202 protein-coding genes, 3 tRNA genes, 3 rRNA genes, 1 other RNA gene and 2 pseudogenes (2 of these 211 only partly in view) are annotated in these 230,686 nt (G+C 72.4%); 92 read left to right on the forward strand and 119 right to left on the reverse strand.

Annotated features, from left to right (window positions below):
• The 7 genes from MicB006_RS09500 to folP form a co-directional block, all read right to left on the reverse strand.
• Positions 1-375: the 5' portion of a hypothetical protein gene (locus MicB006_RS09500; RefSeq protein WP_116505322.1), read on the reverse strand. Its footprint begins 117 nt before the window's first position; only the first 375 of its 492 coding nucleotides appear in the window; the start codon lies at positions 373-375; the stop codon falls past the left edge of the window.
• A gap of 83 nt (positions 376-458) precedes the next feature.
• Positions 459-761: a hypothetical protein gene (locus MicB006_RS09505; protein ID WP_116505324.1), complete on the reverse strand. Its 303-nt coding sequence runs from the start codon at positions 759-761 to the stop codon at positions 459-461.
• 59 nt (positions 762-820) lie between these two features.
• Entirely contained in the window at positions 821-2,053 is a 1,233-nt protein-coding gene (locus MicB006_RS09510; protein WP_116505326.1) for an ABC transporter permease, read from the reverse strand.
• A gap of 115 nt (positions 2,054-2,168) precedes the next feature.
• Positions 2,169-2,657, reverse strand: a complete 489-nt coding sequence (locus MicB006_RS09515) for a DUF3180 domain-containing protein (RefSeq protein ID WP_116511291.1) — start codon at positions 2,655-2,657, stop codon at positions 2,169-2,171.
• A gap of 85 nt (positions 2,658-2,742) precedes the next feature.
• Entirely contained in the window at positions 2,743-3,270 is a 528-nt protein-coding gene (folK, locus tag MicB006_RS09520; protein WP_073829224.1) for a 2-amino-4-hydroxy-6-hydroxymethyldihydropteridine diphosphokinase, read from the reverse strand.
• Positions 3,267-3,626 (reverse strand): dihydroneopterin aldolase, encoded by a 360-nt coding sequence (gene folB / locus MicB006_RS09525; RefSeq protein ID WP_043327897.1) that lies wholly within the window; start codon positions 3,624-3,626, stop codon positions 3,267-3,269. The genes folK and folB overlap by 4 nt, the downstream gene beginning before the upstream one ends.
• Complete coding sequence (gene folP, locus MicB006_RS09530) at positions 3,623-4,591, reverse strand: dihydropteroate synthase (RefSeq protein WP_225980685.1); 969 nt, start codon at positions 4,589-4,591, stop codon at positions 3,623-3,625. Before folP ends, folB begins: the two co-directional genes overlap by 4 nt.
• Positions 4,592-4,950: 359 nt before the next feature.
• Between folP and MicB006_RS09535 the strand changes: the two genes are divergently transcribed.
• From MicB006_RS09535 to MicB006_RS09565, 7 genes are read left to right on the forward strand one after another with little or no spacing between them, the layout of a single operon-like run.
• Complete coding sequence (locus MicB006_RS09535) at positions 4,951-5,265, forward strand: hypothetical protein (RefSeq protein ID WP_013288976.1); 315 nt, start codon at positions 4,951-4,953, stop codon at positions 5,263-5,265.
• A 14-nt stretch (positions 5,266-5,279) separates the two neighbouring features.
• On the forward strand, positions 5,280-5,642 hold the full coding sequence (locus MicB006_RS09540) for a hypothetical protein (protein WP_116505328.1): 363 nt from the start codon (positions 5,280-5,282) through the stop codon (positions 5,640-5,642).
• 49 nt (positions 5,643-5,691) lie between these two features.
• Complete coding sequence (locus MicB006_RS09545) at positions 5,692-9,072, forward strand: ATP-binding protein (protein ID WP_116505330.1); 3,381 nt, start codon at positions 5,692-5,694, stop codon at positions 9,070-9,072.
• 1 nt (position 9,073) lies between these two features.
• Complete coding sequence (locus MicB006_RS09550; RefSeq protein ID WP_116505332.1) at positions 9,074-11,011, forward strand: MFS transporter; 1,938 nt, start codon at positions 9,074-9,076, stop codon at positions 11,009-11,011.
• The gene (locus tag MicB006_RS09555; protein ID WP_116505334.1) at positions 11,008-11,568 is read left to right on the forward strand and encodes a hypothetical protein; all 561 of its coding nucleotides are present in this window, start codon (positions 11,008-11,010) and stop codon (positions 11,566-11,568) included. Before MicB006_RS09550 ends, MicB006_RS09555 begins: the two co-directional genes overlap by 4 nt.
• Positions 11,565-12,740: a M23 family metallopeptidase gene (locus MicB006_RS09560; protein WP_116505336.1), complete on the forward strand. Its 1,176-nt coding sequence runs from the start codon at positions 11,565-11,567 to the stop codon at positions 12,738-12,740. The genes MicB006_RS09555 and MicB006_RS09560 overlap by 4 nt, the downstream gene beginning before the upstream one ends.
• Before the next feature lie 10 nt (positions 12,741-12,750).
• A complete protein-coding gene (locus tag MicB006_RS09565) occupies positions 12,751-13,350 on the forward strand; it encodes a hypothetical protein (protein WP_116505338.1) in 600 nt (199 codons plus the stop codon).
• Positions 13,351-13,356: 6 nt separating this feature from the next.
• Here the strand turns inward: MicB006_RS09565 and MicB006_RS09570 are convergent, their stop codons facing one another.
• Positions 13,357-13,920, reverse strand: a complete 564-nt coding sequence (locus MicB006_RS09570; protein WP_116505340.1) for a hypothetical protein — start codon at positions 13,918-13,920, stop codon at positions 13,357-13,359.
• Between the two features lie 213 nt (positions 13,921-14,133).
• Between MicB006_RS09570 and MicB006_RS09575 the strand changes: the two genes are divergently transcribed.
• Both MicB006_RS09575 and MicB006_RS09580 read left to right on the forward strand, forming a co-directional pair.
• Entirely contained in the window at positions 14,134-16,662 is a 2,529-nt protein-coding gene (locus tag MicB006_RS09575; RefSeq protein WP_192900217.1) for an FtsK/SpoIIIE domain-containing protein, read from the forward strand.
• On the forward strand, positions 16,659-17,360 hold the full coding sequence (locus MicB006_RS09580; RefSeq protein WP_116505344.1) for a hypothetical protein: 702 nt from the start codon (positions 16,659-16,661) through the stop codon (positions 17,358-17,360). Before MicB006_RS09575 ends, MicB006_RS09580 begins: the two co-directional genes overlap by 4 nt.
• 52 nt (positions 17,361-17,412) lie before the next feature.
• On the opposite strand, the gene folE is transcribed toward MicB006_RS09580, so the two are convergent.
• From folE to MicB006_RS31975, 4 genes are all read right to left on the reverse strand, one after another.
• On the reverse strand, positions 17,413-18,030 hold the full coding sequence (folE, locus tag MicB006_RS09585) for a GTP cyclohydrolase I FolE (protein ID WP_013288986.1): 618 nt from the start codon (positions 18,028-18,030) through the stop codon (positions 17,413-17,415).
• Positions 18,031-18,116: 86 nt separating this feature from the next.
• Positions 18,117-20,126: an ATP-dependent zinc metalloprotease FtsH gene (ftsH, locus tag MicB006_RS09590; protein WP_116505346.1), complete on the reverse strand. Its 2,010-nt coding sequence runs from the start codon at positions 20,124-20,126 to the stop codon at positions 18,117-18,119.
• A 377-nt stretch (positions 20,127-20,503) separates the two neighbouring features.
• The gene (gene hpt, locus MicB006_RS09595) at positions 20,504-21,079 is read right to left on the reverse strand and encodes a hypoxanthine phosphoribosyltransferase (RefSeq protein ID WP_013288988.1); all 576 of its coding nucleotides are present in this window, start codon (positions 21,077-21,079) and stop codon (positions 20,504-20,506) included.
• A gap of 98 nt (positions 21,080-21,177) precedes the next feature.
• Positions 21,178-21,315: a hypothetical protein gene (locus MicB006_RS31975; RefSeq protein WP_192900218.1), complete on the reverse strand. Its 138-nt coding sequence runs from the start codon at positions 21,313-21,315 to the stop codon at positions 21,178-21,180.
• A 150-nt stretch (positions 21,316-21,465) separates the two neighbouring features.
• Here MicB006_RS31975 and MicB006_RS09600 point away from each other — a divergent pair, with 150 nt between their 5' ends.
• Positions 21,466-22,425, forward strand: coding sequence for a GlxA family transcriptional regulator (locus MicB006_RS09600; RefSeq protein WP_116505348.1), 960 nt, complete (start codon positions 21,466-21,468; stop codon positions 22,423-22,425).
• A 464-nt stretch (positions 22,426-22,889) separates the two neighbouring features.
• Here the strand turns inward: MicB006_RS09600 and tilS are convergent, their stop codons facing one another.
• From tilS to dacB, 3 genes are all read right to left on the reverse strand, one after another.
• Positions 22,890-23,819, reverse strand: coding sequence for a tRNA lysidine(34) synthetase TilS (gene tilS / locus MicB006_RS09605; protein WP_192900277.1), 930 nt, complete (start codon positions 23,817-23,819; stop codon positions 22,890-22,892).
• 235 nt (positions 23,820-24,054) lie between these two features.
• Positions 24,055-25,122 carry a zinc-dependent metalloprotease gene (locus tag MicB006_RS09610; RefSeq protein WP_073829368.1) on the reverse strand — a complete coding sequence of 356 codons (1,068 nt, stop codon included), beginning with the start codon at positions 25,120-25,122 and terminating at the stop codon, positions 24,055-24,057.
• Between the two features lie 66 nt (positions 25,123-25,188).
• Positions 25,189-27,054, reverse strand: a complete 1,866-nt coding sequence (gene dacB, locus MicB006_RS09615) for a D-alanyl-D-alanine carboxypeptidase/D-alanyl-D-alanine-endopeptidase (RefSeq protein ID WP_116505352.1) — start codon at positions 27,052-27,054, stop codon at positions 25,189-25,191.
• Positions 27,055-27,206: 152 nt separating this feature from the next.
• Between dacB and MicB006_RS09620 the strand changes: the two genes are divergently transcribed.
• The gene (locus tag MicB006_RS09620) at positions 27,207-27,713 is read left to right on the forward strand and encodes an inorganic diphosphatase (RefSeq protein ID WP_043327882.1); all 507 of its coding nucleotides are present in this window, start codon (positions 27,207-27,209) and stop codon (positions 27,711-27,713) included.
• 55 nt (positions 27,714-27,768) lie between these two features.
• On the opposite strand, the gene eccD is transcribed toward MicB006_RS09620, so the two are convergent.
• Positions 27,769-29,151, reverse strand: coding sequence for a type VII secretion integral membrane protein EccD (eccD, locus tag MicB006_RS09625; protein ID WP_116505354.1), 1,383 nt, complete (start codon positions 29,149-29,151; stop codon positions 27,769-27,771).
• A 104-nt stretch (positions 29,152-29,255) separates the two neighbouring features.
• On the opposite strand from eccD, the gene eccCa reads away from it, so the two are divergent.
• From eccCa to MicB006_RS09645, 4 genes are all read left to right on the forward strand, one after another.
• The gene (eccCa, locus tag MicB006_RS09630; protein ID WP_116505356.1) at positions 29,256-33,194 is read left to right on the forward strand and encodes a type VII secretion protein EccCa; all 3,939 of its coding nucleotides are present in this window, start codon (positions 29,256-29,258) and stop codon (positions 33,192-33,194) included.
• 109 nt (positions 33,195-33,303) lie between these two features.
• Entirely contained in the window at positions 33,304-34,596 is a 1,293-nt protein-coding gene (gene mycP / locus MicB006_RS09635; RefSeq protein ID WP_225980797.1) for a type VII secretion-associated serine protease mycosin, read from the forward strand.
• A 46-nt stretch (positions 34,597-34,642) separates the two neighbouring features.
• On the forward strand, positions 34,643-35,437 hold the full coding sequence (locus MicB006_RS09640; RefSeq protein WP_116505360.1) for a phosphatase PAP2 family protein: 795 nt from the start codon (positions 34,643-34,645) through the stop codon (positions 35,435-35,437).
• Positions 35,438-35,467: 30 nt separating this feature from the next.
• The gene (locus tag MicB006_RS09645; RefSeq protein WP_116505362.1) at positions 35,468-36,193 is read left to right on the forward strand and encodes a phosphatase PAP2 family protein; all 726 of its coding nucleotides are present in this window, start codon (positions 35,468-35,470) and stop codon (positions 36,191-36,193) included.
• A 15-nt stretch (positions 36,194-36,208) separates the two neighbouring features.
• Here the strand turns inward: MicB006_RS09645 and MicB006_RS09650 are convergent, their stop codons facing one another.
• From MicB006_RS09650 to MicB006_RS09675, 6 genes are all read right to left on the reverse strand, one after another.
• On the reverse strand, positions 36,209-37,387 hold the full coding sequence (locus tag MicB006_RS09650; RefSeq protein WP_073829241.1) for a MarP family serine protease: 1,179 nt from the start codon (positions 37,385-37,387) through the stop codon (positions 36,209-36,211).
• A gap of 76 nt (positions 37,388-37,463) precedes the next feature.
• Positions 37,464-38,156, reverse strand: coding sequence for a CoA pyrophosphatase (locus MicB006_RS09655; RefSeq protein WP_116505364.1), 693 nt, complete (start codon positions 38,154-38,156; stop codon positions 37,464-37,466).
• Positions 38,153-38,758: a TlpA disulfide reductase family protein gene (locus MicB006_RS09660; protein WP_073829243.1), complete on the reverse strand. Its 606-nt coding sequence runs from the start codon at positions 38,756-38,758 to the stop codon at positions 38,153-38,155. Before MicB006_RS09660 ends, MicB006_RS09655 begins: the two co-directional genes overlap by 4 nt.
• Positions 38,755-39,534: an endonuclease III gene (gene nth / locus MicB006_RS09665; protein ID WP_073829244.1), complete on the reverse strand. Its 780-nt coding sequence runs from the start codon at positions 39,532-39,534 to the stop codon at positions 38,755-38,757. The genes MicB006_RS09660 and nth overlap by 4 nt, the downstream gene beginning before the upstream one ends.
• Before the next feature lie 59 nt (positions 39,535-39,593).
• Entirely contained in the window at positions 39,594-40,733 is a 1,140-nt protein-coding gene (locus MicB006_RS09670; protein ID WP_116511295.1) for a CapA family protein, read from the reverse strand.
• 204 nt (positions 40,734-40,937) lie between these two features.
• Entirely contained in the window at positions 40,938-41,624 is a 687-nt protein-coding gene (locus MicB006_RS09675; RefSeq protein ID WP_116511297.1) for an adenosylcobinamide amidohydrolase, read from the reverse strand.
• 219 nt (positions 41,625-41,843) lie between these two features.
• On the opposite strand from MicB006_RS09675, the gene MicB006_RS09680 reads away from it, so the two are divergent.
• From MicB006_RS09680 to MicB006_RS09725, 10 genes are all read left to right on the forward strand, one after another.
• Positions 41,844-42,521: a Crp/Fnr family transcriptional regulator gene (locus MicB006_RS09680; protein ID WP_007466162.1), complete on the forward strand. Its 678-nt coding sequence runs from the start codon at positions 41,844-41,846 to the stop codon at positions 42,519-42,521.
• Positions 42,522-42,766: 245 nt separating this feature from the next.
• Positions 42,767-43,510: a metallophosphoesterase gene (locus MicB006_RS09685; RefSeq protein ID WP_116505366.1), complete on the forward strand. Its 744-nt coding sequence runs from the start codon at positions 42,767-42,769 to the stop codon at positions 43,508-43,510.
• Positions 43,511-43,615: 105 nt separating this feature from the next.
• Positions 43,616-44,236, forward strand: a complete 621-nt coding sequence (locus tag MicB006_RS09690; protein ID WP_073829246.1) for a TetR/AcrR family transcriptional regulator — start codon at positions 43,616-43,618, stop codon at positions 44,234-44,236.
• 30 nt (positions 44,237-44,266) lie between these two features.
• Complete coding sequence (locus MicB006_RS09695; protein ID WP_116505368.1) at positions 44,267-45,064, forward strand: TIGR03084 family metal-binding protein; 798 nt, start codon at positions 44,267-44,269, stop codon at positions 45,062-45,064.
• 224 nt (positions 45,065-45,288) lie between these two features.
• Positions 45,289-46,965, forward strand: coding sequence for an acyclic terpene utilization AtuA family protein (locus MicB006_RS09700; protein WP_116511298.1), 1,677 nt, complete (start codon positions 45,289-45,291; stop codon positions 46,963-46,965).
• A complete protein-coding gene (locus MicB006_RS09705) occupies positions 46,962-48,101 on the forward strand; it encodes an acyl-CoA dehydrogenase family protein (RefSeq protein ID WP_116505370.1) in 1,140 nt (379 codons plus the stop codon). The genes MicB006_RS09700 and MicB006_RS09705 overlap by 4 nt, the downstream gene beginning before the upstream one ends.
• Entirely contained in the window at positions 48,098-49,705 is a 1,608-nt protein-coding gene (locus MicB006_RS09710; RefSeq protein ID WP_116505371.1) for an acyl-CoA carboxylase subunit beta, read from the forward strand. The genes MicB006_RS09705 and MicB006_RS09710 overlap by 4 nt, the downstream gene beginning before the upstream one ends.
• An 11-nt stretch (positions 49,706-49,716) precedes the next feature.
• A complete protein-coding gene (locus MicB006_RS09715; protein WP_116505373.1) occupies positions 49,717-51,732 on the forward strand; it encodes a biotin carboxylase N-terminal domain-containing protein in 2,016 nt (671 codons plus the stop codon).
• The gene (locus MicB006_RS09720; protein ID WP_116505375.1) at positions 51,729-52,892 is read left to right on the forward strand and encodes an acyl-CoA dehydrogenase family protein; all 1,164 of its coding nucleotides are present in this window, start codon (positions 51,729-51,731) and stop codon (positions 52,890-52,892) included. Before MicB006_RS09715 ends, MicB006_RS09720 begins: the two co-directional genes overlap by 4 nt.
• Before the next feature lie 320 nt (positions 52,893-53,212).
• On the forward strand, positions 53,213-53,665 hold the full coding sequence (locus MicB006_RS09725) for a hypothetical protein (protein WP_116505377.1): 453 nt from the start codon (positions 53,213-53,215) through the stop codon (positions 53,663-53,665).
• On the opposite strand, the gene MicB006_RS09730 is transcribed toward MicB006_RS09725, so the two are convergent.
• The 7 genes from MicB006_RS09730 to MicB006_RS09760 all read right to left on the reverse strand — a co-directional run bounded on the left by MicB006_RS09730 (position 53,652) and on the right by MicB006_RS09760 (position 61,376).
• Positions 53,652-55,118 carry a serine/threonine-protein kinase gene (locus tag MicB006_RS09730; RefSeq protein ID WP_116505379.1) on the reverse strand — a complete coding sequence of 489 codons (1,467 nt, stop codon included), beginning with the start codon at positions 55,116-55,118 and terminating at the stop codon, positions 53,652-53,654. The two genes, MicB006_RS09725 and MicB006_RS09730, sit on opposite strands and share 14 nt — an antisense overlap.
• A 30-nt stretch (positions 55,119-55,148) precedes the next feature.
• Positions 55,149-55,616: a hypothetical protein gene (locus MicB006_RS09735; protein ID WP_116505380.1), complete on the reverse strand. Its 468-nt coding sequence runs from the start codon at positions 55,614-55,616 to the stop codon at positions 55,149-55,151.
• Between the two features lie 135 nt (positions 55,617-55,751).
• On the reverse strand, positions 55,752-59,333 hold the full coding sequence (locus tag MicB006_RS09740) for an adenylate/guanylate cyclase domain-containing protein (protein WP_116505382.1): 3,582 nt from the start codon (positions 59,331-59,333) through the stop codon (positions 55,752-55,754).
• Complete coding sequence (locus MicB006_RS09745) at positions 59,330-60,124, reverse strand: MBL fold metallo-hydrolase (protein ID WP_370013438.1); 795 nt, start codon at positions 60,122-60,124, stop codon at positions 59,330-59,332. The genes MicB006_RS09740 and MicB006_RS09745 overlap by 4 nt, the downstream gene beginning before the upstream one ends.
• Positions 60,125-60,244: 120 nt before the next feature.
• The gene (locus MicB006_RS09750; RefSeq protein WP_116505386.1) at positions 60,245-60,706 is read right to left on the reverse strand and encodes a RidA family protein; all 462 of its coding nucleotides are present in this window, start codon (positions 60,704-60,706) and stop codon (positions 60,245-60,247) included.
• Between the two features lie 5 nt (positions 60,707-60,711).
• Positions 60,712-60,867: a DUF4177 domain-containing protein gene (locus MicB006_RS09755; RefSeq protein ID WP_013289021.1), complete on the reverse strand. Its 156-nt coding sequence runs from the start codon at positions 60,865-60,867 to the stop codon at positions 60,712-60,714.
• 62 nt (positions 60,868-60,929) lie between these two features.
• On the reverse strand, positions 60,930-61,376 hold the full coding sequence (locus MicB006_RS09760) for a hypothetical protein (protein WP_116505388.1): 447 nt from the start codon (positions 61,374-61,376) through the stop codon (positions 60,930-60,932).
• Positions 61,377-61,712: 336 nt separating this feature from the next.
• Here MicB006_RS09760 and MicB006_RS09765 point away from each other — a divergent pair, with 336 nt between their 5' ends.
• Genes MicB006_RS09765 through MicB006_RS09775 form a run of 3 tightly spaced genes read left to right on the forward strand, consistent with a single transcriptional unit; the run spans position 61,713 to position 64,504 of the window.
• Positions 61,713-62,300 (forward strand): hypothetical protein, encoded by a 588-nt coding sequence (locus tag MicB006_RS09765; RefSeq protein ID WP_116505390.1) that lies wholly within the window; start codon positions 61,713-61,715, stop codon positions 62,298-62,300.
• A gap of 26 nt (positions 62,301-62,326) precedes the next feature.
• Complete coding sequence (locus MicB006_RS09770; protein WP_116505391.1) at positions 62,327-63,301, forward strand: ArsA-related P-loop ATPase; 975 nt, start codon at positions 62,327-62,329, stop codon at positions 63,299-63,301.
• A gap of 54 nt (positions 63,302-63,355) precedes the next feature.
• On the forward strand, positions 63,356-64,504 hold the full coding sequence (locus tag MicB006_RS09775; protein WP_192900220.1) for an ArsA-related P-loop ATPase: 1,149 nt from the start codon (positions 63,356-63,358) through the stop codon (positions 64,502-64,504).
• A gap of 8 nt (positions 64,505-64,512) precedes the next feature.
• On the opposite strand, the gene MicB006_RS09780 is transcribed toward MicB006_RS09775, so the two are convergent.
• Positions 64,513-64,833 (reverse strand): WhiB family transcriptional regulator, encoded by a 321-nt coding sequence (locus MicB006_RS09780; RefSeq protein WP_043327856.1) that lies wholly within the window; start codon positions 64,831-64,833, stop codon positions 64,513-64,515.
• A 401-nt stretch (positions 64,834-65,234) separates the two neighbouring features.
• Here MicB006_RS09780 and MicB006_RS09785 point away from each other — a divergent pair, with 401 nt between their 5' ends.
• Positions 65,235-67,673: a transglycosylase domain-containing protein gene (locus MicB006_RS09785; protein WP_116511302.1), complete on the forward strand. Its 2,439-nt coding sequence runs from the start codon at positions 65,235-65,237 to the stop codon at positions 67,671-67,673.
• 66 nt (positions 67,674-67,739) lie between these two features.
• Here MicB006_RS09785 and MicB006_RS09790 read toward each other — a convergent pair whose 3' ends face one another.
• Complete coding sequence (locus MicB006_RS09790) at positions 67,740-68,195, reverse strand: GatB/YqeY domain-containing protein (protein ID WP_116505393.1); 456 nt, start codon at positions 68,193-68,195, stop codon at positions 67,740-67,742.
• Between the two features lie 25 nt (positions 68,196-68,220).
• Here MicB006_RS09790 and MicB006_RS09795 point away from each other — a divergent pair, with 25 nt between their 5' ends.
• From MicB006_RS09795 to MicB006_RS09810, 4 genes are all read left to right on the forward strand, one after another.
• A complete protein-coding gene (locus MicB006_RS09795) occupies positions 68,221-69,114 on the forward strand; it encodes a metallophosphoesterase (protein ID WP_116505395.1) in 894 nt (297 codons plus the stop codon).
• Between the two features lie 153 nt (positions 69,115-69,267).
• Positions 69,268-69,344 (forward strand) — tRNA-Pro (locus MicB006_RS09800).
• Positions 69,345-69,425: 81 nt separating this feature from the next.
• Positions 69,426-70,112 carry an HAD family hydrolase gene (locus MicB006_RS09805; RefSeq protein WP_116505396.1) on the forward strand — a complete coding sequence of 229 codons (687 nt, stop codon included), beginning with the start codon at positions 69,426-69,428 and terminating at the stop codon, positions 70,110-70,112.
• A 77-nt stretch (positions 70,113-70,189) separates the two neighbouring features.
• A complete protein-coding gene (locus tag MicB006_RS09810; protein WP_073829374.1) occupies positions 70,190-71,293 on the forward strand; it encodes a calcium:proton antiporter in 1,104 nt (367 codons plus the stop codon).
• Positions 71,294-71,325: 32 nt separating this feature from the next.
• Here MicB006_RS09810 and MicB006_RS09815 read toward each other — a convergent pair whose 3' ends face one another.
• Positions 71,326-71,799, reverse strand: coding sequence for a hypothetical protein (locus tag MicB006_RS09815; protein WP_192900221.1), 474 nt, complete (start codon positions 71,797-71,799; stop codon positions 71,326-71,328).
• A gap of 110 nt (positions 71,800-71,909) precedes the next feature.
• On the opposite strand from MicB006_RS09815, the gene MicB006_RS09820 reads away from it, so the two are divergent.
• On the forward strand, positions 71,910-73,190 hold the full coding sequence (locus MicB006_RS09820) for an MFS transporter (protein WP_116505400.1): 1,281 nt from the start codon (positions 71,910-71,912) through the stop codon (positions 73,188-73,190).
• Positions 73,191-73,289: 99 nt separating this feature from the next.
• Here the strand turns inward: MicB006_RS09820 and MicB006_RS09825 are convergent, their stop codons facing one another.
• From MicB006_RS09825 to MicB006_RS09835, 3 genes are all read right to left on the reverse strand, one after another.
• On the reverse strand, positions 73,290-75,032 hold the full coding sequence (locus MicB006_RS09825) for a bifunctional UDP-sugar hydrolase/5'-nucleotidase (RefSeq protein ID WP_116505402.1): 1,743 nt from the start codon (positions 75,030-75,032) through the stop codon (positions 73,290-73,292).
• A 352-nt stretch (positions 75,033-75,384) separates the two neighbouring features.
• Complete coding sequence (locus MicB006_RS09830) at positions 75,385-76,125, reverse strand: histone deacetylase (RefSeq protein ID WP_225980686.1); 741 nt, start codon at positions 76,123-76,125, stop codon at positions 75,385-75,387.
• Positions 76,126-76,136: 11 nt separating this feature from the next.
• Positions 76,137-76,916 (reverse strand): phosphodiesterase, encoded by a 780-nt coding sequence (locus tag MicB006_RS09835; protein WP_116505403.1) that lies wholly within the window; start codon positions 76,914-76,916, stop codon positions 76,137-76,139.
• A gap of 177 nt (positions 76,917-77,093) precedes the next feature.
• Here MicB006_RS09835 and MicB006_RS09840 point away from each other — a divergent pair, with 177 nt between their 5' ends.
• Together MicB006_RS09840 and MicB006_RS09845 are read left to right on the forward strand one after the other, a co-directional pair.
• Complete coding sequence (locus tag MicB006_RS09840) at positions 77,094-78,545, forward strand: diguanylate cyclase (protein ID WP_116505405.1); 1,452 nt, start codon at positions 77,094-77,096, stop codon at positions 78,543-78,545.
• Positions 78,546-78,624: 79 nt separating this feature from the next.
• Positions 78,625-79,809, forward strand: coding sequence for a peptidoglycan DD-metalloendopeptidase family protein (locus tag MicB006_RS09845; RefSeq protein WP_116505407.1), 1,185 nt, complete (start codon positions 78,625-78,627; stop codon positions 79,807-79,809).
• A gap of 30 nt (positions 79,810-79,839) precedes the next feature.
• Here the strand turns inward: MicB006_RS09845 and MicB006_RS09850 are convergent, their stop codons facing one another.
• The gene (locus MicB006_RS09850; protein ID WP_116505409.1) at positions 79,840-80,901 is read right to left on the reverse strand and encodes an aspartate-semialdehyde dehydrogenase; all 1,062 of its coding nucleotides are present in this window, start codon (positions 80,899-80,901) and stop codon (positions 79,840-79,842) included.
• 6 nt (positions 80,902-80,907) lie between these two features.
• Positions 80,908-82,173 (reverse strand): aspartate kinase, encoded by a 1,266-nt coding sequence (locus MicB006_RS09855; protein WP_073829273.1) that lies wholly within the window; start codon positions 82,171-82,173, stop codon positions 80,908-80,910.
• A gap of 238 nt (positions 82,174-82,411) precedes the next feature.
• On the opposite strand from MicB006_RS09855, the gene MicB006_RS09860 reads away from it, so the two are divergent.
• Both MicB006_RS09860 and leuA read left to right on the forward strand, forming a co-directional pair.
• Positions 82,412-83,170 (forward strand): hypothetical protein, encoded by a 759-nt coding sequence (locus MicB006_RS09860; protein ID WP_225980687.1) that lies wholly within the window; start codon positions 82,412-82,414, stop codon positions 83,168-83,170.
• Between the two features lie 538 nt (positions 83,171-83,708).
• Positions 83,709-85,454 carry a 2-isopropylmalate synthase gene (gene leuA / locus MicB006_RS09865; RefSeq protein WP_116505413.1) on the forward strand — a complete coding sequence of 582 codons (1,746 nt, stop codon included), beginning with the start codon at positions 83,709-83,711 and terminating at the stop codon, positions 85,452-85,454.
• 52 nt (positions 85,455-85,506) lie between these two features.
• On the opposite strand, the gene MicB006_RS09870 is transcribed toward leuA, so the two are convergent.
• The gene (locus tag MicB006_RS09870; RefSeq protein WP_116505415.1) at positions 85,507-86,931 is read right to left on the reverse strand and encodes an MFS transporter; all 1,425 of its coding nucleotides are present in this window, start codon (positions 86,929-86,931) and stop codon (positions 85,507-85,509) included.
• A gap of 108 nt (positions 86,932-87,039) precedes the next feature.
• Between MicB006_RS09870 and MicB006_RS09875 the strand changes: the two genes are divergently transcribed.
• Together MicB006_RS09875 and MicB006_RS09880 are read left to right on the forward strand one after the other, a co-directional pair.
• Complete coding sequence (locus tag MicB006_RS09875; protein ID WP_116505417.1) at positions 87,040-87,699, forward strand: HNH endonuclease family protein; 660 nt, start codon at positions 87,040-87,042, stop codon at positions 87,697-87,699.
• Positions 87,681-88,154, forward strand: coding sequence for a hypothetical protein (locus MicB006_RS09880; protein WP_116505419.1), 474 nt, complete (start codon positions 87,681-87,683; stop codon positions 88,152-88,154). The genes MicB006_RS09875 and MicB006_RS09880 overlap by 19 nt, the downstream gene beginning before the upstream one ends.
• 52 nt (positions 88,155-88,206) lie before the next feature.
• On the opposite strand, the gene MicB006_RS09885 is transcribed toward MicB006_RS09880, so the two are convergent.
• The 9 genes from MicB006_RS09885 to ffs form a co-directional block, all read right to left on the reverse strand.
• Positions 88,207-89,310, reverse strand: coding sequence for an ABC transporter ATP-binding protein (locus MicB006_RS09885; RefSeq protein WP_116505421.1), 1,104 nt, complete (start codon positions 89,308-89,310; stop codon positions 88,207-88,209).
• Entirely contained in the window at positions 89,307-90,422 is a 1,116-nt protein-coding gene (locus MicB006_RS09890) for an ABC transporter ATP-binding protein (RefSeq protein ID WP_116505423.1), read from the reverse strand. Before MicB006_RS09890 ends, MicB006_RS09885 begins: the two co-directional genes overlap by 4 nt.
• Before the next feature lie 11 nt (positions 90,423-90,433).
• The gene (locus MicB006_RS09895; protein WP_073829283.1) at positions 90,434-91,402 is read right to left on the reverse strand and encodes an ABC transporter permease; all 969 of its coding nucleotides are present in this window, start codon (positions 91,400-91,402) and stop codon (positions 90,434-90,436) included.
• The gene (locus tag MicB006_RS09900) at positions 91,399-92,403 is read right to left on the reverse strand and encodes an ABC transporter permease (RefSeq protein ID WP_116505425.1); all 1,005 of its coding nucleotides are present in this window, start codon (positions 92,401-92,403) and stop codon (positions 91,399-91,401) included. Before MicB006_RS09900 ends, MicB006_RS09895 begins: the two co-directional genes overlap by 4 nt.
• Before the next feature lie 78 nt (positions 92,404-92,481).
• Positions 92,482-94,146: an ABC transporter substrate-binding protein gene (locus tag MicB006_RS09905; RefSeq protein WP_116505427.1), complete on the reverse strand. Its 1,665-nt coding sequence runs from the start codon at positions 94,144-94,146 to the stop codon at positions 92,482-92,484.
• A gap of 322 nt (positions 94,147-94,468) precedes the next feature.
• Positions 94,469-95,062, reverse strand: coding sequence for a recombination mediator RecR (gene recR / locus MicB006_RS09910; RefSeq protein ID WP_073829286.1), 594 nt, complete (start codon positions 95,060-95,062; stop codon positions 94,469-94,471).
• Between the two features lie 8 nt (positions 95,063-95,070).
• On the reverse strand, positions 95,071-95,379 hold the full coding sequence (locus tag MicB006_RS09915) for a YbaB/EbfC family nucleoid-associated protein (RefSeq protein WP_064446817.1): 309 nt from the start codon (positions 95,377-95,379) through the stop codon (positions 95,071-95,073).
• Between the two features lie 108 nt (positions 95,380-95,487).
• Complete coding sequence (locus MicB006_RS09920; protein WP_116505428.1) at positions 95,488-98,325, reverse strand: DNA polymerase III subunit gamma and tau; 2,838 nt, start codon at positions 98,323-98,325, stop codon at positions 95,488-95,490.
• 107 nt (positions 98,326-98,432) lie between these two features.
• Positions 98,433-98,522: signal recognition particle sRNA small type (gene ffs / locus MicB006_RS09925), an RNA gene on the reverse strand.
• An 81-nt stretch (positions 98,523-98,603) separates the two neighbouring features.
• Here ffs and MicB006_RS09930 point away from each other — a divergent pair.
• Positions 98,604-98,688: transfer RNA gene (locus tag MicB006_RS09930), tRNA-Ser, on the forward strand.
• A 109-nt stretch (positions 98,689-98,797) separates the two neighbouring features.
• Here MicB006_RS09930 and MicB006_RS09935 read toward each other — a convergent pair.
• The 3 genes from MicB006_RS09935 to MicB006_RS09945 form a co-directional block, all read right to left on the reverse strand.
• Positions 98,798-99,067: a hypothetical protein gene (locus tag MicB006_RS09935; protein WP_116505430.1), complete on the reverse strand. Its 270-nt coding sequence runs from the start codon at positions 99,065-99,067 to the stop codon at positions 98,798-98,800.
• 451 nt (positions 99,068-99,518) lie between these two features.
• Positions 99,519-100,739: an RNA polymerase sigma factor gene (locus MicB006_RS09940; RefSeq protein ID WP_116505431.1), complete on the reverse strand. Its 1,221-nt coding sequence runs from the start codon at positions 100,737-100,739 to the stop codon at positions 99,519-99,521.
• Positions 100,736-101,068 carry a YciI family protein gene (locus tag MicB006_RS09945; RefSeq protein WP_116505433.1) on the reverse strand — a complete coding sequence of 111 codons (333 nt, stop codon included), beginning with the start codon at positions 101,066-101,068 and terminating at the stop codon, positions 100,736-100,738. The genes MicB006_RS09940 and MicB006_RS09945 overlap by 4 nt, the downstream gene beginning before the upstream one ends.
• A gap of 166 nt (positions 101,069-101,234) precedes the next feature.
• Here MicB006_RS09945 and MicB006_RS09950 point away from each other — a divergent pair, with 166 nt between their 5' ends.
• The 5 genes from MicB006_RS09950 (at position 101,235) to MicB006_RS09970 (ending at position 104,074) form a co-directional block, all read left to right on the forward strand.
• Complete coding sequence (locus MicB006_RS09950; RefSeq protein WP_073829293.1) at positions 101,235-101,747, forward strand: NUDIX hydrolase; 513 nt, start codon at positions 101,235-101,237, stop codon at positions 101,745-101,747.
• A gap of 51 nt (positions 101,748-101,798) precedes the next feature.
• Positions 101,799-102,413: a hypothetical protein gene (locus MicB006_RS09955; protein ID WP_043327831.1), complete on the forward strand. Its 615-nt coding sequence runs from the start codon at positions 101,799-101,801 to the stop codon at positions 102,411-102,413.
• Positions 102,410-102,931, forward strand: a complete 522-nt coding sequence (locus MicB006_RS09960) for a hypothetical protein (RefSeq protein WP_116505435.1) — start codon at positions 102,410-102,412, stop codon at positions 102,929-102,931. Before MicB006_RS09955 ends, MicB006_RS09960 begins: the two co-directional genes overlap by 4 nt.
• An 83-nt stretch (positions 102,932-103,014) precedes the next feature.
• Positions 103,015-103,527 carry a SigE family RNA polymerase sigma factor gene (locus MicB006_RS09965; RefSeq protein WP_116505437.1) on the forward strand — a complete coding sequence of 171 codons (513 nt, stop codon included), beginning with the start codon at positions 103,015-103,017 and terminating at the stop codon, positions 103,525-103,527.
• On the forward strand, positions 103,508-104,074 hold the full coding sequence (locus MicB006_RS09970; protein WP_116505439.1) for a DUF4362 domain-containing protein: 567 nt from the start codon (positions 103,508-103,510) through the stop codon (positions 104,072-104,074). The genes MicB006_RS09965 and MicB006_RS09970 overlap by 20 nt, the downstream gene beginning before the upstream one ends.
• A 42-nt stretch (positions 104,075-104,116) precedes the next feature.
• On the opposite strand, the gene MicB006_RS09975 is transcribed toward MicB006_RS09970, so the two are convergent.
• Positions 104,117-105,145, reverse strand: coding sequence for a hypothetical protein (locus MicB006_RS09975; protein WP_161565916.1), 1,029 nt, complete (start codon positions 105,143-105,145; stop codon positions 104,117-104,119).
• Between the two features lie 371 nt (positions 105,146-105,516).
• Between MicB006_RS09975 and MicB006_RS09980 the strand changes: the two genes are divergently transcribed.
• Positions 105,517-106,044, forward strand: a complete 528-nt coding sequence (locus MicB006_RS09980) for a permease-like cell division protein FtsX (protein WP_152037830.1) — start codon at positions 105,517-105,519, stop codon at positions 106,042-106,044.
• A complete protein-coding gene (locus tag MicB006_RS09985; RefSeq protein WP_225980688.1) occupies positions 106,041-106,625 on the forward strand; it encodes a SigE family RNA polymerase sigma factor in 585 nt (194 codons plus the stop codon). The genes MicB006_RS09980 and MicB006_RS09985 overlap by 4 nt, the downstream gene beginning before the upstream one ends.
• Positions 106,626-106,916: 291 nt before the next feature.
• On the opposite strand, the gene MicB006_RS09990 is transcribed toward MicB006_RS09985, so the two are convergent.
• Entirely contained in the window at positions 106,917-107,450 is a 534-nt protein-coding gene (locus MicB006_RS09990) for a hypothetical protein (protein WP_152037831.1), read from the reverse strand.
• A gap of 397 nt (positions 107,451-107,847) precedes the next feature.
• Here MicB006_RS09990 and MicB006_RS09995 point away from each other — a divergent pair, with 397 nt between their 5' ends.
• Positions 107,848-108,747 carry a hypothetical protein gene (locus MicB006_RS09995; RefSeq protein ID WP_116505447.1) on the forward strand — a complete coding sequence of 300 codons (900 nt, stop codon included), beginning with the start codon at positions 107,848-107,850 and terminating at the stop codon, positions 108,745-108,747.
• A gap of 821 nt (positions 108,748-109,568) precedes the next feature.
• On the opposite strand, the pseudogene MicB006_RS32285 reads toward MicB006_RS09995, so the two are convergent.
• Positions 109,569-110,111 (reverse strand): annotated as a pseudogene (locus MicB006_RS32285) (HAD family hydrolase); the annotation flags it as partial.
• Between MicB006_RS32285 and MicB006_RS10010 the strand changes: the two are divergent.
• The gene (locus MicB006_RS10010; protein WP_370013473.1) at positions 110,103-110,480 is read left to right on the forward strand and encodes a tyrosine-type recombinase/integrase; all 378 of its coding nucleotides are present in this window, start codon (positions 110,103-110,105) and stop codon (positions 110,478-110,480) included. The pseudogene MicB006_RS32285 and the gene MicB006_RS10010 sit on opposite strands and share 9 nt — an antisense overlap.
• Positions 110,481-110,555: 75 nt before the next feature.
• On the opposite strand, the gene MicB006_RS10015 is transcribed toward MicB006_RS10010, so the two are convergent.
• Positions 110,556-110,642 (reverse strand) — tRNA-Ser (locus MicB006_RS10015).
• Between the two features lie 75 nt (positions 110,643-110,717).
• On the opposite strand from MicB006_RS10015, the gene deoD reads away from it, so the two are divergent.
• From deoD to MicB006_RS10030, 3 genes are all read left to right on the forward strand, one after another.
• A complete protein-coding gene (deoD, locus tag MicB006_RS10020; protein ID WP_047891806.1) occupies positions 110,718-111,425 on the forward strand; it encodes a purine-nucleoside phosphorylase in 708 nt (235 codons plus the stop codon).
• A gap of 117 nt (positions 111,426-111,542) precedes the next feature.
• Positions 111,543-112,178, forward strand: coding sequence for a TetR/AcrR family transcriptional regulator (locus MicB006_RS10025; RefSeq protein WP_116505449.1), 636 nt, complete (start codon positions 111,543-111,545; stop codon positions 112,176-112,178).
• The gene (locus tag MicB006_RS10030) at positions 112,178-112,645 is read left to right on the forward strand and encodes a thioesterase family protein (protein ID WP_116505451.1); all 468 of its coding nucleotides are present in this window, start codon (positions 112,178-112,180) and stop codon (positions 112,643-112,645) included. The genes MicB006_RS10025 and MicB006_RS10030 overlap by 1 nt, the downstream gene beginning before the upstream one ends.
• Before the next feature lie 12 nt (positions 112,646-112,657).
• Here MicB006_RS10030 and MicB006_RS10035 read toward each other — a convergent pair whose 3' ends face one another.
• The 4 genes from MicB006_RS10035 to MicB006_RS10045 all read right to left on the reverse strand — a co-directional run bounded on the left by MicB006_RS10035 (position 112,658) and on the right by MicB006_RS10045 (position 114,565).
• Positions 112,658-113,131: a nucleoside deaminase gene (locus MicB006_RS10035; RefSeq protein ID WP_370013474.1), complete on the reverse strand. Its 474-nt coding sequence runs from the start codon at positions 113,129-113,131 to the stop codon at positions 112,658-112,660.
• Positions 113,132-113,279: 148 nt separating this feature from the next.
• Positions 113,280-113,804 carry a tRNA adenosine deaminase-associated protein gene (locus tag MicB006_RS10040; RefSeq protein ID WP_073829304.1) on the reverse strand — a complete coding sequence of 175 codons (525 nt, stop codon included), beginning with the start codon at positions 113,802-113,804 and terminating at the stop codon, positions 113,280-113,282.
• A gap of 121 nt (positions 113,805-113,925) precedes the next feature.
• Positions 113,926-114,096, reverse strand: a complete 171-nt coding sequence (locus tag MicB006_RS31980; RefSeq protein WP_166457820.1) for a hypothetical protein — start codon at positions 114,094-114,096, stop codon at positions 113,926-113,928.
• Between the two features lie 73 nt (positions 114,097-114,169).
• Positions 114,170-114,565 (reverse strand): hypothetical protein, encoded by a 396-nt coding sequence (locus MicB006_RS10045; protein ID WP_192900222.1) that lies wholly within the window; start codon positions 114,563-114,565, stop codon positions 114,170-114,172.
• A 110-nt stretch (positions 114,566-114,675) separates the two neighbouring features.
• Here MicB006_RS10045 and MicB006_RS10050 point away from each other — a divergent pair, with 110 nt between their 5' ends.
• Both MicB006_RS10050 and MicB006_RS10055 read left to right on the forward strand, forming a co-directional pair.
• Positions 114,676-115,419, forward strand: coding sequence for a M23 family metallopeptidase (locus tag MicB006_RS10050; RefSeq protein ID WP_116505455.1), 744 nt, complete (start codon positions 114,676-114,678; stop codon positions 115,417-115,419).
• 57 nt (positions 115,420-115,476) lie between these two features.
• Positions 115,477-116,547, forward strand: coding sequence for a PHP domain-containing protein (locus MicB006_RS10055; protein WP_116505457.1), 1,071 nt, complete (start codon positions 115,477-115,479; stop codon positions 116,545-116,547).
• Between the two features lie 3 nt (positions 116,548-116,550).
• Here the strand turns inward: MicB006_RS10055 and MicB006_RS10060 are convergent, their stop codons facing one another.
• Complete coding sequence (locus tag MicB006_RS10060) at positions 116,551-117,525, reverse strand: DMT family transporter (protein ID WP_192900223.1); 975 nt, start codon at positions 117,523-117,525, stop codon at positions 116,551-116,553.
• Between the two features lie 72 nt (positions 117,526-117,597).
• Between MicB006_RS10060 and MicB006_RS10065 the strand changes: the two genes are divergently transcribed.
• On the forward strand, positions 117,598-119,268 hold the full coding sequence (locus MicB006_RS10065) for a DUF885 domain-containing protein (protein WP_116505459.1): 1,671 nt from the start codon (positions 117,598-117,600) through the stop codon (positions 119,266-119,268).
• Between the two features lie 46 nt (positions 119,269-119,314).
• Here the strand turns inward: MicB006_RS10065 and MicB006_RS10070 are convergent, their stop codons facing one another.
• Both MicB006_RS10070 and MicB006_RS10075 read right to left on the reverse strand, forming a co-directional pair.
• On the reverse strand, positions 119,315-120,910 hold the full coding sequence (locus MicB006_RS10070; RefSeq protein WP_116511310.1) for a DUF6114 domain-containing protein: 1,596 nt from the start codon (positions 120,908-120,910) through the stop codon (positions 119,315-119,317).
• 77 nt (positions 120,911-120,987) lie between these two features.
• Positions 120,988-121,611: a DUF6230 family protein gene (locus tag MicB006_RS10075; protein ID WP_073829309.1), complete on the reverse strand. Its 624-nt coding sequence runs from the start codon at positions 121,609-121,611 to the stop codon at positions 120,988-120,990.
• Positions 121,612-122,028: 417 nt separating this feature from the next.
• Here MicB006_RS10075 and MicB006_RS10080 point away from each other — a divergent pair, with 417 nt between their 5' ends.
• On the forward strand, positions 122,029-122,763 hold the full coding sequence (locus tag MicB006_RS10080; protein WP_116505461.1) for a class I SAM-dependent methyltransferase: 735 nt from the start codon (positions 122,029-122,031) through the stop codon (positions 122,761-122,763).
• Between the two features lie 85 nt (positions 122,764-122,848).
• On the opposite strand, the gene MicB006_RS10085 is transcribed toward MicB006_RS10080, so the two are convergent.
• Positions 122,849-123,889 carry a DUF3068 domain-containing protein gene (locus MicB006_RS10085; protein WP_116505463.1) on the reverse strand — a complete coding sequence of 347 codons (1,041 nt, stop codon included), beginning with the start codon at positions 123,887-123,889 and terminating at the stop codon, positions 122,849-122,851.
• Positions 123,890-124,024: 135 nt separating this feature from the next.
• Between MicB006_RS10085 and MicB006_RS32745 the strand changes: the two genes are divergently transcribed.
• Positions 124,025-125,491, forward strand: coding sequence for an acyltransferase (locus tag MicB006_RS32745; protein ID WP_225980798.1), 1,467 nt, complete (start codon positions 124,025-124,027; stop codon positions 125,489-125,491).
• Positions 125,492-127,531: 2,040 nt separating this feature from the next.
• Here the strand turns inward: MicB006_RS32745 and MicB006_RS32750 are convergent.
• The 5 genes and pseudogenes from MicB006_RS32750 to MicB006_RS10110 all read right to left on the reverse strand — a co-directional run.
• Positions 127,532-129,592: pseudogene (locus tag MicB006_RS32750) on the reverse strand (alpha-(1->3)-arabinofuranosyltransferase family protein); the annotation flags it as partial.
• A complete protein-coding gene (locus MicB006_RS10100; protein WP_225980689.1) occupies positions 129,586-131,034 on the reverse strand; it encodes a glycosyltransferase family 4 protein in 1,449 nt (482 codons plus the stop codon). The gene MicB006_RS10100 and the pseudogene MicB006_RS32750, both read right to left, overlap by 7 nt.
• Positions 131,031-131,855 (reverse strand): glycosyltransferase, encoded by an 825-nt coding sequence (locus MicB006_RS10105; RefSeq protein ID WP_116505466.1) that lies wholly within the window; start codon positions 131,853-131,855, stop codon positions 131,031-131,033. Before MicB006_RS10105 ends, MicB006_RS10100 begins: the two co-directional genes overlap by 4 nt.
• A 9-nt stretch (positions 131,856-131,864) precedes the next feature.
• Positions 131,865-132,026, reverse strand: coding sequence for a hypothetical protein (locus MicB006_RS31810; RefSeq protein WP_157539048.1), 162 nt, complete (start codon positions 132,024-132,026; stop codon positions 131,865-131,867).
• A gap of 41 nt (positions 132,027-132,067) precedes the next feature.
• Positions 132,068-133,807, reverse strand: a complete 1,740-nt coding sequence (locus tag MicB006_RS10110) for a hypothetical protein (RefSeq protein ID WP_152037832.1) — start codon at positions 133,805-133,807, stop codon at positions 132,068-132,070.
• A 169-nt stretch (positions 133,808-133,976) separates the two neighbouring features.
• Between MicB006_RS10110 and MicB006_RS10115 the strand changes: the two genes are divergently transcribed.
• Positions 133,977-135,245 carry a polysaccharide biosynthesis protein gene (locus MicB006_RS10115; RefSeq protein ID WP_116505470.1) on the forward strand — a complete coding sequence of 423 codons (1,269 nt, stop codon included), beginning with the start codon at positions 133,977-133,979 and terminating at the stop codon, positions 135,243-135,245.
• On the opposite strand, the gene nudC is transcribed toward MicB006_RS10115, so the two are convergent.
• The gene (gene nudC / locus MicB006_RS10120; protein WP_116505473.1) at positions 135,142-136,041 is read right to left on the reverse strand and encodes an NAD(+) diphosphatase; all 900 of its coding nucleotides are present in this window, start codon (positions 136,039-136,041) and stop codon (positions 135,142-135,144) included. The genes MicB006_RS10115 and nudC overlap by 104 nt on opposite strands.
• Before the next feature lie 186 nt (positions 136,042-136,227).
• Between nudC and MicB006_RS10125 the strand changes: the two genes are divergently transcribed.
• Positions 136,228-138,045 carry a VanW family protein gene (locus MicB006_RS10125; protein WP_192900280.1) on the forward strand — a complete coding sequence of 606 codons (1,818 nt, stop codon included), beginning with the start codon at positions 136,228-136,230 and terminating at the stop codon, positions 138,043-138,045.
• A 57-nt stretch (positions 138,046-138,102) separates the two neighbouring features.
• Here the strand turns inward: MicB006_RS10125 and MicB006_RS10130 are convergent, their stop codons facing one another.
• From MicB006_RS10130 to MicB006_RS10150, 5 genes are all read right to left on the reverse strand, one after another.
• On the reverse strand, positions 138,103-138,729 hold the full coding sequence (locus MicB006_RS10130; RefSeq protein ID WP_116505478.1) for an NADPH-dependent F420 reductase: 627 nt from the start codon (positions 138,727-138,729) through the stop codon (positions 138,103-138,105).
• Positions 138,730-139,981: 1,252 nt separating this feature from the next.
• Positions 139,982-140,098 (reverse strand): 5S ribosomal RNA (gene rrf / locus MicB006_RS10135).
• Between the two features lie 76 nt (positions 140,099-140,174).
• Positions 140,175-143,283: ribosomal RNA gene (locus MicB006_RS10140) — 23S ribosomal RNA — on the reverse strand.
• Positions 143,284-143,662: 379 nt separating this feature from the next.
• Positions 143,663-145,177, reverse strand: a 16S ribosomal RNA gene (locus MicB006_RS10145).
• Together the 16S, 23S and 5S rRNA genes form the textbook arrangement of a ribosomal RNA operon.
• A gap of 697 nt (positions 145,178-145,874) precedes the next feature.
• Entirely contained in the window at positions 145,875-146,156 is a 282-nt protein-coding gene (locus MicB006_RS10150; RefSeq protein ID WP_116505480.1) for an SCO4848 family membrane protein, read from the reverse strand.
• A gap of 287 nt (positions 146,157-146,443) precedes the next feature.
• On the opposite strand from MicB006_RS10150, the gene MicB006_RS32755 reads away from it, so the two are divergent.
• The 7 genes from MicB006_RS32755 to MicB006_RS10185 all read left to right on the forward strand — a co-directional run bounded on the left by MicB006_RS32755 (position 146,444) and on the right by MicB006_RS10185 (position 154,860).
• Positions 146,444-146,725: a PRC-barrel domain-containing protein gene (locus MicB006_RS32755; protein ID WP_370013439.1), complete on the forward strand. Its 282-nt coding sequence runs from the start codon at positions 146,444-146,446 to the stop codon at positions 146,723-146,725.
• Positions 146,726-146,995: 270 nt separating this feature from the next.
• Positions 146,996-148,054, forward strand: coding sequence for a tryptophan--tRNA ligase (gene trpS / locus MicB006_RS10160; protein ID WP_116505482.1), 1,059 nt, complete (start codon positions 146,996-146,998; stop codon positions 148,052-148,054).
• 271 nt (positions 148,055-148,325) lie between these two features.
• Positions 148,326-150,044 carry an arginine--tRNA ligase gene (argS, locus tag MicB006_RS10165; protein WP_116505483.1) on the forward strand — a complete coding sequence of 573 codons (1,719 nt, stop codon included), beginning with the start codon at positions 148,326-148,328 and terminating at the stop codon, positions 150,042-150,044.
• A 167-nt stretch (positions 150,045-150,211) separates the two neighbouring features.
• Positions 150,212-151,552, forward strand: coding sequence for an MATE family efflux transporter (locus tag MicB006_RS10170; RefSeq protein WP_152037833.1), 1,341 nt, complete (start codon positions 150,212-150,214; stop codon positions 151,550-151,552).
• Between the two features lie 47 nt (positions 151,553-151,599).
• Positions 151,600-152,775 carry a hypothetical protein gene (locus MicB006_RS10175; protein WP_152037834.1) on the forward strand — a complete coding sequence of 392 codons (1,176 nt, stop codon included), beginning with the start codon at positions 151,600-151,602 and terminating at the stop codon, positions 152,773-152,775.
• Positions 152,750-153,439, forward strand: a complete 690-nt coding sequence (locus MicB006_RS10180; protein ID WP_116505489.1) for a hypothetical protein — start codon at positions 152,750-152,752, stop codon at positions 153,437-153,439. Before MicB006_RS10175 ends, MicB006_RS10180 begins: the two co-directional genes overlap by 26 nt.
• Positions 153,427-154,860, forward strand: coding sequence for a condensation domain-containing protein (locus tag MicB006_RS10185; protein WP_116505491.1), 1,434 nt, complete (start codon positions 153,427-153,429; stop codon positions 154,858-154,860). Before MicB006_RS10180 ends, MicB006_RS10185 begins: the two co-directional genes overlap by 13 nt.
• Positions 154,861-154,908: 48 nt before the next feature.
• On the opposite strand, the gene MicB006_RS10190 is transcribed toward MicB006_RS10185, so the two are convergent.
• The 3 genes from MicB006_RS10190 to MicB006_RS10200 form a co-directional block, all read right to left on the reverse strand.
• Positions 154,909-156,969, reverse strand: a complete 2,061-nt coding sequence (locus MicB006_RS10190; RefSeq protein WP_161565918.1) for an MMPL family transporter — start codon at positions 156,967-156,969, stop codon at positions 154,909-154,911.
• Positions 156,970-157,127: 158 nt separating this feature from the next.
• A complete protein-coding gene (locus tag MicB006_RS10195; RefSeq protein WP_116505495.1) occupies positions 157,128-157,793 on the reverse strand; it encodes a response regulator transcription factor in 666 nt (221 codons plus the stop codon).
• Positions 157,794-157,821: 28 nt separating this feature from the next.
• Positions 157,822-158,973 carry a sensor histidine kinase gene (locus MicB006_RS10200; protein WP_152037835.1) on the reverse strand — a complete coding sequence of 384 codons (1,152 nt, stop codon included), beginning with the start codon at positions 158,971-158,973 and terminating at the stop codon, positions 157,822-157,824.
• 170 nt (positions 158,974-159,143) lie between these two features.
• Between MicB006_RS10200 and MicB006_RS10205 the strand changes: the two genes are divergently transcribed.
• The gene (locus MicB006_RS10205; RefSeq protein WP_073831754.1) at positions 159,144-160,223 is read left to right on the forward strand and encodes an inositol-3-phosphate synthase; all 1,080 of its coding nucleotides are present in this window, start codon (positions 159,144-159,146) and stop codon (positions 160,221-160,223) included.
• Positions 160,224-160,435: 212 nt separating this feature from the next.
• Here the strand turns inward: MicB006_RS10205 and MicB006_RS10210 are convergent, their stop codons facing one another.
• The 14 genes from MicB006_RS10210 to MicB006_RS10275 form a co-directional block, all read right to left on the reverse strand.
• Positions 160,436-161,593, reverse strand: coding sequence for an acyl-CoA dehydrogenase family protein (locus MicB006_RS10210; protein ID WP_116511315.1), 1,158 nt, complete (start codon positions 161,591-161,593; stop codon positions 160,436-160,438).
• The gene (locus MicB006_RS10215; RefSeq protein WP_116505498.1) at positions 161,590-162,243 is read right to left on the reverse strand and encodes a hypothetical protein; all 654 of its coding nucleotides are present in this window, start codon (positions 162,241-162,243) and stop codon (positions 161,590-161,592) included. Before MicB006_RS10215 ends, MicB006_RS10210 begins: the two co-directional genes overlap by 4 nt.
• Positions 162,240-163,013: a hypothetical protein gene (locus MicB006_RS10220; protein WP_116505500.1), complete on the reverse strand. Its 774-nt coding sequence runs from the start codon at positions 163,011-163,013 to the stop codon at positions 162,240-162,242. Before MicB006_RS10220 ends, MicB006_RS10215 begins: the two co-directional genes overlap by 4 nt.
• A gap of 65 nt (positions 163,014-163,078) precedes the next feature.
• Positions 163,079-163,354: an acyl carrier protein gene (locus MicB006_RS10225; protein ID WP_225980690.1), complete on the reverse strand. Its 276-nt coding sequence runs from the start codon at positions 163,352-163,354 to the stop codon at positions 163,079-163,081.
• Between the two features lie 35 nt (positions 163,355-163,389).
• Positions 163,390-164,646 carry a diaminopimelate decarboxylase gene (gene lysA, locus MicB006_RS10230; protein ID WP_116505502.1) on the reverse strand — a complete coding sequence of 419 codons (1,257 nt, stop codon included), beginning with the start codon at positions 164,644-164,646 and terminating at the stop codon, positions 163,390-163,392.
• Positions 164,643-166,022, reverse strand: coding sequence for an ATP-grasp domain-containing protein (locus MicB006_RS10235; RefSeq protein ID WP_116505504.1), 1,380 nt, complete (start codon positions 166,020-166,022; stop codon positions 164,643-164,645). Before MicB006_RS10235 ends, lysA begins: the two co-directional genes overlap by 4 nt.
• A 9-nt stretch (positions 166,023-166,031) precedes the next feature.
• Positions 166,032-166,961 (reverse strand): ketoacyl-ACP synthase III family protein, encoded by a 930-nt coding sequence (locus tag MicB006_RS10240; protein WP_073831749.1) that lies wholly within the window; start codon positions 166,959-166,961, stop codon positions 166,032-166,034.
• The gene (locus MicB006_RS10245; RefSeq protein WP_116505506.1) at positions 166,958-167,230 is read right to left on the reverse strand and encodes an acyl carrier protein; all 273 of its coding nucleotides are present in this window, start codon (positions 167,228-167,230) and stop codon (positions 166,958-166,960) included. Before MicB006_RS10245 ends, MicB006_RS10240 begins: the two co-directional genes overlap by 4 nt.
• Entirely contained in the window at positions 167,227-168,933 is a 1,707-nt protein-coding gene (locus MicB006_RS10250) for an acyl-CoA dehydrogenase family protein (protein ID WP_116505507.1), read from the reverse strand. The genes MicB006_RS10245 and MicB006_RS10250 overlap by 4 nt, the downstream gene beginning before the upstream one ends.
• Positions 168,933-170,654: an acyl-CoA dehydrogenase family protein gene (locus tag MicB006_RS10255; RefSeq protein WP_116505509.1), complete on the reverse strand. Its 1,722-nt coding sequence runs from the start codon at positions 170,652-170,654 to the stop codon at positions 168,933-168,935. The genes MicB006_RS10250 and MicB006_RS10255 overlap by 1 nt, the downstream gene beginning before the upstream one ends.
• 1 nt (position 170,655) lies before the next feature.
• Positions 170,656-172,428 (reverse strand): fatty acyl-AMP ligase, encoded by a 1,773-nt coding sequence (locus tag MicB006_RS10260; protein WP_161565919.1) that lies wholly within the window; start codon positions 172,426-172,428, stop codon positions 170,656-170,658.
• Positions 172,429-172,543: 115 nt separating this feature from the next.
• A complete protein-coding gene (locus tag MicB006_RS10265) occupies positions 172,544-173,698 on the reverse strand; it encodes a hypothetical protein (RefSeq protein WP_116505513.1) in 1,155 nt (384 codons plus the stop codon).
• Positions 173,695-174,729, reverse strand: a complete 1,035-nt coding sequence (locus MicB006_RS10270; protein WP_116505515.1) for a Gfo/Idh/MocA family protein — start codon at positions 174,727-174,729, stop codon at positions 173,695-173,697. Before MicB006_RS10270 ends, MicB006_RS10265 begins: the two co-directional genes overlap by 4 nt.
• Entirely contained in the window at positions 174,726-176,003 is a 1,278-nt protein-coding gene (locus MicB006_RS10275; RefSeq protein WP_161565920.1) for an aspartate aminotransferase family protein, read from the reverse strand. Before MicB006_RS10275 ends, MicB006_RS10270 begins: the two co-directional genes overlap by 4 nt.
• A 268-nt stretch (positions 176,004-176,271) precedes the next feature.
• Between MicB006_RS10275 and MicB006_RS10280 the strand changes: the two genes are divergently transcribed.
• The 4 genes from MicB006_RS10280 to MicB006_RS10295 all read left to right on the forward strand — a co-directional run bounded on the left by MicB006_RS10280 (position 176,272) and on the right by MicB006_RS10295 (position 179,385).
• The gene (locus MicB006_RS10280) at positions 176,272-177,096 is read left to right on the forward strand and encodes an inositol monophosphatase (protein WP_116505519.1); all 825 of its coding nucleotides are present in this window, start codon (positions 176,272-176,274) and stop codon (positions 177,094-177,096) included.
• Positions 177,093-177,827: a sulfotransferase gene (locus MicB006_RS10285; RefSeq protein ID WP_161565921.1), complete on the forward strand. Its 735-nt coding sequence runs from the start codon at positions 177,093-177,095 to the stop codon at positions 177,825-177,827. The genes MicB006_RS10280 and MicB006_RS10285 overlap by 4 nt, the downstream gene beginning before the upstream one ends.
• Positions 177,828-177,854: 27 nt before the next feature.
• Complete coding sequence (locus MicB006_RS31815; protein WP_161565922.1) at positions 177,855-178,607, forward strand: hypothetical protein; 753 nt, start codon at positions 177,855-177,857, stop codon at positions 178,605-178,607.
• Positions 178,608-178,704: 97 nt separating this feature from the next.
• The gene (locus tag MicB006_RS10295; protein ID WP_073831739.1) at positions 178,705-179,385 is read left to right on the forward strand and encodes a response regulator transcription factor; all 681 of its coding nucleotides are present in this window, start codon (positions 178,705-178,707) and stop codon (positions 179,383-179,385) included.
• A gap of 69 nt (positions 179,386-179,454) precedes the next feature.
• Here MicB006_RS10295 and MicB006_RS10300 read toward each other — a convergent pair whose 3' ends face one another.
• From MicB006_RS10300 to MicB006_RS10310, 3 genes are all read right to left on the reverse strand, one after another.
• A complete protein-coding gene (locus MicB006_RS10300) occupies positions 179,455-180,126 on the reverse strand; it encodes a LuxR C-terminal-related transcriptional regulator (protein ID WP_116505527.1) in 672 nt (223 codons plus the stop codon).
• A gap of 158 nt (positions 180,127-180,284) precedes the next feature.
• Positions 180,285-180,953: a response regulator transcription factor gene (locus MicB006_RS10305; protein ID WP_116505529.1), complete on the reverse strand. Its 669-nt coding sequence runs from the start codon at positions 180,951-180,953 to the stop codon at positions 180,285-180,287.
• Positions 180,920-182,278 (reverse strand): sensor histidine kinase, encoded by a 1,359-nt coding sequence (locus MicB006_RS10310; RefSeq protein WP_225980799.1) that lies wholly within the window; start codon positions 182,276-182,278, stop codon positions 180,920-180,922. The genes MicB006_RS10305 and MicB006_RS10310 overlap by 34 nt, the downstream gene beginning before the upstream one ends.
• An 858-nt stretch (positions 182,279-183,136) precedes the next feature.
• Between MicB006_RS10310 and MicB006_RS10320 the strand changes: the two genes are divergently transcribed.
• Positions 183,137-183,670, forward strand: coding sequence for an alpha/beta hydrolase (locus MicB006_RS10320; protein ID WP_116505533.1), 534 nt, complete (start codon positions 183,137-183,139; stop codon positions 183,668-183,670).
• 153 nt (positions 183,671-183,823) lie between these two features.
• Here MicB006_RS10320 and MicB006_RS10325 read toward each other — a convergent pair whose 3' ends face one another.
• The 5 genes from MicB006_RS10325 to MicB006_RS10345 form a co-directional block, all read right to left on the reverse strand.
• On the reverse strand, positions 183,824-184,117 hold the full coding sequence (locus MicB006_RS10325) for a DUF4287 domain-containing protein (protein ID WP_073831735.1): 294 nt from the start codon (positions 184,115-184,117) through the stop codon (positions 183,824-183,826).
• A gap of 182 nt (positions 184,118-184,299) precedes the next feature.
• Positions 184,300-185,730 (reverse strand): non-reducing end alpha-L-arabinofuranosidase family hydrolase, encoded by a 1,431-nt coding sequence (locus MicB006_RS10330; RefSeq protein WP_116505534.1) that lies wholly within the window; start codon positions 185,728-185,730, stop codon positions 184,300-184,302.
• Positions 185,731-186,009: 279 nt separating this feature from the next.
• Complete coding sequence (locus tag MicB006_RS10335) at positions 186,010-187,077, reverse strand: SRPBCC domain-containing protein (protein ID WP_116505536.1); 1,068 nt, start codon at positions 187,075-187,077, stop codon at positions 186,010-186,012.
• A gap of 21 nt (positions 187,078-187,098) precedes the next feature.
• Positions 187,099-188,430, reverse strand: coding sequence for a low temperature requirement protein A (locus MicB006_RS10340; RefSeq protein ID WP_116505538.1), 1,332 nt, complete (start codon positions 188,428-188,430; stop codon positions 187,099-187,101).
• 88 nt (positions 188,431-188,518) lie between these two features.
• Positions 188,519-189,109, reverse strand: coding sequence for a TetR/AcrR family transcriptional regulator (locus MicB006_RS10345; protein ID WP_116505539.1), 591 nt, complete (start codon positions 189,107-189,109; stop codon positions 188,519-188,521).
• 122 nt (positions 189,110-189,231) lie between these two features.
• On the opposite strand from MicB006_RS10345, the gene MicB006_RS10350 reads away from it, so the two are divergent.
• Together MicB006_RS10350 and MicB006_RS10355 are read left to right on the forward strand one after the other, a co-directional pair.
• Entirely contained in the window at positions 189,232-190,872 is a 1,641-nt protein-coding gene (locus MicB006_RS10350; RefSeq protein WP_116505541.1) for an MDR family MFS transporter, read from the forward strand.
• Between the two features lie 74 nt (positions 190,873-190,946).
• Entirely contained in the window at positions 190,947-191,795 is an 849-nt protein-coding gene (locus MicB006_RS10355) for a phosphatase PAP2 family protein (RefSeq protein ID WP_116505543.1), read from the forward strand.
• 7 nt (positions 191,796-191,802) lie between these two features.
• Here the strand turns inward: MicB006_RS10355 and MicB006_RS10360 are convergent, their stop codons facing one another.
• Positions 191,803-193,860, reverse strand: a complete 2,058-nt coding sequence (locus tag MicB006_RS10360) for a cellulose binding domain-containing protein (RefSeq protein WP_116505544.1) — start codon at positions 193,858-193,860, stop codon at positions 191,803-191,805.
• A 246-nt stretch (positions 193,861-194,106) separates the two neighbouring features.
• Here MicB006_RS10360 and MicB006_RS10365 point away from each other — a divergent pair, with 246 nt between their 5' ends.
• The 5 genes from MicB006_RS10365 to MicB006_RS10385 all read left to right on the forward strand — a co-directional run bounded on the left by MicB006_RS10365 (position 194,107) and on the right by MicB006_RS10385 (position 198,862).
• Positions 194,107-194,850 (forward strand): lytic polysaccharide monooxygenase, encoded by a 744-nt coding sequence (locus tag MicB006_RS10365; protein WP_116505546.1) that lies wholly within the window; start codon positions 194,107-194,109, stop codon positions 194,848-194,850.
• Positions 194,835-195,488 (forward strand): DUF305 domain-containing protein, encoded by a 654-nt coding sequence (locus MicB006_RS10370; RefSeq protein WP_116505548.1) that lies wholly within the window; start codon positions 194,835-194,837, stop codon positions 195,486-195,488. The genes MicB006_RS10365 and MicB006_RS10370 overlap by 16 nt, the downstream gene beginning before the upstream one ends.
• Positions 195,489-195,799: 311 nt before the next feature.
• Positions 195,800-197,389 carry a DHA2 family efflux MFS transporter permease subunit gene (locus MicB006_RS10375; protein WP_116505550.1) on the forward strand — a complete coding sequence of 530 codons (1,590 nt, stop codon included), beginning with the start codon at positions 195,800-195,802 and terminating at the stop codon, positions 197,387-197,389.
• 127 nt (positions 197,390-197,516) lie between these two features.
• Positions 197,517-197,741: a hypothetical protein gene (locus tag MicB006_RS10380; RefSeq protein ID WP_116505552.1), complete on the forward strand. Its 225-nt coding sequence runs from the start codon at positions 197,517-197,519 to the stop codon at positions 197,739-197,741.
• 35 nt (positions 197,742-197,776) lie between these two features.
• Positions 197,777-198,862 (forward strand): PIN domain-containing protein, encoded by a 1,086-nt coding sequence (locus MicB006_RS10385; RefSeq protein ID WP_116505554.1) that lies wholly within the window; start codon positions 197,777-197,779, stop codon positions 198,860-198,862.
• Positions 198,863-199,039: 177 nt separating this feature from the next.
• Here the strand turns inward: MicB006_RS10385 and MicB006_RS10390 are convergent, their stop codons facing one another.
• Positions 199,040-200,281 (reverse strand): hypothetical protein, encoded by a 1,242-nt coding sequence (locus MicB006_RS10390; RefSeq protein WP_225980691.1) that lies wholly within the window; start codon positions 200,279-200,281, stop codon positions 199,040-199,042.
• A gap of 91 nt (positions 200,282-200,372) precedes the next feature.
• Between MicB006_RS10390 and MicB006_RS10395 the strand changes: the two genes are divergently transcribed.
• Positions 200,373-200,846: a molybdenum cofactor biosysynthesis protein gene (locus tag MicB006_RS10395; protein WP_116505556.1), complete on the forward strand. Its 474-nt coding sequence runs from the start codon at positions 200,373-200,375 to the stop codon at positions 200,844-200,846.
• Positions 200,847-200,998: 152 nt separating this feature from the next.
• Positions 200,999-201,565, forward strand: coding sequence for a sigma-70 family RNA polymerase sigma factor (locus MicB006_RS10400; protein ID WP_116505558.1), 567 nt, complete (start codon positions 200,999-201,001; stop codon positions 201,563-201,565).
• 84 nt (positions 201,566-201,649) lie between these two features.
• On the opposite strand, the gene MicB006_RS10405 is transcribed toward MicB006_RS10400, so the two are convergent.
• Positions 201,650-202,387 (reverse strand): zf-HC2 domain-containing protein, encoded by a 738-nt coding sequence (locus MicB006_RS10405; RefSeq protein ID WP_116505560.1) that lies wholly within the window; start codon positions 202,385-202,387, stop codon positions 201,650-201,652.
• Positions 202,388-202,436: 49 nt separating this feature from the next.
• Positions 202,437-203,837, reverse strand: coding sequence for an acyl-CoA synthetase (locus MicB006_RS10410; RefSeq protein ID WP_116511321.1), 1,401 nt, complete (start codon positions 203,835-203,837; stop codon positions 202,437-202,439).
• Between the two features lie 115 nt (positions 203,838-203,952).
• Here MicB006_RS10410 and MicB006_RS10415 point away from each other — a divergent pair, with 115 nt between their 5' ends.
• Positions 203,953-205,080 carry a CaiB/BaiF CoA-transferase family protein gene (locus tag MicB006_RS10415; protein ID WP_116511323.1) on the forward strand — a complete coding sequence of 376 codons (1,128 nt, stop codon included), beginning with the start codon at positions 203,953-203,955 and terminating at the stop codon, positions 205,078-205,080.
• Between the two features lie 25 nt (positions 205,081-205,105).
• On the opposite strand, the gene MicB006_RS10420 is transcribed toward MicB006_RS10415, so the two are convergent.
• On the reverse strand, positions 205,106-205,522 hold the full coding sequence (locus MicB006_RS10420; RefSeq protein ID WP_116505562.1) for an ASCH domain-containing protein: 417 nt from the start codon (positions 205,520-205,522) through the stop codon (positions 205,106-205,108).
• 60 nt (positions 205,523-205,582) lie between these two features.
• Positions 205,583-206,461: a S9 family peptidase gene (locus MicB006_RS10425; RefSeq protein ID WP_116505564.1), complete on the reverse strand. Its 879-nt coding sequence runs from the start codon at positions 206,459-206,461 to the stop codon at positions 205,583-205,585.
• A 108-nt stretch (positions 206,462-206,569) separates the two neighbouring features.
• On the opposite strand from MicB006_RS10425, the gene MicB006_RS10430 reads away from it, so the two are divergent.
• The gene (locus MicB006_RS10430; protein WP_116505565.1) at positions 206,570-207,106 is read left to right on the forward strand and encodes a GNAT family N-acetyltransferase; all 537 of its coding nucleotides are present in this window, start codon (positions 206,570-206,572) and stop codon (positions 207,104-207,106) included.
• Position 207,107: 1 nt separating this feature from the next.
• Here MicB006_RS10430 and MicB006_RS10435 read toward each other — a convergent pair whose 3' ends face one another.
• Positions 207,108-207,518 carry an MmcQ/YjbR family DNA-binding protein gene (locus MicB006_RS10435; protein ID WP_116505567.1) on the reverse strand — a complete coding sequence of 137 codons (411 nt, stop codon included), beginning with the start codon at positions 207,516-207,518 and terminating at the stop codon, positions 207,108-207,110.
• A 162-nt stretch (positions 207,519-207,680) separates the two neighbouring features.
• Here MicB006_RS10435 and MicB006_RS10440 point away from each other — a divergent pair, with 162 nt between their 5' ends.
• From MicB006_RS10440 to MicB006_RS10450, 3 genes are all read left to right on the forward strand, one after another.
• Positions 207,681-208,796 (forward strand): sialidase family protein, encoded by a 1,116-nt coding sequence (locus MicB006_RS10440; protein WP_116505569.1) that lies wholly within the window; start codon positions 207,681-207,683, stop codon positions 208,794-208,796.
• On the forward strand, positions 208,793-209,089 hold the full coding sequence (locus MicB006_RS10445; protein ID WP_064446057.1) for a MoaD/ThiS family protein: 297 nt from the start codon (positions 208,793-208,795) through the stop codon (positions 209,087-209,089). The genes MicB006_RS10440 and MicB006_RS10445 overlap by 4 nt, the downstream gene beginning before the upstream one ends.
• A gap of 84 nt (positions 209,090-209,173) precedes the next feature.
• The gene (locus tag MicB006_RS10450) at positions 209,174-211,087 is read left to right on the forward strand and encodes a beta-propeller domain-containing protein (RefSeq protein WP_116505570.1); all 1,914 of its coding nucleotides are present in this window, start codon (positions 209,174-209,176) and stop codon (positions 211,085-211,087) included.
• Between the two features lie 49 nt (positions 211,088-211,136).
• Here the strand turns inward: MicB006_RS10450 and MicB006_RS10455 are convergent, their stop codons facing one another.
• From MicB006_RS10455 to MicB006_RS10495, 9 genes are all read right to left on the reverse strand, one after another.
• Positions 211,137-211,751, reverse strand: coding sequence for a hypothetical protein (locus MicB006_RS10455; RefSeq protein WP_116505572.1), 615 nt, complete (start codon positions 211,749-211,751; stop codon positions 211,137-211,139).
• Complete coding sequence (locus MicB006_RS10460) at positions 211,748-213,097, reverse strand: hypothetical protein (RefSeq protein ID WP_116505574.1); 1,350 nt, start codon at positions 213,095-213,097, stop codon at positions 211,748-211,750. The genes MicB006_RS10455 and MicB006_RS10460 overlap by 4 nt, the downstream gene beginning before the upstream one ends.
• Complete coding sequence (locus tag MicB006_RS10465) at positions 213,097-213,891, reverse strand: ABC transporter ATP-binding protein (protein WP_116511325.1); 795 nt, start codon at positions 213,889-213,891, stop codon at positions 213,097-213,099. Before MicB006_RS10465 ends, MicB006_RS10460 begins: the two co-directional genes overlap by 1 nt.
• Before the next feature lie 74 nt (positions 213,892-213,965).
• Entirely contained in the window at positions 213,966-214,781 is an 816-nt protein-coding gene (locus MicB006_RS10470; protein ID WP_116505576.1) for a zf-HC2 domain-containing protein, read from the reverse strand.
• The gene (locus tag MicB006_RS10475; RefSeq protein ID WP_198937573.1) at positions 214,778-215,362 is read right to left on the reverse strand and encodes an RNA polymerase sigma factor; all 585 of its coding nucleotides are present in this window, start codon (positions 215,360-215,362) and stop codon (positions 214,778-214,780) included. Before MicB006_RS10475 ends, MicB006_RS10470 begins: the two co-directional genes overlap by 4 nt.
• A 64-nt stretch (positions 215,363-215,426) precedes the next feature.
• Positions 215,427-216,593, reverse strand: coding sequence for an SGNH/GDSL hydrolase family protein (locus tag MicB006_RS10480; protein WP_116505577.1), 1,167 nt, complete (start codon positions 216,591-216,593; stop codon positions 215,427-215,429).
• 73 nt (positions 216,594-216,666) lie between these two features.
• Complete coding sequence (locus tag MicB006_RS10485) at positions 216,667-217,506, reverse strand: sugar phosphate isomerase/epimerase (RefSeq protein WP_116505579.1); 840 nt, start codon at positions 217,504-217,506, stop codon at positions 216,667-216,669.
• On the reverse strand, positions 217,503-218,666 hold the full coding sequence (locus tag MicB006_RS10490; RefSeq protein ID WP_116505581.1) for a dihydrodipicolinate synthase family protein: 1,164 nt from the start codon (positions 218,664-218,666) through the stop codon (positions 217,503-217,505). Before MicB006_RS10490 ends, MicB006_RS10485 begins: the two co-directional genes overlap by 4 nt.
• Entirely contained in the window at positions 218,663-219,814 is a 1,152-nt protein-coding gene (locus tag MicB006_RS10495) for a Gfo/Idh/MocA family protein (RefSeq protein ID WP_116505583.1), read from the reverse strand. Before MicB006_RS10495 ends, MicB006_RS10490 begins: the two co-directional genes overlap by 4 nt.
• Before the next feature lie 104 nt (positions 219,815-219,918).
• Between MicB006_RS10495 and MicB006_RS10500 the strand changes: the two genes are divergently transcribed.
• Positions 219,919-220,941 carry a LacI family DNA-binding transcriptional regulator gene (locus MicB006_RS10500; RefSeq protein WP_116505585.1) on the forward strand — a complete coding sequence of 341 codons (1,023 nt, stop codon included), beginning with the start codon at positions 219,919-219,921 and terminating at the stop codon, positions 220,939-220,941.
• Positions 220,942-220,980: 39 nt separating this feature from the next.
• Entirely contained in the window at positions 220,981-221,490 is a 510-nt protein-coding gene (locus MicB006_RS10505; protein ID WP_116505587.1) for a pyridoxamine 5'-phosphate oxidase family protein, read from the forward strand.
• A 91-nt stretch (positions 221,491-221,581) separates the two neighbouring features.
• Here the strand turns inward: MicB006_RS10505 and MicB006_RS10510 are convergent, their stop codons facing one another.
• Both MicB006_RS10510 and MicB006_RS10515 read right to left on the reverse strand, forming a co-directional pair.
• Complete coding sequence (locus tag MicB006_RS10510) at positions 221,582-222,202, reverse strand: bifunctional 2-polyprenyl-6-hydroxyphenol methylase/3-demethylubiquinol 3-O-methyltransferase UbiG (RefSeq protein ID WP_116505589.1); 621 nt, start codon at positions 222,200-222,202, stop codon at positions 221,582-221,584.
• A 108-nt stretch (positions 222,203-222,310) separates the two neighbouring features.
• A complete protein-coding gene (locus MicB006_RS10515) occupies positions 222,311-223,255 on the reverse strand; it encodes a sugar phosphate isomerase/epimerase (RefSeq protein ID WP_116505591.1) in 945 nt (314 codons plus the stop codon).
• A 160-nt stretch (positions 223,256-223,415) separates the two neighbouring features.
• On the opposite strand from MicB006_RS10515, the gene MicB006_RS10520 reads away from it, so the two are divergent.
• Positions 223,416-223,826, forward strand: coding sequence for an NUDIX domain-containing protein (locus tag MicB006_RS10520; protein ID WP_116505592.1), 411 nt, complete (start codon positions 223,416-223,418; stop codon positions 223,824-223,826).
• On the opposite strand, the gene MicB006_RS10525 is transcribed toward MicB006_RS10520, so the two are convergent.
• The 3 genes from MicB006_RS10525 to MicB006_RS10535 form a co-directional block, all read right to left on the reverse strand.
• Positions 223,823-224,713 (reverse strand): arginase family protein, encoded by an 891-nt coding sequence (locus MicB006_RS10525; protein WP_116505594.1) that lies wholly within the window; start codon positions 224,711-224,713, stop codon positions 223,823-223,825. The genes MicB006_RS10520 and MicB006_RS10525 overlap by 4 nt on opposite strands.
• A gap of 37 nt (positions 224,714-224,750) precedes the next feature.
• Entirely contained in the window at positions 224,751-225,482 is a 732-nt protein-coding gene (locus MicB006_RS10530; protein WP_116505596.1) for a class I SAM-dependent methyltransferase, read from the reverse strand.
• A 231-nt stretch (positions 225,483-225,713) separates the two neighbouring features.
• Entirely contained in the window at positions 225,714-228,710 is a 2,997-nt protein-coding gene (locus tag MicB006_RS10535) for an N-6 DNA methylase (RefSeq protein ID WP_225980692.1), read from the reverse strand.
• A 348-nt stretch (positions 228,711-229,058) separates the two neighbouring features.
• Between MicB006_RS10535 and MicB006_RS10540 the strand changes: the two genes are divergently transcribed.
• Both MicB006_RS10540 and MicB006_RS10545 read left to right on the forward strand, forming a co-directional pair.
• Complete coding sequence (locus MicB006_RS10540) at positions 229,059-229,649, forward strand: SAVMC3_10250 family protein (protein WP_116505598.1); 591 nt, start codon at positions 229,059-229,061, stop codon at positions 229,647-229,649.
• A gap of 9 nt (positions 229,650-229,658) precedes the next feature.
• Positions 229,659-230,686: the beginning of a protein kinase gene (locus MicB006_RS10545; protein WP_116505600.1), read on the forward strand. 2,428 nt of this gene lie beyond the right edge of the window; 1,028 of the gene's 3,456 nt are visible here — the first part of the coding sequence; it begins with the start codon at positions 229,659-229,661; its stop codon lies off the right edge, out of view.

Consider the following 230,686-nt stretch of genomic DNA (forward strand, 5'->3'; position numbering starts at 1 on the left):
GGTGGCGAGCAGGGCGCTGAGCCCGGCGGCGAGCGCGTACGCACCCCAGCCGGACAGGAACTGGCTGCCCGAGGACGTCACCCGGTCGGTCTGCGGCCCGGGCAGCAGGTAGAGCAGCGCCGCCGCCAGCACGATCAGCAGGATCGCGCGCAGGTTGGTGGCGAACACGCCCTCGTCGGCGTGCCACCGCCAGGACGGCCAGGCCAGCAGCCGCAGGAACCAGCCACCGGCGCCGGTCGGGTCGGTGGCACGCTGCGCCCAGTCCACGTACATCGGACTGCCGCCGACGGCGACGAGCAGGAACGCGGCGAGCGTGCCGGTGCCGGCGGCCGAGCCGTACCGGGAGACGGTGCGGGGGCGGTTGCTCAGAGCCATGCGGCGGTCAGTTCCCGGCCGGTCCCGCCGGGCAAACCTGCGCAACCGGTCGGCAGCCGTCGGCCGGCGGGCCGTCATCGGCGTCAGTGCTTCATCAGGTAGTCGATGAAGGCGGCGCGCAGCAGCGGCGCGGACTCCTCGTAGCCGTGCCCGGTCAGCTCGCGCCAGAGTGCGTTCGCCTCGTCGATGGTCGGGCCGATCGAGTTCGGCGCGCCGTCCAGCGCGGCGGCCTCGTCCGCGTTGGGCAGGTGCCGCAGGACCGACCAGAAGAAGCCCACGTCGCGACGCTCGCGGGCCAGGTTGAACGCCTGCTCGCGCAACTCCTCGGTGGAGAGCTTGTCGAGCTCGTCGAAGGTGCGGCCGCCGGGGGCAGGAGTCTCGGTCATGCCGCCGAGCCTAACCGGCGAGATCAGCTCCGGCCCGCCGGACGCACGGCCCCGTCGGGTCAGCGCTCGTCCGCGTCCCAGCGCCGGGGCTCGCTCTCCCAGCGCGGAGCCTCCCACGCCTCCACCGGGGTGTCGTTCTGGCGTACCGGCAGCACCGACGGCCAGGCGTCGGCCGGCTCGGGCGCCGGGGTCATCCCCCAGCCGCCGCTCGTCGCGCCGTCCCGCAGCGGGCGGGCCGGCACCGGCGCCACGGCCGCCGGCGGCGCCGGGCGGGGCCGGCCGAACGTCTCCACCAGCCGGGTGACGAGCAGCCCGGCGCCGAGCGTGGCGCCGCCCAACGCCCACCGGCCGATCGACCAGCCCTGCGGCACGGTCCAGGCCAGGAACATCACCACCAGGCAGACCGCGAGCATGGTGCCGAAGATGCCGCCGCGGCGCCCGTACGCGCTGGTGCCACCGAGCATCACCGTGCCGACCGCCAGCACCGTCCAGTCCAGGCCGGTGCCGGGCCCGACAGCGCCGTCCCCGTTCGCGGCGATCAGCACCCCGCCGAGCGTCGCCAGCACCGTGGACCCGACGAGCGCCAGCGCGGTCACGGTGGCGGCGACCGCGCCGCGGCGGCGGGCCGGGTCGACGACCGGCCGGAACCGGCCGATCAGCCGGCGCACCGGCATCATCGCGGCGAACAGGCCACCGAGGACGGCCACCGCGGCGAAGCCGACGAAGAGGTACAGCGCGTTGCGGCGGGGGTCGTAGTCACCCTGGACCGCGACCGGCACGCTCCGGCGCTCCAGGTAGACGATCACGCCGGCCGCCCCGGCCAGGCTCGCCGCCCAGCCGGGCACGTGCAGCACCACCACGGCCAGCGCGAGCGCCAGCCCGGCCGCCGCAGCGATCGCGAGCGCCGGCAGCAGCGCCTCCCGCATGCCCCGGTCGCCCTGCTCGGCGAAGTGCAGCGCGGCGGCCAGCGCGACCGGGCCGACCGCCAGGTTCACCGCGCCGGCCCGCATGCTCAGGCCCGCGGCGAGGGTGAGCAGGCCGAGCGCGGCCACGTCGACGAGCAGCGTCTTCAGGGAGCCGCCGCGCAGCGCGTCCGCGTCCTGCCGCCAGAGCAGCCAGGTCACCGCCACCAGCGCGGCGAGCAGCAGGAATTCCCAGAGCACGTGCACCGCGATGCGGTCCCGGCCGGGCTCGCCGTGCGCCGGGTCGTCGAAGACGTGCTCCAGTACGGCGGCGGGCACGCCGGACGATGTCTCCGGCGGCGTTGTCCGACCCGCGTCGTCGTACGCCATAGACCCGCGCCTCCCAGGTGGCCGCGTCCGGCCCACGGGCGGGCGGACCGTGGCGGCCGTCGCTCTCCGGTCGCCAGGGACGGTACCGCCGGGCCGGGGTGTGGGGAACCCCGGATCAGAGACGCCCGCGCGGCGTCTCGCGGTCGCCCGGCTCGCGGTCCTCGTCGTCCTCCTGCTCCGGCACCCGGCAGGAGCGTTCCAGCCAGAGCGCGGCGGCGACGAGCGCGAGCGACGCGATCAGACCGCCGAGCGCGGCGGGGCGATCGCTCTGGGCGGCGTTGGTCCGCTCCACGAAGAGCCAGCCGGTCAGGCCGGCGTAGAAGCCGGCGAAGATGGCCCCGGCCAGCGCGGACGCCTTGGCCAGCACCACGAACCGGGCGACCAGCAGCGGGTTCACCGGCTCCCGGCCGGGCCGCCGCTCGATCCGGCTGCGGGTGTTGACCGCCGCGTAGCCCTCCAGCACGGCCAGGCCGGCCAGCGTGATCACCGGAAGCCAGGGCAGGTCCGGCGCGAAGTCGTAGTAGAAGCCGCTGATCAGCAGCCAGGCCACCGCGGCGGCGGCCAGACCGGCCACCACGAGCGTGGACGCCCGGGTCGGACCCATCCGGAAGCGGTCGGGCCCCTGCGGGGAGCGGTCGGTGCTCACCGCGCCTCCTCAGCTCGCCACTGCCGGGCCACGCTCCACCGGGTCATGTGTCCGACTCTAGCGTCAGATCGGGTCGCGGGCTCAGTTCCAGGGCGTCACCGGCCAGCGGCTCGGCGTTGAGCAGATCGGTCAGCCAGCCGTGCCCGGGGAGCCGGCCGTGCGGCTCGATGTCGATCCACGGGCGCAGCACGAACGCGCGCAGGTGGGCCCGGGGATGCGGCACTGTCAGCTCGGGATCGTCGCGGAGCACCGGCTGCCCGGCGTCGTCCCAGACCGCGATCACGTCCACGTCGAGCGTGCGCGGCCCGTACCGCCGCTCCGGGTCGCGGGCGCGCCCGGCCGCCGCCTCCGCGGCCCGGGCGCGGGCCAGCCAGTCCTCCGGCGCCGCCGCCGGGTCCGCGACCATCACCACCGCGTTCAGGTACGCGGGCTGGTCCGCGTCCCCCCACGGTGGAGTCTCGTAGACGCCGGAGACCAGCAGCACCCGGTCGCCGAGCGCGGCCACCGCGCCGCGCAGGTGGCCGAGGCGGTCGCCCAGGTTGCTGCCGATCGACAGCACGGCCCGGGTCACCGGGTACGCCGCATGGTGACCGCCACGTCCCGGAAGGCGTGCGGGATCGGGGCCTCCGGCTTGTGCACCGTCACCGTCGCGGCGGCCACCAGCGGTTCGGCCAGGCACACCGCGAGCAGCCGGTCGGCGAGCGTCTCGATCAGGTTCACCGGCTCGCCGGTGATCACCGCGACCAGCCGTTCGGCCAGCTCGCCGTAGTGCACGGTGTCGGTCACCTCGTCGGAGCGGGCGGCCGGTCCCAGGTCCAGTTCGAGCACCGCGTCGACCACGAACTCCTGCCCCTGGGCGCGCTCGAAGTCGTAGACGCCGTGCCGGCCGTGCGCCCGCAGGCCGGTCAGTTCGATCCGGTCGGTCATCTGTCGCCTCCGCTCGTGCCGATGGCCGCTTCCGCCGCCCGGGTGCCGCCGGTCGCCGCTTCCGTCTGCTGCCCGCCGGCGGTGACTGCCGTCGGCGACGCGGTCGCGCGCCGTGGGCCGGTCGCGGTGGCGAGCCGCGGGCTGCCGGTGGCCCGCCAGACGGCGAGCGCGTCGGCGGTGCCGCGGACGTCGTGCACGCGTACCCCCCAGGCGCCGGCCGCGACGGCGAGCACGCTCGTCGCGACTGTGGCGGCCTCCCGCCCGGCGGTGGGCCGGGGCTCGCCCGCCGCGTCGGCGAGCAGCCGGCCCAGGTAGGACTTGCGGCTGGCCCCGAAGAGCACCGGGAAGCCCAGGTCGACCAGCTCGGGCAGACGGGCGCTGAGCGCCCAGTTGTGCGCGGCGGTCTTCGCGAAGCCCAGGCCCGGGTCGACGATGATCCGGTCGGCGGCCACCCCGGCGGCGAGCGCGGCGTCGACCCGCCGGCTCAGCTCGTCCCGGACCTCGGCCACCACGTCGGTGTACGTGGCCAGGTCGCGCATCTCCCGGGAGTGCCCCCGCCAGTGCATGAGCACCCAGGGACAGCCGGCGTCCCGGACCACCCGGGCCATGTCCGGGTCGGCGAGGCCGCCGGAGACGTCGTTCACCACGTACGCGCCGGCGGCGAGGACCGCCTCTGCGACCCGGGCCCGGCTGGTGTCGATGCTGACCCGGATGCCGGCGGCGCTCAGCTCACGGACCACCGGCAGCACCCGGGCGGTCTCGGTGGCCGCGTCGATCCGGTCGGCGCCGGGCCGGGTGGACTCGCCGCCCACGTCGATCAGGTCGGCGCCGTCGGCGCGCAGTCGCACCCCGTGTGCGACGGCCGCCTCCAGATCGGCGTATCTGCCGCCGTCGGAGAAGGAGTCGGGCGTGACGTTGAGGACGCCCATCACCACCGGGGTCTCCGCCCGTACCAGATCGGTCACGGAGCCGACAGTACCGGTCGCCGGCAGGGCTTCCGGCGACCGGGCGAGCCGCCGACGCAGCAGCCCTGACATGCGGATTGGAACAGGTGTACGATCGGTCTTCAGGGCGATTCGGGGTCGAGTCTTCACGGCTTGTCGCAAAGGTGGCCGGGCCGTACGCTTTGGAATTGCCCAGCATCGAGATGACGAAGCCTGGAGGGAGGGCCGAAGCGGGAAGAATCCGCCCATAACTCACCACCCAGCGTGGTGGGTCACGGACACAGCGTCGACGACTGCCGTGTCCGCCGAGCACCATCCCGCCAGGCTTGCCTACTTGCACCAACGCGGCACCGCCGGCCGCGACCTTGGGGAGGTTTCCAGTGATCGCCATCGAGCTCATGGCAACGGCGTCGAGCGCCGTGGACCACGCGCTCCACACCCTGGCGTCGACTCCACTCGCCGAGCCGGCACCGAAGGGCATCGACACCGACAACGTCGTCACCTTCTTCGCCAGCAAGATCGCGCCGATCCTGCTCGCCGTCCTCGGGGTGATCTTCATCGGCCGGGCCAGCCGGGGTGAGATCTCCAAGGTGCTGACCAGCTCGGCCATCGCCATCATCGGCCTGGCCTTCATCGCCGGCGCCGCCACGCTCTTCTTCGTCGGCGACTACCTGATCAACCTGATCTTCGAGTAGGACGCTGGGCGACGATGCGGCTGCGCACCGACGACGACATCTACCGGGCACGCCTCGTCTACCTGGGGCCGCCCGGGTACACCCTTCCCGTTCACCTGCCGTACGCCCAGTACGGCCTGTTCATGCTGCTCGTACCCCTCTACATATTCATCCACTGGCTGTTCACGCTCCAGGTCGAGCTCTTCCCCGCCTGGGAGATCTCGCTGGCGATCGTGACCACCTCGTTCATCTTCCGGTACGTCGACCCGGACCGGCCCGCGCGCATGGTCATCCGGACCGCGCTGACCGACTGGCGACGCACCCGGGAACCGGCCACCGAGCAGCGGGACCCGCGGCTCGTCGCGAGCCGGATCAGGATCCGGGAGGAACTGGCATGACCGGGCGTACGACAACCGTGCAGACGAACGACGCGGGTGAGGCGGTCGCATGAGTCGCTCTTCCACGCCGGGTCCCCCGGCCGGGCGTCCGGCCGGGCCGAACGGTAACCGTCAGCGATCGTTCGACTACCCACCGGACGAGGATCTGGACGAGGTCGTCCTGGACGGCGCCCTCGTCACCAGCCCAGGCCACGGCCGGGTCGGTGTCTTCCAACCGCCGCGACCGATCACCCCCCGCGAGCCGGTACGCCCCGACGGCGACATCGACTCGCCCTTCCTCGACCTGTTCGGCGGCGCGCAGCCCCGGGTCCGGCGACCCGCCGCCCCCACGCCGTCCCCGCCGGTCGAGCCGGTGGTGGCGCCGCCCCGCCGCGGCGTCGGCCGTGAGGCCCTGCCGATCCCGCACCAGCACGCCGCGCCGGTCGAGCCCGCGCCGCGGGCCGAGCCGGAGCCGCAAGCCCGTGAGCAGGCTCCCGGCGTACGCGCGATCGGGCGTCCCCGGCCCGAGCCGGTGCGCGCCGTGCCCCTGCCCGTCGAGCCGCCCCTGCCCGACCCGCCTGCCGCACTCGCCCCGCCGCCGCCGTCCCGGAGGCGGGTGCCGCAGCAGGCCGGTGACCGGCTGCCCGAGCTCCGGCCCCCGGCCGAGCCGGAGCCGGCACTCCCGCCGCCCCCGCAGATCGCCGCGCCCGGGCCCGCAGCCGCCGAGTACCGGGAAGCGGACCTCGCTCCGGCGGAACCGCTCGCGACCGGCGCAGCGCCGGCGCGGGAGGTCGGCCGTCCGGCGCACCGCGAGATCGCGCCGCCCCGGCAGCGCACGCCGGAACGCCGGAACCGGCCGGCGAAGCCGGTCCGGGTCCGCGCCCCGAAGATCAAGTTCGGTGACCGGGACCCGTCGGTCGAGCTGGCCATCACCGAGATCGCCGGCCACCTCACCTTCACCCCCAACACCGTCACCGCCTGGTACTGGCTGCCCGAGGTGCGGTGGGCGTTCCGGCCCGACGCCGAACGCGAGGCGCTGCTCTCGGCGATCTCCGAGCAGTACGCCGGGCTCGCCGGCTTCCGGCTGCACCTGCGCCGCACCACCCGGCCCTTCCCGGCCGACGAGTGGGCCCGCACCATCGACGCACACACCGCCGCCCCGCTGCCCGACGTGCCCGGCACCACCGGCTGGGCCGACCACCTGGTCGCCGCCCAGCGGCACCTGATGGCGGTCAACCACGCCGAGGGCCAGACCTACCTCGGCGTCACGTTCGCCCGCCGGTCGCTCGGCGACTCGCTCACCGAACGCCTGCTCCGCACGTTCGGCCGGGGCACCGCCGACGGCGAGCGGCGCCGGCTGAGCCGTACCGTCGAGCAGTTCGACGAGGTCCTTGGCGCGTTCGGCATGCGCGGGCGGCGGGTCACCGCGCCCGAACTGGAATGGCTGCTCTACCGCTCGGTGGCGCTGTGCATGGCGCCGCCCGGCGTCCTGTCCCCGATCACCAACGGCCGGTGGGAACGCGGCGACCTGCTGGCCCTCACCGAGCAGGTCGAGCGCTACCGCACCCCGTACGGCTCGACGGTGAAGCTGGTCAACCGGATGACCGGCGAGGAGCGGCACGTCGCCGTGCTCGCGGTCGGCCGGATGGAGCCGCTGGAGATCCCCGAGCGGCACGAGCCCTGGCTGCACTTCCACGAGCGGCTGCCGTGGCCGATGGAGCTGTCCACCCGGGTCGACATCCTCGGCCCCAACGACTCCTTCCGGAACCTCGAACACCGGCTGCGGATGATCCGCTCCCAGCAGCTCGACTACGCCGAGCACGGCATCGACGCCCCGCCTGAGCTGGAACGCCTGGCCAAGCGCGCGCTGGTGATCGGCGACGAGATGACCACCGGCCTGCCCGTCGACTCGGCCCGGGCACACGGCTGGCACCGCATCGCGGTCGGCGGCCGGACCCGGGAGGAGTGCCTGGAGCGGGCCCGGCGGCTCATCCAGCTCTACTCCCGTGAGCTGCGCATCTCGCTCCAGCATCCGAAGAACCAGGACTGGCTGGCCCGAGAGTTCATCCCCGGCGAGCCGATCGCCAACACCGGCTACGTCCGGCGGATGCCGGTCAACCTGCTCGCCGCCGCGCTGCCGCAAGCAGCGTCCACTGTGGGCGACCGGCGGGGCGACCTGATCGGCCGGACCGCCGGCACCTGCCGCCGGCCGGTCTTCCTCGACCTGCACTTCCCGATGGAGGTACGCGAACGCTCCGGCCTCGCCGTCTTCGTCGCCGAACCCGGTGGTGGCAAGTCGACGCTGCTCGGCGCGCTCGGCTACCTGTCCGCGCGGCGCGGCGTGCAGGTGACGCTGCTCGACCCGTCCGGCCCACTGGCCCGGCTCTGCGCCATGCCCGAACTCGCCCCGTACTCCCGGGTGCTCAACCTGACCGGCTCGGAGCAGGGCACGCTGGCGCCGTACGCGCTGATCCCGACGCCGCTGCGTACCGAGTTCGGCGCCGGAGCGGCCGGCGACCGCGAGTTCGAGATCGCCGTGTCGAACGCCCGCGCCGAGCGCCGGATGCTGGTGCAGGACATCTGCATGATGCTGGTGCCGCCGCAGGTGGCCCGGGAGGCGTCCACCGCCACGCTGTTCCGGCACGCCGTACGCCAGGTGCCCGCCGAGGAGACCTCCACGCTCGACGACGTGGTCACCTGCCTGCAGGGGCTCGACGACGACGCCGGCCGCGAACTGGCCCACCTGCTGCTCGACACCGCCGAGATGCCGCTGGCCATGCTCTTCTTCGGCCGGCCGCCGGAGGGGCTGCTCGGCGCCGACGCCGCGCTCACCGTCATCACCATGGCCGGCCTGCGGCTCCCCGACCTCAAGATCGAGCGGGAGTACTGGTCGGCCGAGGAGGCGCTCGCGCTGCCGATGCTGCACACCGCGCACCGGCTCGCCGTACGCCGCTGCTACGGCGGGTCGATGTCCTCCCGGAAGCTGGTCGGCCTCGACGAGGCGCACTTCATGGAGGGCTGGCGCTCCGGCCGGTCCTTCCTGGTCCGGCTCGCCCGCGACTCCCGCAAGTGGAACCTCGCCGCGCTCGTGGCCTCGCAGAACCCGAAGGACATCCTCGGCCTCGACGTGCAGAACCTCGTCTCCACCGTCTTCGTCGGCCGGATCGCCGAGGACAGCGAGATCGCCTCCGAGGCGCTGCGGCTGCTGCGGGTGCCTGTGGACGACGGGTACGAAGCGACGCTCGCCTCGCTCTCCCAGGCCGACAGCGGGTCGGCCAACCGGCTCGGCTTCCGCGAGTTCGTCATGCGCGACGTCGACGGGCGCGTGCAGAAGGTCCGGGTCGACGTGTCGTACGTCGACGGGCTGCTGGAGCACCTGGACACCACCCCCGCCGCGGTCGCCCAGGCCGCCGGGATACTGCCGACCGTCCTGGCTGATCTGGAGGCGTGACATGGCGAGGGCACGGATCGCGGCGCTCCTCCTCGCGCTCGGCGTACTCGCCGGGGCCACGATCTCCTGGCCGGTGATCGGGGCGGCCACACCCGCGTACGCCGCCGCGCCGGTCACCCAGGCGCGGGCCGAGCTGTGCAGCACCAAGGAGTGGCAGGCCGACTTCCGCGCCTGCGTCGGCCGCCTCAAGGCGGTGAGCGAGGACCAGGTCGAGTGCCGCAACGCCCCGGTGCCCGCCGCGCCGGACTCGGGCCTGGCCGGCTGGTTCGCGTCCCGGCCCGACTCGGCGAAGGAGCCCGGCCCGAAGGGCCTCTACAGCGACTACGGGTACGCCGGGTACAGCTACAACACGTACGACGTGGACGGCGGCTGCGCCTCCTCCGTGCTCCATCCGGACTACCGCTTCACCACGATGGTCGCCAACGGCGAGTTCATGTTCGCCAATGCGGTGATCGGCGCGTCGAACGCGCTGCGGGAGCGAGCCTGGGACCCGCGGACGATGTGGAGCTGGGCGGACCCGCTGGTGGAGCAGGCCACGAAGGCCGTCTACCAGAAGGTGTTCAGCGTCTTCGGCATCATCACCGTCTGCGTGGTGGGTCTCTACCTGCTCTGGCGGTCCCGGCAGTCGGACATGAGCAACGCCATGACCACGGCGGGCTGGGCGCTGCTGGTGATGGTGGCGGTGACCGCGCTGGCCGCCTGGCCGGTCAAGTCGGCGAACATCGCCGACAGCACGCTGATCACCACGTTGGGCGTGGTGCACGACGCGGTCGGCCCATCCGCCAAGGACACCCCGCCTGGCCAGTGCGACGACCCGAACCCGCAAGCGTGCAAGGATCACCGCCCGCCCGCGGTACGCGCCAGCGACACGGCGACCGAGACGATGCTCTACCGGAACTGGCTGCGCGGTGTGCTCGGCTCGGCGGACAGCGAGACCGCGAAGAAGTACGGCCAAGCGCTCTACGACGCAAAGGCGCTGACCTGGGACGAGGCGGAGTCGATCCGCTCCAACCCGGCCACCCGCGACGTCGTCATCAAGGCCAAGCAGCAGCAGTGGGCCAAGGTCGCCGAGCAGATCAAGACCGAGGACCCGGAGGCGTACGAGTACCTCCAGGGCACGCGGGACATGGATCGAATCGGCGCCGGGTTCATCGCGGTGCTGGCCTCGGTGCTGTTCGCCATGTTCGACCTGACCGCGTCGCTACTGGTGCTGCTCGGCTTCCTGATCTTCCGCTGGGCGGTGATCGCCGCGCCGATCCTCGGCACGGTCGGCCTGATGCGCCCGGCCAGCGCCGGCCTCCGGCGGCTGGCGAACGCGGTGGTCGCTGCCGTCTTCAACATCGCCATCTTCGGTACAGGCGCGGCCATCTATCTCTTCGCCGTCGACCTGATCATGAACACCGCCTCGCTGCCCGGCTGGCTCCAGGTGGTGCTGGTCTGGCTCTGCGGGGTGGTCGGCTGGTTGCTGCTGCGGCCGTACCGCCGGATCACCCAGCTCGGCGGCAAGGACAGCAGCGAGGCGGTCAGCTCGGCCGGTTCCTGGCACCGGCGGTTCTTCCGGGACATGCGGATCGCCGCCCGGCTGGACGTGGCCGAGCCCGGCGGCACCAACGAGCCGACGATCGGCAAGCGCCGCACCGTCACGGCCGACCAGCGCAGCCTCCGGCCGGAGGCCCGGCACGAGGATCCGGCGCACAGCGCCACACCCGCCGGACGGGAGCGACCGGACGGGCGGGAACGGCCGGAGGAGGCGCCCGCGAGCGGACGCCCGGGCGGAAGTCCCGCCGCCACACCCCGGCCCCGGCGGGCACCGTCGACCTGGACCGAGCCGGACGTGCCGGAGGAGGCACCCTCCTACGCCGTCTACCGGCCCGATTCGGCCAGCCGCGGCACATCCCCGGCCCGGCCGGCGCCGCGCATCCGTTCCGAGGCCCGGTGAATCCGGTGCGGCGCGCGCTGGAGTTCCTCTTCACCCGGATCCTCCGGTCCCGGATCGGGATCGCCCTGGTGATCGCCGTGCTGGTCTTCGGGGTAATCGGCGCGGCCCGCCTGGTCGCCGGTCCGGGCGACTCGGGCCTCGGCCTGACCGGCCGGCCCAGCCAGCCGATCAGCACCGCTGATCCGGAGGCTGGTGACGACGGCGTGCTGGCCAGCCCGCCGACCGCTGTCGCACCGAAGACCCGGCCGGGCGAGGACACGCCGGAGCAGGTCGCCGGACGGTTCACCAACGCGTGGCTGAGCGGCCCGGGCAGCACCGGCGACGCCTGGCAGGCCCGGCTCCGACCGCTCTCCACGCCCGCGCTGGCCGAGAAGATGACAGACGCCGACCCGGAGACGGTGCCCGCGCGGAAGGCGACAGGCGTACCCACCCTCCGGCCCCGGACCGAGTCCTTCGTGGAGGCGCTCGTCCCCCTGGACAACGGCACGCTCCGGCTCGAACTCGTCGCACCCGACGGGCCCTGGCTGGTGGACGCGATCGACTGGGAGCGGTCGTGACCGCCGGCCCGGCCGTCGCCGGACAGGTCCGCCGGAAGCTGCGCCTGGGCGTGCTCGCCACCGCCGTCACGAGCGTGCTCGCCCTGCTCTGCTGCGTCGGCGGCGCCGGCGCCTTCTTCCTCACCGAACTGGGCGGCGACGAGGACGACCCGAAGCTCGCGGCCCTGAACTGTGACCCGGCCTACCAGGTGAACCTGATTGGGGACATGCCGCGCTTCGCCGAGTACGGCGAGGGCCAGCTGCGCAACGCCGCGGTCATCATCAAGGTCGGCCAGGACATGAATGTCCCCGCCCGCGGCTGGGTGATCGCGCTGGCCACCGCGATGCAGGAATCAGCGCTGCGCAACCTGGCGAACAGCACGGTCCCGGCGTCGCTCGCGCTGCCGCACGAGGGGGTCGGCGCCGACCACGACTCGCTCGGCCTGTTCCAGCAGCGGCCCGGGTGGGGCAGCGTCGAACAGCGGATGACGCCCTCGTACACGGCCCGGAAGTTCTACCAGAAGATGGTGAAGGTGCCGAACTGGCAGCAGCGCCCGCTCACCGTCGTGGCCCAGCGGGTCCAGGTGAGCGCCTACCCCGACGCCTACGCCAAGCACGAGGAACTGGCCGGACGGATCGTCGACGCGCTCGCCGGCGGTGCCGCCCGGACCGTGGAGATCGCCGGCAAGGCGGTGTGCGACGCGGCGGCCGGAGACCGGATCGCCGCCTCCGGCTGGACCGCGCCGCTGCCCGGCGGCGTGGTCTCCGGCTTCCGTACCACCGCCCGTCCCAGCCACCACGGCGTGGACCTGGCCGCCTCGAAGGGCACGCCGATCCACGCCGCCTCGGCGGGCCGGGTGCTGGTGGCCCGCTGCGACCCCGACCGCTCCGGGCGGAAGGACTGCGACCGGGACGGCTGGCCGAACAAGGGCGGCTGCGGATGGTTCGTGGACATCCTGCACGCCGGCGGGTTCATCACCCGTTACTGCCACATGGTCGAGCGACCGAGGGTGGTGCCGGGTCAGTCGGTCGCAGCGGGTGAGGTCATCGGGCTCTCCGGCAGCAGCGGCAACTCGTCCGGCCCGCACCTGCACTTCGAGGTGCACAAGAACGGCGACCGGTCCAGCAACGGCGCGGACAACCCGGTGCCCTTCATGCGCAAGCGGGGCGCGCCCCTCGGCGAGACCGAGTGAGGCCGGGCGGATGAGCAATCCCCTGCCCGACCCGTTCGCCGACCGGCCGGACTGGGCGCCGCTGCCACCCCGGCCGGTCGAGACGGTGCCCGCCACCGGCGGCGCCGAGCTGCGTGGCCGCCGAGTGCTCGTCGGCCTGCCCGGTCTCGGCTGGCGCGGCGACCTGCGGGCCGACGAGCGCGTGGTGCAGGGCAGCCGCACCTACGTGCCGGTCATCCCCGAGCACGAGTGGTACCGGGCCGAATCCGAGCAGGTGGAGGTGTTCGCCCCGCTGGTCCCTGTGGAACGGGTCTGGGTGGAGACAATCGGCGAGCGCCCCCCGCCGACCGCGCCGACCGCGGCGGGAATTCGGCTGGTCTCGCTGGACGCCCCGAACCGCCGGCCGCCCACTCCGGTGTTCGAGGCCGACGCGGTGACCGGCCGACGTGTGGTGCATGTGGACAGCGGAGTGGAACGGCGTGATCTGCGCGCCGTCACGGAGACCTACTCCGGGGCGGACGGCGACATCTGCATCAGGGTGGCCCCGGAGCTGGAGTGGTACCGGTGGGCCTGGCGCGGCCAGGCACCGACTACGTTGGAGATACCGGTGCACCTGCTGTGGCTGGAGTAGGTGCTCTCAGCCAACTTTGCTCGCCCCACAGACACGCCAGCCGTCCTTGTTGTCCACCAAGTCGAACCGCCAAGCCTCCCGACGGCTGCTTCGCGATTGGCCATCTTTGGAGCTGGAGATCGCGAGCGTCGTGGTCACCGACTGACCTGTTCCGTTCTCGGCCTGAAGCAATGGACCCCAGCTCACCTTGATCGACACGCCGAAACTGGCCTCGCGCTGCTCCAGCTCGGCCCTGAGATCCCGAATGCCACCGAGCCCTTGGCTGTCGTTGCAGGTGAACTCCTGAGCCTTCGTGTCGTTTCGATCGATCAGGTAAGCCCGAATGTAGTTGGCCACGACCACGTCGGGGGCGCTTCGGTCCGGGGCTGTCGCGCGGTCGTACAACACGAAACCGACCACCGCGCCACCCGTGCACAGCAGCGCCAGCACCCCCGCGACGACGGCGATCACGGTACGCAGCGAGCGCTTGGGGCGTACCGGTGCGGGAGCGGGCGCGAGGGGCGCCATCTGCTCCGGCGGGGTCCGCTGCGCCGGTACTCGGGACACCTGGGAACCGGCGGGGGGCTGCACTGATTCCACCTCCTGAGGCTATCGGCTGCGCGTCGCGTACCCAATGCCCAGAGCCGGCGGATCGTGGCGAACCGCCGGGCGGACGCCGCCCGGCGGCGGGGTGAGGCTGCTCACCGCCGGCCAGCTCACCGCGCCGACCGACATCCCGGTGGACGGCCCCCGGCTGGGTTACCGTCACACCTCGGGGAGGAGATGTCGGCCTCGGGAAGAGAGGTGGACGCGGTGGCGACTCCGAAGGCGCGCGCCGGCCGGGCCGCCGCGCTGCACCGCCGGGCCGAGGCCGCCGCGACGGCGGCGGCGGGCATCCTCGACGAGATCCGGCCCGCGCCGGCGGACCATCACCGGCAGTACGAGCTGGCCGAGCGCCTGCGCGCGGCGGCCGAACTGGCGGCGCCGGGTTGGGCCGGCGGGCCGCTGGAGACGTTGACCGCGGCGACGCCACCCGGTGACGGCCCGCCGCCACTGGTCCGGGTGGGCTCCGCCGCGCCGCTCGACGACGCCCGGTTCCCCGCGCTCGCGCCCCTGTTCGGCAGCGGCCACGTGAGCCTCGACGCCGACGCCTCGGACCCTCGGGTGGCGGGGCTGTTCCGGGCGCTGCTGCTGCGCGTGTTCGCGGCGACGCCGGCGGGCGCGCTGCTGGCCCGCGCGGTGGACGGCGGTTCCGGTGCGACCTTCGCCGGGTACGCGACGCTCGCCGACGCGGGTCTGCTCCCTCCGCCCGCCACCGACCTCGCGGGGATGCGCGCGGTGCTGGCCGAGGCGGAGCAGTGGGTAGCAGCCGGCACGGCCCGGCAGCGGGCGCACGACCGGACGCTGCTGCTCGTGGTGGCCGCGCTGCCGGAGGGCACGACAACAGCCGACCTGGATCGGCTCGCCGGCCTGGCCGAGGGCGGGCCCCGGGCCGGGCTGCATCTGGTGGTGGCCGGCTGGCCGGACGGCGATGCGCTGCCGCGCGCCACGGCGGTCACGGTCCGTACCGCGTACGCGCTCGTCGGCGATCCGCCCGGCGCCGGGTTCAGCAGTCCCGGCGCCGAGCCGCCGGGCGGGCTGAACTCGCCGGTGTTCCTGGACGAGGATCCGCCCGCCGAGCTGGTCGCCGCTGTGTGCGCGCGGCTGGTCCGGCAGATCGAGGACGGCTCCCGCCTCTCGCTGGGTGACCTGCTCCCGGCGGACGGTTTCTGGACGGACGGCTCGGCGGACGGGCTGAGCACCACTGTGGGTGACGCCGCGGGGCGCCCGGTCAGCCTCGGTTTCGCCGAGCTGACCCCGCACTGGCTGGTCAGTGGCCGGGGCCAGGCGGGCCGGTCGGCGTTCCTGACCGACGCGCTGTTCGGGCTCGCCGCCCGCTACGGCCCGGACGAGCTGGCGCTCTACCTGGCCGACCTGGCCGACGGTGAGTCCTTCGTGGAGTTCCTCCAGACCGAGCGGGACCGTTCCTGGGTGCCGCAGGTACGCGCCGCCGGGATGGCGGCCGACCGGGAGTACGTGGCCGACCTGTTCGGCGAGCTGGAGGCGGAGCTGCGCCGCCGCGAGGAGGCGTCCCGCCGCGCCGGCGGGCAGCGCTACGCCGAGCTGCGGCAGCACCAGCCGCTGCCCCGGATCGTCTGCGTGATCGACAACTTTCCGCTGGTGTTGCGCGAGCGGGACCGGCTCGCCACCGACCTGCTGGCCCGGCTGGACGCGCTGGCCCGCGCCGGCCGGTCGTACGGCATCCACCTGGTGCTCGCGGGCGAGGGTGACCTGGGCATCGGCGGTCCGCGTGACCCGCTGCTCGGCCAGTTCCCGGTCCGGGTGGCGCTGCCCGGCGGCTCGGCGGTGCTGGAGCCGGCGAACGACTCGGCGGCCGGACTGCCGGTCGGTAGCGCGGTGGTGAACACGGCGGGCGGTCTGGGCGGCCCGCGCGGCGCGACCCGGGGGCATGAACGGATGATCCGCTTCCCGGACCCGTACGAGGATCCGGATGTCCTGGCCGGCCTGCGGCGACGTCTCTGGGAGGCGCGGGGCGAGTCGGCGGTGCCGCCGGTGGTGTTCGCCGGGTACGCCCGTCCGCTGCTCGCCAACGACCCCCGGCACCGGGCCGCGCTGGCCGGGCGGGCCCACGCGCCCGCCGCGTTGCTGGGCCGGGCGGTGGACGTGCGGCGGTCCACGGTGGCGGTGCCGCTGGGGCCGGGCGCGGGGCGCAACCTGGCCGTCCTGGGCCGGGACGAGGAGGCCGAGCGGTTGCTGGTGACGGCGGTGCGCAGCGCGGCCGTGGCGCATCCGGGCACGGCCCGGTTCGTGCTGGCCCCGCTGGCGAACGGGTCGGCCGAGCCGGCCGGGGTGCTCGCCGCGGAGTTGGCCGTGCGGCACCGGGTGGAGACCGTCGACGCGGCCGGGCTGCGGACCGCCATGGCGTCGGACGAGCCCGGCTACCTTGTCGTGTTCGGGCTGGACGTGCCGGACGCCGAGGAACTGCCGCCGGAGCTGCTGCGGTCGCTGCTGCTGGAGGGGCCGCCGGCCGGGCGGCACCTGCTCGGCTGGTGGCGTACTCCGGCGCCGCTGGCCGGGCTGCTCGGTCCGGAGGGCGAGGTGGACAAGCTCACCGCCGTGGCGGTCACCGACGTGCCGGGCGGGCGCCTGGAGCAGCTCTTCGACCGTCCGGTCTGGTGGCGGCCCCGGCCGGGACGCGCGATGCTCTGGGACGGCCCGGACGAGCAGGGCACCGTCTTCGTGCCCTTCGGCGCCGGGGAGGGGTCGGCATGAGTGAGACCGGCACGACTGTGCCCGGGCCCCGCAACGGTGGACCGACAACCGCGGCGGACCCCGCCGAGTCGGCCTGGGCGGAGTACGTGGCGGCCGCGCGGGCACTCGACGGCGTACGCCGGGCGGCGGCCACCGCCGCCGGGGAGCAGGCGCGGTCGGTGGCGGCGGCCCGCGAGGAGCTGACAGCGGTACGTGAACGGCTGGCGCCGCAGCAGTCCCGGCTGCGTGAGCTGGGCGTACCGGCGTTGTCGCTGGTTCCGACGCCGCCGGAGGTGACCGAGGCGGCCCGGTCGATGGCGGGTGGGCCGTCGGCGGTGCTGGCGGCGTTGCGCGCGGCCGGGGACTGGGCGGACGCGGCGGACGACACGCTGGCCGCGCGGGGCCTGCCCCGGTTGGCGCGGTGGCCGTCCCGGCCGCGCAACCTGCTGGTGTACGGGCCGCTGGCGCTGGTGGTGCCGCTGCTCCAGCTGGCGCTCTACGCGGTCGCCGGGCCGGGGGCGGTGACGGTGCTGGCGCTGCTGGTGGGGCTGCCGCTGCCGGCTGTCGCGTTCATGCTGGGCTGGCTGGCGGTGGGGCGGATCTTCCGCCCGCGTCCGACCGACCGGGTGGACCGCACGCCCCGGTTCGGCGCCCTGGTCTGCCTGATCCCGGCGGTGCTCACCGCCGCCGGCCTGCTGCTGGCCATGCTGCCGAACTGACGACGGCCGCGCCTCCCGGGCGGGAGTACGCGGCCGTCGGTGGATTGCCGGGTCAGCGGGCCATGATCAGTGCCATCGCCTCGGCCCGGGACTTGGCGTCGTTCTGGAGGCCGCCGCGCACGGCCGAGGTGATCGTCTTCGCGCCGGACTTCTGGATGCCGCGCATCGCCATGCACATGTGCTCGCACTCCAGCACCACGATCACGCCGCGCGGGGCGAGGCTGGACATCAGCAGGTCGGCGATCTGCGAGGTGAGCCGCTCCTGCACCTGCGGCCGCCGGGCGAACACCTCGACCAGCCGGGCCAGCTTGGACAGGCCGGTGATCCGGCCGTCCGGGCCGGGGATGTAGCCGATGTGCGCGCTGCCCCGGAACGGCAGCAGGTGGTGCTCGCAGAGGCTCATCACGTCGATGTCCCGGACGAGCACCAGTTCCTCGTGGTTGGCCTCGAAGGTGGTGCGCAGCACCTGCGCCGGGTCGACCCGCAGGCCGGCGAAGAGCTCGGCGTACGCGCGGGCGACCCGGGCCGGGGTCTGCTGGAGGCCGTCGCGGTCCGGGTCCTCGCCGACCGCGATGAGGATCTCGCGGACGGCCTTCTCGATCCGGGCGAGGTCGACGCTGTCCTCCACCGGGCCACCTGTCAGCTTGCCGCTGATCAGGCGCGCCGCCACGTAGTCGAGCGCGTCGTCGCCGTCGGGCTCGGTCGCGGAGACGGCCGACTCCCTGTGCGGGGAGCCGGCCGTCGTCGGATCGCTGTTCAGTGCGTACCGTCCGAGTTGTTGCTGGACCCGCCGACGGAGGCGCCATCGGCCTGGGCCTGCGCCTTCAGCGCCTCCTTCTCGGCCGGGGTGAGCACCGGCGGCTCGGTGGAGGGCAGACGCTTGCCGAAGCCGTGGTACGGCGCCATCGGCGGGCGCTTCACGACGCGCGCGCAGATGCGGGCCATGTCGGCGGTGGAGAGCGTCTCCTTCTCCATCAGCTCCAGGACCATGTTGTCCAGGACGTCCCGGTATTCCACCAGAATCTCCCAGGCCTCGTCGTGGGCCAGCTCGATCAGCGCACGCATCTCGCCGTCGATCTCGGCGGCCACCGCGTCGGAGTAGTCCCGTTCGTGGCCCATGTTGCGGCCGAGGAACGGCTCGTCGCCGCTGGTGCCGTACTTGATCGCACCGAGCTTGGAGCTCATGCCGTACTGCGTGATCATCGCGCGGGCCAGCTGGGTGGCCTTCTCGATGTCGTTGCCGGCGCCGGTGGTCGGCTCGTGGAACACCAGTTCCTCGGCCGCCCGGCCACCCAGCGCGTACGCCAGGGTGTCGATCATCTCGGCCCGGGTCTGGGTGTACTTGTCCTCGGTCGGGAGGACGAGCGTGTGACCCAGCGAGCGACCCCGGGACAGGATGGTCACCTTGTGCACCGGCGCGGCGTGCGGCAGCGCCCAGGCGACCAGCGCGTGCCCACCCTCGTGGTACGCGGTGATCTTCTTCTCCTGGTCGCTCATCACCCGGGTCCGGCGCTGCGGACCGGCGATCACCCGGTCGATCGACTCCTCCAGGGAGTCGTTGGAGATCGCCCGCTGCTCCTTACGGGCGGTGAGCAGCGCGGCCTCGTTGATCACGTTGGCCAGGTCGGCACCACTGAAGCCCGGGGTACGCCGGGCGACCGCGTCGAGGTCGACGTCGGGCGTGAACGGCTTGCCCTTGGCGTGCACCCGCAGGATGGCCTTGCGGCCCTCCATGTCGGGGGCGTCGACCGGGATCTGCCTGTCGAACCGGCCCGGGCGCAGCAGCGCCGGGTCGAGGATGTCCGGCCGGTTGGTGGCGGCGATCAGGATCACGCCGCCCTTGGTGTCGAAGCCGTCCATCTCGACCAGGAGCTGGTTGAGCGTCTGCTCCCGCTCGTCGTGGCCGCCGCCCATGCCGGCGCCACGGTGCCGGCCGACCGCGTCGATCTCGTCGACGAAGACGATCGCCGGGGCGTTCGACTTGGCCTGCTCGAACAGGTCGCGGACCCGGCTGGCGCCGACACCGACGAACATCTCCACGAAGTCGGAGCCGGAGATGGAGTAGAAGGGCACCCCGGCCTCGCCGGCCACCGCGCGGGCGAGCAGCGTCTTACCGGTTCCGGGCGGGCCGAACAGCAGCACGCCCTTCGGGATCTTGGCGCCGAGGGCCTGGTACTTCGCCGGGTTCTGCAGGAAGTCCTTGATCTCGTGCAGTTCCTCGACGGCCTCCTCGGCCCCGGCCACGTCCGCGAAGGTGGTCTTCGGCGTGTCCTTGGTGATCATCTTCGCCTTGGACTTGCCGAAGTTGAGCACCCGCGAGCCGCCACCCTGCATCTGCGACATGAAGAACAGCAGCAGGAGCACGAGAAGCGCGATGGGAAGCAGGTTGACCAGCAGGCTGACCCAGATGCTGTCCGACGACACCTTGGTGTCGACCGGGCCGGTGATCCGGTCCGCCGCCTCGGCCTCGCGGACCTGGTTCCAGACCTGGCCGCCGACCTCGTACGGGAACTGCGCCTCGATCTTGTCGGTGGTGGTGTCGTCGCCGAACTTGGCCTTGTCCTTCAGGTCGAGCTGGAGCGTCTGCTCCTTGTCCTGGAAGACGACCTTCTCGATGCCGCCCTTGTTGAGCTGGTCGAGCGCGACGGAAGTGTCCACCCGGTGGTAGCTGGGACCAGCGGTGAACAGTTGACTGAGCACGACGGCGCCGAGGATGACCAGGATGATCCAGACCACCGGTCGGCGGAAGAAACGCGTACGTTCCATGCTGTTGTCGGGTGCCGAGGCGCCCGCATCCTCCTGATCGACGTCCTGACCGTCTGAATGGTGTCGCCGCCTTGAGCGGCGGCCGGGGCCGCCGTGCGGGCCGGCCCGACCCCCGGGGCACGCAAACTGCCGCACCACGGTCATTCGACGGTACACCGTACGCGCGACGCGTGAGCTTGCGAGCCCGGCACTTACGCGTAGGGCGAACCCGGGTTTGGGGCCGGCGTGGCGGGGAGCTCCGCACCCGGCCACCCACACCGCACGGTCAGCGGTTCGGGGGGTCGGGCGTGGAGGGTGCCTCCACGTCACCGGCCCCTACCGTAGACCGGAAGGCTGAGAGCCCGCTGAATGTCCGCTGACGAAGCGCTCGGCGGGCCTCACGCCCGGGCGTACACCTCGGGCTTGAGCACCCCGACGTAGGGCACCTCGCGGTAGCGCTCGCCGAAGTCGAGGCCGTAGCCCACGACGAACTCGGTCGGGATGTCGAATCCGACGTACTTGACCGGGACCTGCACCTTGACCGCGTCCGGCTTGCGGAACAGCGCGACCACCTCGACGCTCGCGGCGGAGCGCGACTCCAGGTAGCGCAGCAGCCAGGACAGCGTCAGGCCGGAGTCGACGATGTCCTCGACGACCACCACGTGCCGGCCGGCGATGTCCCGGTCCAGGTCCTTGAGGATGCGGACCACGCCGGACGAGGTGGTGCCCTGGCCGTAGGAGGAGACGGCCATGAACTCCAGCTCGGCGGGCGGGCCCTGGCGGCCCAGCGCGCGGGCGAAGTCGGCCATGAACATGACCGCGCCCTTGAGCACACAGACGAGCAGGAGGCCGTCCTCGACGTGCGCGTAGTCCGCCGAGACCTGCTTGGCCAGCTCCGCGGTCTTGTCGCGGATCTGGGCCTCCGAGATGATCACGTGGTCGATGTCGGCGTCGTACCAGGAGCCGTCAGCCATGCTCCTAGCCTGCCGTACGCCCCACGGCCGTCGTCGGCGGGGCCGCCCCTTTGGCGCGGTCCCGCCGGGGATTTTCGGCGCGATCTGAACAAATCACCTCAGCAGGTACGGGAGCGCCAGCGCTGCCCGTCGTCGCTCGGCTTCCAGTCAGCCGAGTCGCGGGTGTCGGCGGTGAGCCCGAAGGCGCTGGCACCGACGAGGAGAAGCAGGAAAACCAGGAACAACAGAACGGTCATGGCGGCGCTCACTTTCGTATGGTTGAGACCTTTTTCGCCGCCGGTGCGCACCGGACACCATTGATTCTGCGAGGAATCGACCGATGGGGACAGTGGCAGGAATGTCATTGGGCATCGATTTCCTGCCACCTGTCGGGTTACCCTCGTCACATGCTCCGCTCGGTCGCCGTCATCGTCATGGACCAGGTCGCCGCGTTCGAGCTCGGCGTGCTCGCCGAGGTCTTCGGCACCGACCGCACCGCCGACGGCTTCCCCAGCTACCGGTTCGACGTCTGCACCGCCGACGGCAGCCCCGCCCGCAGCCGCTCCGGGTTCCTGCTCACCCCCACCGCCGACCTCACAGTGGTCGAGGACGCCGACCTGGTGGCGGTGCCCGCACACGCCGACGGCGCCCCGATACCCGAGCCGGTCCTCGCCGCGCTGCGCCGCGCCGCCGACCGGGGCGCCTGGCTGCTCAGCGTCTGCGCCGGCGCGTTCGTCCTCGGCGAGGCCGGCGTGCTCGACGGACGCGACTGCACCACCCACTGGCGGTACACCGACGAGCTCCAGCGGCGCTTCCCGGCCGCCAGGGTGCAGTGCGACTCGCTCTACGTGCAGGACGGCCGGCTGCTCACCAGCGCCGGCACCGCCGCCGGCATCGACGCCTGCCTGCACCTGGTACGCCAGGAACACGGCTCGGCCGTGGCGACCCGGCTGGCCCGCCGGATGGTCGTCCCGCCGCACCGCGACGGCGGCCAGTCGCAGTACGTCGAGGCGCCCATCCCGAAGGCGCCCGAGGCGCCCACCCTGGAACCGGTGCTCGAGTGGCTGATGGGACACCTCCGCCGCCCGGTGACAGTGGACGAGCTGGCCGCGCGCGCCGGAATGGCCCCGCGCACGTTCGCCCGCCGGTTCCGCGCCGAGACCGGCACCACCCCGCACGACTGGGTGACCAACCAGCGGGTGCTGCTGGCCCGGCACCTGCTGGAGGACACCACGCTGAGCGTGGAGGGCGTCGCCGAGCAGGCCGGCTTCGGCGACGCGGCGGCGCTGCGCCACCACTTCACCCGCCGGGTCGGCACCACCCCGCTCGCCTACCGCACCACCTTCCGCGAACGCACAACCGCCTGACGCTCCGCGCTCGGTCCACCCCGCTTCCCCTGGTCCGCCCGCTCCGCCCTGGTCTGCCCACCCTGGCCACCCCAGCCCGATCCGGCCCGGCCCGGCCCGGCCCGGGGCGGGGCGGTGATCATGAGGTTGACCGTGCGTTCCGTCCGTTTCCTCCCCGCCAACCTCATGATCACCGCCCCGATGGGTCCTCTCCCCGCCCCGCAACCGTGATCAAGGAGTTTGCGGGCTGCCAGAGGCGTGAAGTGGACACAAAGTCCTTGATCACCGCCAGGTGAGGCGGGGTGAGGCGGGCCAGGAAGGGCGAGGCGGGAGGAGCGAACGCCGCGGGGCGCCAGGTCGCCGGAGTGGCGGGATCAGGGCGTGTTCGATACCGCTACCTCCCCGAAGTGGCGGCGGGAACCAACCAGATCACCGGTCAGGTGGCAGGTGGCTGGCGCGGCGGCGCGAGCCGGCTGGATCACCGGTCAGGGCAGGAGGTGACCGGCCTGGCGGCGGACCTGGTGGCCGCCGGGGAGGTACACCGGGCCCTGTCCCCGCCAGGCCGTGACCAGGGCGTCCAGCGCCGCCACGTGAGTGTGGGACAGCGCGGCCGGCGCCGCGCCCAGCTCGCGGGCCCAGGCGTGCAACACCCGGGTACGCACGGCGGCCGGCAACTCTGCGAGCCCGGCCACGGACAGCCCGCCACCCTCGGTCCGGACGTCGGCGAGCGCGTTGTCGGCGAGCGCGGCGAGCGCGGCGTTCTCGGCCGCGAGCAGTCCGGCGGTACGGGCGAGGTTCGCCACCACCCCCGGCCCCAGCGCGTCGACGAGTGCCGGCAGCGCGTCGGCTCGGACCCGGGCCCGGGCGTACGCGGGATCGACGTTGTGCGGGTCCGCCCACGGGTCGAGCCCGAGCGCGGCGCAGGCGGCCCGGGTGTCGGAGCGCGCGAGGTCGAGCAGCGGGCGCAACAGGGGTACCCCGTCGACGTCGCGCCGCTGCGGCATGCCGGACAGCCCTCGCGGTCCGGCGCCCCGGGCCAGCGCCAGCAGGACAGTCTCGGCCTGGTCGTCGCGCGTGTGCCCCAGCAGCACCCCGGCCGCGTGGTGCCGGCGGGCAGCCGCGACCAGCGCCTCGTACCGGGCCTCACGGGCGGCGGACTCGGGGCCGCCGGGCCGGCCGTCCACGCGTACCGGAAGCACCTCGACCGGGTCGAGCCCTGCGGCGCGGGCCCAGGCGGCGACCGCCTCGGCCTGTTCGGCGGACCCGGGTTGCAGGCCGTGATCGACTGTCACCAGGCCCGCCGGGCGGCCGAGGCGGGGAGCCACGAACGCGGTGGCGGCGGCGAGCGCGAGCGAGTCCGCGCCACCGGAGCAGGCCACCAGCACCGGGCCGGCGCCGGGCAGGCCGGTCAGCATCCGGCGCACGGCGAGCCGCACGGCGGCGACGGCGGGAGCGGGCGATGGGGAGCGACGCGATCGAGCGCCGGGGTCGGCCCGGCCAGGGCGATCCACCGAGCAGACCGGATCAGCCGAGCCCAGCGGATCAACCGAACCGGCGGGACCGCCCGGCACGACCGAACCAGCCGAACTCAGCGCACCAGCCGAGCCGACCGCACCAGCCGAGCTGGGCGAACCAGCCGGGCCGGGCGGGTCAGCCGACGGGCGGGGTGGCACCGGCGGGCCCGTGTACGCGGTTCACCCAGGCGTCCGGGTCGCCCAGTTCGTCCAGGCGGGGCAGCGTCAGCGGAGACGAGAAGATCTTGTTGAAGCCGGCCATGCCGACCCGGTCCACCACGCCGTGCACGAACTTGCGGCCCTCTGCGTACTGGCGCATCTTGACCTCGATGCCGAGCAGCCGTCGGATCGCCTTCTCCAGCGGGTTGCCGGACTCGCGGCGGCGGTTGAACGCCGCCCGGATCGACTCGACGCTGGGAATGACCTGCGGGCCCACGCCGTCCATCACGAACTCGGCGTGCCCCTCCAGCAGCGTCATCAGCGCGGTCAGCCGGTCCAGCACGGCGCGCTGGGCCGGGGTCTGCACGATGTCCAGCACGCTGGCCCGGCTCTCCGGGTCCTTGATCGCGTCGGAGAGCGTCGCCACGCCGCGGCGCAGTCGCTCCAGCAGGTGCTCGCCGCCCTGGGAGGCGTCCACGAAGGCCTGCACCTCGCCGAGGAAGTACGCGCGCATCCACGGCACGGCCGTGAACTGGGTGCGGTGGGTGACCTCGTGCAGGCACACCCAGAGCCGGAAGTCGCGGGAGTTCGCGCCGAGCTTCCGCTCGACCTCGAGGATGTTCGGGGCCACCAGCAGCAGCTGACCGGGGTCACCGGCGAAGACCTCGTACTGGCCGAGCACGCGGCCGCTCAGGTACGCCAGCACGGTCCCGGCCTGCACACCCGTCACGCGGGAGCCGATCGCCTCGGTGAGCGCGCCCGGCCGCTTGTCGCCGGAGAGGCGCTCGACGAGCGGGGACACCACCTCACGCAGCCCGGCGATGTTCGCCGCGGCCCAGTCCCGGCGGTCGACCACGCGTACCGGCGGGTGGGCGACCTGCGCGCGCAGGCCGGTGTAGTCGGCGACGTGCCCGGCCGCCTCGTCGGTCAGCCGACGCAGGTCGCCGACGACGTCGGTGGCCTCGGCGTACGACACCCGAGGGCCCGACTTGCTCAGCGCCCCCGCTGTCGCGGCGGCCAGATCCCAGTCCACGAACTGCGCCATGAACCCACCGTACCCGCGCCGGAACACCCCTACCCGGGCTCGCGCCCGCCGATCGACGGCCGTCGGTCAGCGGCAGCCGCACCCGGCCAGCGCGGAGGTGATCCGGTCCAGGGCCGCTCGGGTCTCGTCCAGCGAGCCCTGTGTCCGGTCGGTGAGCACGGCGAACGTGAGCAGCCGGCCGTCGGCGGTGGTGACCGTGCCGGCGATGGCGTTGACCCCGCTCAGCGTGCCGGTCTTGGCCCGCACCACGCCCGCGCCGGCGCTTGTCGCCGCCGCCCGGTAGCGCTCGTCGAGCGTGCCGGACCAGCCGCCGACCGGCAGGCCGCCGAAGATCGCGGCGAGTTCGGGGTGACTGCCGTTGCCGGCGAGCGTGATCAGGTCGGTGAGCAGCGAAGGGCTGATCCGGTTGGTGCGGGACAGGCCGCTGCCGTCGGCCAGGCTGATCTCGCCGGCCGGCAGGCCCAGTTCGCCGAGCACCTGGCCGGTGGCCGCCGCGCCGCCGGCGAACGACCCGGGCTTGCCCTTGGCGAGCGCCACCTGGCGGGCCATCGCCTCGGCGATCACGTTGTCGCTGTCGCTGATCATGATGTCGACCAGCCGGATCATCGGCAGCGACTCGACGGTGCCCAGTTCGGCGCCGGGGGCCGTACCGGTGGCGCCGGACGCGGCCGGTGCCGTGCCCCGGGTCACCTGGGCCGCGCCGCCGGTGAGCCCGAGCAGCTTGGCGAACTGCCGGCCGGCGGTCAGGTCGGGCTGGGGCACCCGTTCGGCGGCGTGGTTGGTCTGCTCGGCGGTGCGCCGCGCCTCCGCCGGGTTCTTCCGGGCACCGTCGGTCATCAGCGCGGTGATCGCCGCGCCGAACCCGCCGGTCGGGATGTCCGAGTCCCAGCCGGGCTCGAAGACCGGGCCGGTGAACAGCGACGAGTCGACGATCACCTTGGTCGGCGCGGTGCCGCCGAGCGCGTTGCGCACCTGGGCGGCGAGGTCGTCCAGCCGGGCCGCGCCCGGGTAGAAGCCGTCCTTGTCCACGGCGAGCGTGGGGTCACCGCCGCCGACCAGGACCACCTCGCCCGGGTTCGCGCCGGCCACCGCCCTCGTCGGAATCCGGTAGGCCGGGCCGCGCGCCGCGAGCACCGCCACGCCGGTCGCCAGCTTGGTCACCGAGGCGGGCACCGTGGGGGTGTCCTGGCCGCTGCCGTAGAGCGCCTGGCCGGTGCTCACGTCGGCCACCGACAGGTGGACCCGGTCACCGAGCGCGGCGGCGCGTACCAGCGGGTCCAGGGCGGCGCGGATCCCGGCCTCGGTGGGCAGCGGGGCGTTGCCGTCCGGCCCGGCCAGCACGGCCGGCGGGGTCGGTTCGGGCGGCGCGGCGACCGCCGTACCCGAAGCGTCGTCGTCGCCCAGCCAGCCCGCGACCGGACCGGGCCGGAACACGGCCAGCCCGGCGACCGCCAGGACCAGCACCAGCACGCACGCGAGCGCCGCGACCAGCCGGGAGCGGCGGCGCGGTGCGGCCGGGGGCGGGGAGGGCGGCACCGGCGCGGCGCCGGCCGGCGGGACCGGCGGGCTCACCGGAATCGGACCCGGCGCACCGGGCCAGCTCACCGGCGCCGCGGGATCATGCGCCGGGCCGACGCGGGCCGACCCGGTCGCGGGATCGTGCGCCCGGCCGACGCGGGCCGACCCGGTCGCGCCGCCGGGGCCGTCGTGCGGCTGCCCGAAGCGGGCGCCGTCCTGCGGTTGACCGAAACGAGCCTGGCCGGGCCCGTCGTGCGGGCGCCCGACGGGAGCGGAGCCGGTGGCCGGAGCCGGACGGTGAGGGACGTTCGCACCCGGTACGGACACCCGGCCGGTAGCGCCACCGGAACCGGAACCCCCGGAAGCGGACCCGTCAACCCTCTCGGGGCGGTAGTGTGAATCTTCCCTCCCCACGGCCCCCTCCTCCCCGCTCGAAATCGCCTTGGGCGACACTACTTCGGTCCGAACACTATGCGGCGGCCGAGGCCGACGGGGGGCGTTCCCCCGCGCCGGGGGCGAACCGCTGGTTCCGTTAGCCAGCGTGGGCAAACGAGGGAGCGTGGAAGATGGATTTCGACGTCACGGTTGAGATCCCCAAGGGTCACCGCAACAAGTACGAGGTAGACCACGCGACCGGCCGTATCCGGCTGGACCGTACCCTCTTCACCTCCACGCAGTACCCGGCCGACTACGGCTTCATCGAGGGCACCCTCGGCGAGGACGGCGACCCGCTGGACGCGCTGGTGCTGGTGCCCGAGCCGACCTTCCCCGGCTGCCTGATCCGCTGCCGCACCATCGGCATGTTCCGGATGACGGACGAGAAGGGCGGCGACGACAAGGTCCTCTGCGTGCCCTACGAGGACCCGCGCCAGGAGCACCTGCGCGACATCCACCACCTGGGCGAGTTCGACCGGCTGGAGATCCAGCACTTCTTCGAGGTCTACAAGGACCTGGAGCCGGGCAAGTCGGTCGAGGGCGCGACCTGGGTCGGCCGGGTCGAGGCCGAGACGGAGATCGCCGCCTCGTACCGGCGCGCCAAGGAGGCCGAGGAGCGCGGCGAGACGCTGCACTGACCCCCACGCTTGCTCAGGGCCCGGGTCGCGCTTTGCGACCCGGGCCTTCGCGTGTTCAGGCGAGCAGGTCGCGGGCCCGGTCGTAGAGGCCCAGCACCGCGCAGGCCACCGGCACCACCGCGACCACCAGCGCGGTGTCGGTCAGGTCGGCCAGCCGGCCGAGGTACGGGGAGACCGGTCGCCGGGCGTACGTGGCGCCCGCCGTGACCGCGGCCAGGGCCAGCGCCAGCCCGCCCACGGCCAGCGCGAACCGGCCGGCCGGACCGGCGCGCTCGGCCAGCACCGCGCCGAGCAGGGCGTACCCGGCCAGCCCGGCGACGATCGCGGGAACCCGGTGGCGTACGGCCACGAACAGCCGGGAGCGCAGCAGCAGCACCCCGGCGGCGACGGCGGCCAGCAGCAGCCCGGCGGTCCGGCCGGTGGCGACGAGCACCGCGACCGCGCCGACCGCGAGCAGCGCGTGGCCGAGCAGCATCCCGGTCAGCACCTCCTCGGCGCGCGCCACCGCCGCGTGCACCCGGCCCCGGTCCGGCAGGTCCCGGGTGCCGGCCGGGCTGGGCAGGGTGAGCGGCGGCAGCGGCAGCTTGCCGACCCGGATGGCCAGCAGCGGCAGCCCGCCGAGCGCGAACACCAGCACGGCGAGCAGGACGGCGGCGGCCCCGGCCGGGTCGAGCAGCAGTCCGCCGAGCGCGGACGCCACGCCGGTCACGCCCACCGTCACCCCGGCCACGAAGACACGGGACCGGCTGGCCGCGCCGAGCAGGCCGAGAACCGCCACCAGCAGCAGCGCCACCGAGCCGACCAGCAGTTCCGGTGCGCCCACCCAGCGCAGGCCAGGAATCGGGCCCACCGGATCGCCGGAGGCGACGGCGAGCGCGCCGGCCGTCGCCGCCCAGGGCAGCGCGTACCCGCCGAGGGTGGCGCCGACGGCGCCGTCCCCGTACGCCCGGGAGGCCGCGGTGGCGGTGAGCACGAGGATCAGGGCGACCGCGGCGGCGACCGGCCAGCCGCGTTCGCCCGGACCGGCCGCGACCACGGCGACCAGCCCGACGGCCAGGGGTACGGCGGCACCGCCCAGCGCGGCGGCCCGGGTGGCGTGGGCCGACCAGGCGGCGCCCCGGCGCCGGGCTCCGTCGACGATCGCCTCGACCACGTCGTCGTACTCCAGCTCGGGCCACTCGGCACGGGCCGGCACGAGGTGCAGCACCTCGCCGTCGCGGACGCCCTGCGGCAGCAGCGCCTGCGCGGTGGCGAGCACCCCGCCGTCGGTACGGCGCAGCACCCAGCCGCCGTGCCGTTCCCCGTCGTCGGCCAGGCCTTCCCCGGCGTGCCGGAGCACCTCGGGCAGAAGCTCGGCCAGGGGGACCTGCTCCGGTAGGGCCACGTCGACCCGCCGCCGGGGCGCGCTGATGGTGACCCGGGCGAGCCCGCTTGTCATCGAGGCATCTCCATATCGAGCGGGAACAGTGGGCTGACGGACGAGAGGACTTTACCTACGATGAGCCAGGCTCGGGTTACCCAGAGCCACTTTGGGGAGGGTGAGTGTCCACTGTCGTCATCAAGCGGCCGCCACGCCGCCCGGCGCCGGAGATCCCGGTCGGCGAGCTGCCGGTCGAGGCACCGCCAGAGATCCCCGTGGCGACCGGCGGGCGCTGGCAGCAGGCGCTGATGGTGCTGCCGATGCTCGGCGGGACGGTGGCCATGGCGATGATGTTCGGCCGGGGCGGCGGGGCCTACTCGTACGTGGTGGGCGGCATGTTCGGCCTCTCCTCGCTGGCGATGCTGGTGACCACCTGGGGCAGTGCCGGGCCGAAGAAGTCCGAGCTGATGGCCGCCCGCCGGGAGTACCTGCGGCACCTGGCCACGCTGCGCCGCCGGGTGCGGGAGACCGCCGGCGCGCAGCGGGCCGGCCTGTCCTACCGCCATCCCGACCCGGGCCGGCTCTGGTCCACAGTCGACAGCCACCGGGTCTGGGAACGCCGGCCGGGTGACCCGGACTTCGCCGTGGTCCGGGTCGGTGTCGGCCCGCAGACGCTCGCCACCCCGCTGGTCCCGCCGGTCACCCGCCCGCTGGAGGAGCTGGAGCCGATGACGGCCGGGGCGCTGCGGCGCTTCCTGGACGCGTACTCGGTGGTGCCGGACCTGCCGGTGGCGCTGTCGCTGCGCAGCTTCGCCCGGGTCTTCGTGCGCGGGCCGGCCGGCCCGGTACGCGGCGCCGGATCGCCCGCCGCGCAGGCGCTGGCCCGCGCGGTGCTCACCCAGCTCGCCGTCTTCCACGCCCCGGACGAGCTGCTGATCGCGGTCTGCTCCGGGCCGGAACGCCGGGCCGCCTGGGAGTGGGTCAAGTGGCTGCCGCACGTCCACCACCCGAGCCGCACCGACGCGCTCGGGCCGGTGCGGCTGGTCACCAGCTCCGCCGCCGACCTGGAACGGCTGCTCCACGACGTACTCGGCGCCCGGTCGCGGTTCAGTCCGCACGGCGTGGCCACGGACGGGCCGCACGTCGTGGTGGTGCTCGACGGCGGCGACCTGACCGGGGCCACCGACCTGGCCGGCGACGGCGGCATCGACGCGGTCACCGTGCTCGACCTGGACACCCCGCCGCCCCGGCTGCTCGACCGGTACGCGCTCCTGCTCGACCTGGTCGACGGCCGGCTGCACTCGCATTCCGCCGAGGGGCACGCCGAGGTGGGCGCCGCCGACGCGCTGGCGACCGCCGACGCCGAGGCGGTCGCCCGGCGGCTCGCGCCGCTGCGGCTCGCCGGCCCGGTACGCGGGCCGGACGCGCCGCCCGGCGCCGAACCCGGGCTGCCCGAGCTGCTCGGGCTCGGCGACCCGGACGGCTTCACCGCCGAGCAGGGCTGGGCGCCCCGGGCCGCGCGGGACCGGCTGCGGGTGCCGATCGGGGTGGGCACCGACGGCGGGGCGATCGACCTCGACCTGAAGGAGTCGGCGCAGGACGGCATGGGCCCGCACGGCCTGCTGATCGGCGCGACCGGCTCGGGCAAGTCGGAGCTGCTGCGCACGCTCGTGCTCGGCCTGGCCGCCACGCACAGCTCGGAGCAGCTCAACTTCGTGCTCGTCGACTTCAAGGGCGGCGCCACGTTCGCGCCGTTCGAGCGGCTGCCGCACACCGCCGCGGTGATCACCAACCTGGCCGACGCGCTGCCGCTGGTGGACCGGATGGTGGACGCGATAAACGGTGAGCTGATGCGCCGGCAGGAGTTGCTGCGCCGGGCGGGCAACTTCGCGAGCGTGCGCGACTACGAGCGCGCCCGGGCGGCCGGTTCCCCGCTGGCCCCGCTGCCGTCACTGCTGCTGATCTGCGACGAGTTCTCCGAGCTGCTGTCGGCCAAGCCCGACTTCATCGACCTGTTCGTGCAGATCGGCCGCCTCGGCCGGTCGCTCGGGGTGCACCTGCTGCTGGCCAGCCAGCGGCTGGAGGAGGGGCGGTTGCGCGGGCTGGACACGCACCTGTCGTACCGGATCGGGTTGCGCACGTTCTCGGCGCTGGAGTCCCGGACGGTGCTCGGCGTGCCGGACGCGCACGAGCTGCCACGCAGTCCGGGGCACGGCTACCTGCGGTCCGGCACCGACCCGCTGGTGCGGTTCAAGGCCGCGTACGTCTCCGGCGCGGTACGCCGCCGCGGCGGGCCGGCGGGCGCGCCCGGCGCCGGTGAGGCACGGGTGCTCGCCTTCTCCACCCATCTGGTGCCGGTGCCCGAGCCGGCCACGCCCGCCGCGCTCCCCGCCGAGGACGACAGCGGCGAGACGCTGCTCGACCTGCTGGTGGACCGGCTGGCCGGGCAGGGCCCACCGGCGCACCAGGTGTGGCTGCCCCCGCTGGACTCCTCGCCCGCCCTGGACGAGCTGCTCGGTCCGGTCGGCGTCGACCCGGTACGCGGGCTCACCGTCGCCAACCCGGAGCTGCACGGGGCGCTCCAGGTGCCGGTGGCGGTGGTGGACAAGCCGTTCGAGCAGCGGCGCGACCTGCTCTGGCTGGCCCTGGACGGCGCGGCCGGGCACGTCGCGGTGGTCGGTACCACCCGCAGCGGCCGGTCGGGCCTGCTGCGCACCCTGGTCTGCGCGCTCGCGCTCACCCACACCCCGGCCGAGGTGCAGGTCTACTGCCTCGACTTCGGCAGCGGGACGCTCGGCGCGCTGCGCGACCTGCCCCACGTGGGCGGCGTCAGCGGGCGCTCCGACGGCACCTCCGTGCGCCGTACCGTCGGCGAGGTCGCCGGCCTGCTCGCCGAGCGGGAGCGACGCTTCGCCGAGGCGGGCGTGGAGTCGATGGCCGCGTGGCGACGGCGCCGGGCGGCGGGCGCCACCGACGCCTTCGGCGACGTGTTCCTGGTCGTGGACGGCTGGAACACGTTGCGAGGTGAGTACGAGGATCTGGAACCGCTCGTCACCGAACTCGCCACCCGGGGCCTGGCGTACGGGGTGCACGTGGTGGCGAGCGCGCTGCGCTGGTCGGACTTCCGCCCGGCGATCCGCGACCTGTTCGGCTCCCGGCTGGAGTTGCGCCTGGGCGACCCGGCCGACTCGGTAGTGGCCAAGCGCGCGCTGGCGGCGACAGTGCCGGAGGAGCGGCCGGGGCGGGGCATCACCCCCGGCGGGTTGCACTTCCTCACCGCCGTGCCCCGGGTGGACGCGCTCGGCGGCGAGACCGCCGATCTGGTGAAGGCGGTCGCCGGGGCGTGGACCGGTCCGGTGGCGCCCCGGGTACGGCTGCTGCCGCCGGTGCTGCCGTACGCCGAGCTGGACCAGAGCGCGACGACCGGGCTGGCGTTCCCGATCGGCATCGCGGAGGCGGACCTCGCCCCGGTGGTGCTGGACTTCGCCACCGAGCCGAACTTCGTGGTCTTCGGCGACGCCGAGTGCGGCAAGTCGACGTTCCTGCGCGCGCTCGCCACGTCGATCGTCAACCGGTTCACCCCGGAGCAGGCCCGGGTGATGCTCGTGGACTACCGGCGCAGCCTGATGGGCACTATCGAGTCTGCGCACCTGATCGGGTACGGCACGGCGGCGCCGCACACCGCCGAGCTGATCGAGTCGGCCGCCGGCTACCTCGCCGGGCGGCAGCCCGGGCCGGAGGTGACCCCGGCCCAACTGCGCAGCCGGTCCTGGTGGAAGGGACCGGAGCTGTTCGTTCTGGTGGACGACTACGACCTGGTGGCCGGTGGGCCGACCAACCCGCTGCGCGCGCTGGAGGAGCATCTGCCGCACGCCCGGGACGTCGGGCTGCATCTGGTGCTGGCACGGCGGACCGGCGGGGCGGGACGGACCGCGTACGAGCCGATCGTGCAGCGGTTGCGGGAGTTGTCCACGGCCGGGCTGGTGATGTCGGGCGGCCCGGAGGAGGGCGCGCTCGTCGGTCAGGTCAAGGCCGGTCCGCTGCCGCCGGGCCGGGCCCGTCTGGTCACCCGTCGTGAGGGGGTGCGCCTGGTGCAGTTGGCGCACCTCCCGCCCGGGTGATCCGAGGCGCGGAGTTGGCCCGTGACGGCCGGGACAACCGGTAATCTCCGAGCAGCATGTGTCTGACGCGACGGAACGGCTGGGGAATGTGACAGGGGATCGGCAGGGCCTGCCCGGTGGGCCGCCCCGTCTCGCCCGACGCGCGTTGCTCGCGGTCGCGTCGGCGCTGGTCGTCGTCGCCGGTCCGCTGACGCTGCCGGCCCAGGCCGCGCCGTCCGTCCCGGTCGCCGCGCAGCAGCAGCGGGCGGCTCCCGACCGGGCGCTCCGCGGCGACCACGTCCGCGACGAGCAGTGGCAGTTGGAGAAGCTGCGGGCGAAGACCGCCTGGCGCACCTCGACCGGGCGTGGCGTCGTGGTCGCGGTGATCGATTCCGGTGTGGACGCGTCACATCCCGACCTGGCCGGTCAGGTGCTGCCCGGTCTCGACCTGGTGGCGCCCGACGGTTCGGACGGGCCCGATCCGGTGGGGCACGGCACCACTGTGGCCGGACTGATCGCCGGTCGGGCCGACGACGACCGGGGCGTGGTGGGGCTGGCGCCGGACGCCAAGATCCTCCCGGTCCGGGTGCTCGACGCCGAGAACCGCTACGACGACGCGCTCATCATCGCCAAGGCGGTGCGCTGGGCGGTGGACAACGGCGCCCAGGTGGTCAACCTGTCGCTCGGTGGCAGCAGCGACAGCGCGGCCCTGGCCGCGGCGCTCGACTACGCCTTCGCCCGGGACGTGGTGGTGGTCGCCTGCACCGGCAACCTGGCCACCTCGACGACCACCAAGGTCTGGTATCCGGCACGGGAGCCCGGCGTGCTGGCCGTCGCCGGGCTGGAACGTTCCGGCGAGAACCTCTGGTCCGGCTCGATCACCGGCCACGAGACGGTCCTCAGCGCACCCGCCACCGCGCTCTACGGCGCGCGGCCGGAGGGAGGCTACTGGCGGGTGCAGGGGACGAGCTTCGCCGCGCCGCTCGTGGCCGCGACTGCCGCCCTGGTCCGGTCGAGGTACCCGAAGATGTCCGCCGGGGACGTCGTCAACCGGCTGATCAGCACGGCCCGGGACCTCGGCCCGACCGGGCGCGACGACCGGTTCGGCTACGGCCTGGTGGACCCGGTGGCGGCGCTCACCGCCGACGTGCCGTCGGTGGGTCACAATCCGCTGGACGACAACGACTCCCCCGGCGTGGTGGGCTTCGGGCCGGCTCCGGGCGACGGGCGGGACACCCGGGCCGCGGCGGCGGGCCGCGGCGGCGACCCGCTGGGGCGTGCGCCCGAGGACTGGTCGGCGCTGCCGGCGGGGCAGACCGTCGTCGGCGCCCCGGAGCGGCTCTGGAGCGGCCTGGCCCTGTTCGTCGCGCTGATCACCGGCAGCGCGCTGATGGTGCGCCGGTTCCGCCAGGTCCGTCGCTGACGAACGCGGCGGTCTGACCGGGCCCTTCCCTGGGTAGGGAAGCCCCATGGACACCACCGGGGCGACTGTCACACGGCGCCGGTCGTGGCGGGGCCGCCGCCTCGACCCGGAGCACTCACTGGGTCTGCGGCTCTCCGTGGCCACCGCCGCCGCGTTCCTGGTGCTGATCCCGTTCGCCCTGCTCGCGCTGCTGGTGCTCGGCGCCTGGCCGCCCCTGCTCCGGCTGGACGCCTCGATCACCGACGCGTTCCACGGATACGCGCAGGACCATCCCGCCTGGGTCGGCGTGATGACGGTCTGGACGCACGTCTTCGGGCCCGGCCCGCTGCGGGTGGCCTCCGCGGTGGTGGCGGTGTGGCTGTTCCGGCGCGGCGCGTCCCGGCTCGCGGCCTGGGTGGTGGTCACCATGATCGCCGGTGGGCTGCTCGGCGCGCTGCTCAAGCTCCTGGTCGGGCGGGACCGACCGGACCTGCTCGAACCGGTGGCCCGGGCGGCCGGTTACTCCTTTCCGTCCGGTCACGCGCTCAACGCGGCGCTGGCGGCCGGGGTGCTGTTGCTGGTGTTCCTGCCGTTCGCCCGGGACAGCCGCCCCGGGCGGATCACGCTGTGGACCGCCGCGCTGCTGGTCACTGTGGTGACCGGGCTCAGCCGGATCGCGCTGGGCGTGCACTGGACCAGCGACGTGGTGGGTGGCTGGGTGCTCGGCGCCGCGGTGGTGGCCGCGACCTCGGCCGCGTTCGCCACCTGGCGCAGCGGGTCCGGGCGGCCGTCCGCCCGTCCGCTCCACGAGGGCGTCGAGCCGGAGCTGGCCGACCAGCGGCCGGAGGACGGGCGGGCGTAGCCGCACCCGCCACGGGGTACAGGCGAGCCCATGTCCGATGTCGTGATCCGAGTCAGCCGGCGCGTCCTGCTGCCGCTGGGCCTGCTCTTCGCGCTGATGGTGGGCCTGGGCCTGCTGGTGACCCGGGTGCTGGCCCGCACCTGGCCGTTCACCGTGGAGGACACGGTCAACCGCGAGCTGGCCGGCGATCGCACGCCGGGCTGGAACGACGTCTCGCTCGTCTTCAGCACGCTCGCCAGCACCCAGATGATCGTCGTGGTCACCGTGCTGGCGGCGCTGGTGCTGCGACTGGTGCTGCACCGCTGGCGGGAGCCGCTCTTCCTCTGCGCAGCGGTGACCGCGCAGGCACTGATCTTCCTGTTCACCACGATGGTGATCGACCGGAACCGTCCGGCCGTCGAGCACATGGACGCCTCCCCGCCGACGTCCAGCTTCCCGTCCGGGCACACCTCGGCGGCCACCGCCCTCTACGTCGGTCTCGCGGTGCTGCTGGCGCTGCGGGCCCGCAGCACTCCCGCGAAGGTGGGCTGGTGGGCGCTGCTGGTGCTGGTGCCGGTGGGCGTGGCGCTCACCCGGATGTACCGGGGCATGCACCACCCCAGCGACGTGATCGCCTCGTTCCTCAACGGCGGCGCCTGCGTGGCGATCATGGCGCGGACGGTCCTCGACCGCACGCTCACCTGGGGTCGCGCCCGGCTGCCGCTGTCCCGCTCCGGCGACGACGTGACACCGGCGGGAGCACCGGCGGGCTGCTGAGCGCCGCCGGCCGGCTCAGGTGCACTCGCCGGTGGCCACTCCCCGGGTACGCTCCGCGCCCGCCAGCGCCACCGGTCGCGCCTCGGCCGCGGTCACCGCGAAGCCGGTGTTCGGGTCGTCGGCCGCCGCCGCGAAGATCACGCCGAGCACCAGCCCGTTCGAGGAGACGAGCGGGCCGCCGGAGTTGCCGCTACGGACCAGCGCCCGGATCGTGTAGATCTCCCGGGTGACGTCCCCGGCCGAGTAGATGTCCGGACCGGTGATCCGGTCGACGTCCCGGATCCGGGCCGGCCGTGCGTCGTACGGGCCGTCGAGCGGGAAGCCGAGCACGATCGCGTCCGCGCCGGTGGCGGCCTGGCCGGCGGCGAATTTCAGCGACGGGCCGGGGAGCCCGGGCACGTAGAGCACGGCGAGGTCCCGGTCCGGGTCGTAGACCACCACCTCGCCGTCGTAGCGCTCGCCGCGCAGCTCCACAGCCACCGAACGGGTGCCGGCGACCACGTGCGCGTTCGTCATCACCCGGTCGTCGGCGTACACGAAGCCGGAGCCCTCGATGCGGCGCGAGCAGCTCGGCGCGGAGCCCAGCACCTTCACCACCGACCGCCTGCTGTTCTGCACCACCTGCGAGTTGGCCAGCGCCGGGTCGGGCGGGGCGACCTGCCGTGCCCGGGTCGGCGCGAGGTCGCCGAACACGTCCGGGAAGCCGTTGGTGTCGACGGTGTCGCGCAACGCGGTGGACAGGTCCTGCGCCTTGTCCGGCAGCACCTGGTCGACGACGGTGAGCAGCGCGCTGTTGCGGACCGAGGAGGCCAGCCACGGCACCGAGGAGGAGCCGAGCGGCACGGCTACCAGCCAGGCCACCAGCATGACCGCGATGACCGAGATGAACGCGCCGCCGACGTCGTCGACCTTCCGCCCGGCCGGCCCGGTGATGGCCGCCCGCAGGTTGGAGCCGAGCCAGCCGGCCAGCGCCTGCCCGAGCACCGCGAGACCGAAGATCGCCACCAGGGAGACCAGCACGCGTGTGCCGCTCGCCGTGAACTGCTGGGCGATCAGCGGCCCGACCTGGAGGCCGAGCAGCGCGCCCAGGAAGAAGCCGGAGAACGACAGGGCCCCGATGACGAAACCCTGACGGTATCCGCTGATCGCGAACACGAGCATGAGCAGGAGAAGGACGAGATCCACGGCGGACACGCCCCAAGGGTACGGGCACCGGGCCCGTGCTCGGCTCAGCGCTCGCGGAACGTGACCCGAGGATGCGTACCGGTGATCAACGCACGGGGGTCTCGTCGGCCGGTTCGGTGCCCGCCGACGGGGCGGGTGTGGCGTCGACCGGCGGCAGCTCCACCACGCGCGAGCGCGGCCAGGGCCGGGACCAGCCGCCCATCTCCAGCAACCGGTCGATCACGCCGGCGGTGAAGCCCCAGACCAGCATGCCGCGCACGGAGAACGCCGGGCCGATCCAGCCGCTCGGATGGCGGACCCGCATCCGGTTGGCCGGGTCGACCAGCTCGGTGACCGGGAGCCGCGCCACGTGCGCGACCTCGGCCGGCTCGCGCGGGTGCACCGGGTGCGGGTCGTGCCACCAGGCGAGGACCGGGGTGACCACGAAGTCGCTGACCGGGATCCAGAGCCGGGGCAGCTCGGCCAGCACCGTGACGCTGCCGGGGTCGAGGCCGACCTCCTCGTTCGCCTCGCGCAGCGCGGTGGCGCGGGCGTCGGCGTCCTCCGGGTCGGCGGCGCCGCCGGGAAACGCCGGCTGACCGGCGTGGTTGCGCAGCGTCGCGGCGCGCTGGAGGACCAGCACGTCCGGCCCGGCGTCCGGCTCCTCGCCGAGCAGCACCAGCACGGCGCTCTCCCGGCCGCCACTGGACGGCGTGACGATCCGGGTGAAGTCCTCCGCCCGTGCGGTGCCGAGCCGGCCCAGCAGCGGGTCGAACCACCCCGGCGGCCGTCGGGTCATACCCGCACCCCGAGGTGGCGCTGGAGCAGCGCGGCGAGGCGGGCGTCGTCGAGCGCGCCGGTGGCGTCGGTGTGCCGGATCCGCCCGTCGGCGTCGACGAGCACTGTGAGCGGGAACGCGTTGCGTTCCAGGGCGCGCTGGAACGCGTCGCCCTGGTCGAGCAGCATCGGGAAGTCGACGCCGTAGTCCTCGCCGATCGACTGCGCGCCGCCGCGGCTGTCCCGGCTGTTCACGCCGATCACCTGGAACCGGCCGTCGGCCCGCTCGCTGAGCCGCTGGAACGCGGGCAGCTCCTTGCGGCACGGCGGGCACCAGGACGCCCACACGTTGATCACCGCCGGGCCCTTGACGTCGCGCAGCTTCACCGGCGCGCCGCCGGTGAAGCAGTTGAGCGTCAGGTCGGGCAGTTGATCCCCGGCCTTCCCCGCGGGCGCCGGGGACGCCGAGGTGGGCGCGACAGTCAGCGGAGCGCAGTCGGCGAACGGCGAGGGACGCTCGGCCCGGGCCGGCTGCGCGGGGCGCTCCGGTTCCTCGGCCGTGGCGGTGCAGCCTGCCGCCGCGAGCAGCAGCGGGACGAGCAGGTACGCGAGCCGGCGCGTCATGGCACGTCCGCCGCCGCGGCCTGCTGCGGCACGAGGTCGGGGTCGAGGCCCACGGCCACCGCCAGGTCACGGGCCCGGGGGCCCTTGAGCAGCTTGGCCGCCGCGGCCGGCTCGGTCGGCCCGGTGCCGTACGCGGGGCAGAGCTTCGCCAGCGTGCACGCGCCGCAGGCGGGCTTGCGGGCGTGACAGACCCGGCGGCCGTGGAAGATGACCCGGTGCGACAGCATCGTCCAGTCGCGCTTCGGGTAGAGGGCGCCGATCGCGTGCTCGATCTTCACCGGGTCGGTCTCGGTGGTGAGCGCCCACCGCTGCACCAGCCGCTGGAAGTGCGTGTCGACGGTGATGCCGGGGACGTCGAAGGCGTTGCCGAGGATGACGTTCGCGGTCTTGCGGCCGATCCCGGGCAGGGTCACCAGGTCGTCGAGCCGGCCGGGCACCTCGCCGTCGTACCGCTCGCAGAGCGCCCGGCCGAGGTTGATCAGGGAGCTGGTCTTGTTGCGGTAGAACCCGGTGGGCCGGATCAGCTCCTCCAGCTCGGCGCGGTCCGCCCCCGCGTAGTCGGCGGCGCTGCGGTAGCGGGCGAACAGCTTCGGCGTGACCTCGTTGACCTTCTTGTCGGTGCACTGGGCGGACAGGATCGTCGCGACTGCCAGCTCCAGCGCGTTGGAGTGGTCGAGTTCACAGTGCGCGTCGGGGTGCGTCTCGGTCAGCACTCGGCCGATGCGCCGGGCGCGGCGCGTACGACCGAGGTCGGTCTCGGGGGAGCGCGTGGTCACGTGGGCCAGCCTACGTCGCGGGGCCGACGCTCCGGCCGCGCGGCGCGGTGGTCGTGCGCTCAGCCACCCGCCGGTGCGGTGATCCTGCCGGTCGCGTCGAGCTTCGCGCCGGTGTCCGGGAAGTCGGCCCGGTTCAGCTCGCGGACCAGCCCGAGGCCGCGGTTCTGCCGGTCGACCGACGGGCGTCCCACGCCGTTCATCACGGTGGAGGTGAACGTGCCGCCGGCGAACTTCCCCTCGGCGGTGAGCGACACCTTGAGCACGCCGCCCCAGCCGAGCCGCCCGGTGCTGTTCAGCGACTTCCCGCCACCGGCGAAGTTGCCCAGGCTGTACGCGATCAGCCGCCCCTTGTAGAACTCCATCCCGCGCAGCACGTGCGGACCGTGGCCGATGACCAGGTCGGCCCCGGCGTCGATGACGGTGCGGGAGAAGCGGATCGGGTCGCCCCGGTTCTCGCCGAAGAACATCTCGGTGCCCGGCTTCACCCGGGTCTTGTCCGACCCTTCGGCGCCCATGTGCACCTGCACCACGACGATCTGGGCCGCCTCCTTGGCCATCTCGATCACCTGCTTGGCGGCGCCGAGGTCGACCAGGCTGTTCGACCAGGGGTACGACGAGAAGCCCACCACGGCGACCTTGATGCCCTTGACGTCCACCACGGTGATCTCGCCGGGCGCGCCGGTGTGCTTGAGGCCGTGCGCCTCCAGCGCCGACTGGGTGTTCTCGTAGCCCTGCCGCCCGTAGTCGTAGCCGTGGTTGTTGGCCTGGTTGAGCAGCTGGAACCCGGCCGAGCGCAGGTGCGCGGCGTAGCCGGGCGGCGCGCGGAACTGGTAGCAGTTCTTCGGCTCCGGGCCGCACTTGCCGGCGCCGGTGTCGTCGGTGAGCGGCTCCTCCAGGTTGCCCATCACCAGATCGCCCTTGAGCGCCGACTTCACGTCGTCGAAGAAGCCCTTGCCGCCGTTGGGCGGCAGCCGGTCCGGGGCGTTGCCCATGATCACGTCGCCGGTCGCGGTCAGCGAGATCGACGGCTCGTCGGCGGCGTCCGGCGCCGCTGGCTGGTCACCGGTGGCGGGTCCGGCCGCGCCGGTCGACCCGCCGCCCTGCCCGGCCTGCCACCTCGCGTCGGCGCCGGTCCCACCGGCGTCACCGGCGCAACCGGTGACGAACAGGACGGCGGCGAGCGCGGCGAGCGCGACCAGGCGCCGCCCGAGGGCGCCACGACGTGGTCCGGGGAGGGCGGTGTGCGGCGCGAGGGCGGTGTGCGGCGCGGCGACAGCGGCGCGGCGGGCACGGGGCACAGAACGGGCGGGAGCGTACATCGTCGGCGACGCTACCGTCCCCGGGACGCGGCGACGAGGGCCGATCGGTCGGAAAACCGGAGCCGCCGGAAATGCCTCGGCACGTCAGCGCGCAACCCGGTCGGACCAGGGCACGACGGTTCCGGCGCCACCGGAGCGGACGGCGGCGTGCACGGCCCGGGCCAGCGGCGCTCCCCAGGCCGACCGGGGGCCGCCGTACGGGGCCGGGTCGCCGTCGGCCGGGCAGAGCACCGTCACCGCGTCGGTGGGGGTGCCGGTGGCCGGCAGTCCCAGCTCCCAGATCGCCTGCGCCTTCGCCTCGGTGGCGGTGGCCACGGCGTTGACCAGGGCGGCGTCGCCAAGCCGCTCCGGCACGTACGCGACGATGTTGACCGTGCCGACGCGCTGCGCGGGCGGCGCGGGCTCGGGCGCGGCGGGCAGGGACGGCTCGGGCGCGGCGGCCCACACCGGCGTGCCCAGGCCGACAGTCGCCCAGACCCGGACGCCGCCGTCGGTGCGGCGCACCACCTCGGTCACGTCCACGCCGGTCAGCAGCCCGACGCCGGGTCCGCCCAGGTCGAGGCCGTCCGCCAGCTCAGCCAGGTGCGCGGCGGGGTCGTCCCGGTGGTACGACATGGGCACCGTCGCGTTCAGCACCCACCCGCGGACGCCGATGCCGCCGCCCAGCGGGGCGGAGCCGACCGCCAGCAGGGGTCTCTCGGCCCGCCACACCAGCAGGGGGATGTCCCACCCGGCTTCGGACCGGGTGGTCAGGAACGGCTCACACAGCACGCCGGTCACCCTACGATCACAGGTGGGAACGGGTGGCGCCGGGCCGGGCCGGAAGCGGGATCTTAGCTGCTCACCGGGTCGGGCGGGTTACGCCCAACGATCAAGATTCCAGGGGTGCACCTCTGATTCCTACTCATGTGCGCCTAGACTGGCGGCGCGCGAGGGATCAGCGGACGGCGGACCCGGCCGACGGACGGCACGCGCAGGCGGAGGTGCGCGATGGACGAGGTACTGGCCCGCAGCGGGATCTTCCAGGGTGTCGACCCGGAGGCTGCCGAGGCGCTCGCCAAGGAGATGGAGACGATCGAGGTCCGCAAGGGCGAAATCGTCTTCAACGAGGGCGAACCCGGCGACAGTCTCTACATCCTTCTGTCCGGCAAGATCAAGGTGGGTCGCCGCGCGGCGGACGGCCGGCAGAACCTGATCGCCGTGATGGGCCCGTCGGACATGGTCGGCGAGCTGTCGCTCTTCGACCCCGGTCCGCGTACGGCGACCGCCACCGCGGTCACCGACACCCGGCTCGTACGCCTGCGCAAGCAGGCCCTGCGGCCGTGGCTGAACAACCGGCCCGAGATCGCCGAGCAGCTGCTGCGGGTGCTGGCCCGCCGGCTGCGCCGGACCAACGACTCGCTCGCCGACCTGATCTTCACGGACGTGCCGGGCCGGGTCGCCAAGAACCTGCTCCAGATGGCCGGCCGCTTCGGCACCCGCGACGGCGGCGTGCTGCGCGTGACGCACGACCTCACCCAGGAGGAGATCGCCCAGCTCGTCGGCGCCTCCCGGGAGACCGTCAACAAGGCGCTCGCCGACTTCGCCTCGCGCGGCTGGCTGCGACTGGACGGCAAGAGCATCATAATCCTCGACCCGGAGCGCCTGGCCCGCCGCGCGCGGGTCTGACCTCCGTACCGGCTTTCCGGCCCGGCACCGCGCGGTGCCGGGCCGATGCCGTCTTCCGCGCAGGCCAGACCGATGCCGTCTTCCGCGTAGGCCGGTGCGGTGCCGTCTTCTCCGCGACGCCCAGGGCGGTGCCGTCTTCTCCGCGACGGCCAGGCCGGTGCCGTCGCGGAACGGGCCGGCCGGTGCCGTCTCTGCCCGCCGCAGAATCGTTTGATCCTCCGGTCCGGTGCCGCCAGGCTGGGGCGATGCCCGATCGTGTCGCCGTCCTCTCCGACATCCACGGTGTGCTGCCCGCGCTGGAAGCAGTGCTGGCCGAGCCGGACGTGGCCGCCGCCGACCTGATCGTCCTCACCGGCGACCTGGCGGCCGGTCCGCAGCCGGTCGAGGCGCTAAACCGGCTGGCCGCGCTCGGCGACCGGGCCTGCTGGGTCGGCGGGAACGCCGACCGGGAGCTGGTGCAGGCGCGCGCCGGGTCGGCTTCCCCGATCGAGGTCTCGAACTGGGCCGCGGGGCAGCTCCGCGACGACCAGGTGGCCCGGCTGGCCGCGCTTCCGCCGTCCGTCACGCTGCCGGTCACCGGCCTGGGCGAGGTGCTGTTCTGCCACGCGACCCCGCGCGACGACGAGGAGGTCGTGCTCGTCGACTCGCGGCTCGACCGCTGGGCCGAAGTCTTCGCCGGCCTCCCGCCCGAGGTCGGCACGGTGGTCTGCGGGCACACGCACATGCCGTTCACCCGGCTGGTCGACCGTCGCCTGGTGGTGAACCCGGGCAGCGTCGGCATGCCGTACGGGGGCACGGGCGCCTGGTGGGCGCTGCTCGGACCGGGCGTGCAACTGCGCCGCACGCGTTTCGACGTGGACGCCGCGTGCGCCCGGATCGCCGCCGAGTCCGCGTTCCCGGACGCCGCGGCCTGGGCCGACGAGTACGTCCGCTCCCGCCACTCGGACGCCGACGCGCTCACGGTCTTCGCCCCGCGCGACGGCCGCTGAGGCGTTAACAGGGGGCCCTTCCTCTACCGGAGGCGTTAAGAAGGGGCCCCTCCTTTCAAAAAAGTCAGGCTTGACTGTTTGTTTTGTGGGCGGCAGGCTGTTGGCGTGTCCACCGCACCGAGCCGCGTCCCGCAGCAGGAGCGCAGCCGCGCCACCCAGGCCCGTCTGCTGGAGGCGACCGTCGACTGCCTGGTGGAGCACGGCTGGTCCGGCACCACCACGACAGTGGTGGCGGCCCGCGCCGGCGTCTCCCGGGGCGCCCAGCTGCACCACTACCCCACCAAGGCCGCCCTGGTCACCGCCGCCGTCACGCACCTGACCGAGCGCCGGGCCGCCGAGCTGCGCGCCGAGGCGGCGGCACTGCCCTCCGGCCCGCAGCGGCTCGACGGGGTGGTCGACCTGCTCGCCGCCTCCTTCACCGGCCCGCTGTTCGCGGCCGCGCTGGAGCTGTGGGTCGCCGCCCGTACCGACGCCGAGCTGCGGGCCGCGCTGGTGCCGCTGGAGGCGCGGATCGGCCGCGAGATGTACCGGCTCACCGTCGAGCTGCTCGGCGTGGACGAACGCAAGCCGGGCGTACGCGAGTCGGTGCAGGCCACGCTCGACCTGCTCCGCGGCCTCGGCGTGGCCAACCTGCTCAGTGACGACTCGCCCCGTCGCGCCGCCCTGCTTCAGACCTGGAAACGCCAGCTAGCCGCGTTGCTCACCCCCGAGAGCGAGCGGCACTGATCCCCTGACCCACCCCCGCCCGGAGGCACAATGGTCGACCTGACAGCCCTGCTCGCGGATCTGGCCGCCGAGTCCGAACAGCTCGACGCGCTCGTCGCGGACCTTCCGCCGGACGGATGGGAGCGGCCGACGCCGGCCCCGGGCTGGACCGTCGCACACCAGATCGCGCACCTGGCCTGGACCGACCACGTCGCCTACCTGGCGGCCACGGACGAGGCCGCGTTCTTCGCCTCGGTGATGGCCGCTCCGGACCCGTCGCGCCTGGTCGAGGACGGCGCCGAGTCCTTCCTCGCGCCCCCGGCCGCGCTGCTGGCCCGCTGGCGCGCGGGCCGGTCGGCGCTCGCCGGGGCGGTCGCCGCCGTCCCCGCCGGGCAGAAGATCCCCTGGTACGGCACCAGTATGTCGCCCACCTCGATGGTGACCGCGCGGCTGATGGAGACGTGGGCGCACGGCGAGGACGTGGCCGACGCGCTCGGCGTCAGCCGTACCCCGACGCAGCGCCTGCGGCACATCGCGCACCTCGGCTTCCGTACCCTCGGGCACGGCTTCGCGGCCCACGGCCGTGCGGTGCCCACGGCGCCGGTGCGGGTGGAGCTGACCGCACCCGCGGGCGGCGACGTGTGGGAGTTCGGGCCGGCCGACGCGGCCGACCGGGTGACCGGCCCGGCGCTCGACTTCTGCCTGCTCGTCACCCAGCGCCGGAACCGCGCCGACCTGGCCCTGACCGCCACCGGGCCGGTGGCCGACGAGTGGCTGGACGTGGCCCAGGCGTTCGCCGGCCCGCCCGGCGACAAGCGGGAGCCCGCGAGCCGGGGAGAGCCGGCATGAGCGAACGCACCGAGCGAAGCGAGGGCCGTGAGCGCATGCCCGATCAGCACGGCATGAGCGAACGCACCGAGCGAAGCGAGGGCCGTGAGCGCATGCCCGATCAGCACGGCATGAGCGAACGCACCGAGCGAAGCGAGGGCCGTGAGCGCATGCCCGATCAGCACAGCATGAGCGAACGCACCGAGCGAAGCGAGGGCCGTGAGCGCATGCCCGATCAGCACAGCATGAGCGTGCTGCGGATCGGGAACGCGTCGGGCTTCTACGGCGACCGTTTCGCCGCCTGGCGGGAGATGCTCGACGGCGGCGAGCTGGACGTGCTGACCGGTGACTACCTGGCCGAGCTGACCATGCTCATCCTCGGCCGCGACCGGATGCGTGACCCGTCGCTCGGCTACGCGAAGACGTTCCTGCGCCAGGCGGAGGGCGTGCTCGGCACCGCGCTGGAGCGCGGCGTCACGCTCGTCACCAACGCGGGCGGCCTCAACCCGGCGGGGCTGGCCGACGCGATCCGGTCGCTCGGCGACCGGCTCGGCGTCCAGGTGCGGGTCGGGTACGTCGAAGGCGACGCGATCCAGCGGCCGGACGCGCTGACCGCCAACGCGTACCTGGGCGCGTTCGGGATCGCGGCCTGCCTCGACGCGGGCGCGGACGTGGTGGTCACCGGGCGGGTCACCGACGCCTCGCTGGCTGTCGGCCCGGCAATCGCCCGCTTCGGCTGGACCCGTGACGACCTCGACGCGCTGGCCGGCGCGACGGTCGCCGGGCACCTGATCGAGTGCGGCGCGCAGGTCACCGGCGGCAACTTCAGCTTCTTCACCGAGCTGCCGGACGGCGGGCGCCGCCCCGGTTTCCCGATCGCCGAGCTGCACTCGGACGGCTCGTCGGTGCTCACCAAGCACGCGGGCACCGGCGGCGCGGTGACGGTCGAGACGGTCACCGCCCAGCTACTGTACGAGGTGGGCGGGCCGGACTACCTCGGGCCGGACGTGGTGACCCGGCTGGACACGGTACGGCTGGAGCAGGAGGGCCCGGACCGGGTACGCGTGTCCGGGGTACGCGGCACGCCGCCACCGGACACGCTCAAGGTGGGCGTCAACAACCTGGGCGGCTTCCGCAACTCGATGACGTTCGTGCTGTGCGGGCTGGACATCCCGGCCAAGGCGGCACTGGTCCGCGCCCAGGTCGAGGAGTCGGTCGGCACGGAAGGGCTGGAGTTCACGCTGGCCCGTACCGACCACCCGGACACCGGCGACACCGAGGCGGCGAGCGCGCTGCTGCACGTACACATGCGTGACGGCGACAAGTCGCGGGCCGGGCGGGCGTTCTCGGCGGCGGCGGTGGAGCTGGCGCTGGCCTCCTACCCGGGCTGCACGCTGACCACGCTGCCCGGCGACGCGACGCCGTACGGGGTGTTCACCGCCGACGCGATCGCGCAGGACGCGGTCGAGCACGTGGCGGTGCTGCCCTCCGGCGAGCGGGTGCCGATCCCGCCGCCGACGGTGACGAGCGGTTTGCAGGGGGCCCCTTTACAACACGAGGCGTTAACAGGGGGCCCTTCCTTACCCGCAACCCGGCGGGGGCCGCTCGGTGAGCTTGTCGGCGCGCGGTCCGGCGACAAGGGCGGCGACGCCAACCTGGGCGTCTGGGCCCGCACCGATGCCACCTGGCCCTGGCTGCGCGACTGGCTGACTGTGGACCGGCTGGCGGAGCTGCTGCCGGAGACGGCGGCGCTCACCGTCGAGCGGTACGAGCTGCCGAACCTGCGCGCGGTCAACTTCGTGATCCGAGGGCTGCTCGGGCAGGGCGTGGCCGCCTCCACCCGGTTCGACCCCCAGGCCAAGGCGCTCGGCGAGCTGCTGCGCTCGCGAGTGGTCGATCTTCCGACGGAGGTTCCGGCATGACCATCGTGGACACGCCGGAGCGCCGGCAGCTGCGCGAGCTGACCCGCTCGTTCGTCACCCGGGAGGTGCTGCCGCACCTGTCCGACTGGGAGCGGGCCGGCGAGCTGCCCCGGTCGTTGCACGAGACAGCCGCGAAGGTCGGCCTGCTCGGCATCGGCTTCCCGGAGTCGGTCGGCGGCAGCGGCGGCGACCTGCTCGACTCGATGGTGGTCACCGAGGAGATCATCCGCTCGGGCGGTTCGTCGGGGCTGATCGCCGCGCTGTTCACGCACGGGATCGCGCTGCCGCACATGGTTCAGGCACAGGACGAGACGCTCATCGAGCGGTACGTGCGGCCGACGCTCGCCGGGACGATGATCGGCGCGCTGGCGATCACCGAGCCGGACGGCGGCTCGGACGTGGCGGGCATCCGCACCTGCGCGGTACGCAACGGCGACCACTACGTGGTGAACGGCGCCAAGACGTACATCACCAGCGGGGTCCGGGCCGACTTCGTCACCACGGCGGTCTGCACCGACTTCCCCGGGTCGGGCTCGCTCAGCCTGCTCGTGATCGACAAGGGCACGCCGGGGTTCACTGTGGGCCGGCGGCTGGAGAAGCTGGGCTGGCACTGCTCGGACACGGCCGAACTGTCCTTCGTCGACGTGCGGGTGCCGGTGCGCAACCGAGTCGGCCCGGAGGACACCGGCTTCCTCGCCATCATGCAGCAGTTCGCCGCCGAGCGGCTCTCGCTCGCCACGCAGGCGTACGCCACGGCGCAGCGCTGCGTGGACCTGGCCGTGCGGTGGTGCCGGGACCGCCAGACGTTCGGCCGGCCGCTCGTCGCGCGGCAGGTCGTCCGGCACCGGCTGGCCGAGATGCACACCCGCACCGAGGCGGCCCGGGCGTACGTGCACGAGGTCGCCGAGCGGGTCGCGGCCGGGCAGCCGGTGGTGACCGAGGTGGCGATCGCGAAGAACGTGGCGGTGTCCGCGTGCGACTTCGTCGTCGACGCCGCGCTGCAACTGCACGGCGGTTTCGGCTACATGCGGGACGCCGAGGTGGAGCGGCACTACCGCGACGCCCGGCTGCTCGGTATCGGCGGCGGCGCCACCGAGATCATGAACGAGATCATCGCGAAGGGCATGGGCCTGTGAGCACGACAGTTCTGCAGAGCACGATCGACCCGTCCGCGCCCGCCTTCACCGCCAACCGGGAGGCGCTGCTGGAACGCCTCGCCGAACTGGAGGAGGCGCTCGACCAGGCCCGGGGTGGTGGCGGCGAGAAGTACGTGACCCGCCACCACGGTCGCGGCAAGCTGCTTCCCCGCGAGCGGATCGAGCTGCTGCTCGACCCGGACAGCCCGTTCCTGGAGCTGTCGTCGGTGGCCGCGTTCGGCACCGACTTCCCGGTCGGCGCCAGCACCGTGACCGGCATCGGCGTGGTCGAGGGCGTGGAGTGCCTGATCGTGGCGAACGACCCGACGGTACGCGGCGGCGCGATCAACCCGTGGTCGCTGGCGAAGACCCGCCGGGCGGGTGAGATCGCGGCGGCCAACCGGCTGCCGATGGTGAACCTGGTCGAGTCGGCCGGCGCGGACCTGCCCACCCAGGCGGAGATCTTCATTCCCGGCGGCCGGGTGTTCCGGGACCTGACCCGGCTCTCCGCGCAGCGGATCCCGACAGTGAGCGTGGTCTTCGGCAACGCCACCGCCGGCGGGGCGTACGTACCCGGCATGTCGGACTTCACCATCATGATCCGGGACCGTTCGCAGGTCTACCTGGCCGGGCCGCCGCTGGTGAAGATGGCCACCGGCGAGGTCACCGACGACGAGTCGCTCGGTGGCGCGGCGATGCACGCCACCACGTCCGGCCTGGCCGACTTCCTCGCCGAGGACGAGCGTGACGGGATCCGGCTGGCCCGGCAGTGCGTCCGCCGGCTCAACTGGCGCAAGCACGGGCCGCCGCCGCGCAACCCCCACCCGTTGCCACCCCGGTACGACCCGGAGGAGCTGCTCGGCATCGCCAGCGCCGACCTGAAGGTGCCGTTCGACCCGCGCGAGGTGCTGGCCCGGGTGCTCGACGACAGCGCGTTCGACGAGTTCAAGCCCGGCTACGGCACCGCCCTGGTCACCGGCTGGGGTGAGCTGCACGGCTACCCGGTCGGTGTGCTGGCGAACGCCCGGGGCGTGCTGTTCAGCGAGGAGGCGCAGAAGGCGGCGCAGTTCATCCAGCTCGCCAACGCGGCGGACACACCGCTGGTCTTCCTGCAGAACACCACCGGCTACATGGTCGGCACCGAGTACGAGCAGCGCGGCATCATCAAGCACGGCGCCCTGATGATCAACGCGGTGTCGAACTCGAAGGTGCCGCACCTGACCGTCAACCTGGGCGCCTCCTACGGCGCCGGCAACTACGGCATGTGCGGCCGGGCGTACGAGCCGCGGTTCCTGTTCACCTGGCCGAACTCGAAGTCGGCGGTGATGGGCCCGGCGCAGCTCGCCGGGGTGCTGTCCATCGTGGCCCGGCAGGCCGCCGCCGCCCGGGGACGCGAGTACGACGAGGACACCGACGCCGCCATGCGGATGATGGTCGAGCAGCAGATCGAGTCGCAGTCCGGCGCGCTGTTCCTGTCCGGGCGGCTCTACGACGACGGGGTGATCGACCCGCGGGACACCCGTACCGTCCTCGGGCTGTGCCTGTCGGCGATCCACAACGGACCGGTGAAGGGCGCCGACGGTTTCGGCGTCTTCCGGATGTAGGGGGCGGCTCAATGATTGACAAGCTTCTCGTTGCGAACCGGGGCGAGATCGCCCGCCGGGTCTTCGCCACCTGCCGCGCCCTCGGCGTGGCCACCGTCGCCGTGCACTCCGACGCGGACGCCGACGCGCCGTTCGTCGCCGACGCCGACCAGGCGGTACGGCTGCCGGGTAACACGCCGGCCGAGACGTACCTGCGCATCGACGCCGTCCTGGACGCGGCCCGCCGGTCCGGCGCGGACGCCGTCCACCCCGGTTACGGCTTCCTGGCCGAGAACGCCGAGTTCGCGGCGGCGGTGACCGACGCGGGCCTGACCTGGGTCGGTCCGTCCGCGAAGGCGATCGCGGCGATGGGCGACAAGATGGCCGCCAAGGCGCTGCTCGCCGACGCGGGCGTGCCGATGCTGCCCACCTGGACCGACCCGGCCGAGGTGACCGCCTTCCCGGTGCTGGTCAAGGCCGCGGCGGGCGGCGGCGGCCGGGGCATGCGGATCGTCCGCGACGCGGCCGGGCTGGCCGAGGCCGTCGCTGGCGCGCGCCGCGAGGCGGCGGCGGCGTTCGGCGACGGCACCGTCTTCATCGAGCGGTACGTGGAACGCGGCCGGCACGTCGAGGTGCAGATCTTCGGCGACACCCACGGCACCGTCGTGGCGCTCGGGGTACGTGACTGCTCCATCCAGCGCCGCCACCAGAAGATCGTCGAGGAGGCGCCCGGCGTGCTGCCCGACGACGTGCGCGCGGAGCTGCACGAGGCGGCGGTGGCGGCCGGGCGGGCCGTCGACTACGTCGGCGCGGGAACAGTGGAGTTCCTGCTCGCGCCGGACGGGCAGGTGCACTTCCTGGAGATGAACACCCGCCTCCAGGTGGAGCACCCGGTCACCGAGCTGACCACCGGGCTGGACCTGGTCCGGCTGCAACTGCTCGTCGCCGAGGGCGAGCCGCTGCCGGTCGCCACCACACCGCCGGCCGACGGCCACGCCATCGAGGTACGGCTGTGCGCCGAGGACCCGGCCCAGGGCTTCCGTCCGGCCACCGGCACGCTGCACCGGTTCGCGATTCCCGGGGTGGCCGCCGAGTTCGGTCCGGCCCGAGGGCTGCGTCTGGACTCGGGCGTGGTGGACGGCTCGACGGTGAGCGTGCACTACGACTCGATGCTGGCGAAGCTCGTCGCCTGGGCGCCCACCCGCGCCGAGGCGGCCCGCGCGCTCGCCGGCGCGCTGGCCCGCGCCGAACTGCACGGCGTGGCCACCAACCGGGATCTGCTGGTGCGTGTGCTGCGCAGCCCGGAGTTCGCCGCCATGGACGTGGACACCGGTTTCCTGGACCGGCACCCGGAGGTGTTCGAGCCGCTGCTGCCGGTCGAGCAGCTTCCGGTGGCGGCACTGGCGGCTGCGCTGGCCGGCGCCGCCGCGCGCCGGGCTGCCGCCCCGGTGCTGGCCGGGCTGCCGTCGGGCTGGCGCAACGTGCCGTCCTTCCCGCAGGTCACCAGCTTCACCGTCGGCGACGGCGAGGAGATCGAGATCCGCTATCGGCTCGACCGCACCGGCGGCCTCGCCGAGTGGGGAAGGAAGGGCCCCCTGTTAACGGATCCGGTAGCGGAAGGGTCCCCTGTTAACACCGAGCTGCCGGTGGTCGAGCTGGTGACGGCCGCCCCGGACCGGGTGGTGCTCGACGTCGACGGGGTACGGCGGGCGTTCCGCGTACACCGGGTGGGGTCGTCGGTCTTCGTGGACGGCCCGGACGGGGCGGCGAGCCTCACCGAGCTGCCCCGCCTGCCCCTGCCCACCGCGGAGCTGGCGGCCGGGTCGCTGCTCGCGCCGCTGCCCGGAGCGGTGACCCGGGTGCACGTCGAGGTCGGTCAGCGGGTCGCCGCCGGTGACCTGCTGCTGACGCTGGAAGCGATGAAGCTCGAACATCCCGTGCTCGCCCCCGCCGACGGCGTGGTGACGGAGCTGCCGGTGCCCGCCGGCGGTCAGGTCGAGACGGGTGCCGTACTGGCCGTGGTGGACCCCGAGGAGGACCCGCAGTGAATTTCGACCTCACCCCCGAACAGGATCAGCTCCGCGACGCGGTACGGGAGCTGGGACGCAAGTACGGCCATTCCTACTTCGTGTCGAAAGCCAAGTCCGGCGAGCACACCACCGAGCTGTGGCACGAGGCCGGCCGGCTGGGCTACCTGGGCGTCAACATCCCCACCGAGTACGGCGGCGGGGGCGGCGGCATCACCGACCTGGCGCTGGTGTGCGAGGAACTGGCCGCTACCGGCTGCCCGTTGCTGCTCCTGGTGGTCTCCCCCGCCATCGCCGCCACGATCATCCACAGGCACGGTACGGAGGAGCAGCGCAAGAAGCACCTCCCCGGCCTCGCCGACGGCTCCGAGAAGATCGTCTTCGCGATCACCGAGCCGGACGCCGGTTCGAACTTCCACCGCCTCTCCACCGTGGCCCGCCGCGACGGCGACGACTGGCTGCTCACCGGCCGGAAGATCTACATCTCCGGCGTGGACGAGGCCGGGCACGTACTAGTGGTCGCCCGCACCGAGGACGCGTCCACCGGCAAGCTCAAGCCCGCGCTGTTCATCGTGCCGACCGACGCGCCCGGCCTGGAGAAGTCCAAGCTGGACATGGAGATCCTGTCGCCGGAGAACCAGTTCCTGCTCTTCCTCGACGACGTCCGGCTCCCCGCCGACGCGCTCGTCGGCGAGTCACTCGACGCCGGGCTGCCGGCGCTGTTCGCCGGGCTCAACCCGGAGCGCATCACGGTGGCCGCGATGGGCGCGGGCACCGGCCGGTACGCGATCGACAGGGCGAGCGACTACACCGCCACCCGCAAGGTGTGGGGCGGAAACTCGATCGGCTCGCACCAGGGCGTGGCGCACCCGCTCGCGCACGCGGCAGTGCAGGTCGAGCTGGCCCGACTGATGATCTACAAGGCGGCGACGCTCTACGACGCGGGTCGCGACCTGGAAGCGGGCATCTCCGGCAACATGGCCAAGTACGCGGCCGGTGAGGCCGCCGCGCTCGCCGTCGACACCGCCGTCCAGGCGCTCGGCGGCGCCGGCATGACCACCGAGTACGGCGTGTCGACGCTGCTCGGCGCGGTACGCGCCGGCCGGATCGCCCCGGTCAGCCGCGAGATGATCCTCAACTTCGTCGCGCAGCACGTGCTGGGCCAGGACAAGTCCTACTGACCGCAGCGTTCGCGCGTGGCCGCCGTGCGGGGGCCACGCGGCGAGCGGGCGGCCCGGGGTACGGCGGGTGCCCGATCACCCGCCGTACCCCGGGGGTCCGTCAGTGGGCGGTGTGGTCGAGGAGACCTCGGCCCTCGCCACTCCCAGGATCGACGCTCACGGTAGCGGCTCCCCGACGCGCAGCGATACGGCAGACAGCCGAAGGATGTAACGATTTTCACTCGATCAGCGCTTCTGGCACTCCGAAGTGGAAGGTCACTGACGGGAAACCGTCTCAGCCCGCAGGTTGACAGGTCGCCGCGCTGGGCCATGCTTGTCGGGTGAGATCGTTCCCGAAGCCCGATGCGCGGGCGAAGGCCGTCGTCGCGTCCATGGCGACGGTGGCGGCGGTGGTGGCTCTCGCGGTGTGGCGCCCGCCCGGCATCCTGTCGGTCGTGCTGGCCCTGGTCTGCGTCGTGCTGGGCATGATCGCCGGGGTGACGATCACCGCGGCCCGCCAGCCCGACGGCGGTGGCGGGCACCCCCCACCGTCCGAGACCTGGCTCCCCGAGGCCGGGTACGGAGTGGACGCCGACACGCTCGAGGCGATCGATCCGCGGGCCGTGCGGAACCTGCGCGCCCCGGCCGGCCATCCGGTCGACGCGGACACGCTCGAGGCGCTGGACCCGCGGGCGGTACGCGGCCTGCGGGCGCAGACGGCGGTGGACGCGGACACGCTGGAGACGCTCGACCCGCGGGCGGTACGGCAGGGCCGAGGGGTCAGCGACCGGTGAGGGTGGGCCCGGCGAGCGCGTTCACGCCCCGGCCGGCCAGGCACCGGTAGGTCCGGTCGGCGTCGGTCTCCGGCGGCAACACCTCAAGGTTCCATCCGTTCGCCGGGTCGGCGCCACTGACCACCCGGAACGTGTCGACGTTGCACACCTTGCCGACGGCCGGGTCGGTGGCGACCGCGTCGTGCTTGGCGCCGGTGAGACCGGCCGGCAGGTCACCCGCGGCGTAGGTCTCCCACGTGTGCTGGCCGTCGCAGGGCACCCGGCTCGCCTCGGCCCGGTCGCGGCGCAGCCGTACCGGACCGAAGCACTCCAGCTCGGAGGCGCACCGCGCGCCGGCCGGGAGCCGCACGTCGGCGGACGCGCAGCCGGGCACCGGCCCGCCGGCCACGCCACTCGCCACCGGGATCGGCGGGGCGGCCGGCGCGTGACCGGCGGCCAGCCAGCCGCCACCTGCCGACGCCGCCAGCGCGAGCACCCCAACGCCGCCGAGGAACCAGCGCTTGGGCCAGCGCCGGGGCCGCGACGCCACGGTCGGGTGGTCGTCGTCGGCGGGCGGGCGCGGGTTCGGGCCCCCGCTACGGCGGTAGCGCTCGCCGCCGTCGTAGAGCACGCCGCCGGCCGGAGCGCCGTCCAGCGGCAGCCCGGCGAGCAGGCCGCGCAGCTCGACAGCGGAGGGACGCTCGCCCGGGTCGTTGGACATCCCCAACCGGAGTACGTCGATCAGCTCGCCGGGGACCCCGGGCAGCCCGGGGATGGGCTGCTGGAACATCTCCAGCACGGTGACCAGACTCGGATTGCGTTCCGAGTGCCAGCGCGGCGGCCGGCCGTACATCACCGCGTAGAGGGTGGCGCACAGCGAGTAGACGTCGACGGCCGGGGTGGGCGGGCTGTGGTTGAACGTCTCCGGCGGCGCGTACGCGGGCGTGAGCGCCTCCAGCATGACCGAGGAGTCACGGAACTCGGCGAGCACCGCCAGGCCGAAGTCGGCGAGCACCGCCGAGTTGAACTCGGAGTGCAGGATGTTGGCCGGCTTGACGTCCCGGTGCAGCACGCCCGCCGCGTGCGAGTGGACCAGCGCGTCGGCGATCTTCACGCCGAGGTCACGGGTCTCCTCCGGGCCCAGCGGCGAGGTGCGCATCCGCTCCGCGTACGAGCCGTCGCACAGCTCCATGATGAGGTAGGGGTGCTGGTCGACGGTGACCCCGACGTCGAAGAGGTCCACCACGTGGGGGTGCGACGACATCCGGCCGGCCGCGCGGGCCTCGCGCAGGAAGCGGGCCTGGTCGCGTTCGCTGTCCAGCGTCCGGTTCTCGATCTTGACCGCCACCTCGCGTCCCACCGAGATCTGGGTGGCCCGGTAGATGGTGGCGTAGCCGCCCCGGGCGAACACCTGCAGATCGGTCAGACCGGGCACGATTGGCAGCCGCACGGCGCCGGGCGGGGTCTCGGTCACGGTTCGAAAATACCCAACTGGTCCGGCCGGTCAGCGGGCCGCGTCAGTGGCCGGCACCGGATCCGGCGCGGAGTCGCCGGGCCCGGCCGTGCCGGGAGCCGCCCGGCGCGCGTCCCACCACAGGCCGACAGCTGTCGCGACCGCGCCCAGCCCCTCCCACGCGGCGACCGCGAAGAAGCGGTCCGGCGCGACGTCGGACAGCACCGCGATGGTGAAGACGGTGAACGTGACCAGGCGGAACCAGACCGTGAACCGGTAGAACGGCCGCCACTCGGTCGCCACGGCGAGCAGGTAGTAGACCCCCATGTTGAACGAGGCCATCGACGACGCGGTGAGGAACGTGCCGGTGTAGTCGCCCGGGGCGCGTTCGGCCGGCACCTCGAAGCCGAGCAGGCGAAGCTGTGTCTCCGGCCAGATCAACCCGAGCGCGCCGAGCAGCAGCGCGAGGAGCCCGAAGACCGCGATCGTCCAGCCGGCGCCCGAGCGCGGCAGCCTCATCGTCCCTCCCCAGCATGGTCCGCCGGTGACGCGCGCGCGTACCGGTGTGCGACAGTCGACCCGCGACGGACGCCGCCCCACGCTAACCGGCCCCACCGACGAGCACATCCCCGGAACCGGTAGAACAACAACGGATCAGCCGCCGGAGAGACGGACCCGCAACGCGTCGGCGACCATCCGCTCACTGCGCTGTTCGGTGGCGTACGCGAGACGTACCGCCTCCTCCGCGCTGGCCAGCGCCTCGGCCCGGCGGCCACAGGCGTCGAGCGCCTCGGCCAGCACCAGCTGCGCCACCACCTGGCTGCGCACGTCCTCGGCCGGTGCGGTGATCGACCGCTGCGCCCAGTCGAGGGCCTGCTCGCGCTGGCCGTGGGCGAGCAGCGCGGCGGCGTACCGGGCCATCGTCTGCCGCCGGGAGAACAGCAGCGAGGGCGCGTTCGCCGCGCCGGTGGCGACCGGGGCGAGCAGCCCCACGGCGGTGCCCGGGTCACCGGCCGCGAGCCGGGCCATGGCGAGCAGCACCCGCGGCGCGACCTGGGCCGGCGCCTGCGGGTTGTGCGGCTCCACCCGGGTCAGCACCGACCGCGCCTCCCGCTCGGCGGTCTCGTGGTCGCCCATGTCCAGGGCGACGAAGCCGCGCAACGTGCCGGCCATGCCGGTGAGCAACGGGTGGGTGGTCCGGTCGGCGTATTCGAGCGCGTCGGTGAACAGGTCGGCCGCGTGTTCCGGCTCGCCCAGCCCGCGCGCCACCACCCCGCGCACCACGAGCGCGAAGCCCTGCCCCCAGTCGTCGCCCACCTCGGCGAAGTCCCGGTACGCGCGCCGCGCCGCCCGGTCCGCCTCGGCCAGGTCGCCCAGCTCGGCGGTGGCGTACGCCTCGACCGCGCGCAGCGTACCGACCGCCCACGCCTCGCCGACCCGCTCCCCGAACGGCAGGAACACCCGCGCCAACCGGCACGCCTCCCGCAGCCGTCCGGCGAGCAGCCGGGCGAACGCGGTGGTGCCGCGCAGCCAGGCCCGCCCGTACGGATCCTTCAGCTCGGCGAAGAGCCGGGCGGCCCGGCCGAGCACCGCGTCGGTGCCGGCGAAGTCGCCCCGGGTGGTGGTCACCCAGGCCAGGTTCTGCAACGACCAGGCCTGCCCGCGCGGATCCCGGGCGGCCAGGCTGACCTGATAGGACGCGGCCAGCCGGCTGCTCGCCTGCCCGAGCCGGCCGGCGATGAAGTCGGCCATGCCGAGGCGCCGCATCGCCGACGCCCGCATGGTGGGCAGGTCGGCGTCGGTGGCCACCTGCAACGCCTCCCGCCAGCTGCGCTCGGCCCGCTCGGCGTCGCCAAGCGTCTGCTGGGCCTGCCCGGCCAGCAGCAGCGCGGCGGTCCGGGTGGCCGGGTCGCCGGTGTTCGCGGCGATCTTCTCGGCGAACGCGAGCGCGTCGGCCGGGCGGCCGATCTGGAGCAGCGCCCGGGCGTGCGTCACCCGGTCGGCCGGCGGTACGCCGTCGCGGGCCAGCTCGGCCGCGCGCTCGGCGTACTCGACCGCGAGAGCCGGCTCCCCCGAGCGCAGTGACCGGCGGGCGGCCCGGCCCAGCGCGGCCACGCCCAGCGGGGTGACGGCCCGGGCCGGCGCGTCCGGGCGCAGCTTGACCGCGTCGGCGAGCGCTGTCGCCCGCTCGACGTGCTCGGCGACGAAGTCGTCCCGGGCGGCCTCGGTGAAGGCGCCCGCCGGGGCGCCGCCCGTCTCGGCCACGCTCTCCGGCGCGGCCCAGCGGGCCAGCGCCGCGTGCCGTTCGGCCAGCTCGGCCTTGCTCACCCCGGCGTACGCGGCCTCCCGCATGAGCGGGGTGGCGAAGGCGAACCCGGTGCGGGTGCGGTGCAGCATGCGGCGTTGCAGCAGCTCCTCCACGGCCCGGTCCAGCTCGACGGCGGCCACCGCAGCGGGCCGGCCGTCCTGCCCGATCCGCTGCTCCCGCAGCGCCTCCAGCGCGCCGGCGGGCACGGTGTCGCCCACCACCGCGGCGTCGCGCAGCGCCGAGCGGGCGTCCGGCGGCAGCGCGTCGATACGCGCGGCGAGCACCGCGGCGAGGTCCCGGGAGAGCAGCCGGCTGCCGAGCGAGCCGGGGGCGAGCCGCCAGCCGACGTCCGCGCCCCGGCCAGGCCCGGCGGTCAGCGCGCCGCGCTCCATCAGCAGCGTCACGAGTTCGGCCAGGTAGAACGGGTTGCCCTGAGCGGTGGCGAGCAGCCGGTCCGCGTCGGACTGGGGCATGCGCCCACCGGCGAGATAGCTGGTGAGCAGCCGGGAGGCGTCCGCGCCGCGCAGCGGCGGCAGCGCGTGCACCTCGGCGTCCGCGACCCGGATCAGCGCGCCGGCGGTCCGCACCAGTTCGGGCCGGCCGAGCAGCAGCACGAGCACCGGCCCGCTGAGCCGGTTGAGGGTCAGCGCCAGCGCCTTGAGCGTCTCGGCCGTGGCGTCGTGCAGGTCGTCCACCACGATCACCAGCGGCGCCTCCACGGCGAGCGCGGTGAGCAGGTCGGCGACAGCGGTCGGCACGGCTTCGTCGTCCGGTGGCGGTCCGGCCGCGTTCCACTCGCCGTTCTCCGTGGCGGGCGGCAGTTCGGCGTACCCGAGCAGCGCCAGAAGCTGGTCCACGGCGATCGGCGGCGGGTCGCCGGGGAGCCGGGACAGACGCTGGCCGAGCCGGCGCAGCCGCTCCTCGACGGCCGGGCGGGTGACAGCGGTGGCCGCGTCGCCGGGCAGACCGACGGCGGCGCGCACCAGGTCGGCGAGCGGGGCCAGGCGGCGGCGCTCGCCGAACGCGGCGCACCGCACCGACAGCACCCGGGCGCCGGTGTGCGCCGCGTACCGGCCGGCCCCGACGTCGTATCCGGCGGCCAGGCGTTCCACCTCGGCCGCGAACCGGGACTTGCCGATCCCCGCCTCGGCGGTCATCAGCAGCACCCGGGGCTCGCCCCGGTCGATCACCTCGGCGAGCCGGCCGGCGATCCGGCCGATCTCCGTCTCCCGGCCCACGAACGGCGCCTCGTCGCCGAGACCGGACCGGGTGCCGGGCGCGTCCAGCAGGCCCAGCAGCTCGTACGCCTCGACCGGCTCCCGCTTGCCCTTGAGCCGCAGCGGACGCAGCGCCCGCCAGGAGGCGACGTGCCGGGTGGCCGCCGACGTCCGGGCCCCGGCGTAGACCGCGCCGACCGCGGCGGCGTCGGCCAGCCGCGCGGCGGTGTTCACCGTGTCGCCGATGACCGTGTACTCGATCGCGGCCTGGATGCCGGCGATCACGTCGCCGGTGTTGAGGCCGACGCGCAGGCCCAGCGGCGCGCCGCCGCCCCGCTCGTCGTCGAGCACCCGCCGGACCGCCCGCTGCATGGACAACGCCGCGCGCACCGCGCGCTCGGCGTCGTCCTCGTGCGCGACCGGCGCGCCGAAGACCGCCATGATCCCGTCGCCGGTGAGCTTGTCGACGTGCCCGCCGAACGTCTTGACCGCGCCGGCCAGCGCGGCGAGCACCCGGTCGGTGACCGCGCCGACCCGTTCCGGGTCCAGGTCCTCCGACCAGGAGGTGAAGTCGGACAGGTCACCGAAGAGCACTGTCACCACGCGGCGCTCGGCGGCGGGCAGCGTGGCGGCGGCCGGCAGCGCCGCGCCGCAGTTGTGACAGAACCGCGCCCCGGGTACCGCTACCGTCCCGCACACCGGGCAGGTCACGGCTGCTCCACCCCGAGGTGTTCGAGCTGGGCGCGGACGGACCACTCGGCGGCCCACCACAGCGACCTGTCGACGTCGGCGTAGACCACGGCGACCACCTCGGGCGCGGTGGCGGCGCCCGCGGCCACTGCGGCGCGCACCTGCTCCAGCCGGGCCCGTCGGTGGGCCAGGTAGTAGTCGGCCGCGACGCCGCAGTCGGCGAGCGCCGGGCCGTGGCCCGGCAGCACCGGGATCTCCCGGTACGTGGAGAGCAGTTCCAGGCTCGACAGGTAGTCCCCGAGGTGCCCGTCGGGGTGGGCGACCACAGTGGTGCCCCGGCCGAGGATCGTGTCGCCGGTCAGCACCACCCGATCGCCGTCGTGCTCCGCCAGGAGGCAGACCGAGTCGGCGGTGTGCCCGGGGGTGGGCAGCAGCCGCAGGCCGAGCCCCAGGTCGAGGCGCGTGTCGGCGGTGAGCGGCTCGCCCCCGGCGGTGTGGATCGGGTCGGCGGCCAGCACCGGCACGTCGCCGAGCAGCTCACGCAGCCGGGGCGCGCCCTCGGTGTGGTCGGGGTGCCCGTGCGTGATCAGCACGCACCCGATGCCGCCCTGCGCCGCGATCGCGGCCAGGTGCCCCTCGTCGGCCGGTCCCGGGTCGACCACCAGGGCCGGCGCGTCCGGCCCGGCCCGCAGCACCCACGTGTTGGTGCCGTCGAGCGTCATCGGCCCCGGATTGGGCGCGCGCAACAGCGTCACCCACCCCGGCAGTTCCTCCGCAAGCGCCCCCGCGGCCCCGGCCATACGCCCACCCATGGCAGCGATCGTACGACTCCCCCGGCCACTCCCCGCGATCTTGCAGTTCCCGCCGCTGGTTTGTCCCCGTCTGGGGCTTCTGTCGAGGCGGCAACCGCAAGATCGCGGGCTGGCGAGGGGTCAGACGACCTCGACGATCAGCTCTACCTCTACCGGGGCGTCCAGAGGGAGTTCGGCCACGCCCACCGCGCTGCGGGCGTGGCGGCCGGCCTCGCCGAACACGGCGCCGAACAGGTCCGAGGCCCCGTTGATCACGCCGGGCTGGCCGGTGAAGCCGGGCGCGCTGGCCACGAAGCCGGTCAGCTTCACGACCTTCACCACGTTCTCCAGCCCGACCAGCGCGTCGATCGCGGCGAGCGCGTTCAGCGCGCACCGCTGCGCCAGGTCCTTCGCCTGCTCGGCGGAGACGCCGTTGCCGACCTTGCCGGTGGCGAGCAGCTTGCCCTCGGCCATCGGAAGCTGGCCGGAGACGTAGACGTGCTGCCCGGACTGGACGGCCGGCACGTAGCTGGCCACCGGCGGCACCACCTCGGGCAGTTCGAGGCCGAGCTCGGCGAGCTTCGCGTGGGGTCCGTTGCTCATGCGGCTCAGCCCTTCGGCCGCTTCAGGTACGCGACGAGCTGCTCCGGGTTCGGGCCGGGCACCACCGAGACCAGTTCCCAGCCGTCCTCGCCCCAGTTGTCGAGGATCTGCTTGGTCGCGTGAACCAGCAGCGGCACCGTGGCGTATTCCCACTTCTGCATCGGAGGAGGGCTCCCTTGCCTGACTTGGACTTCGGTCAGGCACAGCCTACGGTCCGCCGTCGTCACCAGGACGCGGGACGCGGCTCCGGAGCGGACGGCGGCTCGCCGCACGGGCCCTCGTGCTCGAAGCGCTGCGGACACCGGCTGCGGTCGGGCAGCAGCAGATCACAGAAGACCCGGTGCCTGTTGTTCTGGTCGTCGGCGGTGGAGACGGTGGTCTCGCCCGCGTCCAGCTCCACCAGGAAGCCCAGCGAGGTGGCCACGGTACCGGCGAGCGCGGTGGCCGCGGCGAGGTCGGCCACCCGGACCGGCAGGTGGATGACGTAGCCGGGCTCGTCCTCCTCCCGCCCCTTCGCGCCGGGGCGGGACAGCGTCCGGACCACCTCGACCGGAAGGCGGTACGACCGCTCGTTGAACGAGGCGCCCTCGCCGGGCGCATCGGCGTCGCCGGGCCATCCGGGCCGGTCACCGGGGAACTGGGCTCGGGGGGTGTTCTCCGCGTCGCGCATGCGTCGCCTCCGGGCGTCGTACCTGTTCACTGACACCGCCATCCGCCTCGGCGTCGTCCGGCGGGTCCGGCTCTCCGTGTCGGGACGAACGTAGGACCTCCAACCAGTCCCGGCAACGGGACGCGCACGCTTCGTCACGCCCAGTCACATATGCGACACAAGCCTGGTCCGGAACGCGACGGCGAACTCACCTGCGGCGGGGGCGTACGCGGGGCTGGCAAGCGCCCCGCCGACCGCTACCCTTCCGGACTGGGCACGCGCGGACGCGCGCCCGACCACCTCGACCCGTGCCCGTCGCCTGGGGCGGCGACGGGAGCCGCAACCCGGGGGAGACAGATGACCCAACCGCCCGCCGGTGGCGACACCGGCATGCCCGGCGACCCGCATCCACAGACACCGCCCGACGGCGGCACACCGTCGGGCTCCGTTCCCGCCGCCGGGCCACCGGGCTATCCGCCCGGTCCGCCGGGCGGCCAGCCACGCAAGCGACCCGCCCTGCTGATCGCCTCCCTGGTGCTGGCCGCCGCGGTCCTGCTCTGCGGCGGTGGGGGCACTGCCGCGTTCCTCGTCCTGCGCGACACCGAGGACGGCCAGGGAGCGAAGGAGCCGCAGGTCGCGGTGGACGGCTTCCTCAAGGCCGTCTATCAGGAGCGGGACGCCGAGAAGGCGGCCACGTTCGTCTGCTCGGCCGCACGCGACGACGAGAAGATCACCGCCAAGGTCGCCGAGGTCCAGAAGTACGCCGGGCAGTACCAGAACCCCCGGTTCCGCTGGAGCAACCCGACCGTCGACAACCAGACCGGGGACCGGGCCACGGTCTCCGCCCGGGTGACCATGACCACCGCCGACGAGAAGGTCGCCGAGCAGTCCCTGCGCTTCACGGTGGTGCGGAAGACGGGATGGTGGGTCTGCGAGGTCGGCTGATCCGGCCGGCTGGTTAGGCTCGACGGGTGGCAGCGAGTGAGCAGCCGGCCGAGTCCGCCGGCAGATGGCCGGCCCGCCTGCATGTGGTGACCGGCAAGGGCGGCACAGGCAAGACGAGCGTGGCCGCCGCGCTGGCCCTCGGCCTGGCCGCCGGGGGCCGGCGCACCCTGCTGGTCGAGGTGGAGGGCCGGCAGGGCATCGCCCAGCTCTTCGGCACCGACCCGCTGCCGTACGAGGAACGGCACCTCGCCGACGCGCCCGGCGGCGGTGAGGTGCGGGCGCTGGCGGTCGACGCCGAGGCGGCGCTCCTCGAATACCTGGACATGTTCTACAAGCTCGGCGCGGCCGGCCGGGCGCTGCGCAAGCTCGGCGCGATCGACTTCGCCACCACGATCGCGCCGGGCCTGCGCGACGTGCTGCTCACCGGCAAGGTCAAGGAGGCGACCACCCGCACCAGCGGGTCGCGCCGGACGTACGACGCGGTCGTGCTGGACGCGCCGCCGACCGGACGAATCGGCCGCTTCCTGAACGTGACAGCGGAGACCGCCCGGCTGGCCAAGGTCGGCCCGATCAAGACCCAGAGCGAGGGCGTCTCCGCGCTGCTCCGGTCGCCGATGACAGCTGTGCACGTGGTCACGCTGCTGGAGGAGATGCCGGTCCAGGAGACGCTCGACGCGGTCGCCGAGCTGACCCAGCTCGGCTTCCCGGTCGGCCGGGTGATCGTGAACGGCGTCCGCCCGCCGGTGCCGGCCGGCCGGGCCGTGACCGCGGCCGAGCTGAAGCGCGGGCTGGCCGCCGCCGGCCTGCCGACCGACGGCCCGACCGTGGCCGGGCTCGTCGAGGAGGCCCACGACCAGCGGGTACGCCGGGAGCTGGAGGACTCGCTCCGGGGCGACCTGGTGGAGCTGGGCCTGCCCATGATCGAACTGCCGCTGCTGCCCGGAGGAGTCGACCGGGCCGGGTTGGAGACGTTCGCCGAGACCCTCGTCCGGGCGGATTGACTCACACCTGCGACCGGCACGGAGCAGAGTGCCCCTCGGGACCGATACGCTCGATTGGTGCCTTCCGAAGACGCGGCGCCTCCGCTTGACGTCGACCAGATCCTCGCCGACGACGGCGTACGGATCGTGGTCTGCTGCGGGGCGGGCGGCGTGGGCAAGACGACCACCGCGGCGGCGCTGGCGCTCGGCGCGGCCGAGCGGCACGGCCGCCGGACCGTGGTGCTCACCATCGACCCGGCCCGCCGGCTGGCGCAGTCGCTCGGCCTGACCGAGCTGGACAACACACCCCGCCAGGTCAAGGGCATCGACGTCGAGGCCAGCGGCGGCGAACTGCACGCCATGATGCTCGACATGAAGCGCACGTTCGACGACGTGGTGCTCCAGCACACCGACCCGGCGAAGGCGGCGGAGATCTTCGCCAACCCGTTCTACCAGGCCATGAGTTCCACCTTCGCCGGTACGCAGGAGTACATGGCGATGGAGAAGCTGGGCCAGTTGCACGCCCGGGGCGAGTGGGACCTGATCGTCGTGGACACGCCCCCGTCGCGGTCCGCGCTCGACTTCCTGGACGCCCCGGCCCGCCTGTCCCGGTTCCTGGACGGCCGCATGCTGCGGCTGCTGCTGGCTCCGGCGCGCAGCGGCGGACGCAGCATGTTCAACCTGGTGACGGCGAGCTTCGGGATGTTCTCCAAGGTGGTGCAGAAGGTGCTCGGCGCCCAGCTGCTCACCGACCTGTCCGGCTTCGTCGCGGCCCTCGACTCGATGTTCGGCGGGTTCCGGCAGCGGGCCGAGCAGACGTACCGGATCCTGCAGGCCCGGGAGACGGCGTTCCTGCTGGTCGCGGCGCCGGAACCGGACGCGGTCCGGGAGGCCGCGTACTTCGCGGGTCGCCTGCGGGAAGAGCAGATGCCGCTAGCCGGGCTGGTGCTCAACCGGGTGCACCGGCCGGCGGCGGACCTGTCCGCGGTGGAGAGCCTGGCCGCCGCGGAGCGGCTGGCCACGGCGGGCGGGCACGAGGGCACCGTCGAGGTGCTGCGCGCGCACGCCGCGCTGGCCCAGCAGGCGGTACGCGAGGAGCAGGTGGCGGCGCGGTTCACCGAGGCGTTCCCGGCGGTGCCGGCGGTGTCGGTGGCCGCGCAGCCCGCCGACGTGCACGACGTCGACGGGCTGCGGACGATCGGCGAGGCGATCAGCCGGCGCTGACCGGCCGGTCAGGTGGCAGTGGTCACCAGGACCTTGTCCTTGCCGGCCTTCTCCTTGGCGTTCTTCTTCATGGCCGCCTCGAACATCTTGCGCCAGCTGGTCACCTGCGGGTGCCGGCGCAGCAACGCACGGCGCTCGCGTTCGGTCATGCCACCCCACACACCGAACTCGATCCGGTTGTCGAGCGCGTCGGCCAGGCACTCGTACCGAACTGGGCAGCTCCGGCAGATCCTCTTCGCCACGTTCTGTTCGGCGCCCTGTACGAACAACGCGTCCGGGTCTCCGTTCTGACATGCCGCCAGTGACGGCCAGTCAGTGATCATGCCCATCTGTACACGTCCCCCCTTGCAGTACCTACCGACTTCGTGCGAGCAGCCCTCGAACTCCCCCCGGTCGTTCGCACCGGCCTCCCCAGGGCGGCACGAACGACGCATGGCTGCCTTCGCCGCCACCATCATGCTGTGTAGTCGCCCGATTACGCAACGTTGTCGGCGAAATCCATCATTCCGGACACTCCCGGCTTCCCGGGCTTTCGCCCGCGTCTACCCCGCCCGGATACGTGAAAACGCTGCGCTACTCCCGGACTTCGCAGAGACTTCCGCCGGATCTCACGCAACCTCGGACCAGGGCTCGTGCGTTTAGCACAACGAGGCCGGCGCATGCAGGAAATGGGGAAAGTTCCCCGCGCGCCCGCCGATCCCTGCTCGCGTACCCTGTCGAGGTGACCTGGATGCGGAAACGTGACCACAACGTGCTGACCAACGCCGCATCGCTGCTGATCTGCGGCCTGTTGGCCGGAGTGGTGGTCGCTGCGGCGGCCTTCCCCGCGGTGGCGATGACCGGACTGGCCGCGAAGGCCGGCTCGGAGACATTCGGCGCGCTGCCCAAGGAGCTGACAGTCGCCCGATCCCCGCAGATCACCAGGCTGCTCGCGGCCGACGGCAAGACCGTGCTGGCCACGATGTACGACGAGAACCGCAAGGACGTCAAGCTCAAGGACATCTCGCCGCACATGCAGAAGGCCATCATCGCGGCCGAGGACCACGACTTCTACAAGCACAACGGCGTGGACCTCAACGGTGTCGCCCGGGCGTTCGTCAACAACCAGGCCGCCGGCTCCTCCCGGCAGGGTGCGTCGACGCTGACCATGCAGTACGTCCGGCTGGCCATCTCCTACTCGGCCACCCCCCCGGCCGACGTGGTCGCCGCCACCGAGGACACCAGCGCTCGCAAGCTGCGTGAGATGAGCCTGGCGCTGCAGATCGACAAGGAGCTCTCCAAGGACGAGATCCTGGAGCGCTACCTGAACATCGCCGCGTTCGGCAACGGCGCGTACGGCATCTGGGCGGCCAGCCAGGTCTACTTCAACAAGCCGCCGAGCAAGCTGGACATCCAGGAGTCGGCGATGCTCGCCGGCATGGTGAAGGCGCCCACCGCGTTCGACCCGACCACCCCCGCGGGCTACCCCGAGGCGGTCGGCCGGCGCGACTACGTCATCGGCAACATGGTGCAGATCGGCGCGATCACCCAGCAGGAGGCGGACGCCGCCAAGAAGATCAAGCTCGTCGTCAAGGGCAAGCGCACCCCGAACGGCTGCACCCAGACCACCACCCGCTCCTGGGGCTTCTTCTGCGACTACCTCTACCGCTGGTGGCTGCAGCAGGAGACGTTCGGCGCCACCTCGTACGACCGGGAGCGGCGACTCAAGAGCGGCGGCTACACCATCGTCTCCACGCTCGACGTGCAGGCGCAGAAGGCCGCCGACAAGGCCGTCCGCAAGAACCTGGGCGAGAGCAGCAAGGCGGCCCGGATGGTGGCCGCCGTCGAGCCCGGCACCGGCCGGGTGCGCGCCGTCGCGGTGAACCGCAACTTCAAGCTCGACGACCCGGACGACCCGCAGAACAAGATCTCCAGCGACCCGAAGAAGGCCAAGAAGAAGATCCGGGGCAACTACCCCAACACGGTGAACCCGCTGATCACCGGTGGCCCCGGCATCGCCGGCTACCAGGCGGGCTCGACCTTCAAGATCTTCACGCTGGTGGCCGCGCTGGAGAAGGGCTACCCGCTCAGCTACCCGATCAACGCGCAGCCGGTGTTCAAGTCGAACTACCCGGTGGAGTTCAACTCGCCGGCCGCCTGCCCGGGCACCAACAAGTACTGCCCGAAGAACGCCAACGCCTCGATGGCCGGCATGCACAACATGTGGAGCGGCTTCGGCTTCTCGGTGAACACGTTCTTCATCGACCTCCAGCAGCGGGTCGGCGCGGAGAACGTGGTGAAGGCGGCGCAGAAGCTCGGCATCTCGTTCCGCTCGTCCGGCGACGCGCTGCTCGCCGCCAACCCGCACCAGTGGGGCGCGTTCAGCCTCGGCGTCTCGCAGACCACGCCGCTGGAGTTGGCGAACGCGTACGCGACGCTCGGCGCCGACGGCAAGTACTGCGAGCCGATCCCGGTGCAGGAGATCCGCGGCCCGGAGGGCGAGAAGCTCGACGTCGCGAACCCCCGCTGCGAGCAGCGGGTCAGCACCGAGGTGGCCCGGGCCGCCGTGGACGCCGCCCGCTGCCCGGTGGGTGACCGCTCCTCGACCACGAAGTGCGGCACCGCCACCGCCGGCAACGTCCGCAACATCGTCGACGCGCCGGTGGCCGGCAAGTCCGGCACCACCGACTCGGAGAAGACCTCCTCGCTGGTCGCGATGACCAAGCAGTACGCGGTAGCCGGCATCATGGCCGACCCGGACTGGCCGCAGACCAACCAGAAGATGGGTCACGACGTGCCCACCGGCATCAACCCGGCGGTCTACGAGACGCTGCGGGACGCCATGAAGGGCAAGGACCGGAAGAACTTCACCCCGCCCAGCGGCAAGATCGTCCTGGGTGACCAGCGGTCCATCCCGGATGTGAAGTGCGCGTCCATCGAGAGCGCGAAGTCCCGGCTGAAGGGTGCCGGCTTCGAGCCGGTGGTCTCCAGCAACAAGGTGGCGTCGGAGTGCCCGGCGGGCACCGCGGCCGGCACCAGCCCGAACGGGCGCACCATCAAGGGCGGCGTCGTCATGATCGAGGTCAGCTCCGGCAAGGGCGACTCGGACCAGGGCGGCACCGCGACGCCGGACCGACCAGGTGGCCCGGGCGGACCGGGTAACGGCCGACCAGGACGACCAGGCAACTGATCCCGGACAGAGCGACGGCCACCTCCGTGAAGGGGGTGGCCGTCGCTTCTTGGGTCTGCGGGACGGTCAGAGACCGAGCTGGCGGCGTACCTCGGCAGCCACCCGGCCCCCCTCGGCGCGGCCGGCCACCGCGGCCTGAGCGGCCTTCATGGCCGGGCCCATCTGCGCCTTGCCGGTGAAGCCGCCCGCGGCGAGCGCCCCCGAGACCAGCTCGGCCAGTTCCTCGTCGGGGAGCTGCTTGGGCAGGTAGCGCTCCAGCACCTCACCCTCGGCGGTCTCCTTGCCGGCCTGCTCGGCGCGCCGGGCGTCGGCGAACGCCACGGCCGCCTCGCGGCGCTTCTTCGCCTCCTTGGTCAGCACCACGAGCACCTCGTCGTCGCTGAGCTCGCGCTTTTCCCGGCCGGCGACCTCGGCGTTGCCCACGGCTGCGAGGGCCATGCGAAGCGTGGAGGTGGTCAGTTCGTCGCGCGCCTTGAGGGCGGCGCGCATGTCGGCGGTGAGGCGGTCCTTCAGCGTGCTCATGGACGGTGAAACTACCCTGAACGCCATGCGAAAGCGCACACTATTCCGTCTCGCGGCCGGAACCGTCGCCGCCGGGGCGGCCACCCTCGCGTACGCGTCGCTCATCGAGCGCAACATGTTCACCCTGCGCCGGTACGACGTGCCGGTGCTTCCGACCGACGCCGAACCGCTGCGGGTGCTGCACCTTTCGGACCTGCACATGATGCCCGGCCAGCAACGTAAGCAGGACTGGGTGGCCTCGCTGGCCGCGCTCGACCCGGACCTGGTGGTGGTCACCGGCGACAACATGGCGCACCCGGAGTCGGTGGCCGGCGTGCTGCGCGCGCTGCAACCGCTGCTCGACCTGCCCGGCGCGTTCGTCTTCGGCTCGAACGACTACACCGGCCCCGTCCTCAAGAACCCCTTCACCTACTTCCTGCCCGACCGGGAGTACACCGAGGGCGTGCCGCTGCCGTACGAGGAGCTGCGCGACATCCTCACCGGCGCCGGCTGGGTGGACATGAACAACGCGCGCACCTCGCTCAAGGCCGGCGGGCGGGAGATCGAGTTGGTCGGCGTGGACGACCCGCACATCGAACGCGACGACTACGACGCCGTGGCCGGACCGGTCAGCGGCGACGCGGCGCTGTCCATCGCGCTGTCACACTCCCCCGAGCCCGCGGTGCTGGACCGGATGGCGGCCGACGGCTTCGGCCTGCTGCTCGCCGGGCACACCCACGGCGGCCAGGTGTGCGTGCCCGGGTACGGCGCGCTGGTCACCAACTGCGGGCTGCCCCGCTCGATGGCGCGCGGGTTGCACCGCTGGCCCGGCTCGGACTCCTGGCTGCACGTCTCCGCCGGCCTCGGCACCCACCCCACCGCCCCGATCCGCTTCGCCTGCCCGCCCGAGGCCAGCATCCTCACGCTGATCTCCCGCTGACCGCGCGCCCCGGCTTCCCCGCTTCCCCGGCAGATCTTGGTACGCGCCCGCCCCTCGGAGGGCCGGTTCGTACCAAGATCTGCGGGGTGCGCGGGGCGGGGGGTACCGAGTTTGACCGTGCGGGCGGGTGGGCTACTATTTGTCGGCACGCCTCGGGGTGTGGCGCAGCTTGGTAGCGCGCTTCGTTCGGGACGAAGAGGTCGTCGGTTCGAATCCGGCCACCCCGACCAGAGGTAAGAGGGCACATCCGATCATCGGATGTGCCCTCTGCGTTTCCCCGTACGCGATCACCGTCGCAGTAGGATCCCGCCATGCCACGGCCAGTGGTCTTCGACCTCTTTCACACCCTGGTTCACGGCGCCGACGACGAGCGGGACCGGGTGGTCGGCGAGATGGCGCTCCTGGTCGGGGTCGATCCGGCGGCGCTCGTCGCCGCGTACCACGCGACCTGGCGGGACCGCCTCGTCCGGTGGAGCGCGGAGGAGACCGTCCGCATCCTCGCCGGGCGCCTCGGCGGCGCGCCGACTGACGAGCGGGTGGCGCTGGCCGCCGCGCATCGGCGCGCGCTGGCCCGCCGTGTGCTGAACCGTGTCCCGACCGGCACCCTGGACGTGCTCGACGCGCTGCGGGAGCGCGGGCACCGGCTGGCGTTGATCAGCAATGCCACGTCCGAGACCGCCGAGGCGTGGGCGGCCGGCCCACTCGCCCGGCGCTTCGACGTCGCGGTCTTCTCCAGCGCGGTCGGACTGGCCAAGCCGGACCCGGCGATCTACCGCACCGCAGCCGACCGGCTCGGCGTCGCGCCGGCGGAATGCGTCTACGTGGGCGACGGTGCGGACGGTGAGCTGGCCGGCGCGGCGGCGGTGGGCATGACGGTGCTGCGGACCACGGAACACCAGGACACCGATCCGGGCTGGGCCGGTCCCGTCATCTCCGCCCTCCGCGACCTGCCGGCCCGCCTGGCGGAACCGACCTCGTTCCCCGGCTCGGCCGAATAGATCGACAGGACTGCCCGAAGCCACCCCGCCACGCGGCGTTGACGCTGCCCCCTGGCAAAGTTATGTGCATGCCGCCGATGATCCGATCCCGCCTGACCGATTGGACCACCGTCGCGCCCCTGGTCGCCGTGCTCGTGCTCGTGATGACCTGGGGACGGGAGCTGCCCGGCCCGCTCATCTTCGTGGTGGCGGCCCTGCTCGCGGCGGCTGTGCTGGCCGCTGTCCACCATGCCGAGGTGGTGGCGCACAAGGTCGGTGAGCCGTACGGGTCACTCGTGCTGGCGGTAGCTGTCACGGTGATCGAAGTCGGTCTGATCGTGACGCTGATGATCAGCGGTGGGGAGAAGACGCAGGCGCTGGCGAGGGACACCGTCTTCGCCGCCGTCATGATCACCTGTAACGGCATCCTCGGCCTGTCGCTGCTGCTCGGCGCGCTGCGCCGGCAGGTCGCGGTGTTCAATCCGGAGGGCACCGGAGGGGCGCTGGCCACAGTGGCGACGCTCGCCACGCTCAGCATGGTGGTGCCGACGTTCACCACGAGCCGGCCGGGGCCGGAGTTCTCCCCCGCCCAGCTCGCCTTCGCGGCGGTCGCCTCGCTGGCCCTCTACCTGCTGTTCGTGATGGTGCAGACCGGCCGGCACCGCGACTACTTCCTCCCGGTCACCCAGGAGGGCAGCATCCTCGCCGAGGACAAGACCGGCGACGGCCACGCCGAGCCGCCGTCCACGCGTACCGCCCTGGCCAGCCTGGCCCTGCTGGTGGTGGCGCTCGTCGCGGTGGTCGGTGACGCGAAGACGATCTCCCCGGCGATCGAGACCGCGGTCAGCGCCGCCAATCTGCCGCAGGCGTTCGTCGGCGTGGTCATCGCGCTGCTGGTGCTGCTGCCGGAGACGCTGGCAGCAGCCCGGGCGGCACGGCGGGACCGCGTGCAGATCAGCCTCAATCTCGCGCTCGGCTCGGCCATGGCCAGCATCGGCCTGACCATCCCGGCCATCGCGATCGCCTCGATCTGGCTGGACGGTCCGCTGATGCTGGGCCTGGGCGGCACCCAGATGACGCTGCTGGCGCTGACCGCCGTGACAGCGGTGCTCACAGTGGTGCCGGGCCGGGCCACAGTGCTCCAGGGCGGCGTGCACCTGGTGCTGCTCGCCGCGTTCGTCTTCCTGGCCGCGAGCCCGTAGGCCGACACACCAGCCGCCGGACAACAAGGCCGTCAGTCGTGCGTCTCCGTCCGCGCCACCTCGGCGAACGCGGCGGTCAGGTACTCGGCGAAGGGTCGTCCGGTGACCGCCAGCAGGTCGGCCACGAGCAGCGGCGCGTGCCGGGCGACCGCCGCCGGGTCGGGCGGGTTCTCGTCGTCGCCCGGGTCGTAGACGCCGAGCGCGCCGGCCAGCAGCACCAGCAGCACGTGCGGGTCGACGTCGGGCCACCAGGACGCGGCCGACCGTACGCACTGTTCCAGCACCTGGCGTACGTCGTCGCCGTCCAGCCCGTCCGGGTGCCCCTCCTCCAGCAGCAGCCGGACCACGCCGCCGAGCACCAGCCCGGACCGGTCGGCGGCGGCCAGCCGCTCGACGGCCGGGGCGTACGCCTCGGCGTCGCGGGCCTGCGCGGCGCTCACCGCGTCGGTGGCCGTCTCGGCGATCTCGCGGGCCGGTGCGGGCAGGTGCCGCCAGGTCGTCGTCACCGGGTCAGCATGGCAGAGCGCGTGTGCTCGCTCACCTTCCGGCTCGGCGTCCACGTCGGTAAGGGGTAAACGGGTCGCGGTAGTCGTACCCACCGCACAGAATCCCTGCCATGCTGCGCCGCGCCCTGCCCGCCCGTCCCGAAGCCCGCCGGATCCTCCTCGGCACGCTGTTCTCCGCTGTCGGGCGCGGCCTCACCCTGCCGTTCCTGTTCATCTACCTCACCGACGTACGCGGCCTGACCGACACCCGGGCCGGGCTGGTGATCGGCTGGTTCGGCGCGGTCACGCTGGCCCTCTCGCCGCTGGCCGGCACGTTCATCGACCGGTTCGGCGCGCGCCGGGTCGTGTTGCCGTGCCTGGTGATCGAGGCGATCGGCACCGGCTCGCTGGCGCTGGTCGACTCGACCGCCTCGGCGTTCGGCGTGATGACGCTGGTCGCCGTGGGCAGCTCGGCGATCTGGGCGGGCCAGAACACGATCCTCGCCTCGCTCACCGGTGACGGCGAGCGGCAGCGCGTCTTCGGCCTCAACTTCGCGCTGCTCAACCTCGGCATCGGCACGGGCGGCCTGATCTCCGGCGCGGTGGTCGACGTGGCCCGTCCCGTCACGTTCGAGGCGATCTACCTGCTGGACGCGGTGAGCTACCTGACGCCGGCCCTGATCCTGCTGACGCTGCCGCACGTCGGGCGCCGGCCGGTCGCGGCCGCGGGGGCGAAGGCCGCCGAGAGGACCGGCGGCTATCTCACGGTGCTGCGGGACCGGCCGTTCCGCCGTCTGGTCATCTTCGGCCTGGTGCTCACCACCTGCGGGTACGCGCAGATCGAGGTGGGCTTCGCGGCGTACTCGGTGCGGGTGGTCGAGGTGACGCCCCGGGTGGTGGCGTGGGCGCTGGCGGCGAACACCGTGATGATCGTGCTCTCCCAGCTGCTGGTGATCCGGCGGCTGGAGGGGCGCAGCCGTACCCGTGCGCTCGCCACCGTCGGCGCGGTCTTCGCCGGCGCGTGGCTGGTGCTCGGCGCGGCGGGGGTGGTGGGCAGCGGCAACGCGCTGCTCGCGGCGCTCGGCGTGGTGGCCTGCTCGGCGATCTTCGGGTTCGGCGAGACGATGCTGTCGCCGGTCATGCCCGCCCTCACCAATGCGCTGGCCACCGACGAGCTGCGCGGCCGGTACAACGCGATGAGTTCGATGATCTTCGGGATCAGCGGCGTCGTCGGCCCGGTCACCGCCGGTCCGCTGATCGGGGCGGCACACGGCCGGGTCTGGGTGGCGGTCGTGGTGGGCGGCTGCCTGGCCGCCTCGGTGCTCGCGCTGTCGCTGCGTCCGCTGCTCACCGCCGCGCAGGACGGCCGCCTGCCGGCCGCCGCGACGCCGGAGCCCGCCCGGGCAGCCTGAGACGAAGAGCGGGCGGCCTGACAACGAAGAAGGCGGCCCGAGAACGAACAGGCCCCGGAGCGACGCCGCTCCGGGGCCCGTTCGCGCTGCGGTCGGCCGTCAGCCGGCGGCGACCTCGGTGGTCGTGCGGATCCGGTCCAGCGCCGGCGGGGACACCGGCGACTTCTCGGTCAGGTACGCGGTGAAGGCGTCCAGGTCGATCTGGCCGGTCACCGCGTTGGTGCCGCCGGTCAGGACGCTGAAGCCGTCGCCGCCACCGGCGAGGAAGTTGTTCACGGTGACCCGGTAGGTGGCGGTGTCGGTCACCGGGGCGCCGTTGATGGTGAGGCTGCCCCGGACCACCCGGGTGCCGGCGCACGGCGTGCCGGCCGGCGCGGTGGTGCCGTTGACGTCCACGACGTAGTTGACGGTCGAGGACGCGTAGAGCACGCGCGCCACCGTGAACTGCTGCTCCAGCATGCAGTAGAGCTGCGCGCCGGTCAGGTCGAGCGTCACCAGGTTGTTGGCGAACGGCTGCACGGTGAACGCCTCGGCGTAGGTGACCGGGCCGGCGTCGAGGTCGGCGCGTACGCCACCGGGGTTCATGAACGCGGCGACCGCGTTCTGCTCGGTGTCGGTGGCCGCGAGCTGGGCGTCGGCGATCAGGTTGCCCAGCGGCGACTCACCGGTCTGGTACGTCGGCTTGCCGTTGACGTCGACCCCGGTCTGGTACAGGTTCTCCTGGGTCTTGGTGATCGCCGCGGTGGTCTCGCCGACCACCCGGTCGGCCACCGGGCCGAGCGCGGTCTTGTACCGGTTGATCAGGTCGGTCGAGGGCTGGTCCGGCTTCACGTCCCGGGTGACCACCACGTTGTTCGCGGACGCGCTCACCACGTCGCGGGTACGCGGGTCGATCTTCAGGTCGATCTGGGTGACCAGGCGGCCGAACGAGCTGGCGCTGGTGACCAGCTTGCCGTTGATGTTGCAGTTGTACGCGGCGTGGGTGTGCCCGCTGACGATCACGTCGATGGACGGGTCCATCCGGTTGGCGATGTCGACGATCGGGCCGCTGAACCCGGTGCAGTCGTTGATGCCGCCGCCGTTCTGCACGCCACCCTCGTGCAGCAGCACGACGATGCTCTTCACCCCGAGCAGGCGCAGGATCTTGGCGTACTTGTTGGCGGTGTCGGCCTCGTCGGTGAACCGCAGCCCGGCGACGCCCTGCTGGCTGACGATGTTCGGGGTGCCCTCCAGGGTCATCCCGATGAAGCCGATCGGCACACCCTTGACGATCTTGATGCCGAACGGCTGCATCAGCGGCAGGCCGGTGGAGGTCTTGAACGCGTTCGCCGAGAGGTACGTGAACTTGGCGCCACCGAACGGGGTGCCGTCGGCGCAGCCGTCCACCGGGTGGCAGCCGCCGCGCTGCATGCGCAGCAGCTCGGCCGCGCCCTCGTCGAACTCGTGGTTGCCGACGCTCGCGAACTCCAGCCCGGCGAGGTTCATCTCCTCGATGGTCGGCTCGTCGTGGAACGCGGCGGAGAGCAGCGGGGACGCGCCGATCAGGTCACCCGCGGCCACGGTGACGGTGCCCTTGCCCTGCTTCTTGGCGGCGGCGCGCATCGCCTTCAGGTGGCTGGCCAGGTATTCCGCGCCACCGGCCGGCTGGCCGTCGATGGTGCCACTGGACCCGCTCGGCGGCTCCAGGTTGCCGTGGAAGTCGTTGATCGCGAGCAACTGGACGTCGACCGGCTTCGGGCGCGCCTCGGCCTGGTCGGGGGTGACGGCGACAGCGGTGAACGCGGTCGCGGCGAGTGCGGCCAGGCCGACTACGGCCCGGCGTCGCATCCCGGTGACGGACATGGAACTCCTCGTGAGATACCGATGCTGGTGTCCGGGCGATGGTTCGCCCGGTGGCCCTGGTCCGTGCCATGACAGGGGTCGATCGTGGGAGGCGGCAGTCGGGGGGCGCCACCCCGCTCCGGGGTAGCTTCTCATCCGCCGGCCCTCAGGTCGACCGGGGCGGCATTCGGAATCGTCGACGTCGTGAGCGAGCCGTACCGGTCCGCCGGACGAGTCGGACATGACGGTCTGGTGAATTTCTGCGCGGCGCACGCTGTCGATGCCTGGCGTCGTGAAGGGCGCCGGCTCCCAGGGACAGGGAACCGGCGCCGACGCTCATGTCACGCGGAATTCCTTGCGCTGGCAACCGTCCTCACCGGAATCCGCCTGGCGGACACCCATCGTGAGCCGAACGGTCGTTCATGTCCGACGGATCGACATCCGCAGCGGACTGTCCGAATTCGACCGGAGCGCCGGAGGGCCGGTTCGACGGCCCGGTGTGCGTGGCGCCGACGAGCCCGCGCACCCCCCGCCGGCTCCACCGCCCGGCGACTCCCGGACGGCCCGCCAGATAGCCGACGATCCGCGCCGTGTCCCAGCCGTGCGCCTCCCGCAGACCGCGCGCCAGCATCCCGAGATAGAGCGGGGCGGGCCGGGTCCACGGCACCTCCACCGCGCGGTGCGGAGCGGTGAAGGTGAGCATCGGCAGCCCGTCCCGGACGCCGACCCGCAGCAACGTCTCGTAGCGGCCCGGCCCGAGCTTCGCCCGCCCGGTCTCGGCCGCCGCGCGGATCCCGGCCAGGTCGGCGCCGGGCGGCCGGTACATCTCCTGCGCGGCGATGTCGGCGAACTGCTCGACGGTCACCAGGTAGCCGCGCGCCGCCGCCCGGCCGGGCAGTTGCGGGTCGTAGAACGCCATGCCGCCGGTCCAGGCCCGCGACTCACCCGCGAAGTAGACCCCGCCGGGGATCAGCGCCGGGACCGTCCGGCGCGGTGGTCGGCAGTCCCGGCAGCCGGGGTACGTGCGCAGCCCGCCGGGTGGGCGCCCGCCACGCAGGTACCAGTCGAGCCGGGCGGCGTGCAGGTTCGAGCCGTACGCGACGTACCAGAGCATCGGCGTCGGCGTCAGAACCAGCAGGTGCGCCCGGCGGCGTGGCTGACCTGGACGGTGTGTGTCACGCAGCCGCCGTCGGCGATCACGTGCAGCAGGAAGGCGGTCGGCTCGGCGACGAACCCGGGCTCCTCCTCGTCGGTCATGGTCAGGCTCACCTGGATCCAGGTGCTCGGCGCGGTGGTCAGCACCGTACCGGCGAACGCGCTCGTCACCGGGCGGTGCAGGTGCCCCGCGGCGACGCGTACGACATGGGGGTGACGGCTGACCACGGCGGCGAGCGCGTCGGCGTCGGCGAGACCCATCGCGTCCATGCCCGGTACACCCACCGCGACCGGCGGATGGTGCAGGCACACGACGGCGGGCGCGTCGGTACGCCCGGCGAGCACCCCGTCGAGCCAGGCGAGCTGCTCGTCGCCGAGCCGCCCGCCGGCGCTGCCCGGGGTGAGCGAGTCGAGCACCACGAGCGTCGCGTCCGGCAGGTCGACGTGGTAGTGCGCCGAGAAACCGCCGGCCAGGTAGGGGGTGCCGCCGAACGTGTCGAGCAGCGACTCGCGGTCGTCGTGGTTGCCGGTGGCCAGGTGCACCGGCAGCGGAAACGCGCCGACGATCTCGCGCAGCGCGAGGTATTCGTCCGGCCGGCCGTTGGCGGTCAGATCGCCGGTGATCACCACGCAGTCGGGCCGGGGACGCAGCGCGAGCACCGCGCCGAGCGCGTGGTGCAACCCCGACGCCGGAGCGGCCGCGAGCGGGCCGGTGGTCACGTGCGGGTCGCTGAGCTGGGCGATGAGCATCGCGCGCCTCCTCGGGTGCCCGGACCCTCACGCTATCGCCGCGCGCCCTCCTCGCGCAGGCCCGATCCCGCCCACAGGCTGTGTCCACAGCCTGCGGATAGCACATGTGTACGAAGGTCGGTGGCTGTCGCGCTGAGTACGCTTGATCGCGACCTACCCCCTCCGAGCAGGAACGACGTGGATCACGAGCGAGTCCTCCGCGACATCACGGTGCGCCTGCCCACGGCGTCCACCGTCCCGGAGGCGTGCCAGTGGACCGTCGCCGCGCTCGCCCGGCACACCCCGGCGACCGCCGCCGTCCTGCTCCGGGTCCACGACCGTCTGCGCTGCGTGGCCGCCACCGGCGCGTGGCAGGTCTTCTCGCACGTCCCGGCGACAGTTGACGCGCCCGCCCGCCACCGCCCCGAACCCTCGGTGGTGCGGCGGGTCTACGCCTCGGGCGTGACAGCCGTCGTGCCCGACGTGAGCGCCGACCCCGACTATTTGCCGGTCCGGCCGGACGTCACAGCGGAACTCTGCGTGCCGGTACGCGACCCGGCCGGCCGGCCCATCGGCGTGCTCGACCTGCAGTGGAGCGAGCCCGTCCCGCTCGCGGCGTGGCGGGAGACCGCCGAGCTGGTGGCCGACCGCCTCGGCGGGCGGATCGCCGCGCTCGGCGGGTCACCGGCCGAGAGCCGCAGCGAGAAGCTGCTCCGGCACGCCGCCGCGTTCACCGCCGCCCCGACCGACTGGGACCTGATGACCGCCGCGCTCGCCGCGGCCCGGGACGTGTCCGAACTCTCCGCCGCCGTGCTGGTCCTCACCGGCCGGAGCGGCCCGCGCCTCGGCGCGCCCACCGACACCCCCGGCGAGCTGGAGACACGCATCCGCGCCGAGCTGGCCGAGGCCGGCCCGGCCGCGCTGGACCGCGTGATCGACCGGGCCCACCGGTACGGCTCGGCGTACACGCTGGGCGAGGCGGGGCACCCGCCGACCGAGGAGTACCTGCCGCTGACCCGGGCGGGCGCGCGCACCCTGGTGGCGGTGCCGGTCGGCACGCCGGCCGCCGGTGGCGTGCTGCTCGTCGGCGACGAGCGGCTGCTGCGCCCCGACCCCACCACTGTCAACCTGATCGAACTGCTCGCCGGGCAGGCGTGGACCTGCCTGGACCGGCTGCGTACGCTCGCCCGGCTGCGCGAGCAGGCCAGCTCCGACCCGCTCACCGGGCTGCGGCACACCGGCCCGTTCGGGCAGCGGATCGCCACCGCCACGCCGGGGCGTACCGCGCTGCTGGCGATCGACGTGGACGGGTTCAAGGACGTCAACGACACGTACGGCCACCAGGCCGGCGACCGGCTGCTGGTGGGGCTGGCCCGGGCGCTGGAAGGCGCGCTGCGCCAGGGCGACGAGCTGTACCGGACCGGCGGGGACGAGTTCGTGGCGGTGATCGAGGTGAGCCGCCCGGAGGAGGCGGTCCGGATCGCCGAACGGCTCACCGAGGCGGCCCGCCGGACCGGCCGGACGATCAGCGTCGGCATCGCGCTGCCGAGGCCCGGCGAGTCCCCCGAGCGCACCCTGCACCGAGCCGACCAGGCGCTGTACGCGGTCAAGCGCCACGGCCGAGACGGCGTCCACCTCTCCGCCGCCTGACAAAATATAGACACGTGTAAATCAGTCGGATATCGTCCGTCGGACATGCATCAGCCTCTCGCCCCCCCTGGGAGAGGACATGATCGACACGCGACGCCGACTCGGCACCGCCACCGCGATCCTGCTCGTTGCCGCAGTGATCGGCACGGTGCCGAACGGCGCCCAGGCCGCACCGGCCGACGACGTCACCACCGCCGTACGACACAGGCTGATCGAGGAAGCCGCGGCCGCGGCCGACCAGGAGATCCGCGCTGCCGGGTTGGCGGACACCCGGGTGACAGTCACCCGCCGCGACGGCCGGGCCTGGGCCTTCGGCACCGCTGTGCTCGTCGCCCCGCAGAAGGAGGGGCTGTACCCGTCCGGCTGGATCTTCATCGCCCGCCAGCAACGCGGCGACTGGCAGGTGGCTCTGGAGGGCGAGGCCACCTTCGCCGACCTGGCCACGGCAGCCCCCGCGTCCGTCCTCGCCCGTGGAGAGCGGGACGCGTTCACCACCATTGGCACGCTGTCCGCCAACGGGGACTACCGCACCGGCATGCGCCTGCCGTTCGCCCTCGGCCAGTCGTGGACCCTCAGGGGCGGCCCACACGGCTGGTCCGGCTCCCCGCGACCGTTCAGCTCGATCGACCTGTTCGGCGGTGACCAGCGAGTGCTGGCCGTGCGTGCCGGCACCGCGTACACGATGTGCAAGGGCTGGATCCGGGTGGTCCACGACCGGGGCTACGCCACCGACTACTACCACCTGTGGAACAACATCAACGTCGACGGGGCATCGGTCAGCGCGGGCTCCTACCTCGGCGACACCGGCACCGACATCACCTGCGGCGGCTCCGCCAGCAGCCGGCACGTGCACCTGGGACTCCGGCAGAACAGCGCGTACGTGGCGATCGCCACCCACAATCTGGGCAAGTGGGTGCCGAGAGAGGGCAGCACGGCCTACGAGGGCTACGCGCTGCACGGCTCGAAACGTGTCAACGTCGGCGGATCGCTGTACAACTACGGGGCGCTCGGCTTCACCGAGGGCATCGTCGACAGCTACGGGGGCACGTCGGTCAGCCGGCGGTCCGGGCCGGGCACCGGGTACGGGGTCGTCGGCTCGATCGCGGACGGCGCCACGGCGGCCATCGCCTGCTCGTCGAGCGGCACCTCCGTGACCGGCCGCTGGGGCGCCAGCACGCTGTGGAACAAGCTCACCGACGGCACCTGGATTCCCGACGCGTACCTGTACACCGGATCGGCAAACCCGGTAAACGGTTCGTGCTGACGCACCGCGCCGGCCCCTGAGCGGACACGCTCAGGGGCGCGTCAGATCCTTGGCCAGCAGTTCGGCGATCTGGGCGGTGTTGAGGGCGGCACCCTTGCGGAGGTTGTCTCCGGTGACGAAGAGGTCCAGGGCCCGGGGGTCGTCCACCGCGCGTCGGATGCGGCCCACCCAGGAGGGGTCGGTGCCGACCGCGTCGATCGGCATCGGGAACTCCCCGGACGCCGGGTCGTCGACCAGGATCACGCCCGGCGCGTTGCGCAGCACCTCACGGGCGCTCTCGGCGTCCACCTCGGTGGCGAAGACCGCATGCACGGCGACCGAGTGCCCGGTCACCACCGGCACCCGTACGCAGGTGGCGGAGACCTTGAGGTCGGGCAGCCCGAGGATCTTGCGGGACTCGTTGCGGAGCTTCATCTCCTCGGTGGACCAGCCCTCGTCGGCCAGCGAGCCCGCCCACGGTACGACGTTGAGCGCCAGCGGCGCCGGGAACGGGCCCAGCTCGTCACCGACTGCCTGACGCACGTCACCGGCGCGGGAGCCGAGCACCCGATCACCGGCGATCTTGCCGAGTTGCAGGTGCAGCGCGTCCACGCCGGCCTGCCCCGCCCCGGACACCGCCTGGTACGACGCGAGCACCAGCTCACGCAGGCCGTACTCGCGGTGCAGCGGGGCGATCGCCACGATCATCGCCAGCGTCGTGCAGTTGGCGTTGGCGATGATGCCCCGGGGCCGGTTGCGTACCTGGTCGGGGTTGATCTCGGGGACGACGAGCGGCACGTCGCGGTCCATCCGGAACGCGCCGGAGTTGTCGACGACCACCGCGCCGCGCGAGACCGCGACCGGCGCCCACTGCGCCGATACGTCGTCCGGCACGTCGAACATGGCCACGTCGACGCCGTCGAGGGCGTCGGCGGTGAGGGCCTGGACGGTCAGCTCCTCGCCCCGGCACCGCACGCGCCGGCCGGCCGAGCGCTCGGAGGCGAGCAGCCGGATCTCGCCCCAGACGTTGCGCCGGGAGGAGAGGATCTGGCACATCACCGTGCCGACAGCACCTGTCGCCCCGACCACGGCGAGGGTGGGCAGCGACGCCACGGCGCGTTACCGCCCGGTGCCGGCGTAGACGACGGCTTCGGTGTCACCACCCAGCTCGAAGGCGTCGTGGATCGCGCGGACCGCCTTGTCCAGGTCGGTGTCCCGGCAGACCACGGAGACCCGGATCTCCGAGGTGGAGATCATCTCGATGTTGACGCCGGCCGCGCCGAGGGCGGCGAAGAAGCCGGCGGCCACGCCCGGGTGCGAGCGCATGCCGGCGCCGATCAGGCTGACCTTGCCGACGTGGTCGTCGTAGAGCAGGCCCTTGAACTTGACCGTCTCCTGGATCTTGCTGAGCGCGGTCATCGCGGTCGGGCCGTCCGCCTTGGGCAGCGTGAACGAGATGTCGGTGCGGCCGGTGCCCTCGGTGGACACGTTCTGCACGATCATGTCGATGTTGATCTCCGCGCCGGCGACCGTGTCGAAGATGCTCGCCGCGGCGCCCGGCTCGTCGGGCACGCCGACGATCGTGATCTTCGCTTCGCTGCGGTCGTGGGCGACGCCGGTGATCAGTGCCTGTTCCACAGGAAGGTCCTCCATCGATCCGGTGACCATCGTGCCGGTGTTGGTCGAGTATGACGAACGGACGTGGATCGGCAAGCCCGCGCGCCGCGCGTACTCGACGCTGCGCAGATGCAGCACCTTCGCGCCGCAGGCCGCCAGCTCCAGCATCTCCTCGTAGGTGATCCGGGTGATGTGCCGGGCGTTCGGCACGATCCGCGGGTCGGCGGTGAAGATGCCGTCCACGTCGGTGTAGATCTCGCAGACGTCCGCCTCCAGCGCGGCGGCGAGCGCCACGGCGGTGGTGTCCGAGCCGCCCCGCCCGAGCGTGGTGACGTCCTTGGTGTCCTGCGAGACGCCCTGGAAGCCGGCGACGATGACCACCGCGCCCTCGTCCAACGCGCCCTTGAGCCGCCCCGGGGTCACGTCGATGATCCGGGCCCGGCCGTGCACCGAGGTGGTGATCACGCCCGCCTGGGAACCGGTGAACGAGCGGGCCTCGTACCCCAGGTTGTGGATGGCCATGGCGAGCAGCGCCATGGAGATCCGCTCCCCGGCGGTGAGCAGCATGTCCAGCTCGCGGCCCGGCGGCAGCGGGCTGACCTGGTTGGCGAGGTCGAGCAGCTCGTCGGTGGTGTCGCCCATGGCGGACACCACCACGACCACGTCGTCGCCGGCCTTGCGCGCGGCCACGATGCGCTCGGCCACCCGCTTGATCCGCTCGGCGTTGGCGACGGAGGACCCGCCGTACTTCTGCACCACGAGTGCCACGACGGTGCACTCCCTCCCAGCGACGACCCTGAGCGTGCCGACGCCGCCGGGTTTCTCGGTCCGGCGGCGCGTGTCAGACCGCCTCAGCCTATCGGGCGGGCCACGACGCCGGGTCGGGTGATCCCACCATCCGGCCCCGGCGTGGGGCGGCTCACCAGCCCGGGAGTACGCGACACGCCAAGCGGTACAGCCGTACGGTGGGCTGTCCGCAACCGTCCGCACGACGCAGAATGAGCCGGTGCACGCTCATCGTCGCGCGGCCCGCCGGGTGACCGGCGCGCTCGCGCTCATCCTGCCGACGCTGCTGACCGCCTGTGTGAACGACAGTCCCGAGGCGGCGCCCACCGGCTCCGCCGACCCGGTGCCGGTGCAGGTGGACGCCGCCCGCGACGAGCTGGCCGGGCTGGCCGCCGCCGCGCAGGACCGGCACCACACGGCCGCGTACTCCTTCACACCGGCCGAAGGCGCTCCCCGCACGGTGGCGGTGACCAGCGCCAACGACGGCAGCTGGCGGGTCGACGTGCCCGGCTGGGGACGGGACGGCACGGTCGACGTCTCGCTCGCCGCCACCTCCGACGGGCTGTTCCAGTGCGCGCTGCCCTCGGCCGGCTGGACGCAGGCGGCGAGCTGTGTCCGGCTCGGCGACGCCGACGACGCGGTACCCCGCCGGCTCGACCCCCGCGTGCAGCACCCGTTCACCGACTGGCTGGAGGTGCTGACCGACAGGCGCGCGCCGCTCGCGGTCTCCCCCGCCGCGCCGCTGCCCGGCGTCACCGGCCGGTGCTACTCCGTCGACACGACCTCCGCCTCGCTGAACGCCCCGCTGGACGTGGGCATCTACTGCTTCCGGGAGGACGGCACACCGGCGGCGGTCCGGGCGGGCTTCGGCACGCTCACGCTGACCGGCGAGCCCGGCGCGGCGCCCGGCACCGTCGAACTCGCGGGCGCGGTGACCGAGGGCGACCCGGTGGGGCAGGACGCGCCGCCGACCTCGTGACGCCGCGCCAGCGGGTCACCGGCCGGTTCGGGCCCGCGCTCCCACAGCGTCCCGACCGGCCGCACCGGGTACGCCCCGACGGGTGGCGAATCCTCCAGCACGTTCCACAGCACCCGCCGGTCGCTGAACACGCTCGGGCTCAGCGCCAGTCCCCGCCCCCGCAGGTCGAAGTCCCGCTCGAACGGGTCGTCGCTGACCACCCGGTCACCGAAGACGATCATCGCCGCGCTGGTGCTCAACACCGTACTGCGGCTACCGGGAGTGGCGACGTCCACCGGATCGGTGACACTGGTCCCATAGTCCGGACGAGCCTTCCCACCGCCCGTCCCACCACGTAGGGTGACCTTGTCATGTGGCGCGCGTACCTTCTCCTTGGCTGCCGCGACGAGGCCTGACCGGCCGGCACCTCGTCGCGGAGTCGCTACGCGCCGTCCAGCACATCCGATCTTCTTCTCGGCACCGCCGCGCACCGTCGCCCGGCATTCCGCCGACACCTTTCCGATCTGCTGACGCCACATGTTCCAGGGAGCACTCCGAGATGGCTCAACCTGTCACCGAGACCGATCCGTTCGCCCGCCAGCGCCCCAGCCGGATGCCGGTCCACCGCTACGTCCCGTACGACAGGCAGTTCGGCATCGACCTGCCGGACCGCTCCTGGCCGACCCGCCGCGTCGAGGCCGCGCCCCGCTGGTGCGCCGTCGACCTCCGCGACGGCAACCAGGCGCTGATCGACCCGATGTCGCCCGAGCGCAAGCGGCGGATGTTCCAGCTCCTGGTGCAGATGGGCTACAAGGAGATCGAGGTCGGCTTCCCGTCGGCGAGCCAGACCGACTACGACTTCGTACGGCAGCTGATCGAGCAGGACCTGATCCCCGAGGACGTCACCATCCAGGTGCAGACCCAGTGCCGGGAGCACCTGATCGAGCGGACCTTCGAGTCGCTGCGCGGCGCCCGCCGGGCCATCGTGCACTTCTACAACTCCACCTCGACGCTGCAGCGCCGGGTGGTCTTCGGCCTGGACCGCGACGGCATCACCGACATCGCCACCCAGGGCGCGCGGCTGTGCCAGAAGTACGCGGAGATCCACACCCCGGACACCGACATCCACTACGAGTACTCGCCGGAGTCGTACACGGGCACCGAGCTGGAGTACGCGCTGGAGGTCTGCTCGGCGGTGATCGACGTGATCGACCCGACGCCGGACCGCAAGCTGATCATCAACCTGCCGGCCACCGTCGAGATGGCGATGCCGAACGTCTACGCCGACTCCATCGAGTGGATGCACCGGCGCCTGCCCCGGCGGGACAGCCTGGTGCTGAGCCTGCACCCGCACAACGACCGGGGCACCGGCGTGGCCGCCGCCGAGCTGGGCCTGCTGGCCGGCGCCGACCGGATCGAGGGCTGCCTGTTCGGCAACGGCGAGCGCACCGGCAACGTCGACCTGGTGACGCTGGGCCTGAACATGTTCTCCCAGGGCATCGACCCGATGATCGACTTCTCGAACATCGACGAGATCAAGCGCGCCGTCGAGTACTGCAACCAGCTGCCGGTGCACGAGCGCCACCCGTACGCGGGCGACCTGGTCTACACCGCGTTCTCCGGCTCCCACCAGGACGCGATCAACAAGGGCTTCGCCGCGCTGAACGCCGACGCGACGGCGGCCGGCGTGCCGGTCGACGACTTCACCTGGGCGGTGCCCTACCTGCCGATCGACCCGAAGGACCTGGGCCGCACCTACGAGGCGGTCATCCGGGTCAACTCGCAGTCCGGCAAGGGCGGCGTCGCGTACATCATGAAGACCGAGCACCAGTTCGACCTGCCGCGCCGCCTCCAGATCGAGTTCTCCGGCGTCGTGCAGCAGGTCACCGACCACGACGGCGGCGAGGTCGAGCCCGGCGCGATGTGGGAGATCTTCGCCCGCAACTACCTGGTCGACCACCAGGTGGACCCGGCCGTGAAGCTGGCCGAGTACACGATCGGCACCGTCGACGGCAAGGTCGAGATCGACGCCCGCGTCGGCTTCGGCGGCGAGACCCGCGCGCTCACCGCCGTCGGCAACGGCCCGATCGACGCGTACGTCAACGCGTTGCAGTCCCTGGGCGTGGCGGTACGGGTGCTCGACTACCACGAGCACGCGCTGTCCTCCGGTGGGGACGCGCAGGCCGCCGCGTACGTGGAGTGCGAGGTGGACGGTCGTACGGTGTGGGGCGTCGGGGTGGACGCGAACATCGTCACCGCCTCGATCAAGGCGGTCACGAGCGCGGTGAACCGCACCCGCGCCTGAGGTGTAAGGAAGGGCCCCCTCTTAACGCATTCTGCATAGGAGGGGGCCCTTCTTAACGCCCCCGCCGGGGGCGGTGGATGAGCACGGCGGCGAGCACCGCGCCTGCGAGCAGCAGCCCCGCGCACCACGCCAACGCCCCCCGGTACGCGTCGGCCAGCGCGCCCTTCTGCTCGTACCCGGTGCCCGACAGCCCGACCAGCAGCGGCAGCGCGGCCACCGCGAGCAGGCCGCCGGCCCGGGACGCGGCGTTGTTGAAGCCGCTCGCCACCCCGGCGAACCGGTCGGAGACCGCGCCGAGCACCGACGTGGTCAGCGGCGCCACCACGAGCGTGAGCCCGGCGCCGAACAGCGCCACGCCCGGCAGCACGTCCACCCAGTACGACGCGCCAGGCCCGACCCGGCGCAGCAGCAGCAGTCCCACGGCGGCGATCACCGGGCCGACGGTGAGCGGCAGGCGGGGGCCGATGCGGGCCGACAGCGCGCCGGCGCGCGGCGAGCCGACCAGCAGCAGCACCGTCATCGGCACGGTGGCCAGGCCGGTGAGCAGCGCCGACCAGCCGACCACGTTCTGCAGGTAGACGGCGAGGAAGAAGGTGAACCCGCCGAGCGCGGCGTACACCACCACCGTGAAGACGTTCAGCACGGAGAACAGCCGGCTGGAGAACAGCCCGGTGGGCAGCATCGCGGTGTCGCCGCGTCGCCGTTCGACCAGCACGAAGGCCACCACGGCGACCACCCCGAGCACGGCCGCGACCAGCACCGCCGGGGAGGCGCCCTGCGCCGGGGCGTCGATCAGCGCGTACGTGACTCCGCCGAGCGCGAGCGCGCCGAGCAGCGCCCCGGTCACGTCGAACCGCCGACCGCCTCCGGTACGCGAGACCTCCTCGTCGCGGCTCTCCGGCACCCAGCGCAGCGCGGCGAGCACCACGCCGACCGCCAGCGGCAGGTTGACGAAGAAGATCCACCGCCAGGAGAGCGTGTCGATGAGCCCGCCGCCGAGCAGCGGGCCGAGCGCTGTGGACACCCCGGACAGTCCGGACCAGGTGCCGATGGCCCGGCCCCTGTCGTCCGGGTGGAAGCTGGCCTGGAGCACCGACAGCGATCCCGGGGTGAGCAGCGCGCCGCCGGCGCCCTGGAGGAACCGGGCGGCGACGAGCCAGCCGGTGTCCTGGGCCAGCCCGCAGAGCACCGACGCCACCGCGAACCAGACCACGCCGAGCAGGAAGATCCGCCGCCTGCCGAACCGGTCCCCGAGCGCGCCGCCGAGCAGCACGAACGCGGCAAGCATGAGCAGGTAGCCGTTCACGGTCCACTGGAGACCGGCGACTGTGGCGTCCAGCTCGGCGCCGAGGCGTGGCAGCGCGACGTTGACCACGGTGCTGTCCAGGAACACCATGCCGGAGGCGAGGATCGCGGCGAGCAGCGTGCCGCGTCCGGCGGCGGAGCCGGTACGCAGCGCGGGAGCGGGTGCGGTCACGTCTCACCACTCTGCCCGCCGCCCATCCTCGACGCCACGAATCGCAGAAACCGCCGCCGGGTACTGTGCGGACTCGCCCGGAGCACGCAAGCTGGAGAGGTGTCGTCTGTGCGTACGAGATCAGGAGCCCGAGCCGGGCTGGCCGCCGCGCTGAGCGCGGTGCTCGCCCTCGGCGTGGCCGGCTGCGAGGTGTCGGTCACCGAGCCGGAGGCGACGCCGAGCGCCTCCGGGAACGTCAACAAGCAGCTCGGTGAGCTCACAGTGGCCACCGCCGGTTCGATGAAGGGCTACAGCCGCTCGCGCTTCCCGCACTGGCGGGGCACCGGCAAGAACTGCGACGTACGCGACAGCGTGCTGCAGCGCGACGGCGAGGGCATCAAGCTGTCCGGCTGCAACGTGGTGGGCGGCCGGTGGGAGAGCGTCTACGACGGGGTGGTGCTGACCGACCCGTCGGGCGTGGACATCGACCACACTGTGCCGCTGGCCGCCGCGTGGCGTTCCGGGGCGGACGAGTGGGACGACTCGAAGCGCGGCGACTTCGCCAACGACCTGACCCGGCCGCAGCTCATCGCGGTTTCGGCGCGGTCCAACCGGGCAAAGGGTGACCAGGATCCGTCCCAGTGGAAGCCACCGAACCGGTCGTCCTGGTGCCAGTACGCGGCGGACTGGGTGACGGTCAAGCACTACTGGCGGCTGACTGTGACAAGTGCCGAGAAGGCCGCTCTCACCGACATGCTGGAGGGCTGCACATGGGCGAGCAAACCGTGACCGGGCCGGACGGAACACCGGCCCCGGAGACTGCCGCGGCACCGGCCCCGCAGGCGGGCGCCACGCCGGCCCCGGAGGCGGCGGCCGGTCCGGCCTCGGCCGGGATGACGGCGGACGGCCGGCAGCCGGAGCCCGCCGACGTCGCCGGGGCGGGTATGACCGCCGACGCGGTGCCGGGGGCGCCGGCCGGGGGCGCGCCGGCCGGACCGGCGGACCGGACCACCGACATCGTCCCCGGTCCGGGCGGGGTCATGACCGACGAGGTGGGCGTGGTGACCGGCGAGCTGACGCTGCGCACCGAGCACGCCGACGGCCGGGTGACGCTGCGGGTGCAGTACAAGGACGCCGACGAGTGGTACGCGGTCACCGGCGGTTCCGCGCCGCTGGCCGACCCGGCCGCGCTGGACGCGGTGCACACCATCGCGGTGGGCCTGCTCAACCGCCCCGAGGGCTGACCGACAAACAGGCGCGTCCCCACCCTTCCCGGGTGGGGACGCGCTTGTCGTGTCAGACGTACGAGCCGGGCTCGCTGGGCGCGGAGACCACGCCGGGCTCCTCGCCCTCGCCCTCCGGCCGGGTGATCTTCGCGGTGACCTCGTGCGGGCGCAGCTCGCCGGCGGCGATCTGCTCGGCCCAGTGGCAGGCCACCCGGCTGGCGCCGATCTGGCGTAGCTCCGGCCGCTCGTCGGCGCAGCGGGTCGGCTGCGCCCAGGGGCAGCGGGTGTGGAACCGGCAGCCCGACGGCGGGTTGGCCGGCGACGGCAGGTCCCCGGCGAGCAGGATCCGCTCGCGGCGGTCCTCCACGTCCGGGTCCGGCACCGGGACCGCCGACATCAGCGCCCGGGTGTACGGGTGCAGCGGCTCGGTGTAGAGCCGGTCGCTCGGGGCCTCCTCGACGAGCGCGCCCAGGTACATCACGCCGACCATGTCGGAGATGTGCCGCACCACCGCCAGGTCGTGCGCGATGACCAGGTAGGTCAGGCCGAGGCTCTCCTGGAGTTCGTCCAGCAGGTTCACCACCTGCGCCTGGATCGACACGTCCAGCGCGGAGACCGGCTCGTCGGCGACGATCAGCTCCGGGCCGAGGACCACCGCGCGGGCGATGCCGATGCGCTGGCGCTGGCCGCCGGAGAACTCGTGCGGGTAGCGGGACAGCGCCCACTTCGGCAGGCCCACCGCGTCCAGCGTCTCGCCGATGATCCGTCGCCGGTCGTCGCGGTTGGCGCCGATGCCGTGCGTCTGGAGGCCCTCGGTGAGGATCGACTCGACGTTCTGCCGGGGGTCCAGGCTGGACATCGGGTCCTGGAAGATCATCTGCATCCGGCGGCGCATCGTCCGCAGCTTGCCGGCCGGCAGCGTGGTCAGCTCGACGCCGTCGAACTTCACCTCACCGGCGGTCGGCGGGGTGAGCTGGAGCAGCGCCCGGCCGAGCGTGGACTTGCCGCAGCCCGACTCGCCCACCAGCCCGTACGTCTTGCCGCGCGGGATGCTCAGGTCGACCCCGTCGACGGCCTTGACGTGCCCGACGGTCCGGTCGAAGAGCACGCCCCGCCGGATCGGGAAGTGCACCTTCAGGTCGCGGACCTCGACGAGGATGTCGTTGTCGCTCATGGGGTCTCCTCCTCGCGCGGAGCCGGTCCGAAGCCGGGCACCGCGGGCGGGTCGGCCGGCTCGGCCTGGGCCGGCACCGTACCCGGCTCGGCAGTCGTCGGCGCGGTGGCGCGGACGTCCGCCTCCGGGGTCAGGCCGGGGATCGGCACCGGGTTGACGCAGCGGTAGCTGCGCGCGTCGTGGGTGAGCACCAGCTCCGGCGGCTCGCCCACGCACTCGTCGACGCGGCGGGCGCAGCGCGGGGCGAACGCGCAGCCGTCCGGCCAGGGCAGCACGTCGCGTACCGAGCCGGGGATGGGGTTGAGCCGTTCGCCGCGGCCGGCGTCCAGGCGGGGCACCGAACCGAGCAGACCTTCGGTGTACGGGTGCCGGGGCTGGCGGAACAGCGGACGGCGGGTGGCCGTCTCCACCTCCCGGCCGGCGTAGAGCACGTTGATGGTGTCGCACATGCCGGCCACCACGCCGAGGTCGTGGGTGATCATCACCAGCGCGGTGCCGGAGTCGCGGACCAGGTCCTTCAGCAGTTCCAGGATCTGCGCCTGGATGGTGACGTCGAGCGCGGTGGTCGGCTCGTCGGCGATCAGCAGCCGGGGCTGGCAGGCGACCGCCATGGCGATCAGCGCCCGCTGCCGCATGCCGCCGGAGAGCTGGTGCGGGTACTCCTTGAGCCGGCGGCGCGGGTCCGGGATGCCCACCCGGTCGAGCAGTGCGGCGGCTTCCTTGGTGGCCGCCTCGCCCTTCATTCCCCGGTGGCGGGTCAGCACCTCGGTCACCTGGAGCCCGATCGGGATGACCGGGTTCAGCGAGGAGAGCGGGTCCTGGAAGATCATCGCCACGTCCCGGCCGCGGATGTCGCGGCGGGACCGGTCGTCGAGCTGGAGCAGGTCGGTGCCGTCGAAGACCGCCTTGCCGCCGACCCGCAGGCCCGGCTGCTTGGGCAGCAGCCCCATGATCGCCAGCGACGTGACGCTCTTGCCGCAGCCGGACTCGCCGACCAGGCCGACCACCTCACCGGCGTCGACCGAGAAGGACACCCCGTCCACCGCGTGCACGGTGCGCTGCCCACGCCGGGCGAACGTGACGGAGAGGTCGTCCACTTCGAGCAGTGCCATGACTGACTGACCTACTTCCGCAGCTTCGGGTCGAGGGCCTCGCGCATCGCCTCGCCGAGCAGGGTGAAGCCGAGCGCGGTGATGATGATGCCGAGCGCCGGGTAGATCGCCAGGCCGGGCCGGATGCCCAGGTACGGCTGCGCGTCGGCGAGCATGACGCCCCACTCCGGGATGGCCGAGTCGGGGTTGCCGAGGCCGAGGAAGGAGAGCGCGGCGGCCTCGATGATCGCGGTCGCCAGCGTCAGCGTGGCCTGGACGATGACCGGGGCGATCGAGTTCGGCACCACGTGGGTGAGGGCGATCTTCGACCGCTTCACGCCGAGCGCCGTCGCCGCCAGCACGTAGTCGCTGTTGGACTGGGCGATCATCGAGCCGCGCAGCAGCCGGGCGAAGATCGGCACGGACACCACACCGACAGCGATCATCACGGTGGTGAGGCTGGCGCCGAGCAGCGCCGCGATGCTCACCGCGAGCAGCAGGCTCGGCATGGCCAGCAGCATGTCGATGAAGCGCATCAGGATGGTGTCGATCCAGCGGCCCCAGCGGCCGCCCAGCCCGGCCGCCGCGCCGGCGACGCCACCGATCAGCGCGCCGACCGCGAGACCGATCAGGGTGGAGACCACGCCGACGAGCAGCGTCTGCCGGGCCCCGACGATCAGCCGGCTGAACTCGTCCCGGCCCTGGTGGTCGAAGCCCAGCCAGTGGTCGGCGGAGACGCCCGGGATGATGCCCTGGCCGGACTTGACCAGCCCTTCGCGGATGCCGATCGAGTCTGTCGGGCTGTACGGGACGAAGAACGGCCCGACCACCGCGACCAGGACGAAGACGGCCAGGATGACCATGCCGATGATGGCCGCCGGGTTGCGCCGCAGGCGGCGGAACGCCTCCTTCCAGAGGCTCACGCCCTGCTCGTCCTCGCGGGCGGACAGTTCGGCGAGCCGGTCGATCTTCTCGCGCTTCTTGCCACCGGTGATGGTCATCGCACCCTCACCCTCGGGTCGATCACGCTGTAGGAGAGGTCGACCAGGAGATTCACCAGCACGTACACCACCGCAATGATCATGATGAAGCCCATCAGCACCGGGTAGTCGCGCTGACTGATCGACTCGGCGACGAACGCGCCGATGCCGCTGAAGGCGAACACGGTCTCGGTGAGCACCGCGCCGGAGAGCAGGAGACCGGCCTGCAGACCGATCGAGGTGGCCACCGGCAGCATGGCGTTACGCAGCACGTGCCGGCGACGGACGGTCCGCTCGGTCAGGCCCTTGGCCTCGGCGGTCCGGACGAAGTCCTCGTTGAGCACCTCCAGGACGCTGGCCCGGGTGATCCGGACGATGATCGCGAGCGGGATGCTCGCCAGCGCGATGCCCGGCAGCACGAGGTGCCAGAGCGCGTCGGCGGCGGCGTCCCACTCGCGGGTCATGATCCCGTCGAGGACGAAGAAGTTGGTGACCCGGGTCGCCCCGATGGTCGGGTCCTGCCGGCCGCTGGAGGGGAACCAGCCCAGGTTCTCGGCGAAGATCGCCTTGAGCACGTACGCCAGGAAGAAGACCGGGATGCAGATGCCGATGAGTGATCCGCCGACCGAGGCGTGGTCGAGGAACCGGCCGCGGCGGCGTGCGGCGAGGTAGCCGAGCGGGATCCCGATGCCGACCGCCAGCACCAGGGCCATGACGGTCAGCTCGACGGTGCCGGGGAACCGCTCCACGAACTCCGTGGTGACAGCCCGCTTCGTGCCGGTCGAGGTGCCCAGGTCGAGCCGGATCATCCGCCGCAGGAAGCGGGCGTACTGGACCAGGATCGGCTCATCGAGGCCGAGGTTGCGCCGGATCGCGGCGCGCGACTCGGGCGTGCCCCGTTCACCGAGGATCGCGGTCTCGGGCCCGCCGGGAAGCCGGCGGAGCCAGATGAACAGCAGGACGGAGAGCCCCAACAGCGTTGGTATCAGCTGTAGCAGGCGTCTGACGATGAACCGGAACACGGGCGCCTCGGAGGGTGTGCGGAGGGGTGCGGGCGGGCGCTGTGGTCACAGCGCCCGCCCGCGTACGGTGCCTTCAGATCACTTGAACTCTGCGCTCGAGTACCGCTCGTCGGTGAGCGGGCTCGCCTTGACCCCGGTCACGTCCTTGCCGAACACGATCGCCGGCGGGGAGTGCGAGATCGGCACACCCGGCAGGAAGTCCATGATCGTCTTGTTCAGCGCCTTGTACTTCTCCGTCCGGGCCGCCAGGTCGGCGGTGGTGTCGGCGTCCTTGAACTGCGTGAAGAGCGCGGGGTTGTTGAAGCCCCACTCGTCCTTCTGGCGGTCGAAGAAGGTGCCGATGAAGTTGTACGCGTCGCCGTAGTCACCGGTCCAGCCGAGGAAGTGCAGGTCGTGCTTGTTGCCGGAGGTGGTGGCGTTCAGGTAGTCCGGGCTCCACTTCAGCGGGATGGCCTGGACGTTGATGCCGACCGCCTTGAGGTCCGCCGAGAGCAGCTCGAAGATGTCCTTCGGGTTCGGCATGTACGGCCGGGTGACCTCGGTCGGGTAGTGGAACCGCAGCGTCAGGTTCGACGCGCCCGCCTCGGCCAGCAGGGCCTTGGCCTTGGCCGGGTCGTAGTCGTACTTGGTGACGTCGCCGTTCCAGCCCTCGACGGTGTCCGGGAAGAAGTTCATCGCGACCTTGGCGCCCGGGGGCAGCTTCGAGTCGACGAGCGCCTGCCGGTTCAGCGCGTGCGCGATGGCCTGCCGGACCTTCAGGTCGGCCAGCTTCGGGTTCCCCTTCTGGTTGATCGCCAGGTAGAGGATGTTGAAGGCGGGCCGGGTGAGGACGTTGAAGCCCTCCTTCTTCAGCGGCTCCACGTCCGCCGGGCCGACCAGGTCGTAGCCCTGGATGTCACCCGAGCGGAGCGCCTGCTTGCGGGCGTTCTCGTCCGAGATCGTCTTGAAGATGATGGTCTTCAGCTTGGCCTTGTCGCCGTGGTAGTCGTCGTTGCGCTCGATGGTGAGCGTCTTGTTCGCGATGTCCCACGCCTTGAACTTGAACGGACCGGTGCCGGTCGGGTGCTCCATCGCGTACGCCGGGTACTTGATGTCCTCGGCGGTGCCGGTCACGTTGCTGGCGTCGTACTGCTGCATCGCCTTGGGGCTCTGGATCGAGAACGACGGCAGCATCAGCGCGGCCGGGATCTTGCTGGAGACCCGGGTGAACGCGAGGTCCACAGTGGTGGCGTCCTTGGCGGTGCAGGACTTGAAGAGGCTCGGCCCCAGCTCCGGGTCCTCGTTCTTGGCGAACCCGCCCATGACGTCCTGCCAGTACGCGGTCACGTCCGGGCTCTGCATGAGGCCCTTGGCGTTGTACCAGCGGTCGAAGTTGGCGCAGACGGCCTCGGCGTTGAAGTCGGTGCCGTCGTGGAACTTCACGCCCGAGCGGAGCTTGAAGGTCCAGGTGGTGCCCGCCGCGTCCGGGGTCCAGGACTCCGCGAGACCCGGCGTCACCTTGGTGCCGCCCTCCTCCGGACGGACCAGCGTCTCGAAGACCTGGCGCGCCACGCGCAGCGACTCACCGTCGCTGGCGAAGCTGGGGTCGAGCACCTTCGGGTCTCCGGCGACGCCGAAGACGAGGGTGTCCTTCTTGCTATCTCCTCCGGAGCCACTCTCACGGTCGCTCTCGGCGCAGCCTGCAACCGCGAGGGCCGCGACCGCGATGGCCGCGATTGCGACCTTCGGCCTGGGTGCACGCATGGTGCTTCACCTCGTCCTTGGGGGTACGGACAACGTGGTGACAGGGTCACCGATGTGCGCAGACCTTAGCCCTCGGTTGGACGGCGCGGAAACGGGCGGGGGGCGGGTTGGTATCGAATCGTGTCTGTTCTGGAACGAGGCAATCGATTCGAAGGAGAACACTGCCCCGAGCCGAACTTTCGTCGGTTTGAAGGCCGAATTTGTTACGTCGATCCGGTCCCGGACGCACGTTCGTGTCAGATCGGCGGGCACCCGGGTTCGGCGTGGAAACGCGTCCGGCGGGCACCCCGCAGGGCACCCGCCGGAAGCGACGCGGCACAACTCAGACGGCTCGGCGCCCTTCGAAGGCCCGGCCCAGCGTGATCTCGTCGGCGTACTCCAGATCGCCGCCGACCGGCAACCCACTCGCCAGCCGGGTCACCGCGATCCCCATCGGCTTGACCATCAGCGCCAGGTAGGTGGCGGTCGCCTCGCCCTCGGTGTTCGGGTCGGTGGCGAGGATCAGCTCACGCACCGAACCACTGCCGAGGCGGGTCATCAGCTCACGGATCCGCAGGTTGTCCGGGCCGATGCCCTCCAGCGGATTGATCGCGCCACCGAGCACGTGATAGCGCCCGCGGAACTCGCCGGTCCGCTCGATCGCCACCACGTCCTTGGGCTCCTCGACCACGCAGAGCACCTCGTCGGTGCGCCGGGCGTCGCGGCAGATCCGGCACTGCTCCGACTCGGCCACGTTGTAGCAGGTCGTGCAGAACCGGACCAGGTCCTTGACCTTGCGCAGCGCACCGGCCAGCCGGTTCACGTCGGCCGGATCCGCCGAAAGGACGTGGAACGCGATCCGCTGGGCGCTCTTCGGGCCCACGCCCGGCAGCCGGCCCAGTTCGTCGATCAGATCCTGGATGGCACCCTCGTACATCTGCCGGCTCAGAACCCGGGCAGGCCGAGGCCGCCCATGCCGCCCGCGAGCGGGCCCATCTTCTTCTCGGTCAGCTCGCGGGCCGCCTCGGCGGCGTTGTGCACGGCCGCGACGACCAGGTCCTCGAGCGTCTCGACGTCCTCCGGGTCGACCGCCTTCGGGTCGATCTTGATCGCCTTCAGCTCACCGGTGCCGGCGACTGTCGCGGTGACCAGGCCACCGCCGGCGGTGCCGGTCAGCTCCGCCTCGGCCAGCTCGGCCTGGGCCTTGGCGATCTGCTGTTGCATCTTCTGCGCCTGCTTCAGCATCTGCTGCATGTTCGGCTGTCCACCTGGGCGCACGGACCGCTCCTTCTTCCACTCGTCTGCTCGGCCGCGCCCAGCCTAGTCGGGCCACGGCGCCGCTTCCTCACGGTCGGCGCGCGCTCAGCGCGCGTCCACCTCGTCGATCTTCTCGGCCCCGAACGTCTCACGCAGCAGCTGAACCGCCTGCTCCTCGCTCGACTGCCGGGCTGTCCGCTCGTCGATCACGTCGTCAAGCGGCTCGTCGCCCGGGTCGAACCCCTCGTAGGCCGGAGCTGCGGCGGGCGCCCGCGCGCCCCGCACCGGGCCGTCGAAGTCCGGGTCGTAGGGCGGCTCGCCCGCCCACTCGGCATCGGCCGTCTTCCGCGCCGGCTGCGCCGCGCGCGACCCCTTGCCGGGGCCACCGCCCGCAGCAGCCGCCGCGGCAGCCGCTCGCGCCGCCGCGATCGCGCTGTTCTTCGGCCCGCCGCCCGCCGGCCTCGCCCCACCGGCCGGCGCCGCCGCGGGTGCAGCAGGCTTGGGTACGACGACAGGGGCGGTTGCGGTCGCCGTGCCCCCGCCCGGACGCGCCGCCGCCGGCCAGTCCTCCCCGTCCACGGCCGTCGCCGCCGAAGCGGCACCGGTGGCCGCGCCACCGGGCCGGACCGGCTCCGGCCAGTCGTCCTCGTCGGCCTGCCCGGCCGCGTCCTGACTGCCGAGGGCTCGGTTGCCCGTGGCACCGGCCGAGCCGGTCCCGGCCCGGCCCGGCGGTCCCCCGCCCTGGCTCCCGGTGGCCTGGCTTCCCGCGCCCTGACTCCCGGTGGTCCGATCGGCTGTGGCATCCGCCGAGCCGGGCACCGGCTGCCCCGGGGCTTCGCCGAGACCGGCGGATGCCGGACGCCCGGCAGCACCGGAGTTGGGACGGCCCGGTCCGGCGTCCGCCGAGCCGGGACGACTCGCGTCGGGTGTCGTCGAGTGAGAGAAGTCCGCCGAACTGCCGGAATCGGAGCGCGCCTGAGCGGTGCCGGCCGCGCCGGAATCCGGTCGGCCGGACGCCGAACCCGTCGGATCGGACGCCGGGCGGGCCGGGGCCCGGTCGGGCGCGGAATCGCTTGGCCGCGCCGTGCCGGACGGGCGGGACGGGCCACCGAGCGAGGCGGCGCCGCGCTCGCCCGCCACCTCGCAGCGGATCTGCCAGCGACCGCCGAACTCCTCGTAGAGCGCGTCGGTCAGCACGGCCGCGTGGTCGGCCATCATCTTCGCCAGCACCGTCGACTTCACGGTCAGCACGAGCGTGTCGCCGTCCAGGTCACGCACCACCGCGTCACGCATCAGCGCGGCGATCCGCTTGTTGCTCCGGTTCACCTTGCCGACCACCTCGGGCCAGACCCGACGCACCGCCACCGCGTCGAGCGCCCCCGGATTCGCCGCGCCGGGGCGGGGCGGCTCGGGCGTGGCCGGATCCGGCATCACCGCGGACGGCGGCACCGGGCGGCGGGCGGGGACGGGGTCGCCCGAGGCGGCGGCCGGGCCGTCGACGGTGGCCCGCTCGGGCGCGGCCGGCGCCGGGGAACCTGCTGGCTCCGCCACTGCGGGGGCCGGACGGGAACCGGGTGCGGTGCTACGGGAACCGGCCGCAGCAGCGGCGGCGGCGCGGGCGGCGGCGGCACCGGCCGGGGCACCGGGAGCCGCCGGCGTGCCGGCGGTGTCCGCGTGGACCGCGGCGGCAGCCGCGCCCGGGGCGGGAGCCGCCGGGCGTACCTCAGGGGTCTGGGTGGGTTGTGCGGAGTCGGCGGCGGCCGACGGCAGCTCGGCGCCGCCGAGGGTCAGCCGGCGTTCCATCCGCTCCAGGCGCTGGAGCAGGCCGCCGGACGAGTCGTCCGCGCCGGGCAGGAGCATGCGGGCGCAGATCAGCTCCAGCAGCAGCCGGGGCGCTGTGGTGCCGCGCATCTCGACCAGGCCGTTGTGCACGATGTCCGCGCAGCGGGACAGCGTGGCCGGGCCGAGGCGCTGCGCCTGCGCGGCCATCCGCTCGATCTGGTCGGCCGGGCCGTCGATGAGGCCCTTGGCGGCGGCATCAGGCACCTGCTGGAGCACGATCAGGTCGCGGAGGCGTTCCAGCAGGTCGGACGCGAAGCGACGCGAGTCGTGGCCGGCCTCGGCGACACGGTCGACGGTGGCGTACGCGGCGGCGCCGTCGCCGGCGGCGAGCGCGTCGCACATCTCGTCGATCAGCGCGGCGTCGGTGACACCGAGCAGCGCGGCGGCCCGGGCGTAGTCGACGCCCTCCGGGCCGGCGCCCGCGATGAGCTGGTCGAGCACGGAGAGGCTGTCGCGCATGCTGCCCCCGCCGGCGCGCACCACCAGCGGGAAGACCGCCGGCTCGACAGTGACGCCCTCGGCCTCGCAGAGCTGCTCAAGATAAGGGCGGACCACCTTCGGCGGGAACAGCCGGAACGGGTAGTGGTGGGTCCTCGACTTGATCGTGCCGAGGACCTTCTCCGGCTCGGTGGTGGCGAAGATGAACTTGACGTACTCCGGGGGCTCCTCGACCAGCTTGAGCAGGGCGTTGAAGCCGGCCGACGAGACCATGTGCGCCTCGTCGATGATGTAGATCTTGAAGCGGCTGCGGGCCGGCGCGAAGAACGCCTTCTCGCGAAGATCACGCGCATCGTCGACCCCACCGTGGCTGGCCGCGTCGATCTCGATGACGTCGATCGAACCGCCGCCGTCGGGGGCCAGTTCGCGGCACGAGTCGCACTGCCCGCACGGCTCGGGGGTGGGGCCCTGCTCACAGTTGAGCGAGCGGGCCAGGATCCGCGCGCTGGAGGTCTTGCCGCAGCCCCGAGGGCCGGAGAAGAGGTACGCGTGATTCAGCCGGCCGCTGCGCAGCGCCTGCGACAACGGCTCGGTGACGTGATCCTGGCCGATGATCTCGGCGAACGTCCGCGGCCGGTACTTGCGGTAAAGGGCCAGTGCCACCCGTCCCGCCTCCTCTCGACCGAGCCATTCTGCGCCGGTCGGCCCCGGGTGACCACCCACCACCCCGTGACCCGACCCGCAGCGACGTTACCCGGCCCGGGAGACAGAAAGGCCTCCCGTGCACCCGGCAGAGCTCGCTTATCCTTGCTGCCTTCCGGCCCTGGGGAGGTTCACGAGGTACCGCCGCACGGGAGGTGACGCCAAGCCTACCCGAAGGGTTGTGGATCTTCCGGGAGGGTGGGGTGGCCCGCCGTCGTGGGACCTGTATCCTGGCTCGCGGAGGATTCGCCTAGAGGCCTAGGGCGCACGCTTGGAAAGCGTGTTGGGTTTACACCCTCACGAGTTCGAATCTCGTATCCTCCGCTCGCTTGAGCAGCACGTACGCGAGGGCCGGCCCCGTCGGGGACCGGCCCTTCGTCGTCTCTACGACCCTCCTGCCGACGGGCCGCCGCGTGGGCTCAGTTACTACCCGTCATGAGCCGATGAGCGCCCGTCGCAGCCCGGGCGACTTCATGCCATCTGGAATGAGCAAGGTAGGCATCGTCCGGGGCAGTGGGTCCGAGTTCGGCAAGGACGGCGAGCAAGGGTTCGAGCGGACGTCCCACGACGTGTCGTCGATGAGCCAGTGCACGGCTTCGGTCAGGCCGGGCCACAGCGCAATGCCGTGGGGTCGCAGCGTCGCAAGGACGGACAGGGCATTGGTGATGTCGGCCCTGCGGTCGGGCCAGGCGACAATGGCCATGGGCCTGGCACGCACGAAGCCGACGTTCAGAACCCGCGAGGATTACGCCGCGACAGGGCGTATCCACGGTACGAACAGAGTTCCTGCCATGCCTCTTCGTCTACCGCCGAGAAGTTCCGGCCTCTGGCCTGGCAAATCCTCCGCCAACCGCTGCTACTCACCAGGTCTTCCGCATCGATCGAGCCGCTGTTGATAGCGCGCACCACCTCGCTGTCAGACGCGGATTTCAGCTCCATCGGCCCACCCCTTCTCCGCCTCCGACCAAACGCCAGTCGCGCTGCGCAGATCCTCGTGATTCAGGGAGGATTTCGCCGTGCGCGCTTCGATATCCTTCCCGCGATCTCATCTATGAACATCGGCGAATTGGTCGTACCAGGCCGTCCTTTCGTTAAGGTCGCGGAAGCCGAGGCTCCACGCATCATCTGCTGCTTGATCGGAACAGCGGCAAGACTCACCTGCCACCCAACTGGTCCCGCCGCCGCCTCAGGTACGCCGTCTCCGCGCTGTTTCCCGCCAGCTCGATCGCCCGGGCGTACGCCTCCCGCGCCTCCCCACCCCGCCCCATCCGGCGCAACAGTTCGGCGCGCGTGGCGTGGTACGCGTGATAGCCGTCCAGCGGCAACCCCTCCACCTCGGCGAGCGCGACCTGCGGCCCGTCCAGTTCGGCGACCGCCACCGCCCGGTTGAGTCGCACGATCGGCGACGGGTCGACGCGTACCAAATGGTCGTAGAGCGCGGCGACCTGCGCCCAGTCGGTGTCCCGCGCGTCGCGGGCGTCGGTGTGTACGGCGTTTATCGCGGCGAGGATCTGGTAGCGGCCCGGCGGCCGTCCGGCGGCGATGCACGCGCGGACCAGGGCGTGGCCCTCGGCGATGAGGTAGCGGTCCCAGGCGCCGCGGTCCTGTTCGGCGAGGACGACGAGTTCGCCGGTCGCGGAGACCCGGGCGGGCCGGCGGGCCTCGGTCAGCAGCATCAGCGCCAGGAGCCCTGCGACCTCGTGGTCGTCGGGCAGCAGCGTGCGGACCAGCCGGGTGAGCCGGATCGCCTCACCGGTCAGTTCGGCGCGGACCGCCTCCTTGCCGGGGTCGGAGGCGAGGTAGCCCTCGTTGAAGATCAGGTAGAGGACGGCGAGCACGCCGGTGACCCGGGCCGGCAGATCGTCGCGGGACGGCACCCGGTACGGGATCCCGGCCGCCTTGATCTTCGACTTGGCCCTGGTGATCCGCCGGCTCATGGCGGCTTCCTGGACCAGGTACGCCCGGGCGATCTCCGGCACGGTGAGTCCGCCGACCAGGCGCAGCGTCAGCGCCACCCGCGCCTCCATGGCCAGCGCCGGATGGCAGCACGTGAAGATCAGGCGGAGCCGGTCGTCGTCGATGACACCGAGCGGTTCCGGCGCGTCGGTCAGCATCAGCGCCTCCCGGTGCTTCTCCTCCCGCCGGCTCTCGCGGCGAATCCGGTCGACGGCCCGGCGGTACGCGGTGGTGGTGAGCCACGCGCCGGGGTTCGGCGGTACGCCGTCGGCCGTCCACCGTTCGACGGCGGCGGCGAACGCCTCGGCGGTCATCTCCTCGGCCACGTCGAGGTCGCCGATGCGCCGGGCGAGCGTGGCGACCACCCGGGCCCACTCCTCGCGGTGGACCCGGGTGAGCGCCTCGCGGACGTCTGTCACGCGCTCAGGAACGGCCGCAACTCGACCCGCCTGTTGCACCGCTGCGATGCCAGCGCGGCGAGCGGGAGCGCCACGTCGAAGTCCGGCGCCTCGATGATCCAGAACCCGCCGACGTACTCCTTCGTCTCCAGGTAGGGGCCGTCGGTGAACACCGGGTTCCCGTCCCGCGCGTCCACGACTGTGGCCGTCTCGGGTGCCGCGAGCCCACCGGCGAAGACCCAGTGGCCGTCGGCTCGCAACCGCTCGTTGAACTCACCGATCGCGGCCATCTCCGCGTCGGTGGCCGAGCCGGTCGTGTCGTCGAGTACGGAGATCAGATACTGCGCCATCGGTTCCTCTTTCGCCTTCCCCGGGCCGCCGCTCGGGCCACTGTCACCCCGGCTACGAACGCCGCCGCCCCGATCCGACCACCTCCGCCGAGATCGACCAGGCGATTCTCGTACGCGAACGCCGAGGCCGCTGCCGACGGCGTGAGGACGGCCGACAATCGTCGGTATGGCCGACGAGCGTCCCCTGTACGAGCGAGATCCGGCAGCCTGGCAGGTCCACCTCGCCGAGGGCAACGCGCGGCAGCCCCGGAAGCGGGTGGGAGCCGACGTACTGCTGCGCAACGGTGACGGCGACGTCCTGTTGGTAGATCCGCGCTACAAGCCGGACTGGGACCTGCCGGGCGGCATGGCGGAGGCGAACGAGCCGCCGCACCTGGCCGCCGAGCGGGAGGTGCGCGAGGAGTTGGGTCTCGAACTGCGCGTCGGACCGTTGCTGGTGGTGGACTGGGTCGCACCGCACGGCCCGTGGGACGACAGCCTGATGTTCATCTTCGACGGCGGTGCACCGCCTCCCGCCGAGCCGTTGAAACCGGCTGACGGCGAACTGGCCGACGCACGATTCGTTGCGCTCGATGATGCGCAGGCGCTGCTTCGCCCGTACGTTTGGCATCGGCTGCGTCACGCGGTGGCCGCGCTGAGCGACGGACGCCCGAGGTATCTGACCAACGGAACCACCTGAGACCGTCGTACACATGTTCCATCCACAGCCTGTGGACGCCGAGAGGACCGGATGAGTTACCAGCTCAGCGCCGTGGTCGCCGACGTCGAGCTGCTTCGCGAGCAGACCGCCGACCTGGACCACGCGGTGCTCGCCGCACTCCGTCAGGACTTCGCGCTGCTGCCGGTGACCCCGCAACTGGTGCAGGAGCTGACCGGCGGGCTGCCGGACTTCGCCACCGACGAGCCGCGCGCCGAGCGTCCGTTCCGGCTGGTGCTCTCACCGCCACTGGCGGAGGTGCTGGCCCGCTGGTCGACCAGCGGCCCGGTCGCGTACCTGGAGGCGGAGTTCGCGGGCGGGCTGGGCCACCAGTCGGCGGTGGTGTGGCTGGGGGGCGAGGTGAGCTGGGGCCCGCGGTACGACGCCGCGCTGGACCGGCCGCGTACCGAGTGGCCGATCAACACGGCGCTGGCCAGGCTGGGCGCGGAGCCGGGCGCGTGGATCGACCCGTTCGCCGAGCTGGGCCTGCACCTGGAGCGCGACACCGACGGCTGGCTGACGCACGGCCGACGCGGGCTGTCCGCCGACTACTGGGACGAGCTGGCCGAGGAGTGGGAACTTCGCCAATCCGGTCAGCACCAGCAACCTCATCGCCCCGGTCCCGTTGGTGACTGGGGGATTGCATGAAATTACGACAATTCGGCTTTATCGCCGCACTGCTTACTGCCGCGTCCGTGGCGGGCAGCGGCGTTCATCCACAGTGGCCGGCCCGGCCCGTCGGCGCCACCCAGGTGGTCAGCCTGGAGGGCCTGCGCGACGCGGAGTTCGGCGCCACCGAGGCGGACCTGACCCGCCGCGGCGTGCTGCGCGCCGACGAGGAAGCATGCGGCCACGCGCTCGTCGGGCACGGGGCGGTCAGCCCGATCTTCGTCGACGACCGGCTCGTCCTGCTCTGGCTGGACGACCCGATGAGCACACCCGAGGGCATCAGCGCCGGCACACCGATCGGCGAGGTCCGCGCCGCGTACCCCGGCGCCACCGACCTGCCGGCGCCGCCCGGCAGTCACCGCTTCGCCGGGCTGCTCGCCCGCGACGGCGACCGCGCGTACCTCTTCCTGCACGACGGCGTCACCGTCCGCGAGATCATCGCCGGGTACGCGGACTGGGCCCGCCGCCTCTTCGACGAGGGCTACGGCCCCTGCTGACATTCGGCTCGACCACCTGGCTGTAACCGGTGGCCCCCTGGCGGTGTGTGTATGTGTGACGGCCAGGGAGAGGGACGATGCGGATGGGCACGAGCGACGACTTCGACGCCTTCTACGCGGCGACCTCGGCCCGGGTCCTGCACCAGGTCTACGCGGTCTGCGGCGATCTCGGCGAGGCCCAGGACGTCGTGCAGGAGGCGTACGCCCGCGCCTGGACCCGCTGGTCGTCGCTGTCGAGTTACGACTCGCCCGAAGCCTGGGTACGGACGGTCGCGTGGCGGCTGGCCGCCAACCGGTGGCGCAGCGTCCGGCGCTGGCTCACCGCCCGGGCGAGACTCGGCCCGCCGCCCGAAGCTCCGGAGCCGTCGCCGGACCGGGTCGCGGTGCTGGCGGCGCTGCGACGGCTGCCGGAGTCGCAGCGGCGGGTGGTGGTCCTGCACTACCTCTCCGACCTGCCGATCAGCGAGATCGCCGAGACCACCGGAATGCCCGCCGGCACCGTCAAGGTCTACCTGTCCCGCGCGCGAACGGCGCTCGCCCCGCTGCTCGACGCCGACGACGAGCGGAAGGATTCCGATGTCAGCACGCATCCGTGAGGCCATCGCAGCGCTGGAGGACGACACCGCCGCCCTGAACCTGGCGCCGCCCGAGCGTGTCCGCGCCCGCGGCGAGCGCCTGCGCCGACGACGGACGGCAGGTGGCGTGGCGCTCGTCGCGGTCCTGACCGTCGCGACAGTGTCATCCGGCGTGGCCGCGACGAACAACGGAGGTACGGACGCCCCGTCCCCCGTCGGCGCGGGAGCCACAGCGAACTGCGGCGATCACATGCTCGGGGTCATGGACCCCATACCGGAAGCCGCGATCACCTGCTTCCTCGACGCGGTCGAGGCGCACCGCCCCGCCCGCCTCGCCGTAACCTCGGCGACGGACGAAGGCGGCCCGATCCCGACCCTCTACGTCGTCGGCGGAGACGGCACGGTGGAGGTGACCAGCGACTTCCGCCAGGACACGGTGGAGGTGACCGACTTCCGCCAGGGCAGATTCGGCGGCGGGCAGGGTCTCGTGCTGAAGAGGTGCACCGGCCCCGAGGTCACCAACGGGAGGATCATGTTCCGGCAGTGCTCGTCGCCGGTACCGCGCTGACCACGCCCCGGCAGCGAGAACGCCCGGCCGAGCTGACAGCGGTCAGTACTTCCGCAACGGCTCGGCCGGCCCGGCGCCCGGCACGCTCGCGGGCAGTGCCGGTTGCAGGGCCTCCAGCGCCCGGCTGACGCCCAGGCCGACGAGGATCGCCAGCGCGAAGACGACCGTCGACAGCCACCGGGGGCCGTCCGCGACGAGGATGGTCATCTGCACCAGGCACAGCAGGGTGACCCCCAGCACGGTGCCCGCGAAGCCGCCCCGCCCGCCGGCCACGCTCACGCCGCCGAGCAGGACGGCGCCGGCCACCAACGTCAGCTGGCCGATGTCGGCCGATGGGATTGCGGCGCCGATCCGGCCGGCTAGCAGGACTCCGGCCGCGCCCGCGATCAGGCTGGAACCGCCCAGGCCGATGACCGCGCCCAGCAGCCGTGCACCGAACGGCGACGGCGGCTCCCCGGCGACGACCCGGTTGCCGCTCAGCGCCCGCCGCACCGCCGGGATCGACCACACCACCGCGCCGCCGATCGACAGCATGAGAAACAGCACCAGCCACCCGGCCCCGGCACCGTCGGACCGGATCCAACCTTCGCTCGCGAGCCGCCGCGGACCGCCGCTGCCGGTGGTGGCGAGCAGAATGCCCTGCGTCAGGGCCAGCCCGCCCAGCGACACCGCCCACCCGGGCGCCTGCAGCAGCCCGGCGATCAGGCCCATCCCGAGACCGAAGAGCGCCGCGGCGGCGATCGCCGCGACCGCCGCGACGAGGACCGGGGCGCCGGCGTCGAGCACCTCCGCGTACGTCAGGCCGGCGAGTGCCGCGACGGCGACGACCGCGAGGTTGGGCGTGGCGGTGCGCAGCGACAGCGCGAAGGCGGTCGCCAACAGGCCGGCGGAGGCAATGTTGAACACCAGCGGCGACAGCCGCGACCCGTCCTGGGAGGACCACACCACCGCGGCGACCACGGTCAGCGCCAGCAGCACCGCCTCCCAGATCAGGTGCGGCCGAAAGGAGCCACCGGAACGGGACGTGACCGGTCCGGCGGGTGCCAACGGTTGTTCAGGCGTGAAAACCACAGCGATTCCTCCCCTGTGCGGACGCTGACACTAACCCGCAGGACACCGCAGATACACGAGCCCGGATACCTAGGGGCCGAGTACTCAGCTCCGCCCGGACGCCCGCCGCAGCAGCCAGGCGCTCACCAACCCGCCGGCCACGATCGCCGGGTACGCGGACTGGGCCCACCGCCTCTTCGACGAGGGCTACGGCCCCTGCTGACCCGGCCGCCGGAGCTCCGGTGTGACCGATACGGCGACTCGACCGGTCCCTAAGAGAGGACGCCGTCGGACACCAGGAGCGAGTTGTGGACCAGAAACTGCATGTGCTCTTCGAGCGGGCACTCGGGGTGGAACCCACACCCCCGGCCGGAAACCTGGCCCAGGAGGCCATGGCCGGGGGCGCCGCGCTGCGACGCAGACGCCGGCTGGTCACCGGAGGCGCGGGGGCCTGTCTCGTCACGATCGCCGCCGTCCTGGTCGCCCTGAACCTGACGCCGGCATCGAGGGAACCGGTGCCGCCGGTGGTGGCGGCCGGCGCGCTGATGCCCTCCGCCGACCCAACCTGTGAGCGGCAATGGGGTGACGAGCCGGTCGACATCCGCGTCTTCCTGCAACATGACATCACTGATCAGCAGCGACTCGAACTACGCGACGCGCTCCGGTCGGCTCCGCTCGTGCGGAGCGTGACGTTCCAGAGCCGGGACGAGGCGTACGCCAGATTCAAGGAGATGTACCGGAACAGCCCGGATCTGGTCCACGCGGTCAAACCGGAGCAGATGCCTGAGTCCTTCCAGGTCGCACTGACGAGGGCGAAGGACTACTCAGAACTCGTGGCGAACTTCCACGACCGTGACGGCGTCGATCAGATCCTGGGCGGTCCGTGCCCGGCGCGCTCGGACTCCGGGGAGGGTGAGTGACCAGCGGGCAGATCGACGTACGCGCAACGCCGTCCGCCGAACGCCCGGCCGGACCGCTGGCCCGGTGGAGCGCGGCCCGTAGCCGTGAGCGCAGCACCCGGGACGAGGACTTCAGCGCGTTCGTCGCGGCGACCGCGCCCCGGCTGAGACGCACCGCTTACCTCATGTGCCGGGACTGGCACCTCGCCCAGGACCTGACCCAGATCACGTTCACCCGGATGTACGCCTCGTGGACCCGGATCCGGCACGCCGCGAACCTCGACGCGTACAGCCGCCGGGTGCTCATGAACGCCGTCTTCGACCAGCGGAGCCGGCGCAGCGGCACCGAGGTGGTCTGCGCCGACCTCCCCGAGCGGCCGGAACCGGCGGCGACGACGGACCTGCACGTCGCGTTGATGACCGCGCTGGCGACGCTGCCGATTCGGGACCAGGCGATCGTGGTGCTGCGGCACTGGGAGGACCAGAGCGTCGCCACCGTCGCCAAGATCCTGCGCATCTCCGTGTCGGCGGTGAAGATGCGGGATGCCCGGGCGTTGAGCCGGATCCGCGCGTTGCTCGGCGAGGACTTCGCCGGGAGTTGACCCGGAACGCGGAACGCCCGGTGCGATCCTCGCGGATCGACCGGGCGTTCTCGCTGTTCACGAGCGGTGGCGGAGGGATTTGAACCCTCGGAGGGCGTAAACCCTCACACGCTTTCGAGGTCTGCGACCAGCCGTCCACCGCCGTTCGGCAACCGATCTCCACCAGGCGTTGCGTTGATCGACGGCCGTTTGGAACGTCGCTGTACCGCCACGACTGAGACCGGCACCTCCCCTGCTGTCGCACCCTTCGTCCAACCTGGAGGCGGCACGTCGAACGCTGAGACGGTCTGCCTACAAGCCCGGACAAAGTCCCGCACCGCGCACGCGCTCCACATACGATCTTCCATAATTTGCCTGATTTGAAATAAATTGCGAGCAGGCCAAGGAGCCAGGGGTAAAGAAGTCGCCGACAGTGGTGCTCCACGCCGCAAAACTCTCGTCTTCCGTCACGACATTGAGAGCTGGGTATTGGTCGATCGGATATCCAGAGAGAATGTAGTCGTAAAAGTCGATGAAGAAGTTTGCTAACTGGTAGGCCCGGTGCGTCTCCATCGACTCGGGATTCTTCGCGATCGCGGCCTTGAGCTTGACTGCTTCTGGATCGTTGGCCGGCGCTCTAATCTGCCGGAACAGCAACGGGTTCTCCAACACCACCTGACCAGCGTCCAAGGTCCGACTAAACACCTCCTGCCGCGCCGATTGGTCCAAATCTTCCCTGAGAGCTTCCGTCTGTTTCGTCATCTGACTCGTCTGCACCACGAGCAAGATCACGCCAACCACTGCGGCCACGAGGCTGGCTACCTCAAGAGCGGGCTTGATCGACATGAGCAACGCCGTTACTCGTTGCCAACTCGTGGGGGGGCGGATCATCGACCTCGTTCGACATGGCCATAGCCTAGAATCCTTGCAACGGTGAGGGAATGCCTCAACGCATTTGCCTCAACGCACTTGCCTCAACGCACTTGCCTTAACAGCCGTCCTGGACGTACTCAACGAGACGAGGCTGAAGGGCTGCCAGGATCGATGGTTCACTCCGTTCGCCCAGCCTACGGCGTGTAGCCCCGAACACTCAGCGTCGGCAAGCCGACAATTGGGCCAAGCAAATATACCCATAGGGGGCAAAGCCTGTAATTCATCAGTTTGGGGTCGCCCTCTGAACTTGACAGGAGACAACCAAAAAGCGAATGTGATTAGGGCGAAAAGCGAGACGCCAGGGGGACGAGTGGCAATACAGAAGCGCAAGAAGCTGGTTTCATTCTTCGAGGTGAGAGATGAGTATGGGGACCCGCTAACCGAGGTAGTTGACTGGCAGGATGTTCTTGCCGAGGTAGCTAGCGCACCTCTGAGCCGTCGGGAAAAGACGATTAAGCAGGTAATCCACTGGGCGCAGGTCTACACGTACGATGACGCGTACCATCTCGTTTTTGCTCGGGCGCGGGATGAGGCGGTGTCATCGCTAGACAGAGTGACTGGGGAAATCCTCGACACTGAGGCCGACACCAACAAGCCGTGGGTTGAGGTTTCGGTAGCGAGCTTCCTTCCGGGAACCAACCGGTTTGGCTTCGTCCTCGGAACCGGCGCATCCCCCAGATCCTCAACTCTTGCAGCCTGGCTGAATCACTTCGGCGCCTTCGAGGAGCAGATTTCTGTCGGGCCAGTCTTGAGCAAGGACGTGGTCGGCAAGATTAACGGTGCTGCAGAGGCAAGTCTCGTGAGGGCGAAGTTCGATTCTGATAGCGCCGCAACGTCGGACGGATCCTCTCTCTTTGGAGCCAGACAGGTGCTGCAAGAGGGTTTCGGGGATGTGGAAGTAGAGCTGGTAATCAAGGTGAAAGGAAGGATCAATGCTCGCCGGGAGGATGAGCGTCGCCGGGTCGCCTCGGCCGCCAAGCATCTTATCGGCAAGGACTTCAAGCACGCTGTCGCGCAGATCGTTAATTATGACGATGAGGGGAACGCCCATAGGGAGGATGTGAACTTCCTCAATAATCGAATTACTAAGCGGAAGTATATAGATGTAACCGACGAAGAGGGCAGGTCGGTTCGAATCAAGTCGGCTGTCCAAGCGATCAATCAGGCGGCAGACGCGCTTAAGTCCGAATTGTACGATCTCGACCGTTGACGGCTCTGTCGTACCTTGCAACTACGCTGCACCTAGACAGAGAGGCGGTGACGCGTGGCTGCGGAGATTCGGGTCGAAGCAAATTGGCGGCAAATCTTCTGGACTATGATCCGCCACCCGGCTGGATTTTGGTCCGATCATCCTAGCGTCGACCTCGCCCTGTGCGCCTTACTGATAGGGGCGCATGCCACCCTCGTCTACCATTTTGGGCACGGCAACGTCTTGCACTGGGCGGATCAGGGGCAGCGACTGGCTGTCTATTCGGCGGGAGCGGGCACCATGGCTCTCATTGCTGGCTTCGCGGGTACTGCGATAGCCACGTATGGGAGTTCGTCGGGGCCGACCGTCACGGAGTTACGCGCCAGGTTCGGCCGAAGGATTCGGAAGAATTGCCGCAGCCTTATGCGTTATCTTCTTGCTTCAGCAGTACTGTGCATCGTGGCAATGGCCGTTGACGCTAAAGCAACGCCCCGTGGTTCTGAATGGATCTTCGAAGTTGCATTAGCGATCGCTGTTTTCAAATTCTGGCGTCTCTCCTTCCTATTCGACCTAATCTTGTCAGTGGTTGACGCGCCTGCTGAGAATCCTCCGCCCAGACGGGGTCTTACGAGGCGTCGCCACCATAGTGCAGAAACTGACGAAATTACACCCGAGTACCAACCCAACTAGCGCTGCTTACGTTGGCCCTAATCTGCTCTAACTGTCATCGCATGATTCGCCGCGCGCGGCCATGGCTGACGGTTGAAGCGCTGAGGGAACTTGTTGTATCGCGGCGTCATGCCCCGGTACGCCCCATAGCCGAGGCATGACCGGATCCGGCTTCAGGCGCTTGGCCGCTCGATCAACATCGTCGCCAGCTCGCTCATGCTGTCGATTACTGCATCTGCCCCCGCAGCCCGGAACGCGTGGACTTGGACAGCCGGTTGGCATACCCGACAACCCGAACCCCTGCTTCCTGTGCCCCCTGTAGGTCTTGCAGGATCGGTTCGGGGTTTGGCTTCATTCGGGCCGGCTGGGCATATGCCCGCCCGGCTACTGGCGATACATGCCCGACGAGCCGGTGCGCTTCCAGGTAAGCGCTGACCGCCCCGGCCGAATTGTTGCTAACCACCGCCACGGGTAGCCCGGCCTGCCGCGCTACCACAATGACTTCCTGGCCGCAGGGCGTAGGCTTGGCAGTTTCGACGGCTCGGCGCTCGGCCGCGCAGAGGGCATCCTCCCACCACCCGCGTGACGTCCTGGTCGCCGATCGCTCCGATGCAGCGAAGCACCTCAAGCGGGTCCGGCTCACTTGCCAGGTCCGACGGCACGTCAAACCTGCGCCGCCGCGGCACGTTGACCAGCTCGGCGGCAACCTGCGGCGCCCAGCGGATCGAGCGCCTGGAGCCCGAGCACCTGGAGCGCTTTTACCGCCGGATGCAAGTGACTGGCTGTTCGCCACCGCCGACCGGCGGCCCGGTCACCCACGCACCGATTACGACGAGTGGAAGCGACTGCTCCGGTACGCCGGGCTACGCGATGGCCGGTTGCACGACGCCCGGCATACCGCCGCTACCGTGCTGCTGATCCTCGGGGTGGCCAAGCGGGCGGTTATGGGCATCATGGGTTGGTCGAGCTCGGCGATGGCGGCCCGGTATCAACACCTCGCCGCCCAGCTCCGTCCGGACATCGCCCAGCGCGTCGGTGGACTGCTCTGGGAGACCCCAACGGAGAAGCCGAAGTCGGCCTCCTGAGTAGGAACTGAGACCAGAAGCGGAACGCCCGGTGCGATCCTCGCGGATCGACCGGGCGTTCTCGCTGTTCACGAGCGGTGGCGGAGGGATTTGAACCCTCGGAGGGCGTAAACCCTCACACGCTTTCGAGGCGTGCTCCTTAGGCCGCTCGGACACGCCACCGCCGACGAGGGTACAGGACCGCCGGCTTGGACGCCGAACCGGTATCCCTCGGCCCGGCCTGGCAGGATCTTTGCCATGAGTACGCACATCGGCGCTGAGCCGGGAGAGATCGCCGAGCGGGTCCTGATGCCGGGCGACCCGCTGCGGGCCAAGTGGATCGCGGAGACCTACCTGGAGGGGGCCCGCTGCTACACGACGGTGCGCGGCATGCTGGGCTTCACCGGGAAGTGGAACGGTGTCGACGTGTCCGTCCAGGGCTCCGGCATGGGCATGCCGTCCGCATCGATCTACGCCCACGAGCTGGTGAACGAGTACGGCGTGAAGTCGCTGATCCGGGTCGGTTCCTGCGGGGCCCTGACCGAGGATCTGCAGCTGCGGGACGTGGTGGCGGCGATCGGCTCGTCCACCGACTCGAACATGAACCGGATGCGCTTCGACGGGCTGATCGACTACGCCCCGGTGGCCGACTTCGGGCTGCTGCGTACCTCGGTCGAGGTGGCCGAGCGGCGCGGCATCAGCATGCGGGTGGGGCCGATCCTGGCGGCGGACGCCTTCTACACGGACCGGCCGGACCTGTACGACAGGCTCGCCGACTACGGCGTGCTGGCGGTGGAGATGGAGTCGGCGGCGCTCTACACGATCGCGGCGCGCTTCAAGGCTCGCGCGCTGACCATCCTGACCGTCAGCGACCACATCAAGACCGGCGAGAAGACCACGTCGCAGGAGCGTGAGCAGACGTTCGGCCAGATGGTCGAGATCGCGCTGGACACCATCATCGCCTGACCCTGATCGATCGATCCTCGACCGCCCCGTCGCCGCAAGGTGGCGGGGCGGTCGGCGTTACACGGGTCACAAAAATAAATACGACCGGTCGTGCTTATTTCCCGCTACGCTGCCCGCATGACCTCCGACGGCCGCGTCGCCCGCGGCGACCGCACCCGCACCGCGGTGCTGGACACCGCCGTGGCGTTGGCCACCGAGGTCGGCCTGCACGGCCTCTCCCTGGCGCAGCTCGCCGACCGGCTGGAGGTGAGCAAGTCCGGCCTCTTCGCGCACTGGCGCTCCAAGGAGGCGCTGCAACTCGCCACCGTGGACCGGGCCGTGGCGCAGTGGCAGGAGCGCATCCTCGCGCCCGCCCTGGAGGCTCCCCGGGGCGTACGCCGGCTGCGCGCGCTGCACGAGGCCCGGATCGACTTCTACGCCGCGCGGGTACTGCCCGGCGGCTGCTTCTTCGCGAACACCGAGTTCGAGTACAACGCCCGCCCCGGCCCGGTCCGGGACCGGCTCGGCGAGGCGTTCGCCCGCTGGACCGCGCTCCTCGAACGCCTCGTCCAGGAGGCCGTCGACCTCGGCGAACTCCCCGCCGACCTGGACGTGCCGCTGCTGGCGTACGAGATCGACGCGCTGGGGATCAGCGCGGCGATGCGGTCCCGGCTGCTCGACCCGGACGCCACCTACCGGCATGCCCGCCAGGGCCTGCTGAACCGGCTGCGGGCGCTCTGCCCGGATCCGACCCTGCTACCGGAAGGCCAGTGATGAGCCACACCACAGTCGAGCGGCAGGCCGCCGAGTTCGGGCACGTCGCGCACGTGCCGGTGCACTTCGACGACCTCGACGCCATGGGCCTGCTGCACAACGCCAGGTACGCGGTGCTGCTGGAGCGCGCCCTCACGCCCTACTGGGCCGAGCGCGGCGTCGTCTTCCGCGGCGACGTGCACGCCGCCCCCGACGTGTTCCACGCGGTCCGCGAGTTCACCATCACCTACCAGGCGCCGGTCACCGGCGTCGGCACGGTGGCCGTGCACTTCTGGCTGGAGCACTTCGGCACCAGCAGTGCCCAGTACGCCTTCGAGTTCCGTTCGGTGGACGGCGCCACCGTGCACGCCACCGGCACACGGTCGATCGTCCGGCTGGACCCGGCCACGCTGCGCCCGACCGCCTGGACCGAGGTCGGCCGCGCGATCGCCGCGACGCTGCTGCGCCCCACGCCGGCGAGCGCCTGAGCCAGGAACTCGTCAGCGGAAGAACGCGCGCAGCAGCGCCGCGCTCTCGCGTTCCAGCACGCCGCCGTACACCTCGGGGCGGTGCGTGACGCGGCGGTCGCGCAGCACGTCCCAGAGCGACCCGACCGCGCCGGTCTTCGGTTCCCAGGCGCCGAACACCACTGTCGAGACGCGGGCCAGCGCGATCGCCCCGGCGCACATGGTGCACGGCTCCAGCGTGACCACGAGCGTGCAGTCGTCCAGCCGCCACCGGCCCAGCCGGTGCGCGGCCCGGCGCAGCGCCAGCACCTCGGCGTGCGCGGTCGGGTCGCCGGTCAACTCCCGCTCGTTGCGCCCGATCGCCAGTTCGGCGCCGTCGGGGCCGTAGAGCACCGCGCCGACCGGCACGTCGTCGGCGCCCCGGTCCGGGGTCGGGCCGTCCGGGCCGGTCGCCGCGACCTCCAGGGCACGGCGCATCCAGAGTTCGTGCCGCTGCCGGCGGCCCACCGCGCCCGGGTCGGCGAGCGCCTCGTCCGCGCCGGGGCCGACGCGCGCGGCCCGGCCGGGAGTGGGCTGCCCCGGGCGTACGGTCTCCAGCGCCGGATCGGTCGCGTCGGCGGGTTCGGCGGCGCCGGGCGTCCGGGACTCCCCGGGCTCAGACCTCACGCAACTCCTCGACCTCGTCCACGCAGCCGAGCACCTGGCAGACCTCGGCGGTGACGTCGGCCGGCATGGAACCCTCGTGCGCGCAGAGCGCGAGCAGCTTCTGCGCCGGGATGCCCAGGTCGGCCAGCAGGTCCGCGTCACCCACCGGATCGGCCTCCGGGTCCACTGCGGGCTGCTCGGTCTCCTCGTCCCCGCCGGACTCGCGCGGCTCGTCGACCTCCTCCAGCCCGGTCACCGACGTCTTCAGGTCGCCGACCAGCAGCGCGCCCAGGCGGGACTCCTCCGCGTACGCCGAGTCGGAGCCGAAGACCCGCAGGTCCTCCCCCTCGTCCAGGCGGAGGACGACCAGGTACGTGTCGTCCGCCTCGACGAACAGCAGCGACAGGTCGGCGTCCGGCTCGACGTCACGCAGCCGGTCCGCCACCTCCTCGATGTCGGTGACGCCCCGCAGGCTCACCTCGCCCGCGGTCCAGTCGCCGTCGACGCGCGCAACGGCAGCAGCGAAGTACGACACGGTCCCCCCAATTTGGCCTCGGCAGCACGCCGACAGGTCACGCGTGCACGTTAACCGGTCGGGTCGGCGGGCGACCGGTCAACGCCCCGTAAGGGCCGGCCGTTCTGGAAGAGAAAGCCGGTCAGCCGACGACGCGCCGACGGGTGGCGATCAGTTGGCGCAGCCGTTCGGTACGCGCGCGCTGTGGTCGCTGGCGCTGCTGCACCGCGCGTGCACCGGCCAACTCGGCGAGGAGTTGCAGGCGACGGCGGCTCCGTTCCGGGTCGAGCCGCGGCGGTGTGGTCCAGGCCATACCGCCGAGCGTGGACCGTCACCGCGCGTACGTCAAGGTGGCCTTCGCTACGCAGCGAAACCGGCACCCATGGTCACCAGAGCGGCCAGTCGCCGCTCTGCGCCCACCGCGTCGCGACGATCGCGGCAGCGATGCTCCAACCACCGGCGGTGACGATCGCGACGCCGGTGGCGACCCCCCGGTCACCGTGGCGGACCAGCACCGCCGCCGCCACCCAGGCCAGGCCGCCGGCCAGCAGCGTCCACCAGGCGTAACCTGCGACGCTGCGGCCGAGCAGCCCGAACAGCAGCAACCAGGCGAACGCGACGAGCGCGCCGACCGCGACCCCGGCGCCGGTGATCGGGTACGGCTCGCGGTAGCTGGGCCGGATCGGCGCGTGGGACGGGAAGAGTCCCGAGGGCGTACGCGGCGGAGGCGGGAACGCCCCCGGACCGGCCCCCTCGGGTCCGCCGTGCCAGCCGTACGTCACCGCCGCCCCCTTCCCCCGAACCATCCACGTCGACGTCACGCACCGTGACCGGTGGGTGTGACGCGGTCGCGGCGTTCGTCCCTACGGTAGTGGTCTGTCAGGATGACCGGATGCGCTCGCCATCGATCGGACGCCGGACGCGGCAGGCGTACCCGGTCCTGCTGCTCGTCGCGGCGCTCGCCGCCGGGGGGTGTGGCGCCTCCACCGGACGCGCCGACAGGTGGCAGGAACCCAGTCCGGTGGCGACCGGCGCGCAGCCCGCCGACCCGTCCCCGCCGGCGGCCTCCTCGTCCGCCGCGCCGTCGCCGCCCCGCACGGACGTGAAGCGCGTCTTCCCGGTGCGGGCCGGCAACGTCGACTACCACCCGACGCACGGCGGCTACCCGGGCACCGACGTGTTCGCCGACTGCGGCGAGCCGGTGGTGGCGGTCACCGACGGCGTGGTGCTGGAGGTGAGCCGGGTCGACCGGTTCGACAAGCGCGGGCCGCTGGGCCCGAACAACGGCGGGCTGTCCGTCTCGCTGCTCGGCGACGACGGGGTCCGCTACTACGGCTCGCACCTGAGCGCGATCGCGGCCGGCATCGACCCGGGGGTACGGGTCCGGGCCGGGCAGCAGCTCGGCAAGGTCGGCCGTACCGGCAACGCCAACAACGTCTGTCACCTGCACTTCGGACTCTCCCCGAAGTGCACCGGCGCCGACGACTGGTGGATCCGCCGGGGCGTGGTCTGGCCGGCGCCCTACCTGAACTCGTGGCGCAAGGGCGGCAACCGCTCGCCGGTCGCCGAGGTCACCGCCTGGCAGCGCAAGCACGGCTGCCCGGCGTCGCCGGGCCGGTCCACCCGCAGCGGCTGAGCCGACTCGCGGTGGCGGGGCCACCCGGCGGGCGGCTGATGCGCGTAGGTTCCAGACATGAGTGCCCGGGATCCCATCGCCGATCTGCGCCGGATCGCGTTCCTGCTGGAACGGGCGAACGAGGCCACCTACCGGGTCCGGGCGTTCCGGTCGGCCGCCAAGACGCTCGGCGCGCTGCCCGCCGCCGAGGTGGCCGAACGGGCCCGCACCGGCAAGCTGACCGAGCTGTCCGGCGTCGGTGACGTCACCGCCCGCTGCGTGGCCGAGTCGCTGGCCGGCGAGGAGCCGGTCTACCTGCGCCGGCTCCTGGCCACCGAGGGCACCGACCTGGACGAGGCGGCGGCGAAGCTGCGGGCCGCGCTGCGCGGCGACTGCCACACCCACTCGGACTGGTCCGACGGCGGCTCACCGATCGAGGAGATGGCGCTGGCGGCGGTCGAGCTGGGCCACGAGTACCTCGTGCTCACCGACCACTCGCCCCGGCTGACTGTGGCCCGGGGCCTGACCGCGGAGCGGCTGCGCAGGCAGCTCGACCACGTCGCCGCCGTGAACGAGGCGCTGCCCAAGGGCTTCCGCATCCTCACCGGCATCGAGGTGGACATCCTCGCCGACGGCTCGCTGGACCAGGACGAGGACCTGCTGGCCCGCCTCGACGTGGTGGTCGGGTCGGTGCACAGCGGCCTGAACGACGACCGCGCGAAGATGACCCGCCGGATGCTGGCCGCGATCGCCAACCCGCACCTGGACATCCTCGGGCACTGCACCGGGCGGATGGTCTCCTCCCGGCCTGCCGGCGTGACCGGGCCGGGTGACAAGGGGCACCGCGCGCGTACCCGCAAGGAGAGCGAGTTCGACGCGGACGCCGTGTTCGCCGCGTGCGCCGAGCACGACGTGGCCGTCGAGATCAACTCCCGGCCGGAACGGCAGGACCCGCCGAAGCGGCTGATCCGGCTCGCGCTGGAGGCCGGGTGCCGGTTCGCCATCGACACCGACGCGCACGCCCCCGGCCAGCTCGACTGGCAACGGTTCGGCTGCGAGCGCGCGGCGCTGTGCGGGGTGCCGGCGAAGCGGGTGGTGAACACCTGGACGGCCGACCGCCTGGTGAAGTGGACGGCCGGCCGGAGCTGAGGGTCAGCCCTGGGTGGCCGGTTCGGCGGTGCGGGCGGCCGGTGCGACCGGCTCCGGACGGCTGCGGCGCCGGCCGAACAGGCCCTGCGCGACCGCCACGCCGGCCAGCACCACGAGCGCGCCCACCGGCTGGTGCCAGTTCATCCGCTCGCCGAGCACCACCGCGCCGACGAGCACCGCGAACACCGGGACCAGGTACGTCACGGTGGACGCCGTGCTCGCCCCGGCCAGCCGGATGTTGCGCATGTTGATGACGAAGGCGAGCCCGGTGCCGAGCGCGCCGAGCGCCAGCACGCTCGCGATCACGCGCGGGGAGAGGACGGCCGGCGACGGCGGCGTCCCGACGAACGGCGCGACCAGCGCGAGCTGCGCGGTCGCCACCAGCAGCTGGGCCGCCGACAGCGACAGTCCGGAGTACGCGCTGCCCGCGACGAACTTCTTCTGGTACGGAATGGCGAGCCCGTAGCAGGCCGCCGCGCCGAAGCACATGAGCTGGCCGACGAAGTGGGCGCCGCCCACGCCCTCCCAGACACCGAGCACCACGAGCACACCGGCGAAGCCCAGCCCCAGCCCGACCGCCCGCCGCGCGGTCAGCCGCTCGGTGCGGAACACCAGCACCGCCAGCGGCAGCACGATCAGCGGCGTGGTGGCGTTCCAGATGCCGGCGAGCATCGACTCGACCCGCTGCTCGCCGTAGCCGAACAGCGTGAACGGCACCGCGACGCCGAACGCGGCCACCACGAGCATGTGCCCCCAGACCCGGGGGTCGCGGGGCAGCCGGTCGCGCAGCACTGCGAGCACCACGAGCAGCGTGACCGCGCCGGTGGCCACCCGGTAGAGAGTGAGGTGCACGGGGTGCAGCTCGGCCACGCCGACCTTGATGAACAAGAAGCTCGAACCCCAGATGGCGGCAAGCGCGACAAACCCCGGCAGCCAGCTCCGCAGCGGCGCACGGTCAGGAGTGAAATCGACTGTCACCCCTGACACTCTGCCCCAGGGGTACGACGATGTCGTGCGGAATTCGGCTGCGCGGTCACGTAGGGTCCCCTCGTGGGACGAATCGATGACCTCGCCAACCGGTACGTGGCCGAGTGGGCTCCGCTGAGCCCGACCGGGGCCACCTACGTCGGCATCGCCGGCTACGACGACCAGCTCGACGACCTGTCGCCCGACGGCTACGCGGCCCGCGCCGAACTGGCCCGGCGCACGCTCGGCGAACTCGACGTGACCGAGCCGGCGACCGAGGCGGAGCGGACCGCCAAGGAGGCCATGCAGGAACGCCTCGGCCTGGAGCTGGCCCGGTACGAGGCCGGCGAGACCGGCAGCGAGGTCAACGTCATCGCCAGCGGGCTGCACGAGATCCGGATGGTCTTCGACCTCATGCCGACCGACGGCGAGGAGGCGAAGGCCAACGTGGCCGCGCGGCTCAACCGCTTCGCGTCGGCGCTCGACGGCTACAAGCGCACGCTGCGCGAGGCCGCCGCCGCGGGACGGGTCAGCTCGCAGGTGCAGCTCGTCGAGGTCGCCAAGCAGTGCGACGTCTGGGTCGACCCGGAGGGCGACAACTTCTTCCACGGCATGGTCGAGCGTCTCGACGCCGACGGCGCGCTCGGCGCGGAGCTGCGCAAGGGCGCGGCCGCCGCGACCGCCGCCACCGCCGAGTTCGGGCAGTTCCTGCGCACCGAACTGGCGCCGGCCGGGCGGGAGAAGCAGGCCGCCGGGCGGGAGCGCTACGAACTGGCCTCGCAGTACTTCCTCGGCGCGAAGGTCGATCTGGACGAGACGTACGCCTGGGGTTTCGCGGAGCTGGCCCGACTGGAGGCCGACATGCGGACGGTGTCCGCGCGCATCGCCGGTCCCGGCGCCTCGATCGACGACGCGGTACGCACGCTCGACGCCGACCCGGCACGGACGGTACGCGGCAAGGAGGCGTTCCGGGACTGGATGCAGGCGCTCGCCGACCAGGCGGTCAGCGACCTGGACGGCACTCACTTCGACATTCCCGAGCAGGCACGCCGGATCGAGTGCTGCCTCGCGCCGACGAGCGACGGCGCCATCTACTACACCGGCCCGAGCGAGGACTTCTCCCGTCCGGGGCGGATGTGGTGGGCGGTGCCGCAGGGCATCACCGACTTCTCCACCTGGCGGGAGGTGACCACCGTCTACCACGAGGGCGTGCCGGGTCACCACCTCCAGGTCGCCCAGACCGCCGTCCGGGCCGACCTGCTCAACCGCTGGCAGCGGCTGCTGTGCTGGGTCTCCGGGCACGGCGAGGGCTGGGCGCTCTACTCCGAGCGGCTGATGGACGAGCTGGGCTACCTCGCCGACCCCGGTGACCGGCTCGGCATGCTCGACGGGCAGGCGCTGCGCGCGGCGCGGGTCATCGTGGACATCGGCATGCACCTGGAGCTGGAGATCCCGAAGGACAACCCGTTCGGCTTCCACCCGGGCGAGCGGTGGACGCCGGAGCTGGGCTGGGAGTTCATGCGGGCGCACTGCCGGGTGCCGGACGAGAACCTGCGTTTCGAGCTGAACCGCTACCTGGGCTGGCCCGGGCAGGCCCCGTCGTACAAGGTGGGCGAGCGGATCTGGTTGCAGGCCCGGGAGGAGGCGAAGGCGCGCAAGGGCGCCGACTTCGACCTCAAGGAGTTCCACCGCCAGGCGCTCGACCTGGGCTCGCTGGGGCTGGACCCGCTGCGCAAGGCGCTGGCCCGGCTCTGAGCCGGTTTCCGGGTGCCGGCGGTGCGTACCGCCGGCACCCGTCCGGTCAGGCGCCGAGCGTCAGCCGCAGCGTCGGGCGGCCGGTGAGCGTGTTGCTGGTGACGTATGCCAGGTCGATGACCGGGTCGGTGAACGTCACAGGGATGGGCAGCGTGACCGGCAGGCCGTCCGGGAAGGGCAGGTCCGGCGTCAGCGTCAGCTTGATGCCGGCGAGCTTGCCGACGAACCGGGTGCAGTAGAACGCGACGTCGTCGCGGACGGTGAGACGGTCGGTCGCGTACCGCTGGGTGCGGCCGCGGGGGCCGTCGGCGACCAGCAGGAAGTCGTCGGTCACGGCTTCCTTCATGCTGAACTTCAGCACCTTGAGCACGCCCTGCTCGGTCCGCAGGTCGGTGATCCCCTCGAACCGCAGCCCGGTCATGGTCACCTTGGAGCCGGTGAGCTTCGACGGCTGCTGGGCCACCTTCGGCAGGCTCGGGTCGGCGGCGATACGCGGCAGCGGCTTGCCCGGTTCCACCTTTCCGGGCTTCGCCGGTTCCTCCTTGCCCGGCTTGCCCGGCGCCGGGCAGTCGGTCGATCCGGGGCGGGTGGTCGGCTTGCTCGTCGGGGCGGCCGACCCGTCTGCGGTCGGTGTGGGCGAGGGCGTCGCGCTCTTGCCGCTGCCGCCTCGGAACAGGTCGCCGATCCCGTCGAAGAAGTCGGTGATGATGTTCCCCTCCCGCGTCGGGCTCGCGCTCGGCGACGGGGTGGGCTTCGCGGAGGGTGCGCTCGACGGCGTGGCGGGCTTCGACGGGCACGCGCTCGCGGCGGGCTTACTCGGGGCGGCCTGCACCGCCCGCGGCTGTACGGCGAGGCCGGCGGTCGCCAGGCCGAGCACCACCAGGACGATGCCGAAGGCGCGCGGGTCCGCCGAACGGCCCGCCCACTCCGGCGGGCCGCCGTCGGATCCGGCCGGCTGCCCGTTCACCGACTGCCGAGGGACCGGCCGCTCCCCGCCCGGCCGCTCGGCAGTCGGCTGCTCGACGGCCGGCCGTACGGCGGCCGGCACCTCGACTGTCGGCCGTTCCCCGGCCGGCTGCTCGTCGGCGGGTTCCGTGCCGTCCGGCCGGCCGGTGAGCAACTGGTCGACGCCGACCTGCTCGCCGCCGACCGAGCCGTCGCCGTCGCGCTGGTCGGCGTCCCGCGAGTCCACCGTGGTGTCGCGCTCGTCGTCCGCCTCGGTGTCGCGCTCGTCGGCGGCGGGACCGGCCGGAGGGGTCGGCACCCAGGCGAAGGCGAGCGCGCTGCCGACGATGCCCAGCAGCAGGCCGAGGAAGAAGCCGCCGAGGTTGAGCCCGATCAGCGAGTAGACGGTCGTGACCGCCGCGACGATCGAGTAGAACAGCCGCTGCGCCGGACTGAGCCAGAGCAGCACCCCGCAGGTCACGAGGATGGCCGGGATCAGCAGCGAGAGCAGGCCGGTGGCGCCGCTGCTGAAGCTCAGGCCGTTGAGGGTCAGCCGGGTGGAGGCGAGCATCTCCACCCCGGCCAGGATGATGAACAGGCCACCCCAGAACGGCCGACGCCGCTGCCAGCGGCGGAAGGTCCGCCACGTCCGGGCCGCGGTGCCGAGCCGGGCGTGGGACGGTTCGACGGTTGTCACGTACTCCTCCTGGCGGAGCGGGGGCGGGGACGGTGGGGCGGGCCCGCGGTGGTCGACCACCGCGGGCCGTGCTCAGCTCAGAAGCACTCCTTGCCCTTGGCGTCGTCGCCCACGTTGACCTTGAGCCGCAGCCCGACCAGGTTGAACGTCGAGGACGTGGTGTAGCGGGACACCTGCTTCAGGTCGCGGATGGTGACCCGGTCGGAGTTCTGGCCGAACGAGCCCTGCTGGGCCGTCGGGTTCAGGTCGCTGGCGTCGCGGCCGATCTGGATGTTGGTGAACGTCGCGTTGCCTTCGAGCGAGTCCATCGCGATCACCAGGTCCTTGGCGCGGGCCGGGTCCTTGCCCTCGCCGGCGTTGATGGTGAGCACCACCGGCAGGCCGGGCAGGTCGGCGCGGACGGACTGGCAGAGGTTGTACAGATCGGCGCTGCTGATCTCGGCCATCGCGACCGGGCGGGTCGCGCCGGCCTTGCCGTTCTCGCCCTTCTCGCGGACGATGCCGCCGTACTGCTTGAAGCCCTCGCCCTCCAGGCGGTCCGCGCCGATCTTGAAGGTCTGCCCGGACACGGTGATGTCGGAGGCGATGGCGCCGGTCGACATGCCGAACAGGATGGCACCGGCGGCGGCCGTGGTGGGCACGATCATGGCGGCGAACCGCCGCCACCGGGTCCGCCCCTGGTTGTCGAGCCGATTCTGCACGGGTTCCTCCTCGAGCGAATGTGCGCGGCGGCCGGTTTGTCGGACCGGCGGCCCGCGCCGGGCCCCGCCCTCTGTTACCGACGGGTAACGATCGAGCCTGATCGTGCACCCGATGCGGCGCAGCTCACAACCCCCTCGTGTACCCGGCGGTAACACGAGTGGGCTACGAAGGCGGCTCGCCATCACCAGGCGTCGACCGTCCGGAGTGAGGAAAGGCCGTGAAAATGGGCAAAAGCACCGCCATCGAGCACCCGATCAACCCACAGTGATGAAATATCGAGGGATTACAATCGAGTAACAAATGTACAGTGCGTCGAGCGCGATGGGCCGTTCGGGGCAGTGTCGTCGGCCGAACATCCGAGCCCGAGACTGACCGGGTCGATCCAGCCGGACCTCCGGATGTCCTAGGGTTTCGGCGTGAATCTCGACGACGTACGGCGCGACTGGACCAAGCTGGGCGCCGAAGATCCGCTGTGGGCCGTCCTCGTCCAGCCGGGTAAGCGCGGCGGACAGTGGGACGTCGAGGAGTTCCTGGCCACCGGCCGCGCCGACGTCGAGGAGACGACCGGATGGCTGAGCCGGCTCGGCCTGCCCGCCCGATGGGAACGCGCGCTGGACTTCGGATGCGGGGCCGGTCGGCTGTCGCAGGCGCTCGCGCCGCACGCCGACGAGGTCGTCGCCGTCGACATCGCCCCGTCGATGCTGGAGACCGCCCGGCGCCTGGACCGCAGCGCCGGGAACATCCGCTTCGTCCTCAACGACGCGCCGGATCTCAGCCAGTTCCCCGACGGCCACTTCGACCTGGTCTACAGCGCGCTCGTCTTGCAACACCTGCCGCGCCCGGCGATCGACAGCTACCTCGCCGAGTTCCTGCGCGTCCTGCGGCCCGGCGGCGTCGCCGTCGTGGGCCTGCCGACCGAGCCGGCCCGTACGGCCAAGGGCGTCATCTGGAAGCTCGCACCGTTCCGCCTGATCAGCTGGGCGCAGCGCCGGCTGCTCAACTACCCGGCGCCGATGAAGATGACAGCGGTGCCGGACGCCGACATGGCGCGGCTGGTGGCCGCGAACGGCGGGGAGATCGTCGGGCAGCGGCCCGACCTGCCGTACACCGAGGACTGGGTCTGCACCCGGTACGCGGTGCGGCGCCTCTGACCCACCACCTGTCGCGGACACGAGCAGGCCGGCCGACCCTGGTGGGTCGGCCGGCCTGCTCGTGTGGTGGTGCGAGGATCGGTGGTCAGGACTCCGCGCGGTCCGCGGCGTGACGTCCGCCGGCGGGCACGGTCGGGTCGTCGACCGGCTCCCCCAACCGCTGCGACGGCACGTCGTCCACCGGTCCGTCGCCGGCGTCCACCGGCGTCGCGTCGGGCCGGCGGCGAGCAGCGCGGACGATGATGAACAGGCCGAGCAGGAGCAGGAGCAGACCCACGAGGCCGAGGACGATCGGCAGCACCGTGGTCAGCAGGTTGATCTGCTGACGCGCGTCCTTGGCCGCCTTCGCCTGCTGCTCCTGGGTGTCCTCGGTGAAGACGAGCGTGGCGTCGATGATCTTGATCTTGTCCGCGCCGGTCTCGTCACGCAGGGTCTGGAGCTGCTTCTCCTGCCCCTTGACGATGACGCCGCTGTCCGGCTCCACCCAGAGGGTGCGGGTGTTGGCGTAGAAGCGGCCGGCGGTCACGGTGGGCTGGGCCGATCCGACCAGGTTGCCCGGCACGTCGATCTCGCTGATCTTGATCGGTTCGGCCGTCATCTCGAACTTGTAGACGGTCAGCCCCTGCAGCTTCTCAGTGCCCACGTACTCGGCGGGGTACGCCTTCCGAGCGGTGTTGTCGAAGTACTGGTACGTCTTCTTCTCCGTACCGAACGGGAAGGTGTAGGTGAGCCCCTCATGCTTGAAGGGCGCGCCGTTGACCGCCTCGGCACAGCAGGCGACCGACTCCGCGGTACGCCGGTCGAGGGCGACCCGGTCCGTACTGACCGTGATCTCCTTGCCGGCTTCGTCGATCACCCGGACACCGACGTTGAAGACCGTCCGGTCGGCGTTGCCGGCGTCGACGTCGCCCCGCACAGCGCGGTGGGCGGTCAGGTTGACGCCGCTGCGCTCGGCCAGCGTGCTGAAGTCAAGAACGGTCGCGTTCTTCGCCTCTGAAACCGTTACCGAACTCTGGTCAAGGGGCACCTTGACCAGAGCGGGCGCGACGGCCAGCGGCGTCGCCACGGCCCCGACGATCAGGAACGCGCCTGCCGCCACCAAGATGGCACCCGACGTGGGTCGCATGAAACTCCTCCCCTTGTAAAGACTCGACTAGTCGGCTGACAGTACATGACGAGGCCGATTTCGGATATGGTCCGATGCGGCCTCCCGAGACGTACTGACTCCGGGGGTACGCAGCCCACCGGGCTGCGAGATCAAATGGATGTTGAGGGAACTGTGAGCCGACCCGACAGACCGGACTCGATCAACGGACAGGTCAGCCTGTCCGCACCTAATACCGGCCGTTCGGATGGCTGGCTGCCCGCTTTGGAAGGACTGCGGGCCGTGGCGGTGATCGGCGTGGTCGTCCACCATGTCGCCTTTCTCAGCGGACTGACCAACTCCTTCGCTCACCTGGCAAGTGTGCTGGCCAGGCTGGATGTGGGGGTGGCGATCTTCTTTGCGCTGTCCGGTTTCCTCCTCTATCGGCCATTCGCAGTCGCTGCCATTAACGGACGATCAGGTCCGCCCGTTCGGCGATACCTCTGGCACCGTGCGCTGCGCATTCTGCCCGGGTACTGGGTAATGGCGGTCGTCGCACTGGCATGGCTCAACATCGACTACCTGAAGTCCGTCTGGGACTGGGCCATCCCCCTTCTTCTGGCACAGATTTATGAGCCATTGCGACTTCCGGTCGGCATGGAGCAGACCTGGAGCCTGGCTACGGAGGCGACTTTCTATCTTGCGCTGCCACTGATAGCGGTGTTCGGCCGCCGAATGGGCGGTCGTACCCCGCTCGGGCGAGCCCGGCGCCAACTCGCGCTCGGAGCCGTACTCGTCCTTGCCGGCCTCATCTGGAATGCGTACGCACACGGTCCCGACGCGCCTCTACCGGGACTAGCGGTGCTCTGGCTGCCCGCCTTTCTCGACTGGTTCGGCATCGGCATCATGCTGGCCGTGCTCGCCTCGTGGCCCGCCGGCACGACCTCGACCCCGTTCCTCACCGGACTGACCGGTGACGGGTCTGGGCGGCGCGACGAGGACCTGTGGTCCGCCACGCCGCGCGGCCTGCGCGTGTTCACCTTCGCCCCGGGAACGTCCTGGCTCATCGCCGGCGCGCTGCTCTGGATCGCGAGCACGCCCATCGCCGGCCCGCGCGGGGTCGAGCCCGCCAAGCCGGTCGAGTCGATCACCGAGCACGTGCTGTTCCTGCTCGTCGCCTGGTGCCTGATCGCCCCCCTCGTCGGGCCGGGGTCGGGCGGGGTGCCCCGCGCTCTCCTCGGCCACCGGGCGGTCATGTTCCTCGGCCGGATCTCCTACGGCATCTTCCTCTGGCACCTCCTCGCGCTCGAGGCCTGCTTCCGCCTGCTCGGATTCACCCGGATGAACAGCTCGTTCTGGGTGCTCCTCGCGGTCACCCTGGCCCTCACCGTCCCGGTCGCGACCGCCAGCTACTACCTCATCGAACGGCCCGCTCGACGGCTGCGGCGGCTCGGTGACCGCCGCCGGCCCGTGGCCGTCGAGCCCGACCTCCCGGTCCTGGTCGCGACGCCGGCGCCAGCGCTGCAGGGCGCCGGCCCGGTCGGCCTCGGAGGGGGCCTCGTACCGGCCGCGGACCCGGCGGAAACGAAGCACGAGAGCGGCGACCGCGACGAGGAGCAGCCCGCTCGGCAGCAGGACCAGTAGCTCCGCCACCCGTTCCGCGCCGACCCGGGGCAGCCACAGACGCTCGGTGCCGTAGACCATGAGACCCAGCGCGGCCGGCACCCAGATCCAGGCCGGGCCGGGCGTGCGGCGCCGGTGCAGCGCCACCACCACGGCGGCGCAGCCGAGCCCGAGCGGACCCCCGAGCAGCGCCGGCACCGCCACCGCGAGCAGCGGCGCGGTCGGCATCGACGTCGGCACCACGGGGTACGCGGGCCGATGGCGACGCGCGGGAATCAGCGCCCCGACCATCAGCAGCACCAACAGGCCCCCGGCGACGAACAGGACGACCCTGTAGTGCTCGCCGGGCGTGAAGACGAGTTCGACGCGGGCGGCCGGACCGGCCGGCACGAACCATCCCTGCTTCCAACCGTCCAGGCGGGCCGCGATCAGCTCCTGCCCGTCGAGTGTCGCCCGCCAACCAGAGTTGGCGTTCTCCGGAACCATCAGGTAGCTGCCGCCACCCGCGCCGAGATCGAGCGACCGGCGCTGGTCGTCCCAGTCGACCACTGTCAGCGCCCGGCGCGGTGACGCGGCGACGGCAGGACGTTCCGCCGGCTCACCACTGAGGATCACGCTGTCCACGACGAACCGGTCAGCCGGGGCGGAGACCTCGTTGCTACCCGCCCGCAGCCTGACCTGCTCCGCGCCCGCCTTCGCGGCGGCCCGGCCGGACGACGCGGCGGGAGGACAGGCGCGGTAGCGCAGGGGCCGCAGATCGCGCAGTTCACGCAGCGTGCCGGTGGCCGTCGTCGGCACCTTCACCCCGTTGACGACGATGGTGGGCCCCGCACCGCACGGGAGCGTCACCTGACGGTCGAGGCCGCGCGGCTGGTTCAGTTCCGGCACGCCCTGCACGTCCACGCCGCTGAGACCGACCGGCAGCGACTGCGGCTCGAACAGCGCCGTCGACCGGCTGACCCTCGGCACCGTCGAGGTCACGGCCACGGTGAGCCCACGGGTACGCAGAGCCGGGAAGCGGGCGACGCCGTCCAGGTCGACAGCCACCTCCCGGATGCCGTCGTCACCGGTGATCCGGACCGTCCGGGGCGGTGCCGCGACGAGGTTCTCGGGGAACCGCAGCCGCACCCAGCTCACCTTGCGCACCGTGCCCCAGCGCATCTTCACCGTGGGTTGCGGATCGCTCGGGTCCGCCCACCACGCCGTGCCGTCGTCCCCGTCCCCCAGCGACCGCGACGAGGCGACCGGGTCGGTGAACCACGAACTCGACGTCGTGAACGTCTCGCCGCCCGTCATCTCGTCGTACGTCGCGAGCGCGGTGGCGGGCGTGGCCCGGGCCAGGCCGGTGAGCTGGGTGGTGATCGCGGCCGGCAGGTCGAAGCGCCGGGGCACCAGCCCGGTCTCCTCGCCCTGCCGGATCAGATCGGGAGCGCACAGGTAGTGGTCACCGGAGACCACGCAGGCGGACCGATCGGTGGCCTTGCGGGCCAGCGCGACGACCTCGGGCGCGACGGCGTCGGCGGGCACCTTCGGCAGGCGCAGGTAACGCTCGGGCTTCACCCCGGCGACACGCAGTTCCCGGATGCCCGCCCGGCGGCCCGGAACGTCGGCGTCCGCGACACTCTCGACGGTCACGCGCAGCCAACTGCTCCGGCCGGCGGGCAGCGGCAGCCGCGTCGTCGACCGGCCCGCGTCGGTCACCGGGTGCACCTGCGAACCACCCTCGGTGCTGACCCGTACGGAGGTGACCGGCGCGCCGATCACCTCGTCGCCCACGACCTGCACCTCCACCGAGCCGGCCTCGATCGCGTCGGTGAACCGCAGCTCGACCCACTGGCCCACCGGTTTGCGCGCGCCGTCGGACAACCATGAGGTGCCGGTGTCGCCGTCCACCGCGGCGAAGGGCGTGGCCGACGGGTCGCGCAGCCCGGCCGGGCCGGTGACGTCCGCCGCGCTGGAGGACGCCCGGACGTCGGCCACCCCGGCGTACGCCGACGAGGTGATCGACGACCGCCACGCCGGGTCGAGGATGTCGTGTTCCAGGCGCTCCAACTGGGTCGGGTCCTGCTCGGTCAGGGTCCGCGAGGTGTTGCCCCGGACGAGACCGAAGTCGACCTCCCGGTCCCGGAGGCTGTCGGCGAGCACCGTGCCCCCGTCACTGACCAGCGGGGGATCGCCGTCGAGGATCACCGGCCGGCTGCCCAGCACCCCGGCGTCGCTGAGGTCCAGCAAAGTCTCCGGCGCGCCGACCAGGTTGAGCGGCAGCGCGGCGTCGGTCAGCGTGGCCCGGGGCGTCGGCCGGTCCACCTCGTAGATCTCCACCGCCGGGTACGGCTCGTGCAGTCCGTAGTCCCACGCCCCGGCCAGGTCGGGCTTCACCCCGACATCTGGACCGAACGCGGCGACCCGGAACAGGCCCGGAGCGCTGTCCAGCGTGCGGTGCACGAGGACCGGCCGGGCGATGCCGCCGACCGGCTGGCGGAGATCGTTGCGGACGAGCAGGTAGCGCACGCCGAGCCGGCTGAGCACGTCGGCCAGTCCGGGCGAGGCGGTGCCCGAGGCGAGCCGCTCGTCGATCGCGGAAAGCAACCGGGAGTTGCCCGCCGACCCGCCCGGTACCAGCGCCCGCACCGCCCACGGCGAGTCCAGCAGGGGCTGCACCGGCTCGTCCAGCGGACGCCCCCAGTTGTACTCGGCGAAGTTGGAGCCGGGGACCAGCAGGGTCGTGCCCGTGCCGGCGTGCCGGTCGAGCCACCCGGTCGCCTGCCGCCAGTGCTCGGGCAGCGCGTGGAAGCCGCCGCCCGGCGCGAGTCCCGCCATCCCCGCGCCGCTGGTCACCGCCACGAGGGCGGCGGCGGTCGCGCCCAGCGCCACCCGCCGGGGCGCCATGTTCGTGGGGCGCGTGAAGCGCCGGATGAGGGCGATCCGGCCGACGGTGTCCAGCATGTGCGCGGCGGCCAGCGCCAGCGGCAGGCGGAGCACGACGTCGAACTTGTGCAGGTTGCGGAGGGCGGCGAGCGGACCGTCGAGAAGCTCACGCACCGGCGACGCGAACGCGGCGCCCCCGGTCGACAGGTTTCCCGCGGTCAGCGCCAGCAGGCCGACCAGGGAGCCGACGAGCAGGAACCGCCGTTCCGGCAGGTCCCGGCGGGCCAGCCCGGCCAGGCCGACGCAGGCGATCAGGCCGGTGAGCACGACCATCCACGGCGTCGTGACCAGGGCCCATCCCGAGCGCCACCACGGCACGCCGTCGACGGCCAGGTAACCCACCCAGTGGGTGCTGCCGCGTACCGCCGACGGGAGCGACGTCACGCTGGTCGTGACCGCCGCGCTCTCGGTGTACGGGAGGAACGGGAACCCGTAGCGTTGCAGCAACAGCAGCGGCACCAGCCACCAGAAGGTGGCCGCGACCATCGCCGCCGTCCACCAGGCCAGCAGGCGGATCCGCCGCCGGCCGGCCGCCCGGGTCACCACGTAGAGGAACGCCGGCAGCACGGCGCACGCGACCGCGGCGCCGTTCGCGCCGCCCATGCAGACCACCGCGAGCCCGCTGAGCGCCGCGGCCCGCCGCAACGAGCCGCCGGCGGCCCCCTTGACCAGGGGCAGCAGGACCCACGGGGCGACGCAGTACGGCAGCAGTTCCAGCGAGACCGTGCCGACCAGGGACAGCGCCCGGGGGGAGAGCGCGAAGATCGCGCCGGCCACCAGACGCGATCCCGGACCACCCAGGTCGAGCGCGCGGGCCAGCCGCACCATGCCGGTGAGCGCGACGCAGAGCAGCGTCGCCATCCAGAGCCGCTGCACCAGCCAGGCCGGCAGGCCCACCGCCTCACCGAGCAGGAAGAACGGGCCCATCGGGAAGAAGTAGCCGACCGCCTGGTTCTGGAGCGTGCCGAACTGCCAGTCCCCGGTCCACAGGTGGGCCGCGCGGGCGAGGAAGCCGCCCGGGTCCAGGGCCATGTCCAGCTTCGTCTCGGGCACGATGAGCCCGGGCTCCTGGGTGACGCAGAGACCGATCAGCGCGAGACAGACCAGCAGCTCGCGCAGGCGCCACACCGCCAGGGACACCGTGGCGCTCGGAATTCCGGGGGTACGGCGAGCGGTCGACCAGGCGGTCAGCACTGCCGTACCGGAACGCCGGTGAGCAGTTCGTCCGCTCCGGCGTTCCGCTCGTCGATGTCGTCCGCTCCGGCTCCCGCTCGGAGCAGCGCCTGCCGTACGGCGGCCGGCTCGGCGGCCGGCACCACGATCAGCAGATCCTGTCCGTCGATCGCGACGTGCCGCGTACGCGGCAGCAGCGGCGCCACCCGCGCCAGGAGGCTCTCCGGCTGGTCGGTCCGGACCACCACCGACGTGTTGCCGGCGGCCCAGGGCACCGGACGCGGCGTCAGCAGATCCCCGAGGACCGCGCGCACCCGCCGGCCGGTGTCGGTCCAGCGGAACGAGCCGCTCCACCGCCGGCACTCCGCGGCCGTCCGGTCCCGCTCGCCGGGCGTCGCCAGACAGTCCAGCGCGCGGTCGAGGCCGGCGGCCAGGTTCTGTGCCGGATCCTCGCCCTCGTCGACCAGCCATCCGGTGCGGCCCGGCCGGACCGCGTCGCGCAGCCCGTCCACGTCGAAGGCGACAGTGGGCAGCCCGGCGGCGGCCGCCTCCACCACCACGAGACCCCAGCCCTCACCCCACGAGGCGGAGACGTGCAGCCAGGCCGCGGCCAGCAGCGCGTCCCGCTCGGCGGCGGGCAGGTGCCCGTGGACGGTGACCATGTCGTTCAGGCCACGCTCGTCGACCAGCCGGCGGACGCTCTCCACGTCCGGCCCACCACCGACGATGTCCAGACGCAGGTCGGGCCGTTCCGCCCGGAGCCGGGCCACGGCGTCGATCACCAGGTCCACCCGCTTGTGCCGGGTCACCCGGCCGACGCAGACGACACGTGGCCGGTCGGCACGGGCCACGCCCGCGACGGCCGGCGGGGACGCGTCCGCGCCGTTGGGCACCACCACCACCGGGCCGGTCCAGCGCAGCCGCTCCCGGATCGCCACGGCCGTCGAGGGGGAGACCGCGAGCGTCACCGCCCGGCGGTAGACCCGCCGCGCGACCGGTCCCTCCAGCCACGCGCCGAAGCGACCGACGACCGGGCCGAAGTACAGCCGGAACTGCCGGTCGTGCACGTGGTGGATCACGCAGATCACCGGCACGGCCGCCGGCAGGACCGCCGGACTGAAGAACGGGATGCCGTTCTGGCAGTCCACCACCGCGTCGAACTGCCGGCGGTGGCGCGCCAGCCAGCCCAGCACCCGGGGGTAGATGGTCCACCGGCCGCCGACCCGGACGATCCGGATGCCCTCGCGGACCTCGTCACCGGGCTGCCCCTTCGGGCGCGCGGTGACGAAGGTGACCTCCGCGCCGGCGGTCACCAGGTCGCGGGCGACCTGCCACGCGTAGACCTCGGCGCCCCCGGCATCGGGATGCCAGGGGTCCTTCCAGTTGAGCACCACGACCCGGCGGCCCACCACCGTGTCGTCGGTGGTGGGTGCCGCGTCGGTGGAGGGTGTTCCGACACTCACGGCCGCATTCCAACGGCGGCCGTGCCGCCGGTGACGTCCGGCGTGACCGGAAGGGTGACGAGCGGCATCACCGGGGTGACGTCCGCACTGCGGAGCCGCCAGTTGATCTTCGCGACGTCCACGAAGCTCTGCCAGCCGTGCCGCACCGGTGAGAAACGCGAGCCGGGCACGTCCACCCAGCTGACCGGAATCTCCACCAGGCGGGCGCCGGCCCGCTCGGCGCGGCCCAGCACCTCGACGTCGAACGCGAACCCACCGCACCGCAGCGGCGCGAAGACCCGTCGGGCGACGTCGTTGCGGAAGAACTTGAACCCGCACTGCGTCTCGCTGACGCCCCGCACCACCTGCCGGACGGCGCCTCGGAACGCCACCGCGCCCCAGCGTCGCAGCACGCTGTGCCGCTCCTCGACGACCGACTCGGGGTGGGCCCGCGACCCGACCACCGCGTCCGCGCCGTCGTACAGGAGATTGAGCACCTGAGCGAGGGCCGCCGGCGCGGTGGCCAGGTCGGCGTCGCAGAACCCGACGTAACGGGCGTCGCTGGCCAGCACACCCCGACGCACCGCGAAACCCTTGCCCGGTTCGCCGCACCACAGCAGGCGGACCGGAACCGGGCCGGGCGGCGCGTTCACCACCACGGCACTGGTCCCGTCGTCGCTGGCGTTGTCCACCACGGTGACCCGGCAGGGCACATCGAGTTCGGCCAACGCAGCCCGGAGCAGGACCAGTGTGTCGGGCAGCCTGAGTGCCTCGTTGTACGCGGGCACCACGACGTCGAGTACGACCAGATCTGACGAGACGTCAGGAGGGGGGACCTCCATGCCGCACCGTCAGCGCTCGCCGTACACGATGATGGGCTGCTCCACGCTCGCTGGCTTGCTGTTGCTGTTGCCGAGGGTGGACGCCCCGATGGAGACGGCCAGAATTCCCAGCACGGCACCCACCGCCGCGGCGACGACCGCGGTCAGGAGGGGATTGAAGGATGCCTTCATCGATGATCCCTTCGGAGAAAGGTACCGAAGAGTAACATGCGTCACTGGCGCTTGACCCGGTGCGAAAGGGCGATCACCAGGGTGGCCCCCAGTACCGAATACCCCATCAGGGGAATTATGCCGATGCGGCTGGACGAGCCGGAGAAATCGGAATCCGGTAGACGCAACAGCGTCAATGCCCCGTCCCGGCGGACCAGCTCGGCGCTCACGAAACGGTCCTCCACCTGCGCGGCGTCCGGCTGGTCCGTCTGCACGAGCACATACCGCACCCCGAGCCCGCGCAGGGCCGGCCCCGGGTCGCCCGGCACCGCCAACGCCGCCGCCACCCGGTCCGCCTCCCGGCTCTCCCCACGGATCCGCTCCCGGCCGACCAGCACGTCCTGGTCCCCGACCACCGGCCGCCGGAACGCCCGCGAGGCCGGATCGAGCACGGGCACGTTCCCCGCCCACCGATAGGCCCGGAACGACGACCAGGGCAGCGACACCAGGCTGCCCCCGGCCGGATCCCGGTTCACCTCGGCGCGCACCGCCGACCACTCCGCCGGGTACCGCACGGTGTCGAGCTGACCACCGAGCCCCCACGCCAGACCCGGCATGAGCAGCACCGGAGCGACCACCAGAAGCGGAGCCAGCGCCCGCGCCCCGGCCGCCATGAGCGACTCCACAAGCATCCCGAGCCCCACCGCCTGCACCAGCGCCAGCGGGGCGAGCAGCCGGGTGCCGTCCCGGACCGCGCCGGCCAGCGGAACGTGCTCGACCAGCGCGACCATCCACTGCGCGCCCAGCGACCACGCCGGCGCCACGGCGACCACGGTGCCCAGGACCGCGCCCGCGAGCAGACCCCACCAGGCCGCCGACGGCCAGCGACGCCGGGTCAGCACGTACCCCCACAGCGCCGCGCCGGCCAGCGCCAGCGCCAGCAGGGCGACCGCCCACTGGTCCCGGCCGACCGGCACGGCATGCCGGCTCCAGACGCCGCCGAGAGTGGCGACGCTGCCGAGCACGCCGAGCGGCGTGTCCGCGCGAACCGCGAAGGCGGCAACACCCCGCTCGTCGAGGTCGACAGCGCCGCCACGGCTCACCAGCGCGAGCCACCACGGCGCGGTCAGGCCGGCCAACGTGGCCGCCCCCGCCACCAGCGCGCGCCACCGGCGCGCCAGAGCCAATGCCGGGGCACAGGCGGACACCGCCGCCAGCACCATCGCCGGGCCACCCAGCACCACCGCGAGCCCTCCGGCCACTGCGGCACGCCGCCCCGGACCGGTGCCCTCGGGTGGCGGCCGGAGCACCCCCAGCACCCAGGCGAACGCCCACGGCAACGCCGCGTACCCCGCCAGCACCGCCCACTGCCCGAGGTGCAGCCGCCCGTACACCCAGGGGTTCCAGACGTACGCGAGCCCGGCGGCGACCCGCGCCAGCGGGTGACCGACGGGCGCCAGCCGCGCCGCGCCCACCGCGGCCAGGGCGAGACAGCCGGCCAGGAGCGCCTTCTGGGCCACGTCGGCGGGGACGATCTGCGACAGCCCGACCGCGAGCAGCTCGCTGGGCACCGCACGCGGCAGCTCGGAGCCGCTGCCCCAGACCACCGCGCCGAACGGCGGATCCGGCACGAACACCAGGTCGTACCGGAGGACGAAGCCACGGCGCAGCACCGGGCCGAGGATCGCGACGACCACGCCGACACCGAGCGCCGTCTCCGGCCACCAGCGGCGAAGCACGGCGGCGGCCCACGACAGCGCCGGACCGAACCTCGGTGACGCTCGACGCACACGGACCCCCATGAACCTGGACGGAAGCAGGCCCGACGTCGCACCCGGGGCTCCGGACAGCACTCTAGGCACAGGGGAAGTGCGGACGGTAGCTTGCCTCACGACGTCGACGAACGAGTCGCGACGACGACGCGAGGTCCGGGGCGTACCGTTCCCACCGGCGACACCGACATGAGGCGCGATGACAGAGACCACGGCGGGGCCCGGCGCGAGCCGCCTGGGGACAGCCGGCGCGGCCGTCGCGGGCGCCGCGATGGTGACGAACGGGCTCGCCTACCTGCTGCCCATGCTCGGCGCCCGCTACCTGCCGGTCGAGGAGCTGAGCGTCCTGGCCACGACGCTGGCCCTCGTCGCGATCGCCGGGGTCGCCGGCGTGGGACTGCAGATGGCGGTCGCTGTGCACCGGGCCCGCCACCCCGGCGCGCCGACGCACCGGGTCAGCCTCGTCACCACGGCGGTCGCCGGTGGCGCCGTTGTCGTGACCGCGCCGCTGGTGATGACCGCCCTACGGCTGTCGTCGACGGTCGTGGCGCTGGTCGCCGGCACCACTGTCGCTGTCGTCCTGGCCGCCCGGTGGCTCGGCGAGTTGCAGGGCGAGCAGCGCTTCGTCCGCCTCGCCTGGGCGATGGGGGTGGTGGCGCTCGGGCGGTACGGCGGCATGATCGTCGCACTGGTCCTCGGCGCCGACGTCGTGGTCACCCTGCTCGCCGGCATGCTGACCGCCTGGCTGGTGCTGCCCGTGCTGGCCTGGATCGCCCGGCCCGACCGGCCCGGCGGGGACGACGCCGTCGCCTCCATGCGGATCCGGCAGGTGGCAAGCGCCGGCACCGCCGCGCTGGCGATGCTCGCGGTGTCGTACGCCGACCTGATCTTCGCCCGCCAGCTGCTCTCGCCCGCCGACTCCGGGGCGTACGCGGTCGGCACCGTGCTCACCAAGGGCGCGCTCTGGGCGCCCCAGGTGATCGTGGTGCTGGCGCTGCCCCGGCTCGCCGTGGGCGACAACCGGGTCCGTACCGTCGTGCTCGCCATCGTCGCCGCCTGCGGCGTCGTGCTCGTCGCCGCCTCGGCCCTGGCCGGCGGGTTCGCGTTCCGGCTGGTGGGCGGCGAGGACTACACGTCCCTCGGGCGGTACGCCCCGTTCTTCGCCGCGACCGGCGCGCTCTACGCGCTGATCTTCGCGGCCGTCAACGCGAAGATCGCTGCCGGCGCGCGCTGGCCCTCCGCGCCGCTCTGGGTCGCCGCGGCCGTCCTGGCCGTGCTGACCACCACCGTCGCGCCACGGACGTTCCAGGGCATCATGTGGTGCGCGCTCGCCACCGCCGCGGGAACCGCGCTGGTGATGGTGTTCAGGCCTCCGCGAGCCAGTCGCCCAGCAGCTGGTGATCGATCGAGTCCACCCGGCCCAGCGGCCGCCCTGCCGCGACCCGCGCCCGCAGCTCCGCCCGGCTGAACCAGCGCGCCTCCAGCAGCTCCACCCCGTCGACCCGGACCTCCTCGGACACGGCGACGGCCCGGAAACCCGCCATCAGCCCGGCGGGAAACGGCCACGCCTGCGACCCCTGGTAGACCACGTCGGTGACGGTGACGCCCGCCTCCTCGGCCAACTCCCGCCGGACCGCGTCCTCCAGGCTCTCGCCCACCTCGACGAAGCCGGCCAGCGTCGAGAAGGCCCCCTCAGCCGCGCCCGCGTGCCGGGCCAGCAGGCACCGCCCAGCCCGGCCGGGCGCCTCGACCAGCACGATCACGGCCGGCTCGATCCGGGGGAACCACAGCCGCCCGCACTCACCGCCGCCACAGGTCCGCAGGTGCCCGCCGCCGCCGGCCACGGCCCGGGCGCCGCACGCGCCGCAGTACCCCTGCTGCCGGTGCCAGAGCAGCAACCCCCGGGCGTACGCCTGCACGGCCGCCCCGGCCGGGTCGAGCCGGCCCACGAGCGCCCTGACGTCGACAGCCCGCGTCGCGGCGGCCAGCTCGACTGCCGCCCGCTCGCCGAGCGCGGAGAGGTCGGCCGCGAACACCGCGACGTCGCCGTCGAGCCCCAGGAACACGGTCTCCTCGGCGGCCGACCGGACGCGGGAAGCGTGCTCGCCGGTGAGCCGGACCGGACCGGCCGCGTCGACCAGGCAGCGGTCCCGCCACAGCGGCAGCACCACGCTCACCGGATCGGTCAGCCGCCCGGCCAGCCACTCCGCGTCACCGCGCAGCGCCGCCGCCCGGTCGAGCCATCCACCGCCGTACGCCAGCACCCGCTCACCGTGCCACGATCCACACCCGGGTGCGGCCCCGAATCGGGTGATCGGCACGACACCGCCGAACGCCCGACACGACCGCCGGACCGGAGACTCCCGGCGCGCCCGAGCGTTGGTTACCGTAGGTGTCTCCCGCGGGGGAAGCGGTCCCCGCGCGTACTTCCGATCGAGGTTGCAGTGACGATGTACGGCGAGAAGGTGCCGGCTGCCGACGACCGGCCCACCATCAAGGTGGCGGCGGTGAGCTGGCCCGGCGTCGAGATGGAGCCGGTCGCCACACCGCCCGGAGGCGAGCCGGGCAGGCCGGGGCGGTCGCGACGGGCCCGGCTGCTGCTGGCCGGGGGGATCGTCGCGGCCGTGCTCGCCGGCGGCGTCGGCCTGGGCGCCTACGCGTACGCCGGTGACGTGCCCCGCGGCACCACTGTGCTCGGCACCGAGCTGGGCGGGCGGAGCCGCGCGGAGGCGGCCCAGGCGCTCCGCGCCGAGCTGGAGCGCCGCGCCGACACGTTGAACTCACCGCTGGCGGTCACCGTCGGTGAGAAGAAGGCCGAGCTGAAGCCGTCCGACGTGGGGCTCGCCATCGACGTGGACGCCACGGTGGCGGCGGCCGCCGAGGCTGACGCGCACGCGGTGAGCCGGCTCGTCGGCTCCCGTACGGTCGAGCCGGTGGTCACCGTCGACCAGCCCAAGCTGGAGGCCGCCCTGCGCAAGGTGATGGGCTCGCAGGGACGCGAGATGACCATGCCGGCGATCATCTGGACCGGCACCACCCCGAAGCCGGTCTACCCGAAGCCGGCGCTGACCGTCGACACCGACGGCGCCACCGCTGTGGTGAAGGCCGGCTGGCTGGCCGCCGAGCCGGTCACCGTGCCGCTCGTCGAGAAGTGGCCCGCCACCACCCGGGAGGAGGTGGACCGCCTCGTCGCCGAGCTGGCCCGGCCCGCGGTCGCCGCGCCGGTGACACTCACCACCGACGGCGGTTCCGTCACCATCCCGCCCACCGCCATCGCCCGGTCGCTGCGCTTCTCCGCCGACGACGCCGGCACACTCACCCCGAAGGTCGACGTCAAGCGGCTCCGCGCCGCGCTCGGCGACCGGCTGACGAAGCTGGAGGTCGAGCCGCAGGACGCCGGGCTGACCATCAGCGGCGGCAAGCCGAAGGTGGTGCCCAGCAAGGCCGGCCGCCAGGTCGACGCCGCCGCGCTCGGCCCGGCCCTGCTCGCGGTACTGCCCAAGTCCGAGGGCCGCACGGTGACCGCCGAACTCAAGCCGGCCGCGCCCGAGCTGACCGAGGCCGAGTTGGCGAAGCTGGGCATCAAGGAACGGGTGTCGAGCTTCACCACCCACTTCACCGGCGGCCTCTCCTCCCCGCGCAGCCAGAACATCGTCCGCGCGGCGAAGGACGTCGACGGCGCGCTCGTGAAGCCGGGTGAGACGTTCTCACTCAACGGGCACACCGGCGAACGCGGCTACGACCAGGGATACAAGGACGCGCCGACGATCGTGAACGGCAAGCTGGTGCCGGGCGTCGGCGGCGGCGTCTCACAGTTCACCACCACGCTGTTCAACGCCACGTACTACGCCGGGCTGGAGGACGTGGAGCACAAGCCGCACTCGTTCTACTTCAGCCGCTACCCGGCCGTGATCGAGTCGACCATCTACTGGCCGCAGCTCGACTTCAAGTTCCGCAACAACACGCCCCACGGCGTGCTCATCGACACCTCGTACACGTCCAGCTCGATCACCGTCTCGATCTGGAGCACCAAGATCTACGACAGCGTCAAGACGGAGTACGGCCCCCGCCGCAACATCACCCAGCCGAAGACCGTCTACCTGACGCCGGGACCGTCCTGCATCCCCGCCGCCGGCGCCATCGGGTTCGCCCAGGACGCGTACCGGGTCATCAAGAAGGACGGCAAGGTCCTCAAGCGGGAGAAGTTCAGCTGGCGCTACGACGCCGAGCCGCGCTTCATCTGCGCCCCGAAACCGGGCGGCAACTGATCCACGAAACGCGAAAAGGCCCCGCCGGACGCATCCGGCGGGGCCTTTCCATGCTTCTCACGGCCGCGCCGCGGCCAACCCTTCGCGTACGCCGTCGGCGTCCCGGTCGGTGCCGTAGACGGGCGTGTCGGGCTGCTGACGCCAGCTCTCGTCCAGGGTGCCCGCATCGACCGGGTCGAAGCCCAGGTCGTCCACGAGGCCCATCACGATCCGCTTGGCGTCCGCGTCGTCGCCGGCCACCGGCAGCGCGATCCGGTCCGCCGTACCCGCCGGCTTGCCCTCGTCCATCAGGTGCGCCGCCTGGATGTTGTTGAAGACCTTCACCACCCGGGCGCCCTTGAGGTGGTCAGCGGTCCAGCGGCTGGAGCTGAGACTCCGATCCAGCAGCTCGGCGATGTCGCCGTCCCGCTGGGGGTAGTAGTTGTTGGCGTCGACCACCAGCTTGCCGTCGAAGAGGCTCGCCGGAAGCTCCGGCACCGCCTTCAGCGGGATCGCGATGACCACCAGCTCGGCGCCCTGCACGGCGTCCTCCACCGACACCGCCCGAGCGCCGGTCTCGGCGGCCAGGTCGGCCAGGCTCTGCGGCCCGCGGGAGTTGGCCACCGCGACGTCGTGGCCGAGTGAACGCAGACGACGGGTGAGGGTGCCCCCGATGTGCCCCGACCCGATGATTCCGATCTCCATGCCCACTCCTGTACCCCGTGCGCACCGCCCCGACCACGGCCCGGACGTACGCCATGTCACGTTTTCGGGCCGCTGACTCGGCGTGCGTCGGCGGTCCCGGCTCGACGGTACGAGACTGACGCGGCCGTCGTGGTGATTCCCGTCGGCCAGCCCCGAATCCGGGGCGGTGTGGGTGGTTGGGCGGCGGCCCGCCCCGCCAGTTCGGGGAGGTGGCTGGGTCCGGGGCACTTCGTTGCCGCCACTTCACCGTAGTGGTGGCCGCCCGGTCCGCCATCTCGGCCCGCCACTTCGGGGAACTGGCGACCGGCCCACCAACTCGGGGAGGTGGCTGGGTCCGGGGCGCTCCGTTGCCACCACCTCGGGGAACTGGTGACCCGTCCGCCAGTTCGGGAAGGTGGCTGGATCCGGGGCAGTCTGTTGCCACCACCTCGGGGAACTGGCGACCCGTCCGCCAGTTCGGGAAGGTGGCTGGATCCGGGGCAGTCTGTTGCCACCACCTCGGGGAACTGGCGACCCGTCCGCCAGTTCGGGAAGGTGGCTGGATCCGGGGCAGTCTGTTGCCACCACCTCGGGGAACTGGCGACCCGTCCGCCAGTTCGGGGAGGTGGGTGCATTCCGGGCACTCCGTTGCCGCCACATCGCCGGAGTGGTGGCCGCCCGGTTCGCCAGCTCGGTGAGGTGGTGGGGGCGAGGGCGCTCCGTTACCGCCGCTTCGGGGGCCTGGCCGCCAGCTCGCCGAAAGGGCTGGGTCGGCAGCACTTCTTTGCCGCCACCTCCCCGATCTGGTGAACGGGCTCGCCAGATCGGGGAGGTGGCTGGATCCCGGGCATTCCATTGCCGCCACCTCGGGGAACTGGTGACCCGCGCGCCAGATCGGGGAGGTGGCTGGGTCCGCGGGTACTTCGGAGCCGCCACCTCGAGGAAGTGGTGGCCCGTCGGCCAGTTCGGGGAGGTGGCGAGGTCCGGGGCACTTCGTTGCCGCCACCTCGGGGAACTGGTGGCCCGTCCGCCAGTTCGGGGAGGTGGCTGGGTCCGGGGCAGCCTGTTGCCGCCACTTCGGGGAAGTGGCTAGGACTGCAGTGCCTCCACCCCGCCAGGCCGGGGTAGCGGCCTGATCCCGCGGTGTCATGCCGCCGAGCCGGTGTGGCGGGCGGTTGACGTTCATCCCTTGGGGTGCGGGCGGGGTTGCCGGCTGTGGGGGAATGCGTTTCAGGGCCACCCCGGTGTGGGGTGGCCCTGAAATCGAATGTTTGTCCGGCGGTGTCCTACTCTCCCACACCCTCCCGAGTGCAGTACCATCGGCGCTGGAGGGCTTAGCTTCCGGGTTCGGAATGTTACCGGGCGTTTCCCCTCCGCCATGACCGCCGTAACTCTATGAACATATCAAACAACCAACCACGGGTTGTTGTGTGTTCAGAGTTGCACAGTGGACGCGTAGCAGCTTAGTAGTCAAGTCCTCGGCCTATTAGTACCGGTCAACTGAACCCGTTACCGGGCTTACATTTCCGGCCTATCAACCCAGTCGTCTAGCTGGGGGCCTTACCCCACAAAGTGGGTGGGATACCTCATCTTGAAGCGAGCTTCCCGCTTAGATGCTTTCAGCGGTTATCCCTTCCGAACGTAGCTAACCAGCCGTGCCCCTGGCGGGACAACTGGCACACCAGAGGTTCGTCCGTCCCGGTCCTCTCGTACTAGGGACAGCCCTTCTCAAGTATCCTACGCGCACGGCGGATAGGGACCGAACTGTCTCACGACGTTCTAAACCCAGCTCGCGTACCGCTTTAATGGGCGAACAGCCCAACCCTTGGGACCTGCTACAGCCCCAGGATGCGACGAGCCGACATCGAGGTGCCAAACCATCCCGTCGATATGGACTCTTGGGGAAGATCAGCCTGTTATCCCCGGGGTACCTTTTATCCGTTGAGCGACACCGCTTCCACATGCCAGTGCCGGATCACTAGTCCCGACTTTCGTCCCTGCTCGACCTGTCAGTCTCACAGTCAAGCTCCCTTGTGCACTTGCACTCAACACCTGATTGCCAACCAGGCTGAGGGAACCTTTGGGCGCCTCCGTTACCCTTTAGGAGGCAACCGCCCCAGTTAAACTACCCACCAGACACTGTCCCTGAACCGGATAACGGTCCGAAGTTAGATACCCAAATCAACCAGAGTGGTATTTCAAGATTGCCTCCACCCATACTGGCGTATGGACTTCACCGGCTCCCACCTATCCTACACAAGCTAATTCAGATACCAATGTCAAGCTATAGTAAAGGTCCCGGGGTCTTTCCGTCCTGCCGCGCGTAACGAGCATCTTTACTCGTAATGCAATTTCGCCGGGCCTGTGGTTGAGACAGTGGGGAAGTCGTTACGCCATTCGTGCAGGTCGGAACTTACCCGACAAGGAATTTCGCTACCTTAGGATGGTTATAGTTACCACCGCCGTTTACTGGCGCTTAAGTTCTCCGCTTCGCCCCGAAGAGCTAACAGGTCCCCTTAACGTTCCAGCACCGGGCAGGCGTCAGTCCATATACATCGAATTACTTCTTCGCATGGACCTGTGTTTTTAGTAAACAGTCGCTTCCCCCTGCTCTCTGCGGCCATACAACGCTCCACCCGCGCGGGGCTTCACGTCTCCGGCCCCCCTTCTCCCTAAGTTACGGGGGCAATTTGCCGAGTTCCTTAACCACAGTTCGCCCGATCGCCTCGGTATTCTCTACCTGACCACCTGTGTCGGTTTGGGGTACGGGCCGCTAAGAACTCGCTAGAGGCTTTTCTCGGCAGCATAGGATCACTGACTTCACCTGAATCGGCTCGGCATCACGTCTCAGCCTCAATGGTGTGCGGATTTGCCTACACACCGGCCTACACGCTTACCCCGGCACAACCACCGGCCGGGCTCAGCTACCTTCCTGCGTCACCCCATCGCTTGACTACTACCCGCCAGGTTCCCACGCTCCCCACCATTGGTCCGAAGACCGCCGGCGGTTCGGGTGGTTAGCACAACGAGGTTCGTCAGGGTCGCTCTTTCGCGGGTACGGGAATATCAACCCGTTGTCCATCGACTACGCCTCTCGGCCTCGCCTTAGGTCCCGACTCACCCAGGGCGGATTAGCCTGGCCCTGGAACCCTTGGTCATCCGGCGGAAGGGTTTCTCACCCTTCTTTCGCTACTCATGCCTGCATTCTCACTCGTGCCGCGTCCACAACTGGGTCACCCCGCTGCTTCACCCCCGGCACGACGCTCCCCTACCCATCCACACACCTGCATACCCCATCAAGGAGGCACGAAGTTAAAATGTGAATGCCACAGCTTCGGCGGTGTGCTTGAGCCCCGCTACATTGTCGGCGCGGAACCACTTGACCAGTGAGCTATTACGCACTCTTTAAAGGGTGGCTGCTTCTAAGCCAACCTCCTGGTTGTCTATGCGACCCCACATCCTTTTCCACTTAGCACACGCTTAGGGGCCTTAGCTGGTGATCTGGGCTGTTTCCCTCTCGACTACGAAGCTTATCCCCCGCAGTCTCACTGCCGCGCTCTCACTTACCGGCATTCGGAGTTTGGCTGATTTCGGTAAGCTTGTGGGCCCCCTAGACCATCCAGTGCTCTACCTCCGGCAAGAAACACGCGACGCTGCACCTAAATGCATTTCGGGGAGAACCAGCTATCACGGAGTTTGATTGGCCTTTCACCCCTAACCACAGGTCATCCCCCAACTTTTCAACGTTGGTGGGTTCGGCCCTCCACGCGGTCTTACCCGCGCTTCAGCCTGCCCATGGCTAGATCACTCCGCTTCGGGTCTAGAGCATGCGACTAAAAACGCCCTATTCAGACTCGCTTTCGCTACGGCTCCCCCACACGGGTTAACCTCGCCACATGCCACTAACTCGCAGGCTCATTCTTCAAAAGGCACGCCGTCACCCCGCAAGGCTCCGACGGATTGTAGGCGAACGGTTTCAGGTACTATTTCACTCCCCTCCCGGGGTACTTTTCACCATTCCCTCACGGTACTTGTCCGCTATCGGTCACCAGGAAGTATTTAGGCTTACCAGGTGGTCCTGGCAGATTCACGGCAGATTTCAGGAGTCCGCCGCTACTCGGGAACACCCACAGAAGACCAGCAGCTTTCACCTACCGGACTATCACCGTCTACGGTCAGCCATTCCAGACTGTTCGACTAACCACTGGCTTTGTAACTTCTCCAACAGATGTCAGTCTGTTGAGCAGGGTCCCACAACCCCGACCACGCAACCCCTGACAGGTATCACACGCAGCCGGTTTAGCCTCAATCCGCTTTCGCTCGCCACTACTCACGGAATCACTATTTGTTTTCTCTTCCTACGGGTACTGAGATGTTTCACTTCCCCGCGTTCCCCCCACACACCCTATGTGTTCAGGTGCGGGTGACATCACATGACTGATGCCGGGTTTCCCCATTCGGACACCCTGGGATCACAGCTTGGTTGACAGCTCCCCCAGGCCTATCGCGGCCTCCCACGTCCTTCATCGGCTCCTGGTGCCAAGGCATCCACCGTTCGCCCTTGACAACTTGACCACAAAGATGCTCGCGTCCACTGTGCAATTCTCAACAAACAACCAACCCACAACCCACAAGCCCCACACCTGCAACCCACCACGTGGTCACGGTTTGCGAGACCAGGCCATGCCTGGCGCCATCCCGAGGCATCACCTCGGACTTCGGCTCTGAAAGTCAACCACCCGGGTTGTTCTTTCAGGACCCAACAGGGTGCTATACGCCATCCACCAGCCGCACCAGAACCCCGTTCCCACCACCCCGAAGAGCAGCTGTACTAGGAAAATTTCTGGCCGTTGCCGGCGCCTGACTTGCCAGTGTCTCCGCCATCTGAGCACCCCGACCCGACATTCGCGGGCCGCGGGCTCCATGCCACCTTTCGGTGGATGGTGCTCCTTAGAAAGGAGGTGATCCAGCCGCACCTTCCGGTACGGCTACCTTGTTACGACTTCGTCCCAATCGCCAGCCCCACCTTCGACGGCTCCCTCCACAAGGGTTGGGCCACCGGCTTCGGGTGTTGCCGACTTTCGTGACGTGACGGGCGGTGTGTACAAGGCCCGGGAACGTATTCACCGCAGCGTTGCTGATCTGCGATTACTAGCGACTCCGACTTCACGGGGTCGAGTTGCAGACCCCGATCCGAACTGAGACCGGCTTTTTGGGATTCGCTCCACCTCACGGTATCGCAGCCCATTGTACCGGCCATTGTAGCATGCGTGAAGCCCTGGACATAAGGGGCATGATGACTTGACGTCATCCCCACCTTCCTCCGAGTTGACCCCGGCAGTCTTCGATGAGTCCCCGCCATAACGCGCTGGCAACATCGAACGAGGGTTGCGCTCGTTGCGGGACTTAACCCAACATCTCACGACACGAGCTGACGACAGCCATGCACCACCTGTGACCGCCCCCGAAGGACCTGCCATCTCTGACAGTTTTGCGGCCATGTCAAACCCAGGTAAGGTTCTTCGCGTTGCATCGAATTAATCCGCATGCTCCGCCGCTTGTGCGGGCCCCCGTCAATTCCTTTGAGTTTTAGCCTTGCGGCCGTACTCCCCAGGCGGGGCGCTTAATGCGTTAGCTGCGGCACAGGGAACCGGAGAGGCCCCCCACACCTAGCGCCCAACGTTTACAGCGTGGACTACCAGGGTATCTAATCCTGTTCGCTCCCCACGCTTTCGCTCCTCAGCGTCAGTATCGGCCCAGAGACCCGCCTTCGCCACCGGTGTTCCTCCTGATATCTGCGCATTTCACCGCTACACCAGGAATTCCAGTCTCCCCTACCGAACTCTAGCCTGCCCGTATCGACTGCAGGCCCGCAGTTGAGCTGCGGGTTTTCACAGTCGACGCGACAAGCCGCCTACGAGCTCTTTACGCCCAATAAATCCGGACAACGCTCGCGCCCTACGTCTTACCGCGGCTGCTGGCACGTAGTTGGCCGGCGCTTCTTCTGCAGGTACCGTCACTTACGCTTCGTCCCTGCTGAAAGAGGTTTACAACCCGAAGGCCGTCATCCCTCACGCGGCGTCGCTGCATCAGGCTTCCGCCCATTGTGCAATATTCCCCACTGCTGCCTCCCGTAGGAGTCTGGGCCGTGTCTCAGTCCCAGTGTGGCCGGTCGCCCTCTCAGGCCGGCTACCCGTCGTCGCCTTGGTAGGCCATCACCCCACCAACAAGCTGATAGGCCGCGAGCCCATCCCAAGCCGAAAAACTTTCCACCAAACACCATGCGGTGCAAGGTCATATTCGGTATTAGCCCCGGTTTCCCGGGGTTATCCCAAAGCCTGGGGCAGGTTGCTCACGTGTTACTCACCCGTTCGCCGCTCGAGTACCCCGAAGGGCCTTTCCGCTCGACTTGCATGTGTTAAGCACGCCGCCAGCGTTCGTCCTGAGCCAGGATCAAACTCTCCAACAAAAACTTGTCGAACAGCATCCTGACAACAAAAGTGTTGCCAAAGGAATCCCAACCAGCCAGACAACAGCCTGACCAGTCCGGGGTATAAAACAATTGGCACTGGCTTTACAAGCACCCTGTTGAGTTCTCAAAGAACAACCACACACCAACCAGAAAGCCCCACACAGTGGAACCCCCGACCGGGGCATCTCGTTCAACTACCCGCCGCTCTCGCGCCGGGCACTTTTACTACGTTACCTCACCGTGTCTGCCGTGTCAAACCGTGTGTCCCGGTCTGTCACGCTTCGTACGGGTCGGCGCCGCTGAACCCACGCAGCAGTTACCCGCTGCGTCTGATCATCGGATTTGGCAGGCCGGCCGCTGCGGTTGCCCGCAAGCTCGCCCGGTTCCCTGCCGGTCGACAACCTTACCCGGTCGGTTTCGCTCCGCCAAATCCGCCCTCCGGCGTTTCGGCAAGCCTCGCCCGGACCAGGTCCTGCGGAGGCGAACCTCGTTAAGACCTGGCGCCAGTCCCGGTTCGGCGCTTCAGGACTTTCGTCCCGTTTGCCCCGTTCCGCGCTGGCAGAGAGAAAGTTACGCGTCCGCAGGTTTGATCGTCAAATCGGGGGGTAGCGGCGCGCGTCACACCCGTCTGCGGCATGCACGATCAAGGAGTTCGCGTCCCGATCCGTGTCCCCACCGGACACAAACTCCTTGATCAACTGCGCGGGGCCGAGGACGGGGAAGGAGAAGGGGAAGGGCGGCGGGCGGCGCGGGAGGCGCGGATGCCCAGAACCCCCACAGTCGTGCCGATCGCCAGGGAGGCGCCGATCAGCAGGGCGTGCACCCAGAGGAAACTCGTCGGACTGCCCTCGCCGACGACGCCGGCAGACCAGGCGCGCTCGTCGTTCCAGATGGCGACCGCGAACCTCGGCCAGATCACCCAGGTCCACACCCCGACGGCGACCAGGAACAGCGACCAACCACGCGACAGGACCATGGTCGGCCAGTATGCCAGCGCACCCGTCCGCGCAGGTCAGGGCTCCAGAGACGGCGGAACGTGTTTCCGTCGTGGCCGCCGGGGCACTGTGCACGGTGTCGAGCCGATGCGCGGGAGGTGCCACCTATGCAGCCGTTCAACCCCTGGGCCTGGCGGGACCCGTCCGCCCTGGCGGGTGGGTACGACCAGACCCGGCCCGGAGACGTACCGCGGCAGCGCGCCGCGGACACCGACGACCAGCTGGACGCCCCGGTCCCGGCACGCCGCTCGACCTCACGGGCTACCGGGTGGAGGCGACTGACGGCCGGATCGGGTCGATCGACGAGGCGAACGAGGACGCCGACGCGCGCTACCTGGTGGTGGACACCGGACCGTGGATCTTCGGCAAGAAGGTGCTGCTGCCGGCCGGCACGGTGGCCCGGGTCGACCACCTGGACCGCGTGGTGCACGTGGACCGCACCCGCGACCAGGTGAAGGAGTCGCCCGCGTTCGACAGCGACCACTTCGCGCACCCGGAGTACCGGGAGCGGGTCGGCAGCTACTACTCCGAGAGCTATCGACAGCAGTAAGCGCGGCAGGAGGCAGCGGCGCCGGCCGGTGAGCGGTTACCGTGTCAGGCATGGTCCGGCCGCGCAGCTGCCTCCCGGAGACCCGTGCCGGTCTTCCGGGCCACGCTGCCGACGGCCGGGAGCAGATCCTCGACGTACTCCGTGCCGGCGGACTTCGGTTCCGCGCCGGCGGGCGATGGCGGCGCTCGTTCTGACGAGCCCGCTCCACCGACCCGGGTGACACCCGGGTCGCGTCTCCCCGCCAGCGAACGGCACGAAAGGCGTACGACCATGCCCTCTGCACGCATGCTCACCGGCGACCGCCCGACCGGGCGGTTGCACCTCGGCCACTACGTGGGCAGCATCGCCAACCGGGTGCGGCTGCACCAGCGGTACGAAAGCTTCTTCATCATCGCCGACCTGCACATGCTCACCACGCGCAACAGCCGCGCGGACATCGAGCAGGTGGCGCACAACGCCCGCGAGATGGTCACCGACATCCTGGCCGCCGGGGTGGAGCCGGAGCGGGCCACGTTCTACCTCCAGTCGGCGATCCCCGAGGTCGGCGACCTGAACACGCTGTTCCAGAACCTCATCACGGTGCCCCGGCTCGAACGGGTGCCGTCGCTCAAGGAGATGACCCGGGACGCCGGCAAGGACGAGATGCCGTACGGCCTGCTCGGCTACCCGGTCCTCCAGGCCGCCGACATCCTCTGCGTGAAGGGGCAGGTCGTGCCGGTCGGGAAGGACAACGCCGCGCACGTCGAGGTGACCCGGGAGATCGCCCGGCGGTTCAACCACCTCTACGGCGAGGTCTTCCCGGTGCCCGACATGCTGATGTCGGACACGCCGACGCTGGTCGGCACCGACGGCGCCGGGAAGATGAGCAAGAGCAAGGGGAACGCGATCGCGCTCTCCGACGACGCGGCGACGGTGCGCCGCAAGGTGATGGGGATGTACACCGATCCCAACCGGGTCCGCGCCGACGTGCCGGGCACAGTCGAGGGGAATCCGGTCTTCGAGTTCCACGACGTCTTCAACCCGGACCGGGCACAGGTGGCGGAGCTCAAGGACCGCTACCGGGCCGGCCGGGTCGGTGACGTCGAGGTCAAGGAGGCGCTGGTGACGGCGCTCAACCGGTTCCTCGACCCGATCCGGGAGCGCCGGGCCCGCTTCGAGGCGCAACCCGGCCTGGTCGACGAACTGATCGTTACCGGCACCGAACGGACCCGCGTCGAGGTGCGCCGCACGCTCGTCGAGGTCCGCCGGGCGATGGGCCTGAGCAGTGCGTACACCCAGGTGCGGCGCCGGGCCGAGCGCTACCGCAAGGCCGTCGCCACCTCGGCCTGACCACACACCGGCCCGGGGTACGCGCTTGCGCCGACCCCGGGCCGGCCGGTTACGCTGCCGACATGGCCAGTTCGCACGCGTACCCGATGACGTCCCCCGACGTCCGGCTCGGCGCGCTGCGACGCCGGCGGTCCCGCGACCGCCTGCGCTGAGCCTTCCTCTCCTGCGACCGGCGGATCGAGCCGCCGGTCGTCATCGATCGTCCTCGCTCCGCCGTCGCGTTCCCGTCAGGTGATCCGCGCGACGGATCCACAGCGAGATCGGCGTACCCATGGATCTTGAAAAGCTGCTTACCGACCGGCTGGCGCCCGCGTTCGCGGCGGTGGCCGGCGTGCCGGTGGACCCGGCCGTGCGGCGCTCGCAGCACGCGGACTTCCAGTCCGACGCGGCGTTGGCGCTGGCCCGGCGGCTCGGCCGTCCGCCGCGGGAGATCGCCGCGGAGGTACGGGAGCGCGCGGCGCTCGCCGGCCTCTGCGCGGCGGTCGAGGTGTCCGGTCCGGGCTTTCTGAACCTCACCGTGTCCGGGCACGCGCTCGGCCGCCTGGTCTCCGCGATGGCCGCCGACCCGCGGCTCGGCGTGCCGCCCGTGGCCGAGCCGGAAACCGTGGTGGTCGACTATTCGGGGCCGAACGTGGCGAAGGAGATGCACGTCGGGCACCTGCGGTCGACCGTGATCGGGGACGCGGCAGCCCGGACGCTGGAGTGGCTCGGGCACCGGGTGCTGCGCGCCAACCACCTCGGCGACTGGGGCACGCCGTTCGGCATGCTGATCGAGCACCTGCTGGACCTGGGTGAGGCCGGGGCGGCGCAGGAGCTGTCCATGGGTGACCTGGACGGGTTCTACAAGGCGGCGCGGGCGAAGTTCGACGACGACGAGGCGTTCCGGGAGCGGTCGCGGCTGCGGGTGGTGGCGTTGCAGGGCGGCGACCCGGCGACGCTGCGGCTGTGGCGGCTGCTGGTGACGCAGTCCGAGAGCTACTTCCTGACCGTGTACGACCTGCTCGACGTGACACTGACCGGCGGCGACTTCCGGGGCGAGAGCAGCTACCACGACCAGCTCGCGCCCACTGTCGAGGAGCTGGACCGGCTCGGACTGCTGCGGCGCAGCGAGGGCGCGGACTGCGTGTTCCCGCCCGGTTCGGTGGGGCGTGACGGCGAGCCGTTGCCGCTGATCGTGCGCAAGTCCGACGGCGGGTACGGCTACCCGGCCACCGACCTGGCCGCGCTGCGGCACCGGACCGGCGCGCTCGACGCGACCCGGCTGCTCTACGTGGTCGGGCTGCCGCAGCGGCGGCACTTCGAAATGGTGTTCGCGGTCGGCGCGCAGGCCGGCTGGCTGGCCGAACCGGTGCGGGCCGAGCACGTCGGGTTCGGCTCGATCCTCGGCCCGGACGGGCGGATGCTGCGCAGCCGGGCCGGCGGGTCGGTGAAGCTGGTCGGGCTGCTCACCGAGGCGGTCCAGCGGGCCACCGCGCTGGCCCGGGAACGCAACCCGGAGCTGAGCGAGGCGGAGGCAGCCGAGGTGGGGCGCGCGGTGGGCATCGGCGCGATCAAGTACGCCGACCTGTCCGGGGACCGGCACAAGGACTACGTGCTGGACTGGGAGCGGATGCTGTCGCTGGACGGGAACACCGCGCCGTACCTCCAGTACGCGTACTCCCGGGTCCGGTCGATCTTCCGGCGGGCCGGCGCGGCGGCGCGGCCGGACGCGGAGGTCACGCTCGCCGAGCCGGCCGAGCGGGCGCTCGCGATGGAACTGGTCGGCTTCGGCGCGGTGGTCGAGGAGGTGGCGGACGGTCTGGAGTTCCACCGGCTGACCGCGTACCTGCACCGGCTGGCTGTGGCGTTCAGTGCGTTCTACGAGCGCTGCCCGGTGCTGCGGGCCGACGGGCCGGTACGGGAGAGCCGGCTGGTGCTGTGCGACCTGACCGGTCGGGTGCTGCGGCAGGGCCTGGACCTGCTCGGCATCCGTACCCCGGAACGGTTGTGAGGCGGCCCGCCCTCCTGGCGGCTCCGACACCTCCCTGGGCATAGCACTTTGGGCAGCTTGTGGGCCTGATTCGCGCGTATCTATGGTCGGTGCGTCTCCGCGAGCCCGACATGGGGGTGGGTCATGCCCGAACGTCCGACGACCGGCGCGGCGACGGTGGCGCCGTCGTGAGCACCACCGAAGCACCGACCACCGTCGCCTGGGACGGCGCGGCCCGGATCCGCCGCCTCGCCGCCACGATCGCGCTCGGCGAGACGGCCGGCGTCCTGGTGCCGGTGGTGGTGATCGCGCTGATGGCCCGGATCAGCGTCGAGGCGATGTACGTGCGCTCCCTCTACGTACCGTTGGCGCTGCTCTTCGCCGCGCTCCAGGTGGGCTTCGACGTGAGCAACCAGGTCGCCGCGTCGGTGAGCCGCGGCGCCGGCCGGGCACGGGACGTCCTCCCGGTCGCCGCCAGCATGGCCCGCGTCGGCACGGCCGTCTGGGGCACCGTCAGCCTCGTACTGATCCTGGCGGCGCCCTGGCTGGCGACGCTGCTGAACGTCCCGGACGCGTCGGTGGGGGAGTTCGTCGCCTTCACCCGCTGGGCCTGCCTGGCCAACCTGATCTTCTTCCCGACCGTGCTGCTCTCGTCGAGCCTGCGCGGCTACGGCCGGCCGGGCTCCGCAGCGGCCGTGGTGCTGACCGGCGCGACCATGGAGGTGGGCGGCGTCGCGGTCCTGGGCTTCGGCACCGACCTCGGCGTGTACGCGCTTCCGGTCGCGATCGCGGGCGGCGGCGTGGCCGCGCTGACCGTCGGCATGGTGCAGGTGTACCGCTGCGGACTCTGGACGGCGAGCGGGCCGCTGACCTGGCGGCCGGAGGCGATCGGGCGTCTGACCGGCACCGGGCTGCCGGTCACCGCGTCGTTCGTGGTGATGGCCGTGGCGAACGCGGGCCTGCTGTGGGCGCTCAGCCCGTTCGGGCCGGACGTGGTGTCCGGGTACTCGGCGGCCGGCGCGCTGCAGAACCTGCTCATCGTCCCAGCCTCGGCGCTCGGTTCGGCGACCGCGATCGTGCTGAACCAGCTGCGGGGCGCGGGGCGGCCCGGGGAGTGGCTGACGGCATTCGGTTCCGGACTTCGCCTGACCGCCGTGGTGTACGCGGTGCTGGCCGCGGCGATCTGGTTGTGCCGGGACCCCCTGGCCGCGCTGCTGGCCGGTGACCCGACAGTCGCGTCGGAGACCGGACGCTTCCTGGCGATCGTCGGCCTGACCTACATCGGTCTGGGCCTGAACGTGATGACGCTGCTCCTTCTCGAACAGGTCGGCGGGGGCCTGATCGCGCTGTTGCTGAACGTGCCCTACTTCGGGGGCATGGTGGTCGTCGGCAGCGCGCTGGCCCGGACCCAGCAGGATCCGTCGGCCCTGTACTGGACGATCGCGGTACTCAACGTCGGCGGCATGCTGCTCGTCCCGCTGCTGACGTGGCGGCACGTCCGCCGGACCAGCCGGGCGGAGGCCCGGTGAGCCGCCCCGAGTGGCGGGCGCGGGACGTCCGTCTCAGCGTCACGATCATGCATCATCCGGCTCGCGACGTCGCCCTGGACCCGCTCGTCGAGGCGTGCCGCCCGCTATCCGCGCGCATCGTGCACGACCCGGACCCCGACGCCGCCCGCAGCCCGTTGCGGACCGCGAAGGTCGCCTGGGCCTCGATCGCCGAGGGCGCCACGCATCACCTGGTGCTGCAGGACGACGCCCGGGTCTGCGACGGCTTCGCCACCCACGTGGTCGCCGCGATCGCGCGTCGCCCGGCACACGGCATCGCCCTGTACACCGACTGGAGCAGCCCGCAGAACAGCTTCCTGTGCCGGCTGGCCGCGGTCGCCGGATCGCCGTGGGCGGCGCTGTCCCCGATGGAGTGGATCCCGGCGCTGGCGTTCCTGCTGCCGGCCGACGTGGCCGCGGACCTGGCCGCCTACCTGGCGCCGATCCCGGACGAGGTCACCGACGACGACCAGATGATCGCCCGGTATTGCCGGGAACGTGGAGTGCCGCTGCTGGCGACGGTGCCGCACCTGGTCGACAACCGCGGGCTGCCGACCCTGATCGCCGGGCACGGCGGCCGGCACCACGCCACCGTGTGGGCGCCGCCGGCGCCGTCCGACACGCACTGGGACCTCGACCCCCGGATCGACACGACCCTGGCGTCGCGGTCCCGCTACCAGTCCCATGACGAGTACGTCGTGCGGGTCAAGGACTCGCGCTGCCTGATCCGGCTGCTCCGGCCGCACACCGGTGAGCCCGGAGGCAACGAGTTCTGCTGGTACTGGGCGGACTGGTGCGACCTGATCGGGGTCGACGCGGCGGAGGTCACGACCGCGCTGGCCGCGTACCTGGACAACCGCCCGGGGCCGCGGCCGCCGGCGCGGGCCGCCCTGGAGATCTGGGCCGCCGGATACCTGCTCGGGCGGGAGGCCGCGGCGGTCCGCCGTGAACTGCCCGTCCCACTCGTCCCCGCCCACCCCGCCCGGATCCGTGCGGCCGTGTCGACCTGGGTGGACTCCGGCCTGACCGCCCCGGACGGTGCGGCCCTCGGCGCCGCCGGCCGGAGCGCGCTCATCGACCTCGGCGTGGCCGCGGTCGTCCTCGGCCTGCACCGCCGGAGCCCTGGCACCTTCGTCGCGGCCGGCGTTCCGGCCGACGCCCGTGGAGAGGACATCCGACATGACCACGCTTGCCACGACTCCTGACCCGGCCCTGGCCACCGTGGTCGAACGGATGGCGCGCCGCGAGGCGGCGGCCCACTTCCTCGTTCCGGCCGATCAACCGCCGGGGGTGATCCGCCCGCCCGCACCCCCGATGGCGGTCCGGATCATGTCCTGCCCGGACTGCGGCGCCGACGCGGTCACCTTCCGGGCCGCGGGCGTCGCGTTGCCCTTCGCGGAGTGGCGGATCGTCGCCGCGGACGACGGCGACACCGGCGGGCTGCCCACGCTGACCGTGCTCGGCTGCGAGTGGTTCGCGCCGCGCGCGATGCTGCCGGTGGCGATCGCGATCGAGCGGTTCGGCCCGGTGTCGGCGACCGGCTTCCGCAGCCGCGCGGTGGCGGTCACCGAGTTGCGTGGTCTGCCGTTCGACGCCGTACTGGCCACCCTCGACGAGCAGGAGAGCTGGGCCGAGGCCGTGTGCGCCGGCAGCAGCCTGCCGCCGCGGCCGGCGCGGACCGTACCGGCCGCCAGCCGGCTGGTCAGCCCGGCGGCCACCTGGGCCGCGTACCGCGCCTCGGTCGCCGCCCGGTTCCTCGGCCCGCACGCGTCCGACGCCGGGCTGGGCCGGTGGAACGAGCTCTACCTGGAGAACCGCCGGGACGCGGCGGTCCGCACGCTGGACGGCTACGCATCGTGCCCGGCCTGACCGCGGACGTGCGCTGGCAGCCGGCCCACTTCACCGGTTCCCGGGCGATCGTCGAGCAGCTGACGTGGGGGCAGGTGCTTGTGGAACGCGACATCCGGCGGATGCCGCCGGGCGCCGCCTACAACGTCACGGTGCCCCTGCTGATCCCCGAGGGAGTTGACCTGGCCATGGTGTGCGCCGCGGTGGGCGCGCTGGCCGGTCGTTTCGAGGCACTGCGCACGCGGTTCCCGCGACGGGACGGCCGGCTGGTCCAGGAGGTGCTCGACAGCGGCAGCATCCCGGTCGGGGTCTTCTCCGGCGCCGGTCCGGCCGAGCAGTTCGCGGCGGCCGCCCGGGAACTGGACGAGCAGCTCCAGGCGACACCGTTCGACCACGATCGGGACGTGCCGATGCGCGTCCTGGTCTACGTGCACCGGCAGGTGCCCCGGGCTCTGGTGCTCTGCATCGCCCACCTGGCGGCCGACCTGCAGAGCAGCCGTCTGGCGGCGCGGGTGCTGGCCGAGATGCTGGCCTGCCGGGCGGCGGGGCGCCCGGATCCGGCGACTCCGGAACTGGTTCATCCCGCCGACCTCGCCGCCTTCGAGCGTTCCCCACGGGGTCGTACGGTCAGCGCCGCCGCTGTGGCCCACCTGCGCCGGCAACTGAACGCGGTCCCGCTCGACAACTTCGCCGCGGTCCGGCCGGTGACGCCGGCCGAACCCCGGTTCTGGCGCGGTGTCCTGGACTCGCCGATCTCGGCGCCGGTGCTGGGGCTGCTCGCCGACCGGTACCGCACCAGCACCGCCACGGTCGCGCTCGCGGTGACCGCGGCCCTGCTGGGCGTGGTCGCCGAGACCGACCGGTGCGGGTTGCTCCTGGTCACCGGCAACCGCACCACGGCGCCACTGCGGGCCTCGATCGGCACGCTGACCCAGCACATGCCGGCCGTCGTCGACCTGACCGGGCCGGCCTTCTCCGACCTGGTCCGGCACTGCTGGGGCACGGCCGTACGGACCTTCCGGCACGGCCGCTTCGATCCGGTGGACGGGTGGGCGGCGCTGGCCGAGGTGAGCCGGGAACGCGGCGCCGAGCCGGAGATCCGATGCTTCTTCAACGACATGCGCGGCGCGCCCGAGACGCCGCCCGTCACCGCCCCGCTCGACCGCGACGTGGCGCAGCGGGTCCTGACCGAGCCGAGCTTCCGGTGGACCGAACGCCGGCCGGCCGGCCCCTCGTTCTTCATGGAGGTCGGCGACGTGCTCGACACCCCCGGCCAACTGCGCTGGACGCTGCTCGGGGACACCACCCTGCTGCCCCCTGACCTGATCCGTGCGGTGCTGATCGGAGTGGACCGCCTGCTGGTGCGACTGCTCGACACGGATCTGCTCCTCTCCGAGGTGGGCGAGGCCGCCGGCCTGCGCGGCGTGGTGGCCCCGCACTGACCCGATCGACCGGGGCGGGGCGGCGTGGGCCTGCCCCGCCCCGGTCTCTCAGCCCTGGGCGGTGGCCGTCAGCTCCGGCTGCGCGTCACCGGCCTCCGGAGCGGAGGGGACCTGCGGCCGGCCACCCAGGAAGCGAGGCGCCCACCACGCGGCGCGCCCGAGAATCGCCATCGTCGCCGGGACCAGCAGCATCCGGACGATCACCGCGTCGATCAGGACGGCCAGCACCAGACCCAGGCCGACCTCCTTGATCGGGGCGAATCCCCCGGTCATGAAGCCGGCGAAGGTGACCGCGAGGAGCAGGGCCGCAGCGGTCACGATGCCGCCGCTTCGCTGCAGACCCTCCCGTACCGCCTGGTCCGGGGCCGCGCCGGCGAAGCGGCGCTCACGGATCCGGGAGAGGACGAAGACCTCGTAGTCGGTGGAGAGACCGAACGCGATCGCCGCGACGACCACCGGCACGGTCAGGTCGATGCCGTCGAGCCGCTCACCGCCGAGCAGGCCAACCAGGTGCCCCTCCTGGAACACCCAGACCACCACGCCGAGCGCGGCGAACAGGCTCAGCAGGTTGGTGAGCACGGCCTTCAGCGGGATCAGCACCGACCGGGTGAATGCCAGCAGCAGGACGAAGGTGGCCAGCAACACGATGCCGCCGGCGATCGGGAGGCGGTCGCGCAGCTCCTGCTGATAGTCGACCAGACGGGCCGCGTCCCCGGTGACCTGCACCGTGAAGGGGGCGTCCAGGTCGCGGATGTCGCGTACCGCCTGGGCGGTGTCCGGATCGCTCGTCGGGTTCTTCGGCGTGGCCTGGAGAACGGCCAGCCCGCCGCCGCTGCGCCCCGGGTTCACCACGGAGACGCCGGGCACCGCGGCGACCCGCTGCCGGAACTCGGCCAGGTCGGGGTCGTCGGCCGAGGTCCGGGCGACGATCGTGATCGCGCTCGGGCCGGCAAGTGCCGGGAAGTGCTCGCGCAGCTCTTCGGTGAGCTGGCGGGTGGCACTGTCGGCCGGCAGCGACCTGGGGTTGCTGGTGTCCAGCCGCAGGTTGGTCGCCGACAACCCGGCCACGAGCAGGCCGACGAGCACCACCAGCAGGGTGAGCACCGGCATCTTCTGCACGCCACGGGCGACCGTGGCGAAGGACCGGCCACGTTCCTTCCGCGCCCGGACCGGCTTGATCCTGTTGCGCAGCAGCTGGAGCAGCGCGGGAAGCAGTGTGATCGCGGCAAGCATGTCGATCAGCACCACGGCGGCGCCGGCCACGCCGATCGACCGCAGGAACGGATCGGCGAAGACCACCAGGCTGGCCAGGCTGACCGCGATGGTCAGACCGGAGAAGACGATGGTCCGGCCGGCGCGTTCGGAGGCCCGCACGAGCGCCTCCTCCGCGTCCTCGGTCAGCGCCCGTTCCTCCCGGAACCGGCTGACCATGAGCAGCGCGTAGTCGACGCCGAGGCCGATGGCGAGCATCGTGGTGACCTGGATCGAATAGATCGACACGTCGGTGAAGAAGCTCATCACCAGCAGCGTGGAGAAGGTTCCGCCGACACCGACCAGCGCGATCAGCAGCGGCAGCCCGGCGGCGATCAGCGACATGAAGACCAGCAGCAACAGGAGCAGCAGCAACGGCGCGGACACGATCTCGGCCCGCCGGGTGTCCGAGGTGGCCTGGTCGTTGAACTCGCGGTCGGTGAGCGGGCCGCCGGAGACGACCGCTGTCGTGCCGTCGATCCCGGTCAACTGCGTCCGTACCTTGTCGGCCAGCACGTCGCCCTGGTGCGCCAGTTCCACGTTCACCAGGACCGCCGCGCCGTCGGTGGCGACCGGGGCCTGGGGACCGAACGGGTCGGTCACCGCCAGCACGCCGTCGACGGAGCGCAGCTCGGTGAGCGCGGCGGAGACCTTGGTACGAAAGGCGGGGTCGGTGGCCGGGCCGCCGGAGATGACCGCGTTGATCACGGGTGGCGCCAGCTTGGCGTCACCGAGCGCCTCGGCGCCCTGCTGCGACTCGCTGCCGGCGATGGCGCCGACGCTTGTCGTCATCCGGGCGAAGACGCCATTTCCGACAGTGAAGCCGGCCGCCGCGATCACCAGCCAGATGACGAGCACGACGGCAGGGCGCCGGCGAGCGAAACGCGTAACGGCACGGATCATCACACAGCTCCTCAGGACGGAAAGATCGATGTGATCTCATCCTGATGAAGCGGGCCCTCCGGCGGATCGCCGACGAGAGCGAAATCCGGTCTCACCCGAGCGAGGGAGAGCGCTCAGTCGAGATCCTCACCGGGACTGATCAGCCCGGCCTCGTAGGAGAAGACCACCGCCTGCACCCGGTCCCGCAGGCCCAGCTTGGCCAGCACGTTGCTGACATGGGTCTTGACGGTGTGATCGCTCACCGTCAGCCGGGCGGCGATCTCGGCGTTGGAGAGTCCACGGGCGACCAGGCAGAGGATCTCCCGCTCCCGGCCGGTCAGCTCGTCCAGCAGAGCCGGCGGGCGGATCGCGCCCTGGGGCCGCCGCAGCAGGTCGGCGATCACCCGCCGGGTCACCGTCGGCGCGAGCAGCGCCTCGCCCTTGGCGATCACCCGTACCGCCTCGACCAACTCGGCCCGGCGCATGGTCTTGAGCAGGAAGCCGTTCGCGCCGGCCCGCAACGCGTCGTGCACGTGCTCGTCGACGTCGAACGTGGTGAGGATGAGCACCCGCGCGTCCGTGGTGGCGCAGATCCGGCGGGTGGCCTCGATGCCGTCGATCGGGCCGTCCATCCGGATGTCCATGACCACCACGTCCGGCTTCTTCTCGGCCACCACCCGCAGGGCCTCCAGGCCGTCCGCCGCCTCGCCCACCACCGTCAGGTCCGGCTCCGCGTCGAGGATCATGGCGAAGCCACCCCGAACCAGATCCTGGTCGTCGACGACCACGATGCGCACCATGGGGCGCCACCCCTCGATTCGTAGCAGCTCACTCGGTGGGCAGGACGGCGCTCACAGTGAAGCCGCCGCCATCGGGACCCGCTCCGATGCTCAGCTCACCACCACAGGCGGTGACCCGCTCCCGCATGCCCATCATCCCGTATCCGCCGCCGACATCCACCGCACCGATGCCGTCGTCGGTCACCGTGACCCGGATCTCCCGCGGGCTGAACTCGATCAGCACGTCCACCATCGACGCCCGCGCGTGCCGGATGGTGTTTGTCAGCGCCTCCTGCACCACCCGGAAGACCGTGGCGTCCACGTCGGCGGGCAGTGGCCGCTGCTGCCCGCGCCAGCGCACCGCCGCCTCCAGGCCGCCCCGGCGCGCCTCGCCGAGCAGTTGCGGTACGTCACCCACTCCGGGCGCCGGGGCCGGCCGCTCCTCGCCCTCCGCCGAACGCAGCGCGGCCAACGACCGCCGGAGCTGGGCGATGGCGGACCGGCCGCTCTCGGCGATCACCTCGAAGGTCTTCTCGGCCCGGGCCGGGTCGGTGCGGGCCACCACCGGCCCGGCCTCCGCCTGGACCACCATGATCGCGACCGTGTGCGCCACGATGTCGTGCACCTCGCGGGCGATCCGGTTGCGGTCGCGCGCGGCGGCGGCGGCTCGTTCCTCCTCCTGGCGGGCAGCCCGTTCCTCGAGCACCGCGATCCGGTCGCCGCGCCCTCGGGAGGCGATCCCCATGCTGTACGCCGCCACGTACGCCATCCCGACGTACCCGAAGGTGGCGGCACTCTCGCCCGGGACCACAAGTGAGACGACCACCCCCACGGCCTGCACGCCGATCGCGACCTGCCGCCACGGGGACGGGCTCAGCGACGCGAACGTGTACGTCGCGACGAGCGGCCCGAAGGGCAGCGGCGGCATCTGGTGCGAGAGCCCGAGGACGCTGATCGCCAGGCCCACTGTCACCGTGGTGAGCAGCGGAGCCCGCCGGCGCCAGATCAGCGGTAGCGACGCGCCGGCGGCCACCAGGATGTGCCAGACCTTCCCGTCCTCGGAGAACGCCACCGGCAGGGCGGTGCCGACGAACACGGCAACCGCGATCAGCCCGTCCAGCCAGAGCGTGGCGTTGCGGGGCAGCCGCGCGGGTCGCGCCTGCGCCCGGACGGTGGCCGGAAGAGGCATGGACAACGGCACGATCGGCTCCTCAACGCGCGGCGGTCCCCAGTATGCGGCTCCGGAGAGCCGTCCGGCCGGTACGCACGCCCTCGGACCGCCGTCGATGTCCTGTTCAGGACATCGAGGTGGAGACCGGGACGAGCGGATCGGTTGAATCGGGTTCTGTCGCAGAGAGAAGGAGGCACCACGTGGGCGCAGTCCGCGTCGCCATAGCCGGGGTCGGCAACTGTGCCGCGTCGCTGGTGCAAGGCGTCGAGTACTACCGGGACGCGAGGACGACCGACACCGTTCCCGGCCTCATGCACGTCGCCTTCGGCGACTACCACGTCGGCGACATCGAGTTCGTCGCGGCTTTCGACGTGGACGCGAAGAAGGTGGGCCGGGACCTGTCCGAGGCCATCGTCGCGAGTGGCAACAACACCATCAAGATCTGCGATGTTCCCCCGTCCGGGGTCGTCGTGCGGCGTGGCCCGACGTTGGACGGTCTCGGCGAGTACTACCGGGAGATGATCGAGGAGTCCGACGAGCGGGCTGTCGACGTGGTTCGCGTACTGCGCGAGTCCGGGGCCGACGTTCTCGTGTCGTACCTGCCGGTGGGCTCGGAGGATGCCGACCGGTTCTACGCCCGGTGCGCGCTGGAGGCGGGGGTGGGGTTCGTCAACGCCCTACCGGTGTTCATCGCCTCGGACCCGGTGTGGGCGGCCCGGTTCACCGAGGCCGGCGTGCCGATCATCGGCGACGACATCAAGTCGCAGGTGGGCGCCACCATCACCCACCGGGTGCTGGCGAAGCTCTTCGAGGACCGCGGGGTCCGGCTGGAGCGCACCTACCAGCTCAACTTCGGCGGCAACATGGACTTCATGAACATGCTGGAGCGTCGGCGGCTGGCATCGAAGAAGCTGTCCAAGACCCGGGCCGTCACCTCGCAGATCCCCCACGAGATGGCCGCCGGCGACGTGCACATCGGTCCCAGCGACTACGTGCCGTTCCTGGAGGACCGCAAGTACGCGCTGGTGCGCCTGGAGGGGCGGGCGTTCGGCGACGTGCCTCTGCAACTGGAGTACAAGCTGGAGCTCTGGGACTCCCCCAACTCGGCCGGCGTGATCATCGACGCGGTCCGGGCGACCAGGATCGCCATGGATCGGGGAGTCGGCGGGCCCATCCTCTCCGCCTCCTCGTACTTCATGAAGTCGCCGCCCGAGCAGTACGACGACGCCGCCGCCCGGGACGCCGTCGAGCGCTTCATCCGCGGCGAGGTCGAACGCTGACCGGCAGGTGACGGGGGAGCCGGAGTCCGGCTCCCCCGTCGTCGTCCGTCAGGGTTTCCGCCTCAGATCGCGACGGAACTCGTGGTGGTGACAGACCGCGGGATGCGCTCCGGTCAGCGCCACGGCACCACGGAAGACGTCGTGGTCGGGCAGGTCCGGCAGGAAGTAGTCGCCCGTCCAGGTGGACGGTCCAGACGTCGACGCCGTCCGGCTCAGTCACGGTCGAGTTTGCCCTGGACGAGGCCCTGGAAGGTGTTGAGTCGCTGGATGTTGCCGGTGCCTTCCATGAATTCGACGCCCCGGGCGTCGCGGATCAGCTTGTCCAGCATCGGCTGCGTCAGCCGTGCGCCCGGGCCGAAGTACTCCAGCGCCTCCAGCGTCACCTCCTCGGCCAGCCGGGCCGCCCGGGCCTTCGCCGCCGAGGCCAGGTGGCCGTTGGCGGGCTGGGCGTCCACGATCGCGGCGGCCTGCCAGATGAGCTGTCGCACGCCGTCGATCCGCCGGCCGGTCCGTTCCCAGCGCAGCCGGTCGGCCTTGGACAGCGAACCGCGTTGCTCGGTGACGTAGTCGTGCGCGGACCGGGCGATGCCCAGTGCGATCGCCGCCACACCGGGTCGGAGGCGGTTGAACATCTGCACGCCGCTCCACACCCCGCGCCGGGTGGGGCTGAGGTGGCGGCCGAGCACCCGGCTCTCCGGTACCGGCACGCCGTCCAGGGTGATCGCGCTGAGCTGGGCGCCGCGCAGGCCGATCGTCGGGATCGGCTCGGCCTTGAAACCGGGCGCGCCGGTCTCGACCAGCACCGCGGTGGCGCCGAGGGGACCGGGCCGGTCCCGGGCGAAGACCACGCCGACCTGGGCGCGGGCGCCGTTGCCGATGTAGCGCTTGGCGCCGCGCAGGAGCAGACCTCCCTCGCCGTCGGGGTCCAACCTCGTACCCATCGCAGCCGCGTCCGATCCGTGGTCGGGCTCGGTCAGCGCGAAGAAGGTCCACGTCGGCGCGGCCAGCAGCCGGCCGTAGAACCACTCCTTCTGCTCCTGGTCGGCGAGCAGGTCGACGAGCACCCCGGACAGCGAGGCGCCGGGTGACGCGAGCATCATGCCGGCGTCCCCGGCGGCGATCTCCTCGGCGAACACCACGCGTTCCATTGCCGTCATGCCGTCGAACCGGTACCCGCCGATGAGCGTCCGGTCCGGCAACCACGGCGCCGGGATGAGCATGGTGGACAGGTGCCGTACGGCGGGGTTGTCCAGGCACCGGTACACGGTGTCCGGGTCGCGGTCCAGCTCCAGCGCCGTCGAGCGCAGGTCGCGCGCCCAGTCCCGGGCGTGCGCCCGGGCGGCGCCGAGCCGGTCGTCCAGTTCGATCACGACGCCCACTCCTCTCCACCAATCCAGGCGTCGGCCAGCAGCTCCGACGCATTGACCACCGCGCCCGGTCCGTCAGCGGTGAACCCGCTGGCCCCGAGCAGGCGCAGCAGCATCCGGTCGGCAGTGGTGATCTGCCGATGCAGCCAGGCGAGGGAGCCGGCCGGTGGCGGCGTACCGGTCAGCCGGACCTTGATCTCGATCTGCTCGGTGACGGCGTCCGCCAGAGCGCCCTTGATCATCTGTTGCAGCACCAGCGGGGTGTCGCCGACGCGGCGGTCACCGAGGTGGGCGAGAGTGACATCGAGCAGGGCCTCGGAGAGCCCGAGCCGGAGCCCGGCCAGCGCGGCCAGCCAGTCCGGCCAGGGCGCCGGCGTACCGGTCGGCCCGGGGGCGCCCCGGTAGCGGACGGCCGTCAGCGGGCCGTCCGGTGTCTCGACAGTGCCGAGCCGCTCCACGGCGACCGGGTCCAGGGCGGCGGTCGTGTCCCCGGTCCAGACCCGGCCGGCGTCGTGCAGCGCCGGCTCGGGCAGCACGCAGCATCCGGTCGGGCCGCACGGCAGGACCCGGTCCGCCAGCGTGGCGTGCATCGCGGTGAGCGTGGCGGTGAGCCCGCCGGTCCGGGCGCTGCGGCGGGCCTCGTCGGCGATCACGACCGCGCCTCCGGGTCCGAGCCGGCGAAGACCGCCACGCAGAGGGTGCCCGAGACCGGGTCGTGGTCCGCCACCGCGATCGGCCCGGCGGTGCCCGCCCGTTGCCGGGCGAACTCGGCCCAGGCACCGGCCGCACCCAGCCCCGGCGCCGGAACCGCCGGGCGGCCGGCGGTCAGGCCGGGACCGGCGATCAGGACGGCGTCCGCCGGCACCAGCTCGTCGAGCAGCGTCCCGGCCGCCGCCGGCGAGACGTCCGGGCGCTGGTGCACGGTGGTCCCGTCGGAGGCGGCCGGCTCCAGCAGCACAGCCACCCCGACGTCGTGGCCGGGTACCGGATAGCGGGGCCCGACCAGCTCGTACGACATCGTCGTCTGTTCCAGGATCAGCAGCAGCGCCCGGCAGCCCGGGAAGTCTCCGGAGTAGGTCCCGAGCAGCCGCAGGGCGGTGAACGCCGCCGCCGGCCCCTGATCGGACACCGCGAAGGCGAGGGGATCGCCCGGCACCAGCTCGTTGAGGTAGCAGGCGGTGACCCGGCGTGGGTCGCCGTCCGGGGTCGAGTGCGCGATGGCGATCAGGTCCACCGGCACCGCGAGGTCGAGATCGCGCACCAGGCGGTCCGCCATCCCGGTGAACGAGTTACGGGCGGCCGCCGCGTGCAGATCCCGGTCGAAGCGACGACCGTACAGCTCGGTCATGTCCGAGAGGTATTCCTCGAGCAGCGGATCGCCCTGGTACGGCTCCGGATCGGGGTCGAACCGGCGGGCGATCACCTGAGTCGGCCTGAGCCGGCCCGTACGGACCGATGGGGCCGGGGCGATGGACAGGAACATCGGCGTCAGGCCAGGCCCTGGCCGATGACGTAGTCGGCGAGGGTGCCGACCGACTCGAAGTGGTGCTGCTCCAGCGTGTCCGAGTCGATCACGACGTCCAGCCGGTCCTCGATGTGCATGAGCAGTTCGAGGACGTTGGTGGAGTCCAGCCCGAGCTCGTCCATCAGCCGGGTCTGCTCGGTCACCTGGACGGAGTCGCGGTTCAGCACCGCGACAACGGCGTCGATCATGTGGTCGACGACCGCGGCGCGGTCGACTGTGGCTTCCGAAGCCATGGTCATGGCGGGCCTCCTGTGTGCCGGTCGGGGTTGGGTTGTCAGTCGAGGATCTGCGGGCCGAGCAGGTCCTCGACGGTGTCGCGGCGGCGGACCAGGCGGGCCCGTCCGCCGTCCACCAGCACCTCGGCCGGGTGGCCGTGGCTGAGGAAGAGCACCGGCGAGGCGCTCGGGCCGTACGCGCCGGAGCGCAGCACGCCGACCAGGTCGCCCGGCCGCAGCTCGGGCAGATCCACGTTGCGGCCGACGGTGTCGTTCGGCGTGCACAGCGGGCCGGTGACGTTCCACGGGCCGGCGTCCGTGCCGGCCCGGTTGAGCAGCCGCATCGGGAAGTTGCGTTTGACGTAGGAGCCGATGCCGACGGCCGCCATGTGGTGGTTCGTGCCGCCGTCGGTGACCGCGAAACGCTCCCGCATCGAACTCTTCACGTACCGCACGCGGGTGACGTAGGTGCCGCACGGCGCGGTCAGGTACCGGCCGAGCTCCAACAGCAGCCGGGCCCCCGGGTGCGCGGCGTGGAACGCCTCGACCACCGGGTTGAGCAGGTGGGCGACAGCGGCCGGGTCGAGGTCCGGCTCGCCGGGGAAGTAGGCCACGCCGAGGCCACCGCCCACGTCGACCGCTTCCAGGACGAAGTCCAGCCGCTCGGCGAGTCGCTCGGCCAGGTCGATGATCCGGCGGGCGTTCTCGGCGATCACCTCGGGATCGAGGATGCGGGTGCCCAGGTAGGCGTGTACGCCCAGGACGCGTACCCCGGGATGGTTCTTGACCAGGTCGGCCTCGTCGAAGAGCTGCTGCTCGTCGATCCCGAACTGGCGCGGTTTGCCGCCCATGGTGAGGCCGGAGCCCTTGACCGCGAAGCTCGGGTTGACCCGCAGCATCACCGCGGCGATGACGCCCCGCTCCCGGGCCAGCTCGTCGATCACCGCCAGTTCCCCGAACGACTCGCAGACCAGCGCGAAGACGCCCTCGGACAGGCACGCCTCGAGTTCGGCGCGGCTCTTGCCGGGGCCGAGGAAGATGATGTCGCGCGGGGCCACCCCGGCGGCGAGCGCGGTACGCAGCTCCACCATCGACGACACCTCCGCCCGGGCGCCCAGCGAACCGAGCAGGGCGCAGACGGCCACGTTCGGGTTGGCCTTCAGCGAGTAGAAGATCTCCATCGCCGGATGCAGCCGCTCGCGCAGCCCCAGGTACTGCCCGCGCAGGCTGTCCCCGTCGTACACGTAGAGGGGCGTGCCGAACCGCTCGGCCAGTTCGGACATCGCCACGCCCTGGATCGTCGTTTCTCCGGTCACTGTCGTGTCCCTTCCGCCACGGCCGCCAGGCGACCCGCGATCTCCCCGTCCATCGCCGCCAGCTCGTCGGCCGTCGGCGCGGTCAGCAGGCCGTACAGCCGGCCGTCCGCAGCTCCCGCGCCCTCTCGCACCAGGGCGTTCACCGTCGAGAAGTTCTGCACCACCATCCCGGCGTCACCGGCGGCGCTCAGCAGCCACGGCCCGAGCCCGTCCCGGACCTCGCCGAAGCGCAGCGGCCGCGCCAGGCGCAGCGGGTACTGCCGGGCCAGCGCGTACCAGCCCGCCGGCACCAGGTGTTCCTGCAGACCCACCTGGTACGTCGACATGTTGTGCCGCGCGTTGATCTCCACGACCGGATAGACGCCGCCCTCCGGGTCGAGCATCGCGTCCACCCCGACCACGCCGTGGTAGCCGTCTCCGGCGAGCCGGGCGCCCAGCACCGCGGCGCTGTGCGTCACGATCGCGAGCTGGCCCTCGGTAAGCCCGGCCGGCATCCGGTGCCCCTTGTGTACGCCGTTGGCGGTGACCGCCTCCTTGACGAAGTCGAAGTGCACCCCGCCGTCGCGGAACACGGTGAACTGGTAGTTGAGGTCGACGGTCTTGGCGACCCACTCCTCGACCAGCAGCGCCAGCCGTTGATCGCCGGAACGGTCGGCCCGGCGGCGCAGCGTCCGGTGGATCTGGTCCAGACGCGCCGCGTCCCGGATCAGCAGCAGGCCCTTGCCGGAGACCCCGTACGAGTCCTTGAGCACCACCGGCCGCCCGGCCGCGAGCAGGACCCGGGCGTGTTCCACCGCCTCGTCCAGGTCCTCGACGGTCTCGCAGATCCAGCCCGCGGACTGGCGCAGCCCCAGCTCGGTGGCGATCCGCCGGCTGTAGATCTTGCCGTTGACGGCCTTGCAGACGGCTGCCGACGACCCGGCCAGCGCGACCCCGGTCAGCGCGGCGAGCGCCTCCTCGTCCCCGGATACCCCGTGCGGGACGATCGCGGCCGCCCCGGCCAGGGCGGACAACCGGGCCAGCAGGGCCGGGCTGTCCAGCGCGTCCTGGGTCACCGTGCGGTGCGGGTCCTGGCGGTCGGTGATCAGCAGATGCGGCAGGGCCGTCCCCAGCGTCTCCAGATGGGCCAGATGCTCCGGGTCCGGCCGGTCCTTGAGCACCACGTAGTCGTCCGGGCCGGCCAGCAGCAGGGCGAACTCGTCCATCCGGTTGACCATCGCGTCACCCGCGGTCAGCGCGACGCGGGGCAGGCCCGGCTCGTCACCGCCCCACCGCTGCTCGACCTCGAAGTTGCCGAGGAACACCAGCGGGATCCGGTCGGTGCCCAGCAACGCCGTCCGCAGCCGTCTGACGAAAGGTTCCTGTGTCGTCGTCATAGCGTCCTGTCAGTGCTCGAAGACCGCGGCGGCGAAGGTCGAACCCAGTCCGACCGCTGCCATCAGGTAGCGGTCGCCGGGCCGTAGCCGGCCCAGCTCGCGGGCCGCGACGTAGTTGAGGAAGGAATCGGCGCAGAAGCAGTGGCCGGTGACCGGCATGTTGTCCAGGAACAGGCGCTCCACCGGGATCCCGACCTTGCGCGCCACCCGAACCCAGGACACCCGGTTCACGTTGTGCGGCAACACCACGTCCAGGTCGGCGACGGTGATCCCGGCGCGCGCCACCGCCGCGAGGATCACCTCGGCGAGCGCGTCCGGATAGCGTTGCTGGAACTCCAGGGACATCTGCGCGGTCAGGGACAGCCCGGCGTTGAACTCGCCGTGGGTGGCCGAGGCGTACGACAGCAGCCGGTCGCGCCGGCCCGTGCCGACCAGGACGGCCGCGCAGCCCTCCCCCATCAGCGCGGTGCCCGGGATCATCCGGGCCGACGGGGTGAACGCCTTCTCACCGACGAAGACCAGGGCCAGCGCGCCGGGCTCGCCGTCCTCGGCGAGCAGCCGGCCGGCCATCTCGACGGCGAGCAGCCCTGAGGCGCAGGCGTGCTGGGTGACCGCGAAGGCCCGCGCATGCCGCAGGCCGAGGGCGCGCACCACGTCGTGCAGCGGATCCTCGGGGTACGGCGCGATCGCCTGCAGGGTCCGGGCCTGCACCACGTACCGGACCTGGGATTCGCGGCCGCGCAGCTCGGACAGTTTCGCCGCGGCGTTGAGCATCAGGTCGGTGATCGTGCCGGTCGGTTCCCGCAGCACCTCGGCCAGTCCGTAGTACCGGCGGAACATCCGGACCTGCGTGTCGGTCAGTCCCAGCTCACCGGCCAGCGAGTCGATCGGCACCCGTTCCGGCGGCAGGTAGGCGGAGACCGCTTCGAGGGCGGTCACGTCCCGGCGTCCAGCGGCAGGCCGGACAGGTACTCGGTGAGCGCGTCGATGCTCGGGTGGTCCCACACGATCGTCGGTTCCAGGGGCACCCCGAGGTGGTCCTCGATCTCGCCGCAGAGCGCGAGCGCGTACACCGAGTCGAGGCCCAGATCGGCCAGGGGCGTGGCGGTGTCGATGGTGGCCGGGTCCCGGTTGATGAAATCGGCGACGCGGTCCCGCAGCCACGGACGGAGCTGTCCGGCGGCCCGGTGGTTCGGCAAGATGGTCAATTCCGGCTCCTAGGAAGGTCGGGCAGCACGCTGTCGGACAGGTCGAAGGCCCGGCCGGCGGCGTACCGGCGGGCGAGCTCCGCGTGGATCGGGCCGGCCAGCGCGGCCGGCAGCGACCGGGACGTGCCGTCCAGCTCGTCGGCCAGCCGCAGCAGGGCCGCCGTCACCCAGGCCGGGTCGGCCAGGAAGGTTCCGGGGCGGCGCTGCTCGGCCAGCCAGAGGTTCAGGCAGGTGGCGGCGGTCAGCACCGTGGTGTAGCGGGCGGTCAGGTCGAGCGCGGCCGGGTCGCCGCCGATCGCCAGATCAGCCGGACGGAGTCCGAGCGCCGCCGAACGCAGCCGGGCCAGCTCGGCGGTGAAGCGCCGGACCAGTCCGCGCAGCCGGTCGTCCCCGGCCGGCATCGCCTCGGCGGCGGCGAGCAGCTGCGCCGTGAGCGGGTCGGCCGTCGAGGCGATGCGGAGCCGGTCGAACGGCAGGGCCGGAAGACCGGCGTCCAGGTCGTACAGACCGGGCGGTGGCTCCTGGCCGGTCGCCCAGGAGCGCCGGGCCAGCCGGGGGAGCTGCGGGAGGACGGTGGCCAGGCAGGCGACCCGGGCGGCGTGCCCGAACCCCGCCGGCGCCAGGTCGCGCTGCAACTTCTGGAAGATGCCGTACTCGCCGGTGCGCAGGTAGCTCTGCGCGCCGAGCAGCTCGCCGAGCCGGGCCATGGCGCGGATGGACCGGCCGGACACGACGTACTTGACGGCCGAGGCGTACGCGTTGGTGTCCTCGGGCAGCAGGTGCACGGCGCGGGCGACGGTGGTGGACAGGCAGTCGGCGATCAGCAGGTCCGTGAACGCCTCGGCCAGTGCGGTACGGACCACCGGCATGGCGCCCACCGGCCGTCCGCGCAGCCGCCGGTCCTCACCGAACCGCAGCACCGCGCGCAGGCCGGTGTCCAGCACGCCCAGCGTCATCGCCGGCAGCCCGGTCCGGGTGAGCTGGAACGAGCGCAGCGCGACCTCCATGGCCGAGCCGGGCGGTCCGAGCGCCACGCCCGCGTCGACCGGGCACCGGTCCACCTCGATCCCGCCGAGCTGCACCCCGCGCATCCCGCTGCTGGGGAACCGCGGCAGATACCGCAGCGCGTCCGGCGGTAGCGTGTCCTTCTCCACGAACAACTGGGTGTGGCTGCGGCCACCGGCCGCGTCCGAGGTGCGGCTGAAGATCACCATCGCGCTGCACCGCTGCGCGTTGGTGACCACCTCCTTGCGGCCGCTGAGCAGCAGCTCGCCCGGCCGCCCCGGGTCGGCCCGGAAGTCCACCCGCGCGAAGTCGTTGCCGTGTGCCAGCTCGTGGTAGACGGACGCCACCCGCCGGCCGGAGAGCAGCAGCTCCGCCAGCCGTCGCTGCTGGGCATCGTCGCCGCCGGCCCACACGTTGACCGAGGCGATGAACGAGCTGGCGCCGTAACCGAGGCCCAGGCAGGGGTCCCGCCGGAACACCGAGCGCATCATCCGGATCAGCCGGTCCAGGCCGGCCATCCGGCCGCCCCGGGCGACCGGCACGAACTCGGCGTTGAGTCCGAAGTCGTCGAGCATCCGCTCACCGTCGGCGAACATCTCCTGCCGCTCGTCGGCCGCCAGCACGGCCCGGTTCCCGAGGGGGTTCGCCGGGTCCCACGGATCACCGAAGCGGCTCTCCAGCTCCGACACGGTGCTCATCACGCCTCCTCGGCGCCGTCGAGGTCGAGCACCGAGGGGCGACGGCCCGGGACGAGGACCGCGTACACCCGGTCGTAGCTCTCGGGACGGTCCGGCGCGACACCGAGGCGGTGCAGCACCCAGGTCAGCGCCGCGTCGAGCCACAGCCCGTCCGCCCACAGCGGGTCGGCGCCGGCATGCTCGTGGTTGTGCAGCCACAGGTGCACCGCGCTCGCGCCGGCCACGCACAGCTCGTACCGGTGGGCCAGGTCGTAGGCGGCGGGTTCCACGTCGTGCGGCCGTGGGCGGTACCCGGCGAGCTCGGTGTGCAGCAGTTCGGTAGCGGCCAGGAGCGCCTCGGCCCGGGCCGCCGGGCCGCCGGCCGCGCGGACGGCCGGCACCGCAGCGGCCAGCCCGCGCAACGGCAGGCAGCCGCGACCGGCGGCCAGCGAGATCCGGTCCGGGTCCAGCTCGGGCACCGGCACCCGCAGGTCGGCCAGCGACCGTAGCCGGGCCGCGTCCACCGGGTCACCGGGCCAGCCCCGCGCCAGTTGCGGGAACTGGTTGATCAGCGCGTTGCGGTTGACCGGGGTGCTGCCGTCGAAGATCCCGACGATCCGGTGGTCCCGCTCCACCTTCTGGAAGCGTCCGTAATCAGGGATGCCGGTCAGGAAGGCACGGGCGCCGAGCTGCTCGCCGCACCCTGCGATCAGTTCGTCGGTGAGTGCCGGCACGAAGGCCTTGAGCACCGGGGCGAGCACGCCCAGTTCCTCGGTCTCCGCCGTCGCCGCCCGCGTGACCAGGGCGGTCACCGCTTCGGCCAGGAACAGCATGGCGTGCAGCCGGCCCACCCCGCGCCGCAGGTACGGCACGTCGGCCAGCCGCCGGCCGTACAGCCGACGGTCGGTCAGGTACCGCCGGACCAGCGCCAGCGCGTGGTCGGCCGCACCGAGCGACAACGCGGCGCAGGTGGTACGCGTCAACTGCAGGGCGCGCAGCACCGTCTCCAGGCCGGTGCCACGCGCACCGACCAGGGCCGTCTCCGGCACCCACGCGTCGTCGAGGACGATCCCGCTGATGTCGGCTCCCCGGATGCCGTGGGTCGACTCCCTGGGCAGGCACCGGTACGAGTGCGCGGGAAGTTCCCGCTTGTCGGCGAGCAGCACCGTGAAGCCGCGTGGCCCGCCGGCCGGGTCGGTCCGCGCCAGCAGGCACACCACACCGGCCCGGGTGGCGTTGTTGATCAGCCATTTCGTCCCGGTCACCCGGTATCCGTCGTCGCGCGGGACCGCCGCGACCTCACCGCCGAGCAGGTCGCTGCCGTGGCCCGGTTCGGTGAGCGCCCAGCAGACGGGCACTCCGGCCAGGATCGTGCCGGCGAGCGCGCGGGCCTGCGCCCGGTCCGCCTCGTCGCGCGGCGGCCGGGCCCAGACCGAGGCCGCGCCGAGGAACGTCTTGCCGTGTCCGATGGCGGTCGTCAGGTCCCGGCGCGCGATCACCCGCAGGACCTGGACCAGGGTGTCGAAGCCGCGCAGCTCACCGCCGTACGCCGCCGGGACGTAGTGCGCCGGCAGGCCGAGCCGGTCCAGGTGCGCGCAGATCTCCGCCGGGAACGCCTCGTTCTCGTCCGCGGCGGCGACCCGGGCGTGGTTGAAGACGACGTCGGCGTCGTCCGGATCGCCCAGCCGCTCGTCGAGGTGCCGGGCCACGGTCGCGGCCAGGGGCAGGGTGGGCGCGGTCATCTCAGGCCCGCACCCGGGCGTCGGACCGGCGGGCGGCCCGCACGCCGTCGGTGAGTTCTTCGTGCTCGGCGCCGAGGGCACCGGTCAGGAAGAGCATCCGGGCCAGGCCGCGCTGGATCTTGCCGCTGGTCGTGCGGGGCACCGTGCCGGGACGGACCAGCACCACGCTGACCGCGCCGGTCCCGAACTCCCGCGACAGCACGTGGCGGACGGCGGTGACGACGGCGGCGCGGCCCGCCGGGTCGAGGGACCGGGACCGGCACTCCTGCACCACCACCAGCTCCTCGTGCGGCACCTCGACGGTGAAGGCGGCACCGACACCTCGGGACAGGCTCTCGTCCGCCGCGCGCACCGTCACCTCGATGTCGTGCGGGTACAGGTTGCGGCCGTTGACGATCAGCAGTTCCTTGATCCGGCCGGTCACGTAGAGCTGGCCGTCGCGCAGCAGGCCCAGGTCCCCGGTACGCAGGAAGCCGCCCTCGCCGTCGGCCAGCTCGTTGTCGAACACCTCCCGGGTGGCCTCCGGGTTGGCCCAGTAGCCGCGCGCCACGCTGGCGCCACGCAGCCAGATCTCGCCGATCCGGTCGGGCGGTTGCGGCAGCCGGGTGGCCGGATCGACGATCCTGATGTCGAACTCCGGAGTGGACTCGCCGCTGCTCACGAGTTCGCGCACCGGCTCCGGGTGGCCGGCTCCGACCGGTGTCACGACGTTCCGTTCCAGCTCTTCGGCGTCGACAGTGAGCACCACCGGCGGGCGGCCGATGGTGGCGCCGCTGACGCTGAGCGTGATCTCGGCCAGACCGTACCCGGGGCAGATGGCCTCCGGCCGCAGCCCGGCGGCGGCGAATCGACTGCCGAACGCGGCCAGGGTGGCCGCCTGCACCGGTTCCGAGCCGTTGACCGCGCGCTTCCACCGGGACAGGTCGACGCCGGCGATCTGCTCGTCGGTGATCCGCCGGGTGCACAGGTCGTACGCGAAGTTCGGCGCCGGAGAGATCTCGATGTCGTGCCGGTCGATCAGCCGGAGCCAGGTGGCGGGGCGTTTGAGGAACGTGGTGGCCGACATCCCGACGCTGCACCCGCCCCGCGAGAGTGGGGCCAGCAACTGCCCGATCAGGCCGAAGTCGTGGTACATGGGCAGCCATCCGCCGACGCGTACGCCTTCGCCGCCACCGAGGATCTCGTTGAACGCCCGCAGGTTGGGCAGCAGGTTCGCGTGGTCCACGACGACCCCCTTGGGGTCGCTCGTGGAGCCGGAGGTGTACTGCAGAAAGGCGATGGTGGACCCGTCGACGGCCGGCCGCCGCCATGCCGCCGCCCGATCCAGGGGGATGTCGTCGAAGGCCAGGCACGGTACGTCGGACAGCCCGGACTCGCCCGCCCAGTCGCGAACCGCGTCGAGGGCCGCGGCGTCGGTGACCACCGCGGCCACCTGGGCGTTGTGCGCGATGCCGGCCAGCCGCTCCCGTTGCCGGCGATATCCGTCCGGCAGCGGGGCCGGGACCGGGATCGCACCGGCGTGCTGGACGCCGAGGAAGTTCTCGGCGAAGGCGGTGCCGGGCTCGTTCAGCACGAGCACCCGGTCACCGGCGCGGACGGTGTCGGCGAGCAGCACGGCGATCTGCCGGGCCCGGGCGGCCAGGTCGGCCCACGACACCGTACGCACCCCGGCGTCGCCCGCTCCGGGATCGGTGTCGAAGATCAACGCCGGTCGCTCCGGGTGGACGGTGGCACGCTCCTGCAGCAGGTCGACGAACGTTTCGTGGTCGGGCATCAGGCGCTCCCCGCGGGTCGGTGACGTGCCGGACCCAGCGTCGCGCCGGATCCGGCATGTGCAGAAGGCTCGATCGAGCGGGCGGTTGGGGTAGCCGAACAGGTATGCCAGGCGGTCACGACGCCTCCTGCCAGCCGCCGAGCCAGCCCTGCGACACCCCGGCCAGGCCGATGGCGACCAGCGCCGCATGTCGTTCGACGGTCAGACCGGCGGCGTCCGGCTCCGCCAGGCCGGAGGTGATCCAACTGGTCATCGCGGCCTGGGCGAGCCCGGCCCCGACGGCTGCCGGGGGCCAGACCCCGTCCGCCTCGCCGCGGCGGACCGTCACCGCGTCCGCGCCGAGCAGGTAGCCGGCCGCCCACACCTCCAGGGCGAGTCGCCAGGGCAGACCCGAGGGCAGGCCGGTGACCCCGAGCAGGCGGTCGAACCCGTCCACCACCTGACTCACGGTCAGCCCGACCAGGCCGCAGTGATCAGCCCAGTACCAGCCGAAACCGTGTTCGACCGGTTCCCCGCTGCCGGGTCGCAGCGGCCGCAACAGGCACCGGCTGCGATGCAGCTGCACGGTGTAGGGCAGCTTCTCGTCGGAGCGGCACCGCCGCGCCAGGGCCTCCTCGGCGCTCGTGCTGAACTGCCAGTACGTCGGCGACAGGACCGGAGCCGGCAGGAAGACGGTGGCGTGGAACCGGCCCGGATGCCCGACGATCGTCGGATCGAACCGGTGATCGACCAGGTGCGGCACGGTCCCGACGACCGGGATGCCGGCCTCCCGGCAGAACATCACCACCATCTCGTCGTCGTCCTTGACGTCGTCCGGAATGCCGGCCAGGTAGTCGGCCAGCTCCCGGGCCACCCGCACCGGCAGGACGAACCCCTGGGTGGGGGTCCACTCGAACAGCGACAGCGGCGCGAACGGCCAACCGGCGATCACCGCGCGGCGGACCAGGTACGAGTTCTGCGGGCTGTCCCAGTGCGAGTAGAGCGAGATGCCGTGTTCCGGACGGGCCGCGATCGCGTGGTGGACCTGGGTGGCGAAGCTCCGGATCAGCCGGATGTCGTCCTGCAGCACCAGGTGGTGGGTGGCGCCGTCGGCGACGGCGCGCCAGGCCACCTTGGCGGTACGCAACGGGCTGGGCACCCCGTCCGGGTCCGGATCGGTGACCACCCGGGCGGTCAGCGGGGCGCAGTCGCGCACGAGCGGTGGGATGCGCTCCCGCCGGCGCGGGTGGTGCATGATCGCCACGCTGAGCCGGATCTCGCTGGCCGTCACCGCGCTTCCGCGGCCGAGAGGCCGGCCGGCACGACCGGCTCCCCACCAAGGGTCGCCGACCGGTAGGCCGCCTCGATCAGCGCCGTCGTGGTGACGACCTCCCGCATCGGCCGATCCCAGCCGGTACCAGCGGCGACCAGGCCGGCGAAGTCGGCGAACATGCCGGGGAACCACTCCTGGTGGGTCTGGTCCCGGTTCGGCGGGGCCAGGTCGGTGCGCTCCAGCCCGTCCGCCGTACGCACCTCGGCCATCCCGTCGTGCACGTCGGCGGCGCCGTCCGGGCCGCTGACCAGATAGCGGTTCGACCGGGTGTCACTGACCCAGCTCAGGTCGATCTCGCAGGTCCCGGCGTCGCCGAACTCCAGGTCCAGCCGGGCGGCCACGTCCATCCCGGCGGTGGCGTCGCCGTCCGCCCACTGCGCGACGCAGGAGACCGTCCGGGGCGCCTCGCCGAAGAGCTGGGTGGCCATGTACGCGCAGTGCGTCCCGTGGTCGAGCATGATCCCGCCCCGCGCCACCGAGATGTCCCGACGCCAGTCCGGTTGCCATCCCGGCACTCCGCGGGCGTGCGAGTCACGGGCGATCCGGAACCGGGCCCGCAACGGGCCGCCGAGCCGCCCGCCGGCGACCGCGCCGGTGAGCACCCGCATCATCGGCGAGAAGCCGTAGTTGTGCGCGGGGTAGAGCAGCAGGCCCCGGTCCCGGGCCAGGTCGATCAGGTCGAGCGCCTCGTCGGTGCGCACCGCGACCGGCTTCTCGCAGATCACGTGCAGGCCGGCGGCGAGCGCCTCACGTTCCAGCTCGACGTGATGGTTCGGTGGGGTGCAGATGTCGACAGCGTCCACCGGCTGGGCGGCGAGCAGCTCGGCCAGTGTCGGGTAGGTGGCCAGGCCGGGGTCGAGCTGCCGGGCCCGGGCCCGCCGCTCCGGCGACGGGTCGAGCACCGCGACGACCCGGCCGGCGGTGACCGTACGGTATGCGTGCAGTCGCCCTTCCCCAGCGGTGCCGAAACCGATGACGGCGATCCTCATGCCGGTACCTCCTCGAGGTGCTGGGGCGCCGCGCCGTCGATCAGGACGCGACGGATGATCTCGACGGCCTGCTCGGCCAGCTCCGCGTCCACGTTCAGCGGTGGGTAGAGGCGCAGCGTGGTGCCTCCGGTCATCACCAGCACCCCGGCGTCGACCAGTGCCAGGAACGTCTCCCGGAAGGTGCCCTTGTCCAGTGGCCGGCGGGACCGCTTGTCGGCGACCAGCTCGATGCCGATCGCGAATCCGGCGCCCCGGACGTCGCCGACCAGCGGGGACTCGTCGACCAGCGGCTCGAGCGCGGCCAGCATCTCGGCGCCGAGCTTGCTCACGTGGCTGGGCAGGTCCTCGTCGACCAGCACGTCGGTGATGGTGGCCACCGCCCGGCAGGCCAGCGGGAACGCGCCGAAGCTGGACGAGCTCGCGCTCGGGTCGGCGAACGGACTGGCGGCCATCAGCTCCGCGGTGGAGATCACCCCGGTGACCGGGTATCCGGCGCCCATCCCCTTGCCGACCGTGACGATGTCCGGCGCCACCTCGTCACGCATGAAGGCGAACGACTCACCGGTACGACCGAAACCGGTCATCATCTCGTCGACGATCAGCAACGCGTCGAACTCGTCGGCGACCGAGGCCAGCGCGGTCAGGTAGCCCGGTGGCGGCACCACGTTGCCCGACCGGCCCTGCACCGGCTCGACGACGAGGGCGGCCAGTGAGCCGGTGGAGTTCTCCTTGATGGTCTCCCGCACGGTCTCCACGCAGGCGTAGCCACAACTCGGGAAGGTCATCTTCAGCGGGCAGTGGTAGCAGTTGGCGTACGGCGCGCTGAAATAGCCGGAGGGCAGCGGGCCGAGACCGGCCCGTGCCCCCGCGGTGAGCGCCAGGCTGCCCAGCGTCTTGCCATGAAAGCCGCCCCAGAACGACAGGAACTCGTGCTTGCCGGTGACCGACTTGGCCAGCCGCAGCGCCGCTTCCACCGCCTCGGTGCCGCCGCTGTAGAGCTGGATCCGGTCCAGCGGCGGCGGCAGGAACCCGCGCAGCGACTCGGCCATCGCCCGGCGGCCGGCCGACCCGAACGCACCGGCCGGCGCGGTGGCGAGCTCGGCGGTGAGGGCGGCGATCAGACGCGGGTTGGCGTGGCCGATCGAGTTGACCCCGCCGGCTCCCTGGAAGTCGATGATCTCGTTGCCGTCCACGTCGACCAGGACCGCGCCGGCGGCGGACTCGACGCACAACTGCGCCCAGAGCATGACGGCCTGCAGGCCGGGTCCGATCACTTCCTGCTCAGCGGCCCAGTGCTGAGCACCACGTGGCCGGTCGGGCGTACGCCCAAAACGCCGGCCGTCGCCTGAACTCTCTGCCATCGCTCCGCCTCTCGGGTGCGGCCGATCCGCCGGTCACGCCGACAGCGGACCGCTTTCCGCCCATGCTCGGGATCCGGCGGCGGGCCCGGGAGCCTCCATCGGCCACGACGAATGGGCATGCCCGGACGGCTGACACGTCCGGGCAGCGCGGCACCGGGGCGGACGCGGTTAGCGTGGCGCCGTGACCAGCACGGTGCAGGACCTCATCGACGTGGCGGCGCAGTCCGCCGTGGACGCCGGCCGCCTGGTCCGGCAGCGGTTCGGCGAACCGACGGACGCTTCCCCGAAGCAGGCGGCCCACGACGTCGTGACCGGGACCGACCTGGCCGCCGAGGCGTTGATCCGCGCCGCGTTGGGTGACGCCGCCACGCGCTCGACGGTGGTGGGCGAGGAAGGCGGCCGGCAGGACGGCGCCCCGACCGGACCGGACGATCCGGTGTGGCTCGTCGATCCGATCGACGGCACCTACAACTTCGTCCGGGGCATCCCGTTCTTCTGCGTGTCGATCGGACTGCGGATCGGCGGTCGTACCGTGGGCGGCTGCGTCTACGACCCGCTGCGCGAGGAGTTGTTCACCGCGGCGGACGGCCGCGCCTGGTTGAACGGCGCCGCGCTGCCCACGCGTACCTCCGCGTCGTCGGCGCCGCCGCTCGTGCTGTGCGACATCCCGAACGGCGGAGGGCCGCCGTCCACCACCGAGACCGACCTGCTGGCCGCGCTGCTCACCGCCGCCGCGGACGTGCGGCGGCTCGGTTCGTCCGCGCTGGCGCTGGCGTACGTCGCGGCGGGCCGCGCCGACGTGGCCGCCAACGCGGACGTCTACGACTGGGACACCGCTGCCGGGCGGGCGCTGGTCACCGCCACGGGCGGCGGTTACCTGAGCCATCCCGATCCGCTGCCGACCCGGCGGCGGGGCAGCTTCGTCGCATGGGCCCCCGCGTACGCGACCCTCGGCCGCGCGGTCGGCGAGGCCCTGCACCCCGAAAGCCTCGCGGAGGTCGTGTGACACGCCGGCGCTTTCTGATCATGGGCGGCATGCACCGCAGCGGCACCACCCTGCTGGCCGCGCTGGTCGGCACGAATCCGCAGGTGGCCGGGTTCCGGCAGACCGGCGCGCCGATGGACGAGGGTCAGTACCTGCAGACCGTCTGCCCCTACGACGAGCAGCACGGCGGTCCGGGGCGGTTCGCGTACGCGCCCGGGGCGCACATGACCGAGCATCACGAGCTGGCCAGCCCGGCCACCGCCCGGCTGCTGCGCGAGCAGTGGGACCGCTACCTGGATCCCGGCCGCCCGGTCGTGCTGGAGAAGTCGCCACCCAACCTGTTGCGCTTCCGGTTCTTCCAGCGGCTCTTCCCGGGCTCCCGGTTCGTGCTGGTCAAGCGGCACCCGGTGGCAGTGGCGATGAGCACCCGGAAGTGGACGCCGGCGCTGACCGTGCGGCAGCTCGTCGAACACTGGCTGCACGCCCACGAGCTGGCCCGGGCGGACGCCACACACCTCGACGCGATGTTGACCGTCCGCTACGAGGACCTGATGGACGACCCGGACCGGACGTTGGGGGCCGTCGCGGCCTTCGGCGGCCTTCCACCCGTCTTCGACGTCGGCGACCTGGACCGGGACACGAACACCCGCTACCTGCGGGCATGGCGGCAGGGCCCGGGGGCCGACGACGACCTCGCCGACCTCGCCGACCGGGTCGCACGGTACGGCTACCGGCTGCCCGCGCGCGCCTGAACCGGCTTCGACCGAGAGGGAGAACGGATGTCCCGGTTGCTCATCGTGCACGGCACCGGCGGACCGCGGCGCTCCGACGACTCGGTCCGCCGGGAGTGGATCGGCTCAGTCGAGGACGGTCTGGCGCTGGCCGGCTATCCCGCGGTGGCGCCGGATGCCGCCCTGGTCAACCTCGACGCCCCGGACCGCGTGCCGGCCGTCGGCGACAGCGATCCGGCCGCCGAGGCCGCACTGTTGCGGCGCTGCTGGCGGGCCGCCACCTTCGACACCGAGGCCGGTGCGGAGCCGGTCGACGGGGACGCGTTGGCCGGCCGGCTGGCCTGGTCCCGATACTTCTGCGGGCTGACCGCCGAGGAGCTGACCGGGACCCTGCGTCAGGTGCTGGCGTTCGCCGCCGGCGCGACGGCCGGGCACGCCGCGATCGACGCCGTACGCGCCGCGCTCACCCCGGACACCGAGATAGTGATCGGCCACTGCCTGGGCGGGGTGGCCGCCGCGCTGGCCCTCGCCGACGCCGGTCCCGCCGCCCCCGCGTTGATCACAGTGGGTGCGCCGCATCCCCCGGCCGTGGGACCGCCCGCCTCCGGACCGGCCGTCTGGGTGGATGTCACCGACGTGCAGGACACGCTGCTCCTGGCGGCCGGGACCGGCCCGGCCGGTGTCACCGAAAGGGTGTCAATCGACTGCGACCCTCGACTGCGCGGCGCTCGCAACTATCTGGCCTCGCCGGAGTTCGGCAAGGTGCTCGGCAGCCTGCTGGAGACGTCTGACGGCGGCTGACCTCCGGAGCATGTCCGGAACGAGACATGGTCCTGGATGGGGCGTGCCGCCGTCCGTTTCGATGATTCGTGTGACTCCGAGTGAGAGGAGCGCGGTCATGACCGCGACGATCGTCGAACACCATCCGCACCGCGAGTCGGCAAGCCTGCGCATCGCACTCGTAATGATCAACGACATCCTGCGGGACGGCCTCAGCATGGCACTTCGCGGCCTGGCTCTGACCACTTCCGTCCGTTCCTACCGCTCGATGCCGGAACTGCTGACCGAGGCCGTCGACAAGCGACCCGAAGTGCTCGTCGTCAACGCGGCCGACGGCGTCGCGGGCATCGCGGCAGCCGCGCTGATCGCCCCGGAGAGCAAGATCGTCATGCTGATCCACGACGCCCATGCCGCCGAGGCGGTACTGGCGGACGGCGTCGTGGTGGACGGCTTCCTGCTTCAGCAGGATCTGTCCGGTCGCACCTTGGAGAACGCGCTCCGGGCGATCATGACCGGTGAGGTGCCGATGCCCGCGGTCCTGGCGCAGCAACTGCTGGCCCGGGCGGGTATTCGCCGTACGCCCACCTCGATGGCGCCCATCAAGCTGACGCCGCGCGAGCACGAGACGTTGTTGCTGCTTGTCGAAGGGTTGAGCAACAAGCAGATCGCGCGACGCCTCAAGATCTCCGACCACGGCGCGAAGCGGCTGGTGGCAGGGGTACTGCTCAAGCTCGGCTGCACCAATCGGACGTCGGCGGTGGTCACCGCCATTCGTTCCGGCCTGGTGGAGTGCGCGTAGGGCGGGCGGCGCGGGCGACCGTACACAGAGGTGGCGGCACCGCAGCGGTGCCGCCACCCGCACGGTCCCTCAGACCGCCTGTCGCAGCGGGGGCCGCTCGTAGAGGCCGTGCACGGCCAGTTTGATGCCGAGTTCGAGCCGACTCCGGGCACCCACCATCTGCATGATCTGCGTGACCTGCCGCTGGACGGTACGGGTGGACACGGCCAGCGCCCGCGCGACCACGTCGTCGGTGGCCCCGCCGGCCAACCGCCGCAGCACGTCACGCTGCAACGGGTTGAGCCTGCCGTGAAGGTCAATGAAGTCCGCCCGCGCCTCGGACCAGTGGTGGTGGAAGATCGTCGTCAGCGCCTGCACAGCGGTCGGCGAGCGAACGGCCAGCGGCGACGTGGCCCCGCCCCGCGACACGATCGCCAGGTTGCGGTCCAGCACGACCATCAGCGTCGGCGAGTGCTTTCCGCTCCGCACGTCGGCCCGGACGCCCAGCAGGGCCCGCAGCCGGGCGCCCCGGTCCAGGAGGGTTTCCCCGGCCACCACCACGCGCACCCGGGCGGCTCCGGACCATCCGGCCAGAGGCGGCCAGGTCCGGCCCGGCTCCTGATCGGACAGCAGCGCACAGTTGGCCGGAATCAGCGCGAGCACCTCGTCGCGCGCGGCTCTGATCACCCGCGCCGCCAGACGCCAGCCGGCGGCCTCGGCCTCGATGACCTTCGGCTCGGGATCCACGGCTTCGTTCTGCATCAACTCTCCCCCGAGTTGACGTCGCTGACACGTGGTCATGCGACAAGCGGACAGTGATTGAAAGGTAGCGATGGGCGAACGTCGCGGGTACCGGGAAATCCCTGCCTCGCCGAGCCGGATTTCACCGGCTCACCCCGGGCCGGCGTTCGTATGGAGCCTCAAGGCCCCCAACCGGCGGAGCTGATCGACCGGAGGTACATCAGCACCGCCCGTACCCGCCGGTGCACACCCTCCGCCGCGTCGATCTGCAGCCGCTCCAGAATGCTCGTCACATATGACTCGATGGTCTTGCTGCTCAGCCGCAGACGGTCGGCTATCGCCCGGTTGGTCAACCCTTGCGCCATCAGTGCCAGCACCTCCTGCTCCCGGACGGTCAGGCGGTCGATCCGGCCACCCGTCCGGCGGCGGGCCATCAACTCCTCGACCAGTGCCGGATCGATGACCGCTCCACCGCTCGCCAGTTCACGCAACGCGGTGACCACCTGCTCGACGTCGAGGATGCGCTCCTTGAGCAGATATCCGACGCCACCCTCGCCCGAGTTGACGATCGCCAGCGCGTACTCCGTCTCGATGTGCATGGAGAGGACCAGCACCGCGATGCCTGAATAGTCCCGCCGGATCCGCTCGGCGACGGCCAGCCCTTCGGTGGTGTAGGTCGGCGGCATCCGGATGTCGACGATCACCGCGTCCGGGCGGTGCCCGGCCACCGCGTCCAGCAGTTCGTGCGCGTCCTTGACCGCCGCGAGCACGGTCATCCCGGCCTGCCGCAGGAGGGCCGACAAGCCCTCCCGGATCAGCACCGCGTCGTCTGCGATGACGATGCGCACGGGATCACCGTCCGCAGCGTCGTGCCGACGCCGGGTCGGCTCTCCAACTCCAGCCGGCCGCCGAGTGCTTCGGCGCGGCGGCAGAGGTTACTCAGACAGTCTTCGTCGTCAAGGGTCCGAGTCGAGCCGGAGCCGTCGTCGCACACCTCCAGGTACAGGCAGTTCTGCTCCATCCGCATCCGGATCACCACCGTCGAGGCGCCCCCGTGCCGGACCGCGTTGGTCAACGCCTCCGCCACGACGAAGTAGGCGGCTTCCGCCACCTCACGCGGAACCAGGCGAGGCCGGCCCTCGATCCGCACCGTCACCGGCGTGTTGGTGGTCAGGGCGGCCAGCGCCTCGTGCAGCTCGCGCCGATCCAGCGCGGGCGGACGCATCCCTCGGCTCAGCAGCCGCAACTCGGTGAGTGCCATGCCCAACTCGGTGACCGCCGCGTCCAGGTGAGCGTCCGCCTCGGCGGTGTCCCGCTTCGTCCGGCGCGCCATCTGCACCAGCAGGGTCGCGGTGACCAGCCGCAACTGCGCGCCGTCGTGCAGGTCCCGTTCGATCTCGCTGCGCGCCCGGTGCCGGCCGTTCCGCGCCTCCTGCTCGTAGCGACGTTCCCAGAGCGCGGCGTCGGCCCGCCAGCCGCGTGCGTTGGCGAGCAGCACCGACGGCGGTATCAGAATCTGCAGGACCACACCTGCCGCATTACTCACCAGCCAGGCCAGATGGGGCGGAGTGGTCAACACAGGCACCATCGCCGCGGCGCTCACCTGCACGCAGAGGAGGATGCCCGGAAGCGCGACGACCCGCTGCGCGCGCTGCCATCGCCTGATCAGGTGGACGGCGAGCCAGATCGCCACCACCGAGACCACCAGCCGCGCGGCCACCGGCCCGTACGGCTCGGCGGCCCAGCCCGGCTCGGGAAGGCAGGCCAGGCACGGGTCGATCGGGCTGGCCGGAGCGGCATAGCTGTCGATGACCAGCAGCGGCAGCCCGGCGAGCGCGGCGGCCAAGAGGACGCGATCCGCCCGGGTACGCGTACGGCCGTGCGGCTGGGTGACCAGGACGGCCACCAGGAGAGTCCAGATCAGCGGGTGCGCGACGGCGGCCACTCCGGTGCCCGTCTCGCCGTGCAGCGGCCCGGTGCTCCGGGCCAGCCACACCATCGCGACGGTGAAGAACAGTGTGCCGGTCACCGGGTTGGCGGCCGACCCGATCAGGATCATCCCGGCGGTGCCGTAGGAACAGACCAGAGCCAGAGCCGTCGCGACGAAGAACGTGGTCTCCGCGTCACCGGACTGGACCACCCGAACCGCGGCGACCACGCTCCCGCCCAACATCACACAGACCAGCATCGCGACAGCCGCGCCCCGCAACGCTGGCCCCGCGTCGACTCGGCTGACTCTGCCGGGCATCGGAAGCCGGACCAATCATCCCTCCGCGGTCGGTAGCCGATGGAGCCGACCGGTGGACGGTGGTGAACCGATGAACGGTCGCTCGACGGTCGCGACGCGATCCCTGAAGATGATCAGACCGTCCGAATCGATCTCCTCGATCGGCGTCAATACTATCGCATCGCCGATTAATTGGGGGCAGGTAAATTGCATAAGAGTTTCCGCAAAAGCGGTCATTACTCACCCACAGCCGCCGTAGCGACCCCAAGCGCTCGAACCGGACAGTCCGATGAGCCGCAGCCCGATATCACCTATGATTCTGAGGGTATTTGGCTTCCATTCGTAGCAGCAGGTCGACGCCCTCCCTATCCGCCCCGCCCCGGCCGCACGCCAGCGAATTCCACCCTGCGGGCAGGCTCCGACGACGGAGCAGTTCGGCAGCCAGATCGACGCGCAACGCGACAGCCCGGCCGGCCGGGAAGCCGGCACGCATCCCAGCAATCAGGATAATTGTCGTCCACTCCCGGGAAACAGGCCCGCGCATACCGTCGGCAGCCAGATGTCGGGGCGCCGACACAATAGAGGTACTCCGGGGCGATCCCGGCAAGGCGAGATCGGCATCCATCCGAAACCCGCCCGACCGCAATTTGCCTGGCCATGTGCCGCACAGGACCGAACTGCGCGTCCGAAAGGTGACCTCGCCCCGAGCGCAACTCGCCACTGCGACTGTCCCGGAACGGCGGACAACATCGTTCCGGACGAAGCAGTAGCGTGACGCATCGATCGAACGAGAGGCGAGCGACCATGGCGGATCGGCGCGCGGTACTCGCTCCGGGACGGGGCTACGACACCCGGGGGCCGCTCTTCGTCTACATCGGGGAGGCGTTGCGCCGGCTCGGCTTCGACGTGCACGAGGTGACCTGGCGGTCGCTGGGCGATCTGCGCCTCGACGGCGCGCCGGAGTGGGTCGCCGAGCAGTTGGACCCGGTCCTCGACGCCGGTGTGGATCTGCTCGTGGGCAAGTCGCTCGGCAGTTTCGCCGCACCGCTCGCCGCCGACCGCGGCATTCCGGCGGTCTGGCTGACGCCGCTGCTGACCGACCCCGCGGTACGGGAGCCGCTGGGCCGGGCCACCGCGCCGTTCCTGCTGGCCGGCGGCACCGCCGACCGGGTCTGGGACGGTACGGTGGCGCGCCGGCTCACCCCGTACGTGGTGGAGGTCGCCGACGCCGACCACTCGATGATGGTGCCTGGGCCGTTGGCGGCCTCGGCCGAGGCGCTCGGGCGGGTCTGCACCGCTGTGGAGGAGTTCGTCCGCTCCGGCGCTGTCGACAGCTGACGGTCAGCGGCGCTCACGTGACCGGCGCCGCGCCCACACCCCCGCCGCCACCGCCGCGACGAGCGGCACGAGGCAGCAGATCGCCAGGACGGACAGGTGCCACGGCTTGATCGCTCCCATGGGCCGAACGATAGGCGTCGCTGTCCACACCCGCTACGCGGAGGCTCGGGCGGCCTTGCCGTCCAGCCACAGCGTGTCGCTGTCGTCGCGGTGGGAGCCGGTGGAGCCGACGTGCTTGACGCTGATCTTCGGCCCGTTCTTGATCACGTGGACCAGGGCCATCGCGTGTCCCCGGCCGAGGCCGTACTCGTCCTTGAGCCAGCCGACGATCACGCCGGCCTTCACGTCCGCCGCGTCGTAGCCACGCTCCCTGGCCTGGTCGACCAGGACGCGTGGGGTCTTGCCGGTCTTGTCCTCGATCGCGTCGAGGTATGCCTGGAACGACATCTGCCCAACCCTTCGCTCGGGAGGTGGTGACAACTCCACCCTCCCGGGCCAGGCGGTGCCGATCAACGCCGGACCGGGCCACCGTCGTTGCCTCCGGGGCAACGATCGCCGTCGGGCGAGACGCCGGAGAGCCCGGCCCGCGTGGTTCGCGGGCCGGGCTCTCCACACCTCGGGGTACGCGCTCAGCGCTGGAGGGTGAGGAGTCCGGGGCGGTAGGGCAGGAGGCCGTAGTCGCCGCCGGAGCTGGGGGAGCGGCCTTGGTAGAGCAGTTGGAGGTTGCAGGGGTCGACGGTGAAGGTCTGGTCGGCGGTGGTGCGGATGAGTTCGCCGTGGCTGATGTCGTTGGTCCAGGTGGCGCCGCTGTTGGCCTTGCCGGCGAACGGGTTGGACTCGGTGGCGGCCTGCGGGGTCCAGGAGCCGCCCAGGCTGGTGGCGGTGAAGGACCGGAAGTAGCGGCCCTGCGAGCCGATCGCCTCGACGATCATCAGGTAGCGGGTCTGGCCCTGCAGCTTGTAGACCTGCACGGCTTCGAACAGGTTGTTCGTCGAGTCCGACATGATGGTGGTGTAGTTCGAGCCGAAGCTGCCGGGGAAGTTCCCGATCGGCATGCTGGAGCGGTAGATCTTGCCGTTGTCACCGGCGAAGAACAGGTACATGTTCTGGTCGTCGGCGATCAGCGTCTGGTCGATCGGGCCGGTGCCGGAACCGGAGATGCTGCCGGTGAACAGTGGCTGCGCCGAGGACCATCCGTTGGGGTTGGTGGGGTCGTTGGAGGTGCGGTAGGAGAACGCGGTGGGTCCCCACTGGTAGGCCAGGACCCAGATGTTGCGCGGCGCGAAGTAGAACAGCGTCGGCGCCACAGTGCCGGAGGACATCGCGTTCTGCGAGGCGGAGGCCATCTGCGACCAGTTGGAGAACAGGCCGAAGTTCATCGACCCCCACCTCGTGCCGGTGTCGTGGGTGGTGGCGTAGACGAGGTGCTGCCCGTTGTAGGGCACCACTGTGAAGTCCTTCAACGACACCCAGCCCGAGCGCGGCTGCGCCAACACGCCGGTGGACGACCACCGGTACGACGACGGGAGACTGCACGTGTTGCCAGGCGGCGGCGTCGTGGGTGGCGCCGTGGTCGGCGGTGCCGTGGTGGGTGGCGCGGTGGTGGGTGCGCCGGTCGGGCCGCCGGTCGGCGTGGTGGTGCCGCCGGTGCAGGTCACGCCGTTGAGCGCGAAGCTGGTCGGCACCGGGTTGCTGCTGGTCCAGGAGCCGTTGAAGCCGAACGACGTGTTGCCGTTCGTCGGGATCGACCCGTTGTAGTCGACGTTGCGCGCGGTGACCGCGGACCCGCTCTGGGTCAGGCTCGTGTTCCACGACTGGGTCACGGTCTGCCCGGCGCCGAACGACCACGTCAGCGTCCAGCTGGGCACCGGGTCGCCCAGGTTCGTGATGGTGACGTTGGCGCCGAAGCCACCCTGCCACTGGGACGAGATCGCGTAGTTCACCGAGCAGCCGGCGGCGGCGGCCCCGGCGGGCAGCTGCGCCACGGCGACCGACGCCGACGCGAGCAGCGCGGCGCCGGCGGATGCCAATATGGCATTGACTCGCCTGGATCTGGACATGAATTGACCTCCTGCGGGGGCGGCGGCTCTGGTATTGGCGGTGGCGATTGTTTTGTGAGCGTTAACAGCCGCGTCAGGGATGTTACGGGAGCGCTCCCATACGCTCAACAACTCATTTCCGCACCCACCGCATCAGGGCCCGCGCCCACACGCCGGAACCCGCGCCCGCCCTCGCCCGAACCCGACGATCATGAGGTTGGCCGCCGTCAATGCGGACGAATCCGCGGCTCAACCTCATGATCAACGCGGTGAAAGGGGGTGGGGCGGGGAGTGCGAGGGTCAGGCGGGGGTGCAGGGGGTGTTGTCGGTGGCGCAGCCGGCGGGGGCGTTGTGCGACGGGTCGGGGTCGCGCACGTCGAACCGGATGGTGACGGACTCGCCGCCCGGCAACGCGGCCCCGGTGAACGTGACCACACTGCCGTCCTGTGCCGCCTCGGCCCCGTTGACGCTGCTCACCGTCGCGCCGCTGTGCAGGGTCACGGTGACCGTCCACTCCGGGCGCGGCGCGGGACCCGGATTGCGCAGCACCACCTCGCCCCGGTAGCCGAACAGCCGGTCGTTGACCGTCTCGTACGTGGCGCTCAACGGCGCCGTCACCACGGTGGAGGGCGTCCGGCTCGGCGTACGGCTGGGGGTGGCCGACGGGGACGAGGAGGGTGAGGCGCTGCGGCGGCTGGCGCTCGGCGTGGGCCGGGCCGTGGTGGGCCGGACGGCGGGCGCGGACTCCGACGGCACGACGAGCGGGGCCGACGGCGGCAACGCGGCCGGCGCGCTCGGGTTGTCGCCGGTGGCCCACAGCGCCGCTGCGGCGCCCGCGGCGGCGAGCAGCGTCACCGCGCCGGCCGCCAGCAGCACCGGGCGTCGCCGGGAGTGGCGGCGCTCCTCGCCGAGCAGCCGCACCACGGGCAGTTCGGCGGTCAGCCCGCCCTCGGCCCGGCGCAGGTCCACGTTCTGGAACGCCAGCCAGTCCAGAATGGCCGGCAGCCGCCCGGTGACCGCCTGCTCGTGCTGCTCGGCGCGGGCGTCGGCGTCCCAGTCGCCCTCTTCGAGCACCTCGCGCACGGACAGCCGGGTGCCGTGTGCCGTGGGAGCCAGGTCGCAGGCCAGGCGGGTGGCCCGGTCGGCCTCCCGGCAGCGGACGACCAGCCGGTGCGGCGCGCGCAGCTCGACGGTCTCGACCTCGGTGTCGGTGTCGTACCCGGGCAGCGCGGCGGTGGCCAGCACCCACCGGTCGGACTCGGGCGAGCTGTCGGCGAACCACTTGGCCAGCAGCGCGCGTTCCGTCAGCGCCCGCCAGGTCCGGGCGGGCGGGTGGAACAGGTCGACCTCGGTGACGATCTCGATCACGCGGAGACTCTAGGGCCTGTGTCAAGGTCGGTGCGGGGCGCTGTCGCCGTCGTCGCGCCAGCGGGCCCGCCAGGCGGCTTCGCTCTCCTCGGCGCTCGCCTTCTCCTCGTGCATCAGCCGGCGCAACGCGACCCGGGAATCGGCGAAGATCACCAGTTCGGCCGCGACGAGGGCCACGCAGATCGCGGTGAGCAGGCCGAGCGCGCCGAGCGCCGGCAGGTGCTGCCCGACCGGCAGCACCGCGGCGAGCAGGAGCAGGGTGCCGAGCCGGGTCCAGGACAGCGTCCGCAGCGCGCGCCACTGGAACGCCATGTTGGCGGCGAGGTAGACGAGCACACCACCGAAGAGCAGCGGCACCGCCGGCCCGTGGCCGCGCTCCATCGCTCCGCCGGCCGGGTCGGTGACGATCCGCACCAGCTCCTCGGCGCCGATCGCGAACAGGATCACGCCGGCGATCATGGGCAGGTAGAGGTAGGCGTACGCGTCGCGGGCCAGCGTCACCCGCGCGTGGCCCTGGGCGGCGTGCAGCGCGATCCGGGCGGCCGGGCCGATCATGTCGAAGTGCGCCCACCAGAGCGCGGCGGTGAACAGGATGCCGAAGATCGCCGCCGGGATCGCCGGCCAGGTCACGGGCTGACCGAGCAGGTTGCCGCCCACGCCGACCGAGATGACCGACTCGCCGAGCGCGATGATCAGGATGAGGTCGTACCGTTCGGTCCAGTGCTCGGCCGAGGTGATCTTCCAGCCGTCGGTGCCGGCGAGCAGGCCGCTGCTGTACTGGATGGCCACCACGGCGATCCACAGTCCGTCGCGCAGCCACGGGCCGACGTCCGCGGGGACCCGCGGCGGCAGCAGCGCCGCCACCAGGAGCAGGGTCGCGGTGAGCAGCGCCTCGGGCAGGAACAGCCGCAGCTTGCGGCGGGCCGGCGGGTCGTCGCCGGTGGCGTACCAGTACAGCGCGGTGTGCACGACCCTGATCACCACGTAGCTGATCGTGACCAGGATCGGCCCGGCGCTGCCCTTGTCCAGGTCGCCGAAGGTCTGCGGCAGCGCGAGCGCGAACGTGAACAGCGCGATCATGCCGACCACCATGAGGATCGGCACGAAGCCCTCGCCGAGGCGCAGCCGGGCGGCCACCGCGCTGTGCACCACCCAGCACCACCACAGCACGGCGAGCACCAGCAGCGCGTGCAGCAGCTCCCGCGGCGTCACGTTGGCGGCGGTGGCGCGCGTGATGATGAAGAAGGACACCACGAAGACGAGGTCGAAGAAGATCTCGAACCGGTCGACCCGGGTGGCGGGGGCGACGCCGGTCGCCGGCCCGAGCCCCTTGCGCCACCGGTCGCCACCCACCGGGCGAGTGTGTCAGCCCAGGTCAGGCCGGGTGTGGCATTCGCCGGCCATGTCACCGGTACCGCCGCCTCCGGCGGACCGGGTGCGCTCAGCCGGCCGCCGGGGCGGCGTGGGCGAGCACGTCGCGCAGCACGTCGCGCAACGGCCGCCCGGGGTGCTCCAGCCACTCCTGGGCGGCGATCCGCAGGGACGCGAGGAACGTCGCGGCGATGATCCGGGCCCGCAGCGCCGCCTGGGGTCCGTCGAGACGGCGGGCCAGCTCCGCGGCCATCTCCCGCTCCAGCGCGGCGTACGCGGCGACCTGGTGGGCGGCCAGGCTCGGCTGGCCGTGCAGTCGCCGGCGCCGGTTGAGCCAGGGCTCGGCCGGGTCGTCGTAGCCGTCCTCGGCCTGGGCCAGGGCGGCCCGGGTCAGCGCGGCCCACGGTGGCAGCTGCGCCGGTTGCTCCGCGACCAGCGCGAGGAGCCGGCGCAGCCGCATCGTGTCGCCGTGGAAGAGGGCCTCCTCCTTACCGCTGAAGTAGTTGGAGAACGTGCGCCGCGAGACGTTGGCGGCGTCGGCAATCGCCTCGACGGTGATCCGGTCGGGGCCGTGCTCGACGGCGAGGGACAGCGCCGCCTCGTGCAACGCCTGACGCGTCGCCGCCTTCTTTCGTTCGCGCAGCCCGGTGCACTCCTCCATGGCGACAAGCGTAGGTGACCCATTTCTCAATGGGCAAACTTGCCTGACGGGCAAGGTTTAGTGTTGATTGCTTGAGGCAACGAAGGGGCCGACCCGCATCGACACACCTGGAGGACGCGCGCATGAGCGCACCCACCGCGACGGCCGAGGCCGCGCCCATGAGCAAGCGGCAGACGCTGGAGGCGCTCAGCGGTCTGCTGCTCGTGCTCTTCGTGGCCATGCTGAGCGGCACCGTGGTCTCGACAGCTCTGCCGAAGATCATCGGAGCGCTCAACGGCTCGCAGACCCAGTACACCTGGGTGGTCACCGCCACCCTGCTCACCGCGACCGCGACCACCCCGATCTGGGGCAAGCTGGCCGACCTGTTCAACAAGAAGCTGCTGATCCAGGTCGCCATCGTGGTGTTCCTGGTCGGGTCGGTCGCGGCCGGCTTTTCGCAGAGCGCCGGGCAGCTCATCGGCGCCCGGGCCTTCCAGGGCATCGGCGTGGGTGGCCTCCAGGCGCTGGTCCAGGTGGCCATCGCGGCCATGATCCCGCCGCGCGAGCGGGGCCGCTACAACGGCTACCTGGGCGGCGTGATGGCGCTGGCCACCGTTGGCGGCCCGCTGCTCGGCGGCCTGATCGTGGACACCTCGTGGCTCGGCTGGCGCTGGTGCTTCTTCGTCGGCGTGCCGGTCGCGGTGGTCGCGCTGTTCCTGCTCCAGATCACCCTGAACCTGCCCACCGCGCGCCGGGACAACGTCAAGATCGACTACCTGGGCGCCTCGCTGATCGCCGCCGGGGTCAGCGTGCTGCTGATCTGGATCTCGTTCGTCGACGACTCGTTCGCCTGGGCCTCCTGGCAGACCGGCGCCATGGTCGGCGGTGCGGTGCTGCTGCTCGGGCTCGCCGTCTGGGTGGAGTCGCGGGCCGCCGAGCCGGTGGTGCCGCTGCACATCGTCCGCGAGCGCACCACCGCCCTGGCGATCCTCGGCAGCCTCGCGGTCGGCATGGCGATGTTCGGCGGCGCGGTCTTCCTCGGCCAGTACTTCCAGATCGGCCGCGGCTACAGCCCGACCGAGGCCGGTCTGCTGACCATCCCGATGATGGTCGGCGTGCTGCTCTCCTCGATCGTGGCCGGCCGGATGATCACCGCCACCGGGAAGATCAAGCCGTACATCGTGTTCGGGGCGGTCGTGCTGGTCATCGGGTTCGCCATGCTCGGCACCATCGACCACGAGACGTCGCTCGTCTTCGTCGGCATCGCGATGTTCATCGTCGGCGTCGGCGTCGGCATGACCATGCAGAACCTGGTGCTCGCGGTGCAGAACACGGTCTCTCTCAAGGACATCGGCGCGGCCAGCGCCAGCGTGGCGTTCTTCCGCTCGCTCGGCGGCACCATCGGCGTGTCGGTGCTCGGCGCGGTGCTGGCCCGCCGGGTCACCGACCGGATCACCGGCGACCTCGCCGCGGCCGGCATCCCCGCCTCCGGCGGAGGCGGCGGCAGCACGCTCAACCTCGACGCGCTGCCCGAGCCGGTACGGGAGATCGTGCGGGCCGCGTACGGGGACGCAACGGGGCACATCTTCCTGATCTCGGCCGCCATCGCGGTGGTGGGTATCGTTGCGGCGCTGCTGCTGCGCCCGGTCACCCTGCGTTCCAGCCTCGACCTGCCGGACACCGGCCGGTCGGTGGCGGTGGGAGCGGACGCCGTCGACGGCGCGCCCGCCTTCGACGAGGTGAGCGTGGACTCGGCCGGCCGGGAGGAACGCGCCCGCCGCTGAGCCCGTACCCCCAGGGCCGTCGCCGACCCCGGCGGCGGCCCTGTTCCGTGCCCGGAGGCACCGAAGGAGGAGCCGTGGACACCACGCGGGCCGCGCCCGCGCGCCTCGCCTCATGGCGGCGGGCCGCGCGTGAGCTGGCGCTCGTCGCCGTGCTCTTCCTCGCCTACAAGGCGGGCCGGCAGGTGGTGGCCGACCACGCCGACCTGGCCCTCGCGAACGGCGAGTGGATCTGGCACCTGGAGCGGCTGCTGCGTCTGCCGGACGAGGCGGCGGTGCAGGGGCCGCTGCTGTCGCACGAGATCCTGATGCGGCTGGCGAACAGCTACTACGCCTACGTCCACTTCCCGGCCACTGTGCTCTGCCTGGTCTGGCTCTGGCTGCGCCGCCCGGCCCACTACCTGCGGCTGCGGCGCGCCCTGGCGGCGCTGACCGCCGTGGCGCTGGTGCTGCACGTGTGTGTCCCGCTCGCGCCGCCCCGGCTGACCGAGCTCACCGGCCTGGTCGACACCGGCACCCGCTACGGCCCGAGCGTCTACGGACCGCCCGACACCGACCAGCTCAGCAACCAGTACGCGGCGATGCCGTCCCTGCACGTGGGCTGGGCGCTGGCGATCGCGCTGGCGCTGATGGCGGTCACCGCCGGACGCCGCCGCTGGCTCTGGCTGGCCCATCCACTGGTGACCGCGCTCGTGGTGGTGGTCACCGGCAACCACTACTGGCTCGACGGCCTCGTCTCGATGGCGCTGCTCGTGGCGATCCTGGCCGTGCTGCCCCGGCCCGCGCCGGACCGGCCCGCGCTCGTCGAGGCGGCCGGACCGGTGCGTCCCCACGTGGTCCCCGCGCCGCGCCGCGCCGGCCACCGCCGGAACCCGAGGGTCCCGGCGGCGGCCGACGTGCGGCTCCGGCCACCCGGCCGGGGCTGAGGACCGGTCAGCGCAGCGTGCAGACCGTCCCGTTGAGGCGGAACGCGCCCGGCGGCACGTTCGGCCCGCTGTACGCGCCGACGAACCCGACGGTGGTGCTCCCGCCGTCGGCGGCGAGCCGCCGGTTGTCGTCGGTGGGCGTGACCCGCACGTTGCGGCCCTGCTGGTCCCAGGTGGCGCTCCACCCGCTGTTCACCTGCTGCCAGGCCGTCGGCCAGGTCCAGGTGAGCGTCCAGCCGTCCAGCGCCTTCGCGCCGGTGTTGATCACCTCGACGTTGGCCACGTACCCGTTGCCCCAGTCGTTGTCGTCGTTGAACCGCACCGCGCAGGAGCTCTCGGCCGGGCTGCCGGTGGCGAACGTCAGCGGCGGCGACGACCAGGAGACCCGCCCGGCGGTGTCCCGGGCCAGCACGTTGACCGTGTAGCGGGCGCCCGGTTCGAGGTTGCCCACCGTCAGCGACGTGCCGGCGGTCTCGCCGAGCTGCTCGCTGACCGCGCCGTACTGCCGGTGCACCTCGTACTTGGCGATCGGGGACGCGCCCGGCGTGGCCGCCGGCCAGGAGATGGTCGCCGCCCGGTCGGTCACCGCGCTCGCCGTCGGCCGGCCCGGGGCGCCGGGCCGCCCGGCCGAGCTTCCGGCCGGTCGCAGCACGAGCGTGGTCAGCGAGTACGGCGGCAGCGTGCGCACGGTGGCGCTGCCCGAGCGGCCGGTGCTGATCCCGGTCGCGCCGTTGGCGAGCGTGTGCACTGTCGGCGCCTCGTCGGCCGGGGTGAAACCGGCGTAGTCGAGTGCCACCGGGTACGCCGTGTCCGGGTCCTTGTTGAGCAGCAGGACCGCGACGCTGCCGTCCGGCCGCCGGACCGCGTGCGCGGCGACGAGCGGCTGGTCGGTTCCGGCGCGGACGAGCTGGTCACCGGGCCGGGCGAACAGGTTCATCATGGACAGCGCGTGGTACGGCGCGAACGGGGTGTTGAACGGCGGCTGGCACACCTCGCCGTCGCTCGTGCAGTTGCCGCTGGACAGCATCCCGAAGTCACCGTAGTCGGTCTGCCCGGCCACCTCGGAGACCGTGCCGATGCCGTTGTGCACGTTCCACCACTGCACGGTGAAGACGCCCTGCTCCAGCAGGCCGCTGTAGGCGTCGGCGAGGAACAGCGCGCCGGGCGCGGTGGTGCGGCCGGCGTCGACGTTCAGCTCGGTGAAGCTGATCCCGATCCGGTCGGCGCCGGGGCCGGCGTACTTGGCGATCTGCTGGCGCAGCAGCCAGGCCGCGTCGGGCAGGTGGTTGGTGCGGGCCAGCGAGTCGGCGGCGTTGCCGCCCGGGTACCAGTGCACGTCCACGAAGTCGATCTTCGGGCCGGCGAGGGAGAGCACGGTCTGGTTCCACGGTCCCGGGTCGGACCCGGCGGTGATCCCGTCGGGCCAGTTGCCGGGCATGGTGAGCACCGCGCCGACCTTGATGCTCGGGTCGACCGCCTTCATCGCGTCGGCGTACTCGATCACCAGCCGCGCGTACTGGGAGGCGCTCTTGTCCGGGTGGTTGTCCGCCTCCCAGGCCGAGCCGTAGTGGCCGTTGCCGTAGTTCTCGTTGCCGACGGTCCACCACTTGGCGCCGTAGCCCTTGGTGACGTTGGCGTAGCGGACCCAGGCCGCCGCCTCGGCGGGCGTGCCGGTGCCGTAGTTCGCGATGATCATCGGCTCGGCGCCGACGCGCCGGGCGCTGGCCATGAACGTGTCGAAGTCGGTGTTCGGCGCGACGTAGCCGCCGGGCGCGGTGTGCGTCTCCCAGTGGTAGATGTCGGCGTAGGAGCCGCCGGGGTAGCGCAGCATCTTCACGCCCGCCGCCTTGAGCAGGTCGGACGTCTCGGCGCTGCCGAGCTGCGCGTCCCAGATGGCGTGGTTGACGCCGAGCGCGGTGGCCGGGACGGTGGCCAGCCCGGCGCGCGTGTTCACGGTGACGGTGACCGGGTCTGTGGGGTCGGCGGCGGCGACCGGACCGCCGGCGGTGCCGAGCGCGGTGGCGAGCAGCAGCAGGGCGGCCGCGAACGCAGTGGGTCTTCTCATCCGGGGATGTCCTTCGGGGGAGTGGAACGACGGGGAGATGCCCGGTTCTGCGTCGTCCTCCCGGAGCCGTGACGGCGGCGGGATGCCCACGAACGACGATCGGCTCCGCGCGGCGAGCCATCGATGGGGATCATACGCCCGGCGCCAGGGAGTGCAGGGCTTAATTTATAGACAGGAGTCTTTACTGTTAACAATGTTTAATTTATGTTCGGGACACCTTCCGTTCCCCCTGAAGGAGTTGCCACCATGCGCCGAAGAATCACCCTCCCCCTGCTCACCGCCGGCGCCGTCACCGGCACGCTGGCGCTCGCCGCGCCCGCGCAGGCCCACGGCTACGTCTCCTCGCCACCCAGCCGCCAGGCGCTCTGCGCGCAGAACCGGGTGCCCGACTGCGGCCAGATCAAGTACGAGCCGCAGAGCGTCGAGGGCCCCAAGGGCCTGCGCAGCTGCCACGCCGGCATCGCCCAGTTCGCGGTGCTCAACGACGACAGCCGCAACTGGCCGGCCACCTCGGTCGGCAGCACCGTCACGTTCACCTGGGTCAACACCGCCCGGCACGCCACCGCCAACTGGGAGTACTGGATCGGCGGCACCCGGGTCGCGGTGGTCGACGGCGGTGGCCGCCAGCCCGGCGCGACCGTGTCGCACACGGTCAACCTGGGCGGCTTCTCCGGCCGGCAGAAGCTGCTCGCCATCTGGAACATCTCCGACACCGCCAACGCCTTCTACTCCTGCGTCGACCTGCAGATCGGCGGCGGCAACCCGACCCCGTCGCCCACCCCGACGGCGGCGCCGACCACCCCCGCGCCCTCACCCACGCCCACCCGGACCAGCACGCCGGCGCCGGGTGGCACGTGGACGGCCGGGCGGACGTACCAGGTCGGCGACACGGTGACCTATGACGGCCGCACCTACCGCTGCCGCCAGGCGCACACCGCCATCGCCGGCTGGGAGCCGCCGAACGTGCCGGCGCTGTGGCAGCAGATCTGAGGCCGCGTACCCGCGCGGCGGAGCCGGCCGGTCCCCGGCTCCGCCGCGCGTCCGCCGCCGCCCTGCTCGGCGTGGTGCTGGCCCTGCCCGGGTGCGGCGGGCCGCCCGCCGCGGATCCGTCCCCGCCGGTCCCGCCCGCCACCGCCTCGGTCCCGCCCGGCGCGGCCTCGGTCCCGGCCGGCGCGGACGCCACGGTCAGCGGGATCGACGCGCTGTTCCTGGCCATGATGGTGGCCCACACCGAGCAGACGCTGGAGATCGTCCGGCTCGGCCTCGACCGCGTCACCGATTCGCGCATCCGCACGCTGATCGCCGCCGTGCGGGCCACCGAGACCGACGAGCTGGCCACCATGCGCGAGTGGCTGCGCGACGCCGGCCCGGCGGCCGCCGCCGCGGCCGCCCGGCACGACCACTCCGCGCACAGCGACGCCGCCGCCGGACTGGCCCGGCTGCGCGCGGCCGCGCCCGCCGACACCGACCGGGTGCTGCTCGACGTGCTGAGCCGGCACCAGCGCACCGCGGCCGACCTGGCCCGCGCCCAGGTCACCGCCGGCACCAGCGAGCGGGTACGCGAGCTGGCCCGCCGGGTCGAGCGCTCCCGGACCGCCGAGATCGAACTGATGGGTCAGATGGGCTGAAACGGCGCGCCGGCATGCGCCCCGAGCTGCCCGGACGCGTGATGACCTTCGTCACGTCGCCGTTGCGCCCGCGGTCCCGCCGAGCCGCACGAATCGGCGCGCAACCACCCTTTTCCGTGAGGCGCCGGCCTGCCGTGCGGCCGTGCGCAGGTCCGGGACGTTCGTCAGTCGGCAAAACCCGCCGCGGCGCGTCACCGGTCGTGGTTAGGCTTCCCGCCGGACGTCGCCCCGCCGCGCGTTCCGCCCGCGCCCGGACGGTGCGTGGCGACCCCCCGCCTTCCCGCAGCCGAACCGGATCCAGGAGACCGTTAGTGACCCAGCAACCCGTCGCGACGTCGACAAAGCTCGACGCCGCGGTGCTCAAGGTGGCCGGCGTCGTCGTGCTCGGCGCGATCATGTCGATCCTCGACGTGACAGTCGTCAGCGTGGCGCTCCCGACGTTCCAGAGCGACTTCGACGCCTCGTACGCGCGCGTCGCGTGGACCATGACGGGCTACACGCTCGCGCTGGCCACAGTGATCCCGCTCAGCGGCTGGGCCGCCGACCGGTTCGGCACGAAACGCCTCTACATGGTGGCGCTGGCACTGTTCACCATCGGCTCCGGGCTGTGCGCCACGGCCGACTCGATCGGCGAGCTGATCGCCTGGCGTGTGGTCCAGGGTCTCGGCGGCGGCATGCTCATGCCGCTCGGCATGACGATCATGACCCGGGCCGCCGGCCCGCACCGCATCGGCCGCCTGATGGCCGTGCTCGGCATCCCGATGCTGCTCGGCCCGATCACCGGCCCGATCCTCGGCGGCTGGCTGATCGACGTCGCCAGCTGGCACTGGATCTTCCTGATCAACCTGCCGATCGGCGTGGTCGCGCTGATCTACGCCCAGCTCGCCCTGCCGAAGGACAACGCCGAGCCGTCCCAGTCGTTCGACTTCCTCGGCATGCTGATGCTCTCGCCGGGCCTGGCCCTGTTCCTGTACGGCATCTCCACGCTGCCGGAGACCGGCACGATCGCCGACACCAAGGTCTGGCTGCCGATGCTGGCCGGCGGCGCGCTCGTGGTCGCCTTCGTGGCCTACTCGTTCCGGCCCCGGCACCCGCTGCTCGACCTGCGGCTGTTCCGCAACCGCAACCTCACCATCGCCGCGATCACCATGTTCGTGTTCATCATCGCGTTCATGGGCGCCGGCCTGCTGTTCCCGAGCTACTTCCTGCAGGTGCGCGGCGAGACGACGCTCGCGGCGGGCCTGCTGATCGCGCCGCAGGGCATCGGCGCCATGCTGACCATGCCGATCGCGGGCATGCTCGCCGACCGGGTGCCGGTGGGCCGGACGGTCCCCTTCGCGCTGGTGCTCATCGCAGCCGGGTTCTTCACCTTCACGCAGCTCGGCACCGACACCTCGTACTGGCTGCTCTGCGGCTCGCTGTTCGTGATGGGCCTCGGCATGGGCGGCACGATGATGCCGATCATGACCTCGGCGCTGAAGACACTCAGCGCCGCCGAGGTGGCGCGCGGCTCCACGCTGGTCAACATCCTCCAGCAGATCGGCGGATCGATCGGCGCCGCGATCATGTCGGTCATCCTCACCAGCGAGCTGAACGGCTCGCGGCCGATCCCGGGCGTGACCGACCCGGGCACCGGCGCCCCGCTGACCGAGTCCCAGCTCGCCATCGCCGCGCAGCAGCGGCCCGAGCTGATCCAGCAGTTCCCGGTGCCGCCGTCGCTCATCGAGCGCGGGCTCGACTACGCCGCGGGCGCCTTCTCGACCACGTTCTGGGTCGCGTTCGGGCTGGTGCTGCTCACCTTCGTCCCGGCCGCCTTCCTGCCGCGCCGGCGCGAGCCGTCGCACCTGCTCGACGGCGAGACGGGCGAGGACAAGCGCCCGATGGCGGTGCCGATCCACTGACCGCCGCCGTGACACGGGGCCGGACGCCCAGGCGTCCGGCCCCGTGCCGTGTCCGCGCGGCCAACCCGCCACCCGGGCCACGGCGAGCGCCTACGATCGGCACAGGAGCAGGGGAGAGGCGGGCAGCGTGGGCGCAGACGACGCGCAGCGGTCGGCGCGACGGCGTAACCGCCTGCTGCTCGCGGGTCTGCTCGCCGTCGTCGGGATCATCCTGCTGCTGCTCGGCCTCACCGTCGCCACCGGCACTGTCGCCGGCGTCGAGGTGGTGCTGGCGCTGCTGCTGCTGGTGAGCAGCTACGCGATCCAGCGCCTGGCCCGCCGCGAGACCGTGTACCGCGACGAGCGGCGCTGACCGGCGCGGCGGCCCGGCCGGGCTAGGCTGCCAGTGTGGATCACGAAGACCGCATCGCGCTGTTCCTCGACTACGAGAACCTGGCCCTGGGCGTACGCGACCACCACGGTGGCGGTGCGTTCGACTTCCGGCCGATCGCCGACGCCCTCGCCGAGCGGGGGCGGGTGGTGGTGCGCCGGGCGTACGCGGACTGGTCGTACTTCGACGAGGACCGGCGGATGCTCACCCGTTCGCACGTCGAGCTGATCGAGATTCCGCAGCGGATGGGCGCCTCCCGCAAGAACGCCGCGGACATCAAGATGGCGGTGGACGCGGTCGAGCTGGCGTTCGAGCGCGGCTACATCTCCACGTTCGTGATCTGCACGGGCGACAGCGACTTCACCCCGCTGGTCCACAAGCTGCGCGAACTCAACAAGCGGGTGATCGGTGTCGGGGTGGAGAAGTCCACCTCCGCGTTGCTGCCGCCGGCCTGCGACGAGTTCCTCTACTACGACCGCCTCGAAGGCGTCGACGTACCGCCGCCGGCCGCCCGCCGGTCGCGTCCGGCCCGGACGGCGCCGCCCGGTCCGGCGGCGGAACCGGCGGTGGAACCGCTGGCGGAGGCCGCGCCGGCCGAGGAGGGACGGGCACGGGACGTCGACACGCTCGCCGTCCAGCTCGTGCAGACAGTGGCCGGCATGCAGGGCAGCTCGAGCGGCGACGTGACCGCCTCCGCGCTCAAGCGCGCGCTGCTGCGCAAGGACCCCACGTTCAGCGAGTCCGACTACGGCTTCCGTACGTTCGGCGAGCTGCTGCGTCACCTCGCCGCGCGCAACGTGGTGGAGCTGGCGGCGGGGCCGGCGAAGGGTGACCCGGAGGTGTCGCTCCCGGAACAGGGAGACCGGGACGTCGCGTTCGGGCTGCTGCGGTCCGTGGTGGTGGACCTGGCAGGCGAGGGCGGCGCGGTGGCGCTGTCCGGGCTGAAGGACCAGCTCCGGCGCGCCCGGCCCGACTTCAGCGAGAAGAAGCTCGGATATCGCGGCTTCCTGCAGTTCTGCAAGGCGGCCGCGACGGGCCTCGCCGTGGAGCTGCGCTGGAGCCCCGAAGACGGCGACTACCTCCTCACCCCCCACACCCCCTGACCCCACCCCACCCGCCCGCCCCGCCCCTCGGTCCCGCGATCTTGCACTTGCGGCCCGCCTGAAGCCGGATGAATCCGGCATCTTCGGGGCCTCAAGTGCAAGATCGACGGCGAGGGAGAGGGCGGTGACGGTGAGGGAGGGACGGCGGGGAAGCGGGAGAGCAGTGCGGGGACCAGGTCAGGGGAGCGTTGCGTCTGCCTGGGCTGTTGCGCCGGAAGGGGCGGCCAGGCCGAGGGGCAGGCCCACCAGGTCCAGGATGCTCGGCTCAGCTGATGCGGCGGACGGGCTCGGCTCCGCTGTCGGATCGGGCTCCCCGGTCGGAGCCGGTTCAGCCGTCGGGCTCACGCTCGGCGCCGGGGTCACCGGACCGGCGGCGGGTGGGCCGGACGATTCGACGATCACGGGCGTACGGCCGCTTACGTGCGTCGACGGGGAACCGGCGGCGGGTGGCGCGGTGGTGAGGACTCGATCACCCGGACCGGCGGCCGGAGGTCGCGGCGCGGGCCGGGGCGGCCGGGGCGCCGGGGGAGCCGACGGGCCCACCGGGGTCGCCACGGGCGGCGCTGACGAGACGGCCGGTGCGGGAGCAGTCGCCGGGTGGACACCGGTTCGGCCTGCCGGATCGGTCTGCCCGGCGGTCGCCGTCCAGGTGCCGGCCGAGGTGACGCCCAGCAGCACGGCCACCGCCGTCACGCCCGCCGCCGCCAGCCGCTGGGTGAGCGCTCGTTCGGCGGGGGCGTCGCAGGGCCCGAGTGGCCGGGGCGGGCGCGGCCGGGCGGCCCGGTGGGCGGACCACAGCGCCTCGACGTCCTCGACCACCACCTCCCGCGTGCCGGTGGCGTCGGCGTGGGCCAGGGTGAGGTAGAAGCGGGCGTTCGCCGCGCCCGGCGCCGGCACGCGCAGGCCCGCCGGTGCGCCGCCGTCGGCGCCGTGCAGCAGGGTGACCGGACGGCCGGGGTGGTGCCCGGGGCCGCGCAGACTCCGCAGGGGCCACTCCCGCCCGACGTCGGGCCCGGCGAAGACCACCCGCCGGTCGGTCACCACCGCGGCGCCGCTGGCGACTACGCGCAGCCCAGCCGGTAGCGGGCCCTCGACCGGGTCGAGACAACCGTCGAGCGTGCCGCCCGGCACCGACAGTCCGGGCAGGTGCCGGGCCGTGGCCTCGACCAGGTCGACGGTGGGCAGGATGCGGTAGACGACCTCGCCGTCGTCCAGCGGCACCGGCAGCGCGGTGCCCGGCAGGACGCATCCGTGGAAGTCTGCTGCTTCGATCCGCAGCCGGTCGAGGTGCTCCGCGCGCCGCCGCCAGGCCCGCGCCGCGTTTTCGTACGCCTGGCGCCAGCGCTCGTTCTCGCGCCGCGCCCAGGCCAGCCGCCGCCGGGGATGAGCCCCGATCGCGTCGGGTCGCCTTGCCGTCACACCTGGTACAACGGCCTGCCCACGGCACGGATACGTGAGCGCGGCTATCGTCCGGATTGGTGATGGTATGCCCGCGATTACACTTCGGGGCATGCCGCGGATCGTCCAGTTGCTGGCCTCGCCCGTGCACAGGTACGTGGGCCGCCCCGCGGACGGGCCCGCCCCCGCGCCGCCGGGTGAACTGGTCGAGCGGGTGGAGGTGCGCGCCGGACTCGGCATCGTCGGTGACCGCTACTTCGGCCGCCCGGCGCACCGCCAGGCGAGCGTCACGCTGATCGCGCGGGAGTCGCTGCCGCCCGGCGCGGACCTCACCCAGTTGCGGCGCAACGTGCTGACCGACGGCATCCCGGTGGACGAGCTGGTCGGCCGGGTGCTGACCCTCGACTCCGGCGACGGTCCCGTCCGCCTGCGGGTGCACCGGGCCGCGCCGCCGTGCGCCTGGCTCGACGTGGTGGTCGCGCCCGGCACCTGGAAGGCGATGCGTCGCCGGGGCGGCGTGCGCTGCGCGCCGCTCACCGACGGCGTCCTGCGGGTCGGGCCGGTCACCGTCCGCGTCGACGACTGACCGGTTCGGGAACTTTTCCGGGCGGCCGGCCGACCAACCGGTGGTCGCCGACAGTCAGGCCCGGTGGCAGGAGGGACGCCAGGGATGAACCGAGCGGGCTGTGGATCCGTACCGTCCGGCATGACCATGTCGGGCCCGCGGGCCGGCCGCCGATGAGCCCGGACGCCGACGACGAGCAGGTGACCGGGTGGGCCCGGCGCGCCGCCCGTGGCGACCGGCTGGCCGCCGCCGCGTTCGTCCGTGCGCTCCAGGCGCCGGTCTGGCGGTTCCTCGCCCACCTGGCCGGACCGGCCGAGGCCGACGACCTGGCCCAGGAGACGTTCCTGCGCGCGCTGCGCAGCCTGCCCGGATTCGCCGGCCGGTCGTCGGCGCGTACCTGGGTCTTCACCATCGCCCGCCGGGTCGCGGTGGACCACGTCCGGACGGCGACCGCGCGGCCCCGGACGGCCGCGCTGGCGGACTGGCAGACCGCCGCCGAGGCGGCCGGGGCGGTGACCCGCGGCGGGGAGGACGGGGTCGTGTTGCGCGGGCTCATCGCGGCGCTCGCCCCGGACCGGCGGGAGGCGTTCGTCGCCACCCAGGTGTTGGGCCTGTCCTACGCCGAGGCCGCCGAGGTGTGCGGCTGCCCGGTCGGCACCATCCGGTCCCGGGTCGCCCGCGCCCGGGAGGACCTGGCCGCCGCCTGGTCCGGCGACGTCCGCGACCGCCGGGCCCGCTGACACCCGCCGGCCGCGCGCACGGCGGCCCCGGCCCCGCGCGGCACCGCGTCAGGCGGCGCCGAGCCGGTGGCCCAGCCCCGCGCGTCAGGCGGCGCGCCGGTCGCGGGCCTGTGCGGGGTACGGGCCGGGGCGTACCAGCCGCAGCGGCGCCGGCGCGGCGGGTTCCTCGGCGCGCAGCGCCCACCGCGATCCGCTCGACCGGCCCCGCCCGGGCGGCGTGTCGCCGGGGCGCCAGCCCGGCCGGGACAGCACCAGCATCACGGCCCAGCCGACGAGCAGGAAGCCGTGGCTGACCAGCCGGGTCATCGCCACCTGACCGGTGATCAGGTCGTTCACCGACAGCAGCACCAGCGTGGCGACGAACGCGCTGAGCATCGGCAGCAGGCCGGACGGCGTGGACCTGCGTGCCGCCACGTAGAGGAACCCGGCGCCGACCGCCACGTTCCACGCCGCGGACTCGTGCCACAGGTGCTGGCCGGAGGCGTGCGCGTGCGCGACGACCGCCTCCCGGCCGATCTGGGCCAGGCCGAGCACGAGCTGCACCGCGCCGAGCAGTCCGAGCGCCCCGCGCAGTCCGAGCGCGATCCGCTGGCGGCGGCTCGGCCGGGGCGGCGGCGCGGCGGCGAGCACCGCGTCGACCAGGTCGGGTACGCGCGGGGCGAGCTGCGTACGGGCCCGCCGGGTGACCGCCGCGGCCGAGTCGAACCAGCCCCGGCAGCCGGCGCACCCGGTCAGGTGCGCCTCGGCCGCCTCGATCTCCGAGCGGGACGCCTCACCGTCCAGCTGTGCCGACAGGATCTCCCGCCACTGCTCACACGCCATGTAGGGATAGTCGTCGGGAGGGGCGCGCTGGTTCCCGGCGGGGTACGGGTCACGCCTCGGTCAGCAGGGTCTTCTGCACCTTGCCCATCGCGTTGCGGGGCAGCGCGCCGACCAGCCGCACCTGCCGGGGGCGCTTGTGCGCGGACAGGTGCCGCGCCACGAAGTCGATCAGCTCCGCCTCGCTCACGCCGTCGCCGACGACGTACGCGGTGACCTGCTGCCCCAGGTCGGGGTGGGGCGTGCCGACCACCGCCGCCTCCCGCACGTCCGGATGGGCCAGCAGCGCGTCCTCGACCTCGCCCGCCCCGATCCGGTACCCGCCGCTGGAGATCAGGTCGGTGGCGGCCCGGCCGACGATGCGGTGGGCGCCGTCCGGGTCGACCGTCGCGACGTCCCCGGTGCGGAACCAGCCGTCGGCCGTGCGGGTGGCCGCGTCGGCGTCCGGCCGGTTCAGGTAGCCGTCGAACAGCGTGCCGCCGCGTACCTGCAGCTCACCCATGGCCGCGCCGTCGGCGGGCAGCGGGCCGCCGTGCTCGTCGCGCACCCGCGTGTGCACGCCGGGCAGCGGCACACCCACCGTGCCGGGCCGCCGGGGACCGTCCGCGCGGGCGCTCACCGTCACCAGCGTCTCGGTCATGCCGTACCGCTCCAGCGGCCGGTGCCCGGTCAGCCCGGCCAGCGCCGCGAAGACCGGCTCGGGCAGCGCCGCGCTGCCGGACACGAGCAGCCGGGCGCCGCGCAGCGCCCGCGCCGCCGCGGGTTGCGCCGCGATCCGCGACCAGATCGTGGGTACGCCGAAGTACAGCGAGCCGCCCGCGCCCGCGTACCGGTCGGGGTGCGGACGGCCGACGTGGCGCAGCCGGCTGCCGACGCGCAACGGGCCGAGCACGCCGAGCACCAGCCCGTGCACGTGGAACAGCGGCAGCCCGTGCACCAGCAGGTCGTCCGGCGTCCAGGCCCAGGCGTCGGCGAGCCCGTCCAGGCAGGCGGCGACCGCGCGCCGGGACAGCACCGCGCCCTTGGGCGCGCCCGTGGTGCCGCTGGTGTAGAGGATCAGCGCGGTGGCGGCCGGGTCGGGTTCGGGGTGCCTGGTGTCCGAGCGCCGGGCCAGGTCCAGCGGCACGAGCGGCGGCGAATCGGCTTCCCGCGTGCCCGGCGCCGCCAGCAGCAGCTCCGCGCCGGAGTCGCGCAGGATGTGGTCGCGTTCCATCGGGCCCGCGTCGGGCGGCACCGGCACCACCGCCGCGCCGGCGAGCAGCCCGCCGACCACGCCGACCACCGTCTCCAGGCTCGCCGTCGCGGGCACCGCCACCCGGGTCGCGCCGCGCAGGTCGTCGGCGACCGCGGCGGCCGCCCGGCGCAGCTCCACCCAGGACAGCGACCGGTCCTGCACCCGGATCGCGCCCGGACGCTCGTCGGTGGCCTCGGCGAGCCGGCTGAGCAACGGCACGGGCACCCCTTTCCCGGTACGTCCCGACGTACCGTGACCGTAGCCGGACGGGCCACCCCTGCCCGGTCCGCCGTCAGGAATGTGTCATCGTGGTCGGCGCGAGGGAGGGATGCGCATGTCGGGTCCGTTGCACGGGGTGCTGGTCGCCGACTTCTCCCGCATCCTCGCCGGGCCGTACGCGACGATGCTCCTGGCCGACCTCGGCGCGGACGTGGTCAAGGTGGAGTCGCCGGGCGGCGACGACACCCGCGGCTGGCGGCCCCCGGTCCGCGACGACGTCTCCACCTACTACCTGGCGGTCAACCGCAACAAGCGCTCACTGGTCCTCGACCTGACCGACCCCGGCGACCTGACGTTGGCGCACCGGCTGGCCGACCGGGCCGACGTGCTGATCCAGAACTTCCGCCCGGGCGCGCTGCGCCGCTTCGGACTCGACCACGACACGGTCACCGCCCGCAACCCCCGCCTGGTCTACGCCTCGATCAGCGGCTTCGGCGCCGCCGGGGGCGCCGACCTGCCCGGGTACGACCTGATGGTGCAGGCCGCCGCCGGGCTGATGAGCCTCACCGGGGACGCCGACGGCCCGCCCTACAAGGCCGGCGTCGCAGTGTTCGACGTGATCGCCGGGCTGCACGCGGCGGTCGGGATCCTGGCCGCCCTGCGGCACCGCGAGGAGACCGGGCGCGGGCAGCACGTCACAGTCGACCTGCTCTCCTCGGCGTTGTCCGGGCTGGTCAACCACACCAGCGCGCACGTGGCCGGGGCAGCGCAGCCGCACCGGATGGGCAACGCGCACCCGAGCATCGTGCCGTACGAGCCGCTGCCCACCGCCGACGGCGAGCTGGTGGTGATCGCCGGCAACGATGCGCAGTTCCGTACCCTCTGCCGGGTGCTGGGCGTGCCGGAGCTGGCCGACGACGAGCGGTTCCGGCGCAACGCCGACCGCACCGCGCACCGCGACGAGCTGCGGCCGCTGCTGGTGGCGGCGCTGTCCCGGCGCGGCAGCGCGCAGTGGTTCGGCGAGCTGCGCGCGGCGGGCGTGCCGTGCAGCCCGATCAACTCGGTGGCCGAGGGCGTGGCGCTGGCGCAGGGGCTGGGCCTGGAGCCGGTGGTGACGACCGGCGGGGTGCCGGGGATCCGGAACCCGATCGGCCTGTCCGGGGCGCCGCCCCGCTACGACCTGCCGCCGCCGGAGCTGGACGAGCACGGCGACCAGCTGCGCGCCTGGCTCGCCGCCCCCTGAGCCGGCCCGTCCGCCGGGCAGGTGGTCAGAGCGTCTCGACCAGGCGGAAGCGCTCCAGCACGGCCAGGGTGTCGTCGTCGACCGTGAACGCGGGGTCGCCGAGCCAGCCGCGGTAGTCGTCGCCGTGCCAGAACCGCTCGTGACCGGCCCGCCAGGCGGCAACAGTGTCGAACCCTTCGCCCTCGTCGCGCGCGTGGTCGAGATCGACGTCGCCGAGGCGGGCGACGCGGACCTCGACCAGCTCGATCACCGCCACCGGCCGGTTGTCGGAGTCGATGACCGCCGAGCGGGTGCCGACGGCCGGCAGCGGCTCGCCGTCGATCTCGTAGTCCTGGACCAGCCCGGTGGTGGTGGTCTTGCTGCCGTCGAGCACGGCGGCGACGAGCTGGTCGCGCAGCGGACCCGGGAAGGCGAACTCGAAGGTGGGCAGATCGGCGTCCATGCGCGGCAGCGTAGCCGGGCCACGCGGGGCGGGCGACCACCTTCTGCGGCGCCCGGCCACTCAGCCCGGCGGCGGCAGCGTCCGGTCGAGCCAGTCGAGCAGCAGCCGCTCGTACTGCGGGCTGACGCCGTCCGGATCCTCGCGCTCCCCGAGCGTGGGGGCGTGGTCGCAGCCGGCCAGCCGGGCCACTGTCAGCTCGGCGTCGCGGGCCGTCCGCCGCCACACCGCGAGGCTCTCCTCGATCGGGATCCAGGCGTCCGTCTCGCCGTAGCAGAGCAGCACCGGGCCGGTCAGCCGCGCCAGCACCGGCGCCGGGTCGTAGTCCATGTCGGTCCAGGTGCCGGGCGTGGCGGGCAGCTCCTCGGGCAGGAACGCCAGCGGGAACCACCGGCGCCGCGCCGCCGCGTCCAGCGCCGCCTGCGCCGCCGGGCGGGACACCTCGCCGCGCTGGTAGCCCTCGGCCAGCCGGCGCAGCTCGGCCAGCTCGGCCAGGTCGGCCGGCCCGTAGCCGTGGCGGCGGAGCTGCTCGGCCGTCGCGTAGCGCATCTGCACGGCCGGGCTCACCGCGCTGCACCCGACCACGACCAGGAAGTCGACCGGGCACCGCGTGGCGGTGAGCGCCGCCGCCCATGCGCCCTGGCTGAACCCCCAGAGCCCGACCGGAACCGTCCCGACGTGCCGGCGCAGCTCGGTGAGCGCGGCGGCGGCGTCCTCGGCCTGGTCGGCAAGAGGCACGTCGTGCCCGTCGACGCGGGGGCGGCGGTCGTAGCGCAGTACCGCGATCCCGGCCGGAGGCAGCAGCCGGGCCAGGTGCGCGTACAGGAAGTAGGAACGCTGCCCGGCGTGCGAGCCGTGCAGCACCACCAGGCCGCCGCGTACCGGCCCGGCCGGCAGGTCCAGCACTCCCGGCAGTCCCGCCGCGCCGATCGTCGTCTCCATGCCGGGCAGTGAACCACCAGCCGTCCCGCCCGGTGGTCCCGGCCGCCGTCGGCAACGCCCGCGTGCGTACGCTGACCAGGTACGCAGTCGCGACCGTGGAGAACCGCCATGACCAGCCCCGCATCCCGTGCCGTCCGGGTCGCCCGCCCCGGCGACGTGGCCGCCCTCGTCGACCTGATCGAGTCGGCGTACCGGGGTGAGCGCAGCCGGCAGGGCTGGACCCACGAGGCGGACCTGCTGGCCGGGCAGCGCACCGACCCGGACATGGTCGCCTCGGCGGTCACCGCCACCGACGGCGTGGTGCTGGTCGCCGAGCAGGAAGGCGACCTGCTCGCCTGCTGCCAGCTGGAACGCCGCGACGACCACGTCTACTTCGGGATGTTCGCGGTCAGCCCCGGCCGGCAGGGCGGCGGCCTGGGCCGGGAGCTGCTGGCCGAGGCCGAGCGCTACGCGGCCGAGCAGTGGCACGCCGGGGAGATGCGGATGACCGTGATCGTCCAGCGCGACGACCTGATCGCCTGGTACGAGCGGCGCGGCTACGTCCGCACCGGCGAGCTGAGCCCGTTCCCGTACGGCGACGAGCGCTTCGGCGTGCCGCTGCGGTCCGACCTGGCGTTCGAGACGCTGCGCAAGAAGCTCGGCTGACTCAGCCCGGCCGGTCGATGAGCGCGACCAGCTTCTTCGGGGCCAGCACGCAGTAGCTCTCGGTGAGCAGCTCGGCGACCTCGGTCCAGTCCGTGTCGGCGTCGAGCCGCAGGCCGACCACGTCGGCGGCCCAGTCCGGCTTGAAGAAGTGCGGCCCGGCCGCGAGCAGACCCGCGATCTCGTCGCCGGGGGAGCGGAACGTCATCACGCAGACCGGTTCGTCGGTCGCCGCGGCCCGCGCGTACGCGGCCTGGTGGCCGGGGTCGACGGTGAGCACGTGGGCGAACGTGCGGCCGCGCACGCGCCACCGCACGCCCACCCAGGCCGGCTCCTCGTAGGCGTCCGGCAGGCCGAGGCAGACCCGGCGCAGGCGGTCGAGGTGCTCGGGCGGAACGTCTCCGGGGCCGGTCATGCCCGCACGCTAGCCGCAGCCCCCGACAACCCGCCGCACCGGCGTGGCGCCCGGCCTCCGCGCGTGCGGCGGAGAAATGTCACAGCCGGGGAGTACCACGACGATGAGTTTCGGCAAGGCGCGCGGTCAGTGCAGGGAAGACACCTGGATGGAGGACGAGACATGAGCGGCGTACGGGTACTTGTCGGCACGCGCAAGGGCGCGTTCATTCTGACGTCGGACGGCAAGCGCGACGACTGGACGGTCGACGGACCGCACTTCGGCGGATGGGAGATCTACCACCTCACAGGTTCACCTGTCGAACCGGACCGGCTCTACGCGTCCCAGTCCGGCGGCTGGTTCGGGCAGCTGATCCAGCGCTCGGACGACGGCGGCCGGAACTGGACGACGGTCGGCAACGACTTCGCCTACAGCGGCGAGGTGGGGCAGCACCTCTGGTACGACGGCACCCCGCGCCCGTGGGAGTTCAAGCGGATCTGGCACCTGGAGCCGTCCCGCCACGATCCGGACACCGTGTACGCGGGCGGCGAGGACGCCGCCCTCTACCTGTCCACCGACGGCGGCCAGAAGTGGTCCGAGCTGACCGCGCTGCGGCAGCATCCGACCGGCCCGTCCTGGCAGCCCGGCGCGGGCGGGATGTGCCTGCACACGATCATCCTCGACCCGGCCGACCGGGACCGGATCTACGTCGCGATCTCGGCGGCGGGCGCGTTCCGTAGCGACGACGGCGGCGCGAGCTGGCTGCCGATCAACAAGGGGCTGCGCTCGGGCGAGATCCCGGACACCGACTCCGAGGTGGGGCACTGCGTGCACCGCCTCGCCCAGCACCCGTCCCGGCCGGACACGCTGTTCATGCAGAAGCACTGGGACGTCATGCGCACCGACGACGCCGGCGGCAACTGGCGGGAGATCAGCGGCGACCTGCCGACGGACTTCGGGTTCCCGATCGCGGTGCACGCGCACGAGCCCGAGACGGTCTACGTGGTGCCGATCACCAGCGACTCGCTGCACTACCCGCCGGAGGGCAAGCTGCGCGTCTACCGCAGCCGCACCGGCGGCGAGCACTGGGAGCCGCTGACCGAAGGGCTGCCGCAGTCGCACTGCTACGTCAACGTGCTGCGCGACGCGATGGCCGTCGACACGCTCGACCCCTGCGGAATCTACTTCGGCACCACCGGCGGTCAGGTCTACCACTCGGCCGACGGCGGCGACACCTGGGCGCCGATCGTGCGGGACCTGCCGGGAGTGCTCTCGGTCGAGGTCCAGGTGCTGCCGTGATCCGGGTGGTGTTACCGGCGCACCTGAAGAACCTGGCGCACGTCACCGGCGAGGTACGCGTCGAGGTGGCCGGGCCGCCCACCCAGCGGGAGGTGCTCGACGCGCTGGAGGCCGCGTACCCGATGTTGCTCGGCACGATCCGCGACCGGCACAGCGGGAAGCGCCGGCCGTTCGTCCGCTTCTACGCCTGCGAGCTGGACCTGTCGAACGAGTCACCGGACGATCCGCTGCCCGAGGAGGTCGTCAAGGGCAAGGAGCCGTTCATCGTGCTCGGCGCGATGGCCGGCGGCTGAGCGCGCCCGGCCGGGAACCGTGCTCGCCGCGGCCACGTCTGACGGTCCATGACCTGTCGCAGATCCCGGACGATCGGATGGACGATGGCCGCCGCGCTGGCCCTCGGTGGCTGCACCGCGTCACCGCCGGCCGATCCGCCGCCCACCGGCCGGCCCGTTCCGGCCGGTGGGTTGCGGCTCGTCGCCTTCGACTCCTGCGACGAGGCGCTGCGGCAGATCCGGGCGGCCGCGCGGGCCGCGGTGGGACCGTGGGGTCTCGGGCCGAACCACGACATGCTCCGGTTCAGCGCGGAGTCCGGGGTCGACGGCGGAGCTGCGAAAGCAGCCGGGCCGGCGTCCACGCCGGACTTCTCCGGCACCAACGTGCACGAGGCCGGCGTCGACGAACCGGACCTGGTCAAGACCGACGGCCGGCGCATCGTCACGTACGGCCGGGGCGTGCTGTCGGTCGTCGACCCGGCGACCCGCCGGCAGACCGCCCGGCTGGCGCTCGACCCGGCCGCCGAGCGGTTCTCCGGTCAGGAGGGCAACCTGCTGCTGCACGGGGACCGCGCGCTCGTGCTGCTGCGCGCCGGAACGGTCCCCAAGTCCGCGGCGCCCGGTCGGCGTCCCGCACCCGGCATGGTCGGGCAGGCCCGGCTGGTCCTGGTCGACCTCGCCGCGGCGCCGCGCGTCGTCGGCGAGTACTGGATCGACGGCCGGATGGTCGACGCCCGGCAGGTCGGCGCGACCGCCCGCATCGTGATCAGTTCCGGGCACCGGCTCGAATTTCCGCAGCCTTCGGGGAAGCGTACCGACGCGCAGCGAACCGCCGCGAACCGCGCGGTCGTCGACAAGGCCACGCTCGACGACTGGCTGCCCCGCTACGAGGTCCGCGACAGCGTCCGCACGGTCGGCAGCGGCCGGGTCGGCTGCGACCGGGTCAGCCGGCCGGCCGGCTTCTCCGCCGCCTCGATGCTCACCGTGCTCAGTTTCGACCTGGCCGCGCCCGCGCTCGGCGCCGGTGACCCGGTCACCGTGTTCGCGGACGGCGACACCGTGTACAGCAACGGTCAACGCCTCTACATCGCCACCGACCCGCGCTGGCGGACGTGGCGCGCCGCGTCACCGGCGGCGCGCGACGACGGCACCGAGATCTACCAGTTCGACACCGCTGCGGGCACACCGCGCTACGTCGCTGCCGGATCGGTGCCCGGCTGGCTGATCAACCAGTACGCGCTGTCCGAGTGGGACGGTCACCTGCGGGTGGCCACCACCACCGGCGACAGGTGGGGCCGGGGGAACGCCTCCCAGTCCGGCGTGTACGTGCTGCGCGCCGACGGTCCCACGCTCAAGCGGGTCGGCGCGGTCACCGGCCTCGGCAAGGGCGAGCGGATCTACGCGGTCCGGTTCATCGGCGGCACCGGGTACGTGGTGACGTTCCGGGAGACCGACCCGCTGTACGGCGTGGACCTGCGGGACCCGGCCAAGCCCCGGGTCACCGGCGAACTGAAGATCAACGGGTATTCGGCGTACCTGCATCCGGCCGGCGACGGCCGGCTGATCGGGGTCGGGCAGGACGCGACCGACCGGGGGCGGGTGACGGGCACCCAGGTGTCGTTGTTCGACGTCGCCGACCCGGCCCGGCCCACCCGGATCGCCCAGCACCACGTCGCCGGCGGCTGGTCCGAGGCGGAGCACGACCCGCACGCGTTCCTCTACTGGCCGCCGGAGCGGCTGATGGTGATCCCGGTGCGGCAGCCGGGCGTGGACACCGACCGGCCCGACGGCACGAAGCGCCCGCCGTCCGGTGGTGTGCTGGCGTTGCGGCTCGGCGACAAGGGCTTCACAGTGGCCGGCGCGGTGGACCATCCGGGGAGCGTGGCCGACGGCGGCGAGTGGGTGGCGATCCGCCGTTCGCTGATGATCGACGGTGTGCTCTGGACGGTCTCCGAAGCCGGGCTCAAGGCGACCGCCCTGTCCGGCATGACCACCCTGGCCTGGGTGCCGCTGGCCTGACGTCGGCCGGGCCTCGCCGCGCGGTGGACGCGCGACGAGGCCCGGCACGTCACTGTTCCAGCGCCGCCTCGGCCGCCGCGACCTGCGGGCCCACCCGCAGCGCGTACGCGACGACGCCGCCGAGAAGGAACGTCGTGGCGGTGACCGCGGCGATCCGGTTGCCCGGCTCCTGCGCCATCCACAACGCGACCTGCCGCCATTGCGGTCCGCCCGGCGCGGCCAGGAACGCCCCCAGCGCGGCCCAGGCGGTGGGCACCTGCCAGGCGGCCCGCGCGCCGGCGAGCGCGGCGCCGAGTCCGACCAGCCCGATCAGCCCGGCCGTGTTGCGGGCCAGCACGGACAGCGGCCCGAAGTCGGCGCCGAGGGCGCGGGCGGCGGCCAGCAGCCCGACCACCACCACGCCGTACGCGAGCAGGTGCCCGGCCCGGCGCGGCGCCCACTGCCACGCGGCGGTCCGCTCCAGCGCCGGGTCGGTGCCGGCGAGCGTCGGCCCGAGCGGCGCGACCGCCAGCGCGGTGGTGAGCACGGCGAGGCCGGCCAGCACCTCGGGCCGGTCGGTGAAGGCGGCCCAGGAGAGGGCCATCACGGCGACGGCGACCGCGGATCCGGCCAGGGCGGCGGGCAGCCGGCGGGACCGCACGTACAGCGGCAGCCAGCGGGTCACGGCGCGGCCCGTCCGGTGAGCGCCGGCATCAGGTCCGGCTCGCAGCGCGCGGCCGCGTCCCGCAGCGCGGTGACCCGCCGCAGTTGCTCCGGCTCGGGCAGCGCGCGCAGTTGCCGCACCCCGGCCCGGATCTCGTCCTGCTGTTCGTCGGCGTACCGGTATCCGGTCCAGGAGTCCCAGAGCCGTACGGTCTCGGCGTCCAGCAGCCAGGCCGCGGCGATCGCCGGGGCGATGTCGTCGCCGCTGCGCCCGCAGCCGGACCACATGGTGCCGCCGCCCAGGGCGATGCGCTCGGCCACATCGGCGGCCCGGCCGGTGTCCGGGTCGACCTCCAGGAGGAACTGCACGGTGCCCGGCGCCGGCTTGGGCCGGTGCCACTGCTCGCTGTCGTTGCTGCCGATGGTGTCCAGCCGCAGCTCCACCGCGCGGGTCGGCGCGTCCGGCAGCTTCGCCAGGGCGCGCAGCCCTCGGCGGGCCTCGGTGGTGACCTCGGGCAGCAGGTGCGCGTTGACGGCGGTGACGCACACCTGCGGCGTGCCGTCGGCGCAGACGTAGCGGCGCGCTCCCGCGTCGAGCTGCCAGATTCCGGCCGGGCCGGGCACGCCGATCAGCACGAGACCCGCCACGCCGCCGGCGAGGCTCGCGAACGCGCCGGCCCGGGTCAGCCACGACCCGCCCGCCGCCAACAGCAGCCCGGCGAGCACCAGCCCGGCCCCCAGCGCCAGCCGGCTGAGCAGCAGCCGGTCCGACAGCGTCTCCCAGGGCGTGTCCGGCGGCCAGTTGATCATGAGCGACGGACTCGACAGCGTGCTGTCGACGCCCGCGATCAGGGACGTGCCCTCCTGCGCCACCAGCGCGGCGGCGGCCAGCAGCGGGGGCAGCAGCGGCGAGGACCACAGGCGGCCGACGGCCGTGCCGCACCAGGCCGCGCCGACGAGCACCAGCACGTCGACCAGGGGCCCGGCGAGCCCGCGTACGCCGAGGTAGGCGCCACCGGTGGCGACCAGCGCCGCGCCGCCGGCGAGCACGAGCAGGTGCGCGGCCGCGACGGCGACGCCGAGCGCGGTCATCGCGGGCAGCGCGCGTTGCCAGCGGGGCCGGCCGGTGCTGTTCATCAGCTCGTCGGCGCGGGTACGCCGGTCCCGGCGACCGAGTACCGCGCCGCCGGCCAGCGCCAGTGGCATCAGGAAGAACATGGCGGAGGAGTGCACGTAGCCCAACCGCAGCCACTGTCCCTGCCAGAAGCTGTACATGCTCGCGACGCCGAGGATCCCGATGGCGAGGAGCAGCACCGCCACGGCCGGGGCGTTCGAGCGGCGCAGTTCGACGCGTACCTGTCGGATCATCAGGCGCCCCGGTGCTGCTGGAGGAGGTACGAGTAGCCGCGCTCGGCGGCGCTGTCGCCGACGCCGCCGGTCTCGCCGTGGCGGACCAGGTCGGCGGGCAGACCCTGGAAGACGCGGGCGCCGTGGTCCATCAGGATGACGTCGGAGCAGGCCGCCACCACGTCCTCCACCAGGTGGGTGGAGACCAGCACGCAGGCGTCCGTGCCGAGTTCGCGGATCAGCTCACGGAACTCGACCCGCTGTTCCGGGTCCAGGCCGACAGTCGGCTCGTCGAGCAGCAGCAGGTCCGGCTCGTTGACGATCGCCTGCGCGATGCCGGCACGGCGCAGCATGCCGCCGGACAGCGACTTGAGCTTGGCGTCGGCCCGGTCGGTGAGGCGTACCCGGTCGATGGCCCGCTGGGCCGCGGCGGGCACCGCGGAGGCGGGCATCTCCCGCAGCCAGGCCACGTACTCGACGTACTCCCGGACGGTGAACCGGGGGTAGTAGCCGAACTGCTGCGGCAGGTAGCCGAGGCGGCGGCGCACCGGCCGCAGCTCCCGGCTGGCGGTGGCGTCCGCGCCGAGCAGCCGCAGCACCCCGCTGTGCGGCTTGACCACAGTGGCCAGCGCGCGCATCAGCGTGCTCTTGCCGGCGCCGTTCGGGCCGAGCAGCCCGTGCACGCCGGCGCCGAGCGTCAGGCCGAGGTTGTCGACGGCCAGGCGCCGTCCGGCCTTCACCGACAGTCCCACCGCCTCGATGCGCCAGGCGTGCCGGGTCGGCGCCACCTCGTCGGCGCTCACTGCGCGTACCAATGTCTTCTCCTTCTCGGGCACTGTCGGTCGCGGCGCCGGGCGGGCGCCGTGTGGTCGTTTCATGGGGTGCGGGGTCAGCGCCAGCCGGGTCGTCGCAGGTGGTCGGCGCGCAGGACGGCCAGCGCCGTGAGCACGACGGCGGCCGTCGCCCAGACGGGCATGGTCGCGGGCCGGATCAGGGCCTCGGTCGCGGCGGCCGCGCGGGCCAGGTCGGGCCCGCCGGTGAACGACACCGCGGCGACCGCCGCGAGCCAGCCGCCGCCCAGCACGGCGGCCGCCAGCGGCACGCCGACGCGGCTGCCGAGCAGCAGCGTCGCCGCGACGAACGTCAGGCACGGCAGCAGCCACAGCACCGGGTTGCGGCCGACCGCCAGCCCGGCCACCGCCAGCACTGGCGCCACCAGGAGCAGAACCGCGAGGGTACGGCGCAGCAGCAGTTCCAGTCCGGCGCGGGCGGTGCCGGCGACCACCTCCCAGGCCGGGTTGGCCCGGTGGGACCAGGCGACCGCGAGCCCGGCCAGCGGCGCGACCGGCGCGAGCAGCAGCACCGTCGAGGGCTGCTCCGGGTAGTTGCGGTCCAGCAGCACCGCGGCGAGGATCGCCGTGCCCGTCAGGGCGGCCCAGGCCAGCAGCGACCAGTCGGTCCAGCGCAGCCACCACCGTCGCAGCGGTCGCCGGGGCGCCGGTCGTGGCCCGGTGCGGGCCTGTTCCAGGATCGCCTCCCGGGCGTCGCCGAGCAGCGTCCGCAGCGGCGGGGCGGCCAGCTCGCCGAGCCGGTCGCGGCACTCGGCGCAGCCCTCCAGGTGCACCTCGACCGTCCAGGTTGCGGCGTCGTCGGGCCCGCCCGCCGCGTACGCGGCCAGTGCCTGCGGGGGTACGTGAGCTGTCATGCCAGCGCCTCCCGTAGCGCGTTGCGGGCACGCCGCGCCCGGCTCTTCACGGTGCCTTCCGGCACCCCCAGCAGGACCGAGGTCTCCCGGACGGTGAGCCCGTCCAGGACCATCGCGGCCAGCACCGCCCGCAGTTCCGGGGCCAACGCGTCCAGCGCGGCGCCCAGTTCCAGGCTCATCGTCCCGGCGAGCGCCTCGTCCTCCGCGGCGGGCGCGCTGCGTACCGGAAGCACGTCGGTCGGCACCTCCTGGACGCGGGCGCGGCGGCGCATCGCGTCGACCAGACGCCGGGCCGCGATCGTCCAGATCCAGCCGGCCGCCGAGCCGCCCGGCGCGTCCGATCCACCGGAGCGCCGGATGCCGGAGAACGAGCCGGCGGCCCGCCACACGGTGAGGTACGTGTCCTGGAGGACCTCGGCGACGATTCCGTCGTCCGCGCAGCGTCGTCGCAGCCGGATCGCGAGCCACGGCGACGTACGCCGGTACAGCTCGTCGAACGCGTCGAGGTCGCCGCGCGCGACCCGCCGCAGCAGCCGCTCCTCGTCCTGTTTGCTTCCTCCCACGCCTAGATGGTCGTCCACGGCCCCTCCGACGGATCACGGCGCGGCGTGACCTGGGTCACACCGCGCCGTGGGCAGGTGTCCGTCACTCCGCTGCGGCGAACGGTCCCTTCGGTCCGAACGCCAGCGCGGCGAACCGCTCGCCGATGCGCCGGTCGGCGGCCGGGTCGGGGTGCAGCTCGTCGGGCAGCGGCAGCTCGGCGTAGTCGGCCTCGCCGTACAGCTCCAGCCCGTCGAGGTAGTGCAGGTTCGGGTCGGCGTCGGACCGGGACGCCACGATCCGGGCCAGCTCGGCGCGGATGACGCGCAGCGTGAGCCGGCCGGACGCCACCTCGGCCGGGTCGCCGGTGGCCCGGAACCGCACCCTGCCGTCGACGAACTCGACGGCGCCCGGTCCGGGCGTGTCCTCCTGGATCGGGCACAGGATCGACGACACGACGAGCAGCGGCGTGTCCGGATGCCCCTCCCGGATGGTGTCCAGGAAGCCGTGCACGGCCGGGCCGAACGCGCGCAGCCGCATCAGGTCCGCGTTCACCACGTTGATGCCGATCTTGACGCTGATCAGGTCGGCCGGGGTGTCGCGCATGGCCCGGGCGGTGAACGGGTCGAGCAGCGCGCTGCCGCTGAACCCGAGGTTGACCAGCTCCACGCCGGCCGGCGTGGCGGCCACCGCCGGCCAGGTGCCGGTGGGGCTCTCCGCGTCCGAGCCGTGGCTGATCGAGCTGCCGTGGTGCAGCCACACCCGGCGGCCACCCGTGTCGGCCGGCTCGACCGGCGGGTCCGTGCGCAGCGCCACCAGCTCGGTGATCTCCCGCTGCGGCAGCCAGATCACCACCTCCTTGTCGGTGGCGGGCAGGTCGGTGAAGCGCACCGTGCCGACCGGGCCGGGCTCGATGCCGGACGTGCCGGTGGCCAGGTCGATGGTGAGCACCTTGCCGCCGCCGGCGGTGGCCTGACCGGCGAGACGGCCGTCCACGACCAGGTCGTAGCGGCCGTCGGGACGCGGCCCGGTGCCCCGGTAGACCATCTTCATCGGCAGCACGTCCAGCTCGACTGTGGTGGCGCGGGTGCGGAACACCAGCCGTACGCCCGAGGGCATCGCCTCCGCCGTCGTCAGCTGCGGGTCGATGTTCTGCGCCCGGGCCCACGCGGGCAGCCGGTGCGGCAGCACCCCGTCGGCGGTCTGTTCCAGGTCGAGCGCGCCGCGCAGCAGGTCGGGAGTGATCGGGGTGGTGAGGTGCGGGGATGCCATGATCCCGATCCTGCCCCCGGATCCGGGGACCGGCCACCTGATTTATCCGACAGGCCGGACTCGTCACGCCCGGTCAGTCGGTGAGCACCAGATCCACGTACCGGGCGATCATGGTGGCGAGGACCCGGTCCGGGTCGGTGGCCCACACCTCGGCGTTGAAGATCTCCACCTCGACGTCGCCGGAGTATCCGGCGGCCTCCACCGCGCGGCGCAGCGGCGGGAAGTCGATGTGCCCGTCGCCCATCATGCCGCGCCCCAGCAGCACGTCCGCCGGGAGCGGGGTGAGGAAGTCGCAGACCTGGAAACTCGCGATCCGCGTCCCGGCGCGGACGATCTGCCGCCACACGTCCGGATCCCACCAGACGTGGAACGTGTCCACCACGACGCCGACCTGCTCGGCCGGGAACGCCTCGGCCAGGTCGAGCGCCTGCCCGAGCGTGGACAGCACCGCCCGGTCGGCGCAGTACATCGGGTGCAGCGGCTCCAGCGCGAGGCGTACCCCGCGCTCGCCCGCGTACGGCGCCAGCTCGGCCAGCGCGTCGGCGACCCGCTGCCGCGCGCCGGGCAGGTCGCGGGAGCCGGGCGGCAGGCCGCCGACGACGAGCACCAGGCAGGCGGCGCGCAGCGCGGCGGCCTCGTCGATCGCACGGCGGTTGTCCGCGAGGGCCGCGGCCCGTCCGGCGTCGTCGGCGGCAATGAGGAACCCGCCCCGGCACAGCGACGACACCCGCAGCCCGGCGTCGGTGACGAGCCGCGCCGCGGCCGGTACGCCGATCTCGGCCACCGGCTCGCGCCACAGCCCGATCGCCGGGATGCCGGCGCGCACACAGCCGTCGACCGCCCGCGCCACCGACCAGCGCTGCGTGGTGCGCTGGTTGAGCGACAGCCGCGCCAGCCGTGGGTCGACGGTCATCCGGGCACGCCCGCGACGTCCAGGTACGCGCGCATCCGCCGTGCCGCCAGGCCGGGGTCGAGCAGCAGCCCGGCGGCGTCGGCCAGCCGGAACGCCTCGACCAGGTGCGGGACGCCGCGCCCGCCGTGCAGGCCGCCGACCATGGTGAAGCCGGGCTGCCTCCCGTTGAGCCAGGACAGGAACGCGATGCCGGTCTTGTAGTACGGCGTCGGCGGACCGAACAGGTGCCGGGACAGCGGCACCGTCGGGTCGAGGATCGCCCGGAACCCGGCCCTGTCGTCCGCGTCGAGCCGGCTCAGCGCGGCCGACGCGGCCGGGGCGATCGCCGCGAACGCGCCGAGCAGCGCGTGGCTGAACCGCTTCCCGTCGCCCTCGATCAGCTCCGGGTAGTGGTAGTCGTCGCCGGTGTAGACCTTCACCGTCGGCGGCAGCAGTTCCCGCAGCCGCACCTCCCGGCCGGCGTCGAGCAGCGACACCTTCACGCCGTCGACCAGGTCGGCGTGGGCGTGCACCAGCGCGGCGAACGTCGCGGTGGCCGCGTCCAGGTCGGTCGAACCCCAGTAGCCGGACAGCGCCGGGTCGAACATGTCGCCGAGCCAGTGCAGCACCACCGGCGCGCCGGCCTCCCGCAGCACCTTGTCGTAGACGCGCAGGTAGTCCTCCGGGCCGGTGGCGAGCGCGGCGAGGTGCCGGCTGGCCATCAGCACCGGCGTGGCGCCGTGCTCCTGCACGACCGCGAGCTGCTCGGCGTACGCGGCGACGACCTCGTCGAGCGTGCCGGGCACGCCGGTGAGCTGGTCGGTGCCCACCCCGGCGACGATGCGTCCGCCGCAGGAGGCGGCCTCGGCGGCGCTGCGCCGGATCAGCTCGCGGGTGGCCGCCCAGTCCAGCCCCATCCCGCGCTGCGCGGTGTCCATCGCCTCCGCCACGCCGAGTCCCCACGACCACAGGTCGCGCCGCACCGCGAGCGTCGCGTCCCAGTCCAGGCCCGCCGGGCGGCCGGGGGAGTTGTCGGCGTACGGGTCGGCGACGACGTGCGCGGCCGCGTACGCGATCCGGCCGGCCGGCGGCGCGGACGGCCGCTGCCAGGCGGGCGGTTCCCGAAGTGTCAGCTTCTCGGTGCCGCCGCCCGGCGCCGGCAGCGTGATCCGCGTGCTCACCGGGGGATCTCCTCGATCGTCACCCGCCGCCCCTCGCGGGCCGAGCGCAGCCCTGCCTCGGCCAGTTGCACGCCCCGGGCACCTGCGAGGAAGTCCCACGGGAACGGCTCGTCGTCGACGACGTGGCGCAGGAACGCCTCCCACTGCACCTTGAACGCGTTGTCGTGCTCGCCGTTCTCCGGCACTGTCTGCCACTGGTCGCGGAACGGCTCGGTGACCGGCAGGTCGGGGTTCCACACCGGCATCGGGGTGGTGCCCCGGTGCTGGATGCGGCAGTCGCGCAGCCCGGCGACCGCGCTGCCGTGCGTGCCGTCGACCTGGAACTCGACGAGTTCGTCCCGGTGTACGCGCACCGCCCAGGAGGAGTTGAGCTGCGCGACGACGCCGCCGGCCAGTTCGAAGATGCCGTACGCGGCGTCGTCGGCGGTGGCGCGGTAGCGGGCGCCGTTCTCGTCGACGCGCTCGGGGATGTGCGTGGCGGTGACAGCGGTGACGGCGGTGACCGGGGCGATGATCTGCTCCAGCACGTAGTGCCAGTGCGGGAACATGTCGAGCGTGATGCCGCCGCCGTCCTCGGCGCGGTAGTTCCAGCTCGGACGCTGCGCGTCCTGCCAGTCGCCCTCGAACACCCAGTAGCCGAACTCGCCGCGCACCGACAGGATCCGGCCGAAGAAGCCGCCGTCGACCAGCCGCTTGAGCTTGCGCAGGCCGGGCAGGAACAGTTTGTCCTGCACGACGCCGTTGCGGACCCCCCTGGCGGCGGCGAGCCGGGCCAGTTCCAGCGAGGCGAGGAAGTCCTCGGCGAGCGGCTTCTCGGTGTAGACGTGCTTGCCGGCCTCGATCGCGGCCCGGATCGCCTTCTCCCGCGCGGCGGTCACCTGGGCGTCGAAGTAGATCTGGTTGGCGTCGTCGGCGAGCGCCGCGTCCAGGTCGGTCGTGTACGCCGACAGCCCGTGCCGTTGCGCGATCGCGGCCAGGCGGTTCTCGTCGCGGCCCACGAGTGTCAGCTCGGGCCAGATGCGGCTGCCGTCCCGCGCGGGCACGCCGCCCTGATCGCGGATGGCGAGCAGGGACCGGACGAGGTGCTGACGGTAGCCCATCCGCCCGGTGACGCCGTTGAGGATGATCCCGACGGATGTGCGCTCCACTGTGCCCCTCCCAGCGGTGAATGCGCTTTCAGTAAGCGCTTTCAGGGTGTTACCGTAGCCACGCCGGAACACCGGGTCAAGACGTTCCGCAGGGAGACTCATCGATGCCGCACGTGACGCTGGAAGACGTGGCCAGAGCGGCCGACGTGTCCCTGGCCACCGCCTCCCGGGCGCTCAACGGGCGGCGGGTCACCCCGCACCTGCACGACCGCGTGCTGGCCGCCGCCGCGCGGCTCGCGTACACCCCGAACGCCCATGCCCGCGCGCTGGCCGGCGCGTCGCACCGCAGCGTCGGAGTGATCTGCCACGACGTCACCGACCCCTACTTCGCCGCCGTCGCCGGTGGCGTCATGCGGGTCGCCGCCGACAACGACCTGCTGGTCATGCTCGCCAGCACGTTCCGCGACCCGGAACGCGAGATCGCGTACGTGTCGATGCTGCGCGCCGAACGCGCCCCGGCCATCCTGCTCATCGGCTCCGGCTTCGAGGACCCGCGCTGGGACCGCGCTCTGGCCGCCGAGCTTGCGCCCTACCTCGACGGCGGCGGCCGGGTCGCCGTGGTCAGCCGGCACCGCACCCTGAAGGTCGACAGCGTCCTGCCGGAGAACCGGGCCGGGGCCGCCGCGCTGGCCCGCGCGCTGCTCGGCCTCGGGCACCGCCGCTTCGCGGTGCTCTCCGGCCCGTCCGAGCTGACCACCGTCGCCGACCGGCTCGGCGGGTTCCGCGACGAGCTGGCCGCCGCCGGCGTGACGCTGGCCCCGGCGGCGGTGGTCGAGGCGGAGTTCACCCGCGACGGCGGCTACCAGGCGATGACCGAGCTGCTCGGCCGAGGGCTCGACGCCACCTGCGTGTTCGCGCTCACCGACGTGATGGCCGTCGGCGCGTACGCGGCGCTGCGCGACCACGGGCTGTCCGTGCCCGGCGACGTCTCGGTGGCCGGCTTCGACGACATCCCGATCGTCCGCGACCTCACCCCGCCGCTGACCACAGTGGCGCTGCCGCTGCGGCAGCTCGGCGAGAAGGCGATGGAACTGGCGCTCACCGAGAACCCGGGCCGCCGCCGGCGGATCACCCGCCTGCCCGCGGAGGTGGTGCTGCGGGCCAGCACCGCGCCGGCCCGCGCCTGAGCCCGGCCGGTAGGGTGCCGCCATGATCGAGGACGCCACGTGCCGCTGACGAACCCCTGGCTGACCGGGCCGGCGCCGACGAGGAAGCTGGACCGGGACCGCCTGGAAGAACGCATCCTCAACCTGCTGTCGTCGCAGAACATGTGCGTGCTCGCCACCGCCGGGCCGGACGGCCCGCTGGCCACGCCGGTGCGCTACTACCCGCTGGACTTCACGCTGATGTTCACCGCCGCGCCGCGCTCGCCGAAGATGCGCAACATCGCCGCCGACCCGCGCGTGTCGGTCGGCGTCTTCGCGCCGCTGGTCGGGCTGGCCAGCAGCCGTGGCGCACAGGTGTTCGGCACCGCCCGGGTGCTCGGCCCGGAACACCCCGACCGGGCCCGCCACTGGGCGGCGTTCCGCTGGGAGAACGAGCACGCCGAGCGCGGCCGGTCACTGGCCGAGCCGCCCGAGGACCCGCTCGTCGTGATCGAGGCCGACCGGATCGTCTACACCGAACACTGGCTGCGCCGGGATGGCTACGCCCCACGCCAGCACTGGCGTCGCTGACGCCGCACGCCGCTTCGCCGCTTCGCGGCGGGTGGAACGCCATGGGTGTCATCCAGGGCCGGAGACACCCATGGCGTTCCACCCGGGCGTGCTACGGGCCGGCCGGGGAGCGGGTGGCGCGGAGCAGGTTGCCGGCCAGGCGCAGGTCCGCGCCGCCGACCCTCGCGAGCACGTCGATCCGCTCGGCCGTCACCTGCGTCCAGAGCGGGTCGGGGAACGCCGCGCGCAGCGTGTCCGCGTCCAGGCCCCAGCCCTGGCCCGCCTCCGGCGACACCGCCAGCACGAACACCGCCCCACCGGGCGCGGTCAGGCGCGGCAGCAGCGCCAGGTAGTCGCATACGGCAGCGCCCCGCCGGTCCAGCGAGTGCAGCAGCCCGGAGTCGAACACCGAGTCGTACGGCGCCGGCGGCACCGGGATCGCCGTGGCGTCGCACACCTCGAAACGCACCGGCAGTCCCGCCTCGGCGGCCCGGGCCCGCGCCTGACCGATCGCCACCGCCGAGATGTCGACACCCGTCACGTCGAGACCGCGGCGGGCCAGCGCGAGCGCCAGCTCCCCGGTGCCGCAGCCCACGTCGAGCACGCGCGGGCCACGTACCCCGGTGTCGAGGACCGCGGCGAGCGCCGGCTGCGGACCGCCGATCTCCCACGGCGGACGCTCGGTGTCCCGGTAGAGGCGGTCGTAGTGGACGTCGTCCGGCTCGTCGGTCATCGCGTACCCCCTCGGTGCGTGACAGATGCCGAGCGTGTCACGTCCGACGGCGGTCCGTGCGCCCGCCGGGGCCGGCGGTGAGCCGGTCCCGGCGGTCACGCACGCGCGTCAGAAGCGCAGGCGGCGCAGGTAGCGGTAGCCGACCTCGGCGGTCTGCTGCGGCGTCACGTCCGGCGTGTCGTTCTCCACGATGTACTCCAGCACCTGGTGCCCGCGGAAGATCCGGGCGAAGTCGATCATCCCGGTGCCCAGGTCGGCCATGTCGCCGGTGGCCGGGTCGCGGTCCTTGACGTGGTACTGCAGGACCCGTAGCGGCGCCGAGCGGATCACGTCGAGTGTGAAGCCCTCCGGGTCGGCGACGCCGTCGCCGGAGTTGATGCCGCCGGTCACCGCCCAGTAGATGTCGATCTCCAGGTGCACCAGGCGCGGGTCGAGTTCCTCGGTCAGCACGTCCCACGGCCGCCGGCCGTTGCCGAAGTCGATGGTGAACTCGTGCGCGTGGTTGTGGTAGCCGTACCGCAGGCCCGCCTTGCGCGCCGCGGCGGCCTCCACGTTCATCTGCTCCGCCCAGCGCTTCCAGTCGTCCTCGCGGTCGGAGTTCAGGTACGGCACCACCATGAACCGCTGGCCCAGCGTACGGGCGTTGACGATCTTCTGCTCCAGGCCGGCGGCGTCGGCGGCGATGCCGTCGTGGCTGGAGCTGGCCTTGATGCCGATGCGGTCCAGGAACCGGCGCAGCTCCCGCGCGGTGCGCCCGAAGTAGCCGAGCGCCAGCTCCACGCGGGGGTAGCCGATGCGGGCCAGGTGTGCCAGCGTCGCGTCGTAGCCGGGGGAGCCGTTGAGCGCGTCGCGGACCGTCCAGAGCTGGAGGCTGATCAGTTCCTTCGGCACCGGCCGCCGGCCGTGGTGGTGCCCGCCGCCGGCCTGCGCCGCCGTCGCGCCCAGCCCGGTGGCCAGGCCGATGCCGGCGAGCGCCGCCAGGGAGCCGCGCAGCAGTCCACGCCGGTCCAGCGACTGCTCCAGCGCGGCGTGCCCGTCATATCCGTAGCACATGGTCGTACCCCTTCCGAGGTCAGGCAGGTGGTGGGGCTGGGCCGACGCTACAAAAGGCATGTCGATATGTCTATAGCTTCCGTCGTTACTGATAGGACTTTCGTCGCATCCGAGCAAAAGTGAGGAGATGTGTGGCAGCGCCCCGTGGCATGCTCGGGCCGTGGCCAACTACGACGTCGCTCTCGTCCTGCTCGTCGACCCGACCGGCGCGATCCTCATGCAGCACCGCGACGGCAACGCACCGGTCTCCCCGTACCAGTGGAGCCTGCCCGGCGGCAGCATCGAACCGGGCGAGACACCGGAGCAGGCCGCCCGCCGCGAGCTGTTGGAGGAGACCGGCCTGACCGCCGGGGAGCTGCACCTGCTGTGGAGCGGTCCGCGCCCGCACGAGGACGGCTTTGCGCACACGGTCACCGTGTACGTCTTCCGCGGCACCACGCAGGCGCGGCAGGAGGACGTGATCCTCGGCGAGGGACAGGCGATGGTCTTCGTGCCCCGCGACGAGGTGCTCGACCGCGACCTGGCGGTGAGCGCGGCGAAGGTGCTGCCGCTGCACCTCGCCGGCGCCTAACCCGCCGTCAGCGCCCCGGCCAGCGCGCGGACGAACCGGGGGAGCACCTCGTCGTCCGGCAGATGGTGCGGGTTGATCTCGGTGACCGACAGCCCGGAGAACCGCGGGCTCGCCACCAGCTCGGCCAGCGTGGCCGCCGCCTCGGCGAGGCTGAGCCCGGACGGCTCCGGCACGTCCGCCAGCGGCGCGTCCACGAAACTCAGCACGTCCACGTCGAAGTGCACCACGAACCCGTCGGCCGCATCCTCGGCCACCGACCGGGCCCGTCGCGCGGCCGCCCGCGCGTCGGCGTGCACCTCATCGGCCGGCACGTACGCCAGCCCCAGCTCCGCCACCAGATCCCGCTCGTGGTCACCAGGGGGCAGCGAGTCGCCGTACACCACCACCCGCTCCGGGGACAGCAGCGGCACCGTGGGCCCGACGCCCGCCACCTCGGGCAGCGTCCCCGGCAGGCCGAGCATGTGCGCCAGCCCCATCGCGTCCAGGTTGCCGTTCGCGCGGGTCACCGGCGTGTACAGGTCCGGACCGCCGTCCACGTACACCAGCGCGGGCGACATCCCGGCCCGCGCGCACCCGGCGACCAGGCCGACAGTCACTGTGCAGTCGCCGCCGAGCACCAGCGGCACGCGGCGGCGGCCCAGCGCGCCCACGACCCGGTCGGCCACCGCCGACGCGACGGCGGCCACCGCGCCCGCGTTCTGCCCCCTCGGGTACGCCGGATCCGGCCGCCACCGGAAGCCCGGCACGTCACCGGAGTCCTCGACGTCGGCGCCCAGTAGGTCGAGCAGACCGGCGGCGCGCAGGGCGGCAGGTGCGCGTTCGATGCCCGGGGTGTGGGCGCCCGCGCTCGACGGGGCTCCAACAACCGTCCACTGACGATGATCCATCGCCCCACCCTAACCTCGGGTGGGCCTGACAACGGGATCAGCGCAGCACCAGCAGGTCCAGCGCGTCGATCACCGGCCTGGTGTCCGCCTGTGCCGCCTCGCGTAGCCGCTGGACGCCGGCGGCGTACTCAGCGTCGGTGATGAGCTGAAGCGGCGTGTGCGCCTCCCGTCGCAGGCCGGCCGCCGCCTCCCGCAGCGAGGGCGCGGTGACCTGCGGGACCTGCTCGACCGTCGCGGCGCCGAAACCGGCGTCGGCGAAGGCGGACGCGACGTCGGCGACACCCGGATACGTGTCCAGCACGCGGACCGCCTCGGGGAAGTAGTCGAACAGCGTGATCGCCTCGTGCCGTCCGGCGAACGCGGACCGGATCAGCACCGGGGCGTCCGGGCGCAGCACCCGGCGCAGCTCGCGCGCCGTCGCGGCCAGATCGGGTACGTGGTGGATGACCGTGGACAGCCACGCGCCGTCGAGGCTCCCGTCGGCCAGCGGGATGTGCCCTGCGTCGCCGGCCACGAGCGGCGCGAACGCGCAGCGGGCGCGCATCGCCGCCGACGGCTCGACGGCGACCACCTCGACGCCGGGGAACCAGTCGGTGAACGCGCGTGCCCAGGCGCCAGTGCCGGCGCCCAGGTCGAGCAAGCGCATCCCCGCGCGCGGGGCGAGGTGCCGGGCGACGGCGGCGCGCCAGGCCGTGAGACCGTCGTCGGTGAGGTGCCGGGTAGCGGCGAACGCCTCGGCGTCGGCGTCGTGGTACGCGATGCGGGCCATACGCGACAGCCAACTCCCCGGCGGGCCGGCGAGGCAAGCACTGTGGCGGGTTAGGCACTGGCTCGGATAGGGGCAGAGAGTGCGATATCGGATCCACGTCGACGGTGAGCTGCCGGCGGACGCCCTGCGCGCGTTCCTGCTGAGGGAGTACGGCGTCGCGCCGGAACGGACTGCCCGAGTGTGCGTGGCCATCCCGTCGACCCGCAGCTCGACGGCGATCAGAAGCATCCATCAGCTGAGCATCTCCATGACCGTGGCTTCGATCTCTGCAGTGGCCGAATGGCCTGCGAGTGCGACTCGGATGCGTCGACGCAGGGTCACGAAGCTTCGCCCCTCCTCAAGGTCGAGTCCAGCCACGAACTGACACTGGTCCTGGCCGAGATCGGCGAGGCGTCGGTGCGTCCGGTCTGCGTCGTCGTACCGGGGGATGGGTAGTTTCCACACGTGTTTGTCGATATGCCGTTCGTCCTTGCTGTATGACATCAGCGGACGGGCGAGCGTGGTAAGAGCCGGGCTGTTCAGGATCGCGCTGAGATAGTGACCTTCCGCCCGGCTGTCGATCGTGCAGTAGTAGAGAGCATGCTCGATGACCGCGGCCGGGTCGTCGACGATGGCGGCGGCGACGTGCATCCCGGAGGCGGTGTAGGCCAACCGAAGGGGCGGCGCGGGAAGCTGCGCGGTCAGCTTGCGTCGGAAGTTGAGTTGCTCACCCAGAGTTAGTCGCGCGCTGCTGCGATGCGCCTCCCAGGTGGCTTCCGCCTTCCGCCACCATTCGGCCAGACCGAAGTAGTAGTCGAGTCGAGAGCCGGACCCGGTCATCAGGGTGGAACCGTCGAGCGGAAGCACCGCCTTCTTCGCGGGCAGGATCCGGTACGGCAGCAGCGTCTCGCCGAGCAGTACGGGGCGGATGAACTCGCTCTCCACGACGCCTTCGAGAGCGGGCAGATCCTTCCACGGAGGATTCTCCATGTTGCTGCGGGCCGAGCGAACAGCGTGGCGGCCGACGCCGAGGCCGAGCCGCCCGCCGGAATCTACCTCGACGAAAAAGAGGATCTTGGGAAAGATGGTCGCACCGTTGTGCACGTGTGCCTTGTACGGTGACTCGGCGAGGTACGCCCCACCCAGGGGGACAAGTTCCCGGTTGATGGACGGCGCCGCCTGTTTCCATCTCCTGGCATCGGTGCCGAGGCGCCCCGTCCATCGCTCGGTGACCGAGGGAAGGCGGCGAGGGCTGCCGGTGGCCGCCTTATTGCCGAAGACGACACTGGCGCCCCGGGGAAAGGGATGGGGACGCAGGCGGCGCAGGTCCCAGGAGCCGGTGAAGGCAACGTCTGTCGGCTCGGTCTCGTCCGTGTACCGCCCGCTGCGGAAGGCCTCGAAGTGCTCGCGGTCGAGCACGGCGTTGGGCAGGACGAAGGCGAACGCGCCACCATCGCGGAGATACTGCTGGATGGTTCTGACGACAAAAAGGCTGGAGAGGTCCTGCTGCGTCGCGAACTGACTACCACGCCACAGCCCGCGTTCACTGCAGAGCTTCTTGAACATTGCCTGCATACCGGTAGGCATGTGACGGTACGAGAGCCACGGCGGGTTGCCGATGAGAATGTCCACCCGGTTGTCGTCCATCGCAAACCAGACGGGCCGGGCCAGGTTGCGCAGGTAGTAGCTCCAGATGTGGTCGCGGCCCTCGTCGTGCAGTCGGCACATCGCCTCGAAGGTGCCGCGAATCATCGGCTGGTCGTCAGCCCTGATCTGCAGGTGGTGGAAGAACGCCGCCAGCGACGGCGGGTTGTTCGGGTCTCGCGGTTTTGCCGCGATGCCGGCGAGTCCGGAGACGATCTGGTCGAAGCGGCTCGGCTCGTCGAGCAGGGTTTTGGGGAAGCGGAGCCACTCCTCGACCGCGCTGGCGTTGTAGCCGGCACTGATTCGTACGTGCTCCTCCGTGAAGAGGTCACGGCGCTCCCGCCACTGCATGCTGTCGCCGAGATAGACCGGGATGGTGATGGCGCCTCGCTGGTCGGTCAGCCGCTGGTGGCCGATGGCGAGCAGGTAGGTCACGCGTGCGAGCGCCACGGCGACCGGGTGCAGGTCGACGCCAACCACGTGCTGGGTGAGTTGCGTCAGCGCGGCATCGAGCGGCACGTCCGCCGTCTCGGCAGCGGCGAGATACCGGCGGACCGCGTGGAAGAGAAAGGTGCCGGAGCCGCAGGCGGGATCCAGCACACGTTGCCGCAGCGGATCGGTGACGACGGTGTCGATGAGGTGCTCGGCGAGCCAGTCGGGGGTGTAGTACTCGCCCATCCGCTTGCGCGTCTCCGGGCCGATCATCGACTCGTAGAGCACCTTGAGGATGTCGTGGTCGGCCCGCAGCCAGTCGAACCGGGCCAGTCGCCGGGTGAGCCCATGGATGAACTCGCGACCGCCGGGCACCTCCGTGGTCCACCCGAAGAAATCGTGCTCGACCACGCCCAGGATGCGGGCCTGGTCGAACCGTTGCCCAGTGATGAGGTCCTGCGGCTGCAACTCCAGGGCGTCGATGCCGACGACCAGGTGCGCGATGATGTATGCGCTGTTCATCAGCAGGGTGTGCTCGACGAACAGGTCCGGGTCGTCAACGAACTGGGTGCCCAGGGCGCTGTCGAGCAGCTCCGCCCACAGCTTCCGCTTCAACTCCACGGTCGGCAGCCGTTCATGCTCGGCGTAGAGCGCGGCGAGCGCGGCACGATCCAGCTTGTGGGAGGTGCTCTGCGCGCCGAGGCGGCGAGCCACCTCGGCGGGAGCCGGGCGGACCCGCTGGCTCGTCGCCAACACACCTTCCAGCCAGTAGAAGAGGGCCAGACCGTCGGGGCGGGTGGCAGCGACCGTATGGGTGTCGACGAGGGTCAGCTCGTCGCCGGTCAGCTGATATGCCCGCCAGGTGGCGCCGTCGGTGAGGATGCCGACGTACCTCTGGCCACTCCCCATGCACCGCGACCACACGTAGCCAGCGAGCTGGCGCTCAGCATCCCGGAGGCGGCGACCGGTCTGGAGCCCTCGCTTGACCTCGATGATGGTGTAGCCGACCTCGATGTCGATGCGCCGGCCACCGCCGGCCGGGGCCTCGAGGTCGATGTCGTCGAGGTGGGAGCCAGAGAGCCCGAAATCGCCAGCCAGCAGCAGCTGGCGGATGTCGGACTGCAGGGTCGCCTCGCTGCGGGCGGCGCGCCGGTCGGCGATCCGCGCCAGCAAGGGCTGTAGTGACGGAGGGAAGCCGTCGGGCGCGCGTACCTGCGGCCGGGGTGACGAGTGGCGGCTTCGGCTTACATCTGGCATACCGTCCGAGCGGGCCATACGCCAGTGTGGATATTGTGACTCGCTGAAGCCAAGCGATTACGAATGACTGTCGGATTAAGGACAGCTCACATCAAGGTCTCCACAGAACCCGGGGCGGTTCAACCCGTTGAGGACGGGCCGTGTTGCGCGGGATCGCGCGCGATGTCACGCACGGACACCGATCATTATCGATCGAGGGCAAGCGGCGTGAGCGTGCGCCACGTAGGGTGGGCTTCGGACGTCTCCCCGTAACCGGAGTGCATCTTGAGCCTCAAGTACTACCTCTACCTGTCGCATCTCAAGATCGGGCTCCTGGCCGCACAGGTCGCCTCCTCCGCGCAGCACGAGACCGAGCTCGCCGTCGACCTGAAGGTCGTCCGCTACAGCCGCAAGGCGGTCCTGCCCGAGCGCCACGACCTCGACAAGCTGGAGAAGGTGATCCGGCACCTGCAGGACGCCGACCAGATCGGCGCCGCGGACGAGGAGCGCCCCTACGTCCAGGCATGCCTGGAGATGCGCTGGCAGGTCTTCCCGACCGCCGGCATCGTGGTCTTCGCTGGGACGCTCGACGACCAGGTCATCGTGCTCGGCGGCTCGGCGTCGCACGTGGTCGGTGGCGGTGACGCCGAACCGGTTGGATCGGTCCCGCCGTATCTGTTCCGCAAGCTCCAGGAACTGCGAGCCGACCCGGGCGAGTTCGACGACGAGCGCTTCCACGAGTCGTTGGCGCAGATCGGGGCCGCGCTCCCGGGGCCGGCGCAACGGGTCGAGTTCGTCGCGAAGCGGCTGGCCGAGAAGCCGGGCCCGAACGGCACGCTGCTGGGCAGTCCGATCTACGTGGCGCTCGTCGACTAGGGCCTCGGCGTGGACGCGGGGCAGGTCATCCGGTGGCGGCCGGGGGAGACCGTCCTCGACACGTTCCGCATCGAGGAGGTCGTCGAAACCGGCGGCACGGGGTTCGTCTACCGCGCCCATCACCTCGCCTGGGGCGTCGACCTGGCGGTGAAGACGCCGCGCCCCGACCTTGCCTCGGCGCCCGGGATCCTCGATCTGCTCGCTCAAGAGGCGCAGGCCTGGACCGACCTCGATCCACATCCGAACGTGGTGGGCTGCAACTACGTGCAGCGCGTCGGGGCGTACCCGGTGGTCTTCGCCGAATGGGTCGCGGGCGGCGACCTGACGGCGGCGGTGCGGGACGGGCGGTGCCGCGATCTCCCGCGGGCCCTGGACGTCGCGATCCAGATGCTGCGCGGCATCGGCCACGCGCACGCGGCAGGTCTGGTGCATCAGGACATCAAGCCCTCCAACGTCATGTACGACGGTGAGACCGCACGGGTGACCGACTTCGGAACGGCCAAGGCGAAAGCGTCCGTGTCGCACAGCGCAGACGGTGGCGTCGAGACCTCGTACGCGACGCTCGGCGGATTCACACCGCAGTACTGCTCCCCGGAGCAGGTCGATCCGGACGGAAGGATCGGCCGGGCCAGCGACATGTGGTCCTGGGCGCTGACGGTGATCGAGCTGCTGCACGGGCGCCGGCTCTGGAAGTGGGGACACGACGGTGCGGATGCGCTGGCGTCGCTACGCGGCGATCTCCCGCGGCCGCTGCGCGATCTCCTGTCCGGCTGCCTGGTGCGCGACCCCCGGTCGAGGATTGGCGACACCGCCGAGGCGGAGGCCGTCCTGCTGAGCGTCTACGCGGACTGCGCATCTGGTCCCTACCCGCACCCCGACCGGGTGTCGCCGTCTCTCAAGGCCGACGGCTTGTCGAACAAGGCGCTGTCCCTGTGGGACCTCGGCGACCAACGTCGGGCGATCGAGATGTTCGAGCGGGCCAAGGCGATCGACCCGCACAACGTCCGCGCGGTCTACAACCACGGGCTCGTCAGATG

Source organism: Micromonospora sp. B006 (assembly GCF_003408515.1).
GTDB classification, from domain to species: domain Bacteria; phylum Actinomycetota; class Actinomycetes; order Mycobacteriales; family Micromonosporaceae; genus Micromonospora; species Micromonospora echinospora_A.

Coding starts and splice junctions, on each gene's coding strand:
- MicB006_RS09515 (WP_116511291.1), bottom strand. CDS start 2,657: ATGGGTCCGACCCGGGCGTCCACGCTCGTGGTGGCCGGTCTGGCCGCC.
- MicB006_RS31810 (WP_157539048.1), bottom strand. CDS start 132,026: ATGAAGGCATCCTTCAATCCCCTCCTGACCGCGGTCGTCGCCGCGGCG.
- MicB006_RS10430 (WP_116505565.1), top strand. CDS start 206,570: ATGACCAGCCCCGCATCCCGTGCCGTCCGGGTCGCCCGCCCCGGCGAC.
- trpS (WP_116505482.1), top strand. CDS start 146,996: ATGCCCTCTGCACGCATGCTCACCGGCGACCGCCCGACCGGGCGGTTG.
- MicB006_RS09510 (WP_116505326.1), bottom strand. CDS start 2,053: ATGGCGTACGACGACGCGGGTCGGACAACGCCGCCGGAGACATCGTCC.
- MicB006_RS09805 (WP_116505396.1), top strand. CDS start 69,426: ATGCCACGGCCAGTGGTCTTCGACCTCTTTCACACCCTGGTTCACGGC.
- MicB006_RS09620 (WP_043327882.1), top strand. CDS start 27,207: ATGGATTTCGACGTCACGGTTGAGATCCCCAAGGGTCACCGCAACAAG.
- ftsH (WP_116505346.1), bottom strand. CDS start 20,126: ATGGAACGTACGCGTTTCTTCCGCCGACCGGTGGTCTGGATCATCCTG.
- MicB006_RS10330 (WP_116505534.1), bottom strand. CDS start 185,730: ATGTCCAGATCCAGGCGAGTCAATGCCATATTGGCATCCGCCGGCGCC.
- MicB006_RS10195 (WP_116505495.1), bottom strand. CDS start 157,793: ATGGTGCGCATCGTGGTCGTCGACGACCAGGATCTGGTTCGGGGTGGC.
- hpt (WP_013288988.1), bottom strand. CDS start 21,079: ATGGCTGACGGCTCCTGGTACGACGCCGACATCGACCACGTGATCATC.
- MicB006_RS10395 (WP_116505556.1), top strand. CDS start 200,373: ATGCCGCGGATCGTCCAGTTGCTGGCCTCGCCCGTGCACAGGTACGTG.
- MicB006_RS10360 (WP_116505544.1), bottom strand. CDS start 193,860: ATGAGAAGACCCACTGCGTTCGCGGCCGCCCTGCTGCTGCTCGCCACC.
- MicB006_RS10500 (WP_116505585.1), top strand. CDS start 219,919: ATGCCGCACGTGACGCTGGAAGACGTGGCCAGAGCGGCCGACGTGTCC.
- MicB006_RS10175 (WP_152037834.1), top strand. CDS start 151,600: ATGCATCATCCGGCTCGCGACGTCGCCCTGGACCCGCTCGTCGAGGCG.
- MicB006_RS09645 (WP_116505362.1), top strand. CDS start 35,468: ATGTCCGATGTCGTGATCCGAGTCAGCCGGCGCGTCCTGCTGCCGCTG.
- MicB006_RS10405 (WP_116505560.1), bottom strand. CDS start 202,387: ATGGCGTGTGAGCAGTGGCGGGAGATCCTGTCGGCACAGCTGGACGGT.
- MicB006_RS10350 (WP_116505541.1), top strand. CDS start 189,232: ATGAGCGCACCCACCGCGACGGCCGAGGCCGCGCCCATGAGCAAGCGG.
- MicB006_RS09890 (WP_116505423.1), bottom strand. CDS start 90,422: ATGGCACTGCTCGAAGTGGACGACCTCTCCGTCACGTTCGCCCGGCGT.
- MicB006_RS10055 (WP_116505457.1), top strand. CDS start 115,477: ATGAGTGCCCGGGATCCCATCGCCGATCTGCGCCGGATCGCGTTCCTG.
- MicB006_RS10050 (WP_116505455.1), top strand. CDS start 114,676: ATGCGCTCGCCATCGATCGGACGCCGGACGCGGCAGGCGTACCCGGTC.
- MicB006_RS31980 (WP_166457820.1), bottom strand. CDS start 114,096: ATGGCCTGGACCACACCGCCGCGGCTCGACCCGGAACGGAGCCGCCGT.
- MicB006_RS09965 (WP_116505437.1), top strand. CDS start 103,015: ATGGGCACGAGCGACGACTTCGACGCCTTCTACGCGGCGACCTCGGCC.
- MicB006_RS10415 (WP_116511323.1), top strand. CDS start 203,953: ATGTCGGGTCCGTTGCACGGGGTGCTGGTCGCCGACTTCTCCCGCATC.
- MicB006_RS09915 (WP_064446817.1), bottom strand. CDS start 95,379: ATGCAGCAGATGCTGAAGCAGGCGCAGAAGATGCAACAGCAGATCGCC.
- MicB006_RS09845 (WP_116505407.1), top strand. CDS start 78,625: ATGATCGACACGCGACGCCGACTCGGCACCGCCACCGCGATCCTGCTC.
- MicB006_RS10150 (WP_116505480.1), bottom strand. CDS start 146,156: ATGGTCCTGTCGCGTGGTTGGTCGCTGTTCCTGGTCGCCGTCGGGGTG.
- MicB006_RS10420 (WP_116505562.1), bottom strand. CDS start 205,522: ATGGACGCCGATCTGCCCACCTTCGAGTTCGCCTTCCCGGGTCCGCTG.
- MicB006_RS10510 (WP_116505589.1), bottom strand. CDS start 222,202: ATGACCGACGAGCCGGACGACGTCCACTACGACCGCCTCTACCGGGAC.
- MicB006_RS09980 (WP_152037830.1), top strand. CDS start 105,517: ATGGCCGGGGGCGCCGCGCTGCGACGCAGACGCCGGCTGGTCACCGGA.
- MicB006_RS31975 (WP_192900218.1), bottom strand. CDS start 21,315: ATGACCGTTCTGTTGTTCCTGGTTTTCCTGCTTCTCCTCGTCGGTGCC.
- MicB006_RS09825 (WP_116505402.1), bottom strand. CDS start 75,032: ATGTCCGTCACCGGGATGCGACGCCGGGCCGTAGTCGGCCTGGCCGCA.
- MicB006_RS10435 (WP_116505567.1), bottom strand. CDS start 207,518: ATGACCGGCCCCGGAGACGTTCCGCCCGAGCACCTCGACCGCCTGCGC.
- tilS (WP_192900277.1), bottom strand. CDS start 23,819: ATGCTGACCGGCCTGCCCGGCGCCGGCCCGGTGCTGGTGGCCTGCTCC.
- MicB006_RS09830 (WP_225980686.1), bottom strand. CDS start 76,125: ATGCTCTGGTACGTCGCGTACGGCTCGAACCTGCACGCCGCCCGGCTC.
- MicB006_RS10480 (WP_116505577.1), bottom strand. CDS start 216,593: ATGGCATCCCCGCACCTCACCACCCCGATCACTCCCGACCTGCTGCGC.
- MicB006_RS10320 (WP_116505533.1), top strand. CDS start 183,137: ATGGCGGATCGGCGCGCGGTACTCGCTCCGGGACGGGGCTACGACACC.
- deoD (WP_047891806.1), top strand. CDS start 110,718: ATGAGTACGCACATCGGCGCTGAGCCGGGAGAGATCGCCGAGCGGGTC.
- MicB006_RS09970 (WP_116505439.1), top strand. CDS start 103,508: ATGTCAGCACGCATCCGTGAGGCCATCGCAGCGCTGGAGGACGACACC.
- MicB006_RS10250 (WP_116505507.1), bottom strand. CDS start 168,933: ATGAGCACCGTGTCGGAGCTGGAGAGCCGCTTCGGTGATCCGTGGGAC.
- MicB006_RS09540 (WP_116505328.1), top strand. CDS start 5,280: ATGCGGCTGCGCACCGACGACGACATCTACCGGGCACGCCTCGTCTAC.
- MicB006_RS09810 (WP_073829374.1), top strand. CDS start 70,190: ATGATCCGATCCCGCCTGACCGATTGGACCACCGTCGCGCCCCTGGTC.
- MicB006_RS09745 (WP_370013438.1), bottom strand. CDS start 60,124: ATGGGTGGGCGTATGGCCGGGGCCGCGGGGGCGCTTGCGGAGGAACTG.
- MicB006_RS09680 (WP_007466162.1), top strand. CDS start 41,844: ATGGACGAGGTACTGGCCCGCAGCGGGATCTTCCAGGGTGTCGACCCG.
- MicB006_RS09640 (WP_116505360.1), top strand. CDS start 34,643: ATGGACACCACCGGGGCGACTGTCACACGGCGCCGGTCGTGGCGGGGC.
- MicB006_RS10450 (WP_116505570.1), top strand. CDS start 209,174: ATGGCCGCCGCGCTGGCCCTCGGTGGCTGCACCGCGTCACCGCCGGCC.
- MicB006_RS09950 (WP_073829293.1), top strand. CDS start 101,235: ATGGCCGACGAGCGTCCCCTGTACGAGCGAGATCCGGCAGCCTGGCAG.
- MicB006_RS09685 (WP_116505366.1), top strand. CDS start 42,767: ATGCCCGATCGTGTCGCCGTCCTCTCCGACATCCACGGTGTGCTGCCC.
- MicB006_RS10260 (WP_161565919.1), bottom strand. CDS start 172,428: ATGCCCGACCACGAAACGTTCGTCGACCTGCTGCAGGAGCGTGCCACC.
- MicB006_RS09885 (WP_116505421.1), bottom strand. CDS start 89,310: ATGAGCGACAACGACATCCTCGTCGAGGTCCGCGACCTGAAGGTGCAC.
- MicB006_RS09580 (WP_116505344.1), top strand. CDS start 16,659: ATGAGTGAGACCGGCACGACTGTGCCCGGGCCCCGCAACGGTGGACCG.
- MicB006_RS09785 (WP_116511302.1), top strand. CDS start 65,235: ATGCGGAAACGTGACCACAACGTGCTGACCAACGCCGCATCGCTGCTG.
- MicB006_RS09695 (WP_116505368.1), top strand. CDS start 44,267: ATGGTCGACCTGACAGCCCTGCTCGCGGATCTGGCCGCCGAGTCCGAA.
- MicB006_RS10125 (WP_192900280.1), top strand. CDS start 136,228: ATGTACGGCGAGAAGGTGCCGGCTGCCGACGACCGGCCCACCATCAAG.
- MicB006_RS09610 (WP_073829368.1), bottom strand. CDS start 25,122: ATGGCGCAGTTCGTGGACTGGGATCTGGCCGCCGCGACAGCGGGGGCG.
- MicB006_RS10460 (WP_116505574.1), bottom strand. CDS start 213,097: ATGATCCGACAGGTACGCGTCGAACTGCGCCGCTCGAACGCCCCGGCC.
- MicB006_RS09760 (WP_116505388.1), bottom strand. CDS start 61,376: ATGCGCGACGCGGAGAACACCCCCCGAGCCCAGTTCCCCGGTGACCGG.
- MicB006_RS10270 (WP_116505515.1), bottom strand. CDS start 174,729: ATGAGGATCGCCGTCATCGGTTTCGGCACCGCTGGGGAAGGGCGACTG.
- MicB006_RS09505 (WP_116505324.1), bottom strand. CDS start 761: ATGACCGAGACTCCTGCCCCCGGCGGCCGCACCTTCGACGAGCTCGAC.
- MicB006_RS32745 (WP_225980798.1), top strand. CDS start 124,025: ATGGATGTTGAGGGAACTGTGAGCCGACCCGACAGACCGGACTCGATC.
- folB (WP_043327897.1), bottom strand. CDS start 3,626: ATGACCGACCGGATCGAACTGACCGGCCTGCGGGCGCACGGCCGGCAC.
- eccD (WP_116505354.1), bottom strand. CDS start 29,151: ATGACAAGCGGGCTCGCCCGGGTCACCATCAGCGCGCCCCGGCGGCGG.
- MicB006_RS10180 (WP_116505489.1), top strand. CDS start 152,750: ATGACCACGCTTGCCACGACTCCTGACCCGGCCCTGGCCACCGTGGTC.
- MicB006_RS10515 (WP_116505591.1), bottom strand. CDS start 223,255: ATGTGCTACGGATATGACGGGCACGCCGCGCTGGAGCAGTCGCTGGAC.
- MicB006_RS09655 (WP_116505364.1), bottom strand. CDS start 38,156: ATGACCCGACGGCCGCCGGGGTGGTTCGACCCGCTGCTGGGCCGGCTC.
- MicB006_RS09880 (WP_116505419.1), top strand. CDS start 87,681: ATGGGCGAGCAAACCGTGACCGGGCCGGACGGAACACCGGCCCCGGAG.
- leuA (WP_116505413.1), top strand. CDS start 83,709: ATGGCTCAACCTGTCACCGAGACCGATCCGTTCGCCCGCCAGCGCCCC.
- MicB006_RS10440 (WP_116505569.1), top strand. CDS start 207,681: ATGAGCGGCGTACGGGTACTTGTCGGCACGCGCAAGGGCGCGTTCATT.
- MicB006_RS10030 (WP_116505451.1), top strand. CDS start 112,178: ATGAGCCACACCACAGTCGAGCGGCAGGCCGCCGAGTTCGGGCACGTC.
- MicB006_RS09600 (WP_116505348.1), top strand. CDS start 21,466: ATGCTCCGCTCGGTCGCCGTCATCGTCATGGACCAGGTCGCCGCGTTC.
- MicB006_RS09835 (WP_116505403.1), bottom strand. CDS start 76,916: ATGCTCATCGCCCAGCTCAGCGACCCGCACGTGACCACCGGCCCGCTC.
- MicB006_RS09705 (WP_116505370.1), top strand. CDS start 46,962: ATGACCATCGTGGACACGCCGGAGCGCCGGCAGCTGCGCGAGCTGACC.
- argS (WP_116505483.1), top strand. CDS start 148,326: ATGGATCTTGAAAAGCTGCTTACCGACCGGCTGGCGCCCGCGTTCGCG.
- MicB006_RS10470 (WP_116505576.1), bottom strand. CDS start 214,781: ATGACAGCTCACGTACCCCCGCAGGCACTGGCCGCGTACGCGGCGGGC.
- MicB006_RS10345 (WP_116505539.1), bottom strand. CDS start 189,109: ATGGAGGAGTGCACCGGGCTGCGCGAACGAAAGAAGGCGGCGACGCGT.
- MicB006_RS09765 (WP_116505390.1), top strand. CDS start 61,713: ATGACCCAACCGCCCGCCGGTGGCGACACCGGCATGCCCGGCGACCCG.
- MicB006_RS09565 (WP_116505338.1), top strand. CDS start 12,751: ATGAGCAATCCCCTGCCCGACCCGTTCGCCGACCGGCCGGACTGGGCG.
- MicB006_RS10130 (WP_116505478.1), bottom strand. CDS start 138,729: ATGGAGATCGGAATCATCGGGTCGGGGCACATCGGGGGCACCCTCACC.
- MicB006_RS10300 (WP_116505527.1), bottom strand. CDS start 180,126: ATGCAGAACGAAGCCGTGGATCCCGAGCCGAAGGTCATCGAGGCCGAG.
- MicB006_RS09660 (WP_073829243.1), bottom strand. CDS start 38,758: ATGACGCGCCGGCTCGCGTACCTGCTCGTCCCGCTGCTGCTCGCGGCG.
- MicB006_RS10025 (WP_116505449.1), top strand. CDS start 111,543: ATGACCTCCGACGGCCGCGTCGCCCGCGGCGACCGCACCCGCACCGCG.
- MicB006_RS09905 (WP_116505427.1), bottom strand. CDS start 94,146: ATGCGTGCACCCAGGCCGAAGGTCGCAATCGCGGCCATCGCGGTCGCG.
- MicB006_RS10400 (WP_116505558.1), top strand. CDS start 200,999: ATGAGCCCGGACGCCGACGACGAGCAGGTGACCGGGTGGGCCCGGCGC.
- MicB006_RS10255 (WP_116505509.1), bottom strand. CDS start 170,654: ATGACCGCGCCCACCCTGCCCCTGGCCGCGACCGTGGCCCGGCACCTC.
- MicB006_RS09960 (WP_116505435.1), top strand. CDS start 102,410: ATGAAATTACGACAATTCGGCTTTATCGCCGCACTGCTTACTGCCGCG.
- MicB006_RS10310 (WP_225980799.1), bottom strand. CDS start 182,278: ATGTTGGGCGGGAGCGTGGTCGCCGCGGTTCGGGTGGTCCAGTCCGGT.
- MicB006_RS09755 (WP_013289021.1), bottom strand. CDS start 60,867: ATGCAGAAGTGGGAATACGCCACGGTGCCGCTGCTGGTTCACGCGACC.
- MicB006_RS09715 (WP_116505373.1), top strand. CDS start 49,717: ATGATTGACAAGCTTCTCGTTGCGAACCGGGGCGAGATCGCCCGCCGG.
- MicB006_RS10085 (WP_116505463.1), bottom strand. CDS start 123,889: ATGCGACCCACGTCGGGTGCCATCTTGGTGGCGGCAGGCGCGTTCCTG.
- MicB006_RS09945 (WP_116505433.1), bottom strand. CDS start 101,068: ATGGCGCAGTATCTGATCTCCGTACTCGACGACACGACCGGCTCGGCC.
- MicB006_RS09935 (WP_116505430.1), bottom strand. CDS start 99,067: ATGGCCATTGTCGCCTGGCCCGACCGCAGGGCCGACATCACCAATGCC.
- MicB006_RS09780 (WP_043327856.1), bottom strand. CDS start 64,833: ATGGGCATGATCACTGACTGGCCGTCACTGGCGGCATGTCAGAACGGA.
- MicB006_RS09990 (WP_152037831.1), bottom strand. CDS start 107,450: ATGTCGATCAAGCCCGCTCTTGAGGTAGCCAGCCTCGTGGCCGCAGTG.
- recR (WP_073829286.1), bottom strand. CDS start 95,062: ATGTACGAGGGTGCCATCCAGGATCTGATCGACGAACTGGGCCGGCTG.
- MicB006_RS10365 (WP_116505546.1), top strand. CDS start 194,107: ATGCGCCGAAGAATCACCCTCCCCCTGCTCACCGCCGGCGCCGTCACC.
- MicB006_RS10525 (WP_116505594.1), bottom strand. CDS start 224,713: ATGGATCATCGTCAGTGGACGGTTGTTGGAGCCCCGTCGAGCGCGGGC.
- MicB006_RS10110 (WP_152037832.1), bottom strand. CDS start 133,807: ATGGGGGTCCGTGTGCGTCGAGCGTCACCGAGGTTCGGTCCGGCGCTG.
- MicB006_RS10235 (WP_116505504.1), bottom strand. CDS start 166,022: ATGACGACGACACAGGAACCTTTCGTCAGACGGCTGCGGACGGCGTTG.
- MicB006_RS10105 (WP_116505466.1), bottom strand. CDS start 131,855: ATGGAGGTCCCCCCTCCTGACGTCTCGTCAGATCTGGTCGTACTCGAC.
- MicB006_RS09550 (WP_116505332.1), top strand. CDS start 9,074: ATGGCGAGGGCACGGATCGCGGCGCTCCTCCTCGCGCTCGGCGTACTC.
- MicB006_RS09795 (WP_116505395.1), top strand. CDS start 68,221: ATGCGAAAGCGCACACTATTCCGTCTCGCGGCCGGAACCGTCGCCGCC.
- MicB006_RS10225 (WP_225980690.1), bottom strand. CDS start 163,354: ATGACCATGGCTTCGGAAGCCACAGTCGACCGCGCCGCGGTCGTCGAC.
- MicB006_RS09750 (WP_116505386.1), bottom strand. CDS start 60,706: ATGAGCAACGGACCCCACGCGAAGCTCGCCGAGCTCGGCCTCGAACTG.
- MicB006_RS10530 (WP_116505596.1), bottom strand. CDS start 225,482: ATGGCCCGCATCGCGTACCACGACGCCGACGCCGAGGCGTTCGCCGCT.
- MicB006_RS10295 (WP_073831739.1), top strand. CDS start 178,705: ATGACCGCGACGATCGTCGAACACCATCCGCACCGCGAGTCGGCAAGC.
- MicB006_RS09735 (WP_116505380.1), bottom strand. CDS start 55,616: ATGAGGCTGCCGCGCTCGGGCGCCGGCTGGACGATCGCGGTCTTCGGG.
- MicB006_RS09895 (WP_073829283.1), bottom strand. CDS start 91,402: ATGACCATCACCGGTGGCAAGAAGCGCGAGAAGATCGACCGGCTCGCC.
- MicB006_RS10115 (WP_116505470.1), top strand. CDS start 133,977: ATGACAGAGACCACGGCGGGGCCCGGCGCGAGCCGCCTGGGGACAGCC.
- MicB006_RS09790 (WP_116505393.1), bottom strand. CDS start 68,195: ATGAGCACGCTGAAGGACCGCCTCACCGCCGACATGCGCGCCGCCCTC.
- MicB006_RS09545 (WP_116505330.1), top strand. CDS start 5,692: ATGAGTCGCTCTTCCACGCCGGGTCCCCCGGCCGGGCGTCCGGCCGGG.
- MicB006_RS31815 (WP_161565922.1), top strand. CDS start 177,855: ATGTCCCGGTTGCTCATCGTGCACGGCACCGGCGGACCGCGGCGCTCC.
- MicB006_RS09955 (WP_043327831.1), top strand. CDS start 101,799: ATGAGTTACCAGCTCAGCGCCGTGGTCGCCGACGTCGAGCTGCTTCGC.
- MicB006_RS10425 (WP_116505564.1), bottom strand. CDS start 206,461: ATGGAGACGACGATCGGCGCGGCGGGACTGCCGGGAGTGCTGGACCTG.
- MicB006_RS10325 (WP_073831735.1), bottom strand. CDS start 184,117: ATGTCGTTCCAGGCATACCTCGACGCGATCGAGGACAAGACCGGCAAG.
- MicB006_RS10485 (WP_116505579.1), bottom strand. CDS start 217,506: ATGACCGTCGACCCACGGCTGGCGCGGCTGTCGCTCAACCAGCGCACC.
- MicB006_RS09820 (WP_116505400.1), top strand. CDS start 71,910: ATGCTGCGCCGCGCCCTGCCCGCCCGTCCCGAAGCCCGCCGGATCCTC.
- MicB006_RS09700 (WP_116511298.1), top strand. CDS start 45,289: ATGAGCGTGCTGCGGATCGGGAACGCGTCGGGCTTCTACGGCGACCGT.